Origin of the sequence: Rhizobium sp. 11_C7_N12_5, from assembly GCF_051811145.1 — a bacterium.
GTDB lineage: Bacteria > Pseudomonadota > Alphaproteobacteria > Rhizobiales > Rhizobiaceae > Rhizobium > Rhizobium lusitanum.
The window spans coordinates 1,070,687-1,293,465 of sequence record NZ_JBPWPY010000001.1; the positions used below are offsets into that span (position 1 = coordinate 1,070,687).

The 222,779-nt window shown below is 58.7% G+C and carries 239 protein-coding genes, 10 tRNA genes and 1 pseudogene (2 of these 250 running past the window's edge); 170 read left to right on the plus strand and 80 right to left on the minus strand.

Annotation, left to right across the window (positions count from 1 at the left end):
- From rplL to rpoC, 3 genes are all read left to right on the plus strand, one after another.
- Positions 1-128: the final stretch of a 50S ribosomal protein L7/L12 gene (gene rplL, locus AB8B29_RS05215; protein WP_034486692.1), read on the plus strand. The gene continues 250 nt to the left of window position 1, outside the view; 128 of the gene's 378 nt are visible here — the last part of the coding sequence; the start codon falls outside the window, past its left edge; the stop codon is at positions 126-128.
- 263 nt (positions 129-391) lie between these two features.
- A complete protein-coding gene (gene rpoB / locus AB8B29_RS05220; RefSeq protein ID WP_037201284.1) occupies positions 392-4,534 on the plus strand; it encodes a DNA-directed RNA polymerase subunit beta in 4,143 nt (1,380 codons plus the stop codon).
- Between the two features lie 190 nt (positions 4,535-4,724).
- On the plus strand, positions 4,725-8,936 hold the full coding sequence (gene rpoC / locus AB8B29_RS05225) for a DNA-directed RNA polymerase subunit beta' (RefSeq protein ID WP_037201282.1): 4,212 nt from the start codon (positions 4,725-4,727) through the stop codon (positions 8,934-8,936).
- Positions 8,937-9,055: 119 nt separating this feature from the next.
- Here the strand turns inward: rpoC and AB8B29_RS05230 are convergent, their stop codons facing one another.
- Complete coding sequence (locus AB8B29_RS05230) at positions 9,056-9,349, minus strand: hypothetical protein (RefSeq protein WP_047562197.1); 294 nt, start codon at positions 9,347-9,349, stop codon at positions 9,056-9,058.
- 508 nt (positions 9,350-9,857) lie between these two features.
- On the opposite strand from AB8B29_RS05230, the gene rpsL reads away from it, so the two are divergent.
- From rpsL to AB8B29_RS05390, 32 genes are all read left to right on the plus strand, one after another.
- Entirely contained in the window at positions 9,858-10,229 is a 372-nt protein-coding gene (rpsL, locus tag AB8B29_RS05235; protein ID WP_003507760.1) for a 30S ribosomal protein S12, read from the plus strand.
- A gap of 79 nt (positions 10,230-10,308) precedes the next feature.
- On the plus strand, positions 10,309-10,779 hold the full coding sequence (gene rpsG, locus AB8B29_RS05240) for a 30S ribosomal protein S7 (protein ID WP_034513449.1): 471 nt from the start codon (positions 10,309-10,311) through the stop codon (positions 10,777-10,779).
- Positions 10,780-10,809: 30 nt separating this feature from the next.
- On the plus strand, positions 10,810-12,909 hold the full coding sequence (fusA, locus tag AB8B29_RS05245) for an elongation factor G (RefSeq protein WP_037201277.1): 2,100 nt from the start codon (positions 10,810-10,812) through the stop codon (positions 12,907-12,909).
- 67 nt (positions 12,910-12,976) lie between these two features.
- Positions 12,977-14,152, plus strand: coding sequence for an elongation factor Tu (gene tuf, locus AB8B29_RS05250; RefSeq protein WP_034507401.1), 1,176 nt, complete (start codon positions 12,977-12,979; stop codon positions 14,150-14,152).
- Positions 14,153-14,315: 163 nt separating this feature from the next.
- The gene (rpsJ, locus tag AB8B29_RS05255; protein ID WP_003547547.1) at positions 14,316-14,624 is read left to right on the plus strand and encodes a 30S ribosomal protein S10; all 309 of its coding nucleotides are present in this window, start codon (positions 14,316-14,318) and stop codon (positions 14,622-14,624) included.
- Between the two features lie 39 nt (positions 14,625-14,663).
- Entirely contained in the window at positions 14,664-15,305 is a 642-nt protein-coding gene (gene rplC, locus AB8B29_RS05260; protein WP_037199976.1) for a 50S ribosomal protein L3, read from the plus strand.
- 13 nt (positions 15,306-15,318) lie between these two features.
- Complete coding sequence (rplD, locus tag AB8B29_RS05265) at positions 15,319-15,939, plus strand: 50S ribosomal protein L4 (protein WP_037199975.1); 621 nt, start codon at positions 15,319-15,321, stop codon at positions 15,937-15,939.
- Positions 15,936-16,229 (plus strand): 50S ribosomal protein L23, encoded by a 294-nt coding sequence (locus tag AB8B29_RS05270; protein WP_007690755.1) that lies wholly within the window; start codon positions 15,936-15,938, stop codon positions 16,227-16,229. The genes rplD and AB8B29_RS05270 overlap by 4 nt, the downstream gene beginning before the upstream one ends.
- 11 nt (positions 16,230-16,240) lie before the next feature.
- A complete protein-coding gene (gene rplB, locus AB8B29_RS05275; RefSeq protein WP_037199972.1) occupies positions 16,241-17,077 on the plus strand; it encodes a 50S ribosomal protein L2 in 837 nt (278 codons plus the stop codon).
- 15 nt (positions 17,078-17,092) lie between these two features.
- Positions 17,093-17,371 carry a 30S ribosomal protein S19 gene (rpsS, locus tag AB8B29_RS05280; RefSeq protein ID WP_037199970.1) on the plus strand — a complete coding sequence of 93 codons (279 nt, stop codon included), beginning with the start codon at positions 17,093-17,095 and terminating at the stop codon, positions 17,369-17,371.
- 4 nt (positions 17,372-17,375) lie between these two features.
- On the plus strand, positions 17,376-17,765 hold the full coding sequence (gene rplV / locus AB8B29_RS05285; protein WP_034507393.1) for a 50S ribosomal protein L22: 390 nt from the start codon (positions 17,376-17,378) through the stop codon (positions 17,763-17,765).
- Entirely contained in the window at positions 17,765-18,490 is a 726-nt protein-coding gene (rpsC, locus tag AB8B29_RS05290; protein ID WP_034507390.1) for a 30S ribosomal protein S3, read from the plus strand. Before rplV ends, rpsC begins: the two co-directional genes overlap by 1 nt.
- Positions 18,491-18,526: 36 nt before the next feature.
- Positions 18,527-18,940 carry a 50S ribosomal protein L16 gene (gene rplP, locus AB8B29_RS05295; RefSeq protein ID WP_034507389.1) on the plus strand — a complete coding sequence of 138 codons (414 nt, stop codon included), beginning with the start codon at positions 18,527-18,529 and terminating at the stop codon, positions 18,938-18,940.
- An 11-nt stretch (positions 18,941-18,951) separates the two neighbouring features.
- Positions 18,952-19,152: a 50S ribosomal protein L29 gene (gene rpmC, locus AB8B29_RS05300; protein ID WP_007690763.1), complete on the plus strand. Its 201-nt coding sequence runs from the start codon at positions 18,952-18,954 to the stop codon at positions 19,150-19,152.
- A gap of 12 nt (positions 19,153-19,164) precedes the next feature.
- Entirely contained in the window at positions 19,165-19,404 is a 240-nt protein-coding gene (rpsQ, locus tag AB8B29_RS05305; protein WP_034507387.1) for a 30S ribosomal protein S17, read from the plus strand.
- Between the two features lie 225 nt (positions 19,405-19,629).
- Positions 19,630-19,998 carry a 50S ribosomal protein L14 gene (gene rplN, locus AB8B29_RS05310; protein WP_003573790.1) on the plus strand — a complete coding sequence of 123 codons (369 nt, stop codon included), beginning with the start codon at positions 19,630-19,632 and terminating at the stop codon, positions 19,996-19,998.
- 11 nt (positions 19,999-20,009) lie between these two features.
- Positions 20,010-20,318 (plus strand): 50S ribosomal protein L24, encoded by a 309-nt coding sequence (rplX, locus tag AB8B29_RS05315; RefSeq protein ID WP_007690770.1) that lies wholly within the window; start codon positions 20,010-20,012, stop codon positions 20,316-20,318.
- Positions 20,311-20,868: a 50S ribosomal protein L5 gene (gene rplE / locus AB8B29_RS05320; protein ID WP_037199965.1), complete on the plus strand. Its 558-nt coding sequence runs from the start codon at positions 20,311-20,313 to the stop codon at positions 20,866-20,868. The genes rplX and rplE overlap by 8 nt, the downstream gene beginning before the upstream one ends.
- Positions 20,869-20,901: 33 nt before the next feature.
- On the plus strand, positions 20,902-21,207 hold the full coding sequence (gene rpsN, locus AB8B29_RS05325) for a 30S ribosomal protein S14 (protein ID WP_034507383.1): 306 nt from the start codon (positions 20,902-20,904) through the stop codon (positions 21,205-21,207).
- 12 nt (positions 21,208-21,219) lie between these two features.
- Positions 21,220-21,618, plus strand: coding sequence for a 30S ribosomal protein S8 (gene rpsH / locus AB8B29_RS05330; protein WP_034507380.1), 399 nt, complete (start codon positions 21,220-21,222; stop codon positions 21,616-21,618).
- Positions 21,619-21,660: 42 nt separating this feature from the next.
- Positions 21,661-22,194: a 50S ribosomal protein L6 gene (rplF, locus tag AB8B29_RS05335; RefSeq protein ID WP_037199963.1), complete on the plus strand. Its 534-nt coding sequence runs from the start codon at positions 21,661-21,663 to the stop codon at positions 22,192-22,194.
- Between the two features lie 12 nt (positions 22,195-22,206).
- Entirely contained in the window at positions 22,207-22,569 is a 363-nt protein-coding gene (rplR, locus tag AB8B29_RS05340) for a 50S ribosomal protein L18 (RefSeq protein ID WP_034507377.1), read from the plus strand.
- Positions 22,570-22,696: 127 nt separating this feature from the next.
- Positions 22,697-23,266 carry a 30S ribosomal protein S5 gene (gene rpsE / locus AB8B29_RS05345; protein ID WP_034507374.1) on the plus strand — a complete coding sequence of 190 codons (570 nt, stop codon included), beginning with the start codon at positions 22,697-22,699 and terminating at the stop codon, positions 23,264-23,266.
- A 13-nt stretch (positions 23,267-23,279) separates the two neighbouring features.
- Positions 23,280-23,489, plus strand: a complete 210-nt coding sequence (gene rpmD / locus AB8B29_RS05350; protein WP_034507370.1) for a 50S ribosomal protein L30 — start codon at positions 23,280-23,282, stop codon at positions 23,487-23,489.
- Between the two features lie 17 nt (positions 23,490-23,506).
- Positions 23,507-23,977: a 50S ribosomal protein L15 gene (gene rplO, locus AB8B29_RS05355; RefSeq protein WP_034507368.1), complete on the plus strand. Its 471-nt coding sequence runs from the start codon at positions 23,507-23,509 to the stop codon at positions 23,975-23,977.
- 224 nt (positions 23,978-24,201) lie between these two features.
- Positions 24,202-25,542 (plus strand): preprotein translocase subunit SecY, encoded by a 1,341-nt coding sequence (gene secY, locus AB8B29_RS05360; RefSeq protein ID WP_034507365.1) that lies wholly within the window; start codon positions 24,202-24,204, stop codon positions 25,540-25,542.
- Complete coding sequence (locus AB8B29_RS05365) at positions 25,539-26,189, plus strand: adenylate kinase (protein WP_037199961.1); 651 nt, start codon at positions 25,539-25,541, stop codon at positions 26,187-26,189. Before secY ends, AB8B29_RS05365 begins: the two co-directional genes overlap by 4 nt.
- Before the next feature lie 218 nt (positions 26,190-26,407).
- Positions 26,408-26,776 carry a 30S ribosomal protein S13 gene (gene rpsM, locus AB8B29_RS05370; protein ID WP_015339612.1) on the plus strand — a complete coding sequence of 123 codons (369 nt, stop codon included), beginning with the start codon at positions 26,408-26,410 and terminating at the stop codon, positions 26,774-26,776.
- 131 nt (positions 26,777-26,907) lie between these two features.
- The gene (gene rpsK / locus AB8B29_RS05375; protein WP_003547577.1) at positions 26,908-27,297 is read left to right on the plus strand and encodes a 30S ribosomal protein S11; all 390 of its coding nucleotides are present in this window, start codon (positions 26,908-26,910) and stop codon (positions 27,295-27,297) included.
- A 103-nt stretch (positions 27,298-27,400) separates the two neighbouring features.
- Positions 27,401-28,411, plus strand: a complete 1,011-nt coding sequence (locus tag AB8B29_RS05380; RefSeq protein ID WP_034507362.1) for a DNA-directed RNA polymerase subunit alpha — start codon at positions 27,401-27,403, stop codon at positions 28,409-28,411.
- A gap of 145 nt (positions 28,412-28,556) precedes the next feature.
- Entirely contained in the window at positions 28,557-28,979 is a 423-nt protein-coding gene (rplQ, locus tag AB8B29_RS05385; protein WP_007690793.1) for a 50S ribosomal protein L17, read from the plus strand.
- Between the two features lie 142 nt (positions 28,980-29,121).
- Positions 29,122-29,517: a DUF2809 domain-containing protein gene (locus AB8B29_RS05390; RefSeq protein ID WP_244655134.1), complete on the plus strand. Its 396-nt coding sequence runs from the start codon at positions 29,122-29,124 to the stop codon at positions 29,515-29,517.
- A 114-nt stretch (positions 29,518-29,631) separates the two neighbouring features.
- Here AB8B29_RS05390 and AB8B29_RS05395 read toward each other — a convergent pair whose 3' ends face one another.
- Positions 29,632-30,150 carry a DinB family protein gene (locus AB8B29_RS05395; protein ID WP_037199958.1) on the minus strand — a complete coding sequence of 173 codons (519 nt, stop codon included), beginning with the start codon at positions 30,148-30,150 and terminating at the stop codon, positions 29,632-29,634.
- A gap of 71 nt (positions 30,151-30,221) precedes the next feature.
- Between AB8B29_RS05395 and AB8B29_RS05400 the strand changes: the two genes are divergently transcribed.
- The 5 genes from AB8B29_RS05400 to AB8B29_RS05420 all read left to right on the plus strand — a co-directional run bounded on the left by AB8B29_RS05400 (position 30,222) and on the right by AB8B29_RS05420 (position 34,602).
- Positions 30,222-30,845, plus strand: coding sequence for a TetR/AcrR family transcriptional regulator (locus AB8B29_RS05400; protein ID WP_037199957.1), 624 nt, complete (start codon positions 30,222-30,224; stop codon positions 30,843-30,845).
- A gap of 110 nt (positions 30,846-30,955) precedes the next feature.
- On the plus strand, positions 30,956-31,432 hold the full coding sequence (locus AB8B29_RS05405; protein WP_037199955.1) for a MarR family winged helix-turn-helix transcriptional regulator: 477 nt from the start codon (positions 30,956-30,958) through the stop codon (positions 31,430-31,432).
- On the plus strand, positions 31,429-33,501 hold the full coding sequence (locus AB8B29_RS05410) for an FUSC family protein (protein ID WP_113118299.1): 2,073 nt from the start codon (positions 31,429-31,431) through the stop codon (positions 33,499-33,501). The genes AB8B29_RS05405 and AB8B29_RS05410 overlap by 4 nt, the downstream gene beginning before the upstream one ends.
- Before the next feature lie 4 nt (positions 33,502-33,505).
- Complete coding sequence (locus AB8B29_RS05415) at positions 33,506-33,715, plus strand: DUF1656 domain-containing protein (protein WP_037199953.1); 210 nt, start codon at positions 33,506-33,508, stop codon at positions 33,713-33,715.
- Positions 33,712-34,602, plus strand: coding sequence for an efflux RND transporter periplasmic adaptor subunit (locus tag AB8B29_RS05420; protein ID WP_047557893.1), 891 nt, complete (start codon positions 33,712-33,714; stop codon positions 34,600-34,602). The genes AB8B29_RS05415 and AB8B29_RS05420 overlap by 4 nt, the downstream gene beginning before the upstream one ends.
- 30 nt (positions 34,603-34,632) lie before the next feature.
- Here the strand turns inward: AB8B29_RS05420 and msrQ are convergent, their stop codons facing one another.
- Both msrQ and msrP read right to left on the minus strand, forming a co-directional pair.
- A complete protein-coding gene (msrQ, locus tag AB8B29_RS05425; RefSeq protein ID WP_425349994.1) occupies positions 34,633-35,286 on the minus strand; it encodes a protein-methionine-sulfoxide reductase heme-binding subunit MsrQ in 654 nt (217 codons plus the stop codon).
- On the minus strand, positions 35,286-36,236 hold the full coding sequence (gene msrP / locus AB8B29_RS05430; RefSeq protein ID WP_047637993.1) for a protein-methionine-sulfoxide reductase catalytic subunit MsrP: 951 nt from the start codon (positions 36,234-36,236) through the stop codon (positions 35,286-35,288). Before msrP ends, msrQ begins: the two co-directional genes overlap by 1 nt.
- Before the next feature lie 352 nt (positions 36,237-36,588).
- On the opposite strand from msrP, the gene ilvD reads away from it, so the two are divergent.
- Positions 36,589-38,427: a dihydroxy-acid dehydratase gene (gene ilvD / locus AB8B29_RS05435; protein WP_047557889.1), complete on the plus strand. Its 1,839-nt coding sequence runs from the start codon at positions 36,589-36,591 to the stop codon at positions 38,425-38,427.
- 185 nt (positions 38,428-38,612) lie between these two features.
- Here the strand turns inward: ilvD and AB8B29_RS05440 are convergent, their stop codons facing one another.
- A complete protein-coding gene (locus tag AB8B29_RS05440) occupies positions 38,613-38,960 on the minus strand; it encodes a lysozyme inhibitor LprI family protein (protein WP_037199943.1) in 348 nt (115 codons plus the stop codon).
- A gap of 175 nt (positions 38,961-39,135) precedes the next feature.
- Between AB8B29_RS05440 and AB8B29_RS05445 the strand changes: the two genes are divergently transcribed.
- Positions 39,136-40,539, plus strand: a complete 1,404-nt coding sequence (locus AB8B29_RS05445) for a DegQ family serine endoprotease (RefSeq protein WP_037199942.1) — start codon at positions 39,136-39,138, stop codon at positions 40,537-40,539.
- On the plus strand, positions 40,536-41,852 hold the full coding sequence (locus AB8B29_RS05450) for a replication-associated recombination protein A (protein ID WP_037199941.1): 1,317 nt from the start codon (positions 40,536-40,538) through the stop codon (positions 41,850-41,852). Before AB8B29_RS05445 ends, AB8B29_RS05450 begins: the two co-directional genes overlap by 4 nt.
- A gap of 3 nt (positions 41,853-41,855) precedes the next feature.
- Here AB8B29_RS05450 and AB8B29_RS05455 read toward each other — a convergent pair whose 3' ends face one another.
- The 6 genes from AB8B29_RS05455 to AB8B29_RS05480 all read right to left on the minus strand — a co-directional run bounded on the left by AB8B29_RS05455 (position 41,856) and on the right by AB8B29_RS05480 (position 45,313).
- A complete protein-coding gene (locus AB8B29_RS05455; protein ID WP_047557885.1) occupies positions 41,856-42,185 on the minus strand; it encodes a DUF1883 domain-containing protein in 330 nt (109 codons plus the stop codon).
- A gap of 109 nt (positions 42,186-42,294) precedes the next feature.
- Entirely contained in the window at positions 42,295-42,564 is a 270-nt protein-coding gene (locus tag AB8B29_RS05460; RefSeq protein WP_037199938.1) for a hypothetical protein, read from the minus strand.
- Between the two features lie 32 nt (positions 42,565-42,596).
- Positions 42,597-42,794 carry a hypothetical protein gene (locus AB8B29_RS05465; RefSeq protein ID WP_037199937.1) on the minus strand — a complete coding sequence of 66 codons (198 nt, stop codon included), beginning with the start codon at positions 42,792-42,794 and terminating at the stop codon, positions 42,597-42,599.
- Between the two features lie 142 nt (positions 42,795-42,936).
- Positions 42,937-43,878 carry a 4-hydroxy-tetrahydrodipicolinate synthase gene (gene dapA, locus AB8B29_RS05470; protein WP_037199986.1) on the minus strand — a complete coding sequence of 314 codons (942 nt, stop codon included), beginning with the start codon at positions 43,876-43,878 and terminating at the stop codon, positions 42,937-42,939.
- A 12-nt stretch (positions 43,879-43,890) separates the two neighbouring features.
- Positions 43,891-44,118, minus strand: coding sequence for a hypothetical protein (locus tag AB8B29_RS05475; RefSeq protein WP_131512087.1), 228 nt, complete (start codon positions 44,116-44,118; stop codon positions 43,891-43,893).
- A 178-nt stretch (positions 44,119-44,296) separates the two neighbouring features.
- The gene (locus AB8B29_RS05480) at positions 44,297-45,313 is read right to left on the minus strand and encodes a ketopantoate reductase family protein (RefSeq protein ID WP_037199985.1); all 1,017 of its coding nucleotides are present in this window, start codon (positions 45,311-45,313) and stop codon (positions 44,297-44,299) included.
- 237 nt (positions 45,314-45,550) lie between these two features.
- Here AB8B29_RS05480 and AB8B29_RS05485 point away from each other — a divergent pair, with 237 nt between their 5' ends.
- From AB8B29_RS05485 to AB8B29_RS05505, 5 genes are all read left to right on the plus strand, one after another.
- The gene (locus tag AB8B29_RS05485) at positions 45,551-47,476 is read left to right on the plus strand and encodes a hypothetical protein (protein ID WP_113090936.1); all 1,926 of its coding nucleotides are present in this window, start codon (positions 45,551-45,553) and stop codon (positions 47,474-47,476) included.
- A 200-nt stretch (positions 47,477-47,676) separates the two neighbouring features.
- Positions 47,677-49,125, plus strand: coding sequence for a hypothetical protein (locus AB8B29_RS05490; RefSeq protein ID WP_439006207.1), 1,449 nt, complete (start codon positions 47,677-47,679; stop codon positions 49,123-49,125).
- Entirely contained in the window at positions 49,103-49,921 is an 819-nt protein-coding gene (locus AB8B29_RS05495) for a hypothetical protein (RefSeq protein WP_037199931.1), read from the plus strand. Before AB8B29_RS05490 ends, AB8B29_RS05495 begins: the two co-directional genes overlap by 23 nt.
- Complete coding sequence (locus tag AB8B29_RS05500) at positions 49,921-50,862, plus strand: hypothetical protein (protein WP_113084669.1); 942 nt, start codon at positions 49,921-49,923, stop codon at positions 50,860-50,862. The genes AB8B29_RS05495 and AB8B29_RS05500 overlap by 1 nt, the downstream gene beginning before the upstream one ends.
- Positions 50,856-51,869 carry an OmpA family protein gene (locus AB8B29_RS05505; protein ID WP_113118298.1) on the plus strand — a complete coding sequence of 338 codons (1,014 nt, stop codon included), beginning with the start codon at positions 50,856-50,858 and terminating at the stop codon, positions 51,867-51,869. The genes AB8B29_RS05500 and AB8B29_RS05505 overlap by 7 nt, the downstream gene beginning before the upstream one ends.
- A gap of 19 nt (positions 51,870-51,888) precedes the next feature.
- Here AB8B29_RS05505 and AB8B29_RS05510 read toward each other — a convergent pair whose 3' ends face one another.
- The 5 genes from AB8B29_RS05510 to AB8B29_RS05530 all read right to left on the minus strand — a co-directional run bounded on the left by AB8B29_RS05510 (position 51,889) and on the right by AB8B29_RS05530 (position 61,019).
- Positions 51,889-53,511 carry an ABC-F family ATP-binding cassette domain-containing protein gene (locus tag AB8B29_RS05510; protein WP_113118297.1) on the minus strand — a complete coding sequence of 541 codons (1,623 nt, stop codon included), beginning with the start codon at positions 53,509-53,511 and terminating at the stop codon, positions 51,889-51,891.
- Positions 53,512-53,894: 383 nt separating this feature from the next.
- A complete protein-coding gene (locus AB8B29_RS05515) occupies positions 53,895-57,701 on the minus strand; it encodes a vitamin B12-dependent ribonucleotide reductase (RefSeq protein WP_047638003.1) in 3,807 nt (1,268 codons plus the stop codon).
- Positions 57,702-58,467: 766 nt separating this feature from the next.
- The gene (gene gpt, locus AB8B29_RS05520; RefSeq protein ID WP_037199984.1) at positions 58,468-58,965 is read right to left on the minus strand and encodes a xanthine phosphoribosyltransferase; all 498 of its coding nucleotides are present in this window, start codon (positions 58,963-58,965) and stop codon (positions 58,468-58,470) included.
- 319 nt (positions 58,966-59,284) lie between these two features.
- Positions 59,285-60,130 carry a universal stress protein gene (locus AB8B29_RS05525; RefSeq protein WP_047557873.1) on the minus strand — a complete coding sequence of 282 codons (846 nt, stop codon included), beginning with the start codon at positions 60,128-60,130 and terminating at the stop codon, positions 59,285-59,287.
- A gap of 115 nt (positions 60,131-60,245) precedes the next feature.
- A complete protein-coding gene (locus AB8B29_RS05530; protein ID WP_113118296.1) occupies positions 60,246-61,019 on the minus strand; it encodes a competence/damage-inducible protein A in 774 nt (257 codons plus the stop codon).
- Between the two features lie 240 nt (positions 61,020-61,259).
- Here AB8B29_RS05530 and wrbA point away from each other — a divergent pair, with 240 nt between their 5' ends.
- Positions 61,260-61,859: an NAD(P)H:quinone oxidoreductase type IV gene (wrbA, locus tag AB8B29_RS05535; RefSeq protein ID WP_037199918.1), complete on the plus strand. Its 600-nt coding sequence runs from the start codon at positions 61,260-61,262 to the stop codon at positions 61,857-61,859.
- Positions 61,860-61,933: 74 nt separating this feature from the next.
- Here wrbA and AB8B29_RS05540 read toward each other — a convergent pair.
- Together AB8B29_RS05540 and AB8B29_RS05545 are read right to left on the minus strand one after the other, a co-directional pair.
- Positions 61,934-62,019 (minus strand) — tRNA-Leu (locus tag AB8B29_RS05540).
- Positions 62,020-62,131: 112 nt separating this feature from the next.
- Positions 62,132-62,473 (minus strand): hypothetical protein, encoded by a 342-nt coding sequence (locus AB8B29_RS05545; RefSeq protein WP_092573652.1) that lies wholly within the window; start codon positions 62,471-62,473, stop codon positions 62,132-62,134.
- 361 nt (positions 62,474-62,834) lie between these two features.
- On the opposite strand from AB8B29_RS05545, the gene ilvA reads away from it, so the two are divergent.
- Together ilvA and AB8B29_RS05555 are read left to right on the plus strand one after the other, a co-directional pair.
- Positions 62,835-64,085, plus strand: coding sequence for a threonine ammonia-lyase (ilvA, locus tag AB8B29_RS05550; protein ID WP_113118295.1), 1,251 nt, complete (start codon positions 62,835-62,837; stop codon positions 64,083-64,085).
- Between the two features lie 37 nt (positions 64,086-64,122).
- Positions 64,123-64,461, plus strand: coding sequence for an HlyU family transcriptional regulator (locus AB8B29_RS05555; protein ID WP_439006209.1), 339 nt, complete (start codon positions 64,123-64,125; stop codon positions 64,459-64,461).
- Positions 64,462-64,693: 232 nt separating this feature from the next.
- Here the strand turns inward: AB8B29_RS05555 and AB8B29_RS05560 are convergent, their stop codons facing one another.
- Entirely contained in the window at positions 64,694-65,470 is a 777-nt protein-coding gene (locus tag AB8B29_RS05560; RefSeq protein ID WP_113118302.1) for an SDR family oxidoreductase, read from the minus strand.
- Positions 65,471-65,575: 105 nt separating this feature from the next.
- Here AB8B29_RS05560 and AB8B29_RS05565 point away from each other — a divergent pair, with 105 nt between their 5' ends.
- A complete protein-coding gene (locus AB8B29_RS05565; protein WP_113118294.1) occupies positions 65,576-66,163 on the plus strand; it encodes a TetR/AcrR family transcriptional regulator in 588 nt (195 codons plus the stop codon).
- A 52-nt stretch (positions 66,164-66,215) separates the two neighbouring features.
- On the opposite strand, the gene AB8B29_RS05570 is transcribed toward AB8B29_RS05565, so the two are convergent.
- Positions 66,216-66,830, minus strand: coding sequence for an FMN-dependent NADH-azoreductase (locus AB8B29_RS05570; protein ID WP_037199907.1), 615 nt, complete (start codon positions 66,828-66,830; stop codon positions 66,216-66,218).
- A 137-nt stretch (positions 66,831-66,967) separates the two neighbouring features.
- On the opposite strand from AB8B29_RS05570, the gene AB8B29_RS05575 reads away from it, so the two are divergent.
- Complete coding sequence (locus tag AB8B29_RS05575) at positions 66,968-67,936, plus strand: LysR family transcriptional regulator (protein WP_037199905.1); 969 nt, start codon at positions 66,968-66,970, stop codon at positions 67,934-67,936.
- 52 nt (positions 67,937-67,988) lie between these two features.
- Here the strand turns inward: AB8B29_RS05575 and AB8B29_RS05580 are convergent, their stop codons facing one another.
- Positions 67,989-69,977 (minus strand): bifunctional 2',3'-cyclic-nucleotide 2'-phosphodiesterase/3'-nucleotidase, encoded by a 1,989-nt coding sequence (locus tag AB8B29_RS05580; RefSeq protein ID WP_113118293.1) that lies wholly within the window; start codon positions 69,975-69,977, stop codon positions 67,989-67,991.
- A gap of 137 nt (positions 69,978-70,114) precedes the next feature.
- Positions 70,115-70,474 carry a PilZ domain-containing protein gene (locus AB8B29_RS05585; protein ID WP_037199900.1) on the minus strand — a complete coding sequence of 120 codons (360 nt, stop codon included), beginning with the start codon at positions 70,472-70,474 and terminating at the stop codon, positions 70,115-70,117.
- Between the two features lie 224 nt (positions 70,475-70,698).
- On the opposite strand from AB8B29_RS05585, the gene AB8B29_RS05590 reads away from it, so the two are divergent.
- On the plus strand, positions 70,699-71,502 hold the full coding sequence (locus AB8B29_RS05590) for an endonuclease/exonuclease/phosphatase family protein (protein WP_439006211.1): 804 nt from the start codon (positions 70,699-70,701) through the stop codon (positions 71,500-71,502).
- A 6-nt stretch (positions 71,503-71,508) separates the two neighbouring features.
- Here AB8B29_RS05590 and AB8B29_RS05595 read toward each other — a convergent pair whose 3' ends face one another.
- Positions 71,509-71,970, minus strand: coding sequence for an Lrp/AsnC family transcriptional regulator (locus tag AB8B29_RS05595; protein WP_037199897.1), 462 nt, complete (start codon positions 71,968-71,970; stop codon positions 71,509-71,511).
- Positions 71,971-72,121: 151 nt separating this feature from the next.
- On the opposite strand from AB8B29_RS05595, the gene ald reads away from it, so the two are divergent.
- Entirely contained in the window at positions 72,122-73,240 is a 1,119-nt protein-coding gene (ald, locus tag AB8B29_RS05600) for an alanine dehydrogenase (RefSeq protein WP_037199895.1), read from the plus strand.
- Positions 73,241-73,368: 128 nt separating this feature from the next.
- On the opposite strand, the gene AB8B29_RS05605 is transcribed toward ald, so the two are convergent.
- From AB8B29_RS05605 to AB8B29_RS05625, 5 genes are all read right to left on the minus strand, one after another.
- Entirely contained in the window at positions 73,369-73,842 is a 474-nt protein-coding gene (locus tag AB8B29_RS05605; protein ID WP_037199893.1) for a DUF1203 domain-containing protein, read from the minus strand.
- A 69-nt stretch (positions 73,843-73,911) separates the two neighbouring features.
- Positions 73,912-74,478, minus strand: coding sequence for a GNAT family N-acetyltransferase (locus AB8B29_RS05610; RefSeq protein WP_037199892.1), 567 nt, complete (start codon positions 74,476-74,478; stop codon positions 73,912-73,914).
- Positions 74,479-74,480: 2 nt separating this feature from the next.
- Positions 74,481-75,338, minus strand: coding sequence for a 3-mercaptopyruvate sulfurtransferase (sseA, locus tag AB8B29_RS05615; RefSeq protein WP_037199890.1), 858 nt, complete (start codon positions 75,336-75,338; stop codon positions 74,481-74,483).
- A gap of 61 nt (positions 75,339-75,399) precedes the next feature.
- Positions 75,400-76,137: an alanyl-tRNA editing protein gene (locus AB8B29_RS05620; protein WP_037199889.1), complete on the minus strand. Its 738-nt coding sequence runs from the start codon at positions 76,135-76,137 to the stop codon at positions 75,400-75,402.
- 4 nt (positions 76,138-76,141) lie between these two features.
- Complete coding sequence (locus AB8B29_RS05625; RefSeq protein WP_037199887.1) at positions 76,142-77,182, minus strand: cysteine synthase A; 1,041 nt, start codon at positions 77,180-77,182, stop codon at positions 76,142-76,144.
- A 294-nt stretch (positions 77,183-77,476) separates the two neighbouring features.
- Here AB8B29_RS05625 and AB8B29_RS05630 point away from each other — a divergent pair, with 294 nt between their 5' ends.
- Positions 77,477-78,307: an SDR family NAD(P)-dependent oxidoreductase gene (locus tag AB8B29_RS05630; RefSeq protein ID WP_047557854.1), complete on the plus strand. Its 831-nt coding sequence runs from the start codon at positions 77,477-77,479 to the stop codon at positions 78,305-78,307.
- Between the two features lie 3 nt (positions 78,308-78,310).
- On the opposite strand, the gene AB8B29_RS05635 is transcribed toward AB8B29_RS05630, so the two are convergent.
- Positions 78,311-79,768, minus strand: coding sequence for a cryptochrome/photolyase family protein (locus AB8B29_RS05635; RefSeq protein ID WP_113118291.1), 1,458 nt, complete (start codon positions 79,766-79,768; stop codon positions 78,311-78,313).
- A 243-nt stretch (positions 79,769-80,011) separates the two neighbouring features.
- On the opposite strand from AB8B29_RS05635, the gene AB8B29_RS05640 reads away from it, so the two are divergent.
- A complete protein-coding gene (locus AB8B29_RS05640; protein ID WP_113118290.1) occupies positions 80,012-81,124 on the plus strand; it encodes a sn-glycerol-3-phosphate import ATP-binding protein UgpC in 1,113 nt (370 codons plus the stop codon).
- Positions 81,125-81,463: 339 nt separating this feature from the next.
- On the opposite strand, the gene AB8B29_RS05645 is transcribed toward AB8B29_RS05640, so the two are convergent.
- From AB8B29_RS05645 to AB8B29_RS05655, 3 genes are all read right to left on the minus strand, one after another.
- On the minus strand, positions 81,464-82,378 hold the full coding sequence (locus AB8B29_RS05645) for an ABC transporter permease subunit (protein ID WP_037199882.1): 915 nt from the start codon (positions 82,376-82,378) through the stop codon (positions 81,464-81,466).
- A 7-nt stretch (positions 82,379-82,385) separates the two neighbouring features.
- Positions 82,386-83,270, minus strand: a complete 885-nt coding sequence (locus AB8B29_RS05650) for an ABC transporter permease subunit (protein WP_037199880.1) — start codon at positions 83,268-83,270, stop codon at positions 82,386-82,388.
- Between the two features lie 98 nt (positions 83,271-83,368).
- On the minus strand, positions 83,369-84,721 hold the full coding sequence (locus tag AB8B29_RS05655) for an extracellular solute-binding protein (RefSeq protein ID WP_113118289.1): 1,353 nt from the start codon (positions 84,719-84,721) through the stop codon (positions 83,369-83,371).
- Positions 84,722-85,045: 324 nt separating this feature from the next.
- Between AB8B29_RS05655 and AB8B29_RS05660 the strand changes: the two genes are divergently transcribed.
- The gene (locus AB8B29_RS05660; protein WP_113118288.1) at positions 85,046-85,603 is read left to right on the plus strand and encodes a sugar O-acetyltransferase; all 558 of its coding nucleotides are present in this window, start codon (positions 85,046-85,048) and stop codon (positions 85,601-85,603) included.
- A gap of 8 nt (positions 85,604-85,611) precedes the next feature.
- On the opposite strand, the gene AB8B29_RS05665 is transcribed toward AB8B29_RS05660, so the two are convergent.
- The gene (locus AB8B29_RS05665; protein ID WP_037199979.1) at positions 85,612-85,923 is read right to left on the minus strand and encodes a membrane protein; all 312 of its coding nucleotides are present in this window, start codon (positions 85,921-85,923) and stop codon (positions 85,612-85,614) included.
- A 116-nt stretch (positions 85,924-86,039) separates the two neighbouring features.
- On the opposite strand from AB8B29_RS05665, the gene AB8B29_RS05670 reads away from it, so the two are divergent.
- The 4 genes from AB8B29_RS05670 (at position 86,040) to AB8B29_RS05685 (ending at position 87,986) form a co-directional block, all read left to right on the plus strand.
- Positions 86,040-86,114 (plus strand) — tRNA-Asn (locus tag AB8B29_RS05670).
- 266 nt (positions 86,115-86,380) lie between these two features.
- Positions 86,381-86,719, plus strand: coding sequence for a hypothetical protein (locus AB8B29_RS05675; protein WP_092573668.1), 339 nt, complete (start codon positions 86,381-86,383; stop codon positions 86,717-86,719).
- A 47-nt stretch (positions 86,720-86,766) separates the two neighbouring features.
- Entirely contained in the window at positions 86,767-87,006 is a 240-nt protein-coding gene (locus AB8B29_RS05680) for a hypothetical protein (RefSeq protein WP_113118287.1), read from the plus strand.
- 806 nt (positions 87,007-87,812) lie between these two features.
- Positions 87,813-87,986: a hypothetical protein gene (locus tag AB8B29_RS05685; protein WP_439006213.1), complete on the plus strand. Its 174-nt coding sequence runs from the start codon at positions 87,813-87,815 to the stop codon at positions 87,984-87,986.
- 151 nt (positions 87,987-88,137) lie between these two features.
- Here the strand turns inward: AB8B29_RS05685 and AB8B29_RS05690 are convergent, their stop codons facing one another.
- The 5 genes from AB8B29_RS05690 to AB8B29_RS05710 form a co-directional block, all read right to left on the minus strand.
- Positions 88,138-88,290, minus strand: coding sequence for a hypothetical protein (locus AB8B29_RS05690; RefSeq protein ID WP_156143713.1), 153 nt, complete (start codon positions 88,288-88,290; stop codon positions 88,138-88,140).
- Between the two features lie 370 nt (positions 88,291-88,660).
- A complete protein-coding gene (locus AB8B29_RS05695) occupies positions 88,661-89,761 on the minus strand; it encodes a porin (protein WP_037201757.1) in 1,101 nt (366 codons plus the stop codon).
- 966 nt (positions 89,762-90,727) lie between these two features.
- Positions 90,728-91,030, minus strand: a complete 303-nt coding sequence (locus AB8B29_RS05700; RefSeq protein ID WP_173410755.1) for a hypothetical protein — start codon at positions 91,028-91,030, stop codon at positions 90,728-90,730.
- A 197-nt stretch (positions 91,031-91,227) separates the two neighbouring features.
- Positions 91,228-91,301, minus strand: a tRNA-Cys gene (locus AB8B29_RS05705).
- A gap of 149 nt (positions 91,302-91,450) precedes the next feature.
- Positions 91,451-91,879, minus strand: a complete 429-nt coding sequence (locus AB8B29_RS05710; RefSeq protein ID WP_037201764.1) for a Rap1a/Tai family immunity protein — start codon at positions 91,877-91,879, stop codon at positions 91,451-91,453.
- Between the two features lie 475 nt (positions 91,880-92,354).
- Between AB8B29_RS05710 and AB8B29_RS05715 the strand changes: the two genes are divergently transcribed.
- The 6 genes from AB8B29_RS05715 to exoR all read left to right on the plus strand — a co-directional run bounded on the left by AB8B29_RS05715 (position 92,355) and on the right by exoR (position 100,250).
- A complete protein-coding gene (locus tag AB8B29_RS05715; RefSeq protein ID WP_173410756.1) occupies positions 92,355-93,026 on the plus strand; it encodes a protein-L-isoaspartate O-methyltransferase family protein in 672 nt (223 codons plus the stop codon).
- Between the two features lie 245 nt (positions 93,027-93,271).
- Complete coding sequence (locus AB8B29_RS05720) at positions 93,272-94,144, plus strand: PopZ family protein (RefSeq protein WP_037202800.1); 873 nt, start codon at positions 93,272-93,274, stop codon at positions 94,142-94,144.
- Positions 94,145-94,265: 121 nt separating this feature from the next.
- The gene (locus AB8B29_RS05725; RefSeq protein WP_037201768.1) at positions 94,266-97,109 is read left to right on the plus strand and encodes a valine--tRNA ligase; all 2,844 of its coding nucleotides are present in this window, start codon (positions 94,266-94,268) and stop codon (positions 97,107-97,109) included.
- Positions 97,110-97,518: 409 nt separating this feature from the next.
- A complete protein-coding gene (locus AB8B29_RS05730) occupies positions 97,519-98,772 on the plus strand; it encodes an OmpP1/FadL family transporter (protein WP_037201770.1) in 1,254 nt (417 codons plus the stop codon).
- 304 nt (positions 98,773-99,076) lie between these two features.
- Positions 99,077-99,454, plus strand: a complete 378-nt coding sequence (locus tag AB8B29_RS05735) for a hypothetical protein (protein ID WP_131512068.1) — start codon at positions 99,077-99,079, stop codon at positions 99,452-99,454.
- Positions 99,447-100,250 (plus strand): exopolysaccharide production regulator ExoR, encoded by an 804-nt coding sequence (exoR, locus tag AB8B29_RS05740; RefSeq protein ID WP_037202801.1) that lies wholly within the window; start codon positions 99,447-99,449, stop codon positions 100,248-100,250. Before AB8B29_RS05735 ends, exoR begins: the two co-directional genes overlap by 8 nt.
- Positions 100,251-100,297: 47 nt before the next feature.
- Here exoR and xth read toward each other — a convergent pair whose 3' ends face one another.
- Positions 100,298-101,089: an exodeoxyribonuclease III gene (gene xth, locus AB8B29_RS05745; protein ID WP_037201772.1), complete on the minus strand. Its 792-nt coding sequence runs from the start codon at positions 101,087-101,089 to the stop codon at positions 100,298-100,300.
- Between the two features lie 127 nt (positions 101,090-101,216).
- A complete protein-coding gene (erpA, locus tag AB8B29_RS05750; protein WP_034505246.1) occupies positions 101,217-101,549 on the minus strand; it encodes an iron-sulfur cluster insertion protein ErpA in 333 nt (110 codons plus the stop codon).
- Between the two features lie 288 nt (positions 101,550-101,837).
- Here erpA and AB8B29_RS05755 point away from each other — a divergent pair, with 288 nt between their 5' ends.
- The 13 genes from AB8B29_RS05755 to AB8B29_RS05815 all read left to right on the plus strand — a co-directional run bounded on the left by AB8B29_RS05755 (position 101,838) and on the right by AB8B29_RS05815 (position 117,144).
- Positions 101,838-103,055 carry a deoxyguanosinetriphosphate triphosphohydrolase gene (locus AB8B29_RS05755; RefSeq protein WP_037201776.1) on the plus strand — a complete coding sequence of 406 codons (1,218 nt, stop codon included), beginning with the start codon at positions 101,838-101,840 and terminating at the stop codon, positions 103,053-103,055.
- A gap of 55 nt (positions 103,056-103,110) precedes the next feature.
- A complete protein-coding gene (argS, locus tag AB8B29_RS05760) occupies positions 103,111-104,871 on the plus strand; it encodes an arginine--tRNA ligase (protein ID WP_037201778.1) in 1,761 nt (586 codons plus the stop codon).
- 61 nt (positions 104,872-104,932) lie between these two features.
- Positions 104,933-107,701 carry an SPOR domain-containing protein gene (locus AB8B29_RS05765; RefSeq protein WP_113118286.1) on the plus strand — a complete coding sequence of 923 codons (2,769 nt, stop codon included), beginning with the start codon at positions 104,933-104,935 and terminating at the stop codon, positions 107,699-107,701.
- A 129-nt stretch (positions 107,702-107,830) separates the two neighbouring features.
- The gene (gene nagZ / locus AB8B29_RS05770; protein WP_113118301.1) at positions 107,831-108,844 is read left to right on the plus strand and encodes a beta-N-acetylhexosaminidase; all 1,014 of its coding nucleotides are present in this window, start codon (positions 107,831-107,833) and stop codon (positions 108,842-108,844) included.
- A 23-nt stretch (positions 108,845-108,867) separates the two neighbouring features.
- Positions 108,868-109,713: a segregation and condensation protein A gene (locus AB8B29_RS05775; RefSeq protein WP_113118285.1), complete on the plus strand. Its 846-nt coding sequence runs from the start codon at positions 108,868-108,870 to the stop codon at positions 109,711-109,713.
- Between the two features lie 44 nt (positions 109,714-109,757).
- A complete protein-coding gene (scpB, locus tag AB8B29_RS05780; RefSeq protein WP_037201783.1) occupies positions 109,758-110,450 on the plus strand; it encodes an SMC-Scp complex subunit ScpB in 693 nt (230 codons plus the stop codon).
- 245 nt (positions 110,451-110,695) lie between these two features.
- The gene (locus AB8B29_RS05785; RefSeq protein WP_037202803.1) at positions 110,696-110,914 is read left to right on the plus strand and encodes a twin-arginine translocase TatA/TatE family subunit; all 219 of its coding nucleotides are present in this window, start codon (positions 110,696-110,698) and stop codon (positions 110,912-110,914) included.
- A 54-nt stretch (positions 110,915-110,968) separates the two neighbouring features.
- The gene (tatB, locus tag AB8B29_RS05790; protein ID WP_113118284.1) at positions 110,969-111,637 is read left to right on the plus strand and encodes a Sec-independent protein translocase protein TatB; all 669 of its coding nucleotides are present in this window, start codon (positions 110,969-110,971) and stop codon (positions 111,635-111,637) included.
- The gene (tatC, locus tag AB8B29_RS05795) at positions 111,634-112,461 is read left to right on the plus strand and encodes a twin-arginine translocase subunit TatC (RefSeq protein WP_037201788.1); all 828 of its coding nucleotides are present in this window, start codon (positions 111,634-111,636) and stop codon (positions 112,459-112,461) included. Before tatB ends, tatC begins: the two co-directional genes overlap by 4 nt.
- 100 nt (positions 112,462-112,561) lie before the next feature.
- A complete protein-coding gene (serS, locus tag AB8B29_RS05800; RefSeq protein WP_113118283.1) occupies positions 112,562-113,845 on the plus strand; it encodes a serine--tRNA ligase in 1,284 nt (427 codons plus the stop codon).
- A 16-nt stretch (positions 113,846-113,861) separates the two neighbouring features.
- On the plus strand, positions 113,862-114,626 hold the full coding sequence (surE, locus tag AB8B29_RS05805; RefSeq protein ID WP_047557828.1) for a 5'/3'-nucleotidase SurE: 765 nt from the start codon (positions 113,862-113,864) through the stop codon (positions 114,624-114,626).
- Between the two features lie 4 nt (positions 114,627-114,630).
- Positions 114,631-115,284 carry a protein-L-isoaspartate(D-aspartate) O-methyltransferase gene (locus AB8B29_RS05810; RefSeq protein ID WP_037201794.1) on the plus strand — a complete coding sequence of 218 codons (654 nt, stop codon included), beginning with the start codon at positions 114,631-114,633 and terminating at the stop codon, positions 115,282-115,284.
- Positions 115,285-115,455: 171 nt separating this feature from the next.
- Positions 115,456-117,144, plus strand: a complete 1,689-nt coding sequence (locus tag AB8B29_RS05815; protein ID WP_113118282.1) for a LysM peptidoglycan-binding domain-containing M23 family metallopeptidase — start codon at positions 115,456-115,458, stop codon at positions 117,142-117,144.
- A gap of 78 nt (positions 117,145-117,222) precedes the next feature.
- Here the strand turns inward: AB8B29_RS05815 and AB8B29_RS05820 are convergent, their stop codons facing one another.
- Complete coding sequence (locus tag AB8B29_RS05820; protein WP_047638029.1) at positions 117,223-118,095, minus strand: ATP-binding protein; 873 nt, start codon at positions 118,093-118,095, stop codon at positions 117,223-117,225.
- A gap of 207 nt (positions 118,096-118,302) precedes the next feature.
- On the opposite strand from AB8B29_RS05820, the gene yajC reads away from it, so the two are divergent.
- The 5 genes from yajC to AB8B29_RS05845 all read left to right on the plus strand — a co-directional run bounded on the left by yajC (position 118,303) and on the right by AB8B29_RS05845 (position 123,159).
- Positions 118,303-118,650, plus strand: a complete 348-nt coding sequence (gene yajC, locus AB8B29_RS05825) for a preprotein translocase subunit YajC (RefSeq protein WP_037201801.1) — start codon at positions 118,303-118,305, stop codon at positions 118,648-118,650.
- Between the two features lie 158 nt (positions 118,651-118,808).
- On the plus strand, positions 118,809-121,352 hold the full coding sequence (gene secDF, locus AB8B29_RS05830) for a protein translocase subunit SecDF (RefSeq protein WP_113118281.1): 2,544 nt from the start codon (positions 118,809-118,811) through the stop codon (positions 121,350-121,352).
- A gap of 4 nt (positions 121,353-121,356) precedes the next feature.
- Positions 121,357-121,743: an Mth938-like domain-containing protein gene (locus AB8B29_RS05835; RefSeq protein WP_037201806.1), complete on the plus strand. Its 387-nt coding sequence runs from the start codon at positions 121,357-121,359 to the stop codon at positions 121,741-121,743.
- A 16-nt stretch (positions 121,744-121,759) separates the two neighbouring features.
- Positions 121,760-122,620: a phytoene/squalene synthase family protein gene (locus tag AB8B29_RS05840; RefSeq protein WP_037201808.1), complete on the plus strand. Its 861-nt coding sequence runs from the start codon at positions 121,760-121,762 to the stop codon at positions 122,618-122,620.
- Between the two features lie 77 nt (positions 122,621-122,697).
- On the plus strand, positions 122,698-123,159 hold the full coding sequence (locus tag AB8B29_RS05845) for a hypothetical protein (protein WP_037201811.1): 462 nt from the start codon (positions 122,698-122,700) through the stop codon (positions 123,157-123,159).
- Between the two features lie 6 nt (positions 123,160-123,165).
- Here the strand turns inward: AB8B29_RS05845 and trmFO are convergent, their stop codons facing one another.
- The 3 genes from trmFO to AB8B29_RS05860 all read right to left on the minus strand — a co-directional run bounded on the left by trmFO (position 123,166) and on the right by AB8B29_RS05860 (position 125,324).
- Entirely contained in the window at positions 123,166-124,602 is a 1,437-nt protein-coding gene (gene trmFO, locus AB8B29_RS05850; protein WP_037201813.1) for a methylenetetrahydrofolate--tRNA-(uracil(54)-C(5))-methyltransferase (FADH(2)-oxidizing) TrmFO, read from the minus strand.
- 130 nt (positions 124,603-124,732) lie between these two features.
- The gene (locus AB8B29_RS05855; protein ID WP_080739470.1) at positions 124,733-124,876 is read right to left on the minus strand and encodes a DUF1127 domain-containing protein; all 144 of its coding nucleotides are present in this window, start codon (positions 124,874-124,876) and stop codon (positions 124,733-124,735) included.
- Between the two features lie 301 nt (positions 124,877-125,177).
- On the minus strand, positions 125,178-125,324 hold the full coding sequence (locus AB8B29_RS05860) for a DUF1127 domain-containing protein (RefSeq protein WP_080739469.1): 147 nt from the start codon (positions 125,322-125,324) through the stop codon (positions 125,178-125,180).
- 889 nt (positions 125,325-126,213) lie between these two features.
- On the opposite strand from AB8B29_RS05860, the gene AB8B29_RS05865 reads away from it, so the two are divergent.
- From AB8B29_RS05865 to AB8B29_RS05885, 5 genes are all read left to right on the plus strand, one after another.
- Positions 126,214-127,353 carry a DUF2157 domain-containing protein gene (locus AB8B29_RS05865; protein ID WP_047638033.1) on the plus strand — a complete coding sequence of 380 codons (1,140 nt, stop codon included), beginning with the start codon at positions 126,214-126,216 and terminating at the stop codon, positions 127,351-127,353.
- Positions 127,350-127,967 (plus strand): GDYXXLXY domain-containing protein, encoded by a 618-nt coding sequence (locus AB8B29_RS05870; RefSeq protein ID WP_037201818.1) that lies wholly within the window; start codon positions 127,350-127,352, stop codon positions 127,965-127,967. Before AB8B29_RS05865 ends, AB8B29_RS05870 begins: the two co-directional genes overlap by 4 nt.
- A 144-nt stretch (positions 127,968-128,111) precedes the next feature.
- Positions 128,112-128,196 (plus strand) — tRNA-Leu (locus tag AB8B29_RS05875).
- Positions 128,197-128,475: 279 nt separating this feature from the next.
- Positions 128,476-129,966, plus strand: coding sequence for a trigger factor (gene tig, locus AB8B29_RS05880; RefSeq protein ID WP_037201821.1), 1,491 nt, complete (start codon positions 128,476-128,478; stop codon positions 129,964-129,966).
- A gap of 420 nt (positions 129,967-130,386) precedes the next feature.
- Positions 130,387-131,049, plus strand: a complete 663-nt coding sequence (locus AB8B29_RS05885) for an HAD family hydrolase (protein WP_439006674.1) — start codon at positions 130,387-130,389, stop codon at positions 131,047-131,049.
- A 27-nt stretch (positions 131,050-131,076) separates the two neighbouring features.
- Here AB8B29_RS05885 and sthA read toward each other — a convergent pair whose 3' ends face one another.
- The 6 genes from sthA to phaC form a co-directional block, all read right to left on the minus strand.
- Complete coding sequence (gene sthA / locus AB8B29_RS05890; protein WP_439006216.1) at positions 131,077-132,489, minus strand: Si-specific NAD(P)(+) transhydrogenase; 1,413 nt, start codon at positions 132,487-132,489, stop codon at positions 131,077-131,079.
- Between the two features lie 109 nt (positions 132,490-132,598).
- Positions 132,599-133,177, minus strand: coding sequence for a tyrosine-protein phosphatase (locus tag AB8B29_RS05895; RefSeq protein ID WP_244655137.1), 579 nt, complete (start codon positions 133,175-133,177; stop codon positions 132,599-132,601).
- A 279-nt stretch (positions 133,178-133,456) separates the two neighbouring features.
- Positions 133,457-134,257: a RadC family protein gene (gene radC / locus AB8B29_RS05900; RefSeq protein ID WP_425349996.1), complete on the minus strand. Its 801-nt coding sequence runs from the start codon at positions 134,255-134,257 to the stop codon at positions 133,457-133,459.
- A 42-nt stretch (positions 134,258-134,299) separates the two neighbouring features.
- On the minus strand, positions 134,300-135,136 hold the full coding sequence (gene map / locus AB8B29_RS05905; RefSeq protein WP_034505209.1) for a type I methionyl aminopeptidase: 837 nt from the start codon (positions 135,134-135,136) through the stop codon (positions 134,300-134,302).
- A 2-nt stretch (positions 135,137-135,138) separates the two neighbouring features.
- Positions 135,139-135,888 carry a DNA/RNA nuclease SfsA gene (gene sfsA, locus AB8B29_RS05910; protein ID WP_113118280.1) on the minus strand — a complete coding sequence of 250 codons (750 nt, stop codon included), beginning with the start codon at positions 135,886-135,888 and terminating at the stop codon, positions 135,139-135,141.
- Positions 135,889-135,902: 14 nt separating this feature from the next.
- Positions 135,903-137,744: a class I poly(R)-hydroxyalkanoic acid synthase gene (phaC, locus tag AB8B29_RS05915; protein WP_092573685.1), complete on the minus strand. Its 1,842-nt coding sequence runs from the start codon at positions 137,742-137,744 to the stop codon at positions 135,903-135,905.
- Between the two features lie 159 nt (positions 137,745-137,903).
- Between phaC and AB8B29_RS05920 the strand changes: the two genes are divergently transcribed.
- The 4 genes from AB8B29_RS05920 to recJ all read left to right on the plus strand — a co-directional run bounded on the left by AB8B29_RS05920 (position 137,904) and on the right by recJ (position 143,039).
- Entirely contained in the window at positions 137,904-138,353 is a 450-nt protein-coding gene (locus AB8B29_RS05920; protein ID WP_113118279.1) for a hypothetical protein, read from the plus strand.
- Between the two features lie 222 nt (positions 138,354-138,575).
- The gene (locus tag AB8B29_RS05925; RefSeq protein WP_034505203.1) at positions 138,576-139,793 is read left to right on the plus strand and encodes an LL-diaminopimelate aminotransferase; all 1,218 of its coding nucleotides are present in this window, start codon (positions 138,576-138,578) and stop codon (positions 139,791-139,793) included.
- A gap of 64 nt (positions 139,794-139,857) precedes the next feature.
- The gene (locus tag AB8B29_RS05930) at positions 139,858-141,177 is read left to right on the plus strand and encodes a homoserine dehydrogenase (protein ID WP_113118278.1); all 1,320 of its coding nucleotides are present in this window, start codon (positions 139,858-139,860) and stop codon (positions 141,175-141,177) included.
- A gap of 56 nt (positions 141,178-141,233) precedes the next feature.
- On the plus strand, positions 141,234-143,039 hold the full coding sequence (gene recJ / locus AB8B29_RS05935) for a single-stranded-DNA-specific exonuclease RecJ (RefSeq protein WP_439006217.1): 1,806 nt from the start codon (positions 141,234-141,236) through the stop codon (positions 143,037-143,039).
- 77 nt (positions 143,040-143,116) lie between these two features.
- Here the strand turns inward: recJ and AB8B29_RS05940 are convergent.
- From AB8B29_RS05940 to AB8B29_RS05960, 5 genes are all read right to left on the minus strand, one after another.
- Positions 143,117-143,191: transfer RNA gene (locus AB8B29_RS05940), tRNA-Glu, on the minus strand.
- Positions 143,192-143,310: 119 nt separating this feature from the next.
- A tRNA-Glu gene (locus tag AB8B29_RS05945) sits at positions 143,311-143,385 on the minus strand.
- A gap of 84 nt (positions 143,386-143,469) precedes the next feature.
- Positions 143,470-143,544, minus strand: a tRNA-Glu gene (locus AB8B29_RS05950).
- 168 nt (positions 143,545-143,712) lie between these two features.
- Positions 143,713-144,447 (minus strand): hypothetical protein, encoded by a 735-nt coding sequence (locus AB8B29_RS05955; RefSeq protein WP_439006218.1) that lies wholly within the window; start codon positions 144,445-144,447, stop codon positions 143,713-143,715.
- 266 nt (positions 144,448-144,713) lie between these two features.
- The gene (locus AB8B29_RS05960) at positions 144,714-145,154 is read right to left on the minus strand and encodes a VOC family protein (protein WP_047638040.1); all 441 of its coding nucleotides are present in this window, start codon (positions 145,152-145,154) and stop codon (positions 144,714-144,716) included.
- Between the two features lie 196 nt (positions 145,155-145,350).
- Here AB8B29_RS05960 and AB8B29_RS05965 point away from each other — a divergent pair, with 196 nt between their 5' ends.
- On the plus strand, positions 145,351-145,929 hold the full coding sequence (locus AB8B29_RS05965; protein WP_037201851.1) for a cold-shock protein: 579 nt from the start codon (positions 145,351-145,353) through the stop codon (positions 145,927-145,929).
- Positions 145,930-146,040: 111 nt separating this feature from the next.
- Positions 146,041-147,258, plus strand: a complete 1,218-nt coding sequence (locus tag AB8B29_RS05970; protein WP_439006219.1) for a tyrosine-type recombinase/integrase — start codon at positions 146,041-146,043, stop codon at positions 147,256-147,258.
- Positions 147,259-147,323: 65 nt separating this feature from the next.
- Here the strand turns inward: AB8B29_RS05970 and AB8B29_RS05975 are convergent, their stop codons facing one another.
- A complete protein-coding gene (locus AB8B29_RS05975) occupies positions 147,324-147,776 on the minus strand; it encodes a helix-turn-helix domain-containing protein (RefSeq protein ID WP_439006220.1) in 453 nt (150 codons plus the stop codon).
- Positions 147,777-147,955: 179 nt separating this feature from the next.
- Between AB8B29_RS05975 and AB8B29_RS05980 the strand changes: the two genes are divergently transcribed.
- From AB8B29_RS05980 to AB8B29_RS06145, 34 genes are all read left to right on the plus strand, one after another.
- The gene (locus tag AB8B29_RS05980; RefSeq protein ID WP_439006221.1) at positions 147,956-148,180 is read left to right on the plus strand and encodes a helix-turn-helix transcriptional regulator; all 225 of its coding nucleotides are present in this window, start codon (positions 147,956-147,958) and stop codon (positions 148,178-148,180) included.
- A gap of 61 nt (positions 148,181-148,241) precedes the next feature.
- On the plus strand, positions 148,242-148,619 hold the full coding sequence (locus tag AB8B29_RS05985; RefSeq protein ID WP_439006222.1) for a hypothetical protein: 378 nt from the start codon (positions 148,242-148,244) through the stop codon (positions 148,617-148,619).
- A 47-nt stretch (positions 148,620-148,666) separates the two neighbouring features.
- Positions 148,667-148,903, plus strand: a complete 237-nt coding sequence (locus AB8B29_RS05990; RefSeq protein WP_439006223.1) for a hypothetical protein — start codon at positions 148,667-148,669, stop codon at positions 148,901-148,903.
- A complete protein-coding gene (locus tag AB8B29_RS05995; protein WP_439006224.1) occupies positions 148,872-151,088 on the plus strand; it encodes a bifunctional DNA primase/polymerase in 2,217 nt (738 codons plus the stop codon). The genes AB8B29_RS05990 and AB8B29_RS05995 overlap by 32 nt, the downstream gene beginning before the upstream one ends.
- A 452-nt stretch (positions 151,089-151,540) precedes the next feature.
- Entirely contained in the window at positions 151,541-152,485 is a 945-nt protein-coding gene (locus AB8B29_RS06000) for a hypothetical protein (RefSeq protein WP_439006225.1), read from the plus strand.
- Between the two features lie 227 nt (positions 152,486-152,712).
- Positions 152,713-152,982 (plus strand): hypothetical protein, encoded by a 270-nt coding sequence (locus AB8B29_RS06005; protein WP_439006226.1) that lies wholly within the window; start codon positions 152,713-152,715, stop codon positions 152,980-152,982.
- A gap of 6 nt (positions 152,983-152,988) precedes the next feature.
- Positions 152,989-153,065, plus strand: a tRNA-Pro gene (locus AB8B29_RS06010).
- 7 nt (positions 153,066-153,072) lie between these two features.
- Positions 153,073-153,146 (plus strand) — tRNA-Thr (locus AB8B29_RS06015).
- Positions 153,147-153,166: 20 nt separating this feature from the next.
- Entirely contained in the window at positions 153,167-153,685 is a 519-nt protein-coding gene (locus AB8B29_RS06020) for an HNH endonuclease (RefSeq protein ID WP_439006228.1), read from the plus strand.
- A gap of 33 nt (positions 153,686-153,718) precedes the next feature.
- Positions 153,719-154,390 carry a hypothetical protein gene (locus tag AB8B29_RS06025; RefSeq protein ID WP_439006229.1) on the plus strand — a complete coding sequence of 224 codons (672 nt, stop codon included), beginning with the start codon at positions 153,719-153,721 and terminating at the stop codon, positions 154,388-154,390.
- 195 nt (positions 154,391-154,585) lie between these two features.
- Positions 154,586-155,209 carry a hypothetical protein gene (locus AB8B29_RS06030; protein ID WP_439006230.1) on the plus strand — a complete coding sequence of 208 codons (624 nt, stop codon included), beginning with the start codon at positions 154,586-154,588 and terminating at the stop codon, positions 155,207-155,209.
- A 16-nt stretch (positions 155,210-155,225) separates the two neighbouring features.
- Positions 155,226-156,998: a phage terminase large subunit family protein gene (locus AB8B29_RS06035; RefSeq protein ID WP_439006232.1), complete on the plus strand. Its 1,773-nt coding sequence runs from the start codon at positions 155,226-155,228 to the stop codon at positions 156,996-156,998.
- A gap of 8 nt (positions 156,999-157,006) precedes the next feature.
- Positions 157,007-157,207 (plus strand): phage head-tail joining protein, encoded by a 201-nt coding sequence (locus AB8B29_RS06040; RefSeq protein ID WP_155294929.1) that lies wholly within the window; start codon positions 157,007-157,009, stop codon positions 157,205-157,207.
- Positions 157,208-157,218: 11 nt separating this feature from the next.
- Positions 157,219-158,751, plus strand: a complete 1,533-nt coding sequence (locus AB8B29_RS06045; protein ID WP_439006233.1) for a phage portal protein — start codon at positions 157,219-157,221, stop codon at positions 158,749-158,751.
- Positions 158,748-159,938: a head maturation protease, ClpP-related gene (locus AB8B29_RS06050; protein ID WP_439006234.1), complete on the plus strand. Its 1,191-nt coding sequence runs from the start codon at positions 158,748-158,750 to the stop codon at positions 159,936-159,938. Before AB8B29_RS06045 ends, AB8B29_RS06050 begins: the two co-directional genes overlap by 4 nt.
- A gap of 12 nt (positions 159,939-159,950) precedes the next feature.
- Positions 159,951-160,322 carry a head decoration protein gene (locus tag AB8B29_RS06055; protein WP_271025295.1) on the plus strand — a complete coding sequence of 124 codons (372 nt, stop codon included), beginning with the start codon at positions 159,951-159,953 and terminating at the stop codon, positions 160,320-160,322.
- 16 nt (positions 160,323-160,338) lie between these two features.
- Positions 160,339-161,358 carry a major capsid protein gene (locus AB8B29_RS06060; protein WP_439006235.1) on the plus strand — a complete coding sequence of 340 codons (1,020 nt, stop codon included), beginning with the start codon at positions 160,339-160,341 and terminating at the stop codon, positions 161,356-161,358.
- Positions 161,359-161,372: 14 nt separating this feature from the next.
- Positions 161,373-161,693, plus strand: a complete 321-nt coding sequence (locus AB8B29_RS06065) for a head-tail joining protein (RefSeq protein WP_439006237.1) — start codon at positions 161,373-161,375, stop codon at positions 161,691-161,693.
- Entirely contained in the window at positions 161,690-162,247 is a 558-nt protein-coding gene (locus AB8B29_RS06070) for a hypothetical protein (protein WP_271025291.1), read from the plus strand. The genes AB8B29_RS06065 and AB8B29_RS06070 overlap by 4 nt, the downstream gene beginning before the upstream one ends.
- 18 nt (positions 162,248-162,265) lie before the next feature.
- Positions 162,266-162,466 carry a hypothetical protein gene (locus AB8B29_RS06075; RefSeq protein ID WP_271025290.1) on the plus strand — a complete coding sequence of 67 codons (201 nt, stop codon included), beginning with the start codon at positions 162,266-162,268 and terminating at the stop codon, positions 162,464-162,466.
- Positions 162,466-163,971 carry a phage tail sheath C-terminal domain-containing protein gene (locus tag AB8B29_RS06080; protein ID WP_439006238.1) on the plus strand — a complete coding sequence of 502 codons (1,506 nt, stop codon included), beginning with the start codon at positions 162,466-162,468 and terminating at the stop codon, positions 163,969-163,971. Before AB8B29_RS06075 ends, AB8B29_RS06080 begins: the two co-directional genes overlap by 1 nt.
- Before the next feature lie 13 nt (positions 163,972-163,984).
- Positions 163,985-164,347 carry a phage tail tube protein gene (locus AB8B29_RS06085; protein WP_439006239.1) on the plus strand — a complete coding sequence of 121 codons (363 nt, stop codon included), beginning with the start codon at positions 163,985-163,987 and terminating at the stop codon, positions 164,345-164,347.
- A 3-nt stretch (positions 164,348-164,350) separates the two neighbouring features.
- Positions 164,351-164,650: a phage tail assembly protein gene (locus tag AB8B29_RS06090; protein ID WP_271025287.1), complete on the plus strand. Its 300-nt coding sequence runs from the start codon at positions 164,351-164,353 to the stop codon at positions 164,648-164,650.
- Positions 164,651-164,667: 17 nt separating this feature from the next.
- Positions 164,668-164,793 (plus strand): hypothetical protein, encoded by a 126-nt coding sequence (locus AB8B29_RS06095; protein WP_439006241.1) that lies wholly within the window; start codon positions 164,668-164,670, stop codon positions 164,791-164,793.
- A complete protein-coding gene (locus AB8B29_RS06100; protein WP_439006242.1) occupies positions 164,786-166,846 on the plus strand; it encodes a phage tail tip lysozyme in 2,061 nt (686 codons plus the stop codon). The genes AB8B29_RS06095 and AB8B29_RS06100 overlap by 8 nt, the downstream gene beginning before the upstream one ends.
- Before the next feature lie 24 nt (positions 166,847-166,870).
- Positions 166,871-167,392 carry a DNA circularization N-terminal domain-containing protein gene (locus AB8B29_RS06105; protein ID WP_439006243.1) on the plus strand — a complete coding sequence of 174 codons (522 nt, stop codon included), beginning with the start codon at positions 166,871-166,873 and terminating at the stop codon, positions 167,390-167,392.
- The gene (locus AB8B29_RS06110; protein ID WP_439006244.1) at positions 167,389-168,057 is read left to right on the plus strand and encodes a hypothetical protein; all 669 of its coding nucleotides are present in this window, start codon (positions 167,389-167,391) and stop codon (positions 168,055-168,057) included. The genes AB8B29_RS06105 and AB8B29_RS06110 overlap by 4 nt, the downstream gene beginning before the upstream one ends.
- 6 nt (positions 168,058-168,063) lie before the next feature.
- Positions 168,064-169,212 (plus strand): phage baseplate assembly protein, encoded by a 1,149-nt coding sequence (locus AB8B29_RS06115; protein ID WP_439006245.1) that lies wholly within the window; start codon positions 168,064-168,066, stop codon positions 169,210-169,212.
- Complete coding sequence (locus AB8B29_RS06120) at positions 169,181-169,726, plus strand: phage baseplate assembly protein V (protein ID WP_439006246.1); 546 nt, start codon at positions 169,181-169,183, stop codon at positions 169,724-169,726. The genes AB8B29_RS06115 and AB8B29_RS06120 overlap by 32 nt, the downstream gene beginning before the upstream one ends.
- Complete coding sequence (locus tag AB8B29_RS06125) at positions 169,723-170,214, plus strand: phage GP46 family protein (protein ID WP_439006247.1); 492 nt, start codon at positions 169,723-169,725, stop codon at positions 170,212-170,214. Before AB8B29_RS06120 ends, AB8B29_RS06125 begins: the two co-directional genes overlap by 4 nt.
- Positions 170,211-171,296 (plus strand): baseplate J/gp47 family protein, encoded by a 1,086-nt coding sequence (locus tag AB8B29_RS06130; protein ID WP_439006248.1) that lies wholly within the window; start codon positions 170,211-170,213, stop codon positions 171,294-171,296. Before AB8B29_RS06125 ends, AB8B29_RS06130 begins: the two co-directional genes overlap by 4 nt.
- Positions 171,297-171,351: 55 nt before the next feature.
- Entirely contained in the window at positions 171,352-172,032 is a 681-nt protein-coding gene (locus tag AB8B29_RS06135) for a YmfQ family protein (RefSeq protein WP_271025278.1), read from the plus strand.
- 276 nt (positions 172,033-172,308) lie between these two features.
- A complete protein-coding gene (locus AB8B29_RS06140; RefSeq protein WP_439006249.1) occupies positions 172,309-173,412 on the plus strand; it encodes a hypothetical protein in 1,104 nt (367 codons plus the stop codon).
- Positions 173,413-173,601: 189 nt separating this feature from the next.
- Positions 173,602-176,031 (plus strand): beta strand repeat-containing protein, encoded by a 2,430-nt coding sequence (locus tag AB8B29_RS06145; protein WP_439006250.1) that lies wholly within the window; start codon positions 173,602-173,604, stop codon positions 176,029-176,031.
- A gap of 103 nt (positions 176,032-176,134) precedes the next feature.
- Here the strand turns inward: AB8B29_RS06145 and AB8B29_RS06150 are convergent, their stop codons facing one another.
- Positions 176,135-177,118 carry a class I SAM-dependent methyltransferase gene (locus AB8B29_RS06150; RefSeq protein WP_439006251.1) on the minus strand — a complete coding sequence of 328 codons (984 nt, stop codon included), beginning with the start codon at positions 177,116-177,118 and terminating at the stop codon, positions 176,135-176,137.
- Positions 177,119-177,231: 113 nt separating this feature from the next.
- Between AB8B29_RS06150 and AB8B29_RS06155 the strand changes: the two genes are divergently transcribed.
- A complete protein-coding gene (locus AB8B29_RS06155) occupies positions 177,232-177,864 on the plus strand; it encodes a hypothetical protein (protein ID WP_439006252.1) in 633 nt (210 codons plus the stop codon).
- 14 nt (positions 177,865-177,878) lie between these two features.
- Positions 177,879-178,160 carry a hypothetical protein gene (locus AB8B29_RS06160; protein ID WP_439006253.1) on the plus strand — a complete coding sequence of 94 codons (282 nt, stop codon included), beginning with the start codon at positions 177,879-177,881 and terminating at the stop codon, positions 178,158-178,160.
- 77 nt (positions 178,161-178,237) lie between these two features.
- On the opposite strand, the gene AB8B29_RS06165 is transcribed toward AB8B29_RS06160, so the two are convergent.
- Complete coding sequence (locus tag AB8B29_RS06165; protein WP_439006254.1) at positions 178,238-178,462, minus strand: hypothetical protein; 225 nt, start codon at positions 178,460-178,462, stop codon at positions 178,238-178,240.
- Here AB8B29_RS06165 and AB8B29_RS06170 point away from each other — a divergent pair.
- The 4 genes from AB8B29_RS06170 to AB8B29_RS06185 all read left to right on the plus strand — a co-directional run bounded on the left by AB8B29_RS06170 (position 178,449) and on the right by AB8B29_RS06185 (position 179,983).
- Positions 178,449-178,742, plus strand: coding sequence for a dehydrogenase (locus AB8B29_RS06170; protein WP_439006255.1), 294 nt, complete (start codon positions 178,449-178,451; stop codon positions 178,740-178,742). The genes AB8B29_RS06165 and AB8B29_RS06170 overlap by 14 nt on opposite strands.
- A 14-nt stretch (positions 178,743-178,756) precedes the next feature.
- Complete coding sequence (locus tag AB8B29_RS06175) at positions 178,757-179,032, plus strand: hypothetical protein (protein WP_439006256.1); 276 nt, start codon at positions 178,757-178,759, stop codon at positions 179,030-179,032.
- A 77-nt stretch (positions 179,033-179,109) separates the two neighbouring features.
- The gene (locus tag AB8B29_RS06180) at positions 179,110-179,625 is read left to right on the plus strand and encodes a Panacea domain-containing protein (RefSeq protein ID WP_439006257.1); all 516 of its coding nucleotides are present in this window, start codon (positions 179,110-179,112) and stop codon (positions 179,623-179,625) included.
- Entirely contained in the window at positions 179,612-179,983 is a 372-nt protein-coding gene (locus AB8B29_RS06185) for a hypothetical protein (protein WP_439006258.1), read from the plus strand. Before AB8B29_RS06180 ends, AB8B29_RS06185 begins: the two co-directional genes overlap by 14 nt.
- A gap of 106 nt (positions 179,984-180,089) precedes the next feature.
- Here AB8B29_RS06185 and AB8B29_RS06190 read toward each other — a convergent pair whose 3' ends face one another.
- Positions 180,090-180,224, minus strand: coding sequence for a hypothetical protein (locus tag AB8B29_RS06190; protein WP_439006259.1), 135 nt, complete (start codon positions 180,222-180,224; stop codon positions 180,090-180,092).
- A 226-nt stretch (positions 180,225-180,450) separates the two neighbouring features.
- Between AB8B29_RS06190 and AB8B29_RS06195 the strand changes: the two genes are divergently transcribed.
- A complete protein-coding gene (locus tag AB8B29_RS06195) occupies positions 180,451-181,158 on the plus strand; it encodes a hypothetical protein (protein ID WP_439006260.1) in 708 nt (235 codons plus the stop codon).
- 2 nt (positions 181,159-181,160) lie between these two features.
- Here the strand turns inward: AB8B29_RS06195 and AB8B29_RS06200 are convergent, their stop codons facing one another.
- The 3 genes from AB8B29_RS06200 to AB8B29_RS06210 form a co-directional block, all read right to left on the minus strand.
- Positions 181,161-181,466, minus strand: coding sequence for a hypothetical protein (locus AB8B29_RS06200; protein WP_439006261.1), 306 nt, complete (start codon positions 181,464-181,466; stop codon positions 181,161-181,163).
- A 339-nt stretch (positions 181,467-181,805) separates the two neighbouring features.
- Positions 181,806-182,372, minus strand: coding sequence for a hypothetical protein (locus AB8B29_RS06205; protein ID WP_439006262.1), 567 nt, complete (start codon positions 182,370-182,372; stop codon positions 181,806-181,808).
- Positions 182,365-182,580 (minus strand): hypothetical protein, encoded by a 216-nt coding sequence (locus tag AB8B29_RS06210; protein WP_439006263.1) that lies wholly within the window; start codon positions 182,578-182,580, stop codon positions 182,365-182,367. Before AB8B29_RS06210 ends, AB8B29_RS06205 begins: the two co-directional genes overlap by 8 nt.
- A gap of 571 nt (positions 182,581-183,151) precedes the next feature.
- Between AB8B29_RS06210 and AB8B29_RS06215 the strand changes: the two genes are divergently transcribed.
- Together AB8B29_RS06215 and AB8B29_RS06220 are read left to right on the plus strand one after the other, a co-directional pair.
- The gene (locus tag AB8B29_RS06215; protein WP_439006264.1) at positions 183,152-183,274 is read left to right on the plus strand and encodes a DUF1515 family protein; all 123 of its coding nucleotides are present in this window, start codon (positions 183,152-183,154) and stop codon (positions 183,272-183,274) included.
- Positions 183,275-183,701: 427 nt separating this feature from the next.
- On the plus strand, positions 183,702-184,790 hold the full coding sequence (locus AB8B29_RS06220) for a carboxypeptidase-like regulatory domain-containing protein (RefSeq protein WP_439006265.1): 1,089 nt from the start codon (positions 183,702-183,704) through the stop codon (positions 184,788-184,790).
- On the opposite strand, the gene AB8B29_RS06225 is transcribed toward AB8B29_RS06220, so the two are convergent.
- The 7 genes from AB8B29_RS06225 to AB8B29_RS06255 all read right to left on the minus strand — a co-directional run bounded on the left by AB8B29_RS06225 (position 184,787) and on the right by AB8B29_RS06255 (position 191,114).
- On the minus strand, positions 184,787-185,200 hold the full coding sequence (locus tag AB8B29_RS06225; protein WP_439006266.1) for a hypothetical protein: 414 nt from the start codon (positions 185,198-185,200) through the stop codon (positions 184,787-184,789). The genes AB8B29_RS06220 and AB8B29_RS06225 overlap by 4 nt on opposite strands.
- Before the next feature lie 26 nt (positions 185,201-185,226).
- Positions 185,227-185,448 (minus strand): hypothetical protein, encoded by a 222-nt coding sequence (locus AB8B29_RS06230; RefSeq protein ID WP_439006267.1) that lies wholly within the window; start codon positions 185,446-185,448, stop codon positions 185,227-185,229.
- A gap of 517 nt (positions 185,449-185,965) precedes the next feature.
- Positions 185,966-187,753, minus strand: a complete 1,788-nt coding sequence (locus tag AB8B29_RS06235) for a hypothetical protein (protein WP_439006268.1) — start codon at positions 187,751-187,753, stop codon at positions 185,966-185,968.
- On the minus strand, positions 187,746-189,446 hold the full coding sequence (locus AB8B29_RS06240; protein ID WP_439006269.1) for a VPA1262 family N-terminal domain-containing protein: 1,701 nt from the start codon (positions 189,444-189,446) through the stop codon (positions 187,746-187,748). The genes AB8B29_RS06235 and AB8B29_RS06240 overlap by 8 nt, the downstream gene beginning before the upstream one ends.
- A 457-nt stretch (positions 189,447-189,903) precedes the next feature.
- Positions 189,904-190,212 (minus strand): hypothetical protein, encoded by a 309-nt coding sequence (locus AB8B29_RS06245; RefSeq protein ID WP_439006270.1) that lies wholly within the window; start codon positions 190,210-190,212, stop codon positions 189,904-189,906.
- Positions 190,213-190,214: 2 nt separating this feature from the next.
- Positions 190,215-190,436 carry a hypothetical protein gene (locus tag AB8B29_RS06250; protein ID WP_439006271.1) on the minus strand — a complete coding sequence of 74 codons (222 nt, stop codon included), beginning with the start codon at positions 190,434-190,436 and terminating at the stop codon, positions 190,215-190,217.
- 165 nt (positions 190,437-190,601) lie between these two features.
- A complete protein-coding gene (locus AB8B29_RS06255) occupies positions 190,602-191,114 on the minus strand; it encodes a hypothetical protein (RefSeq protein ID WP_439006272.1) in 513 nt (170 codons plus the stop codon).
- Positions 191,115-191,279: 165 nt separating this feature from the next.
- On the opposite strand from AB8B29_RS06255, the gene AB8B29_RS06260 reads away from it, so the two are divergent.
- Positions 191,280-191,663: a hypothetical protein gene (locus AB8B29_RS06260; protein ID WP_439006273.1), complete on the plus strand. Its 384-nt coding sequence runs from the start codon at positions 191,280-191,282 to the stop codon at positions 191,661-191,663.
- Here AB8B29_RS06260 and AB8B29_RS06265 read toward each other — a convergent pair.
- The 5 genes from AB8B29_RS06265 to AB8B29_RS06285 form a co-directional block, all read right to left on the minus strand.
- Complete coding sequence (locus AB8B29_RS06265) at positions 191,647-191,898, minus strand: DUF982 domain-containing protein (RefSeq protein ID WP_439006275.1); 252 nt, start codon at positions 191,896-191,898, stop codon at positions 191,647-191,649. The two genes, AB8B29_RS06260 and AB8B29_RS06265, sit on opposite strands and share 17 nt — an antisense overlap.
- Positions 191,899-192,145: 247 nt before the next feature.
- A complete protein-coding gene (locus tag AB8B29_RS06270; RefSeq protein WP_439006276.1) occupies positions 192,146-192,352 on the minus strand; it encodes an ECs_2282 family putative zinc-binding protein in 207 nt (68 codons plus the stop codon).
- Positions 192,353-192,470: 118 nt separating this feature from the next.
- Positions 192,471-192,674 (minus strand): hypothetical protein, encoded by a 204-nt coding sequence (locus tag AB8B29_RS06275; RefSeq protein WP_439006277.1) that lies wholly within the window; start codon positions 192,672-192,674, stop codon positions 192,471-192,473.
- Positions 192,671-193,054 carry a helix-turn-helix domain-containing protein gene (locus tag AB8B29_RS06280; RefSeq protein ID WP_439006278.1) on the minus strand — a complete coding sequence of 128 codons (384 nt, stop codon included), beginning with the start codon at positions 193,052-193,054 and terminating at the stop codon, positions 192,671-192,673. The genes AB8B29_RS06275 and AB8B29_RS06280 overlap by 4 nt, the downstream gene beginning before the upstream one ends.
- Before the next feature lie 352 nt (positions 193,055-193,406).
- The gene (locus AB8B29_RS06285; RefSeq protein WP_439006279.1) at positions 193,407-194,033 is read right to left on the minus strand and encodes a hypothetical protein; all 627 of its coding nucleotides are present in this window, start codon (positions 194,031-194,033) and stop codon (positions 193,407-193,409) included.
- A gap of 226 nt (positions 194,034-194,259) precedes the next feature.
- On the opposite strand from AB8B29_RS06285, the gene AB8B29_RS06290 reads away from it, so the two are divergent.
- Complete coding sequence (locus AB8B29_RS06290) at positions 194,260-194,613, plus strand: hypothetical protein (protein ID WP_439006281.1); 354 nt, start codon at positions 194,260-194,262, stop codon at positions 194,611-194,613.
- 178 nt (positions 194,614-194,791) lie between these two features.
- Here AB8B29_RS06290 and AB8B29_RS06295 read toward each other — a convergent pair whose 3' ends face one another.
- The 3 genes and pseudogenes from AB8B29_RS06295 to AB8B29_RS06305 form a co-directional block, all read right to left on the minus strand.
- Positions 194,792-195,907 carry a tyrosine-type recombinase/integrase gene (locus AB8B29_RS06295; protein ID WP_439006282.1) on the minus strand — a complete coding sequence of 372 codons (1,116 nt, stop codon included), beginning with the start codon at positions 195,905-195,907 and terminating at the stop codon, positions 194,792-194,794.
- 135 nt (positions 195,908-196,042) lie between these two features.
- A complete protein-coding gene (locus tag AB8B29_RS06300) occupies positions 196,043-196,234 on the minus strand; it encodes a hypothetical protein (protein ID WP_439006283.1) in 192 nt (63 codons plus the stop codon).
- A gap of 133 nt (positions 196,235-196,367) precedes the next feature.
- A pseudogene (locus AB8B29_RS06305) lies at positions 196,368-196,598 on the minus strand (transcriptional regulator); the annotation flags it as partial.
- Positions 196,599-196,681: 83 nt separating this feature from the next.
- On the opposite strand from AB8B29_RS06305, the gene AB8B29_RS06310 reads away from it, so the two are divergent.
- The gene (locus tag AB8B29_RS06310; protein WP_439006284.1) at positions 196,682-196,927 is read left to right on the plus strand and encodes a hypothetical protein; all 246 of its coding nucleotides are present in this window, start codon (positions 196,682-196,684) and stop codon (positions 196,925-196,927) included.
- 296 nt (positions 196,928-197,223) lie between these two features.
- Here AB8B29_RS06310 and AB8B29_RS06315 read toward each other — a convergent pair whose 3' ends face one another.
- From AB8B29_RS06315 to AB8B29_RS06325, 3 genes are all read right to left on the minus strand, one after another.
- A complete protein-coding gene (locus AB8B29_RS06315) occupies positions 197,224-198,747 on the minus strand; it encodes an alkaline phosphatase family protein (protein WP_439006286.1) in 1,524 nt (507 codons plus the stop codon).
- A gap of 417 nt (positions 198,748-199,164) precedes the next feature.
- Positions 199,165-199,470 carry a hypothetical protein gene (locus AB8B29_RS06320; RefSeq protein ID WP_439006287.1) on the minus strand — a complete coding sequence of 102 codons (306 nt, stop codon included), beginning with the start codon at positions 199,468-199,470 and terminating at the stop codon, positions 199,165-199,167.
- 209 nt (positions 199,471-199,679) lie between these two features.
- Positions 199,680-199,937, minus strand: a complete 258-nt coding sequence (locus tag AB8B29_RS06325) for a hypothetical protein (RefSeq protein ID WP_439006289.1) — start codon at positions 199,935-199,937, stop codon at positions 199,680-199,682.
- A 521-nt stretch (positions 199,938-200,458) separates the two neighbouring features.
- On the opposite strand from AB8B29_RS06325, the gene AB8B29_RS06330 reads away from it, so the two are divergent.
- From AB8B29_RS06330 to AB8B29_RS06460, 27 genes are all read left to right on the plus strand, one after another.
- A complete protein-coding gene (locus AB8B29_RS06330; protein WP_439006290.1) occupies positions 200,459-201,181 on the plus strand; it encodes a hypothetical protein in 723 nt (240 codons plus the stop codon).
- A 155-nt stretch (positions 201,182-201,336) separates the two neighbouring features.
- Positions 201,337-202,254: a S1 family peptidase gene (locus tag AB8B29_RS06335; RefSeq protein WP_439006291.1), complete on the plus strand. Its 918-nt coding sequence runs from the start codon at positions 201,337-201,339 to the stop codon at positions 202,252-202,254.
- 386 nt (positions 202,255-202,640) lie between these two features.
- Complete coding sequence (locus tag AB8B29_RS06340) at positions 202,641-204,200, plus strand: ATP-binding protein (protein WP_439006293.1); 1,560 nt, start codon at positions 202,641-202,643, stop codon at positions 204,198-204,200.
- Positions 204,201-204,365: 165 nt separating this feature from the next.
- A complete protein-coding gene (locus tag AB8B29_RS06345) occupies positions 204,366-204,908 on the plus strand; it encodes a DUF192 domain-containing protein (protein ID WP_439006675.1) in 543 nt (180 codons plus the stop codon).
- A gap of 153 nt (positions 204,909-205,061) precedes the next feature.
- Positions 205,062-205,138: transfer RNA gene (locus tag AB8B29_RS06350), tRNA-Pro, on the plus strand.
- Positions 205,139-205,227: 89 nt separating this feature from the next.
- On the plus strand, positions 205,228-206,790 hold the full coding sequence (locus AB8B29_RS06355) for a site-specific integrase (protein WP_439006294.1): 1,563 nt from the start codon (positions 205,228-205,230) through the stop codon (positions 206,788-206,790).
- A gap of 12 nt (positions 206,791-206,802) precedes the next feature.
- The gene (locus AB8B29_RS06360) at positions 206,803-207,384 is read left to right on the plus strand and encodes a hypothetical protein (RefSeq protein ID WP_439006295.1); all 582 of its coding nucleotides are present in this window, start codon (positions 206,803-206,805) and stop codon (positions 207,382-207,384) included.
- Positions 207,385-207,467: 83 nt separating this feature from the next.
- Positions 207,468-208,688 carry a phage portal protein gene (locus tag AB8B29_RS06365; RefSeq protein ID WP_439006296.1) on the plus strand — a complete coding sequence of 407 codons (1,221 nt, stop codon included), beginning with the start codon at positions 207,468-207,470 and terminating at the stop codon, positions 208,686-208,688.
- Complete coding sequence (locus AB8B29_RS06370; RefSeq protein WP_439006297.1) at positions 208,685-208,885, plus strand: hypothetical protein; 201 nt, start codon at positions 208,685-208,687, stop codon at positions 208,883-208,885. The genes AB8B29_RS06365 and AB8B29_RS06370 overlap by 4 nt, the downstream gene beginning before the upstream one ends.
- Positions 208,882-209,298 carry a gene transfer agent family protein gene (locus AB8B29_RS06375; protein WP_439006299.1) on the plus strand — a complete coding sequence of 139 codons (417 nt, stop codon included), beginning with the start codon at positions 208,882-208,884 and terminating at the stop codon, positions 209,296-209,298. Before AB8B29_RS06370 ends, AB8B29_RS06375 begins: the two co-directional genes overlap by 4 nt.
- Positions 209,295-210,830, plus strand: a complete 1,536-nt coding sequence (locus AB8B29_RS06380; protein ID WP_439006300.1) for a phage major capsid protein — start codon at positions 209,295-209,297, stop codon at positions 210,828-210,830. The genes AB8B29_RS06375 and AB8B29_RS06380 overlap by 4 nt, the downstream gene beginning before the upstream one ends.
- 60 nt (positions 210,831-210,890) lie before the next feature.
- Positions 210,891-211,457: a hypothetical protein gene (locus AB8B29_RS06385; RefSeq protein WP_439006301.1), complete on the plus strand. Its 567-nt coding sequence runs from the start codon at positions 210,891-210,893 to the stop codon at positions 211,455-211,457.
- A complete protein-coding gene (locus AB8B29_RS06390) occupies positions 211,454-211,807 on the plus strand; it encodes an HNH endonuclease (protein ID WP_439006302.1) in 354 nt (117 codons plus the stop codon). Before AB8B29_RS06385 ends, AB8B29_RS06390 begins: the two co-directional genes overlap by 4 nt.
- Before the next feature lie 478 nt (positions 211,808-212,285).
- The gene (locus AB8B29_RS06395; RefSeq protein ID WP_439006303.1) at positions 212,286-212,588 is read left to right on the plus strand and encodes a head-tail connector protein; all 303 of its coding nucleotides are present in this window, start codon (positions 212,286-212,288) and stop codon (positions 212,586-212,588) included.
- Positions 212,560-212,997, plus strand: coding sequence for an HK97-gp10 family putative phage morphogenesis protein (locus tag AB8B29_RS06400; protein WP_439006304.1), 438 nt, complete (start codon positions 212,560-212,562; stop codon positions 212,995-212,997). Before AB8B29_RS06395 ends, AB8B29_RS06400 begins: the two co-directional genes overlap by 29 nt.
- Positions 212,997-213,410 carry a DUF3168 domain-containing protein gene (locus AB8B29_RS06405; protein WP_439006306.1) on the plus strand — a complete coding sequence of 138 codons (414 nt, stop codon included), beginning with the start codon at positions 212,997-212,999 and terminating at the stop codon, positions 213,408-213,410. Before AB8B29_RS06400 ends, AB8B29_RS06405 begins: the two co-directional genes overlap by 1 nt.
- Positions 213,410-213,727 (plus strand): phage head closure protein, encoded by a 318-nt coding sequence (locus AB8B29_RS06410; protein WP_439006307.1) that lies wholly within the window; start codon positions 213,410-213,412, stop codon positions 213,725-213,727. Before AB8B29_RS06405 ends, AB8B29_RS06410 begins: the two co-directional genes overlap by 1 nt.
- 113 nt (positions 213,728-213,840) lie before the next feature.
- Positions 213,841-214,122, plus strand: coding sequence for a P27 family phage terminase small subunit (locus AB8B29_RS06415; protein ID WP_439006308.1), 282 nt, complete (start codon positions 213,841-213,843; stop codon positions 214,120-214,122).
- Positions 214,119-215,756, plus strand: a complete 1,638-nt coding sequence (locus AB8B29_RS06420) for a terminase large subunit (RefSeq protein ID WP_439006309.1) — start codon at positions 214,119-214,121, stop codon at positions 215,754-215,756. Before AB8B29_RS06415 ends, AB8B29_RS06420 begins: the two co-directional genes overlap by 4 nt.
- 11 nt (positions 215,757-215,767) lie before the next feature.
- The gene (locus AB8B29_RS06425) at positions 215,768-218,488 is read left to right on the plus strand and encodes a phage tail tape measure protein (RefSeq protein WP_439006310.1); all 2,721 of its coding nucleotides are present in this window, start codon (positions 215,768-215,770) and stop codon (positions 218,486-218,488) included.
- Positions 218,489-218,926: 438 nt separating this feature from the next.
- Positions 218,927-219,406 (plus strand): hypothetical protein, encoded by a 480-nt coding sequence (locus AB8B29_RS06430; protein WP_439006311.1) that lies wholly within the window; start codon positions 218,927-218,929, stop codon positions 219,404-219,406.
- 289 nt (positions 219,407-219,695) lie between these two features.
- Entirely contained in the window at positions 219,696-220,205 is a 510-nt protein-coding gene (locus tag AB8B29_RS06435; RefSeq protein ID WP_439006312.1) for a hypothetical protein, read from the plus strand.
- 92 nt (positions 220,206-220,297) lie between these two features.
- Positions 220,298-220,681: a hypothetical protein gene (locus AB8B29_RS06440; protein ID WP_439006313.1), complete on the plus strand. Its 384-nt coding sequence runs from the start codon at positions 220,298-220,300 to the stop codon at positions 220,679-220,681.
- A 1-nt stretch (position 220,682) separates the two neighbouring features.
- Positions 220,683-220,901 carry a hypothetical protein gene (locus AB8B29_RS06445; protein ID WP_439006314.1) on the plus strand — a complete coding sequence of 73 codons (219 nt, stop codon included), beginning with the start codon at positions 220,683-220,685 and terminating at the stop codon, positions 220,899-220,901.
- 54 nt (positions 220,902-220,955) lie between these two features.
- The gene (locus AB8B29_RS06450) at positions 220,956-221,162 is read left to right on the plus strand and encodes a hypothetical protein (protein WP_439006315.1); all 207 of its coding nucleotides are present in this window, start codon (positions 220,956-220,958) and stop codon (positions 221,160-221,162) included.
- Positions 221,163-221,230: 68 nt separating this feature from the next.
- On the plus strand, positions 221,231-221,503 hold the full coding sequence (locus tag AB8B29_RS06455) for a DUF2293 domain-containing protein (RefSeq protein ID WP_439006316.1): 273 nt from the start codon (positions 221,231-221,233) through the stop codon (positions 221,501-221,503).
- A 330-nt stretch (positions 221,504-221,833) separates the two neighbouring features.
- On the plus strand, positions 221,834-222,779 hold the 5' portion of the coding sequence (locus tag AB8B29_RS06460) for a ParA family protein (RefSeq protein ID WP_439006317.1). The gene runs 83 nt beyond the window's last position; the window shows 946 of its 1,029 coding nt (coding positions 1-946); the start codon lies at positions 221,834-221,836; the stop codon falls past the right edge of the window.

Here is a 222,779-nt window from a genome sequence, read left to right on the forward strand (position 1 = left end):
GCCTCAAGGAAGCTAAGGACCTCGTCGAAGCTGCTCCGAAGGCTGTCAAGGAAGGCGTTTCCAAGGCTGAAGCCGCTGACATCAAGAAGAAGCTCGAAGACGCCGGCGCAAAGGTCGACGTCAAGTAAGCTTGAAACTGCTTTGGGAGGTGGCTTTTTGCCGCCTCCCATTTGCCGTTTTTCTGAACGAATTACCCAAAAGCCGCAGGCAAACCGGCTTTTGGGTAATGGGTTCTTCAAGAGGATGGTCTCAAATCGAACCGCGACGCAATCCGTGCCGAGCGGTTTTCGATTAGTTAGACGAGATTGGACTACTCATTGATTGATGGGATCGCCTGGCCAGCGGTTCCCATCCGTTGCAGGCCCGGGTGCAGGATTTTAAAGGAGCGACGATGGCTCAGACCCTTTCGTTCAATGGGCGCAGGCGCGTACGCAAGTTTTTTGGTAAGATTCCCGAAGTCGCAGAGATGCCGAACCTCATCGAGGTTCAGAAGGCGTCCTACGATCAGTTTCTGATGGTCGAAGAGCCGAAGGGCGGCCGCCCGGACGAAGGTCTTCAGGCCGTTTTCAGGTCGGTTTTCCCGATCACCGATTTCTCCGGCGCTTCGATGCTGGAGTTCGTATCGTATGAATTCGAACCGCCGAAGTTCGACGTCGACGAGTGCCGCCAGCGCGACCTGACCTATGCCGCGCCGCTGAAGGTCACTCTCCGTCTGATCGTGTTCGATATCGATGAGGATACGGGCGCGAAGTCCATCAAGGACATCAAGGAACAGAGCGTCTACATGGGCGACATGCCGCTCATGACGAACAACGGTACCTTCATCGTCAACGGTACCGAGCGCGTGATCGTATCGCAGATGCACCGTTCGCCGGGCGTCTTCTTCGATCACGACAAGGGCAAGAGCCATTCTTCCGGCAAGCTGCTCTTTGCCGCCCGCGTCATCCCGTATCGCGGTTCCTGGCTCGACATCGAATTCGACGCCAAGGACATCGTCTACGCCCGTATCGACCGCCGCCGCAAGATTCCGGTGACGTCGCTGCTGATGGCGCTCGGCATGGATGGCGAAGAAATCCTGTCGACCTTCTATACGAAGTCGCTCTACCAGCGCTCCGGCGATGGCTGGCGCATTCCCTTCAACGCGGAAACGCTGAAGGGCGCCAAGACCGTTACCGACATGATCGACGCCGACACCGGCGAAGTCGTGGTCGAAGGCGGCAAGAAGCTGACCCCGCGTCTGCTGCGTCAGCTGCAGGACAAGGGCCTCAAGGCCCTGAAGGCGACGGACGAAGAGCTGTACGGCCTGTTCCTGGCGGAGGATATCGTCAACCTTCGGACCGGTGAGATCTATCTCGAAGCCGGCGACGAAATCGACGAGAAGACCCTGCCGGTCATCCTGAAGGCTGGTTTCGAAGAAATTCCGGTTCTCGGCATCGACCATATCAATGTCGGCGCCTACATCCGCAACACGCTGTCTGCCGACAAGAACGAGAACCGTCAGGACGCTCTGTTCGACATCTATCGCGTCATGCGCCCGGGTGAGCCGCCGACCATGGAGTCGGCCGAAGCCATGTTCAACTCGCTGTTCTTCGATGCGGAGCGTTACGATCTCTCCGCCGTCGGCCGCGTCAAGATGAACATGCGCCTCGACCTCGACGTTGCCGACACCGTTCGCGTCCTGCGCAAGGACGACATCCTGGCCGTGGTCAAGATGCTGGTCGAATTGCGCGACGGCAAGGGCGAAATCGACGACATCGACAACCTCGGCAACCGCCGCGTCCGTTCGGTCGGCGAGCTGATGGAGAACCAGTACCGTCTCGGCCTGCTGCGCATGGAGCGTGCGATCAAGGAACGTATGTCCTCGATCGAAATCGACACGGTCATGCCGCAGGATCTGATCAACGCGAAGCCGGCGGCTGCAGCCGTTCGCGAATTCTTCGGTTCCTCGCAGCTGTCGCAGTTCATGGACCAGGTGAACCCGCTTTCGGAAATCACCCACAAGCGCCGTCTTTCGGCTCTCGGCCCGGGCGGTCTGACCCGCGAGCGCGCCGGCTTCGAAGTCCGCGACGTGCACCCGACGCACTACGGTCGTATTTGCCCGATCGAAACGCCGGAAGGTCCGAACATCGGCCTCATCAATTCGCTGGCGACCTTCGCCCGCGTCAACAAGTACGGCTTCATCGAAAGCCCTTATCGCCGCATCATCGACGGTAAGGTGACCAACGACGTGCTCTACCTCTCCGCCATGGAAGAGGCGAAGTACTACGTTGCCCAGGCCAACGCAGAGCTCGACGCTGAAGGTTCCTTCATCGAAGAATTCGTCGTTTGCCGTCATGCCGGCGAAGTCATGCTCGCTCCGCGCGACAACATCAACCTGATGGACGTCTCGCCGAAGCAGCTGGTTTCGGTCGCAGCCGCGCTGATCCCGTTCCTGGAAAACGACGACGCCAACCGTGCTCTCATGGGCTCGAACATGCAGCGTCAGGCCGTGCCGCTCTTGCGCGCCGAAGCTCCGTTCGTCGGCACCGGCATGGAGCCGGTCGTCGCGCGTGACTCGGGTGCTGCTATCGGCGCTCGCCGCGGCGGTGTGGTCGACCAGGTCGACGCGACGCGTATCGTTATCCGCGCCACGGAAGATCTCGATCCGTCGAAGTCCGGCGTCGATATCTATCGCCTGATGAAGTTCCAGCGTTCGAACCAGAACACCTGCGTCAACCAGCGCCCGCTGGTCACCGTCGGCGACGTGGTCAACAAGGGCGACATCCTGGCGGATGGTCCCTCGACCGACCTCGGCGATCTGGCGCTCGGCCGGAACGTGCTCGTCGCGTTCATGCCGTGGAACGGCTACAACTACGAAGACTCGATCCTGCTCTCCGAGCGTATCGTTGCCGATGACGTGTTCACCTCCATCCACATCGAGGAATTCGAAGTGATGGCGCGCGACACCAAGCTCGGTCCGGAAGAAATCACCCGCGACATTCCGAACGTTTCGGAAGAAGCGCTGAAGAACCTGGACGAAGCCGGCATCGTTTACATCGGCGCCGAAGTCCAGCCGGGCGATATCCTCGTCGGCAAGATCACGCCGAAGGGCGAAAGCCCGATGACGCCGGAAGAAAAGCTTCTGCGCGCCATCTTCGGTGAAAAGGCATCCGACGTTCGCGACACTTCCATGCGCATGCCGCCCGGCACCTACGGTACGGTCGTCGAAGTTCGCGTCTTCAACCGCCACGGCGTTGAGAAGGACGAACGCGCCATGGCGATCGAGCGCGAAGAGATCGAGCGTCTCGCGAAGGACCGCGACGACGAGCAGGCGATCCTTGACCGCAACGTCTACGGCCGCCTGGTCGAAATGCTGCGTGGTCAGGTTGCTCTTGCCGGTCCGAAGGGCTTCAAGAAGGGCACGGAACTGTCGAACGCCGTCGTTTCGGAGTATCCGCGTTCGCAGTGGTGGATGTTCGCCGTCGAGGACGAGAAGGTCCAGGGCGAACTCGAAGCCCTGCGTGGCCAGTACGACGAATCCAAGTCGCGCCTCGAACAGCGCTTCATGGACAAGGTCGAGAAGGTCCAGCGCGGCGATGAAATGCCTCCGGGCGTCATGAAGATGGTCAAGGTCTTCGTCGCTGTGAAGCGCAAGATCCAGCCGGGCGACAAGATGGCCGGTCGTCACGGCAACAAGGGCGTCGTATCGCGTATCGTGCCGGTCGAAGACATGCCGTTCCTCGAAGACGGCACGCATGTCGACATCGTGCTGAACCCGCTCGGCGTTCCCTCGCGCATGAACGTTGGTCAGATCCTCGAGACGCACCTCGGCTGGGCTTGCGCCGGCATGGGTCGTCAGATCGGCGAGCTGATCGAAGCTTACAAGGCGAGCGGCAACATCGAACCTCTGCGCAAGACGATCGACATGGTCGTCGGCGACGGTCCGAAGAGCGACGACGTTCACGAGTATGACGATGCATCGGTTCTGCGTCTGGCCGACCAGTGGAAGCGTGGCGTGTCCATCGCGACCCCGGTCTTCGACGGCGCCGGCGAAGCCGATGTCAACGAGATGCTGGTCATGGCAGGTCTCAAGCAGACCGGCCAGTCGACGCTGTACGACGGTCGTACCGGCGAGCAGTTCGACCGTCAGGTCACGGTTGGCTACATCTACATGCTGAAGCTGAACCACCTTGTCGACGACAAGATCCACGCCCGTTCGATCGGTCCTTACTCGCTCGTCACCCAGCAGCCGTTGGGCGGTAAGGCGCAGTTCGGCGGTCAGCGCTTCGGCGAAATGGAAGTCTGGGCGCTCGAAGCTTACGGTGCAGCCTACACGCTGCAGGAAATGCTCACGGTCAAGTCGGACGACGTGGCCGGCCGCACCAAGGTCTACGAAGCCATTGTCCGTGGCGACGATACCTTCGAGGCGGGCATTCCGGAAAGCTTCAACGTTCTCGTCAAGGAAATGCGTTCGCTGGGTCTCAGCGTCGAGTTGGAAAATTCCAAGATCGACGATCTGCAGACGGCGAACCAGCTTCCGGATGCGGCCGAGTAACAGTCGATAGGGTGCGCGCTGTCCGTCAGCGCGCACCGTTCCAGCCGGCACCCTATTTCGGGTAGCGCCAGGCGGGGACGGTTTCGCCGCATTTTGCGGTTATTGTCGTTTTAACGCGTCAGTCCGGTTCCCGGGAATTTGCCGGCACTGATTGCAGTTCGAGGGCGCTTCGCCCCAAAAGGAGACAGGCATGAACCAAGAGGTCATGAATCTTTTCAATCCGCAGGTGCCTGCACAGAATTTCGATTCCATCCGGATTTCGATCGCATCGCCGGAGAAGATTCTTTCCTGGTCTTATGGCGAGATCAAGAAGCCGGAAACGATCAACTATCGTACGTTCAAGCCGGAACGCGATGGTCTTTTCTGCGCACGAATCTTCGGGCCGATCAAGGATTACGAGTGCCTGTGCGGCAAGTACAAGCGCATGAAGTACAAGGGCATCATCTGCGAAAAGTGCGGCGTCGAAGTCACGCTGTCGCGCGTTCGCCGTGAGCGCATGGGTCATATCGAGCTCGCCGCTCCCGTTGCCCATATCTGGTTCCTGAAGTCGCTGCCGAGCCGCATTTCCACGCTGCTCGACATGACGCTGAAGGATGTCGAGCGCGTCCTCTACTTCGAAAACTACATCGTCACCGAGCCGGGCCTCACCGCCCTTAAGGAGCATCAGCTTCTCTCGGAAGAAGAGTACATGCTCGCCATCGACGAATATGGCGAAGACCAGTTCACCGCCATGATCGGTGCTGAAGCGATCTACGAGATGCTGGCCAGCATGAACCTCGAAAAGATCGCGGGCGACCTGCGTGCCGAGCTTGCCGACACCACGTCGGATCTCAAGCAGAAGAAGCTGATGAAGCGCCTGAAGATCGTCGAGAACTTCATGGAGTCAGGCAATCGTCCGGAATGGATGATCATGAAGGTCGTTCCGGTCATCCCGCCGGACCTGCGCCCGCTGGTTCCGCTGGATGGCGGCCGTTTCGCGACCTCGGATCTGAACGATCTGTATCGCCGCGTCATCAACCGTAACAACCGTCTGAAGCGCCTCATCGAACTGCGCGCTCCGGGCATCATCATCCGCAACGAAAAGCGCATGCTGCAGGAATCTGTCGATGCGCTGTTCGACAACGGCCGTCGCGGCCGCGTCATTACCGGCGCCAACAAGCGTCCGCTGAAGTCGCTGTCCGACATGCTCAAGGGCAAGCAGGGCCGCTTCCGCCAGAACCTGCTCGGCAAGCGCGTCGACTATTCCGGCCGTTCGGTCATCGTAACCGGTCCGGAATTGAAGCTGCACCAGTGCGGCCTGCCGAAGAAGATGGCGCTCGAGCTGTTCAAGCCGTTCATCTACGCCCGCCTCGACGCGAAGGGTTATTCCTCGACCGTCAAGCAGGCCAAGAAGCTGGTCGAAAAGGAAAAGCCGGAAGTTTGGGATATCCTCGACGAGGTCATCCGCGAGCATCCGGTTCTCTTGAACCGTGCGCCGACGCTGCACCGCCTGGGCATCCAGGCCTTCGAACCCATGCTGGTCGAAGGCAAGGCTATCCAGCTGCACCCGCTCGTCTGCACGGCCTTCAACGCCGACTTCGACGGCGACCAGATGGCCGTTCACGTGCCGCTGTCGCTCGAAGCCCAGCTTGAAGCCCGCGTGCTGATGATGTCGACCAACAACATCCTGCATCCGGCAAACGGCGCGCCGATCATCGTTCCCTCGCAGGACATGGTTCTCGGCCTGTACTACCTGTCGATCCTGAACCAGAACGAGCCGGGCGAAGGCATGGCCTTCTCCGACCTCGGCGAGCTGCACCATGCTCTCGAAAACAAGGTTGTGACGCTGCATTCGAAGATCCGCGGCCGCTTCAAGTCGGTCGACGAAGAGGGTAAGCCCTATTCGAAGATCTACGAAACGACGCCCGGCCGCCTGCTGATCGGCGAGTTGCTGCCGAAGCATGGCAAGGTGACCTTCGACATCTGCAACCAGGAAATGACCAAGAAGAACATCTCCAAGATGATCGACACGGTCTACCGCCATTGCGGCCAGAAGGACACGGTCATTTTCTGCGACCGTATCATGCAGCTCGGTTTCTCCCATGCCTGCCGCGCCGGCATTTCGTTCGGCAAGGACGACATGGTCATTCCGGATACCAAGGTTAAGATCGTCGGTGACACCGAAGCCCTGGTGAAGGAATACGAGCAGCAGTACAATGACGGCCTGATCACCCAGGGCGAAAAGTACAACAAGGTTGTCGACGCCTGGGGCAAGGCCACGGAAAAGGTCGCCGAAGAAATGATGGCCCGCATTAAGGCCGTCGAATTCGACCCGGCGACCGGTCGTCAGAAGCCGATGAACTCGATCTACATGATGAGCCACTCGGGCGCCCGCGGTTCTCCGAACCAGATGCGTCAGTTGGGCGGCATGCGCGGCCTCATGGCCAAGCCGTCGGGCGAAATCATCGAGACGCCGATCATCTCGAACTTCAAGGAAGGCCTGACCGTGAACGAGTACTTCAACTCGACGCACGGTGCCCGTAAGGGTCTTGCTGACACCGCCTTGAAGACCGCGAACTCGGGTTACCTGACCCGCCGTCTCGTCGACGTCGCTCAGGATTGCATTGTCACCCACGTCGATTGCGGTACCGACAAGGGCCTCACCATGACCGCCATCGTCGATGCCGGTCAGGTCGTCGCTTCGATCGGCGCCCGCATCCTCGGCCGCACGGCGCTGGACGATATCGATCATCCGGTCACGGGTGAGCGCATCGTCGATGCCGGCAGGATGATCCTTGAGCCGGATGTCATCGAGATCGAGAAGGCTGGTATCCAGTCGATCCGCATCCGTTCGGCGCTGACCTGCGAAATCCAGACGGGCGTCTGCTCGGTCTGCTACGGCCGCGACCTGGCTCGCGGCACGCCTGTCAATCTCGGTGAAGCTGTCGGCGTCATCGCCGCGCAGTCGATCGGTGAACCGGGCACGCAGCTGACCATGCGTACGTTCCACTTGGGCGGCACGGCCACCGTGGTCGACCAGTCGTTCCTGGAAGCCTCCTACGAGGGCACGGTTCAGATCAAGAACCGCAACATGCTGCGCAACTCCGATGGCAACCTGGTTGCCATGGGCCGCAACATGACGGTCCAGATCCTGGACGAGCGCGGTGTCGAGCGTTCCTCGCAGCGCGTCGCTTACGGCTCGAAGCTCCATGTCGACGATGGCGACAAGGTGAAGCGCGGCCAGCGTCTGGCGGAGTGGGATCCCTATACCCGCCCGATGATGACGGAAGTGGCCGGTACGGTTCACTTCGAAGACGTCATCGACGGTCTTTCGGTTCTCGAAGCAACCGACGAGTCCACAGGCATCACCAAGCGTCAGGTCTTCGACTGGCGTTCGACGCCGCGTGGCTCGGATCTGAAGCCGGCGATCGTCATCAAGGACGCCAGCGGCAATGTTGCCAAGCTGTCGCGCGGCGGTGACGCCCGCTTCCTGCTCTCGGTCGACGCGATCCTGTCGGTCGAGCCGGGCCAGAAGGTGTCGCAGGGTGACGTCCTCGCCCGTTCGCCGCTGGAAAGCGCCAAGACCAAGGACATCACGGGCGGTCTGCCGCGTGTTGCCGAACTGTTCGAGGCTCGTCGTCCGAAGGACCATGCCATCATCGCAGAGATCGATGGTACGATCCGTCTCGGCCGCGATTACAAGAACAAGCGCCGCGTCATCATCGAGCCGGCGGAAGACGGTGTCGAGCCGGTCGAGTACCTGATCCCGAAGGGCAAGCCCTTCCATCTTCAGGATGGCGACTATATCGAAAAGGGTGACTACATCCTCGACGGTAACCCGGCTCCGCACGACATCCTGGCGATCAAGGGCGTGGAGGCTTTGGCTTCCTATCTCGTCAACGAAATCCAGGAAGTCTACCGCTTGCAGGGCGTTGTCATCAACGACAAGCACATCGAAGTGATTGTCCGTCAGATGCTGCAGAAGGTGGAAATCACCGATGCGGGCGACAGCCAGTATATCGTCGGCGACAACGTCGATCGTATCGAGCTGGAGGACGCCAACGACCGCCTGATCGAGGTAGGCAAGAAGCCCGCTTACGGCGATCCGGTTCTGCTCGGCATCACCAAGGCGTCGCTGCAAACGCCGTCCTTCATCTCTGCCGCTTCCTTCCAGGAAACGACGAAGGTACTGACGGAAGCTGCGATCGCCGGCAAGACCGACGGCCTGCAGGGTCTGAAGGAAAACGTCATCGTCGGCCGTCTCATCCCGGCCGGTACCGGCGGCACCATGACCCAGATCCGCCGCATCGCCACGGCTCGCGACGAGCTCATTCTGGAAGAGCGTCGCAAGGGCACGGACGCTGGCGTCGCCACGCCCATGCTTCAGGACATGGCTGGCGAGAAGGCTCCTGCTGCCGAATAAGGGCGGCAAGCCTGCTGGAAATCAAAAGCCGCCCGGAGTGATCCGGGCGGCTTCTCTTTTATTCGGTGATGGAGCGAAAGCGGGGCAGGGCGGTTGCCTGGCCTCCGGAGGACTACCTGTCAGCGGAACCGGATGATCGCCACTTCTCCTTCGAGTGCACCCTGATAGGCCGATGCGTGCGGCTCTTCGTCCGGTACGTCCGTCAGCAGGCCGATTTGGTCGAGGTCGGCTTCGATGAAGCCTTCTTCGGCAAGCGCGTTGAGCGCTTCGCGCACGGCGGAGTCGTCATCAGGCGCTTTCAGCATGACATGGAGGTCGACGCCTTCGCCGCCGTCGGTCTCGTAGCCCTTGCCGATGATGATGAAGACCATGGGGCCGTCGGAATTGTTGTCGTTGTCTGGCGCAGTAATCATGAGTCTTCCTTCGGGGGTGTCGAATCGACCAGGCGATTCCTTTTGGTCGCACGGGTCATCTGATGGAATTGTCTTTCCGTGATTTCTTATAGGGATTTTAACGAAATACCAAAGTCCATCTTGCCGAAGGGGCGGCATTTCCGTATCGAAAGCGCCAAATGGCTGGTTTGCCGGGCCTTTCAGGCCTCTGTGACAAAGATAATTTCTTAACCGGCCTTGACGAAGCGACGGGAAACCAGTAGTACCGCCGCCATCAGGACCCATGTGAGGCATGGCTGTTCGGGGCGACGCGCTCTGGAGTTCACCTCAAACAAGGTTCTAAAACGCACGTTGAAGACACGAATGCTGCACGCAAGACGCCATATCGGCGTCCTCTGCTTTTCTGTGGTCCATCTGCGAAAGCGGATCGGGCCACGTTTTGCGCATTGAGACGATCGTGTGTCGTTGCCGGTGACGGCGATAGTCATGCCCGCAAGGGTGTCGAGATAGATTTATAAGGGATGGTTGAATGCCTACCGTAAACCAGCTGATCCGCAAGCCTCGCCAGGCGCAGGTAAAGCGTAACAAGGTTCCCGCTCTTCAGGAGAACCCGCAGAAGCGCGGCGTTTGCACCCGCGTCTACACGACGACGCCGAAGAAGCCGAACTCGGCTCTGCGTAAGGTCGCAAAGATCCGCCTGACCAACGGCTTCGAAGTCATTGGTTACATTCCGGGTGAAGGTCACAACCTTCAGGAACACTCAGTCGTCATGATCCGTGGCGGCCGCGTTAAGGACCTTCCGGGTGTCCGTTACCACATCATCCGCGGCGTTCTCGATACCCAGGGTGTTAAGAACCGCAAGCAGCGCCGTTCCAAGTACGGTGCAAAGCGTCCGAAGTAATTCGGTTTCAGATAATCCGGTGCTGCGCGAGGTTCTCCGCGTGGTGAAGCGCCGCTAATAGTTGAGAGACGAGAAGTACATGTCCAGACGTCACAGAGCAGAAAAGCGCGAGATCAACCCGGACCCGAAGTTCGGCGATCTGGTCGTCACCAAGTTCATGAATGCCATCATGCTCGACGGCAAGAAGTCCGTGGCTGAAAACATCGTATACGGCGCATTCGACGCCGTGCAGGGCAAGGCAAAGCAGGAGCCGCTCGGCGTGTTCCATCAGGCTTTGGATAACATCGCTCCGCACGTTGAAGTTCGTTCGCGTCGTGTCGGTGGTGCTACCTACCAGGTTCCGGTCGATGTTCGCCCGGAGCGTCGTCAGGCTCTGGCCATTCGCTGGCTGATCGCTGCTGCTCGCAAGCGCAACGAGACCACGATGGTCGACCGCCTCAGCGGCGAACTTCTCGATGCCTCCAACAACCGCGGCGCTGCCGTTAAGAAGCGCGAAGATACGCACAAGATGGCTGATGCCAACCGTGCGTTCTCGCATTATCGCTGGTAATCCCGAACGGTTTCGGAAAGGCAGTCCATTATGGCTCGCGAATATAAGATCGAAGACTACCGCAATTTCGGTATCATGGCGCACATCGACGCCGGTAAGACCACGACCACCGAGCGTATTCTTTACTACACCGGCAAGTCGCACAAGATCGGCGAAGTGCACGATGGTGCCGCCACCATGGACTGGATGGAGCAGGAGCAGGAGCGTGGCATCACGATCACCTCCGCTGCCACCACGACCTACTGGAAGGGCCGTGACGGCAAGACCCGCCGCTTCAACATTATCGACACTCCCGGCCACGTCGACTTCACCATCGAAGTCGAGCGTTCGCTGCGCGTTCTCGACGGCGCCATCGCGCTGCTCGATGCCAACGCCGGCGTTGAGCCGCAGACGGAAACCGTCTGGCGTCAGGCCGAGAAGTATCATGTTCCGCGCATGATCTTCTGCAACAAGATGGACAAGACCGGCGCCGATTTCTATCGCTCGGTCGAGATGATCAAGACCCGCCTCGGCGCTACCGCTGTCGTCATGCAGCTGCCGATCGGTGCTGAAACCGAGTTCAAGGGCGTCATCGACCTGATCGAGATGAACGCTCTCATCTGGCGCGACGAATCGCTCGGCGCTCAGTGGGACGTCGTCGAAATTCCGGAAGACATGAAGGCCAAGGCTGAAGAATATCGCGAAAAGCTGATCGAGACCGTTGTCGAGATCGACGAAGCCGCGACTGAAGCTTACCTCGAAGGCAACCTGCCTGATAACGATCAGATCCGCGCGCTCGTCCGTCGTGGCACGATCGACGTCAAGTTCCATCCGATGTTCTGCGGCACCGCCTTCAAGAACAAGGGTGTTCAGCCGCTGCTCGACGCCGTTGTCGAATACCTGCCGTCGCCGCTCGACATTCCGGCGATCAAGGGCATCGATTTCAAGACCGAGGCCGAGATCGAACGTCACGCTGACGACAGCGAGCCGTTGTCCATGCTGGCATTCAAGATCATGAACGACCCCTTCGTCGGTTCGCTGACCTTCGCCCGCGTCTACTCCGGCAAGCTCGAAAAGGGCGCGTCGGTCATGAATACGGTCAAGGACAAGCGCGAGCGTGTCGGCCGTATGCTACAGATGCACTCGAACTCGCGTGAAGACATCGAAGAAGCCTTCGCTGGCGACATCGTCGCTCTGGCCGGCCTCAAGGAAACCACCACTGGCGATACGCTCTGCGATCCGCTGAAGCCGGTTATCCTCGAGCGCATGGAATTCCCCGAGCCGGTCATCCAGATCGCGATCGAGCCGAAGACCAAGGGCGACCAGGAAAAGATGGGCCTCGCGCTCAACCGCCTGGCTGCAGAAGACCCGTCCTTCCGCGTGAAGACGGACCAGGAATCGGGCCAGACGATCATCGCCGGCATGGGTGAACTTCACCTCGACATTATCGTCGACCGTATGCGTCGTGAATTCAAGGTTGAAGCAACTGTCGGCGCGCCGCAGGTTGCTTACCGCGAAACCATCACGCGTCAGACGGAGAAGGACTACACCCACAAGAAGCAGTCGGGTGGTACCGGTCAGTTCGCTCGCGTCAAGATCGTGTTCGAACCGAACCCGGAAGGCGACGATTTCAAGTTCGAGTCCAAGATCGTCGGCGGTTCCGTTCCGAAGGAATACATCCCCGGCGTTCAGAAGGGCATCGAAAGCGTTCTGTCTTCAGGCCCGCTGGCTGGCTTCCCGATGCTCGGCGTCAAGGCGACGCTCATCGATGGCGCCTTCCACGACGTCGACTCGTCGGTTCTGGCCTTCGAAATCGCCTCGCGTGCTTGCTTCCGTGAAGCAGCCCGCGAAGCCGGCGCTCAGCTCCTCGAGCCGATGATGAAGGTCGAAGTCGTGACACCGGAAGACTACGTCGGCGACGTCATCGGCGACCTGAACTCGCGTCGTGGCCAGATCCAGGGCCAGGAAAGCCGCGGTATCGCTGTTGTCATCAACGCGAACGTCCCGCTGGCAAACATGTTCAAGTATGTCGATAACCTGCGTTCCATGTCTCAGGGCCGTGCACAGTACACGATGACCTTCGATCATTACGCGCCGGTTCCGTCGAACGTCGCACAGGAAATCCAGGCAAAGTATTCCGGTCAGAAGTGACCGGAATACCAATTGACCGATAACAAGAATTGATCCCTTCGGGGACAGGAAAAATGGAGAGCCGAAAATGGCAAAGAGTAAGTTTGAGCGCAATAAGCCGCACGTTAACATTGGTACGATTGGGCACGTTGACCACGGCAAGACGTCTCTGACGGCAGCGATCACGAAGTACTTCGGCGAGTACAAGGCGTATGACCAGATCGACGCTGCCCCGGAAGAAAAGGCACGTGGCATCACGATCTCGACGGCTCACGTCGAATACGAGACGCCGGCCCGTCACTATGCGCACGTCGACTGCCCCGGCCACGCCGACTATGTGAAGAACATGATCACCGGTGCCGCTCAGATGGACGGCGCGATCCTGGTTTGCTCGGCTGCCGACGGCCCGATGCCGCAGACGCGCGAGCACATCCTGCTTGCTCGCCAGGTTGGCGTTCCGGCAATCGTCGTGTTCCTGAACAAGGTCGACCAGGTTGACGACGCCGAGCTTCTGGAGCTGGTCGAGCTCGAAGTTCGCGAACTACTGTCGTCCTACGACTTCCCGGGCGACGACATTCCGGTGGTCAAGGGTTCGGCTCTGGCAGCACTTGAAGATTCGGACAAGAAGATCGGCGAAGACGCGATCCGCGAGCTGATGGCGGCTGTTGACGCCTACATCCCGACGCCTGAGCGTCCGATCGACCAGCCGTTCCTGATGCCGATCGAAGACGTGTTCTCGATCTCTGGCCGTGGTACGGTTGTGACGGGCCGCGTCGAGCGCGGTATCGTCAAGGTTGGTGAAGAAGTCGAGATCGTCGGCATTCGTCCGACGTCGAAGACGACGGTGACCGGCGTTGAAATGTTCCGCAAGCTGCTCGATCAGGGCCAGGCCGGCGACAACATCGGCGCGCTGATCCGCGGTGTGAACCGTGACGGCGTCGAGCGTGGTCAGATTCTTTGCAAGCCGGGTTCTGTGAAGCCGCACAAGAAGTTCATGGCCGAAGCCTACATCCTGACGAAGGAAGAAGGCGGCCGTCATACGCCGTTCTTCACGAACTACCGTCCGCAGTTCTACTTCCGCACGACGGATGTCACCGGCATCGTGACGCTTCCGGAAGGCACGGAAATGGTCATGCCGGGCGACAACGTCACGGTTGCCGTTGAGCTGATCGTGCCGATCGCGATGGAAGAAAAGCTGCGCTTCGCCATCCGCGAAGGCGGCCGTACCGTCGGCGCAGGCATCGTCGCATCCATCGTCGAGTAATAAAGCAGGCGGCTGGGCCAAGGCCCGCAAATGAGTGATGGGGACGCCGGTGAATTCGGTGTCCCTCTCGATCTTTGAAACCGGTGGCCCGCCTCAGGTAACTAAAGCTAAAGACGTGTCTTTTAGAGAGACGCGCAGATAACAAACACAAGGATAAAGTCGAATGAACGGCCAGAATATCCGCATCCGCCTTAAGGCGTTCGATCATCGGATTCTCGACGCTTCCACGCGCGAGATCGTATCGACGGCTAAGCGCACCGGTGCCAGCGTCCGGGGCCCCGTTCCGCTTCCGACCCGTATCGAGAAGTTCACGGTTAACCGGTCCCCGCACATCGACAAGAAGAGCCGCGAGCAGTTCGAGATGCGCACGCACAAGCGCCTTCTCGACATCGTTGACCCGACCCCGCAGACGGTAGATGCGCTGATGAAGCTCGATCTCGCCGCCGGTGTCGATGTTGAGATCAAGCTCTGAGACCTTGGGTTCTCGAGCTGAATGAGAAGGATTGAACCGATGCGTTCAGGTGTGATTGCACAGAAGGTGGGAATGACGCGCGTCTACAATGACGCCGGCGAGCACGTCCCGGTTACCGTATTGCGTATGGAAAGCTGCCAGGTCGTGGCCCAGCGCACAGTTGAAAAGAATGGCTACACCGCAGTACAGCTCGGTGCCGGCCAGGCGAAAGTTAAGAACACGACGAAGGCCCTGCGCGGTCATTTCGCCGTCGCAAGTGTAGAGCCAAAGGCCAAGCTCGCAGAATTCCGTGTCACGGAAGACAATCTGCTCGACGTTGGCACCGAGCTCAGCGCGGGTCACTTCACGGCTGGTCAGCTCGTCGACGTGACCGGCACGACGGTTGGTAAGGGCTTTGCCGGCGCCATCAAGCGCCACGGTTTCGGCGGTCTGCGTGCCACGCACGGTGTGTCGGTTTCGCACCGCTCGCACGGTTCGACCGGCTCGCGCCAGGATCCGGGCAAGGTGTTCAAGAACAAGAAGATGGCTGGTCACATGGGCCAGACGCGCGTGACGACGCAGAACCTTGAAGTGGTATCGACCGATGAAGATCGCGGTCTGATCCTCGTCAAGGGCGCGGTTCCCGGCTCCAAGGGTGCCTGGATCATCGTGCGCGACGCCGTCAAGTCGGCATCGAAGTAAGGGAGCCAAACCAATGGAATTGAACGTCAAGACCCTCGAGGGCAAAGACGCTGGGAAGGTTTCCCTTTCTGATGCGATTTTCGGCCTCGAACCGCGTGAAGATATCATCGCACGCGTCATTCGCTGGCAGCTTGCCAAGAAGCGCCAGGGCACGCACAAGGCTAAGGGCCGCGCAGAAGTGTGGCGCACAGGCGCTAAGATGTACAAGCAGAAGGGTACGGGCCGCGCTCGTCACCATTCGGCTCGTGCTCCGCAGTTCCGCGGCGGTGGTAAGGCTCACGGCCCGGTCGTGCGCAGCCATGAACATGACCTGCCGAAGAAGGTTCGCGCCCTCGGCTTGCGTCTTGCTCTCTCCGCTAAGTTCAAGGCCGAGGATGTTATCATTCTCGACAGCCTCGTTGCAGCTGATGCCAAGACCAAGGTTCTGGCCGGCGCTTTCGAGACGCTGGGCCTGACCAATGCGCTCTTCATCGGTGGTGCCGAGCTCGACAGCAACTTCAAGCTCGCAGCCGCCAACATCCCGAATATCGATGTTCTGCCGGTTCAGGGCATCAATGTTTATGACATCCTGCGCCGCGGCAAGCTCGTCCTGTCCAAGGCTGCAGTTGAAGCTCTAGAGGAGCGATTCAAGTGACGGATCTTCGCCATTACGATGTGATCGTTTCTCCTGCGATCACCGAAAAGTCCACGCTGCTGTCGGACAATAACCAGGTTGTTTTCAACGTTGCCAAGACTGCGACGAAGCCAGAAATCAAGGCTGCCGTCGAAGCGCTGTTCGGCGTCAAGGTTACGGCCGTCAACACTCTGCTGCGCCTGGGCAAGACCAAGCGGTTTAAAGGTCTCGTCGGCAAGCAGAAGGACGTGAAGAAGGCTATCGTGACGCTCGCCGAAGGCCAGTCGATCGACGTCTCCACCGGTCTCTGAGGAATAAGAAAATGGCATTGAAAACATTCAATCCGACGACCCCGAGCCAGCGTCAGCTGGTCATCGTCGACCGGTCTTCGCTCTACAAGGGCAAGCCGGTCAAGGCCCTGACCGAAGGCCTGTCCTCCAAGGGCGGCCGCAACAACCTGGGCCGCATCACCGTGCGTTTCCAGGGCGGTGGTCACAAGCGCACCTATCGTCTGGTCGACTTCAAGCGTCGCAAGTTCGACGTCGAGGGCACGGTTGAGCGTATCGAATACGATCCGAACCGTACCGCTTACATCGCTCTGGTGAAGTACACGGACAGCGAACTGGCCTATATCATCGCTCCGCAGCGTCTCGCTGCCGGCGACAAGGTCATCGCTTCCGAGAAGGCCGTGGACGTGAAGCCGGGCAACACCATGCCGCTTCAGTTCATCCCGGTCGGCTCCATCATCCACAACGTGGAAATGAAGCCGGGCAAGGGTGGCCAGATCGCTCGCTCCGCCGGTTCCTACGCCCAGCTCGTTGGTCGTGACCAGGGCATGGCGATCCTTCGCCTGAACTCTGGCGAGCAGCGCCTGGTGCATGGCACTTGCCTTGCAACGATCGGCGCGGTTTCGAACCCGGACCACGGCAACATCAACGACGGCAAGGCTGGTCGTTCGCGTTGGCGCGGTAAGAAGCCGCACGTCCGCGGTGTCGTCATGAACCCGGTCGACCATCCGCACGGCGGCGGTGAAGGCCGCACCTCCGGTGGTCGCCATCCGGTGACCCCATGGGGTAAGCCGACCAAGGGCAAGCGTACGCGGTCGAACAAGTCGACCGACAAGATGATCATGCGCTCGCGCCATCAGCGCAAGAAGTAAGAGAGGAAGTCTCAAGTGGCTCGTTCAGTATGGAAAGGTCCGTTTGTTGACGGCTATCTTCTCAAGAAGGCTGAGAAGGTGCGTGAAGGCGGACGTAACGAAGTGATCAAGATGTGGAGCCGTCGCTCCACCATCATGCCGCAGTTCGTTGGTCTCACCTTTGGTGTTTACAACGGCAGCAAGCATATTCCGGTCAGCGTCAATGAAGACATGGTCGGACACAAGTTCGGCGAGTTCGCCCCGACCCGTACCTATTATGGTCACGGTGCGGACAAGAAGGCGAAGAGGAAGTAACAAAATGGGCAAGGCAAAAACCGAACGCCGGCTGAAGGACAACGAGGCGCAGGCAATTGCGCGTACGCTCCGTGTCAGCCCGCAGAAGCTCAACCTGGTCGCGGCTTCGATCCGCGGCAAGAAGGTTGATCGCGCGCTCGCAGAGCTGGAATTCTCCCGCAAGCGTATCGCAGGCGCCGTCAAGAAGACGCTTGAATCTGCGATCGCCAATGCAGAGAACAACCACGATCTCGACGTTGACTCGCTCGTCGTAGCGGAAGCTTACGTCGGCAAGTCGATCGTCATGAAGCGTTTCCACGCTCGTGGCCGTGGCCGTGCGTCTCGCATCGAGCGTCCGTTCGCGCATCTGACGATTGTCGTTCGTGAAGTGGAAGCTCAAGGGGAGGTCGCATAATGGGTCAGAAAATCAATCCAATCGGTTTTCGTCTTGGCATCAACCGTACCTGGGATAGCCGCTGGTTCGCGGACAATGCCGAGTATGGCCAGCTTCTCCACGAAGACCTGAAGATGCGCAAGTTCGTCATGAACGAACTGAAGCAGGCTGGTATCTCCAAGGTGGTCATCGAGCGTCCGCACAAGAAGTGCCGCGTCACGATCCACTCGGCTCGTCCGGGCCTGATCATCGGCAAGAAGGGCGCTGACATCGACAAGCTCCGCAAGAAGCTGTCGGACATGACGAATTCCGAAACGCACCTCAACATCGTTGAAGTGCGCAAGCCGGAAATCGACGCGACGCTGGTTGCCCAGTCGATCGCTCAGCAGCTCGAGCGCCGTGTTGCTTTCCGTCGCGCCATGAAGCGCGCCGTTCAGTCCGCGATGCGTCTTGGCGCCGAAGGCATCAAGATCACCTGCGCCGGCCGTCTTGGCGGTGCTGAAATCGCTCGTACGGAATGGTACCGCGAAGGTCGCGTGCCGCTGCATACGCTGCGCGCCGACATCGACTACGGTACGGCTGAAGCAGAAACCGCTTTCGGCATCTGCGGCATCAAGGTTTGGATCTTCAAGGGCGAAATCCTTGAGCACGATCCGATGGCCTCCGAACGCCGTGCGATGGAAGGCGACGCCCAGGGTCCGGCTAGCCGTGATCGCGATAGAGACCGTCGCCGCGACAACGCTTGATAGCGTGCGTGGCAGATAAGTTCGGAGAATAGGAAAATGTTGCAGCCAAAGCGTACGAAGTACCGCAAGCAATTCAAGGGCCGCATCAAGGGCGTTGCCAAGGGTGGTTCTGATCTGGCGTTCGGCGAATTCGGCCTGAAGTCGCAGGAGCCTAACCGCGTCAACGCTCGTGAGATCGAAGCGGCTCGCCGCGCGATCACCCGTCATATGAAGCGTGCCGGTCGTGTATGGATCCGCGTGTTCCCGGATGTTCCGGTAACCAAGAAGCCGACCGAAGTCCGTATGGGTAAGGGTAAGGGCTCCGTCGAATACTGGGCATGCAAGGTCAAGCCCGGCCGTATGATGTTCGAGATCGATGGTGTGAGCGAAGAAATCGCTCGTGAGGCTCTGCGCCTTGGTTCCGCCAAGCTCTCGGTCAAGACGCGCTTCGTGCAGCGCATTGCAGAGTAAGGAAGAAGCTCATGAAAGCCGCAGATGTTCGCGCCCTGAGCGCCGACCAACTCAAGGACGAGCTTGCCAAGCTGAAGAAGGAGCAGTTCAACCTGCGCTTTCAGAAGGCGACCGGCCAGCTTGAGAAGTCCTCGCGCATCAACGAAGTCCGCAAGGACATCGCTCGCGTAAAAACCATTGCCCGCCAGAAGGCGGCAGAAGCAAAGGCCTAAAGGAAAAATAACATGCCGAAGCGCATTCTGCAGGGCGTCGTGGTCAGCGACAAGAACGAGAAGACGGTAGTAGTCCGCGTTGAGCGTCGTTTCGCTCACCCGCTGCTCCAGAAGACTGTTCGTCGTTCCAAGAAGTACAAGGCTCACGACGAGAACAATCAGTACAAAATCGGTGACACCGTTTCCATCGAGGAATGCGCGCCGATCTCCAAGGACAAGACCTGGACGGTCGTTTCCGCCCAGGCCAAGTAACAGAATTTCGCTCAGGCCCTTGCGCTTGGGCGAAATATCTGTATGAAGCACGAGCTTGGAAGCAGGACGCTCGAGTACGAGCGTTCTTTTGCTTTATTGATGGCCGGCGAAGATGACCCTGGTGGTCCCGAGCGCTGGAGAAATCAGACAAGAGACTAGTCCATAAGCCGGGGTAGGGGGTCGTTAGGCCCAACCATTCCGGTAACAACAAGAAGGCGACCTGACATGATTCAGATGCAAACAAACCTCGACGTGGCGGATAATTCCGGCGCACGTCGTGTCATGTGCATCAAGGTGCTGGGCGGCTCGAAGCGCAAGTATGCCTCGATCGGCGACGTCATCGTCGTTTCGATCAAGGAAGCTATTCCGCGCGGCCGTGTGAAGAAGGGTGACGTGATGAAGGCGGTTGTTGTTCGCACCGCCAAGGACATCCGTCGTCCGGATGGCAGCGTCATCCGCTTCGATACCAACGCAGCAGTCCTCATCGACAACAAGAAAGAGCCGATCGGCACCCGTATCTTCGGACCGGTTCCGCGCGAACTTCGCGCCAAGAACCACATGAAGATCATCTCGCTGGCTCCAGAAGTACTGTAAGGAGCGGAGCGATGCAAAAGATCCGTAAAGGCGACAAGGTTGTCGTATTGGCCGGCAAGGACAAGGGCCGCACCGGCGAAGTCATTCAAGTAATGCCGAAGGAAGACCGTGCGGTCGTCCGTGGCGTCAACGTCATTAAGCGCCACCAGCGCCAGACGCAGACCCAGGAAGCTGGCATTATCAGCAAGGAAGCCTCGCTTCACCTGTCCAACCTGGCGATCGTCGACAAGGACGGTAAGCCGACCCGCGTCGGTTTCAAGGTTGTAGAAGGCAAGAAGGTCCGCGTGGCCAAGACCTCGGGAGAAGTGATCGATGGCTGAGGTAAAATACGAGCCGCGGCTCAAGAAGGAATACGGCACCCGCATCCGCGCGGCCATGCAGGAGAAGTTCTCCTACGCCAACGAGATGCAGATCCCGAAGCTTGATAAGATCGTGATCAACATGGGCGTGGGTGAGGCAACGGCTGATTCGAAGAAGCCGACTGTTGCTGCTGCCGACCTCGCGGCGATCGCTGGTCAGAAGCCGGTCATCACGCACGCGCGCAATTCCATCGCTGGCTTCAAGGTCCGCGAGAATATGCCGATCGGCGCCAAGGTGACGCTGCGCGGCGCCCGCATGTATGAGTTCCTGGATCGCCTGGTCAACATCGCGCTTCCGCGCGTTCGCGACTTCCGCGGCCTGAACCCGAAGAGCTTTGACGGTCGTGGCAATTTTGCCATGGGCATCAAGGAACACATTGTGTTCCCTGAGATCAACTACGACAAGGTTGATCAGATGTGGGGCATGGACATCATCGTTTGCACGACGGCGAACACGGACGACGAAGCGCGGGCTCTTTTGACAGAGTTCAACTTCCCGTTCCGTCAATAACCGTAACGACGAGCGTAGAAAAGGAACCCTGATATGGCGAAGACAAGCGCAGTTGAAAAGAACAAGCGCCGCCGCAATACGGTTGCCACCCAGGCCGCGAAGCGTGCTGCACTGAAGGCAATCATCATGAACCAGTCTCTTTCGATCGAAGACCGGTTCAAGGCCACACTGAAGCTGGCATCGCTCCCGCGCGATGGATCGAAGACCCGTATTCGCAATCGCTGCGAAGTGTCGGGCCGTCCGCGCGCCTACTACCGCAAACTGCGCATGTCGCGTATCGCGCTGCGTGAACTCGGCAATTTCGGCAAGGTGCCGGGCATTGTCAAGTCGAGCTGGTAAGGAGCAGATTAGATGACTATGACTGATCCTTTGGGCGATATGCTCACCCGCATCCGCAATGGCGCTTCGCGTCGCAAGTCGTCGGTTTCGACGCCTGCGTCCAAGCTCCGTGCACGCGTTCTCGATGTTCTGCAGGCTGAAGGCTACATCCGTGGCTACTCCGTCGTCGATTTCGGCAACGGCAAGTCTGAGCTCAGCATCGAGCTGAAATACTACGAAGGCACATCGGTGATCCGCGAGATCGGCCGTGTGTCCAAGCCGGGCCGCCGAGTTTATGTCTCGGTTAAGTCCATTCCGCAGGTCGCGAACGGTCTCGGCATCACCATCCTTTCGACTCCGAAGGGTGTGATGGCCGATCACCAGGCTCGTGAACAGAATGTTGGTGGCGAGGTTCTCTGCTCGGTCTTCTAAGATCGGACAGAGATCTCCTTCGAAACAGACAGGTTTGAACAAATGTCTCGTATCGGTAAAAAGCCCGTTCAGGTGCCTGCAGGGATCACGGCCTCGGTTGATGGCCAAAAAGTGACTGCCAAGGGCCCCAAGGGTGAGCTGTTTTTCGTCGCTAACGACGAAATCGGTCTCAAGCTGGAAAACAATGCAATCGTCGTAACGCCGATTAACGACTCGAAGGATGCTCGCGCAAAGTGGGGCATGTCCCGCACGATGATCGAGAACATCTTCAAGGGTGTTAAGGACGGCTACGAGCGCAAGCTCGAAATCAACGGCGTCGGCTACCGTGCCTCCATGCAGGGCAAGAACCTGCAGCTCGCGCTCGGCTTCAGCCACGACGTGGTCTATGAGCCGCCGCAGGGTATTTCGATCGCTGTGCCGAAGCCGACGGAAATCGTCGTCACCGGCATCAACAAGCAGCAGGTCGGCCAGGTTGCCGCAGAAATCCGCGAATACCGCGGTCCTGAGCCTTACAAGGGCAAGGGTGTTAAGTACGCTGACGAGCGGATCGTCCGCAAAGAAGGCAAGAAGAAGTAAGGATCACGCGAAATGGCTAGCAGGAAAGAAGCACTTGCGCGTCGCGCCAACCGCGTGCGCCGTCAAATCAAGGCGGTGGCCAATGGCCGTCCGCGCCTGTCGGTTCATCGCTCGTCAAAGAACATCTACGCCCAGGTCATTGATGACGCGGCTGGCAAGACCCTTGCGGCTGCCTCCACGCTCGACAAGGATCTGCGCGGTTCTCTGAAGACCGGTGCCGATACCGCCGCCGCAGCCCTGGTTGGCAAGCTCGTTGCCGAGCGCGCCTCCAAGGCCGGCGTGAAGGAAGTCGTGTTCGATCGCGGCGCCTTCATCTATCACGGCCGCATCAAGGCTCTCGCCGATGCGGCTCGCGAAGGCGGCCTGACCTTCTAATCAAGTTTCCGGCCGGTAGCCGATAGGGCGCCGGCCGGATTTCACCGGACCGCAAATCTCCGTTTGGAGGTTGATGCGGTCTTTGTTGTTTGCCGATTGCACCCGGAAAAGAAAAAGGAAGAGGACAATGGCACAGGAAAAGAGGGGCTCGCGGGATGACCGTCAGAGCCGTGACGAGCGCGATAGCGAATTCGTCGACAAGCTGGTCGCGATCAACCGCGTCGCCAAGGTTGTAAAGGGTGGCCGCCGCTTCGGTTTCGCCGCTCTCGTCGTCGTCGGTGACCAGAAGGGCCGCGTTGGCTTCGGTCATGGCAAGGCACGCGAAGTGCCGGAAGCCATCCGCAAGGCCACCGAAAGCGCCAAGCGCGATCTGATCTTCGTACCGCTGCGCGACGGTCGTACGCTGCATCACGACGTCCATGGCCGTCATGGCGCCGGCAAGGTTCTGCTGCGCTCGGCCAAGGTCGGTACCGGTATCATCGCCGGCGGTCCGATGCGCGCCGTTTTCGAAACGCTCGGCGTTCATGACGTCGTTGCCAAGTCGACCGGTTCGTCGAACCCGTACAACATGGTTCGCGCCACGTTCGACGCCCTGAAGCACCAGGTTCACCCGAAGGACATCGCAGCTCAGCGCGGCATCAAGTATGCCACCCTGCAGGCTCGTCGTACCGCTTCGGGCAACGCCTCCGAAGAATAAGGGAGTTTGACCTATGGCCAAGACGACCAAGAAGGCTGAAGCCAAGACCGTTACGGTCGAGCAGGTTGGCAGCCCGATCCGCCGTCCGGACGTTCAGCAGAAGACGCTGATCGGTCTCGGACTGAACAAGATGCACCGTCGCCGCACGCTGGAAGATACCCCGGCCGTTCGTGGCATGATCCGTGCTGTCCAGCATCTCGTTCGCGTTGTCGACGAGAAGTGAGCCGGAGGTAATTCGCTATGAAATTGAATGAGATCAAGGATAACGAAGGCTCGACCCACAGCCGCAAGCGCCTCGGCCGCGGCATCGGCTCCGGCTCCGGCAAGACCGGCGGTCGTGGTGTGAAGGGTCAGAAGTCCCGTTCGGGCGTTGCGATCAACGGCTTCGAAGGTGGTCAGATGCCCATCTATCGTCGCCTGCCGAAGCGCGGCTTCACCAACATCTTCGCCGCCGATTACGTTGTCGTATCGCTGGCTCGCATCCAGGCTGCCGTCGATGCCGGCAAGCTCGATGCCAAGAAGACCGTTGATGCCGCTGCCCTCAAGGCTGCGGGCGTGATTCGCCGCGTCAAGGATGGCGTTCGTGTTCTCTCGGACGGCGAGCTGAAGGCGAAGATTACGCTTGAAGTTGCAGGCGCTTCCAAGCCGGCGGTCGAAAAGATCGAAAAGGCTGGCGGCTCCATCAAGCTGCTCGCTTCTGCCGCAGAATAATATTATCAATAATCGCCCGGGGTGCTTCACTTCGGGCGATTTTGCTCCCATATGTGAGCCTCACGAACCTGAACGATGCGCCAGTATCTTTCCGGGGAATAACGGGAACCAAGGGTGAGGCGCCCGATTGCAATGCAATCCGTCCGAAGCCCGGCTTTTGAACAATTTACATACTGATTCCGGGCCCGGCCGATTATGCCGGAATTGGTAGTGCGGAGATTTGCATGGCTTCTGCAGCGGAACAATTGGCGTCCAATCTCAATTTTTCGACCTTCGCCAAAGCCGAGGATCTCAAGAAACGCTTGTGGTTCACGCTTGGCGCTCTTCTCGTCTACCGACTCGGCACCCACATTCCGCTTCCCGGCCTCAATCCTGCCGCTTACGCCCAGGCTTTCCAGAATCAGTCGGGCGGTATCCTTGGCCTGTTCAACATGTTCTCGGGCGGTGCCGTGCAGCGCATGGCGATCTTTGCGCTCGGCATCATGCCTTATATTTCGGCCTCGATCATCGTTCAGCTGATGACGTCGGTCGTGCCTTCGCTTGAGAACCTGAAGAAGGAAGGCGAGCAGGGCCGTAAGATCATCAACCAGTACACCCGCTACGGTACGGTGCTGCTCGGCGCGTTGCAGGCTTATGGTATTGCGATCGGCCTTGAGCATGGCAACGGCGTCGTCATAGATCCAGGCTGGTTCTTCCGCCTTTCGACCGTCGTCACGCTGCTCGGCGGCACGATGTTCCTGATGTGGCTCGGCGAGCAGGTTACCTCGCGCGGCATCGGCAACGGTATTTCGCTGATCATCTTCGCGGGCATCGCAGCCGGTCTGCCGACGGCACTTGCCGGTACGCTCGAACTCGGCCGAACCGGCGCTCTGTCGACCGGTCTCATTCTCGCCGTGCTCGTCGTCGCCGTTCTAGTCATTGCGCTCATCGTTTTCGTCGAGCGTGCGCAGCGTCGTCTGCTGATCCAGTATCCGAAGCGACAGGTCGGCACGCGCATGTTCCAGGGCGATACGTCGCACCTGCCGCTGAAGCTGAACACGTCTGGTGTTATCCCGGCGATCTTTGCCTCGTCGCTGCTGCTTCTTCCGGCAACCATCGCCGGTCTCGGCAACAACACGGCGCTGCCGACCTGGGTCACCTCGATCGTCGCGGCCCTCGGTCACGGCCAGCCGCTCTACATGGTGCTCTATGCCGGCCTGATCGCCTTCTTCGCCTTCTTCTATACCGCACTGGTCTTCAACCCGAAGGACACGGCGGACAACTTGAAGAAGCACGGCGGCTTCATTCCCGGAATTCGTCCGGGGGAGCGCACCGCCGAATATATCGATTACGTGCTGACCCGTATCACGGTCATCGGCGCGATCTACCTCGTCTTCGTCTGCATTCTGCCCGAAATTCTCGTGTCCCAGACCGGTATTCCCTTGTCTCTGGGTGGCACTTCGCTTCTGATCGTGGTTAGCGTAACGCTGGATACGGTGGCGCAGATTCAGGGTCACCTGATTGCACAGCAATATGAAGGCCTGATCAAGAAATCGAAGTTGCGTGGAGGAAAGAGGGGGCGATGAGACTCATACTTTTAGGGCCGCCGGGAGCAGGTAAGGGGACCCAGGCCCAGCGTATCGTGGAAAAGCACGGTATTCCGCAGCTTTCCACAGGCGATATGCTGCGGGCTGCGGTGGCGGCTGAGACTGAAGTTGGCAAGCGTGCCAAGGCCGTCATGGACGCAGGCAAGCTTGTTTCCGACGAGATTGTCAATGCCATCGTTTCCGAGCGCATCGATCAACCGGATTGCGCCAGGGGTTTCATTCTTGACGGTTTTCCGCGCACTCTGGTGCAAGCGGATGCCACCGAGCGGATGCTGCAGGCCAAGGGTCTGGAACTTTCCGTTGTCATCGAGCTCAAGGTTGATGATGCCGAACTGATTCGCCGCGTCTCCGGCCGTTATTCTTGCTCGAACTGCGGCAGTGTCTATCATGACACCGACAAGGTTCCGGCGACGGCTGGTGTCTGCGACAAATGCGGCTCGACGCATTTCAAGCGCCGGCCGGATGACAATGCCGAGACCATGGCAACCCGTCTCCAAGTCTACTACAAGGAGACCTCGCCGCTGATCGGCTACTACTACGCCAAGGGCAAGCTGCAGAGCATCGACGGCATGGCCGATATCGAGCATGTGACTGACAGCATCGAAGGTATCCTGGCTAAGCTTTAGATAGCTTAAAATAAACTTGCCGGAGCGGTTGCTTTTTTGCGCTGATTCCGCTAAACACCGCGCCAACTCGCGACATGCTATGCGATCGGCGCGGATTTCCATCGGGAAGTCCGGGTACGGTCGTTTTGACATGTTGCGGACTCAATCGAACAAGCAGCTCCCGGGCTGCATAACAAGACCCTTTGCCCTAAGGCAAAAGGAATGCAAGGAGAACAGGCGTGGCTCGTATCGCTGGCGTCAACATCCCGACTGCAAAGCGCGTAGTTATTGCGCTTCGTTACATTCACGGGATCGGACCGAAGTTTGCACAGGAAATCTGCGAGAAGGTCGGTATTCCGGCCGAGCGTCGCGTCAATCAGTTGACGGATGCTGAAGTTCTGCAGATCCGCGAAACCATCGACCGTGACTATCAGGTCGAAGGTGACCTGCGTCGCGACACCGCGATGAACATCAAGCGTCTGATGGACCTGGGCAGCTACCGCGGCCTGCGTCATCGTCGCGGCCTGCCGGTTCGCGGCCAGCGCACGCACACCAATGCTCGTACCCGCAAGGGTCCGGCAAAGGCGATTGCTGGTAAGAAGAAGTAATTTCCGGGCAACCGGATGTGGGAGGCTGGCGGTCCGCCGGCCTCTTTTGAGTTTGGAGCGGCGCCCCACGGGTGTCGCTTCGGTGTAGCCGCTGGGATTACGGCGGTGCAGAGATCCAAGAAAGGACTAACATGGCCAAGGAAGCCGTCCGCGTTCGCCGTCGCGAGCGCAAGAATATTTCGTCGGGCGTCGCACACGTCAACTCGACCTTCAACAACACGATGATCACCATCACCGACGCACAGGGCAACGCGATTGCCTGGTCGTCTGCTGGTGCCAAGGGCTTCAAGGGTTCGCGCAAGTCGACCCCGTTCGCTGCCCAGATCGCTGCTGAAGACTGCGCCAAGAAGGCTCAGGAACATGGCATGAAGTCGCTGGAAGTTGAAGTTTGCGGCCCGGGCTCCGGTCGTGAATCCGCTCTGCGCGCGCTCCAGGCTGCTGGTTTCATGATCACGTCCATCCGCGACGTGACCCCGATCCCGCACAATGGTTGCCGCCCGCGCAAGAAGCGTCGCGTCTGATCATCGCCACTCTCGACACCGGCCGGGGCAGATGCGCCCGGCCTGGTGTTTCTCAAGCTCGGTTGCCACGATTGGATGGTGGCAACGAACGGAAGGCAAAAACATGATTCAGAAAAACTGGCAGGAACTGATCAAGCCGAACAAGGTCGAGTTCACCTCGAGCGGCCGCACCAAGGCAACGCTCGTGGCCGAACCGCTGGAGCGTGGCTTCGGTCTCACCCTCGGCAACGCGCTTCGTCGCGTTCTGCTGTCCTCTCTGCGTGGCGCCGCTGTGACGGCCGTGCAGATCGACGGCGTGCTGCATGAGTTCTCCTCTATCCCGGGCGTCCGGGAAGACGTGACGGACATCGTGCTGAACATCAAGGAAATCGCCATCAAGATGGATGGCGATGATGCCAAGCGCATGGTCGTCCGCAAGCAGGGCCCAGGCGTAGTAACGGCTGGCGACATCCAGACGGTCGGCGATATCGAAATCCTCAACCCCGAGCATGTCATCTGCACGCTCGACGAGGGCGCCGAAATCCGCATGGAATTCACCGTCAACAACGGCAAGGGCTATGTCCCGGCCGAGCGCAATCGTGCGGAAGATGCTCCGATTGGTCTCATCCCGGTCGACAGCCTCTATTCGCCGGTCAAGAAGGTGTCCTACAAGGTTGAAAACACCCGTGAAGGACAGGTTCTCGACTACGACAAGCTGAGCATGTCGCTCGAAACCGATGGTTCGATCAGCGGTGAAGATGCTGTCGCTTTCGCGGCTCGCATCCTGCAGGATCAGCTTGGCGTGTTCGTCAACTTCGACGAGCCGCAGAAGGAAACCGAAGAGGAAGCAGTTACCGAACTCGCTTTCAACCCGGCTCTCCTCAAGAAGGTGGACGAACTGGAACTGTCCGTTCGCTCGGCAAATTGCCTGAAGAACGACAACATCGTCTATATCGGCGACCTCATTCAGAAGACCGAAGCAGAAATGCTCCGCACGCCGAATTTTGGTCGCAAGTCGCTGAACGAAATCAAGGAAGTTCTCGCTTCCATGGGTCTGCACCTCGGCATGGAAGTGCCGGCATGGCCGCCTGAGAACATCGAAGATCTCGCCAAGCGATACGAAGACCAATACTAAGGCCGCAAGCGCTCCTTGGAGCGCTTTAAGCTGGCCTTGGCATCTTTAAACAGCGCATGCACCTTTCGCTCCGCCGGGAATTGGAGCGGGGCATGCGCCCAACAAACTGCAGGTGAACGATGCCTGCAAGTGAAGGAGAATAGCAATGCGCCACGGTAAAGCCGGCCGCAAGCTGAACAGAACCGCTAGCCACCGTAAGGCGATGTTCGCCAACATGGCAGCTTCGCTCATCACCCATGAGCAGATCGTCACCACGCTTCCGAAGGCGAAGGAAATTCGTCCGATCGTTGAGAAGCTGGTTACCCTCGGCAAGCGCGGCGACCTGCACGCTCGTCGTCAGGCCATCTCGCAGATCCGCGACGCCGTTGTCGTCGCCAAGCTGTTCGATGCGATCGCAACGCGCTACGCCACCCGCAACGGCGGCTACCTGCGTATCATGAAGGCCGGCTTCCGCCAGGGCGACAATGCCGCTCTCGCAGTCGTCGAATTCGTCGATCGTGACACCTCTGCCAAGGGCGCAGCCGACAAGGCTCGCGTTGCTGCCGAGGAAGAAGCTGCAGCCGCTTAAGGCAAGCTTCGAATAAAAGATCGAGGGCCGGATGAGCGATCATCCGGCCTTTTGGCGTTTGGAGTTTTACCGGAAGCTGCGTCGCCCGACGGCTCATGCTCTTCAGCTGTAGGGATGACAATTGGACATGCGGCGGCAATTCATGCGCAGAAGGATTTCGCTGGTTCTGGCCCTGTTGCTGACAATCGCCAGCGGCCTTGCACTCCGGCGATTTGGGTATGCGGCCAATCTTCCCTTTGCCGTCGTCAAATATGGCGGTTCGATATTGTGGGGAGCGATGGTCTATTGGCTGCTGGCCACGATATTCGTCTCCAGCAGGCCATTCAGGATTGCCGCGGTGGCATTGATCCTGGCGGTGGCAGTCGAACTCTTCAGGCTCTGGCATACGCCTACACTTGACGCATTTCGATTGACCACTGCGGGAGCCCTGTTGCTGGGAAGGGTGTTCTCACTTTGGAATATCGCGGCTTATGCCACGGGGATAGCGGCGGCTCTGGCGCTTGATCGCATCCTGTCGGCGTCGAAACGCACGATCTGATATTTTCGGCAAAACCTGACAACAGCGCGCGGCATCGCTGAGGCTGGATGAGCGATCATTTGGCGGTTTGCCGTTTGCCGCATGCGCGGAAGTTCAGGAGCGCAGGAGCTTCCGCTATTCCGCGGCCACGACTTGTCGCCGCGAGGGTTCGCTGCGGTGAAGATAGACGGCGAATGTGTCCCAAGGTGGCGAGATGGAGAGCTGCGTCAGCAGCCGGCCAATCTCGCCCCTGTGATACCCTCCGTGAATGACGACCTGGGTGAGCATTTCCTGACGCGACATGCAGCCCCTATCTCCGTCGGTGAATACGAACGGCAGAGATTCTGCCAGCAGGTCGGAACTGACCGTTTCGAGATATCGCAGATACCATTGATCCGATGCAACGACTGCGGCGCGAAGTTCCGCTAGAGACGGCGTGTCGGGCGTATTATCAGCCGTGAAGCCATGCTCTTGCCCGGTGAGATGCGCCGCGAATATCCGGCCGACGACATGGGAATGGTTCATCAACCGTATCGCCATGTGGCGCTCCTTGCCATGCTGTGCGGGATCGAGATGACCGATACTGTCGAGCAGTTCCTCATTCGCCCAGGCCTGATAGCTGAAAAGAGTGCTTAGCAACGACAGTTCGCTCATGATGAATCTACCCTTTGGTTGTCCCGGAAAATGCGAGTAATGTGTGCATATTTTCCGAGAGCAGGGCGTACATGTCTACTCGCATTAAAAAGCCGGGATCGCCGATGCGAAAAGAGCCGAGCCAGGCGCGTTCCCGGGCGACGGTCGAAGCAATCATCGAAGCAGGTGCTCGCGTTTTGGGCGACCGCGGATGGGCGGGGTTCACGACCAATGCCGTCGCAGTGGTCGCCGGGATAAGCATTGGCTCGCTCTACCAGTATTTTCCCGACAAGCTTTCTTTGGTCGAGGCCATTCGTCGTCACCACTTCGATGAGGTTCTGGCTGTCATGCGGAGGGCGACGGCCGGTGAACTGCCGTTGGCAGAGAGTGCCGAAGGACTCGTTCAAGGCATGATCGATGCTCATAACGTCAATCCCGAGCTTCACAGGGTGCTCCTGGATGAAGCGCCGGGGCATGATGGTTCGAGGTTGGCCCATGACGCCTTCCTGGCGGAGTATCACAGTCATTACAGGAGTTTTCTCGCCGTGCATCGTAACGGCCACGGCGGTCCAGCCAACGATGTTCTTGCGCAGCTGCTGTCCGGTGCGGTCGAGGGTGTGATCCATAGTGCGGCCCGAAAGCGTGCGCTCGGGTCGCCGGAGCTGAAGCAGGAGTTGATCAGGATGATCTGTTCCTATCTGCGCAGCGCCGACTAGCCCCGGTATGATCCGCCCGTCGCTGCGCGCATAGCTGCGTTTCGCATTTTAGATGGCAATATGCGCCCATATGCTTTGAATCCTAATTAGTTCAGTGCTAATAGATTGCTATGAAATCGTTTAACGCCCTGCAACGCATCTTCACCGCAAACCTGCTGTCAACCGGCCGCCAATGGCGTCGGGTCGTCGACCTCGCGCTGAGTTCCTACGGCTTGTCGGAGGCCGCGGCGGCACCACTGCTGTGGATCGGCCGTCTGGGAGGAGGTATCCGGCAGGTGGTTCTCGCCACCTATGTCGGCATCGAGGGGCCGTCCCTGGTTCGGCTGCTTGATCAGCTCGAAAGCATGGGCCTCGTCATCCGCAAGGATGATCCGACGGATCGCCGCGCGAAAGGTCTGTGGCTGACAGCGGAAGGCGAGGCGCTTGCCTCCCGCATGGAGGACGCGCTCGACGAACTGCGTGGCAGGATCCTCGCCAATGTCGACCGGGCCGATATCGAAGCTGCCATCCGCGTCCTGAAGGCCTTCGAGGAGTTCGAGGCGCCGCGGACTGTCGATGCCGAGCAGGAGCGGGAGAAGGTCTTATGAGCATTCCATCCTGGCGGGACTGGCTATTTTCGGTCAAGGCGTTCATCGCGGCCATCATGGCGCTATTCATTGCGTTGTCGCTGGACCTTCCGCGCCCTTACTGGGCCATGGCTGCCGTCTACGTCGTTGCCAATCCTCTCGCGGGAGCAACGAGCTCGAAGGCGCTCTATCGCGCTCTGGGCACGCTTATCGGCGCCTGTGCCTCGGTGATCTTCGTTCCGCTCCTGGTCAATGCGCCGGAATTGCTCTCCGTCGTCGTGGCGCTCTGGACTGGGACCCTGCTGTTCATCGCGATGCTCGACCGTACGTCGCGCAGTTATGTCTTCATGCTCGCCGCCTATTCGCTGCCGCTGATCGCGCTGCCGACCGTCGGTTCGCCCGAAACCGTATTTGATGTAGCGCTTGCCCGCTCCGAGGAGATCATCATCGGCATCGTTTGCGCAAGCGTCGTCAGTTCCATCATCTTCCCGAGCAGTGTGGGAACCGTGCTGGGGCAGCGCATCAGCTCCTGGCTCGACGATGCCGGCACCTGGGCCGATGAAATCCTGCGCGGAGAGGGCGCTGCACCCGCGACCCCGCTGAAGCGGCAGAAACTTGCCGCCGACGTCTCCGGCCTCGACCTCGTCATCAGCCAGCTTAAATATGATGCGGGCAGCCGCGATATCGTCAGGCATTCCCGTGAGCTGCGCGGTCGTCTGTTGATGTTGCTGCCGCTCTTCTCGTCGCTCGCCGATCGCCTGCATGCGCTGAAGGCGGGCGAAAAGCCGCTGCCTCAGGAGCTTGTCACGGTCCTGAACGAAGTCGCCGATTGGCTGGGGCAGGGCGGCCGCGGCAAGGCCGACGATACCGCGGATGCCTTGTCCAGAAAGATCGAGGAGTTGCAGCAGAATGACCTTGATCTCGGCTGGGACGATCTCGTCCGGTCGAGCGCTCTGGCTCGGCTGAAGGAAATCGTCGATCTCTGGCAGGATTGCCTGACGTTGCGCGACCAGATCGTTTCAGGGCAGCAGGTCGGCACCTGGCGGCCCGCCTTCCGGCACCGGAACGTCGTCGGGCACAGCAGGCACTATGACTATGCCATGCTTGCCTTCTCGGCCGGTGCGGTCGTGGTCGGTATCGCCGTCGCCTGCTTCTTCTGGATCTATTCCGGATGGGAGGATGGCGCCGGTTTCGTCACCATGGCGGCCGTCGCCTGTTCGTTTTTTGCCTCGCTCGATCGTCCCGCGCCCTTCATTACCTCCATGTTCATCTGGAGCGCGATGAGCTTGGTGATCGCCTGCCTCTATATCTTCGCCATATTGCCCTCCATCTCCGGCTTCGAGATGCTGGTGCTGGTCTTCGCGCCGCCCTTCCTGGTGATGGGTCTTTTGATCCCACGGCCGCAGACGAACCTGCTTGCCATGCTGCTGGCGGTGAACGGCGCGACGTTCATAGCGTTACAGGATCGCTACACCGCCGATTTCGCCAGTTTTACCAACAGCGCCATCGCCGCCTTGGCAGGCATCGGCTTCGCGCTCGTCTGGACTCTGGTCACCCGTCCGTTCGGCTCCGAACTCACCGCATGGCGACTGGTGCGGGCCGGCTGGACCGACCTTGCCGAAACGGCGGCTGGCATTCGCCGCGCCGACCATGAGCGCCTGTCTGGCCGCATTCTCGATCGGCTCGGCCAGCTCGTGCCGCGCCTTGCCGGCATTGAGGACCGCGAGCTGAAGAAGGTCGACGGCTACGCCGATGTCCGGCTCGGCTTCAATGTGCTGATGCTGCAGAAGGAGCGTGTGCAACTGAATTCCGCCGCTGCCGCGTCCGTCAGCGAAGTCCTGATCGGCGTATCCGATTTCTATCGGTCGCGGCTGAAGGCCAAGCGTGCCATCGATCCGTCCGACGAGTTGCGCGTATCGATCGATCGCGGTCTCGAAGCGGTTGCGCAGAACAAGCGCGAGCTTGGCCGGGCCAGCCTCGATGCCCTCGTGGGACTTCGCCGCGCGCTCTTCCCGCATGCCGAGCCGCCGGCGAGCTGGCAACTGCCAATATCGGACACGTCTCAACCTCTTCCCATTGCCGCCGAGTAATATCATGCCCGCAGAATTCGATCTCTATGGCGTCTACATTCCACGCCTTCTCGTGCTCATGCTCGTGACGCTGTTTGTCGTCATCGTTCTTCGACGCCTGCTTGCATGGGCTGGAGCCTACACTCTGGTCTGGCATCGCGGCCTCTTCGATCTCGCACTTTACGTCCTGCTGCTCGGCGCCGTCTCCTCTGTCTCCCGTTGGTACTTCACATGAACACGCTAAAACTCATCGGCCGTGTGGCCGTCACTCTCATCTTCGTCGTCGCTGCCGTCTATGTCGGCCGCCAGCTCTGGGGCCATTACATGGACGAGCCCTGGACGCGCGACGCGCGTCTGCGCGCCGATGTCGTCGGCATTGCGCCTGACGTTTCCGGTCTTGTCAGCGAGGTCATGGTCAAGGACAACCAGACCGTCAAGAAGGGCGATCTCCTCTTTCGCGTCGATCGTGATCGCTTCGCCATCGCGCTCGAACAAGCGGATGCGGCTCTGGCAAGCAGCAAGGCCGCTCTCGATCAGGCCAGCCGCGAAAGCCAGCGGCAGGCGCGTCTCGGCGATGCGGCCTCGCTCCAGCAGAAGGAGCAGGCGCAGACGACCGAACAGCAGGACGAAGCCTCTCTCCGTCAGGCAACGGCCAATCGCGAGCTCGCCCAGCTCAACCTCGACCGCTCCGAAGTCCGCGCCACCGTCAACGGCACGATCTCGAACCTGAGCCTGCGTCCAGGTGATTATGTTTCGGCAGGGACCGCCAAGGTGGCGCTGATCGATACCGATTCTCTGCGGGTCGAAGGCTATTTCGAGGAAACCAAGCTGCCGCGCATCCATGTCGGCGATGAAGTCTCCATCCACCTGATGGGCCAGGCCGAGAAGCTGACCGGTCATGTCGAAAGCATCGCCTACGGCATCGAGGACCGCGAGCGCACCTCCGGCAGCCTGCTTGCCAATATCACCCCGACTTTCAGCTGGGTGCGCCTGGCGCAGCGCGTGCCGGTGCGCATCGCGCTCGACAAGGTGCCCGATGGCACGAAGCTGATTGCCGGCCTGACGGCAACCGTCGAGGTGCAGGAACAGGGCAAGGCCAAGATCGCCAGCGCTGCGGAATGAACATCGCGTGAAAGGGCAGGGCGGCCGAGTTCAGGCCGCTCTCGAGCTGGAAGCCGCAACCGGCCTGCGCGCGGCCCGGCGTTTTTCCATCATGATCGGCCTGTAGGATCTGTAGAGGATCATGGCGATCAGCAGGCCGATATAGATATATTGCTCCAGCGACAGGATCTTGGTCGAGAGCGCGAAGTGCAGCGCACCGCAGGCGGCGACGATATAGACCAGACGGTGAAGCCAGATCCATTTTTTGCCGAGACGTTTGATCGAGAAATTGTTTGACGTCACCGCCAGCGCCAGCAGCATGACGAGGCCTGCCATGCCGAACATGATGAAGGGTCGCTTCAGCACGTCGACGACGACAGCCTGCACGTCCAATGCCTGATCCAGCACCATATAGACGATCAGATGCATCAGCGCGTAGTAGAAGCAGAGCAGGCCGAGCGCTCGGCGATAGCGCAGATAATTCCAGCCGAAGAGATCTCTGAGCGGCGTGACCGCAAGCGTCAGCAGCAGGAAGCGGATCGCCCAGAGCCCCAGGAAAAGCTCGAAGGTCTTGACTGCATCGGCACCGAGCTGGTCCGTGGCGCCGAGATAGAATTCCCAGGCGGCCGGCAGCAGCCCGACGACGTAAAGCGCCCAGACGGAGGCGGGTTGCCAGCGCTTGGGCAGGGTCAACGAAAGAGCCATCAGAAGTTCACCCGAAGGTCCATGCCGGTGTAGAGGCTCGCAACCTGATCGGCATAGCCGTTGAAGGGCAGGGTGGGATGACGGTTGGAGCTGAAGAAGCCGCCTTCGCCGATGCGGCGCTCCGTTGCCTGGCTCCAGCGCGGATGGTCGACGGCCGGATTGACGTTGGCGTAGAAGCCGTATTCCTGGCTATTGGTCACCTGCCATGTGTTCAGCGGCTGCTTGTCGGTGAGCGTGATGCGCACGATCGACTTGATGCCCTTGAAGCCGTATTTCCACGGTACGACGAGGCGGATCGGCGCGCCGTTCTGGTTCGGCAGGGTCTCGCCGTAGAGACCGACGGCAAGCAGCGTCAACGGATTGCGCGCCTCGTCCAGCCGCAGGCCTTCGACATAGGGCCAGTCCAAGGATTGGAGAAGGCCTGACTGCCCCGGCATTTCCTCCGGCCTGACGACCGTCTCGAAGGCGACGAACTTGGCGCTGCCGAGCGGCTCCACCTTATCGAGCAGGGCCGAGAGCGGAAAACCATCCCAAGGTATGACCATCGACCATGCCTCGACACAGCGCATCCGATAGACACGCTCTTCCGGCGGAAACTCCTTGATCAGCGCGTCGATGTCGAAGGTACCGGGTTTGTTGACCATGCCGTCGACCTTGACAGTCCATGGCCGCGGCTTGAACTTGCCGGAAAGATTGGCCGGATCGGCCTTGTCGAGTCCGAATTCGTAGAAGTTGTTGTAGGTGGTGACATCCTTGATCGGCGTGAGCTTCTCGTCGACGGTGTAGTTGCTCTTCGTCGCGGTCAGCGCATCCGCCAGTGCGGCCTTGCCGCCGGCGGCAGTCATGCCGATGCCGGCCGCGGCAGCCGTCAGGAAGTCGCGGCGCTTTAGGTAGACTGAGCGCGGCGTGATCTCGGACGACGCAATTTTCGGCGGGCGGTAGGCAGCCATGACTATTCCTCTATGCAATCTCAGCTTCGATATGAGCTATACGCAGCAGGTGCGCATTTTGTTACACTCTTAGGCCGGTATTTCTTTGCGAGGGAAACCAACTTTTTGTGTGCACTTGTGATCGGGCTGCTTCGTTCCCAATTCTGATCGTATCGTTTGATCGCGATGAAGCGGAACGGTCGTCCCAACTCGCGTTTGCCTTGCAGCGTACCGGATTCGCTTGAGTTGATAGTGACAGTACCGCACGATTGGATTAGGACAATTCCAAAAAGCAGGACTGTCGGCGCTCCCTTCGGCGCAAAGCCCAGGCCGGCCGACGCTGCATAAATTCCAGGATGACGAGGAAGACACCATGCCAGCTTATCGTTCCAGAACCACGACCCACGGCCGCAACATGGCCGGCGCGCGCGGCCTTTGGCGCGCCACGGGTATGAAGGACAGCGATTTCGGCAAGCCGATCATTGCGGTGGTCAACTCCTTTACTCAGTTCGTGCCCGGTCACGTTCACTTGAAGGATCTCGGCCAGCTCGTGGCGCGCGAGATCGAAGCGGCCGGCGGCGTCGCAAAGGAATTCAACACCATCGCCGTCGACGACGGCATCGCCATGGGCCATGACGGCATGCTCTATTCGCTGCCGTCGCGCGAGCTCATCGCCGACAGCGTCGAATATATGGTCAACGCCCATTGCGCCGACGCCATGGTCTGCATCTCCAACTGCGACAAGATCACACCCGGCATGCTGATGGCGTCGCTGCGCCTCAACATCCCCACGGTCTTCGTCTCGGGCGGCCCGATGGAAGCCGGCAAGGTCGTCCTGCACGGCAAGAAGGTCGCGCTCGATCTGGTCGACGCCATGGTTGCGGCAGCCGACGACAAGATCAGCGACGAGGATGTCGCCACCATCGAACGTTCGGCCTGTCCGACGTGTGGCTCATGCTCCGGCATGTTTACCGCCAATTCGATGAACTGCCTGACCGAAGCACTCGGCCTGTCGCTGCCCGGCAACGGCTCGACGCTGGCGACCCATGGTGACCGTAAGCGCCTCTTTGTCGAGGCCGGTCACCTGATCGTCGATCTCGCCCGTCGCTACTACGAACAGGACGACAACAACGCCCTGCCGCGCACCATCGCCTCGAAGCAGGCTTTCGAGAATGCCATGGCGCTCGATATCGCCATGGGCGGCTCGACCAACACGGTTCTGCACATCCTGGCGGCGGCGCATGAAGGCGAAATCGATTTCACCCTGGCCGACATCGATGCCCTGTCGCGCCGAGTGCCCTGCCTATCGAAGGTAGCGCCGGCCAAGAGCGACGTTCACATGGAAGACGTGCATCGCGCCGGCGGCATCATGTCGATCCTCGGCGAGCTCGACAAGGGCGGCCTGATCAATCGCGATTGCCCGACCGTTCACGCTGAAACGCTCGGCGATGCCATCGATCGCTGGGACATCACCCGCACCAACAGCGAGAGCGTGCGCGAATTCTTCCGCGCTGCACCGGGCGGCGTCCCGACCCAGGTTGCCTTCAGCCAGAGCTCCCGCTGGGACGAGCTCGACACCGACCGCGAAAAGGGCGTCATCCGCTCTGTAGAGCATCCGTTCTCCAAGGATGGTGGACTGGCCGTTCTCAAGGGCAATCTGGCGCTCGACGGCTGCATCGTGAAGACGGCCGGCGTCGATGAATCGATCCTGAAATTCTCCGGCCCGGCCAAGGTCTTCGAAAGCCAGGATTCGGCCGTTAAGGGCATCCTCAGCAACGAGGTCAAGGCCGGCGACGTTGTCGTCATCCGCTATGAAGGCCCGAAGGGCGGCCCGGGCATGCAGGAAATGCTCTATCCGACGAGCTATCTGAAGTCGAAGGGTCTCGGCAAGGCTTGCGCGCTGATCACCGACGGCCGCTTCTCCGGCGGCACTTCGGGTCTCTCCATCGGCCACGCCTCGCCGGAAGCGGCAAACGGCGGCACGATCGGTCTGGTGCGCGAAGGCGACATGATCGACATCGATATCCCGAACCGCACCATCAGCCTGCGCGTCGACGACGCTGAACTCGCCGCTCGCCGCGAAGCCCAGAACGCCAAGGGCTGGCATCCGGCTGAGTTCCGCAAGCGCAACGTCACCACGGCGCTGAAGGCCTATGCGGCTTTTGCGACCAGTGCTGACCGCGGCGCGGTCAGGGATCTCGGCGGGAAGTAATTAAGCCCCTTTGCCCCGCAAGGCGGGGAGAAGGTGGACTCTCTCGGTCGCGCGGAGCGAGACCGAGAGAGGATGGATGAGGGGCCTTCTGGATATTCACGGCGATGGCAAAGCCCACCGCTCGTGCGGTAGCCCTCTCCCCGCAGGCGGGGAGAGGGGACGACAGCGCAGGATCTTCTGGCTCGTCATAGCGGTCGATTGATCTGCTTATACGTTTCGTTCAGCTCCTTCAGGCGATCCTGATAGGACGATGTCAGGCAGGCGACATCCGCGGCGCAAGTCTGCCGCTTCTTCAGCCATTCTGTCTGCTGGTCCTGCATCGCGCCGCGCGCGCCCATGGCGAGGAGCCCCGAGAGCAGGTCGAAAGTCGTCACCATCTTCACGTCTGCGTCGTTGAGCGCCCTGACGTCGCATATCGTCTTCTCATCCGGCTTCAGGTTCTGCGCCTCGCAATCGAAGCTGGCGGCATGGGAGGCGCCGGCTGCACTGAAGGAGATAATGAGGACGGCGGCGGCAAGGCTGTTCAATCGCATGATTCTGCTCCCTTTGACGATTCACAACGCAAAATGCATGACAGCATGTTTTTGTTCATCGAACCTGTTTTTTATCGCCGCAAACTTCCATTTATGCTTCATGCTTCCGCCCTCTTTTCTTTCTAGCGTCGGGCGCTACAACGTTGTTTCAAGAGCATTAAAAAAGGAAGTTTCCATGCATGTCCTCCTGAGGCGCACCACCGTTTCGATGATTGCCCTCATCATGGCGATGCCGCTTTCCGCTGAGGCGCAGACGGCGAAGTCGGTGCCGCAAAACCAGATGCAGATGCAGCTTTCCTTCGCACCGCTGGTCAAGCAGACGGCTGGAGCGGTGGTGAACGTCTATGCCGAGCGTATGGTGCAGCGGCAGTCCCCCTTCGCCGGCGATCCCTTCTTCGAGCAGTTCTTTGGCCAGCGCATGCCGAATCGCACCGAGAAGCAGTCTTCACTGGGCTCAGGCGTCATCGTGGAGGCGAACGGCACTGTTATCACCAACAATCATGTCGTCGACGGTGCCGATGATATCAAGATTGCGCTGTCGGACGGCCGGGAGTTTCCCTGCAAGGTCGTGCTGAAGGACGACAGGGTCGATCTCGCGGTCCTGAAGATTCAGTCGAAGAACGAGAGCTTCCCGATCCTCCCCCTTGCCAATTCCGATGCGGTCGAGGTCGGTGATCTCGTGCTGGCGATCGGCAACCCCTTCGGCGTCGGGCAGACGGTGACGAGCGGCATCGTTTCGGCGCTCGCCCGCAACCAGGTGAAGAACGAAGTCGGCTTCTTCATCCAGACCGATGCCTCGATCAATCCCGGCAACTCCGGCGGCGCGCTGGTGAATATGAGCGGCGAGCTGATTGCGCTTAACACCGCCATCTTCTCGCAGGGCGGCGGCTCGAACGGCATCGGCTTCGCTATCCCCGCCAACCTGGTCAAGGTCTTCCTTGCGGCATCCGATCGCGGCGATAAGTCTTTCGAGCGCCCCTATATCGGCGCCTCCTTCGAGCCTGTGACCTCTGATGTCGCCGAAGCGCTTGGCCTGGACAAGGTGCGCGGCGCTCTAGTGACCAAGGTCCTCGATGGCGGCCCGGCAGCCAAGGCCGGCTTGAAGCCAGGGGAAGTGATCACCGCTCTCAATAATATCCCGGTCGAGCATCCGGATGCGCTCGGCTATCGCCTGACGACGGCGGGCCTCGGCGCCACCGTGTCGTTGACGGTGCTGGACAATGGCAAGGAGCATGAGGCCAGCATGACGCTTGCCGCTGCGCCTGAATCCACGCCGCGAGATGAAAGGCTTATCCAGGGCAATAATCCCTTCGCCGGCGCAACCGTTGCCAATCTTTCACCGCGCGTTGCCGACGAATTGCATCTGCCGCCCGATTCGACCGGTGTCGTCATTGAAAGTCTGAAGTCGGATTCGCCCGCCGAGCGCCTCGGCTTCGCGCCGCGAGATATCGTTGTTTCCATCAATGGCGTCGCCGTGAACTCTACTGAAATATTGCAGCGTACTGTCGGCTCCAATCCGAGTTTTTGGCGCGTGGAGATCGATCGTGACGGCCAGCGTATCAGGCAGTTCTTCCGATGAATGACGACCTGTTTGCACCGCAGATACCGGAGGAGGTCGCCAACAAGCGACCGCTTGCCGATCGTCTGCGGCCGCAAACGCTGGCCGAAGTCACCGGCCAGCCGCATCTGACGGGCGAAGACGGCGTTCTGCGCCGGATGATCGAGGCGGGGTCGCTCGGCTCCATGATCTTCTGGGGCCCTCCCGGCACTGGCAAGACGACGGTCGCAAGGCTGCTTTCAGGCGAGGCCGGTCTTGCCTTCGAGCAGATCTCGGCGATCTTCTCCGGCGTCGCGGATCTGAAGAAGGTGTTCGAGGCCGCGCGGCTGCGCCGCATGGCTGGCCGCCAGACCCTGCTCTTCGTCGACGAGATCCATCGCTTCAATCGTGCGCAGCAGGATAGTTTCCTGCCCGTCATGGAAGACGGCACGGTCATTCTGGTTGGCGCCACGACGGAGAACCCATCCTTCGAGCTCAATGCCGCTCTTCTCTCCCGCGCCCGCGTCCTGACATTCCGCTCGCATGACGAGGAAAGCCTGGAAGAGTTATTGCGCCGGGCCGAGGCCGTGGAAGGCAAGCCGCTGCCGTTGACTGAAGATGCCCGCGCCAGCCTGATCGGCATGGCTGATGGCGACGGCCGCTCTGTGCTGACGCTTGCCGAGGAGGTCTGGCGCGCCGCGCGCAAGGACGAGCTTTTCGATCCCGATATGCTTGTCAAGATCGTGCAACGTCGGGCTCCGGTCTACGACAAGGCGCAGGACGGGCACTACAATCTCATTTCGGCCCTGCATAAATCCGTGCGCGGCTCCGATCCCGATGCGGCGCTTTACTATCTCGCCCGCATGTTCGATGCCGGCGAAGACCCGCTCTATCTCGGCCGCCGGCTGGTGCGTATGGCGGTCGAGGATATCGGGCTTGCCGATCCGCAGGCGTTGGTGATCTGCAACGCCGCCAAGGATGCCTATGACTATCTGGGGTCACCGGAGGGTGAGTTGGCGCTGGCGCAGGCCTGCGTCTATCTCGCCACCGCTCCGAAATCGAATGCGGTCTACACCGCCTTCAAGGCGGCCACGCAGGCAGCCAAGCAGAACGGCTCGCTGCTGCCGCCCAAGCATATCCTCAACGCGCCGACGAAACTGATGCGCACCGAGGGATATGGCGACGGCTATCATTATGATCACGACGAGCCGGATGCCTTTTCAGGCCAGAACTACTTTCCGGAGAAGATGGGCCGCCAGACCTTCTACGATCCGCCCGAACGCGGTTTCGAGCGCGAAATCCGCAAGCGGCTGGACTGGTGGGCGAAGCTTCGCAAAGAGCGCGGCGAGCGCTAGATTTCACCGGCCGGTGACGTCCTGCTGTGCCTTCTGGATACGCGGAGCAGCCGTTTTGTCGACCATCTTCACGCTCGATTCCGCCAGGCTTTTATGGCCCTCCATGTCGACGACGAGATGCCAATGGCCGGCTTCGGGAATGGTCAGCCGGATCGGCGATTTCTTGGCGACACCGCCGATGAACTGATGCTTGAGGGTTTCCGTGAAGCGCTCGAAATTCGAGCTGTTCATCAGCCGCACGTTGGCGATGGCTGATAGTGTGATCTCGATCACCGTTCCGGTGCGTTGTTCCTTGAGATCGTAGTGGCTGTAGCGGAAGGCAGGCTTTGACATTTGCGTTTCTATTCTCTGGAACACCCGGCCAGAAATCCTACCCGAAGCCGGGTTAAGGAAACGTTGGGCCGGGTGTGCAGCTGTCGAAGCCTGCGCTCAAGGGCAGGGTCTAATGAAGATTGGAAGAGGCGGCCGGGAAGCCATCCAGGTCGAGTACAACGCCTTCGGGCGCGTGGCAGATGTCCGCCGGGTTATGGTTGCACTCTTCCGCTGCGAAATGCAGGGCGGCAGCCTCGTTGCGGAATAGGCCGCCGACGAGGCCCTGCCGGTCCTGGACAATCCAGCTGCCGCGACGGTCACGGCCGACGATGAAGCGGGCCGGAGCCGGCAAGAGGGAGCTGTGAGCCGAGCGGCGTTGGATATACTGTGCGTTTGCCATGTGATTTTCCTCGTGGATCTCTTCGATTACACTCAATGCCCGGCCCAATGCAGCAGCATCTGGAGGACGCCGGCGATGAGAAGGACAAGTCCGAGGCGCGGAGCGACGGCGTGAAGGCCGTCCAGCAACGCTTGTGAAGAGATGCGCCACCCGCTGGCTGCGAGGGTCGCAGCACGAGGGCGTTGGAGGGGATCGGCGGGTACGCCGGCATGCATAAAGCGTGACATCATAGTTCCTTTCCAGTGTCACCGGCACCTCTGGTCCGCTAAGACCGCTTCAGGTGCCACGCTGTTGAATCTATGGTTGGGCCGCTAGGATTTCCATTTGTCTGAAATGGCAAAAATATTAAAATCTCATAGGGATGGAGCGGTTTTACAATCCCAGCCGGAGGGCATGGCGGGACGCAAGCCGGCCGCTGCCGTCGAGCTGAAGCGGCGCGACGGCGGCCTGGATCGCCGCCGCGGTTTGACTTTCGACGGAGACCAGCGGCAGGCGTACGTCCGGTTCGAAATCTCTCATGAGTGACAAGGCGTGCTTGACCGTTGCGGGCTCGCTCTCCTGTCTCAGCGCGTTGAACAGCGGCCGCAAGCGATCATCGATTGATCGGGCGGCGGCCAGGTGGCCGCAGGCTGCTGAATGCTGCATGGAACGGAAGAGCCGGGGTACGATATTGGCGGCGTTGGAAAAACAGCCATGACCGCCCGCAATCGTAAAGGCGAGCGCGCTTGTGTCGCTGGATGCGCAGAAACCGAACCATTCCGGCAGCAGGGGGCGGCAAAGATCCAGGCGCGTGATATCGCCGCTGCCATCAGCAATCCCTATGATGCCGGGAATTTCGGCCAACCGGGCGATCGTCGTCGGAGCGAGATCGATTGAGGTATGGGATGGCTGGTTATGGACGATAAGCGGCAGGTCGGTGCGCGCCGCAACCTGCTCGAAGTGGTGAAGGACACCCTTCTGCGTCGGCTTCGAATAGTAGGGCACCGTCACGAGGGCGGCGCCGGCGCCGAGCCGTTGCGCCTGCAGCGTCTCTTCCACGGTCGTCGCCGTGTCATTCGTGCCCGTCGCAACGATGACGGGCGTCCTAGCCTCTGAAAGCTCGACGCAGGTTTCTATGATGCGCACCCGTTCGGCATCGGTCAGCGTCGGCCCTTCGCCCGTCAGCGAGCAGGCGAGCAGCCCATCGACGCCGCTCAGCAATTGCCATTCGACATGCGCCGTCAGATTGACGGTATCGAGCGTACCGTCGCGAAATGGTGTTGCGAGAGCGGTGATCGCACCGCCGATGCGCCTCTGCAAGCTCGGCCTGCCCATGGTCATGGCGCCTCAGAGATAGTGAAGCACGATGAAGAGCTCCAGGCCGCCGAGCAGCAGCCCGAAGGCGAACATCGCCTGAAAGGTGCGCTTCTCGCGAACCTGGCGATTGCGAAGCCGGCGTCCGGGCTGGGGCTTTGCTGTTGAAGCTGACGGAGCGACGCGATGGTGTCTCTCGTCGCTGTCGTGAACGAGAACGCGGATGGATTCCGTCAGGCTGGGTGCGTGCGTGTCGAGCATGGCATAGGCCTCCATATTTCGACGCAAGCATAGTGCCGGGCAGCATAGGAAATCCATTCGCGGCGGGAGGTGAAGAAGTAAGGGAGATATAAAGAGCCGCGTTGCCGGGGCCTCAGCGGATATCGCGAAACTCTGTATCCGTTGAGGAATACGGCCGGCGAGACCCGCCGGCGAACCGCTATCCGGCCGCCTGCAGGTTCTTTCGGTCCAGCTGCGTCACCAATGCAAGGATCGTTGCTGAAGTCGGCGTCGGCACGCCCGTCAGCTTGCCGAGCGTGACGACGACGCCGACGAGCGGTGTGATTTCCAGTGCCTTGCCGGCAAGCAGATCCTGCAGCATCGAGGTGCGCACAGGCCCGATCTGGCGCGAACGCTCGAGACGTTCTTCGACCGATATCGCTATGCGCGATCCCAAAGCCCCGGCAACGGCCTTCACCTCGCTCATCACCTGGCCGACCATCGCGGAAAGAGCGGGATCGTCCATAATGTCGGACATCAACCCCCGCGTCAGCGCGCTGATCGGATTGAAGGCGGCGTTGCCCATCAGCTTACTCCAGATGTCGTCGCGAATGCGCGCCGAAATGGAGATGTTGATGCCCGCCTTCTGCAGCAGCGCTGCGATGGCCTCTAAGTCCGCGGTCGTCTCGCCGGACGGTTCTCCGAGAATGAAGTGGCCGTTATTGCTGAGCTTGATCTCGCCGGGGCTGATGACCTCAGCGCCCTGATAGGCAACGCAGCCGATAACGCGCTCGGGGCCGATCAGCCGCCAGAGATCGCCGTTCGGATCCAGTTCCTCCATCTGGTGCTCGGCATGGCCGCTCTGCCGGTCCCGGTGAAAATACCACCACGGCACGCCGTTCAGGATCATCACGATGCGCGTGCCGGCATGCAGGAGCTTGGCGATGCCGGGAGCTGCCGCGCCGAGCTGGTGCCCCTTAAGCCCGGTGATGACGAGATCCTGCGGCGGCAGATCGCCCGCATCGTCGGTAGCCGTCATCCGGGCGACGAGGGGGCGATCCGCATCGGCCTCCCAAAGGCGTATGCCGCCAGCGCGAATGCCGTCCAGATGTGCTCCGCGCGCGATAACGGAGATGTGTACCTGCTCCTCTTGTGAGGAGGCCAGCTTTGCCGCAATAGCACCGCCAAGCGCGCCCGCGCCATAGATGCAGATGGTCTTGGGAGGGGAGGAAATCATGGCGTAGTGCTCCGAGTCGATCACGGTTGCTGCAAGGTAGGTCATATCAGCGATTTGGCGAATGGTTTATTAGTTCAGGCGCAATTGGAATTGAAATTCGTCGGGCCTTCATTCACATTACAGCCTTGTGGAAATTTCACCATTTCTTTGAACGGCTTGCTCGAGCTTGACTGAAACCAATCCGGCAAGGGACCACAGTTTCGGCTTGTCCCGCCAGTATTGGCTGATGCGGATTTCATGAACACAAATATGTTTTCGCTGCATACATTTGGTGGTTTGAAGCTTCTGGACAGTGATGGCCGCGAGATCGCGTTTCCTGAGAAGGGCCTGTTGATTCTGGCCTATCTGATGGTGGGGCCGGCGGAGCGCGCGCCGCGCAGCGCAATAGCCGAGCTTTTGTGGGGGCAGGACGATAACGGCAATGCCAAGGTCAATCTGCGCAAGCTGGTTTCGAGAATAAGAAGCCGCCAGGGCGAGCTGGGCAGGGCGTTTCTCCGGTTCAGCGAAACCGCCATCGAGCTTGAGCCGCCGCGACTGGCTTCCGATATTTCGCTTCTGGACGCTGATCGGGCCGATCCGGTTTTTACAAAGCTGAAACTGCTGTTGGAAACGCTCGAAGCGGAGTTCCTGGGCGGGATCAATTGCCAGAGCCCGATCTTCTTCCATTGGCGTGAGGCGCAGACGCATCGCCACGCGCAGGTGCTGAAGGAAACTTTGATGGTGGCCGCCGCACAGGCCAGCACGAAGGACGAGATCGCTCTGGTGAAAGAGGCCGCACTCCTGGTTTTTGGTGCCGATCCGGAGGATCCGGATATCCGGCGCATTCTGCTGCGGATATTCGACGCGGCCGGGGAGGTCGAGCACTTCAGGCGCATTTTCGAACGACGCGGCGCGCTGCTGGCGTCATTTTCGCGGTCGGAGGATAAGTCACCCACCCATGGTCAAAGTGCCGCCGGCTCGGCGGAAGGATCTGTGGATGCCGGGCAGAAGATAGGGATACCGCTGCGGATATTGCGTCCCTCCGACACACAAACCAGCGCTTATGACGCGTCGTCCCTCATGGACGACATCACCATAGGCTTCTGCGCGCTGAATAGCCTGGAGGCGAATGATCGCTGCACCGCTATCCGGATTGGCCGGCGAGACGAGGATGCGGCCTCCGGTCAGCAAGACCGGTCTTATGTTCTGCACATGCGTCTAAGCACGCAGAACCACAACACCCTGCTATTTTCACAGCTTGTCGAAACTGCCAGCAACGAGATCGTCTGGGCGGACCGCCTCAGCCTTGAGCAATCTCCCCACGAACAACAGAGGCAGAAGATCGCGCGTCATATCGTGTTGTCGCTGACGGGGCAGATCGAACGTCGGGAAATGATGCGGGCTCATTTCGACAGAAGTCCAGCGGCCTATCAACGCTATCTCTCCGGTCGACGTTACCTTGGCCGCTTGTCGCTGCCGAATCTGCAGAAGGCGCGAGCGGAGCTCGAGGCTGCATTGCGGAGTGGCGATCGTTTCGCCCCTGCCTTGAGCTCCATCGCCCGCACCTATTCCAGGCAATGGTTGTTGACCTCGGGCGGGGATGCAGCCCTGCTGAAGGAGGCTGAAGGCTATGCCGTGCGGGCGATTGCGGCGCGGCGCGACATCGCGGACGGCTATCGCGAATTCGGCGTTGCGAAAACCTTCCAGGGCGCGAGTGACGAAAGCCTCGAAGCGCTGGAATTGGCCGAGGCTTTGAACCCGAACCATCCCGGCATCATTGCCGACCAGGCGGAGGCGCTGATCTATTCGTCACGGCCGGATCTGGCCCTGCAAAAGATCGAAACTGCCATTGCGCTTCATCCGCTGAGCCCCGATTCCTATTTCTGGATCGCCTCGGCGGCAAGCTATATGCTCGGCAGCTTCGAGGCCGCCCTGGGCTATATCGACCGGATGGCGGATGCCCGCCTGGCGGACAGGATTTCGGCAGCGAGTTGGGCGATGCTCGGTGATAAGGAAAGGGCGGGTTTCTTCGTCCGGCGCGTTCATGACGCCAATCCCGGCTTCGATATCGACAAATGGCTTTCCGTGGTGCCGTTCAAGGAGCAATGGCAACACGACATGTATCGCGAGGGGCTGCGCAGAGCGGGCTTCTGGAAGAGCAGTTCAAATCCGGCCGGGGCGTAGTTCTTAAGGATACGCTGCCGTTCGAACCGCCAAGTCTGGTGCGGCTGGAACGGGCGTTTTCCGCTCACTGTTCCATCGGGCTAGTCTTTACCACAATCGCATCCTAACCTTGGCTAGATCGCTATGGACCGGGAACAACCGGTGCGGTATCGATCTATCGTTTGTCCTTTCTAAGTTGATGAATTCGCCGGGGAAGATCATTGCGTTTCGAAGCCTTAAACCGCCTTTGGGAAAGCGTTCGGGAGACCAGCCATGATTTCCGGGCCTCGACGGACGTCTTTCCCGTCGTCGATATCGACAAGCTCGGATCGACCCTCGACTTGAAAGAGAAAGGTGCCGCGGCGGGACGGTTGAACCGGCCAGGATCTGGCGCGCAATCATTCGACGAGACGGAGCAGCGGATCGTCACCTGGGTCGAAGCCGAGAAGAAGAGCTCCTATCAGGTCCTCGAGGATCAGCTCCAGACCTTCGACAGCCGCCTGCGAAATCTCGATTTCGAAGGACAGTTCGGGCTGATCCGCCAGGCGAACGCCTCGAGCCTATCGGATTTCAAGGCGGAGGTGGCAAGCGGCGTCGACGAGCTGCACGGCCTGCGCCGCAATCTGAAGACCGCCGAGGACGAAATGGTGGATTTCAAGGCCAGGCACAGGCTGCAGCGCGCGGCAAAGGTCTCCAGCAAGGCCGCCTGGGGCTTCAAGGTCGCGCTCATCATCTTTCTCGTTCTCATTGAAATGCTGATGAACGGTAGTTTCCTCGCCAAGGGGAGCGAGCAGGGCGTCGTCGGCGGCGTGACGGAAGCGGCTGCCTTCGCGTTTCTCAACATCGGCACGGCGCTGATGTTCTCTTTCTTCTGCGTCCGCTTCCTCCTGCATCGCTCCTATGCGCTGAAGCTGCTCGGCCTGCTCGGTCTCGTCGCCTATGTCGCCGTCGCCTTGGGGATCAACATCGCGCTGGCACATTACCGCGAGGTATCGGCCACCATTTTGAGCGGCGCCGGCGCCGAGGTGATACAGCGCTTGAAGACGGCGCCGCTGGGGCTGCAGGAGCTGAACTCCTGGATGCTTTTCGCCGTCGGCCTGATGTTCTCGCTCGTGGCTTTTATCGACGGCTGCTATCTCACCGATCCCTATCCGGGTTTTGCCGGCGTGCAGAAACGCCTCGATGCGGCGAGAGACAATTATATCGACCGCAAGCTGGATCTGATCGACGACCTTCGCGAGATCCGCGACGAGCACAACAGCAAGATCGAGGAAATCATCCGCGACCTCTCGCTGCGCCGGCAGGAGACGGCTGCCATCATCGCCCATCGCGGCAGAACCGCCGGCCTTTTTGCCGAACACCAGAACCATCTCGAACGCGCCGCCAATGTGCTGCTCACCAGCTATCGCGATGCCAATAGGGCGGCACGCACCGAGCCGGAACCGCCCCATTTCGCATCCGCCTACAAAATGGAACGGTTGACGTCGGTGCTGCGCACAGAAGAAGAATGGGACGACAAGGTGCTTGGCGCGCGCATCCAGAGCGCACAGGCCGAGCTGTCGGAGCAGATCAAGCAGATTGGCGACGAATTCGAAAGCGCCATCGAGAAGTATCACAAGCTCGACAATCTTTTCCCGGAGAGCACCCTTGGCGCGACGCAAGCGGCGTAGTCGGCGCGGCGGCTCCGCCGGCCTCATCATCGCAACGGTTTGCCTTGCCGTCCTGTCTCTCGGGATCGTCGGCGCCTATGGCTGGCTGCGCTACAAGGCGAGCGGCAATGTCGCCGTCGATCAGGCGTCGCTCTGCCCGGTGGACGGACCTAAGGCGGAAACGGCCATATTGCTCGATGTCACCGATCCGATCTCGGATACGACGGCGCTCGATCTGCGCAACCAGTTCCAGAAGATCGTCGCCGAAGTGCCGATCGGCGGCGCGGTCGATATCTACGCCCTGACGGAAAAGGAGGGCGAGCTCATCCAGACCTTCCACGGCTGCAATCCCGGAAGCGGGGCGAACGTCGACGAATGGACCAGCAATCCGCGCCTGGCGCAGGCGCGCTGGGAAAAGGGTTTCCAGAAGCCGCTTGCGGATATTGCCGGCAAGCTGAATGTTGGAGAATCCGGCACGCAATCGCCGATCATGGCGGCCATCCAGAAGATCAACCTGGAGGTCTTTGCCGGCGCGCCGGGCGGCATGCCGAAACGCCTGTTCGTCGCCTCCGACATGATCGAACACACGACAGCCTTCTCGAACTATCGTGATGGCGCTTCCTACCAAAAGTTCCTGCATAGCCCCGCCAACGATAGGTTCCGTACGTCACTGGACGGTGTCGCGGTCAAGATTCTTGCCTTTCAAAGGCCGAATATGAAGTTCAGCATGGAGGATCTCGCAAACTTCTGGGCGCAGTGGATCAAGGACAATAACGGCCATTTCGACGGGTTCGTGCGATTGGAGGGGATACGCTGATGGCCGGCACCGAGGCGAGATACGTCATTCGAGACTATGGGCCGATGCTCCTCTTCGCATCGGTCACCATCGGCGGCATGATCTTCATCTGGTCGTCGAAGCTCATGGGCTGGTCGCTGCCGATCGTGACAGGCGTGCCGCTGCTGCTGATGGGCATCTACTTCGTGGTATCGCTGGCCTTCGCCGGATTTCGGCTGCACAACGAGCAGGCCGGCGACAATCTCTATTACATGGGTTTCCTCTTCACCCTGTCGAGCCTGGGCGTTTCGCTCTATCTCTTCGCCGGCGAAACATCGATCGAGACCATCGTCCGCAATTTCGGCATCGCCGTGACCTCGACGATCGCCGGTGTGACGCTGCGCATCCTCTTCAACCAGATGCGGCGTGACCCGATCGACATAGAGCGCAGCGTGCGCCACGAGCTTGCCGAGATGACCCGGCGGGTGCGTACCGAACTCGACTCCTCGTCGCGCGAGTTCTCCCATTATCGGCGGGTCAGCAATCAGATGCTCTCGGAAGGGTTCGAGGAGATCGCGCACCAGGCCGAGCGCAACGGCCAGGAGATCAGCAAGATCCTGGAGGTGCTGGCGAAGCAGGCGGTGACCCCGATCAACGATGCGGCGGCACAGCTGACGGCAACGACGTCGCAGCTCTCCGATATCATCGGCAAGTTCGGCACCACTGTCGAAAGCGTCGGCAAGAAGCTGGAGGAGATCCGGTCGCCTGAGGATGTTGTCCGCGCCGAGCTGGCGCCGGCGATTGTCGCCATCAAGGAGATGTCCGAGGCGCAGCTGCAGCCGTTGCGCAATATCGAAGAAGCGCTCAATCGCATGGCGGAGGCGATGGGGCAAACGCCGCCCCCGAAACCGAAAGCCGATGACGGCGGCACCGTATCGAAGGACGAAGCCGTGCCACGAAAACGCTGGTGGCGCCTATGGTAACGGAAGCCTCGGACAGCAGGCCGAAACTGGAGCACAAGGGCTATAATCGTGGCCTCATCCTCGGTCTGACGATGGCCGAATCCATGCTGCTTCTGGTCTTCTGCCTGCTGCTCGTTGCCGCCGCCATGATCTCGGCGGAGAGAAACCGCCGCTACGAGGTCGAGCGTAAGCTCGGGAAAGCCGAGCAGCAGATCGTCTTGCTGGAGAAGAAGCGGGCCGAGCAGGCAGCGCAGATCGTGCAGTTACAGTCGAAGCTCGTCTCCGGCGATCTCTCGGCAGCCGACAAGGCGGTCGTGGAGAAGCAATGGCGCGAGTTGGTGCTGGCGCGCGAGACGCTCGACAGCATAGCGAGCGAAGGTGCGACGTCAGCCGATCTGCAAGCGCTTTCCAGGGTTGCCGCTGTTTTGAAGGAACACGGCGTCTCGCTGACGGCCGCGCCCGATGAGGTCGACAAGCTGCTGGCCGGCAATGCAGGCGGGAAGGGTGCTCACGACTGGCCACCGATCATCAATCTCGACGATGCCAAGAAGAATTATTTCCAGTCCGGCAGCGCCGAGCTCACCACCACTTTCGCGCGATTGCTGGACACGACGATCACCGACGAAATCGCCAGCAATCTGAGCCTCTATGGCGCCAATATCGTCGAAGTGATCGGCCACACGGACGAACAGCCGATAGCGCGCGAAAAATCCAATCTCGACGATACGCTGATCAGCGCGATGGACGGCAAGCTGCCGGTATCGGCTTTGCTGCCGGCCGACAATGCCGGGCTTGGGCTCGCCCGCGCCATCGCAGTCGCCAATGTTCTCAAGGCCAATCCCAAGCTGAAGGATGCCACCATCCTGCCGATGTCCGCAGCGCAATTGATCCTGCCCGGCGATACGATCACCTCAGGCCAGCGCGGCGCCGTGGAGTCGCGCCGCCGCATCGAGATCCGCGTGCGCGGCAGAACGATGCCCGTTGCCGTCATCAATGCCGGAACCGCACTGCCTGCAGAGGTGCACTGACGCCGGCTTTGCAGGGGTGTCAGCTATGCAGGCCGGGCGCCTCATGGCCGGTGCGCGCCACATATTCCGTATAACCGCCGCCATATTGGTGAACGCCCTCGGGCGTCAGTTCCAGCACGCGATTGGAGAGCGCTGCGAGGAAATGCCGGTCGTGCGAGACGAACAGCATGGTGCCCTCGTATTGCGACAGTGCCTTGATGAGCATTTCCTTCGTGTCGAGATCCAGATGGTTCGTGGGTTCGTCCAGCACGAGGAGGTTCGGCGGGTTGAAGAGCATGATCGCCATGACAAGCCGCGCCTTCTCGCCGCCCGACAGCACGCGGCATCTCTTCTCGACATCGTCGCCGGAGAAGCCGAAGCATCCGGCGAGTGCGCGCAGCGGCCCTTGGCCCGCCTGCGGGAAATCGTGTTCGAGCTGCTGAAACACTGTGCGCTCGCCATCGAGAAGATCCATGGCGTGCTGCGCGAAATAACCCATCTTGACGCTGGCGCCCAAGGCGACGCTGCCTTCGTCCGGCTGCGTCGAGCCTGCCACCAGCTTCAGCAGGGTGGACTTGCCGGCGCCGTTGATGCCCATGATGCACCAGCGCTCTTTACGCCGCACCATGAAATCAAGCCCTTCATAGATGATGCGGCTGCCGTATTTCTTATGGACGTTTTTCAGGTTGACCACGTCTTCGCCGGAGCGCGGCGCTGGCTGGAATTCGAAGGCGACCGTCTGTCGCCGTTTCGGCGGCTCGACGCGATCGATCTTCTCCAGCTTCTTCACGCGGCTCTGCACCTGCGACGCGTGCGAGGCGCGCGCCTTGAAGCGCTCGATGAACTTGATTTCCTTGGCAAGCATCGCCTGCTGGCGCTCGAACTGCGCCTGCTGCTGCTTCTCGTTCTGGGCGCGCTGCTGCTCATAGAACTCATAGTCGCCCGAATAGCTGGTCAGGTTGCCGCCATCGATTTCGATGATCTTGGTGACGATGCGGTTCATGAACTCGCGGTCGTGCGATGTCATCAGCAATGCGCCCTCGTAGCCCTTCAGGAAGGACTCCAGCCAGATCAGGCTTTCGAGATCCAGATGGTTGCTCGGTTCGTCGAGCAACATGACGTCGGGGCGCATCAGGAGAATGCGGGCCAGCGCCACGCGCATCTTCCAGCCGCCCGAAAGCGCGCCGACATCGCCGTCCATCATCTCCTGGCTGAAGCTCAAGCCATCAAGCACTTCGCGGGCGCGGCCTTCCAGCGCATAGCCGTCAAGCTCCTCGTAGCGCGCCTGCACCTCGCCATAGCGTTCGATGATCCTGTCCATATCGTCAGCCTGATCGGGATCGACCATGGCTGCTTCGAGCTCGCGCAATTCTGCGGCGACAATGCTCACAGGCCCGGCTCCTTCCATTACTTCGGCGACGGCGCTGCGGCCTGCCATCTCGCCGACATCCTGGTTGAAGTAACCGATGGTGACGCCCTTGTCGGCCGAGACTTGCCCCTCATCGGGCTGTTCCTGTCCGGTGATCATCCGAAAAAGCGTCGTCTTGCCGGCGCCATTGGGGCCGACGAGCCCGACACTCTCGCCCCGGTTGAGTGCTGCGGACGCCTCGATGAAGAGGATGCGATGGCTGTTCTGCTTACTGATGTTTTCTATACGGATCATGTCTACGAGAGGCCCAAGGAATAAGTTTCGGGGCCTTATGCCACGGGTTGGCGGCTCTGTCGCAGGTTTTTAGCCATGTGATCGCAGGATGTGTGCCCGCGCAGCGGCTGCGTAATGAAATTCACGCCCGATCAACGATCCGCCAGCGGCCTTCTCCACATCTCTGCGACGAATGGAGCTCCTGCGGGCGTACCATCTGCCGTAAACGGCGTGGTGCCCATGCAATACGACAGGACGAACCACAAGTTCTGGATATATGACGGCGGCTGAGGGTATCACCCTGAATTGACGTCATCCGGACGTGAAAGTGGCTGAGGGAAATATACAATAGGCCCCGCGACTTTCGTGCGGGGCCCATTAGACAACTAATTAAATCGAGGCGCTCAGCTGCAGCCGCTCGTCGCGCCGCAGGTATCGCACTTCTCGCAAGTCCCGTTCCGCACCATCGTGAAGTTCTGGCATTCCGTGCACATGTTGCCGGTGTAGCCCTGCATGATGGAGCGGGCGCGGCGTTCGGATTCGAGCTTCTTGGCTTCCGTCTTCGCAGCGGCTGCGTCGCTCGCAGCCTTGTCGGTGAAGAGGCCAGTGGATTCGGCGACTTCGCTGACAACTTCTTCCGCAATCTCTTCGGCCAGTTCCTTGGCGCGCTCCTCATAGTCACGCTTGAAGGCGACGACTTCGGAGGTGGAGATGGCGGTCGCCGGTTCCAGCTTGCGCACCGTGTTGCCGGCAAAAGCCGTGACGGTCGCGAGCGAGGCGGCGCGTGCCGGGGCGGCCGTGGCAGCACCCTTCACCTCGGCTGCGGAGCGCTCGCCTGATGTTGGAACCAGCGTCGGCTTGTAGCCGCGGGTCAGGCCCTTGGAGAAGACATCGGCCTTGCCTTCCGATACGCCGCGGCCAAGCGCCGTGTTGTTGAAGTCGGACGTATCGACATGGGCGAGGTCGTGACGGCCGAGATAGGAGATGGCCAGTTCACGGAACACATAGTCGAGGATCGACGTGGCGTTCTTGATCGCGTCGTTGCCGGTGACGATGCCGGCCGGCTCGAACTTGGTGAAGGTGAAGGCGTCGACATATTCCTCGAGCGGCACGCCGTACTGCAGGCCGAGCGAGACCGAGATCGCGAAGTTGTTGATGAAGGCGCGTAGCGCCGAACCTTCCTTGTTCATGTCGAGGAAGATTTCGCCAAGGCGGCCATCGTCATATTCGCCGGTGCGCAGGAAGATCGTGTGTCCGCCGATCTTGGCCTTCTGGGTGTAGCCCTTGCGGCGACCCGGCAGCTTCTCCTGTGTCCGTATGACCTTTTCGATCACGCGCTCAACGATCTTCTCGGTGATGGTGACGGCCTGGGCGGCAGCCGGAGCCTGCAGGAATTCCTCCATCGCATCCTCGTCGCTGTCGTCCTCGATCAGAGAGGCGTTCAGCGGCTGGCTGAGCTTGGAGCCGTCGCGATAGAGCGCGTTCGCCTTCAGGCCGAGCTTCCAGGACAGCATATATGCGTTCTTGCAATCCTCGACGGTTGCTTCGTTCGCCATGTTGATCGTCTTGGAGATGGCGCCGGAGATGAAGGGCTGGGCAGCCGCCATCATGCGGATATGGCTTTCGACCGAAAGGTAGCGCTTGCCGATCTTGCCGCAGGGATTGGCGCAATCGAAGACGGCGAGGTGCTCGTTCTTCAGGAACGGCGCGCCTTCGAGCGTCATCGCACCGCAGACATGGATGTTGGCGGCCTCGATGTCCTTCTTGGAGAAGCCGAGATGGTCAAGCAGGCTGAAGCTGATGTCGGCCATCTGCTCGTCGGAAACCTTCAGCACGCCCTTCATGAAGTCGGCGCCGAGCGTCCACTGGTTGAAGACGAACTTGATGTCGAAGGCGCTCTTGAGGGCAGCGTTGACGACGTCGATCTTCTCGTCTGTAAAGCCCTTGGCCTTCAGCGTCGAGGGGTTGACGGCCGGAGCCTGGTTCAGGTTGCCATGGCCGACGGCATAGGCCTCGATCTCGGCGAGCTGGCTTTCGGAATAGCCGAGTGCACGCAGCGCTTCCGGAACGGCACGGTTGATGATCTTGAAATAGCCGCCGCCGGCGAGCTTCTTGAACTTCACCAGCGCGAAGTCGGGCTCGATGCCGGTCGTATCGCAATCCATGACGAGGCCGATCGTGCCGGTCGGCGCGATCACGGTTGCCTGGGCATTGCGGTAGCCATGCTTCTCGCCGAGTTCCAGCGCCTTGTCCCAGGCAGCCTTGGCATGGGCAACGAGATCCTTGTCCGGGTTCTCGGAGTGGATCAGCGCCACCGGATTGACCGACAGGCCCTCATAGCCTGAGGTCTCGCCGTAGGCGGCGCGACGGTGGTTGCGGATGACGCGCAGCATATTCTCGCGATTCGGCTTGAACATCGGGAATGTCCCGAGTTCGGAGGCCATTTCGGCCGAGGTCGCATAGGCGACGCCGGTCATGATCGCGGTCAGCGAGCCGGCGATGGCGCGGGCTTCGTCGCTATCATAGGGAATGCCGGACGACATCAGCAGTCCGCCGATGTTGGCGTAGCCGAGGCCGAGCGTGCGATATTCATAGGAAAGCTCGGCGATCCGGCGCGACGGGAACTGCGCCATCATCACGGAGACTTCGAGAACGACGGTCCAGAGGCGGACGGCATGTTCGTAATCGGCGATGTTGATGCGCTTCGTCGCCGCGTCCTTGAAGGTCATCAGGTTCAGCGAAGCAAGGTTGCAGGCGGTGTCGTCGAGGAACATGTATTCCGAGCACGGGTTGGATGCGCGGATCGGGCCGGCAGCCGGGCTGGTGTGCCAGTCGTTCATCGTCGTGTTGAAATGCAGGCCCGGGTCGGCCGATGCCCACGCGGCATAGGAGATCGATTCCCAGAGGTCGCGGGCCTTCAGCGTCTTGATGACCTTGCCGTCCTTGCGTGCCGTCAGGTTCCAGTCGCCATCGTTCTCGACGGCGCGCAGGAAGTCGTCCTTGATCGAGACCGAGTTGTTGGAGTTCTGGCCCGATACGGTGAGATAGGCTTCCGAATCCCAGTCGGTATCATAGGTCTTGAACTCGAGATCCTTGTAGCCCTGGCGAGCGAACTGGATGACGCGCTGGACGTAGTTTTCCGGAACCTGATCCTTCTTGGCGGCGCGGATTTCGCGCTTCAGGGCAGGGTTCTTGGCCGGATCGAAGCAATTGTCGTTGTCGCCTTCGCAATTGACCGTGGCCTTCATGATCGCCTTCAGGTGCTTGGCGACGATCTTCGAGCCGGTCACGAGAGCGGCAACCTTCTGCTCTTCCTTGACCTTCCAGTTGATGTATTCCTCGATATCCGGGTGGTCGATGTCGACGACGACCATCTTGGCGGCGCGGCGGGTCGTGCCGCCTGACTTGATGGCGCCTGCAGCGCGGTCGCCGATCTTCAGGAAGCTCATCAGGCCGGAGGAACGGCCGCCGCCGGACAGCTTTTCGCCTTCGCCGCGCAGCAGCGAGAAGTTCGAGCCGGTGCCGGAGCCGTATTTGAAGAGGCGGGCTTCGCGAACCCACAGGTCCATAATGCCGCCTTCGTTGACGAGGTCGTCCTCGACGGACTGGATGAAGCAGGCATGTGGCTGCGGATGCTCATAGGCCGACTTCGACTTGGTGATCTTGCCGGTGAAGGGGTCGACATAGAAATGGCCCTGGCCGGGGCCGTCGATGCCGTAGGCCCAGTGCATGCCGGTGTTGAACCACTGCGGAGAGTTCGGCGCGACGCGCTGGGTGGCAAGCATATAAGCGAGTTCGTCCTGGAAAGCGGAGGCGTCTTCCTCGGTCGAGAAATAGCCGCCCTTCCAGCCCCAGTAGGTCCAGGTGCCGGCCAGACGGTCGAAAACCTGGCGCGCGTCGGTTTCGGAGCCAGTCTGGCTCTCCTTTGGAAGGTCTTTCATGGCAGCTTCATCGGGCACGGAGCGCCACAGGAATGAAGGAACGTCGTTTTCCTCGACTCGTTTCAGCTTGGCGGGCACGCCGGCCTTGCGGAAGTACTTCTGCGCCAGAATGTCGGCGGCAACCTGCGAGAACTGTGCGGGCACATCGATATTCTCGAGGCGGAACACGACCGAGCCGTCGGGGTTCTTGATCTCGCTGGTCGCTTTGCGGAATTCGATATCCGCGTAGGGCGACTGACCGGCCTTCGTAAAGCGACGTTCGATGCGCATGGTCCCAATCCTCGTTCGTTGGCGCGCCCATGAGAGAGCAGGGCGCAAAAATCCTAATCCGGCCTCGCGATTTCAACGCGCAGCCAGTCTTCAATCCGCTTTCTGACAGGAGGTGTCATCCGGAGATGCCTTCCTGTATCTTGTGGTGATGGTGGCTGTAAACACTAAATATAGTATTAACAGCTTATTGCCGCCAGTCCCCGCACACATTTTTTGGCAGCATCGATATCGGCACAAAAACCCTCACGGCGGCCACCAATCATGGTGCATCGCCCTGAATCCAAATCCGATTTCGAGTTGAGGACCAGCCCTCGTAATTACATCCGGTCCAGTCGCCGCCGCAACGTCGTCCATTAACTTTGAAAGACCCGTTTTCGTCAAGGGGTGGTTTGAAATGGATTGTTAACCACAATATCTTGTGGGCTTGGCTGTGGAAACTGGGGAAATGTCAGGAGATCAAAGGATTCAACAGCTTGGAGGCGGACGTTCGCCCATCGCTGGATCGGGGATGCGATGAAATCCATTACTGCAGGGGTCAAACGCGACAATATTGTGACCGTGACCCTGAAACCATTGGCGACGAGGCAAAAGCATGCCGTGGTGTCTTATGATTCGCTGGGAAAGCCTTGAATCGCACATGTTCTCATCGTCTGGCCTCCACTAAATATAGTGGGCGCCGCAGCGCCCACCTCTATTACCACAGGTCGAGTCCCGCTTTTGTCCAGCGGACAGAATCATTGCTGATTCGCGCGGCTCGCGACGGAATTCAGCCGCGATGACCCTTGGCGATCGGCTCCTGATAGGTGAAGCCCATGTCCCAGGGGAAGTAGATCCAGGTGTCCTGACTTACCTCGGTGATGAAGGTGTCGATGGTCGGCACGCCCTTGGGCTTGGCGTAGACGCAGGCGAAATGCGCCTTCGGCAGCATGGCGCGGACTTCGACGGCCGTCTTGCCGGTATCGGTCAGATCGTCGATGACGAGGACTGCTTCGCCGCCGTCGACCGCCAGTTCCGGCGCAACGCCCTTGAGAAGGTTCATCTCCCCCTGGCTTGTGTAGTCGTGATAGGAGGCGACGCAGACGGTCTCTATCACGCGGATATTGAGTTCGCGCGAGATGATGGCGGCCGGTACGAGGCCGCCGCGGGTGATACAGACGATCGCCTTGAATTCGCGATTGAGGCCGGCAAGCCGCCAGGCAAGCGCGCGGGCATCGCGATGGAACTGATCCCAGGATACGGGAAAGGCTTTATCAGGAAGGGACATGGCAGCAGGCTCCGGGGCATGGAATAACGACGCGCCGGCGCTACCGGCGACCCTGAGCAGACCCCCGCGGCGGGCGCGGACCATGAACCAAATCCGGAACGCGATTCGCTTGATATCGACTTGAACAGGATTTCATCCAGAAAAGAGCGATATGCCTTTCGGGATCATGTTCCATGGACCGCGCGAACGGTTCCCTGACGGGAATTCTGTCATCGGTCGCTGCTTTCTGCTGGATTTGCGGTCAAAAGGCAATAGCCGCCATGCAGCGAAGCGGTGCAGTTTCCAGTGGAGAACCCTTCGGTTTAAGCTGCAAAGCCGATCAGCGGGCCAGAAGCGTCATCGCCGTCATGGATTGCAGCAATGTCCGCGTCGTGCCGCCGAAGATCATCTGCCAGAGCCAGGAATGCGTATAGGCGCCCATGACGAGCAGATCGATGCTGTTGTCGGCAAGGCGATTTTCGATGACTTGCGATGGCGTGGACTTGCCGGTGCAGGCCGCCGTTTCGAATTTGGCGCGAACGCCGTGGCGCGTCAGCGCCGCCGCAATCTGAACGCCGCTTTCCTTCGAGGGGTGGGTCTCTCTCTCGGATGTGCTGACCGAAAGAATTTCCACGGAATCGGCGGCCTTCAGGAAAGGCAGGGCATCGAAGGTGGCGCGCGCCGCCTCCTTGGAGCCGTTCCAGGCGATCAGCACGCGACGCACGGGTTTCGGCGTGCGCAGGATATAGGGGATCAACAGTACCGGGCGGCCGCTATCGAACAGGAAGGTTTCGACATCGACCTGGTTGTCGGAATATTTCGCCGGGTCCGGTTGCACGGCAACCAGCAGGTCGGCGCTGCGGGCACTTTCGATCAAGGGCTCGGTGCCGTAGCCAACGGTGCTGGTAAAGCTGCGCCATTCATAGTCGAGGCCGGCCCCCTCCATTTTCGTGCGAAACAGCCGCTCGATTTCGACCGCCTGGCTATGGGCGACATCCTGAAGCGCCTGCACGGCGACGGGATCCGGGATTTCCATCGGCGCCACGAGCGGCACGGTCGAGATGATTTCCGCATGCAGGCCAACAATGTGGGCGCCATACTCCTTGGCGAACGCCGCCGCAAAATCGGCGGCGATGCGCGTGTTGTCGGGATTGTCGAGAACGGTCACCAGGGTTTTATAGGACATGACGTGATCTCCCATGCGGAGGGTTGGATCGCTTCATTATATCAGCATTCCGCATCGAAATAATGCGCTGAACCCGTTCCTGGTTCCCCGATAAAATGCACGCCATCGTTGAACGTCATGCCTGGGCGGACTGATTGTCCTTGGCTTTCGACTGTCGAATGGTCTCGATCATCGCGCGCACTTCCGCCGCGACATTTTCAACCAGCTCGGCGGAGCGGGCTCTGACGACAATTTCGGTCGAGAAGGACTGGCCGACATAGCGCGGATAGGAACCGATGCTGGTATCCGGATGGGCTTTCTGGATGATGCCGAGCGGCGTGCCGATCTCACCTTCGCCGTAAGGGCAGGCAATCGCCGTCGAAAGCATGCGCACGCCGGTCCGAAGCGTCGGTATGACATTGTCGAGCATCGCCTGGAAAACCTGCGGCACGCCGGCCATCACATAGACGTTCCCGATGTTGAAGCCCGGTGCTGTCGAGACCGGATTGGCGATGTGTTTCGATCCGACAGGCATGCGCGCCATGCGCTGGCGGGCCTCGGTGAATTCCATCTCGCGCTTGGCATACATCTCAGCCATCAGCCGCATGGCCTCGGCATCGTGCTCGCAGGGCACGCCGAATGCCTTGGCGATGGCGTCGGCGGTAATATCGTCATGGGTCGGGCCGATGCCGCCTGAGGTGAAGACATAATCATACGTGCCGCGCAAAGCATTCAACGCCGATACGATGGCGTCTTCATCATCGGCGACGATACGAACCTCCTTCAGATCGATGCCGGCAAGCAGCAGGACATCGGCGAGATGGCCAATATTCCTGTCCTTCGTCCGGCCGGAGAGCAGCTCGTCGCCGATGGCCAGCATGGCGGCGGTGACAATAGTTTCGTTTGTCATGAAAACATCCGTGAAATTGCGCAGCGGCGCGTTCGCAAAAGGTTCGAAATAGGTAGCGCCGTTTTTCGCGAATGCAAACGGTCGTTTTCACAGTCCCGGGTAGTCGGCTTGAGGCCGCGCAAGTGAATTTTCGTCTATAGAGGATGAACAGTGCGTTCCGGGCATGGGGGCTGCGCGCCCGTCTCATCGCTGATAAAACTTGCTCCGATACTTAACGCGTCCAACAGACAGGAGACGTTCATGGCTAAGGTTCTGGTTCTTTATTATTCCGCTTACGGTCATATCGAGACGATGGCCTATGCCGTCGCGGAGGGCGCAAAGTCCGCCGGTGCCGAAGTCACCGTCAAGCGCGTGCCCGAACTGGTGCCGGAAGAGGTTGCAAAGGCCTCCTACTTCAAGGTCGACCAGGAAGCGCCGATCGCAACGCCGGACGAACTGGCCGAATATGATGCGATCATCGTCGGCGCCGGCACGCGTTTCGGCACGGTTGCCTCGCAGATGCGCAATTTCTGGGATCAGACCGGCGGCCTCTGGTTCGCCGGCAAGCTCGTCGGCAAGGTCGGCTCGGCCTTCACCTCGTCCGCCACCCAGCACGGTGGCCAGGAATCGACCATTCTCGGCTTCATCCCGACCTTTCTGCATCAGGGCATGGTTGTTGTCGGCCTTCCCTATGCCTTCCAGGGCCAGATGGGCACCGAGGAAGTCAAGGGCGGCTCGCCCTACGGCGCTTCCACCATCACCAATGGCGACGGCTCGCGTCAGCCTTCCGAAATCGAGCTGGAAGCGGCAAAGTTCCAGGGTGCCCATGTCGCCAAGATCGCGGCCAAGCTTTTCGCTTAATTCGAGTTTTGTGCATTGAACAAAGGCGCGGCGAAAGCTGCGCCTTTTTCGTCGAGCATATAGGGGTTTATCTTTGGTGCGGACGACGGGGGTCGAACCCGTACAGCCAAAGGCCGAGGGATTTTAAGTCCCTTGCGTCTACCAGTTTCGCCACGTCCGCGTGTCTTTCCCCTTCAAGCACTTGAGCGATTCAGTCAAGGAAATGTTTTTGCAATGGCGGACCAACTTACATTGGTCCGCCGCCGCATAGGGATCATTCGGCGTCGATCAGCTTAGCGCCCCTTGAGAACGGCGACGAGCGCCGGGGTCACCTTTTTCTGCTGGAACATGGCTTTGAAATCGGCGTAGCTTATTCTTCCGGAAACTACGCCTGTCATCAGCCGCTGACAAAAGAGCCGCTTTGCTTCGCTTCTTTGCGATCTCACATAAAACGCGATTTGATCCAGCGTTTCCGGCGGTAGGTGCTGCGACAGGCATTTGGCGATGACTTGCGCACGGGCGCTCGGGCTTTCCTTCATGATCGGGATGCTCTTCTCGAAGGTTTGCTCCTGCGATGTGCAGGAAGCCAGCGCGGCGAGGGTGAAAGCAATGGAAAGCAAGCGGATAAAGCGCATGATGATGGTCTCCCTTGGATGAGGCCGGGATAAGCATCTTTTGCGCGATTTTTCAACTGTAAATGGAATTATTAGGTGAGTTCTGCACTGTGCCTAACAAGCGAAGCCCGCCGGAGCCGAGTGTCGGTACTAGGGCGGGCCTCTAACCATCATCATGATGGCTGTCCCGTATTGGAGACAGGCAAGTCCGCGCTGTCAATTCACAGATTTTGGGGGATATGACGGCAGGAGGCATATATCTTCGACGCCCGGTATCTCGGCAATATCGTGTCGGCAGGTCTGAAACCGCGATAAACAGGCTTTCTTGACTCATATTTCCTGTGTCATAGCGAAGGCGGATTGTGAAGAAGGACGGATAGCCGTGGACAAACAGACTGTTCTCAAAGCCACCGAGGCCATGCGTGGTCTCTTCCCCGTAACGCCGTTGCAACTGAACGAGCATCTTTCCGCTCGCTACGGCGCGGACATTTGGCTGAAACGCGAGGATCTGACGCCGGTGCGCTCCTACAAGATCCGCGGCGCCTTCAATTTCTTCCGCAAGGTGATTGCCGAAGGAGGAACGGGAAAGACCTTCGTCTGCGCGTCCGCCGGCAATCATGCCCAGGGCTTTGCCTTCGTCTGCCGGCATTTCGGCGTGCCGGGCGTGGTTTACATGCCTGTGACGACGCCGCAGCAGAAGATCGACAAGACCCGCATATTCGGCGGCGAATTCATCACCATCAAGCTCTTCGGCGATTTCTTCGACCAATGCTATCAGGCCGCGCGCGATCATGTCGAAAAGATCGATGGCGTCATGGTGCCGCCTTTCGATCATGTCGATATTATCGAGGGGCAGGCGACCGTCGCGGCCGAGATCGCCGAGCAACTGCCTGATGGCGTCGTGGCCGACCGCATTCTTCTGCCTGTCGGCGGCGGCGGTCTGGCCGCCGGCATCACCAGCTATTTTGCCGATCGGCTCGCCCGCGATGCCTTTGTCTTCGCCGAGCCCGCCGGCGCGCCGAGCCTCAGGCGCAGCATCGAGGCGGGGAAGGTGGTGACGCTGACCAAAGTCGACAATTTCGTCGATGGTGCCGCGGTCGGCCGTATCGGCGATCTGAACTTCGCCGCTTTGAAAGGGTTTGCTGCCGAGCAAGTCAAACTCATCGACGAAAACGCCATCTGCGTGACCATCACCGATATGCTGAACGTCGAAGGCGTCGTGCTGGAGCCCGCCGGCGCCTTGGCGATCACCGCGCTGGAGACCCTGGATCGTGAGAGCATCCGCGGCAAGACCATCGTCGCCGTCGTCTCCGGCGGCAATTTCGATTTCGAACGCCTGCCCGACGTCAAGGAGCGCGCCATGCGCTATGCCGGGCTGAAGAAATATTTCATCCTGCGTCTGGCGCAGCGCCCTGGCGCATTGAGGGATTTCCTCAACATGCTCGGGCCTGAAGATGATATCGCCCGCTTCGAATATCTAAAGAAGAGCGCCCGCAATTTCGGCTCTATCCTGATCGGCATCGAGACGAAGAATCCGGATAATTTCAAACAGCTTATCGCGAATTTCGAAAGTTCCGGCATGGGGTATGAAGACATCACCGAAAACGACATCCTGGCAAACCTGATCATTTGACTTTGCGACCCTGCAACCTTCATGCTAAAGGCGATCCATGGCTTCGTTCTTTTCAAATATCCTTTCGATCTTCACCGGCGGCGCGTCGCAGGCGGGCGCTGAAAAGTCTGCCAGCTCCACTGTCAGCGCCGAGCCCCAGGTGCATGCCGGCTGCACGATCTATGCCACGCCGCAGCGCGAGGGCAATCAGTTCCGGCTCATGGGCCGGATCGAGAATGATGTGAACGGCGAGATCCTGGTGCGCAACTTCATCCGCGCCGATGTTTTCACCTCGTCGGACGATGCCGTGGAATCGACCTTCCGCAAGGCGCAGCAGATCATCGATCAGAACGGCGCATCGCTGTTCGGCGACGGCGAAAAGGTCCGACAAGTCTGATCTCAGGCGCCGCGGCAATCTATCTTTCTCCAGAGAGATATTGAAGGCGAGGCGCTGCCTTAATCCAAAGTCGAAGCATGGCAAATGTACATGTCGCGGCAATCGGAATTCTGAGATGCGCCGTCGTATCCCTGAAAAGGAAAGGCCGCCTCGTGCTTTACGCTTCCGGCGGCCTTACTCATGATTTCGCGGCGCAACCCGCACCGGGCGGGCGCCTGGCTAGATTCTTGGCTCAGGCCGTGCGGAATATCTTGGCGCCCGAGGGGGCGTTGACGGCGCCGCCATCGACCGTGATTTCGATCGCCGTGACGTTGGCGGAATCGTCCGATGCGAAATAGAGTGCGGCCTTGGCGATCTCATCGGCTTCGCTCATGCGGCCGAGCGGGCTCAGGCCGCCGAAACGGGCCTCCAGTGCGTCCATAGCTTCCGGCGTTGCTGCCCGCGAATTCCAGATCGGCGTCTTGGTCGCTCCCGGCGTGACCTGGTTGACGCGGATGCCGCGCGGAGCAAGCTCTGACGCCAGGTTGCGGGTCATGGCACGAACGGCGCCCTTCGTGCCTGCATAGGCAGAATAGCCGGGAATTCCGAGCACGGCATGCACGGAGCCGTTCAGGATCACCGAACCACCATCGTTCAGATAGGGCAGCGCTGCCTGCACCGTGAAGAATACGCCGGTGAAATTGATGCGCACGATGGATTCGAATTGCTCGAGCGTGGTCTTGCCGAGCGCGGTCTCGCCGCCAATTCCGGCATTGGCGAAGACGATATCGAACTTGCCAAGCTTCTGTGCTGCCTCGGCGAAGGCCTTCTCCATCGCCGGGATGTCTGTCGTGTCGGCCCGCAGGGCCAGCACGTTGCCGCCAAGCTCCTCGGCGGCGGCTGCAAGGGTCTGCGGATTGCGGCCGGTGATGACGATCTTGGCACCTTCGGCAAGGAAGAGCCGGGCGGTGGCGAGGCCGATGCCGCTGTTCCCGCCGGTAACGACGGCGACCTTGTTCTTGAGACGCATGTTCATAGCTCCTGTTGGCTTTTCTCACGATCTGGATTATGATCGTTCTCTATAAGGATTATGCTCGTAATCCATTTTGTCAAGGCTAAGCGGAAAGGATTCTCGATGGGCCGTTCGCAATTGGAAAAGCAGAAGACGCACGAACGCATCGTCGCGCTTGCCGCTAAGCGGCTGCGGGAGGAAGGATTGGACGGGATCGGCGTCGCCGATCTGATGAAGGAAGCCGGGCTGACCGTCGGCGGCTTTTATAAGCACTTTGCTTCCCGCGACGAGTTGGTGGCGGAAGCGGTGGAATCGGCCGTTGGATCCTGGCGGAAGCATCAAGAGGAAAAAGGCATCGATCCGGCAAGTATTCCGCTGGACGCCTACGTGGACAGTTATCTCAGCGAGCGTCATCGGGATCATTGCGGCGAGGGTTGCGCCTATGCCGCCCTGACGGCAGATATGGCCCGCAGCGGCGACGCCGTCCGCGCGATCGCGACGGAAGGGCTGCGGAAGAATTTCGAAGCGATGACCGCGCGTATGCCTGAGCCGGAAACACGCGAAGCGCGACAGAAGGCGATCATCGCATCCTGCCTCATGACCGGCGCGCTGGGGCTAGCGCGGGTGGCCAACGACGAGGCATTTTCGAAAGAAATTCTGGAGACCGTAAAGCAGTTCGTGAAGGATCTGCCGAACGGCGGGACAAAATAGAAAGGCGGCCGGCAAATGCCGACCGCCTCGAATATCTGCAAGCTGCTGTCGATTAGGCGGCGAGCGCCAGCTCGGCTGCGCGGGCCTGAGCAGCACCGATTGCCTTCTCGACTGCTTCCGGACCGAAAGCAATGCCTTCGATATAGACGGTCTCGACTTCAGTAATGCCGATGAAAGCGAGAACCGACTTCAGGTAGGGAACGGCGTGGTTCAGCGGAGCGGCCGGGCCTTCGGAATAAACGCCGCCGGATGCCAGCACGATATAGGCCTTCTTGCCGGTCGCCAGGCCCTTCGGGCCGGTTTCCGTGTAGGTGAAGGTGCGGCCGGCGCGGGCGATGTTGTCGATCCAGGTCTTCAACGAGGAATAGATGTTGAAGTTGATGAGGCCGGTGCCGATGACCAGCGTGTCGGCGGCAAGCAATTCGTCGACCAACGCGTCGGAAACCTTGACGGCTTCGGCCTGTTCAGCCGTGCGGGCTTCGGCTGGCGTGCGGATGGCGCCGGTGAAAAGCTCATCGATATGCGGCAGGGGAGCGGACGACAGATCGCGGTGAACGATCGTCTTGCCCGGGTTCTGGGCCTTGATCTTGTCGGCAAGCTCGGTCGCGATCTTGGTGGAGAGGGAATCGGACCGCGGGCTGGATGTCAGAAGCAAAATGGAGGACATGTTAGTGTTCCTTGTCAATGGGTTGCGATAGCCGGGTGGGAAGTTCGGCCATGTTTCGCGTCCATAGATAAGTCTTCAGTGCTATCGAGAAAAACTGTGATAATATGGATTGGAATGATCGATAAAATGGATAGCCCATGCTTCCCAATCCAACGCTTGACCAATTGCAGGTTTTTCTGACCGTTGCCGAATCCGGCAGTTTCTCCGCGGCTTCGCGCGTGCTCAACCGCGCGCAGTCGGTGATCAGCTATACGATCGCCAATCTCGAGGCGCAGCTTGAAATGCCGCTGTTCGAGCGCTCTGGCTCACGCCAGCCGAAGCTGACCGATGCGGGCAGGGTGATGCTCGAGGATGCGCGCCGCATTCTCTCCGATCTCCAGGTGATGCGCGCCAGGGTCAAGGGCCTGAAGACCGGGCTCGAGGCGGAGGTCGCCGTCGCCATCAGCGTCATGGTGCCGACCAATGCCACGGTCGACGTCCTGAGAGAGTTCCGTGATCGCTTCCCGTCCGTCTCGCTGCGGCTTGATGCCGGCGAGCTCGGCACGATGATGGAGCTGGTCGCCAGCGGCAAATCGACGATCGGAATCGGCGGCGCGGTCATAAAGCAGGACGATTCCATGGTGATCGAGCGCCTCGGCCACTCCTTCATGATGCCGGTCGCCTCACCTAGCCATCCACTTGCCCAGATCAGACGGCCGCTGACCCTCGCCGACGTGCGAGAAGAGGTGCAACTGGTCGTCACCGATGCTTCGAACCTCACCAAGGGCCGGGATTTCAATGTCCTGTCCTACAAGATCTGGCACCTCAGCGATATCGCGACCAAGCATCAGCTAATCCGCGGCGGCCTCGGCTGGGGCGGGCTGCCGGCGTCGCTGATCTATGAAGACCTGCAAAAGGGCCGGCTCGTGCATCTCGACCTCGACGCCTATGAGCAGGGCGAATATCCGATCTATGCAGTTCGCAAGCTCTCCAATCCCCCGGGTCCTGCGGCGGCCTGGATGATTGAGGCCTTCCGCGACCGCCTGTCGCAATGCCCGGACCGGGTGGATTTCAAGGCTGCCATAGACGTGTTCCGCCCTGACGAAAACCAGCTGGCGGCGGAATGAAAATGGGCGCCCTCTGAGGCGCCCATTTTCATGTGTGGAATGGTGTAACCGATTAAAGAACCAGCCGGAAATTATTGAACCCGTCCGTACCTTCGCCGGCGTCCTCGATCTTCACGCTCTTTACCTCGGCTAGGAAGTCCTTAGCCTTGGGTGAGCTTGGGAATAGGACGGTGGTGCCCGGGAGTGGCTTGAAGGTCCAGTTGCCGTCGGCGGTCGGGTTGATCGTGCCCTGTTCATGGACATAACGGACGATGACGTCGCGGTTGGTGTCCGGGGCCTTGTAGATGACCTTGTCGGCTCCGATTTCCGGGAAATTGCCGCCGCCGCCGGCGCGGTAGTTGTTGCTGACTACCACGAATTTCTGGGCGGGATCGATCGGCTTGCTATCAAATTGCAGGTTCTGGATGCGGTTTGCATCGGCGTTGAGGAGCTTGCCGTCATCGCTGAAGCGGCGCGGCTGCGACACGTCGATCTGATAGGTGACGCCGTCGATGACGTCGAAGTTGTAGGACGGAAAGCTGTCGTTGAGCAGAGCGACATCCTTGGCGCCCGATTGCACCTGGTTGAACATCGCCGCCGACATTTCCAGCCAGTTCTTCACCTGCGCGCCGTTGATGACGACCGCCTGCACCGTATTCGGATAGAGATAGAGATCGGCAACGTTCTTGATGGCGATATTGCCGGCAGGAACGTCTGTGTAGTAGTCGACGCCGTTGCGGCCGCCGCACTTGAAGGGAGCCGCCGCCGAAAGCACCGGCAGGTCCTTGTACTGCGTCTCCTTCAGCATTTGCTTGATGTACCAGACCTGTGCCTGGCTGACGATCTGCACCGACGGATCGTCGGCAACGAGCGCAAAATAAGAGTAGAGCGGCGCCGAAGTCTTGCCGACCGGCGTGCGGACGTAGGTCAGCGTCGCTTCATGCTCGGCCTTGGCTGCTTCCACCACTTCCTTCTTGTCGGCGACGTCGGCGATGACCTTCTTCTTGTCGTCGCGATGGTAGATCGGCCGCGCCTCGGAGGTGAAATCGACGATCTTCCAGCTGTTGCCGTCCTTTTCGAGAAGCAGGTCGATCAGGCCGAGGTGTGAGCCCCAAAAGCCGGCCATGACGGCGGGCTTGCCGTGCAGCGTGCCCTTGACCGGATCGGCGTCCTTGATGCCGTCCCAGGTCTTCGGACCGGGGAAGACGAGATGCTGGTGGCCGGTGAAAACGGCGTCGATGCCGGGAACGGCGGCGACGTAGAGCGAGGCGTTTTCCATCTTGTCGGACGGGGCGCTGCCGTCGATGCCGGAATGCGAGAGAGCGATGACGATGTCGGCACCCTCGGCCTTCATGACCGGCACCCAGGCCTTGGCGGCTTCGACGATATCGCGCGTCTGCGCCTTGCCCTCGAGGTTCTTGATGTCCCAAAGCATGATCTGCGGCGGTACGAAGCCGATGAAGCCGATCTTGACCGGGCTTTCGTTGCCGGCGCCGTCCTTGATCTTCTTTTCAATGATCCGGTAGGGCTTGAAGAACAGATCGTCCTTTGTCGGGTCGGAAGCGAGTTGGCCCTTGGTCAGGTTGGCGCAGACGAAGGGGAAGTTCGCGCCGGCCAGCACCTTGAACATGAAGTCGAGGCCGTAGTTGAATTCGTGGTTGCCGAGCGTGCCGACTTCGTAGCCGAGTGTGTTCATCGCCTTGATGACCGGATGGACGTCGCCGTCCTTCATGCCGTGCTGATAGGCCATGTAATCACCCATCGGATTGCCCTGCAGCACGTCGCCATTGTCGATCAGCAGCGAATTGGTGGCTTCCGCGCGAATGTTATCGATGATCGTCGCGGTGCGCGTCAGGCCCATCGTGTCATTCGGCTTGTCGGCATAGTAGTCGTAAGGGAAGACGTTGACGTGAATATCCGTCGTTTCCATGAGACGCAGATGCGCCTGATTGCCGGCCGCGCGAGCTGCAAAGGGATGCAGCACGATCAGCGCCGCAGTGGCGCTGAGGCCTTGCAGCAGGGTACGGCGCGACATACTGGGCAAATCCAGAATGGAAGACATGGAAGACTCCTTCTACGATGGGGCTATGGTCCCTCGATCATCTCTCGGGCGAGGGAGATTAGGACGATTTTCGAAGGTGTGCACCAGGAATGTGACAGGCTTATTGTGACCGCGCTTCAGAGAGCGCCCGCATGCGGTCAGCGTTTCAGAACCGGCTTTATGTCCTTGTGGAAAAAGCGGAAATAGGAAGCGACCTTTGCCGACGCGTTGGACGAGCGATCGAACTCGATGCCAATGCGGCCATTATGGGCCCAGCGCACGAAACCGTCCAGCAAACCGATATCGTCGCATTCGACGCGAACCTTGCTGCCTGCGGCCGCATAGAGCGGCGACTGCAGATCGAGAGCGATTCCTCTGGCGGAAATGTTGACGACTCGTCCTGCAGCAAGCTTGGTGAAATATCGGACTTGACCCGTCAGCCGGGCATAATGGCGCGGCGAACCTCGCGACTTGATCTTCAGGTTGCCTTGAACGAGAGATTTCGAAAAGGGCTGCATGGTGTTATTCCGGTTCGGACATCTTTTTCAGTCTTTGCATAGCATGCAAGCATTGAAAGATTCTGAGGGTAACCGCTAAAATTGTAGCCGAGCGTCCCGAATCGGTACCACGCGATCAGGGGATTGCCTTGGAGGCTCCAGAAAGGCCTGGCAGATTTTCCGATGTTGGTCGGCCTGCGCGCGACCGGCGATTTGGATACAGCTATTGGAGAGGGCACAGGATATTGCGCATCGTTTCCTTGAATGCATGGGGCGGCCGGCTGCATGAGCCGTTGATGCCCTACCTCGTCGATATCGATGCGGATGTGTTGTGCCTGCAGGAAGTGGTTCGGACACTCGATGCCGAATCCGAATGGCTTGTTTATCGCGACCACGGCGTCGAGCTCCTGCAGCGGGCCAATCTCTTCGAGGAGCTGAAGGCCGCTTTGCCGGCCCATGATGCGTTCTTCTCGCCCGTTGCGCGCGGCGATCTCTTCGACGGCGATCGGCGGCTGCAGTCCGAATTCGGGCTGGCGACCTTTGTGCGCAGGACCTATCCGATCATCGGCCAAGCCGTGGGTTTCATCCATGGCGAATTCTCGGCCGATGGGTGGGGACCGCATCCGCGGTCGCGCAACGCGCATTGCATTCGCCTCTTCGACTACGAGCACGGCTACCCGATCACGATCGCCCAGATGCATGGCCTGCGAGATATCGAAGGCAAGGGCGATACGCCAGCGCGCCGCCATCAGGCGGACGCACTGGTCGAGCTTATCCGCCAGGTCTGGCAGGATGGCGAGCGACTGGTCGTCTGCGGCGATTTCAACGTGCTGCCGGGCAGCGTTACATTCGAAATCCTCGGCAGCCTGGGGCTTGTCGATCTCATCACCTCGCGGGGACATGGCGACACCCGCACCTCCCACTATCGCAAGGAGCCGCGCTTTGCCGACTACATGCTGGTAACGCCGGATATCGAGGTGATCAATTTCGACCCCGTGGCCGAACCTGAAGTTTCCGATCACCGCGCATTGCTGCTGGACCTGCGCTGACTGGGATCAGAGACCGACATTCGGCCGGTCGATGATTTCGCGCAGGGCAAAGCTGGAATTGATCTTAACGACATGCGGCAGCGCAGAGAGCCAATCGCGATGGATGCGCTCATAGTCCTCGAGGTCCCGCGCGGCGACGCGCAATATGTAGTCGTATTCGCCCGACATGAGATAGCAGGCGAGCACATTCGGACAGCGCTTCACCGCCGTTTCGAATTCCGAAAGCGTCTTGGCGAACTGGCCGGATAGCGAGATGTGCACGATGGCGATCATCTTGTAGTCCAGCGCCTTGTGCGACAGGTGCGCGTGATAGCCGTCGATGACGCCGTTCTTTTCGAGAATATCGAGCCTGCGCGAGCAGGCTGATGGCGAAAGGCCGACCTTTTCGGCCAGTTCCGCATTGGTGATCCGCGCGTTCTGCTGCAGCATCCGCAGAATCGAATGATCTATGGCGTCAAGGTCGGACATTCGAAGATCTTTCGAAAAAACTCTTATCCGCGCAATAAATCACGAAAAATGACCGTAACGCAAATCGTCTTTGCAAGGACATTTCAGGGCGGAGGTGGTCTGATTTCCCTTGGAGAAATTGCATACGCAAAAGCATTCGAGGAGGAATGAAATGCGCGTTGGTTGCCCGAAGGAAATCAAGAACCACGAATATCGCGTTGGCCTGACGCCGGCATCCGTTCGTGAATATGTCGCCCACGGCCACGAGGTCTGGGTCGAGACGAAGGCCGGTGCCGGCATCGGCGCCGATGACCATGCCTATGCCGCCGCCGGCGCCAAGATCGCTGCAAGCGCCAAGGATATTTTCGAGAAGTGCGACATGATCGTCAAGGTCAAGGAGCCGCAGCCCTCCGAATGGGCGCAGCTTCGCGACGGCCAGCTTCTCTACACCTATCTGCATCTGGCACCCGATCCTGAGCAGACCAAGGGCCTGCTCGCCTCCGGCGTAACCGCCATCGCCTATGAGACCGTCACCGATGAGCGCGGCGGCCTGCCGTTGCTGGCGCCGATGTCCGAGGTCGCCGGCCGTCTATCGATCCAGGCGGGCGCGACGGCGTTGCAGAAGGCCAATGGCGGTCTCGGCATCCTGCTCGGGGGCGTGCCGGGTGTGCTGCCGGCCAAGGTCGCCATCATCGGCGGCGGTGTGGTCGGTCTGCATGCCGCAAAGATGGCGGCCGGCCTCGGCGCCGATGTCAGCATTCTCGATCGTTCCCTGCCGCGACTGCGCCAGCTGGACGATATCTTCAACGGTCGCGTCCACACGCGCTATTCCAGCATCCAGGCGCTGGAAGAGGAGGTCTTCACCGCCGATCTCGTGATCGGCGCCGTCTTGATCCCCGGTGCCGCCGCGCCGAAGCTCGTCACGCGTGAGATGCTGTCGGGCATGAAGAGCGGCTCCGTCATCGTCGATGTCGCCATCGATCAGGGCGGCTGCTTCGAAACCTCGCATGCCACAACCCATTCGGACCCGACCTACGTGGTCGAAGGCGTTGTGCATTACTGTGTCGCCAACATGCCGGGCGCGGTTCCGGTCACCTCGGCGCATGCCTTGAACAACGCCACCATCTATCACGGCCTCGCATTGGCTGATCGCGGTCTGCGCGCCATCGCCGAAGACAAGCACCTCCGAAATGGCCTCAACGTGCACAAGGGCCGCATTACCAACAAGCCGGTGGCCGAAGCGCTTGGCTATGAAGCCGTCGCGCCCGAAAGCATCCTGAACGTAGCGTAAAGCCCATCGCGCTCACGTCAGATGGAGGCGCCGGCATCAGCATATGCCGGCGCTTCTTTCTACTGCGCCGCGCGCCCTTTTGGCGCGCAAAGGACGCAGTAGCATTTAAATAGCGCATAACCGTTGGGTTATACGCGGTCTATGCGGCACTGATAGCAATTGTTGCGCGCCGAGCGGACATGGACATAGGCGATGTCCGCGCGCTCGAGCAGCGATGTGGCATAGGCGGGAATATCGCCGATCGGTGTCACGGCACCTGTTCCGTAGACGATGCGGTTGTTCTTGCCATAGCCGCGCACGATGAAATCCCGGCTGGTCGCCAGCACGGGCGGCAGGATTTCTGCCGCCTCGTAGCGTTTGCAGGGCGTCTTGTGCAGGAAGATCGGGCCGGTCTCCGCATAGGGTTGCAATTCAGGGAAGGGCCGATAAGCGAAGACGAAAAGCTCCTCGCCGGCATCGATATTGCGCAGGCAATGGCGGCAGGGATGGCCGGGGCCGTCGGAGGTCATGGTCTCCGGCTGGTGACCATAGGCGTCCATGCCTCCGTTCCAGAGCATTTCGGCGTCGGATGTCGGCATGGCGGAAAAGGCGATGGTGGACATGGAAATCTCCTTGTGGCGTTTACCATGTGATGCCTTAGGCCATCGCGCGAAGCCACCCGATTCCTGCCGCTAGTTGTTCTTGGCGAACTCCAGCAGTTCTTTATCGCTCAACGGCCTGACAATGCCTTGGCCGGTGGAAATCGGCGAAAAGCCGAACATCTGGTAGAGCTGAAGCGCTCGCGGATGATCGAGATCGTTTGTGGTCGTTATGATCCGTTGCGGGTTCAGCGTCCATATGGCGTAGAGCGACTGGAGCAGGAACCATTTGCCGATGCCGAGGCCGAGCGCATGCTCCATGAGGCCGAAATGGCTGAGTTCGATGGTTTCCTCGTCCTGGCGGAAATATTCGAAGAAGCCGGCCGGAGCGCCGTTGACATAAAGCACGCTGATATCGTTGCGCTGATCGTGAAGGATCGCCGTCAGCTCCTCGTCAGACATGCGCAGCCGGTCGACCCAATGCCAGCGAGCCCCGACCTGACGGTAGAGATAGCGATAGAAGGGCAGCGGAATGCCCGGCGCACGCATGATAGCCGTCTGAATATTGACCGGCATCGCCAGGCTCGTCTTGGGCGGCGCGGTCATTTCCAGACGGGTGATGTGGACTTTGATCGACGAAGGCGTTTTCACGGATGCCATGCTCAATCTTGACCGGTAGCGATTGGCGTGTCCGCGCGGCTGCCCCACTCAGACCATGAGCCGTCGTAGAGCTTGTTGCCGCTGTGGCCGAGCGATTCGAGCGCCAATGTGATGATGGCGGCGGTAATGCCGGAGCCGCAGGTGGTCACGACGGGCTTGTCGAGATCGATGCCGGCCTTTTCTATGGTCTCACGCAGCTCGGGCAGCGACTTGAACTTGCCGTTGGTGGCGAAGACGCCCGATGGCAGGCTCTTGGCGCCCGGCATGTGGCCGGAGCGCATGCCTTCGCGCGGTTCCGGTTCCACAGCGGCAAAGCGGCCGGCGCTGCGGGCATCGGCGATCTGCAGGGAACGGCTGTCGACGATATCTCGCATCTCGTCGAGCGCAACGACGCGGCTGCCATTGAAATTCGGCTTGAAGGTTGCGGGTTCGAATGTCGGAAGTGCCGTTTCCAGCGGCCGACCTTCGGCCTTCCAGCCGTCGAGCCCTCCATCGAGCACGAAGACGTTCGGCGCGCCCATGACGATGTGGAACAGCCACCAGACGCGCGGCGAGGCAAACAGGCCGGGGCCGTCATAGACGACGATGCGATCGGTCTCGCTGATGCCGAGCTTGCCGACCTCTGCCGCAAAGAGCTCTGGCGAGGGCACCATATGCGGCAGGTTGGTCGAGTGATCGGCGATCTTGTCCTGATCGAAGCGGATCGCGCCCGGAATATGGCCGCCGGCATATTCGGCATCGGCATTGCGCTTCTGCGCCGGCAGATAGAAGGATGCGTCGAGGATGCGCAGGTCCTTGGCACCCAGCTCGCTCTGCAGCCAGTCCGCGGATACGACGAAACGGCTTTTGTCCGCTGCCATGATGATCTCTCCCTGCTATGGTTTCTTGATCTCGGTGTCGGGATATCGACGCTTGCCGGCGTCAGTTTTCGTCGGTCGGGGCGCCGAAACGGATGCGGAAACGGCGGTTTTCCTTGCCCTTCTTCTCGATCTTGGCGATGTGAATCGCTCCGACCTCCTGCGTCTCCGACACATGTGTGCCGCCACAGGGCTGGCTGTCAACGGCGGAGTCCTCTCCGATGCAGACAAGGCTGACGCGGCCGAGGCCGATCGGCGGGCGCACATTCTTGGATTTGACGATACCCGGATTGGCGGCCAGCTCCTCGTCGGTGATCCACCGGAGGAAAACGGGATGGTTTTCGTTGACCAGCGCCATCATCCTGGCGGTCACCTCGTCCTTGTCGATCGTCTCGCTCATGTCGAAATCGACCCGGCTTTCATCCTCGCCGACCGCAGCACCCGTAATCGGATAGGGGCAGACGACCGAGAGCAAGTGACAGGCCGTATGCATGCGCATCAGCTTGTAGCGACGCGGCCAGTCGACGTGCAACACCAGCTTTTCGCCGAGGATGGGCTGCGCCTGGCCTTCGAGCGGCACATGAATGATGATGTCCTTGATCGGCCCGTGCCTGGTCTGGCCGAGCATGATCTTGGAGCCATCGGCGCGCTCGAAGAAACCGGTATCGCCCGGCTGGCCGCCGGAGGTGGCGTAAAAGCAGGTCTGATCGAGCTCGATGCCCCCATCCTCGTGGATCGCGGTCACGACCGCTTCGGCGGTCGAGAGGTAGAAATCGTCACGGTAGAGGGCATTCACGGCCATGGGATCACGCTATTGTTTCGTATGGGACGGAAATATCCGCCCGCTTTTCAAGATAGGCGGGCAGCGGCAGGCCCTTCGACTTCAGGAAGTCCGGATTGAAGAGCTTGGACTGATAGCGATTGCCGTAATCGCACAGAACAGTCACGATCGTATGTCCTGGGCCTAGATCCCTGGCAAGACGCACGGCGCCGGCAATGTTGATGGCCGTCGAGCCGCCAAGGCACAGGCCTTCGTATTCGACGAGGTCGAAGAGGTAGGGCAGTGCTTCGGCATCGGTGATCTGGTAGGCGAAGTCGGGAGTAAAGCCCTCCAGATTGGCCGTCACGCGGCCCTGACCGATGCCCTCGGTGATCGAGGAGCCGGAGGACTTCAACTCGCCGTTCTTGTAGAACTCATAGAGCGCAGCGCCTTCCGGGTCGGCGATGCCGATCTTGATGTCCTTGTTGAAGGCATGCAGGCCCATGGCGACGCCGGCCAGTGTGCCGCCGGAGCCGACCGAGCAGATGAAGCCATCGACCTTGCCTGACGTGTCGGCCCAGATTTCCTTGGCGGTCGTCTCTATATGCGCCTGCCGGTTGGCGACGTTGTCGAACTGGTTCGCCCAGATCGCGCCGTTCGGCTCCGTCTTCGCCAATTGCTCGGCAAGCCGGCCGGACAGCTTCACATAATTGTTCGGGTTCTTGTAGGGGACCGCGGGGACCTCGACCAGCTCGGCGCCGAGCAGCTTAAGCGCATCCTTCTTTTCCTGGCTCTGGGTTTCCGGAATGACGATGACCGTGCGATAGCCGAGCGCCTTGGCGACCAGCGTGAGGCCGATACCCGTATTGCCTGCCGTGCCCTCGACGATGACGCCGCCGGGCCTGAGCAGCCCCTTCTTCTCGGCATCGCGAATGATGTAGAGCGCGGCGCGATCCTTGACCGACTGACCGGGGTTCAGGAACTCGGCCTTGCCGAGAATGGTCGAGCCCGTCGCCTCGGAGGCGCCCTTGAGCTTGATCAGCGGCGTATTGCCAATTGCTTCGAGGACGGAGGGGTGGACGGTCATGGAATCTGCCTTCTGTTCACGACTACTGTAAGAACGGTCTTTTCCCTTCACAAGGCGGCATAGGCAAGAAATTCTGTTCCTCGCTCTTCGTTCGGCCTGCAAAATTCAACTTGGGCGACACTAATCGCCTACGCGTCGCGGCCCTTCACTTGTCCCTGGTTGGTGACATAGATTTCCGCATCGAAGGCAACAGACTGGCCGAAAGCGGCCACAATGATACGTTATTTCTAAAATGCTACGGGCGGCCGCGGTTGAGTGTTTGATGTAGGCGGCCGTCAGCCAAGGAGAAGAGCCATGAGCCCGTTCATTGCGCGTCCTGAACACGGAGTCGTCTGGATCACCGGCGCCAGTTCCGGCATGGGCCGAGCGCTGGCACTGAAACTGGCGGGCGAAGGGTATAAAGTGGCCGTAACGGCCCGCAGCCACGACAAGCTTTTGGCATTGCAGGCGGAGGCGAGCGAACTTCCCGGCAGCATCGTCGTGCTCGATGGCGACGTGACCCAGGCCGAAGACATGGAGCACACCGTCGCCGCGATCGAATATCAGCACGGCGCTGTTGCCTTGGCGGTTCTCAATGCCGGCATCTATCTGCCGGCGCGCGGCGAGGATCTGAACCACGAGGTTTTCGACCGCAGTTTTGCCGTCAATCTCCATGGTGTCGTCAACTGTCTCGTTCCGGCGGTGCGACATATGCGGGCCAGAGGATATGGCCAGATCGCCATCGTCTCTTCCGTTGCGGGTTATGCCGGTCTTCCCGGCTGTGCCGCTTACGGCGCCACCAAAGCTGCCTTGATCAACATGGCGGAAAGCCTGAATTTCGAGCTCGATCGCATGGGCATCCATATCCAGCTTGTGACCCCCGGCTATGTTGAAGCGCCGCTGACGGCGAAGAACAAATTCGCCATGCCGGGCATTCTGTCCGCCAACGAGGCGGCCGATGCGATCGCTGCCGGATTGAAATCCCCGGCTTTCGATATCTGCTTCCCGAAGAGTCTCGTTTACCGGGCAAAGCTCTTGAAGCTGCTGCCCTATAGCCTCTATTTCCGTGTAGTCAGATATTTTCTGGGGAGCGGCGCTAAACGGCGGTCAGTCGACACGCGAGCAACGCCGCATCCGGCGGAATAGCGTCTACTCATCATTCTTCAGCGACGCGAGCGCATCGAGCGCGCGTCGCCGTGCCAGAGCGTGATCGACGATCGGCCGAGGATAGTGCTGGCCAAGCGTTACGCCTGCGCGTCTCAGCACATCGTCAGGCGCTTCAAATGGCCGATGGATATACTTGTTGTCGAGATCGGCCAGTTCAGGCACGAAGGTTCTGATATAGCCGCCATCCGAATCGAATTTTTCACCCTGCAGCACCGGATTGAAGATACGGAAGAAGGGCGACGCATCCGCACCTGAGCCCGCCACCCATTGCCAGTTTGCGGCGTTAGCGGCCGGGTCGGCATCGACAAGCGTGTCGCGGAACCAGGCTTCCCCCTCGCGCCAGTCGATCAACAGATCCTTGATCAGGAAGGAGGCGACGATCATGCGGACGCGATTGTGCATCCAGCCATGGCGCCAGAGCTGCCGCATGCCGGCATCGACGATCGGATATCCTGTTTGCCCACGTCGCCAACTGTCGAAAAGCTGCGCATCCGAGCGCCATGGAAAGTCGTCATATCGATCGTTCCAATTGGCAGAGTTGAGGTTGGGGAAGTGGAAGAGCTGATGATAGCAGAATTCCCGCCAGGCGACTTCCTTGCGAAAGCGCACGATATTGTCCGTCGGGATGTTTTTGGGAAGACCTCGCGTAGCGTGCCATATCCGGGCCGGGGAAATCTCGCCGAGCGCCAGGTGCGGCGACAGCATGGATGTTGCCGGCTTGTCGGGAAAATCGCGCTCGACCGCATAGCTGTCGAGCGCGGTCTCGATGAAGTCGCCCAGCTTCCCGCGTGCCGCAGCCTCGCCAGGCACCCACATATCCGGGAAATTCGAGGCCCAGTTCGGCTTGGTGGGCAGCAGCGACCATGAGCCAAGCGAATCCGATAGCGGCCAGTGGCCGGGCGCGCAGAGCTTTGCAGGCGCGTCGATCGGAAAGGGCGGCTCGCCGAACTGCTCCAGCGCCCGCCAGAACGGCGTGTAGGTCTTGTACGGGTTGCCGGTGCCGGTGCGCACGCGTGACGGCTCATGCAGCAGCTGACCGGCAAAGCTGTTTGCCTTTATGCCGGCATCGCGCAAGGTCTTCTTGACGTCCACATCCACCGCCATGCCGGCGGGGTCATAACGCCGGTTCCAGACGATGGCCTCTGCACTCGTCTCATCGAGGAGCCTTTCAATGACCGACAGCGCATCGCCCGTTCGCAGAACAAGCTTGCTGCCGAGGCCGTGGAGGCTTTTATCTAAGGCGGCGAGGGAATGATGGAGCCACCACCGCTGTGCTGCCCCGAGCGGCCCGCAGCCCTTCGCTTCCGGCTCCCTGATATAGATGGGGAAAACGGGTCGGCCCGATGCTGCGGCAGCCTGCAGGGCGTGATTGTCGTCAAGGCGGAGATCCTTGCGGAACCACAGGAGAATGGGATTCGGCTCATCGGTGGAGGATGTCATGGTTCTCGCCGGTCGTCTGTGCCGCATTCTTCATATGCTTCATTGCCTTCGCAGCCATATACGGCGCGGGTGGCGAAATGGTTCCACCACCGCACGTATCGCCATGGAATCGCCAGCGCAACTCTCGTGAGGAAATCGGGATGCCTCTTGTGATATAAGGATCCTTGTCACTGTTCTGTAATGCAAATTCGCTAGCAGTCCAAGCAATTGGCGGCCCAGAATTGACAGGTGGGAAAGAACAACATGGCGGAAATCCGGATCGAACAAGTTCACAAGGCCTACGGACGCAACCAGGTGGTCCACGGCGTCGACCTGAACTTTCGTTCGGGCGAGTTTGTCGTCATTCTTGGCCCTTCCGGCTGCGGCAAGTCCACCCTGCTGCGCATGATTGCCGGCCTTGAGGATATTTCGTCGGGCGAGATCGTCATCGACGGCAAGGTTGTCAATCAGCTCGAGCCGCGCGAGCGCGGGTGCGCCATGGTCTTCCAGAATTATGCGCTCTATCCGCATATGGATGTCGCCGCCAACATGGGCTACGCGCTGAAGGTTGCAGGCGTGCCGCGCGAGGAGCGTGACCGCCGCATCAAGGAAACCGCCAAGATCGTCGGCCTGGAAGACTTCCTCGCCCGCAAGCCGGCCGAGCTTTCCGGCGGCCAGCGTCAGCGCGTCGCCATGGGCCGCGCCATCATCCGCGAGCCGAAGGTCTTCCTTTTCGACGAACCGCTCTCCAACCTCGATGCCAAGCTGCGCGTGCAGATGCGCGTCGAGATCCGGCGCCTGCACAAGCGCCTTTCGGCCACGTCGGTTTTCGTGACCCACGATCAGGTCGAGGCCATGACGCTCGCCGACAAGCTGGTGGTCATGTACAAGGGCAATGTCGAACAGGTCGGCACTCCCCTTGAAATCTACAACACGCCGCGCACCCGCTTCGTCGGTTCGTTCATCGGTTCGCCGGCCATGAATTTCCTGGAAGGCACGTTCTCGGCGAACGGCGAACAGTTCATCTTCGATGGCCTGCCGATCGGCATTGATGCCAATATCGGCAAGCGTCATGCAGGCCAGCCGGTCGCTCTCGGCATCCGCCCGGAACAGGCGCGTCTCGTGCCGGCAGGCACGCCCGGCGCCATTCCGGCGACGGTCGACTTCGTCGAGGAGCTCGGCGCCGGCCGCGTCATCCATTGCGATATCAACGGATCGAGCTTCGCCATCGCTGTGGCCGATCACACGACCGGGCAGACCGGTCAGGCCGTTGGTCTGGAACTGCCGCAACAGCACACGCACCTCTTCGCCCAGGATACCGGTTTGCGGCTCGACGCCGTTGCTTCCGTCACGCCGCTGACGGTCATGGCGCATTAATTTCAGATATCAATTTTTATGAAGAGCGCCCGGAAATCCTTACCGATTTCCGGGCTTTTTTGTTACCGAATTCCCAGCGACCGTGGCAGGGATCCGAACCATTAAATCTGTCGGCACGTCACTTTGCGCATTCGAAATTCTCCGCCTTGCTCGGATCGGCCGCCCCGGACTTATCCTTCGGATAGGACGGGTATCTGTCGGCGATGATGTCCTCGCAGCGAGGCGCTCGCCAAGGAGCGTGGATCCGGAGGCCATGTGCCGGCTCGAATGTCAGGCATTGGAGCGCAGGAAAGATTGGCAACTGCCGCGCCCAAGAACGAGGCGCGGCAGGCGATCCGATCATTTCTCGGTGGAGATCAGGCCGCGAACGAACCAGCGCTGCATCAGAACCACGACGAGCAGCGGCGGCACCATGACGATCAACGTTCCGGCCATGGCGATGTGCCACTCAGGAAGGCCGCCGACGTTCGGGATAAGCTGCTTGAGCTCGGTCACTGCGGTCGCGTGTGCCGGATCGGTGGTAATAAGCAGCGGCCACAGATATTGATTCCATGCCCAGAGGAACATGATAGTGCCGAGTGCCGCCATGTTGGTGCGCGACAATGGCATCAGGATGTCGATGAAGAAGCGTAGCGACCCGGCGCCGTCCATGCGTGCAGCTTCGGTCAGCTCGTCAGGTATGGTCAGGAAGAACTGACGGTAGAGGAAGGTGCCTGTCGCTGTGGCGACGAATGGCAGGATCAGGCCGGGATAGGAGTTAAGTAACCCCAGGTTCAGCGAGATATGAATGCCTGTAACCTGCTCGATCAGCCAGCTGATGCCAGTGACATCGAGGATCGCCTGATAGGGCGACAGGACGTTCGCTGCGACCGCATAGGTCGGCACAGCTCGCACTTCGAGCGGCAGCATCAGTGTCACGAAGATCAACCAGAAGATGAAGTGGCGGCCGGGATAGCGGAAATAGACCAGCGAAAAGGCGGTGATCGCTGAGATGATCACCTTTCCCACCGAGACGCCGGTGGCGAAGATCAGGCTGTTCAGCAGCTTAGGGCCGAGATCGGCGGTCGTCCAGGCTGTTTGCATGTTGATCCAAAAATCGGTGCCCGGGATCAGCGACATCGGCACGCGATTGACGTCGGCCATATTATGGGATGCGGCGATCGACACGATGACGATCGGTCCCACTGCCACTATGAAGCCGATGAACAGGATCAAGTGGGTGAAGAAATTAAGGATGGGTGTGCGCTCGACCATGTCAGCCTCAACGATAATGAACGCGCCGCTCGATGAAGCGGAACTGGAAGATGGTAAGCACGATGATCAGTAGCATGAGAACGATGCTCTGCGCCGCCGCACCGGAATAATCGAGGCCTTTGAAGCCGTCGAAGATGATCTTGTAAACCATGAGATTGGTCGAGTTGTGCGGGCCGCCTGAGGTCATGATGTCGACGATGCCGTAGGAATCCTGGAAGCTCTCCGTGATGTTGATGACGAGCAGGAAGAAGATCGTCGGTGTGATCAACGGGAACTGGATATCCCAAAAGCGCCGAAGCACGCCCGCGCCATCCATGGCAGCCGCCTCGATCTGCGAGCGCGGAATGGCCTGGAAGGCCGCGAGGAAGAAGATGAAGCTATAGGCGATATATTTCCAGGAGAAGGCAGCGATGATCGAGGCCATGGCGGCAGTGCCGTCGAGGCCCGGATCCCAAAATCCTGGCCAATAGTGATTGACGACGGACATGAAACCGGCTTCAGGCGCCAGGATAAAGCGGAAGGCCATTGCCGATGCGGGAGCTGCGACGCCATAGGGCCAGATGAGTACGACGCTGTAGAACTTCGAGCCGCGCAGCTGCCGGTCGGTGAGGGCTGCAAGTATTACTGCAACAACCATGGAAATGCCGGTGCTGATACCAGCGAAGATGATGCTGATCGTGACCGAGTTCCAGTAATCGGAACTGGCGAGGATGGCCTTGAAATTATCGAGCCCGACCCAGATGTTGCCGCCGCCCCAGGGCTGCTGCAGCGTCAATGACCAGAAGATCGCTTGACCGGCCGGCCAATAGAAAAAGGTGAAGATGAGGAGCAACTGCGGCACTGCGAACAGGATGCCAACGCTCCATTTGTTGAAAGTTATGCGCTTTTCCATGGTCTCTTCCGGCTTGGGGTCCCGATGCCACTCTCGCTCTCATAACGAACGTCCGCCGGGAGGCCCCGGCGGACGCTGTCTGTTATGAGGTTTGCTGCTTACGGCAGCTGCTTGCCCTTGTAGGTGGCTTCGAAGCGCTCAAGGACGGCGTCACCATTCTTGACCAAGTTGTCGATGCCTTCCTGGACGCCGACCTTATTGGCGAAGATCGCCTGCATCTGGTTGCCGAATTCGGCGCGGATCTGCGTGAAGTTGCCGAGACGGATGCCGCGGGTGATCGGGGTTGGCTCGGAGGCGGTCAGGCTGGCGATCGCGACTTCGCGGCCCTTGTAGGGAGCCTTGCTATAGAAGCCGGAGGACTTCATGAATTCGAAGCCGGAATTCGTGACCGGGATGTAGCCGGTATTGGTCGACCAGAAGAGAGCGGTCTTGGGGTCGTGGATGAAGTTTAGGAATGCGGCTGCGCCCTTGTATTCGTCAGCCGACTTGCCGGAGAGAACCCAGAGCGAAGCACCGCCGACAAGCGAGTTCTTGCGCTCGGTGCCGGCGTAGACGGGAAGTTCGGCAACATCCCAGTTCATGCCAGCCTTCTGCGTCTTGGTGATCGAGCCGTGGTCGCCGACCGAGGTCATGATCATCTGGCAATCGCCCGAGGCAAAGGCCTGAACCATGTCCTGGCCGAGATCCTTGGACTTGATCTTGATGAGGCCCTGATCGTACCAGCTCTTGAGGTCGGTAACGTACTTGACGAACTTGGTCTTGTTGACCTCGAGACGGGCGTCGAGACCGTCATAGCCGTTATTCTTGGTGGCGATCGGCTGGTTGTGGATCGCCGAGAACTGCTCCATCAGCTGCCAGCTTTCGTTGCCGGAGATGTTGATTGCCATCGGGCATTCATAGCCGGCACCCTTGAGCGCCTTCATGTCGTCTGCGGCTTCTTCCCAGGTCTTCGGAGCTTCAGTCTTGCCGATCTTGGCAAAAGCGTCCTTGTTCCAATAGAGCAGGGCGGTCGAAGAGTTGAACGGGAAGGAGAGCAGCTCGCCCTTCGACGTTGCGTAATAGCGCGCAATGCCGGGGAAGTAGTCGTTCCAGTCGATCTTGTAGCCATTTTCGGACATCAGCTTGCCGGCCGGGTAATAGGCGCCGGAGAGCATCATGGTTGCGGTGCCGGCGTCATAGACCTGGACGACTGCAGGCTGCTTGCCAGCGCGGAAGGCGGCAATGGTGTTCTGCAAAGTGGCGTCGTAATTGCCCTGGCTGGTGCAGACGACTTCATAGTCCTTCTGTGACTCGTTGAAGTTCTTGCACATCGTCTGAACGACGCGCTCGAGGTCGCCCGACAGGCCGAACCAGAAATCGAACTTGGTCGGAGCAGCAGCAGCAGGCAGGGCCAGCGCTAAGCTCATGACGCCGGCGGCGGCAGCCGAAATGTAGTTTTTAAGTTTCGACATAATCCCTATTTCCTTTTTGAAAGCTCGGAACCGGTGGTCTTGCGCAAGTCCGCGGTAGCGGCGTTATAGACAAGCTGTGTGACAGTTTGTTGAGGGCAAAAATCCCGGATCGACAGCCATTTTCAGTCGATGCGAGGGTTTTCGGGCGGCCGAACTTTGAATGATCAAGTATTTGAGATGGCGCTAATAAAGACGTGTAATCTAGGACGGTTCGTGCGGGGATTGTTGCTTGCCTCGAAAGGGGTGCGTCTTCCTTGCTGGCGGCCTGAATGGTGATGCATGATCTCACCGGACGAATCCATAAAGCAGCGGAGGGGCGCATCGATGGGCATCACCGAAAGGCAGAGGATGGCGGCGGCTGAATGGTATTGCTGCTTCGATCCCGAACTCGATGCGTTGCGGTGGCGGGCGCGCGAGGCCGTGCACGAGCATAACACGATGCCGCCAGTGCAGCGCGGCAATCTCGGGCCGGCTTTGGCTGCGCTCTTCGCTCGCGCTGCGGAGAATGTTTTCATCGAAGCGCCGTTTCACTGCTCCTATGGGATGAACATCTCGCTTGGTCGGCGGGTCTATCTCAATGCAGGCTGCACCATTCTCGACAGTGGCAGCGTGCGCATCGGCGAAGGCAGCATGCTGGGGCCGGGCGTTCATATATATTGTGCGGAACACCACAGGGACCCGGAGAAGCGGCGCGCCGGCATGGAGATTGCGCGACCGGTTATGATCGGCAGGGATGTGTGGATCGGGGGCGGAGCCATTATTCTAGGTGGCGCGACGATCGGCGACGGGGCGATCGTGGGGGCCGGCTCGGTCGTGACAAGAGATGTCGCAGCGGGTGCGACCGTGGTCGGTAATCCCGCCCGGCCTGTCGGCGGGAGCTAGAAAGAGGATCAGTTCGCCGGGCGGCGGCGTTTTGTCCACCACACCGCAAAACGCCGGCGCCAGCGACGGACGACCGGCATATCATGTGACAGCACGATGAAGCCAAGCGGCAGCATCCAGAAGCCGAGCACCGGCATGAAGCCAAGCAGTCCGCCGAAGATGAGGGCAATGCCGACGCCGACGCGCGCAAGCCGCGATCGGGGCAGGGGAATTCTCACAGAGCCGAAAACAAGCTCGCGAGTTGAGGGATCAATGCCGAAACGGCGGGTTTTCCGGCCATTTCGATCGGCATTTGTTGTCGTTTCGCTTTGATCAGTCATCCACAGGAAATGGTGAGGCGGCGAAATAATGCAAGAGAATTCGATTTTTTTGAAAAAACCGCTTGGCAAATCGGGCAAGCGTTTGTATTAGCCCACTCACACCGCGCCAAGCGCATTCCCTGGTAGCTCAGCGGTAGAGCATTCGACTGTTAATCGACAGGTCGCCGGTTCGAATCCGGCCCGGGGAGCCACTCTTTCTGAGAAGAGTTCGTTTTTTCTGTATTATAAAGAATACAGATTTTCTTCCTCGCCACCTCTGAAGTCATCATCGTCGATGATATCCGCGCCGCGGTCAAGCCGCCGGCATCCCCTTCCTCGATGGTGGTTATTCTGGAGACGGCGTCGCCTGGGCGCGCCTGCGCGATCAGCAGGGAAGCCACGACGGTCTTTTCGGTTGCGCAGCCCGGCTATTTGCGCTTGGGTCGGGCGAAAAGCTTGACTCTAAGGAACAATAAAAATGATGCGCCAATGGATGGTTTTGGCTTTGTGTGTATCGATCAGCGCCGGACACGCTTTGGCTGATACCGATTCCGTCTCGAATGCGAAAACGCTTTGCCGAGCAGTGGACACGACCATTTCGTTATCGCCGTGCACCTATTCCGAAGAAACGAAAACGGTCACGGTCTCTGTCGCAACGAGAGGTGGGGACGCTCAAGAACTCTGCCGAACCATTGAGAGCTCTCTCATAGAAAAGCAGATATATTTCGGTGCCGATCCCTGGAAGCTGAATCTGAAATCGCCGGCCAGCGGCGACGACACGATCGCATCTTGTGATTTGCCGCAAACTCCCCGTTGAAGGGGACGCCGGCCCGGGGAGTGGTGGGTGAAACGAGAACTGGTGAGATGTCGAAAATCAACGATCTGATAGCGTCGGCAAAGACCGTTTGCGACCGATACGAAAAAGGGCGCATGGAGAGAGAAACAGTCCGAGAATGGGTCTTGCGTCTGGGTGCTTATCCACCGCCGCATGGCGATCGTGTGCGGGAAGCGGCGGAGTGGTTCAGGGCTCACTCTGCAACCGAAGTGCCGGCCGATGTGCGAGGTGTCGATCTGGACAGATTAAGAGCAATCTTTTCGCAGTAAGCGATCGCACTTGATTGTCATCACGGATACTGTAGACACCCAAGAAGAACGCGACTGCCGTTAATTTAGAACGGGGTCGGGCGGCCGATTGACGTCACGTTGCTGCTGCGAGATCACGCAGCCGTTCTTTTTTCCCAAGCCTGAGAGAGTGAACGAGCTGCATCAGCGGAGTGTGCAATTTTATTGCACACGCCTTCGCGCGCCGATTTCTTCGGCCCTAGTCTGGATGGAATGTCTGTGAATGCAAACTCTCGCAGAGCCTCGTGGGTCGAGTGTGTGTTCAGCGCAATCTCGGCCTGATCGTCCTCGTTTGCACAATTCTTTATGCCATTCCACGCACCGCAATTCTTGGCGTAATCCTGACGACGGCTTCCGGGCGGTGCTATCTGCGTCCATTTTCGTCTCGGAGAGGCAGGTCTTCGCCACAACTTATCAGTTTGCTTTTGGGCATCTTGGCCTGGGAAGGTCCTTATCTTCGCGACGAGCGGCTTCGAAGCCTCCTGCCCATCCGTTCCCCAATCGGCTGAGAATAGAAAATCCGCTTTGCCAGGGCTTTTTTGTACTGCAACAACAGAGTCTTGCATTCCTGCCGATGAAAGGGTTGCCGGTGCGATACAATGGCGGTTTTCGAGCCGCTATCGGCAAATTTCATGCAGATGTGTGTGGTATTTTGACGAAATTTGGTTCAAGGTATGGTTGCTCTCACGAATGTGAGAAAATGTTCATGTGTCGTTAATCTGAACCAGCGCATGAACATAAGGGCGCGATCCGCGCAGCATAGTCCCCCAATGCTTTAGAGGTTCAACATGAAAAACCTGATTCTTGCTTCTGCACTTGCACTGGCATCGGTCGTTGCCGTCAGCGCATCGTCCGAGGCGGCTCCGATGCATCATCGTCACCATCACCATTGCTATATGAAGAAGGTGAAGCACAGAGTTCATGGCCACTGGGTCATTCGCAAGGAACGCGTCTGCCGTTAATCGGTAGAAGCTTCGAACTGGCGCAAAATCCCCTCTGATTGCAAGTCGGCCGCTACCGATATCCTCGGCAGCGGCCGTTTCGTTTCTGGAACTCTATGAAGAGGGACCTGCGGGACTTTCGTCCCGATGCATTAAGGACGAATTTCGAATATTACGCCGCTTTGATGCCGGCGATGATAGCGGCGGTCGTCGCGCCAGCCACTGTCCCCGCGCCAGCCACCGTCCCGCTGGCGGCCACGGTCCCATCCGCGATCGTCGTGCCAATGACGGCGATCATGACCGCGCCAGCGGCGTCGATTGTCATATGAATCCGGGTGCCAGCGCGTTCCCTGCTCTTGAACCAGAACAATATCTGAAGCTGTCGCGGGCGAAGCGCGGGGCGGCGCTGCCATCGTCGGCATGGTGACCGACAGCAGCGAGCCTACGGCAAGCGCGGCGGTCAAAGCGATCGAAGCGAGGTTTTTCAAAATGATAACTCCTTTATTCAGTCATATGCCCTTGAGCAGTAAACGCTATCGCCGCGACAAGGTTCCCCCTTCTGGTTGATCGGGGATGGTCGCAACACGTTTTGCTCGCAGGGGCTTGACTTCAGGAGCCGCTGGTCAAGAAAAAAGGGGGCCGGCAGGGAAAGCCGGACCCCTTCCTTCTCTGATCGGAGGTCAAGTCAGATCAGGTTAGAAGTTGCGTTCGAAGCGGAGAATGCCGGAGACGGTATCGTCCTTGGCATAGTCATAATGAACGTAGGTCAATTCCGGCTCGACCAGGAGGTTCTTGACCGGGTTGAACTTGAGGTTCGTGGTTGCTTCGAAGATCTTCGAGTCGGTATAGGCAAGCTGGAGGTTCCACTTCAGCTTTTCGTTGATCGGAACGCCGACGCCGCCCCAAACTGCCCAATCGCCCCAGCCGCACTTCGAGCCATTGACGGTGCCGTTCGGCGCCGTGCAAGCAGAGATGTCCTGGTTCGAGCCGGCATACTGGTTCAGCTTCTTGCCGTCCGTGTTGTAGCCGCCCATCAGGAAGGCCGTGAGGAAGCCGAAGTCGGCATCGATACGAGCCTTGACAGCACCTTCTTCGACGATGGAGTCATACCCGCCGACGACCTTGAAGCCCCACGCGCCAGACTTGAAGCCGAGACCGCCAACAACGTTCGGGGCGTAGTGGTTGGACCTCGACTGTTCCCAAGCACCGTCGTAAGTCGTCGAATCGGAAGCGGAGTTGCTATCTTCGAGCGAGATAACAGCCGAGAAGCCGTTGCCGGCGTCATATTCATAGGTCAACTGGTTGAGTTCGTATGGGCCGTCATAGATCACGTCGTCGTTGATGACGTCGCCGGCGTAACCCATGTACAGGTTGTACTGGGAGTCCTTCTTACCAACGGTGAAGCCGCCGAGGCTGATGTAGGACCACAGCAGGTTCGTGCTGGTGGAGCCGCCGTCGTTCCAGTCCCAACGGACGATGGTCTCGGTCTTCAGCGGACCGTATTCGGTGTCCGTCGCGGTGTCGACATTCAGCTCTGCACGGGTGTGCCACAGCGTACCCTGCCTGCTGACGCGATTATAGGCGTTGTACCACTCGCCTTCCGTGCGGACCTTGCCGCCGATCTTGAGGCAGGTTTCGGTGCCTGGGATGAAGAAGTAGCCAGCGCCGTAAGCGTCGCAGATGCGAACGTATTCGAGCGGCTCCGGCTCAGCGGCAACGATAGCGTCGGCCGCATGAGCGCCGGATACTGCTGCCAGCGCAGCAGCGGAGCCGAGAAGAAGGCTCTTGATGTTCATAATAACTCCAATCTTTCTTGATTGGGTATGAGATAACCCGTCGAAAAGACGACGTGCCCAACCCCATCCCGTTCATGTTCCCTATCAGTAGCTGCGAAGTAATAAGCTTCACGAACTATTACCTGAACCTGCTTTGCTGATTTGGCAAGATACTAAGGTTTCCGAACTATGTGCGTGCTATTCGAAAAAAAGCTTTGTTGCAAAAATGACGCAATTCGCCGGGTAAGCTGATTATACAGGCCCTTTAGCCGCCTTCGTGGAAGTTGTAGCCAGGGGGAGTGCGGCAAGCGATCAAGCGCCTTTGCGTTGCAAGCATTCGCTTGAATGGTGACGCTTGTGACGCAGGATGGGCTAACGCGGGACGAAATAAGACGATCGATGCAACGGTCACCGGCGCATGGTCTCTCTATCGACGCAGAAGTCCGACATCCCCGCTGGCTCGACATTAAGCTAGGGATCGACGACCCATCGGCAAACCAAACGCATGTAACGTCATGAAATTCGATTTGTATTCCCCACGTGTGCGGTTGGCGATTATCTATTCCCATACCGTCGGCAGATAATGCGGCAGAGATCCGGCATGGCGGACCACACGAAGGCATGGGCCGGATCTCGCTCCGAAAGTGAAGCAATGGGATTTGTAAATTGGCGACTCGTCGGCATTCTCAGATCACATGGTCGGCGTGGCGATGAAAACTTTCAGCGGCACTATGAGCCATGGGCTGTTTTCTCCATGGAGCTCTTCGAGCGAGAAATCGAGGCCTTCTACAGGCGCTCGCGATTTACCATCGTGATCTCGGCGCGGCGTGATTACGCTGCACGTCTTGTTTGAATTTCGCGAATCCATTTGGTCGTGATTTGAAAAAAAGCCGGAGCGTTCGCCCCGGCTTTGTGTGTTCGTCTCCCCTTCATGGTCGACCGTCCAGTTGAATGGCACGTTCCACGAGAAGTTTCGGTCCTGACAGTTTAATTATTCAACGCGCCACCGATAATGGCACCAAGCGCGAAGGCTGCTGCCGGATACCAAAGGCCGTCGCTATGGCGACGGTAGCCGGGTCGACGGTCGCGGTAGCCCCGATATCCGTGATAGTAGCCACGCTCGTCCCGGCCACGGTGCGGCCCCCATCCAGGACGGTCATGTCCTCTCTGAGGCATATTCCGGTGAACCTCTCCAGACCGATCGCGATGGTGACGCGGCCATTCCTGCGCATTGGCGAGGGGGGCTGCGAGCATTGTGGCAGCCATGGCGACGATGAATATCTTCTTCATTGGTTGTTTCCTTGTTATTCGCAAGGGAACCTTAGTAACTGTAAGGTGAACAGGAAGTGAACTTTAAACCCAAAAACGTAGTCGGGGGGCGATTGCCACACCCCGTTTCGCTGCGGCGAATGACTCCTGCCAAAATTGCCGCGCCCCAAAAAAATCCAATGATTTCTCAAGTGCTTATGATGGAAAAAGGGGAAGGATGGAGGCCTCGCCCGGAATCGAACCGGGATGCAAGGATTTGCAGTCCTCTGCGTAACCACTCCGCCACGAGGCCATCCGATATATAAAGGCGAGTGATGGCGGGCGTTTAGAACGAATCTTGAATGGGCGCAAGGGCCTCGCTCTGAATATCGCTCTTTTTTCGCTGCGAATAACAGCTTGCTGGCCGCCTGCAGCGAGTAGGGATGCTCGATGCTTTGCCGTCTACTCTTCCAGGCATGGAAAAGCGAATTTGTAGGAGCGCGCGATTAACGCACTGGCGGGGCGCTCGAGCTGCCATGAATGCTCCGCCATCCACTTGCAGGCGATCGCGGTCGCTTTGGCGTTGCTGAGATCGGAGGGGAGGCAAAAGGCGCCGACAAACTGTTGAAGATAATGCTCATAGCGCGATGAGTTCTTCGGCGTCTGCTTGGTGGCCCGAATCGTCAGATTTTTTGTGCGCTGAGCTTCGTCGAGGATTCCCTGGATATAGACGGAGGCAAGCGCCCGATTCTCTTCGCACCATTCGTCAAGCTGTTTGCCGGTGACGAGATGTCCGATAATCGGTGCCGCCGCCTGCGGTGCTTCGTCGCTGAGGGCGGCCTGGGGTGCAAGAAGGATAAGCAAGGCTGCGGTGGAGGGCGAAAGCCTCATTCTGTGACCTACATCATCGAAGAAAGACTGGCGGCCAGGAAAACGACCAGTGGCAGGGAGGTTGCGACGAAAAGAACAAGAGAAATGGACATTCAGCCAGCCTTCTTTTGAAATTTGATCTTAACCCGGATGGCTTCGGGTAGTTGAGCGTGGTCCTGCGGCGTTAAGATTTGCTTAACGGGCGTCCCGCTATGGAGCGCCTTTCTCTCTTGTTCACGACAAGATAGGCGCCGCCGCAAGCCATGCGCTCAATTGCATCCTCCGTCCAGGAAATTCCATCGCCGCAACGGATAAGGGCAATGGAGACGGCTCGATCGGCATTTGAACACCGCGGCTGTTGTTCGTTGGAGACGCATGGCGATGAATCTCCACCCCGGTTGCCACGATGCCTTGAAAGCTTGGCCGCACGCGATTAAGACACGCTTAGCACTGAAGCAAAGCCGGCCTATCTGGGGCGTAAAGGGCGCAAGAGGATATGATGGATTTCGAAGCAGCACGCGTGAAGATGGTCGAGAACCAGATCCGCACGACGGATGTCACCTCCCATTCCGTGTTGAATGCATTTTTCGCGGTGCCGCGCGAAAATTTCGTGCCGGAGAAATCGAAGCTCCTGGCTTATGTAGATTGCGATATCGAGATTGCCCCGGCCGCCGCCGGCAAGGCCGCACGCTTCCTCATGGAAGCCTCGCCGCTGGCAAAGCTCCTGCAGCTCGGCGTCATCACCAAAGAGGACAAGGTCCTCGATGTCGGTTGCGGCACGGGATATGTCTCGGCCATCCTGTCGCTTATTGCGGATAAGGTCGTGGCTCTGGAAGCCGACGAGGATCTTGCGGCTCAGGCCAAGGCCAATCTTGCCGCGCTCGGCTACGACAACGTGACTGTCGTGACCGGCGATCTTGAAAAGGGCCACGCCGGCAGCGCGCCCTTCAATGTCATTTTTGTCGATGGTTCGGTCGAGCAGGTGCCGCAGGCGCTTCTTGATCAACTCGGTGAAGACGGCCGCCTCATCGCGGTATTGGGCTATGGCCATGCCGCACGCGCCACAGTTTTCATGCGTGAACGCGGCGCCTTTTCGGAAAACGTCTTTTTCAACGCGTCGATCAAGCCGCTGCCGGGCTTTGCCAAGGCCAAGGAATTCGTATTCTGATCGTTTGAGCGATCGACGATGCGTTCGCAACAGGCGCCTCCGGGCGCCTGTTTTTTATTGCGCCGACATGTGGCAGAATCGCAAATGCAGTGCGATTCGCAGCGATCGTAACAAAACTGTGCATCACCGGGTTTAGTGCTTTCACGGTGATTTTTTTCCCGAGGACACTCATCTAGGGTGACCCTGATTCGGGTGCTTCTTTCTGCGAGTTTCCGATCGTTGAATATGGGAATACGGGGATGAATATGGCTCAGCCAAATGTAGTGCGTGAACCGTCCATGGAAGAGATTCTGGCTTCGATCCGCAGAATCATCGAAAGCAACGAGCCCGGGGGCGCCAAGCCCATTTCCTCTACGAATTTTACCAACTCCGGCGCCCGCGATGACGATATTCGCCTGACTGTCGATGAGGAGTTCGCCGCGGCGGATCGAGCACTGGCCGCAGAAGCCGAGCCGCGTTTTGTTGCCGCAAATTCGCAGATGCCTGTCGCCGAGCCGCAAAGCGCGGACCGTGGCCTGTCGCTTGCCGATGTCGCAGCACGCGTTCGCGCCGCTTCGGAGCGCAATGCCGCGCTGCTGAGCGCTGGACGCGAGCTGCCGCAACCGCGCGAACTGCCGCCGGCCATGGCTGCGCGTCTTGCCGAAGCTCGTGGCGAGCGCGTTGCGGACTTCCCGCTGCGAAACGCCGTTACCGACTCGGCGCCGTCAGCCATTCTTCCAATGCCCGAAGTTGCGTCGGCCTCCACGATGGAACCGGAACTGGAGGAGCGGAAAGTGCCTGAGGCTCCCGCTGCCCCACAGGTGGCCGCTCCCGTGGAGATGCCGATTTTCGACGCGCCGGAACTGCGCGCATCCGTCGCCGCTGAAACCGAAGATTTCTCTGAGCAGGTGCAACATACGTCGCCGTTGATGTCGGAAACCGCCGGCGCGCAGGTCGCCCGCTCGTTTGACGAGCTCGCTGCCGTTGTTGAAGGTGGCCCGCGTCGCTCCCTCGATGAATTGGCCCAGGAAATGCTGCGGCCCATGCTGCAGGAATGGCTTGACGACAATCTGCCGACGCTGGTTGAGCGTCTCGTGCGCGAAGAGATCGAGCGAGTGGCCCGCGGCCCGCGCCGCTGACAGCCTGGGCTTCGGCTAGACGATCCGCCGCTCCGGCCTCCGGGGCGGCTTTTTTATTGACTTGCTCACAGCCATCCTATTTACAACCCGCATCATCCAGTCCTCTAGATCCGGTCCCAAAATGCTCGACAAAACATATGATTCCGCCACCGTCGAACCGAAGATCGCCCAAAAATGGGATGAGGCCGACGCATTTCGCGCCGGTGCGAACGCCAAGCCAGGCGCGGAAACCTTCACGATCGTCATCCCGCCGCCGAACGTTACCGGCTCACTGCACATGGGTCATGCGTTGAATAACACGCTGCAGGACATCATGGTGCGGTTCGAGCGTATGCGCGGCAAGGACGTGCTGTGGCAGCCCGGCATGGACCACGCCGGCATCGCCACGCAGATGGTCGTCGAGCGCCGCCTGGCCGAGAGACAGCAGCCGGATCGTCACAAGATCGGTCGCGAGGCGTTCATCGAAAAGGTCTGGGAATGGAAGGAAGAGTCCGGCGGCTTGATCTTCAACCAGTTGAAGCGTCTTGGCGCCTCCTGCGACTGGTCGCGCGAACGCTTCACCATGGACGAGGGCTTGTCGAAGGCCGTTCTCGAAGTCTTCGTCACGCTTTACAAGGAAGGTCTGATCTATCGCGACAAGCGGCTGGTCAACTGGGACCCGAAGATGCTGACCGCGATTTCGGACATCGAGGTCGAACAGCATGAGATCAACGGCAATCTCTGGCATCTGCGCTATCCGCTGGAGGAGGGCGTCACCTACCAGCATCCGATTGCTTTCGACGAGAACGGCAAGCCGACGGAATGGGAAACGCGCGACTATCTCGTCGTTGCCACCACCCGACCCGAAACCATGCTCGGCGATACCGGCGTTGCCGTCAACCCGGACGACGAGCGCTACAAGGCGATCGTCGGCAAGCATGTCATTCTGCCGATCGTCGGCCGCCGCATCCCGATCGTCGCCGACGAATATCCGGACCCCACGGCGGGAACGGGCGCGGTCAAGATGACGCCGGCGCATGATTTCAACGACTTCGACGTCGGCAAGCGCCGGGGTCTGCGTGTCGTCAACATTCTGACGCCGGAAGCGACCATCACCATCAAGGACAACGAAGACTTCCTCGAGGGCCTGGATCATCCCGCCGCGCTGCATGGCGCCTGGGATGAGCTGGAAGGCAAGGACCGTTTCGAGGCGCGCAAGATCATTGTCCGCATCTTCGAGGAGGCTGGCCTGCTCGACAAGGTCGAGCCGCACAAGCACACGGTTCCGCATGGCGACCGCGGCGGCGTGCCGATCGAACCGCGCTTGACCGAGCAGTGGTATGTCGACGCCAAGACCCTCGCCGAACCGGCAATCGCTTCCGTCCGCGAAGGCCGTACCAAGCTTGTTCCGAAGAGCTGGGACAAGACCTATTACGACTGGATGGAGAATATTCAGCCATGGTGCGTTTCGCGCCAGCTCTGGTGGGGTCATCAGATCCCGGCCTGGTACGGACCGGATGGACAGGTCTTCGTCGAAAAGACCGAGGAAGAGGCGCTGCAGGCGGCAATCCAGCATTACCTGTCCCATGAAGGGCCGATGAAGGCCTATGTCGAGGACCTGCTGGAAAACTTCAAGCCGGGCGAAATCCTGACGCGTGACGAAGACGTTCTCGACACATGGTTCTCGTCGGCGCTTTGGCCTTTCTCGACGCTCGGCTGGCCGGATGAGACGCCGGAACTGGCGCGTTACTATCCCACCAATGTGCTCGTCACCGGTTTCGACATCATCTTTTTCTGGGTCGCCCGCATGATGATGATGGGTCTTCATTTCATGAAGGACGAGAATGGTGAGCCCGTCGAGCCGTTCAGCACCGTCTATGTGCACGCCCTGGTGCGCGACAAGAACGGGCAGAAGATGTCGAAGTCCAAGGGCAACGTAATTGATCCGCTCGAACTGATCGACCAGTACGGCGCAGATTCGCTGCGTTTCACGCTGGCGATCATGGCGGCGCAGGGCCGCGACGTGAAGCTCGATCCGGCCCGCATTGCCGGCTACCGCAATTTCGGCACCAAGCTGTGGAATGCCACGCGCTTTGCCGAGATGAACGGTGCCAAGAGCGATCCGCATTTCGTGCCGGAAGCGGCCGAGCTCACCATCAATCGCTGGATCCTGACCGAGCTTGCGCGCACGGAGCTAGACGTGACCGAGGCGCTGGAATCCTATCGCTTCAACGATGCCGCGAGCGTGCTCTATCGCTTCATCTGGAATCAGTTCTGCGACTGGTATCTCGAACTGTTGAAGCCGATCTTCGGTGGTAACGACGACAACGCCAAGGCCGAGGCGCAGTCCTGCGCGGCCTATGTTCTCGAAGAGACCTACAAGCTGCTGCATCCCTTCATGCCCTTCATGACCGAAGAACTCTGGGCGCATACGGCAGGCGAGGGGCAGGAGCGTGACGGCCTGATCTGCCATGCCGACTGGCCGGCTCCCTCCTATGCGGACGATGTCGCGGCCGACGAGATCAACTGGCTGATCGATCTTGTTTCCGGCCTGCGCTCCGTACGTTCGGAAATGAATGTGCCGCCGGCGGCCACCGCGCCATTGGTCGTCGTCGGCTCCAACGGCTTGACGCGCGAGCGCCTGTTCCGTCACGACGCCGCCATCAAGCGACTGGCGCGCGTCGAGGCGATCTCGCTCGCCGATACCGCGCCGAAAGGGGCTGCCCAGATCATTGTCGGCGAGGCGACGGTCTGCCTGCCGCTCGGCAACCTTATCGACCTTTCCGCAGAAAAAGGCCGTCTCGAAAAGGCGATTGCCAAGAACGAGCAGGAGATCGCTCGTATCGTCGGCAAGCTCTCGAACGAGAAGTTCGTCGCCAACGCGAACCCGGACATCGTCGCCGCCGAGCGTGAACGTCTCGGCGAGCTCGAAGGGCAGCTTGCCAGTCTGAAGGTGGCGCTTGCCCGGGTCAGCGAAGCCGCCTGAAAACCAAGGCTTTTATCCAACAAAAGGGCACGCCGACGAAAGTCGCGTGCCCTTTTGTTTGTCCGTCGATTCGACTTGGATTGACTGGAGAAAATATGTCTTTGGCCCGCCACCAGTTTCGCACAGGTGAAATGGTTTACCCTCAAATATGGTGGGTATTGTCGAAAAGCGGAACTGTTGTCAGATTGTAACAGATTTGTTGCCGTGAAGAATGAGAATCTACGTGGGGATGAAAATGATATTTCAGAAGCAAAAATTGCCTAAAATTGTAGATATTCTGGCATGGAGTTCGTTTTCTTACGTAAATCAATTGTTACCTAAAGTCGTTGTCGCTCCCAAAGGCCGCATTGCCAATTCAAACGATCGTCGCAACAATCGAATGAATGAATGCATAGGTGGGGGAGACACAATGGCATTTTCTGTTGCGTTGAGGGGGGCATTTGCGCTCGTCATCGGTTCATCATTCGCTAGCGCCGCTTTTGCGGGCGGTCTTGATCGTTCCGGCTATGATATCGATCTGCTGTTCGACAAGGGACGGTATGTTTTCGAGTCCGGCGTTACCTACGTCATGCCCGACCGTAAATTGAAGAATGCGAAGGATACCGATCCGAGCGATGGCAACCTCAACGGCCGTAGTCACTCGACCGATGCCTCGGAAAATTATGCGATGCCCTATGTCGCTTTCAAGATCGGCATCACCGACGACCTCGATTGCATGGCTGATTACTCTCAGCCGTTCGGTGGGCATCTTAACGAAGGCCTGAACTGGGCCGGTGCCAACAATGAGAGCGAGGTCAAGGTCAGCACGAACAATTATGCGGCCACCTGCTCGTACAAGTTCGATGCAGGTCCGGGCGACTTGCGTCTGATCGGCGGTGGCTTCTATCAGGAAGTCAGTGGCTTCAAGTCCCGTCTTGTCTCGGTCATTCCAGCTCCGCTTTCCTCCGTCTACGATGGTGTCGGTTCGCTTGATGTGGACGGTCACGGCTGGGGCTGGCGCGCCGGTCTCGCCTATGAAATACCGGAATATGCCTTCCGCACGAGTCTCGTCTATAACAGCCGGGTCAAGTACGACAACCTCAAGGGCAGTGTCGATCTGACGGAACTGCCGCCGATCCGCCCGTTCTTTGGCAAGCTCACGTCCGTCTTCGGATCGGCCGATGCTCCCGACTCGCTGGAATGGAAGGTGCAAAGTGGCATAGCGCCGGACTGGCTCGCTTTCGGCTCGGTGAAGTGGACGAATTGGAGCATTCTGCAAAGCATCGCTCTTTGCCCGACATCCACGCGCGGCACGTCGTGCAAGGTCGGTGGTGCCACGGAGCTCACCTCGCTTGATCTGCTGTACCGCGACGGCTGGACCATTAGTGGCGGCATCGGGCACAAGTTCAATGACAAGTGGAGCGGCGCCGTCAGCCTGGGCTGGGATCGCGGCACGAGTGACGGCTACGGCATGAATTCGGATACCTGGACGCTTGGTGCGGGTGTTGCCTTCAAACCGACGGAGCATGTCCAGTTCAACTTCGGCGGGGCGCTCGGCCTGATGACATCAGGCAAATCCGGGCCGGTCACACGCGGCGGCATAGTCTACGGCAACGATGCCAGCTATAGCTTCGGCAATGATTTGGTCGCGGCTCTCCAGACGTCGATGAAGGTGAGCTTCTAACGATAAGCCTTTGGATTAAAGACTATATTTTATTTAAGTGATCTGTACGCCGCGAGCCTTCCTGGTCTCGCGGCGTTTTATTGTGAAGCCGTGGGGAAACACGCTCGAAAATGATCTACCTGGGCACGTTATGGTTAATGAAGCCTCAAGGCCGGTCAAATTTTTGTGACGAATTAGCAACAGTCTATTTCAAGAGATTACGGCCACGTGATCAGATTACAATTTGTCCATTTCCCGCCACAAATGGGGAGCAGCGATTACGTGGGCACAGGGGTAAGCCTTGTAGAGGGTGCGTAAGCGGTTGATGGGTGAACTTCCACTTTGGCATGAACAACAATCCGGGATCGGGGCGGCGGCGCTTCCGAAGCAGCCGGGAATTCGTTGTCTGCCAGGGAATGCCGCACACCGAACGATGTTTACCATCATCCGCGGGAAGATGAGTGGGAACGCCGTTCCGGCCGCCGGATACGATAATGACCGCCGAAATGCTGGTTTGGACATAATTGCAGGCTATGGTCGCAAATGTGGCAAACGGCATCGTTTTAATGCCGCAGGAATCTTCCTCGCGGGGGATTTTGCAGTCTCGTGCATGGTCAGGGAAAACATTCGCAGATCTGACGATGTATATGGAATCGCCGTGGCAGATGCGGATGGAGCGAAAGAAATCGACTGTTATGTTTAAGTCTGAGTTCATATCAGCGAGAGTCATGATGCTCAGCCTGTCCCTTGCCGCTTCCGTGGCGCTGGCGGGCCAAGCCCGGGCATTCGATATCAATGCCGGGGTCACTAAGGAATCGGGGCCGTTCGATCTCTTCAAATTCGGCTTCAGGGCCTATAAGAACGGTCAGAAGGAAGAGGCGGTCGAAGCCTACAAATATGCCGCTGAAAAGGGGCATACCGGTTCGCGTTGGGCTCTCGCCAACATGTATGCCGATGGCGACGGTGTCGCGCAGAACGATTTCGAAGCCTTCAAGATTTATAGCGAGATTGCCCAGCAGGGCGTCGAGCCGGGCTCTGAAGATACAGGCTTCTTCATCAACGCGCTGCTCGCCCTTGCCAGCTACTACAAGACCGGCATTGCCAACAGCCCGGTCAAGATCGATCTCAATCAGGCGCGCCAGCTCTATTTCCAGGTCGCATCGACTTTCGGTGTTCCCGAGGCACAGTTCCAGCTGGCTCAGATGCTGTTGTCCGGAGAGGGCGGGGCCACCAACGTGCAGCAGGCGAAGAAGTGGCTGAACCAGGCGCGCAAGAGCGGCCATCCGGGTGCCATGGCCGTTTTTGGCAATCTCCTGTTCCAGGAAGGTCAATCCGTCCGCGGCCTGGCGTTCTTGACCGCGGCGCTCGACAAGTGCAAACCGCAGGATTGCAGCTGGATGGAAGACATGCAGGAGCAGGCTTTCTCGCTGGCTAATGAGAATGACCGCCGTGTCGCAGTCTCCATGGCGCACCAGCTGGATGTCGCCGGTTCCGATTGATCCGGCGCCTTAAGACGACACTCAGCTGATTGGTTTGAAATCGAAGCTTAGCTGCTGAAATCGAGATGCGCGATGACCGGGACGTGGTCAGAGGGTTTTTCCCAAGCGCGCACGTGTTTCTCGATCGCGGTCGCCGCAAGGCGATCGGCCGCTTCCGGCGACAGCATCAGATGGTCGATCCGGATGCCGTTGTTCTTCGGCCAGGCACCGGCCTGGTAATCCCAGAATGAATAGAGTTTGACCGCATCGGTGGTGGCGCGGACTGCGTCGGTGAAGCCGAGATGTTCGAGCTGGCGGAAAGCCCGGCGGGTCTGGGGCAGGAACAGCGCATCGTTTTCCCATACCTTCGGGTCGAAGCAATCATGCGGCTCCGGGATAACATTGTAGTCGCCGGCAAGAATGATCGGTTCTTCCAGCGCCAGGCGATCCCCAGCGAATTTTCGCAGACGTTCCATCCAAGCGAGTTTGTAGGGATATTTTTCCGTATCGATCGGGTTGCCGTTCGGCAAATATAGGCAGCAGACACGCAATGCGCCGTGTCCTTCGATGGAAAACACCGCTTCCATGAAGCGGGCTTGCTCATCGCCATCGTCACCGGGCAGGCCGCGCGTCACTTCGTCAGGCTTGACCTTGGAGAGAATCGCAACGCCGTTGAAACCCTTTTGCCCGTGCGTCTCGACATGATAGCCGAGCGCCTCGATCTCCAGGCGCGGAAAACCTTCGTCGACCGTCTTGATCTCCTGCAGGCAGGCGATGTCCGGGCTCGAATCCTTCAGCCATTGGCACAGGTTCTCGATACGCGCTTTGACGCCGTTGATGTTCCAGGTGGCGATTTTCATGGGCGGCTCGTTCCTTTGCTTCGCCTTGTTGTATCCGCAGCAAGTGGACTTGACTACCGCCCATGTGAAAGCCGGCCGGGAGCAAAGGCCTCCGGCCGGCGATCAAGCTGTGGAAAAAGCTGACGTGTCAGATCGAAAAACTGGTGCCGCAGCCACAGCTTGCGACAGCATTCGGATTCTTGATCTGAAAGGATTGCCCGAGCAGATTGTCGACGAAATCGATCTCGGAACCGGCCATGTAGACCAGCGATAACTGGTCGATCAGCACGGTGGCATCACCCTTTTCGACAATGATATCATCGTCTTCGGGGCCCTCGGCAAGATCGAATTTATAGGAAAAGCCGGAACAGCCGCCGCCTTCGACGGCGACGCGAAGCGCCCGTTTGCCAGCCTCTGCGCCGACGATATCAGCGATTCGCTTTGCCGCGGCGTCCGATAGGGTTACGTTTGTCTCAGTCATGCATTCCTCCTGCCGGGGTCAAGATCCGGAGAGAACCATTACGCCGTCGAACTTTCAAACGGCTGATATCCATAGCCTTTATCATGAAAGTCAGGCCGGTGACAGCTATGGTTTCGTGGTTGAGCCACACACCATTTTGCTGTTTTCTTGTCTATAGGTATGAAGGCTGCAAAGCGACGTCAATGGGCTGGGCTGCTCCATGTTTGGAGGAATACCATTGGCCGACTGAAATGAAACGCCCTTCGCGCGTTTGAGCGCGCAGGGTACTAATGCCGGAATGGATAGGTAATGACGATCGACAGGCATGCATTGGGTTTCGGTTATGGAGAAAAGGCCGCCTACGCGACGGACCCTTGGGCATCGCGAGGCCGGCTCTATGAAGAGGGGGCGAGCCCGACGCGCTCCGAATTCCAGCGTGACCGCGACAGGATCGTCCACACGACGGCCTTCCGGCGACTGAAGCACAAGACGCAGGTGTTCATTGCTCAGGACGGCGATCACTACCGCACGCGCCTGACGCATACGATCGAAGTTGCGCAGGTTGCTCGCGCCCTGGCGCGCGCGCTGAAGCTGGATGAGGATCTGGCCGAAGGCGTGGCGCTGGTTCACGATTTCGGCCACACGCCCTTCGGGCACACCGGCGAAGACGCGCTGCACGAGATGCTGCTGCCCTATGGCGGCTTCGACCACAATGCGCAATCCCTGCGCATCGTGACGAAGCTCGAGCGGCGTTATGCCGAATTCGACGGGCTCAATCTTACCTGGGAGACGCTCGAAGGCCTGGTCAAACACAACGGTCCGCTGATGACGCCCGACGGCAAGGGCACCCATGGCCCGGTGCCGCAGCCCATCCTGGACTATTGCGAAATCCATGATCTCGAAATTGCCACCTATGCCAGTCTGGAGGCGCAGGTTGCGGCGATCGCCGACGACATCGCTTACAACACGCATGATATCGATGACGGCCTTCGTTCCGGCTATCTGACCTTCGACATGCTGGAGGAGGTGCCGTTTCTCTCCGGGCTCATGGCGGAGGTGAGGGCGCGCTATCCGCATCTGGAGCCGAGCCGGTTCACGCATGAGATCATGCGCCGGCAGATCACCCGCATGGTCGAGGATGTGATTGCGGTATCACAGCAAGCGCTCGCCGAGATCAAGCCTGACAGCGTTGCCGATATCCGCGGCGCCGGCCGCATCATCTCGACTTTCTCGCCCGAGATGGCCGAAACCGATAAGCAGATCAAGCAGATGCTGTTCAAGCGCATTTATCGCCACCCGGATATCATGCGTATCCGTGCCGGCGCGGCACAGATCGTTACGGATCTGTTCCGTGCCTATATGGACAATCCCAAGGAGATGCAGAGCCATTATTGGGTCGACCATATCGCCGGCCTCGCCGTCGCCGCCAAGGCTCGACATGTCGGCGACTATCTGGCTGGCATGACCGACACCTATGCCATCAGTGCTCACAAGCGGCTGTTTGACCAGACTCCCGATTTGCGATAGGCAGCGGCGGCGTTGGGCCGACAGCGGCCCGCCCAAGCTATGCGTGGACCATATCATGAACCTTTTCACCGACTTCGAAGCAAGAATTAAGAACGCTCTCGAGCAAATTGATATTGTAAGAGAAAAGCGATCTGAACTCGACTTCGGGCGTATCGGCGTTGAGCCGCCGCGAGACGCCAGCCATGGCGATGTCGCCACCAATGCGGCCATGGTACTGTCCAAGGCGCTCGGCACCAATCCGCGCGCGCTCGCCGAGATTATCGTCGCCAAGCTGAAGGAAGACGCAGACGTCGCCGAGGTTTCGGTCGCCGGTCCTGGCTTCATCAATATCCGCCTCTCGGTCGGCTACTGGCAGCGTCTCTTGTCGACCATGATCTCCGAGGGAGAGCGGTTCGGTCGCTCGACCCTCGGCTTGGGCCAAAAGGTCAACGTCGAGTACGTCTCCGCCAACCCGACGGGCCCGATGCATGTCGGCCATTGCCGTGGTGCCGTGGTTGGCGACGCGCTGGCGAACCTGCTCGGTTTTGCCGGCTATGAGGTCACCAAGGAATATTACATCAATGATGCTGGCTCGCAGATCGACGTGCTGGCTCGGTCCGTGTTCATTCGGTATCGCGAGGCGCTCGGCGAGCCGGTCGGCGAAATCCCGGCCGGCCTTTATCCCGGCGACTATTTGGTTCCGGTCGGCGAAGCGCTCGCCAAGGAATTCGGCACGAAGCTGCGCGGCATGCCGGAAGATCAATGGCTTCCCATCGTCAAGGATCGGGCCATCGACGCGATGATGGCGATGATCCGCCAGGATCTCGAAGCCTTGAACGTTCACCATGACGTCTTCTTCTCCGAGCGCACGCTGCACGCCAATGGCGCGGCCCTGATTCGCACTGCGATCAACGACCTGACCTTCAAGGGCTATGTCTACAAGGGCGCATTGCCGCCGCCGAAGGGACAATTGCCTGAAGATTGGGAAGATCGCGAGCAGACGCTCTTCCGCTCGACGGAAGTGGGCGATGATATCGATCGTCCGCTGATCAAGTCGGACGGTTCCTATACCTATTTTGCCGCCGACGTCGCCTACTTCAAGAATAAGTTCGATCGCGGCTTCAACGAGATGATCTATATTCTCGGCGCCGACCATGGCGGCTACGTCAAGCGGCTCGAAGCCGTGGCGCGTGGGGTATCGGAGGGAAAGGCGAAGCTGACGGTGCTTCTATGCCAGCTGGTCAAGCTGTTCCGCGATGGCGAGCCCGTGAAGATGTCGAAGCGGTCGGGCGATTTCGTCACGCTGCGCGAAGTCGTCGACGAAGTCGGCCGCGATTCGGTGCGGTTCATGATGCTCTATCGGAAGAATTCCGAGCCCTTGGACTTCGACTTTGCAAAGGTCACGGAACAGTCCAAGGACAATCCGGTCTTCTACGTGCAGTATGCGCATGCTCGCTGCATGTCGATCTTCCGGCAGGCCAAGGAAGCCTTCCCCGACCTTGATATTGCATCGCTCGACCTGGCCAAGGCGGTCGCCGGCGTGATCTCCGATCCGGCGGAACTACAGCTGGTCGCCAAGATTGCGGAATTCCCGCGAATCGTTGAAGCTGCGGCACAGTCGCAGGAGCCTCATCGCATCGCCTTTTACCTTTACGATCTAGCAAGTTCCTTCCATGGACACTGGAATAAAGGTAAAGATTTACCTGAATTACGATTTGTTAACGATAAGAACCGAGAATTGAGCATTGCCAGACTTGGGCTGGTGTACGCTGTCGCGTCGGTTTTGAAGTCAGGTCTTGGTATAACCGGGACCGCAGCACCGGACGAAATGCGATAAACGTCACCATTTACCCACATTGCGCTGGCATTTAACTGTAGCGTTTTCGAGTGGAACGGTGATGGCAGAAAAACAGTTGGCGTATCGCGCAAGCGGAAACGACGAGTTCTTTGCGGATGATGATCCGCTCGCAGAACTCGCGCGTATCGTAGGTTTTGAGCCGCGCCCTGCTGCTCAGGCAGCTCCCGCGGCTCAGCGGCAGGAGCCCGCCTTCAATCTCGAGGACGAGCTTCTTCGCGAATTCGAGCGTTACGATACGCCTCGTATGAGTCCGGCAAATGACATTTCTGTTCCGCCGGAGCAGCCGGTGCTTTCCAATCAGGCTCCGGTTTCGCCTCCTGCCGAACCGGTGCGAGCCGAACCCAAGTTCGAAGAGCTGCCGCAGCCTGTGGCCCCGGTCAAGCCTACAATGGGTGCGCGCGATCTGATCGACGAGCTGGAAATGTCGATCGCGCCGGCTTTGCAGGCGGTCATAGCCTCGCCTCCGCCACGGCTCGATCCGCCGGCGCCTCCGGTCGTCAAGCCGACGCCGCAGTCCGCTGCCGCGACCGTGCGGTTGCCGCTTGCGAACTTTACGCTTGCATCCCCATCCGTGCCGCGCGAGCAGCCCGCCCCGGTGGCTCCTCCGGTCGCTCCTGTGTTGCCCGAAACAAGCCAGGTTGACACGGCATTCGATTTCGAGCCGGCCAAAACTGCTCCTGAGTATCAAACTTACAAGCCGCAGCCCGTTGTCGCTGATCAGCCGACACCGGCGGTCGATGTGCCTGCATCGCCCAAGGTGCGGACCGTTGACGCGGCCGCCCTTTCGGCGGAGATCGATGCTCTATTAGCCGACGTGGATCGCTATCCCGTTCCGCCGAGAAGCAATGATCCGGTAGCGAAGGCGGAACCCAGCTTCGGCGATTTCGGTTCTTCGTTCACAGAACACGCCGCTGCGCCGGCGGTTGCCGCGACTGCGCCGCAGCCTGAGGCGCCGCAGCCGATCACCTTTGATATCGAGGATCCGTTTGCCGGTCAGGATTTCGAATTCGATCTCGCGGATATCGAAATGGAACTTGCCGGTCTCGATTTTGCCGAGGCCGATAAATCCGCTCCTGCAAGACAACCGGTTCCGGCTGCGCCGGCAATTGAGCCCATCGTCTCACGCGCAACGCCGGTTGCGCCTGTCGCTCCTTTAGTCGCCGCGGTTGCGCCGCAGCCGGTACAGGCCGCACCAATCCCCGTCGTGCCCGCCGCAAGCATGGCTGCTCCGGCGTTCGACGCCGATCAGATGCTGCCCTTCGATCCGACCGAGATTTCCGATACGGAAGAGCGCGTCGAAAACTTCGAGGGATCGCATGTTCCGCATCTGCCGGCGATCGAGCCGGAAGAGCCGGTCGTCGTTCCGCCGGAATATGATTTCGACATCGATTCCGAGATGGCGAGCCTCCTGGGCACGCCGGCCAAGGAAGCAGCATCGGAGCCGTTCAAGCCCGCCGCTGGTGCCGCGTTCGGCGGCGCTGCCGCCGCAGCATCTTGGTCGAAGAGCACGGCGGCCCAGCCCGCTGCGGCCGTTGCCAAACAGCCGATCGAGGAATTCGATGAATTCGAGCGTGCGCTGGAGGAGGATTTCCGCCGCAGCTATCGCGAAGCCGCCACTCCGGTCGAGAATGTTGCCCGGATGACACTGAACCCAGCGGCGGCCAACCGTCGTCCGGCGCGTCCGGTGCGCAACCTGGCGACAGCCGCGGCCGTCATCGCCGTTCTCGGTCTTGGCGCTTACGGCGTCTATGGCTGGGTCCGTCACGGATCGCCGATCTCCAACTTCTCCGGCGAGCCGCGCGTGATTACCGCCGATGCCAATCCGGTGAAGGTGGCTCCGGAAAATCCAGGCGGCACCGTTGTCCCCAATCAGGACAAGGCCGTTTATGACCGCGTCGCCGGCGACGGCACCGCGGCGCCGAAGCAGAAGGAGCTGGTCTCCTCCAACGAGCAGCCGGTCGATGTGGTGCAGAAGACCCTCATTCCGGAATCCGTATCTCCGGATGACGATAGTGGCGATCAGGTGACGTCGACCCCCGTCGGTGAAACCCAAGATCCGCGCCTGCTTCCAAATCAGGACGGCGGCAACGCGAATGTCGCGGCCAATGATGACGGTCAGGTGCCGGCGGTATCGCCGCGCAAGGTCCGGACGATGATCGTCAAGCCTGACGGTTCTCTGGTTGCTCGTGACGAGCCTGCCGTCGACACCACGACAACAGCTGCGGCAAAGCCGGCAGCAAACAACCAGGTTGCATCGGCCGATCTTCGTCCGGCCACCACGAATACGCCGCCGACCTCCGCCAATACGCCGTCGGCCGCCGCGCAGCCCGCCGCCGATGGCGACGCTGCCAGCGCCGAAAGCACGCCGATCCGTGTCGTCAAGACGACCCCGCTTCCGACCGCTCGTCCGGAGCCGGCCAAGGCAACCGCTACCGCTGCTGCCGCACCTGCGCCCGCCGCCGTTGCGCCTCGCCAGACGCAGCCTAAGCCTCAGCCGCAGCAGGTCGCTTCGGCAAGCCCGGCGCCAACTCGCCAGGCCGCTCCGGCTGCCGCGACCGTCGGCGCTGGTGGTTATGGTGTGCAGATTGCTTCCTTGCCGTCCGAGGCCGATGCGCAGAAGTCGCAGGCGAACCTGAAGGTGAAGTTCGCCAGTGTCATCGGCAACCATCCGCTTGAAATCCGCAAGGCCGATATCGCCGGCAAGGGCACCTACTATCGCGTCCGCGTCGTCGCCGGTTCCAAGGACGAGGCCGCGGCCATCTGTGAGCGCTACCGCACCGCTGGCGGCACATGCCTGATTTCGAAATAAGGGATCTGGCTTCAGTCTCTCGGCAAAGCGGCGGGTTCATCCCGCCGTTTTCGTTTGCGCCGTTCGGTTTTTGTGAATGCCGGCTTGACGCCGCTCGCGTTTCGCGGCGCCAGTCTCTATGATTCGAGCATGACCGAATCGAAATCCATGATCCTTGGCTGCAGCGGCCATGCCATCACGCCCGAAGAGCGCTCCTTCTATCAGGGAGAACAGCCATGGGGCTTCATCCTGTTTGGACGCAATATCTCCGAGCCGGCCCAGATCGCCGATCTGGTTGCGTCCCTGCGTGACAGTGTCGGGCGTGACGCGCCGGTTTTCATCGACCAGGAGGGGGGCAGGGTGCAGCGCATCCGCCCGCCGATCCTGCCGCATTATCCTTCCGGCCAGGCCTTGGGCGATATCTATCGTCAGGATCGTGAGCGCGGCCTGCGGGCAGCCTGGCTGATGTCCAGGCTGCATGCCTTCGATCTTTTGAAGTTCGGTATCAACGTCGATTGTCTGCCCGTGCTTGATGTCCCGGTCGAGGGTTCCAGCAATGTCATCGGCAATCGCGCCTATGGCGGCGATCCGGTAACGGTGATGGAGATGGGGCGTGCGGCTGCCGAAGGCCTCAAGGCCGGCGGCGTCCTGCCCGTGATGAAGCACATGCCCGGCCATGGCCGTGGCTTTGCCGATTCGCATCACGAATTGCCCGTCGTCTCTGTTCCGCGCGCTGAGCTCAAGGCGCATGATTTCATGCCTTTCGTCGCACTCAAGGACGAATTGATGGCGATGACGTGCCATGTCGTCTTCACCGATATCGATCCGACGAACCCAGCGACGACGTCGCGCAAGGTAATCGAGGAGATCATCCGTGGCCATATCGGCTTTGAGGGCCTGTTGTTGTCGGACGATACCTCGATGAATGCGCTGAAGGGTACGATCGGCGAGCGCGCTGCAAATATTGTTGCGGGCGGATGCGATATCGTGCTGCATTGCAATGGCGTTATGGACGAGATGCAGCAGGTCGTGCGCAACGTTCCGCCGTTGACCGGCGCGGCGCTAGTGCGGACCAAGGCGGTGGAAGCCGCTTTCGGTCATGATGATGGCGCCGACAAGGTGTCGATTCGCGCCGAATTCGACGCTATGTTCGCAGTGGCGTAGACCGAACTCCGAGGATCTGACGGGTGAACAAGGTGAGCGGCACGGAGAAGTTTCAGCAGACGGCAATGCCGATGGACAAGCTGTGGCAGGAAAGCGACGCGCAACGCGGCTCGCATGATCCGGCCCTCGTCATCGATATCGCCGGCTTTGAAGGACCGCTGGATCTGCTGCTGCATCTGGCCCGCACCCAGAAGGTCGATCTGTCGCGCATCTCCGTGCTGGCGCTTGCCGAGCAATATCTTCTGTTCATCGAGAGCGCCCGGCGCATTCGCATAGAGCTTGCGGCCGACTATCTGGTCATGGCCGCGTGGCTTGCCTATCTCAAATCCAAGTTGCTCATTCCGCAACAGAGCAAGGAAGACGGGCCGACGGGTGAGGAGATGGCGGCGACGCTCGCCTTCCGCCTGAAGCGCCTTGAAGCGATGCGCGATGCGGCGACGGATCTCGTCAATCGCAATCGCCTCGGTCGCGATATATTTGCCCGCGGAGCGCCGGAGCACATCCCGGATCGGCGCCAATCGGCCTTTGATGCCAGTCTCTACGATCTTCTGAGTGCCTATGCCGGACTACGCCAGCGACAGGCTGTCACCCAGGTGACGATCGAGAAGCGCCGCGTCTGGTCTCTGGCGGATGCTCGCGTGATCCTGGACCGGATGATTGGTGAAATCACCGATTGGACCGCGTTGGAACATTATCTGGTAGGTTACATGACGAGCGCCAGCGAGCGTGCGACGGCCATCGCCAGCGCCTTTGCGGCTTCGCTCGAGCTGGTGCGCGAAGGGCAGCTGGAAATCCGGCAGGAGGGCGCATTTCAGCCGCTCTACATGCGGCGCGGGCCGAAGCACGCGTCCCTTGAAGCCGCGGAATAGGGCAGGGAGCGAGCGTGACCGATCCTGACGAAGACCAGCCGCGGATGGAATACGAGACAGCGGCGCCCGAGGTCGATGAGCGCCGTCTGGGCGACGCCGAGCGCGTTGCCGAAGCGCTGGTCTTCGCTTCGGCTCAGCCGGTTTCCGAGGCGTTCATTGCCGAGCGTGTCGCGCCTGGCGTCGATGTTCCCGCCCTGATGCAGAAGCTCAAGTCCGATTATGCCATGCGTGGCGTCAATCTCATTCAGATTGAAGGAGCCTGGGCCTTCCGGACGGCAGCCGATCTCTCTTTCATGATCCGGCGCGATGAGAACGAAGTGCGGAAACTGTCCCGCGCCGCCCTCGAAGTACTGGCCATCATCGCCTATCACCAGCCGGTGACGCGCGCCGAAATCGAGGATATCAGGGGCGTGCAGACCTCCAGGGGCACGCTCGATGTCCTGATGGAAGCCGGCTGGGTTCGTTTCCGCGGCCGTCGCCGTACGCCGGGCCGACCGGTGACGCTGGGCACGACGCGCGACTTCCTCGATCACTTCGGCCTGGAAGAGCTGCGCGATTTGCCGGGTCTCGAAGAGCTGAAGGGAGCGGGCTTGTTGTCCGGACGCATCCCCGCCAATTTCAATATCCCGTCGCCATTGATGAGCGACGAGCTCACCGAAGACGAGGATCCCATCACGCAGATGGACCTGGAAGAGCTCGGTCTTCTGCCGCCGAGCGGCGCAAACTCCGGCGATTGAGCCAGAAGCAATGGCATTTCAACGGGCGATCGCGGCAAGGCCGGCTTTTTTTCGAAACTGATGGCGCGTCTCTCTTTTGCCATTAGCCGGTGCGAATATGAAAATCATTCTCTCGGGTTGGAGACGTTCGGTCGCCGCAACGGCGTTCGGCATATCGATATGCGTGGATGCAGTACATTTTGGTGTTTGAAAAACATCCGCAAACGTCTTACATCGAGAAGACGCAAAAATTGGGAGTTATCGCAATGGGTTCTCTAAGCATATGGCACTGGCTCATCGTCCTGGCCATCGCGCTGTTGTTGTTCGGCCGTGGAAAGATCCCGGAGCTGATGGGTGACGTCGCCAAGGGTATCAAGAGCTTCAAAAAAGGCATGAACGACGACGAGGATACTTCGGCGCAGCCGACCCCGGCGGCGACGACGACGTCCCGCACGGTCGAGCACAAGGCTGACGAAACGAAGTAATCAAGTCGGGCGGGCGCGGGCTGAAAGGCTTGCCGTTGGCCCAGGAGCCTTTGCATGTTCGATATAGGCTGGTCGGAGCTCGTGATTATTGCCATCGTGGCACTTGTGGTCATTGGCCCGAAGGAGCTGCCGGCAACATTGCGGACAATCGGCAAGATGACCGCGCGCGCCCGAAAAGTGGCGGGAGACTTCCGTGCACAGTTCGATGAGGCGATGCGCGAGGCAGAGTTGGACGATGTGCGCCAGACGATCTCGGATGCCCAGAAGCTCAATCCCGTCAATTCGTTGCGGGAAGCCATGAACCCGTTGCGGCAGATGGGCAACGAGATAAAAGCCGATCTGCAGCGTTCGACGACGATGGACAAACCCGCGACCGCAACGTCTGTTGCGGACGAACCGGTGCCCGGTGTCGCGGCTGGATTGCCGGAAGCGCTTTCGACGATCCCAGCGTCGAACGAGCCGGCGCCCGTGGTTGCTCCCCCTCCACAATCGGTTGCCGCTGCAAGCGAAACAACCGCCAAGCCGAAGGCTGCGCGCAAACCGCGGGCCAAGGCGGATGATGTCGCTGCCGCCGCCGTACAGACCTCCGTCGTTGCGGAAAAGCCGAAACGTGCGCCACGCAAGGTGGCGGTAGCCGCTGCTGCCGAGGATACGCCCGCCACTGCCCCCAGGAAGCGCGCTACAGCCAGCAAGACAACGCCGAAGAAGAAGGACCAGGCATGACAGGTGATATCGACGATAAGCCGCAGCCGCTTATCGAACACCTCATGGAACTGCGTTCGCGGCTGATCTGGTCGCTGGTGGCGTTCTTCATTGCCTTCATCGGCTGCTTCGCCGTGGCGAAACACCTCTTCAACTATCTGGTCTACCCCTATAAATGGGCTGTCGTCTGGGCCGGGCTCGATCTTAGCAAGGCCGAGCTGATCTATACGGCGCCGCAGGAATTCTTCTTCACCCAGGTGAAGGTCGCCATGTTCGGCGCGCTAGTCATCGCTTTCCCGATCATCGCCGCGCAGATCTACAAGTTCGTGGCGCCCGGCCTTTACAAGAACGAGCGCTCTGCCTTCCTTCCGTTCCTGATCGCGTCGCCCGTTCTATTCCTGATGGGTGCGGCGCTCGTCTATTTCTTCTTCTGCCCCATGGTCATGTGGTTCTTCCTGAAGATGCAGCAGGCGCCAGCCGACGGTCAAATCGGCATTGCGCTGCTGCCGAAGGTCTCAGAATATCTGAGCCTGATCATGACGCTGGTCTTCTCCTTCGGCCTTGTCTTCCAGTTGCCTGTCATCACCACGCTGCTGGCCCGCGTCGGACTGTTGACATCGGAGTGGTTGGCGCAAAAGCGCAAGTTCGCGATCGTCTTCGCGTTCATCATAGCCGCCGTGCTGACGCCGCCGGATCCGATGTCCCAGATCGGCCTTGCAGTGCCGACGATCCTTCTCTACGAGATTTCCATCTACGCGGCGCGACTCGTGGAACGCCAGCGTGCACGGCAGACGCTTGAGGAGAATGACGAGACGTCCGATGTCACCAAGACGGATAATGTCTGAGCGACGGGCGAGGATCGTTCTTCCCTGAGGGTTTGCCGGATCGATCTCCGACCGATATTTCGGTCGGAGCCGCAGTCATGTGTAACGATCTGGAACGACGATGCTTGATATCAAATGGATTCGTGAGAATGCCGAGGCTCTGGATGCAGCGCTTGCCAAGCGCGGCGCGGAGCCTCTGTCGCAAGGCCTCATTGCGCTCGACGAGAAGCGCCGCTCCGTCATTCAATCAGTCCAGGATATGCAGTCCCGCCGCAACGCCGCCTCGAAGGAGATCGGCGCGGCCATGGCGCAGAAGAACGCCGAACTTGCCGAGAAGCTGAAGGCCGAGGTCGCCGACATCAAGACTTCGCTTCCGGCTGCGGAGGAGGAGGAGCGCACGCTGACGGCCGAGCTCAACGACGCCCTGTCGCGCATTCCCAATATCCCGCTTGAGGATGTGCCTGTCGGCAAGGACGAGCATGACAATGTCGTCAAGCATTTCTGGGGCGCCAGGCCGACCTGGAACCACAAGCCGAAGGAGCATTTCGAGATCGGCGAAGAGCTCGGCTATATGGATTTCGAGCGCGCGACCAAGCTTTCTGGTTCGCGCTTCACCGTGTTGACGTCGCAGCTTGCGCGCCTCGAGCGTGCGCTTGGCCAGTTCATGCTCGATCTCCATACGAGCGAGCACGGCTACACCGAAGTCAGCTCGCCGCTGATGGTGCGCGACGAGGCCATGTTCGGCACCGGCCAATTGCCGAAATTCGCCGAGGACCTGTTCAGGACCACGGACGGCCGGTGGCTGATCCCGACTGCCGAAGTGACGCTCACCAATCTGGTCTCCGGCGAGATTCTGGATCAGGAAAAGCTGCCGCTGCGCTTCACGGCGCTGACGCCGTCCTTCCGTTCGGAAGCCGGTTCCGCCGGCCGCGATACGCGCGGCATGCTGCGTCAGCACCAGTTCTGGAAGTGCGAGCTGGTGTCGATCACCGATGCCGAAAGCTCGATTGCCGAGCACGAGCGCATGACGGCCTGTGCCGAAGAAGTGCTGAAACGCCTCGGCCTGCATTATCGCGTCATGACGCTATCGACGGGCGATATGGGCTTCGGCGCGCGCAAGACCTACGACTTGGAAGTCTGGCTGCCGGGGCAGGATACCTATCGCGAGATCTCGTCATGCTCGGTCTGTGGTGACTTCCAGGCCCGGCGCATGAATGCACGCTACCGCGGCAAGGACGACAAGGGCACGAAGTTCGTCCATACGCTGAACGGCTCAGGCACCGCCGTCGGCCGCTGCCTGATCGCTGTCCTCGAGAATTATCTGAACGCCGATGGCTCTGTCACTGTCCCTGACGCACTGCTGCCATATATGGGTGGTGTGACAAGGATCGAGAAAGCAGCATAAATCAGGCGGTGGGGCGATGCGCATACTTCTGACCAATGATGACGGTATTCACGCCGAAGGCTTGGCTGTGTTGGAGCGTATCGCCCGTACCCTGTCGGACGATGTCTGGATCGTCGCACCCGAGACCGATCAGAGTGGCCTTGCTCATTCGCTGAGCCTTTCCGAGCCCTTGCGGATGCGCAAGGTCTCCGACAAGCACTATGCGCTGCGGGGAACGCCGACGGATTGCATTATCATGGGCATCCGGCAGGTGCTGGACATCAAGCCGGATCTGGTGCTTTCGGGCGTCAATTCCGGCTCGAATGTCGCAGACGACGTCACCTATTCCGGAACGATCGCCGGGGCGATCGAGGGGACGCTGCAGGGTGTGCGTTCTTTCGCCCTCAGCCAAGCCTATGTCCATCAGAACGGCGGGCGCGTCGTGCCTTGGGAAGTAGCCGAGGCGCATGCTCCGGCCTTGCTTGGCAAGCTCATCGATATCGATTTGCCCGACGGTACTTTCCTGAACCTGAATTTCCCGAATTGCCGCCCCGACGAGGTCGCAGGGACGGAAGTGACGGCGCAGGGCAATCTCGCCTTCAACATACAAGTGGAGGAGCGTGCGGATGGCCGCGGCTTCCCATATTATTGGCTGAGATTCGGCGAACGCAGCGGCGTGTTCCGTCCGGGTACCGATATTCAGGCGTTGAAACAAAATCGTATTTCGGTAACTCCTTTGAAACTCGATTTGACGGATTATTCGGCGCAGGACCGCGTGGCGCGGGCGCTCGGTATGGAGTAGCGGATTGACACCTCGTTTGGTCGAGAAGGAAGGCTTTGCAGCCGTTGTTCTGCGGCTGCGGGCAGAGGGCATATTGGATATCGATCTGATGACGGCGGTCGAGCAGACGCCGCGCCTGCCTTTCGTGCCGCCGCAATTTGTCGATGATGCCTATTCCAGCCGGACGATCCCGATCGAATGCGGGGCCTTCATGGAAGGCATGGATCTTGTCGTCCGGATTCTTCACGGCCTCAAGATCAAGCCGGGCCACCGCGTTCTCGAGATCGGAACTGGCAGCGGCTTCACCGCCGCCGTCATGGGGCGGATTGTGGAGCGGGTCCTCACGGTCGATCGTTACAAGACGCTGACGACGGCGGCGCAGCAGCGCATGGATGCGCTCGGGCTCCGCAACGTCATCATTCGGCAGGCCGACGGCAGCGCCGGGCTGCAGGGCGAGGGCACCTTCGACCGCATCCTGGTGACCGCCGCGTTCACGGCCATGCCGCGCTTCTATGCCGAGCAGCTGGTGTCGGGCGGATCCATGATCGCGCCGCTGATCGTGTCCGATGGTCTCTGCCGCCTGGTACGCCTGACCAAGACCGGCAGCCGCTTTGAGCGCGAAGAACTCTTCGACGTTCCCTATCAGCCCATCGTGCCGATGCTCGCCTCCTACCTTTGAGGCCCAATTTTGATTGATGAGGATGGAGAGCGGGCCGCCGGCCCGCTGTTTTATTTTCTATGGTTAGCAATTCCTCAAAAAAACACATGCCGCACCAGTGCTTTAACCGCATGGTAAGATTAACGCGCTTTAATCGACCCATAATCGGTTGCGTCTTAAGTGGGTTGAGTCATGGGTTTCAGTCTTTCTTCAAACTTCGGTAAATCGGCAGGGAAAGTCCTGGTGGCCATCCTCCTGGCGAGCACTGCAACGGCTTGTAGTTCAGACACGACCCGCTTCAGCGGGCTCTTCTCCAAGAACACGGATAATGTGACGACGGGTTCCATCAACCGTCGCAGCCTGAATGGTCCGAATGGCGATCCGGTGCCGCGAGCCGATGTCGCGCAGGCCGGCGGCTATGGCCAGCAGGATTATTCGCAGTCGAGCGCACCGGCAACGCAACCCTACCCGAATTCGCCGGCTCGCTATAACCCATCCTATTCCAGTGCTCGTGTGTCCACGGCGCCCGTCGCGATCCAGCGTTCCGATCTGGCGCCTCCCGGTGCGTCTGCCGACATGACTCGCCCGCATGCGGCACCCAGAGCAGAAAACGAAGCGCTCGCCCAGCCGTTCCCGTCGTCGCGCAGGAATGATGGCTCGCGCGCCAGGCCGGCTCTTGCTCCGGACACATTGTCGACAGGCACGATCAAGATCGCTTCGGCCCCTCAGTCGTCCTCGGGTTGGACCACCGTCAATGCTCCGAGCGTGACGTTGCATCCGGGCGAGAATATCGCGCTGCTGTCCCGCCGTTATGGTGTTCCGGAGAAGGAAATCCTGCGCGCCAATGGCTTGCGCAACGGCGCCGGCGCTCAGCCCGGCCAGCAGATCATTATACCGACCATGAACGGTGCAGGCGCTGCCAGCCCGGCCAAGATGGCATCGGAGGCGACCGATCTTTCCAAGGGCGGCAAAATGCCGGGCCCGGCCAAAGCGCCGCAACAGGAAGTCCTTGCGCTGCCGTCCAACGGCCAGATGCGCGGCAAGTCTCAGGCAGGCCTTGCCGATCCCAACAAGCTCGCTGCCGGCAACGGCAAGGGACCGACGCCGAAGGGCACCTATGTTGTCAAGCCAGGTGATTCTCTGGCCAGGATTGCCAAGGAAAGCGGCGTAACCGTCGCCGAGCTCAAGCGGGCAAATGGCATGCAGGCCGGCGATGGCGTTCGCATAGGCCAGACTTTGACGCTGCCGCATGGAGCGCTTGCCGCCGACCCCGTCAAGACCGCTTCGATCGAGCCGCAGAAGGTATCCGCCAAGCCGGTTGCAGAGCCGAAGCAGGCGGCAGCGGAGTCGGTGGCAAAGCAGGCACCAAAGGCCGTCGCCCACGCGGATACGGCACCCGATGCCGCTGCCGCCAAGCCGCAGGTGGTCGCCTCCGCTTCTCCGAGCCAGGCTGTCAACGACGCCGCCAAGTCCGATGCACAGGCCGACGCGCCGGAAGCAACCGGCATCGGCAAGTATCGCTGGCCGGTTCGCGGCGCGGTCATTGCCGGCTACGGCGCCAACGTCAACGGCAGCCGTAACGACGGTATCGATATCTCCGTTCCTGAGGGAACGCCGATCAAGGCGGCCGAGAACGGCGTTGTCATCTATGCAGGCAATGGCCTGAAGGAGCTCGGCAACACGGTTCTGATCCGTCACGACGATGGCACGGTGACTGTCTATGGCCACGCCGACGCGCTCAGCGTCACACGCGGGCAGAAGGTTCAGCGCGGCCAGACGCTCGCAACGTCGGGCATGAGCGGCAACGTCACCCAGCCGCAAATGCACTTCGAAGTCCGCAAGAATTCGGCTCCGGTCAACCCAATGACGTTCCTTGAATAGGTAGTGCGTCTCAAGGAGTCTGCAAAAAGCCCGGCTATCACCGGGCTTTTTGTCGTTCGGGGGCCTTAATGTCTCGGATCAGTCCCGCTCCAGCACGATGCGCAATCGTCCAGCCAGATCCTGGATGTATTGCCAGGCGACGCGGCCGGACCGCGCACCGCGCGTCGTCGCCCATTCCAAAGCCTCGTGGTGCATCTGGGTACGATCCAGCTTGAGCTTGAAGTGATCTGCATAGGCGTCGATCATCTGCAGATAATCTTCCTGACTGCACTTGTGGAAGCCGAGCCAGAGACCGAAGCGATCGGAAAGCGAAACCTTTTCCTCCACGGCTTCGGACGGATTGATCGCCGTCGACTGCTCATTCTCCATCATGTGACGCGGCAGCAGATGTCGGCGGTTGGATGTGGCGTAGAACAGCACGTTGTCGGGCCGTCCTTCGACACCGCCGTCAAGTGCGGCCTTCAGCGACTTGTATGCGGTATCGTCGTGATCGAAGGACAGGTCGTCGCAGAAGAGGATGATGCGATGCGGCGTCGCCTTCAGAATGTCGAGCAGCACCGGCAGCGAGGAAATATCCTCGCGGTGCACTTCGATCAGTTTCAGCGAGATGCCGGTGGCGCGGCGCACATCCTCGTGCACTGCCTTGACGAGAGAGGACTTGCCCATGCCGCGCGCGCCCCAGAGCAGGACGTTGTTGGCGGCAAAGCCGTCCGCGAAGCGCAATGTGTTCTCGTGAAGAATATCGCGCACGTGATCTACGCCGCGAATGAGGCTAAGCGCCACACGATTCGGCCGCGCAACGGGTTGCAGATGAAGCCGGGCAGGGGCCCAGACGAAACAGTCGGCCGCATTCCAGTCGTTGATTGCCGGAGCCGGCCCGGCCAGACGTTCGAGCGCGTCGGCAAGGCGGCGGACTTCCGCAAGGATCAGGGCGTTTTGGTCTTCACTCACCGTTTTCCTCCTGAATATTGTTCAAGAAAGTCGTAAAATGCGCGCGCCGTATTGCCGCGTATCATGCTCCTTCCGGGGCTGAAAGGCTAAGAGGCCGGGAAAACGGTACGGTTCGTGGCTGTTTTTGTTGCAATCGCCATGCGCCTAACTATATTCCGGCCACCTGACGCGGGCCCCGTCCCCGCAAGGAGTTCAAGGGAGTTTTTGATGTTTATCACCAACGCATATGCGCAAAGCGCGACAGATTCGGTCGCGGGCGCCTTCGGCGGTTCCGGCTTTGAAATGATCATCCTGTTTGTGCCGCTGATGGTCGTTTGGTATTTCCTCCTCATTCGTCCGCAGCGTGCGCAGGCAAAGAAGCGCGACGAAATCCTGAAGAACATTCGCCGCGGCGATCAGATCGTGACCAGCGGCATTGTCGGCAAGGTCACCAAGGTCATCGACGACAAGGAACTCGAAGTCGAGATTGCCGAAGGCGTGCGCATCCGCGTCGTCCGTAGCGCCATTTCGGAAGTTCGCGTCAAGGGTGAGCCCGTCAAGGCCGACGCGGCGTAAGCTTCTCGTGTGCAGGCAGCTCGGCTGGCTGGTGCGCGTCCTCGAAAATCGGGATCGACTTTCTTGAAGGACTGTGCACAAATTCAAGGTGTTACTGCGCCCTTCGCAATCCCTATGGAAAGCGGGGCGCAGTAGGGAAGCCCAAACTCGAGAGAGCGATGCTGCACGTCTCCTGGTGGAAGACCACCCTGATCTGGTTCGCCGTCCTCGCGAGCGTTCTTCTTGCCGTGCCGAACCTGCTCGGTGAGCGTGCGCTTTCCTTTCTTCCGGCCTGGCTGGCGCATAGAAAGATCGAGCTCGGGCTCGATCTTCGTGGCGGTTCCCATCTCCTGTTGAAAATCGAGCGGGACGATGTCGAAAAGGACCGCCTGGAAACGATCGTCGGAGACATTGCCACCCGGCTCCGCACGATGAACATCGCTTACTCCGGCCTCGCCGGAACCGGCCGCAAGATCGAGCTCCGCATCAACGATCCCGCGCAGGTTCAGCCTGCGGTCAATGCATTGAAGCCGCTCACCTCGGGTTCGGACAAGCCGGCTGTTGCTCTTTCCCAGGGCGACAACGGCGCGATGACGCTTAATATCACCGATGCCGATATTAATAATCATGTGTCTTCCGCGGTAGCGCGGGCGCTCAGGATCATTCGCAGCCGTATCGCGCAGCTCGGCGTGGGCGAACCCCTGATCCGCAGACAGGGCGCCGATCGTATTCTCGTGCAGGTGCCTGATCTTGCCGATCCGCAACGGTTGAAGAACCTTCTGAGCCAGCCTGCCAAGCTTAGTTTCCGTCTTATCGATCAATCGATGTCGGTTCAGGACGCCATGAATGGTCGCCCGCCCGCCGGGTCGGACGTGCTGTTTTCCGAAGACGATCCGCCGGTCGGCTATCTCGTGCAAAGGCAGCCTTTGCTCTCCAATGTCGACTTCGCCGACGCCTTGGCCGCCGTCAACGGCCAGAGCAATGACGGTAAGATCTCGGTCAAGCTGACGCAGGAGGCGACCAGCCGCTTCGCGCAATCGACCGCAAGTAATCTCGGCAAGATTGTCGTCGTCGTGTTCGACGATCAGGTCATCTCCGCTGCCACCTTGAAGACGGTGATCGCCACCGGGGAAATCGACATCCCCGGGGATTTTACCGCTCAGGGCGCGCGGGACCTGGCGGTCATGCTCAAGAGCGGGCCACTGCCGGCAACAATGACGCCGGTCGAGGAGCGGACCATCCAGCCCGGCCTCGGCGGCGAGATGACGCGCTACAGCGTCCTGGCCTGCATCGCGGCGGCAATTTTCGTCGCCGTGCTCATGATCGGCTTCTATCGTATCCTCGGTATCGTGGCGACGATCGCGCTTGTCATCAACATCATCATGGTGGTGGCGATCATGGGATTGTTCGGCATCACCCTGACATTGCCGGGCGTTGCCGCCATCGTGCTCACCATTGGTATCGGATTGGATGCGGTGGTGCTGATCTATGAGCGGGTTCGTGAGGAGGAAAAGAACACGCATCTTCTCGTCGATGTGCTGCGCCATGGCTTCAACAGGGCTGCCGCCACCGTGGCTGACGCCAACCTGACCGTGCTCATCGTCGCGGCCATTCTTTTCTATGCGAGCAGCGGCGCCGTACGCGGCTTTGCCGCAACCCTGATTGTCGGCGTTTTCACCACCTTCTTCACCTCCTGCTTCGTGACGCGTTCGCTCATCACCATGTGGATATCGCGCCGCAAGCCGCGCACCTTGCTGGTCGGCGTGCGAAGCGGCATTTTCGATAATGCCAATATCCGTTTCATGGGCATTCGCCGCTACACGTTCACGGTATCGGCGGCTTTGTCGGTGGTCACGCTTCTCGCCTTTGCGACGGTCGGCATGCATCTCGGCGTCGATTTTGCCGGCGGCTCGATCATCGAGGTTCGCGCCAAGCAGGGTGTCGCGGATCTGGCGAATATTCAATCACGCCTGCAGGACGCGATTCCAGGCGACGTGCGGGTCGAACGGCTCGACGATCGGCTGAGCGCGCTGATCCGCGTGCATGCCCAGGAAGGCGGCGAGAATGCGGAACAATCGGCCGTGACCCTCGTGCGCGAGGAGTTGAACAAGGATTACGATTTCTCCCGCGTCGAGGTGGTCGGCCCCGCCGTATCCGGGGAGATCACGACGACCGCTTCGCTTGCCGTACTGGCGGCGCTGATTGCCATTCTCGTCTATATATGGCTGCGCTTCGAGTGGCAGTTTGCAGTCGGCGCGATTATCGCGACCTTGCATGACGTCATCCTGACGCTCGGCCTGTTCGTCCTCACCGGCATGGAATTCAACATGACGGGGATCGCCGCCATTCTGACCATTGTCGGCTATTCATTGAACGATACCGTGGTCGTCTATGACCGCATGCGCGAGAATCTCAGGCGCTATCCGCAAATGCCTTTGCCGATCCTGATCGATGCCTCCATCAATCAGACATTATCGCGGACCATTCTGACATCGGCGACGACGCTTGTGGCGCTGCTCGCCCTTTATATATTCGGCGGGGAGGTGATCCGTGCCTTCACCTTCGTGCTGCTTTTCGGCGTCGCAGTCGGAACTTTCTCGTCGATTTATATTGCGGCGCCCGTGCTGATCCTGTTCAAGCTGCGTCCGGACAAGTTCCAGACCGGCAGCCAAAGCAATGGGCCTGCGGCCGGCGACATCCAGTCAGGCAAACCAGCGGTGTGATACATTGGCAAAAGGTATAGAAATCCGTAGCGCGCATTTTCCGGGGCGCGCACCGATCGACGCTTACGGCAACGGCGGCTTCCGCTTTGCCGACATGTCGCATCGCGGCTCGCTGCTCTGCCTGCCCTCGGGCATCTATGGCTGGGACATGATGCTGGGGGACGCGCTGACGCCGGACCGTTTCCAGAAGGTGCTCGACGAGGCAGCACAGATCGAAGTCCTGCTTGTCGGCACCGGCATGGAATTGCGGCCGTTGCCGGCTGATCTGAAGGCAGCCCTGCGCGCCAGACAGATTTCTTCCGACCCGATGAGCACCGGGGCGGCGGTTCGCACCTTCAATATCATGCTGTCCGAGTCGCGCGCGGTGGCCGCGGCGCTGATCGCCGTTTGACCTCCGGATCGTGAGCATGACGACATCAGCTGCGCCCCGTGGCAATCGGGATATCTGCCTCGCGACGCTTCGCGATACCGATCGCGATCGCTACCTTGCCTGCCTGTTGGCACCGGAGGAGAAACGTCCAGCACTTGCCGCGCTCTATGCCTTCAATGCCGAGCTGGCACGTGTGCGCGATCTCGTGCACGAGCCGCTGCCCGGCGAAGTGCGCATGCAGTATTGGCGCGATCTTCTCGAAGGGCAGGCTCACGGATCGAGCGAGGCCAATCCGATCGCCTCAGAGCTTTTGATTGCGATCGAGCAGCACCGGCTACCGCGTCAGACGCTGATCGACATGATCGATGCGCGCATCTTCGACCTCTATGACGATCCGATGGAGACGCGCGTCACTTTGGAAGGCTATGCCGGCGAGACCGCCTCGGCCCTCATTCAGCTTGCAAGCCTGGTTCTGTCGCCGGAGGAGGCTAGACGTTCGGCTGATGCGGCCGGTCATGCGGGCGTCGCGCAGGCGATTGCCGGCCTGCTGTTGCTGATGCCGCTGCACCGCCATCGCGGTCAGCTTTACCTGCCGCTCGAAATCCTGACCGCGACGGGCCTTGATCGCAGCACCTTCCTCGCAGGCGAGGACAAGGCGCGTATTTCGGCCGCGATCGAAGCATTTGCCGGCCTTGGTCGCGAGCATCTGGCCAAGGCGAGGGCGGCGGGCGCCATACCGCCGGCGGTGTTTCCGGCCTTTCTGCCGGCAACCCTCGCGGAGCCGGTCTTGAAGAAGGCGCAGAGGCTCGGATCCGGCCTGTTTGATCGCTCCCTGCTGCTGCCGCAATGGCGCCGGCAGATGCGCATGGCGCTGGCATCAATCACAAAGCAAATCTAAAATACGTCAAGCTCGCGCAAGTCTCGGCGTGTATGGAGATGGTCGAGCACTTGATTTGCATATCAGGGGGAGTTGCCGTGGGTATTGTCGTCTGGTGCATACTGTTTGCGATCGTCGTCTTTTTCGCCTTCTTCGCCACGCGCATGGCATCGCAGAACAAGGAAGACGGCCTGCACGACACCGGCCTTGCCATCCTCGAATTCGGTCGTGCCTTTCCGACCGAAGCCATCCGACAATTGCAGATCACAGCGAATGGTCAGGCGGTGTTCGTCCGCCTGCATGACGATAAGGCCGGCTTCATGCGCAGCCTGCACAATCATTTCAGCGTCCACCTGATCGAGCCCGGTCGGGCGCACGCCAAGGATTCGGGCACCGGCCGCGGACTGACGGTCGATTTCCTCGATGCTTCCCATCATAACGGGACATTCGAGTTCGCAACGCCAGCGGAAGCGGCGGAAGTCTCTCTGTGGCTGCTTGGCAACTATGTTGTCAACGACGACGCTAAACCAATACATTTGATGCCGCCGGCGAAGGCCTGAGACATCTCAGGCACTTTCGGCGAGCATCTGCGTCTGTACGCCCAGCCATTCCGCGCAATCGGCAAGCGCGCGTTTGGCGATGAGCTGGCGCTTCATGATGGTCTTGTCCTTGCCGCGAAAGCGCTTGATGCCCTCCGGCTTGACGATCGAACCTGGCTCCAGTTCCGGGAAGAGCCCGAAATTGATGTTCATCGGCTGGAACGACCGCTTGCCCGGCTCTTCGTCGGATACGATGTGCCCACCCGTGATGTGGCTGAGCAGCGAGCCGAGAGCCGTCGTAGCCGGCGGCAGGGACGGCGCTTCCCCCTTGCGTTCCGCAGCGGCGAAACGGCCGGCGAGCAACCCGATGCTGGCGCTTTCGACATAGCCTTCGCAGCCGGTAATCTGGCCGGCGAAGCGCAGGCCCGGCCGCGACTTCAGCGTCAGTGAGCGGTCGAGCAGGGTCGGAGAATTGATATAGGTATTGCGGTGCAGGCCGCCGAGCCTTGCAAATTCGGCATTCTCCAGGCCCGGAATCAGGCGGAAGATCTCCGCCTGTGCGCCGTATTTCAGCTTCGTCTGGAAGCCGACCATATTGTAGAGCGTGCCGAGCGCATTGTCCTGGCGCAGCTGCACCACCGCATAGGCTTTGACGGTTGGGTTATGGGCGTTGGTCAGGCCCATCGGCTTCATCGGCCCGTGACGCAGCGTCTCACGCCCGCGTTCAGCCATGACTTCGATCGGCAGGCAGCCGTCGAAATAGGGGGTGCCTTCCCACTCCTTGAAGCCGACGGCGTCGCCGGCGATCAATGCATCGAGGAAGGTATTATATTGGGCTTGGTCCATCGGGCAGTTGATGTAATCCTTGCCCGTGCCGCCCGGTCCAACTTTGTCGTAGCGCGACTGGTACCAGCAGATATCCATGTCGATGCTGTCGCGATAGACGATCGGGGCGATGGCGTCGAAAAAGGCGAGGGCATCCGCGCCGGTCTCGGCCTGGATGGCGCTGGCAAGCCCCGGCGCTGTCAGCGGGCCGGTGGCGACGATCGCCTGATCCCATTCCTTCGGCGGCAAGCCTTGGATTTCCTCGCGAACGACCGTGATCAAGGGATGGCTTTGGACCGCCTGTGTGACTGCTGCCGAAAATCCGTCGCGGTCCACCGCCAGCGCGCCGCCGGCCGGAACCTGATGCTTGTCGGCGCAGGCCATGATCAACGAACCGGCCAGGCGCATTTCCGCATGGATGACACCGACAGCATTGCTGGTCGCGTCGTCGGAGCGGAAGGAGTTGGAACAGACGAGTTCGGCTAGATCATCGGTCTTGTGCGCTTCGGTGCCGCGCACGCCACGCATCTCGTGCAGGATGACGGGCACGCCGGCATTGGCGATCTGCCATGCGGCTTCCGAGCCGGCGAGGCCGCCACCGATAACGTGGATAGGGGAGTGGGAATTGGTCTGTGTCATGCGCGCGTCATTATCACGGGGCGGGCGGCGATCCAATTGCTTTGCGCAAATGCCGAGATCAAAAACAGTGCGGGAATCAAAAACGGCGCCGAAGGCGCCGTCTTGAAGCAGTCTACTCGGTCCGTATCGATTAACGGAAGGAGCGGGAAGCGATGTCGCGGATCTCGTAGCGGCTGACGCCGATGTCCGACAGGGTCTGGCTGGAAAGGTTGCCGAGTTCGTTCAGAGTGCGGCGGTAGCTGATCCAGTTCTTGGCAATGCGAAGCGGGTTCATGATCTTGTCCTCAGTGTCTTTGTTGCGAGCGGTACGATTACCGCCTCAGCGCTTGCACTCTATATAGGCGCGAGGACGTGCTTTGTGCAGTGCAAATTAAAGGCGTCTGCCATGCATTTGTGCAGTGTGACGCCCAAAAAGCCATCAATGCCTAAATTTTATATGCTGTGCACAGGGCGAATAGCTTCAGGAGGACGGGCCGATGCTGCGTTGCGAAGCGGGCACAAAAAGAACGCCCGTCGCGGTGGTCCGCAACGGGCGTTGAGAAGGCTCTCGCTGTTGGGCGAAGCCTATCCGGCGATTAGCGGCCGGTGGCTTCGCGAGCAACGCGGTGAATGTCTGCGCGGTCGATGCCGAGGTCGTGCAGTTCACGCGAGCTCATGCGGCCGAGTTCGGTAACGGTCTGACGATACTTGCGCCAGTTGTTGAAAGAGCGGGTCAGGTTCATTTTAAGTCCCTTTCGAGGATTTGAAGATCTCGCGGCTCCGCAATCGGTTCCGTCCTTGATCTGATGCTTCCCAATATATGCTGCACCGCAAGAACTAAAAGAGCGAATGCTTCATGCCACCTATGCGGTTTGCGCAAGTCTTGCACGCGATTTACCTGGGGCGATGGCTGCTTTATGTGCATATCGCGGCAAAGTGGAGAATGGCTGGCAGGTCGGATTTCGAATAAAGCCGAGGTTTCCGAGGGGAATTCCGCCGGCTGCCTGCGTTCGGCCACGTTTCCGCCAGCCCTGCGCGTTTGGAGGTGGTCAGGAGGGACCTTGCGGGATGGCGAAAAGCGATCTTCATGCCGGCGATTGCCGTGTTTCCGGCGCGCCGCTATTCGGTGGCCGATAGCTCCCCAAGGGCCGCGAATGCCGCTTTAGTGGTCGCTAAACGGTTGAATCGGGGAAAAAATAACGCCCACCGCGGGAGGAGGTGCGGTGGGCGTCATTTGTGATGATTGACGACTGGGAGGAGGAGTGTCGTCAATCTATCGGAGCGCACTGGGAGGAGGAGTGTGCGGCTCCGAATTCCGTGTCAGGATCTAAATCCTCAGGCTGTTCCGATTTGCATCGGCCCGGCGCGCCATCGCCGTGTTTGTTGCTTTACAAATAGTATGATTTTTCAATTTTGTGCAGCGCAATAATTTCATGGGAGGTATGTATTCGACGCATGCCTCTCATGGGTATCAAGATACCGCGCCACATCATACTAAAGGATCGCTTAATGCTGTATTAACGAGGGACATATTCGAGTGGAGAGTGCCAATCGCAAATGCGTGCGGGCCGGCATCGATTGCATGCCGATTTGTGCTAACTCTTGATTATACGGGAGCCGCAGGGGGCAGGGATGTACAGAGGCAGGCTGGAGCGGGATCTGAAGATCTGGGTCGACAAAGGTCTTGTCGATGCGGCGGCGGCAGAGGCTGTGCTGCGCGAATATGACGGCCGTCAGACGAGTTTCAGCGCAGGGCGGGTGCTGACCATTATAGCAGCCGTGCTTCTTGGCTTGGCCATACTGCTTTTCGTTTCTGCGAATTGGGAAGCGATTCCGAGGATCGTACGTCTCGCGGCGCTCGTGGCAATGATATGGGGCTTCTATCTCGGCGCCGCCTATCTGTTGGCCCTGAAGCGTTCGATACTGGCCTCGGGGTTGCTGATCCTCGGTACGCTGAGTTTCGGCGGCGCCATGGCGCTCGTTGGCCAGATGTACAATATGTCCGGCGATGAACTGACGATGATGATCGTCTGGTTCGCCGCGGCCTGCATCGTGGCGGCGTTGTTTCGATCCAGCGCGCAGGTCGCGCTTGCCGGCTTCCTCGCCTGGGCTTTTTGCGGCGTCTATCTATGGGACAATTTCGATCAGTGGCATGGCGTCATGCCATGGGTGCCGCCTCTGATGGCCGCAGTTCTGATTGCGCTCGTCAGGTATGTTGATGCGCCGAGCGCGCGGCACTTCGCCTATCTTGTGCTTGTTGGGTGGTTGACCTGGCTTTTTGGCCTGCATGAGAGCCTGAGTGCGGCAATCCTTTTCGCTGCCCTCGGAATGGCGGCCTTTCTTGTCGTCAGCATCCCGGCCTCGCCGCTCATGCCTCTCGTGCGAACGGCAGGGGCAGCGCCGGCCTTCTATGCCTTTCTTGTCGCCGCGATCGGCTTCTTTCTGATCCATGCAGAAATCAGCAACGGATCCTTCGACAATAATGTCTGGGTGGAAGACAAGCTTCCGCTCATCATTGTGGCTGCCGCGACGCTGGCGAGCTCAGTGATCGCGATCGCCCTTGGCGGCCGGGATAATGGCGCGGTGCGCTATCTCGCCTATTTCGTCTTCGCCTGCGAGATTCTCTATCTCGCCAGTGAGACGATCGGCTCGATCATCGGTACGGCGGGCTTCTTTCTGGTCGCCGGTTTGCTGGCGGCATTCGCCGCCTGGCTGGTCATCCGGCTGGAACGACGATTTTCCGATCATGGCGGGCAGGGGACGCGGGCATGACTTATCTGGCTGACAAGAGCGCTGCTATAAGTAACCCTCGTCGCTTGTGGATCGCCGCTATCATCGTTGCAGCCCTGCAGACGGCCGTTCTGGGTTATATGGTCGGCGAGCGGGCCTGGGGACTGCGAAGCGGCGTCGAGGTTATCCTGAAGACGGCGCCGGTCGATCCGCGCGATCTTCTGCGTGGCGACTACGTCACTTTGAACTACGATATTTCGCGGGTTCCCGTCTCGACGCTAGTCGGTGGGCCGCCGAAGGAAAGCCTGAACAATCAGGTCTTGTCCGTCCGCCTGAAGAAGCAGGATGACGGCTATTGGGGCATTGTCGAATCGTCTTTCGCAACGCTGGACGCCAAGCCTGATACGGTCGTGCTGAAAAGCCTGCCCTTCGATTATGTGTCCTATGGCGATTTGGCCGACACGTCTCAGGCGACGATCGCAGTTACATACGGCATCGAGCGCTATTACGTGCCGGAAGGCCAGGGGCACGACATCGAGAATGCGCGCAACGACAGTCGCGTCGCGATCGCGGCCCGCGTCTCGTCCGATGGCGCCGCCCATATCAGAAGCCTGCTTCTCGACGGCAAATCCGTCTACGAAGAGCCGCTTTATTGATGAAGTTTATCTGTGGAAGCCGGATAACCTTGCGCATGGTCGTGGAACCGTCATTTTTCCTTTGCGTGGTTTGAAACGGGTGATATAGAGACGCCGCGCTCCGGAAGGCCCCATGGGCAGGCATCGCCGTGCGGTTTTGGGAACGCGGGTATGGTGAAATTGGTAGACACGCCAGATTTAGGTTCTGGTGCCGCAAGGCGTGGGAGTTCAAGTCTCTCTACCCGCACCAGGACTGTCTTGTGGACAGGGGGAGGCTGACAGGTCTGTCTTCCGATATGCCGCAGGACGCGCCATTTTGCCCAGAGCATCCCGCTTTCGGATAGGGAGTGGATAAGGTGCTTTGGCTCGTAACGGGATAGGGCTGCCTTTTGCGCGTTCATTCGAAGGCGCGGCGCTCTTGGCAAAGTGATAGGGAATTGCATCCAAGCCACGCTCGGGATTTTCCGGCGTCGTGCTCACTGAAACGAACGGCTGTCTGGGCACGGCCGCCATGAATGAAGGTAGGACAATGCAGGTTATCGAAACGCTCGCTGAAGGGCTGAAGCGCGAAATCAAGGTGGTCATCCCCGCCAAGGACATGGAAGTTCGCATGAACGAACGCCTGGCCGAGGTCAAGGACAAGGTCCGTATCAACGGCTTCCGTCCGGGCAAGGTGCCGGTCGCGCATCTGAAGAAGGTCTACGGCAAGTCGATCATGGCCGATCTCGTCAACGAGATCGTTCGCGACCAGCCGCCGGCGATCCTGACCGAGCGCGGCGAAAAGTCGGCAACCCAGCCGGAAGTCGCCATGACCGAGGACAAGGACGAAGCCGAGAAGATCCTCGCTGCCGAGGCCGATTTCGAATTCACGCTGTCCTACGAAGTCATCCCGGCAATCGAACTGAAGTCCGTCAAGGGCATCAAGATCACGCGCGAAGTTGCTGAGATCGGCGAAGACGAAGTCACCGAGCAGATCCTCAAGATCGCCGAAAGCGCTCGCAGCTACGAAGCCAAGAAGGGCAAGGCCGCCGATGGCGACCGCGTCACTATCGATTACCTCGGCAAGGTCGACGGCGTAGCCTTCGATGGCGGCAAGGACGAAGACGCACAGCTCGTCCTCGGTTCCAACCGCTTCATCCCGGGCTTCGAAGAGCAGCTCGTCGGCGTCAAGGCTGGCGACGAGAAGACCATCACCGTGACCTTCCCGGCTGACTACCCGGCCAAGAACCTCGCGGGCAAGGAAGCAACCTTCGACATCAACGTCAAGGAAGTGGCCGCTGCCGGCGAAATCGAAATCAACGACGAACTCGCCTCCAAGCTCGGCCTCGAATCGGCCGATCGTCTGAAGGAAATCGTCCGCGGCCAGATCGAAAGCCAGTACGGCTCGGTTACCCGTCAGAAGGTCAAGCGTCAGATCCTCGACCAGCTCGACGAAATGTATCAGTTCGACACCCCGCAGAAGCTGGTCGAAGCCGAATTCGCCAGCATCTGGCGCCAGATCCAGACCGACCTCGCTGAATCGGGCAAGACCTTCGAAGACGAAGACACGACCGAGGAGAAGGCTCGCGAAGAATATCGCAAGCTTGCCGAGCGTCGCGTCCGTCTCGGCCTCGTTCTCTCCGAAATCGGCGAGAAGGCCGGCGTCGAAGTCAGCGAAGACGAGCTGCAGCGTGCACTTTACTCGCAGCTCCAGCAGTTCCCGGGCCAGGAAAAGGAAATCCTGGAATTCTTCCGCAACACGCCCGGCGCCTCCGCCAACCTGCGCGCGCCGATCTTCGAAGAGAAGGTCATCGATCACCTGCTGACCGAAGTCGACGTAACGGACAAGACCGTTTCCAAGGAAGCGCTGCTGGCCGACGACGAAGCCGAAGACAAGCCGGCTGCCAAGAAGGCCGCTCCGAAGAAGAAGGCTGCCGCCAAAGCTGAAGCGACCGAAGCTGCCGCCGAAGGCGAAGAAGCTGCTGCTCCGAAGAAGAAGGCTGCTCCGAAGAAGAAGGCTGCTGAAGACAGCGCCGAATAATCGGATTTTCTTCCGGACTGAAATTGAGCCCTGCCGTTCGCGGCGGGGCTTTTTTGTTACTAAGGGGCGTGGGGACCATCCTCCCCCTTCGAGGCTCCAGCCTTCGGCTTCCACACCTCAGGGTGGGGATGGAGAGCGCGTCGCGACATAAAGTCAGCTCAACGTGGCAGTCTTGGGCTGAAGGTTAGCCCTCATGGTGAGGTGCGCAGGCTGTAAGGCCGAAGCCCCGAACCACGAGGGCGGGTGGTGAACTATCACAACCCACTCAAATCTCCGATTTGATATCGCCCATGCGATTCTAGGCATCACCCCGCGGCACCGGGTCTCTATCGATGGCGATGGATATTTCTTAGCGGCGTCACGCACATTGTCTAGAAAAGCGGCGCGATGAGATGGCGAAGGATACCTGACTTGATTGAAGTGGTGATGTTTGACCTTGATGAAACCCTCATCGACCGGCGTGCGGCGCTAAAGGCGTTCCTGCCGGATCAATTCAAGCGGTTCAGGGATCAACTGCAGGGCGTAACGTTTCAGACTTTCGAGGCAACGTTCTTTGCGTTGGAGAAAGAAGGTCTCGTCGACAAACAAAAACTCTACCCGAGATTGGCGGCGATGCTCGGTGTGGGCAGTCGTTGTGGAGATCGTTTGCTTTCCGATTTTCAAAAGCGATATCCGCATTTTGCAAGGCTATCAATTGGTGCCCTCGAAATGCTCAGTGCGCTACGGGCGCGTGGTTTAAAGACAGCCATCATCAGCAACGGCCACACCGGGGTTCAATCGGCAAAAGTTGAGATCACCGGACTCAAAGATGCCGTCGATCTTGTTGTCATTTCGGAGGATATCGGGCTGCGGAAGCCAGATCCACGAATTTTTCATCTCGCCGCTGAACGGCTGGGCGCAACTCCGGCGCGCTGCATCTTCGTCGGTGATAACCCGGAGGCAGATGTCCTGGGTGCGGAAGCATCCGGAATGACAGGCATATTTTACAGCGCCGGGTGTTCGTGGCCGGACACATTGCCATCCCCGAAATACAGCATCGAAACTCTCGTCGAAGTCCTACCTCTTATCGAAGCTCTTGCGTGAACTCTGGCGTCTGCACCTGACACCAGCCTATAGCCGCTCAAATCTCCGACTGATATCGCCCATGCGGTTCCAGGCATCCAAGCCGGCGATCTTGTAGGCTTCGGCGAGCGTCGGATAGTTGAAGGTATTTTCGACGAAATATTCCACCGTGCCCTTCAGGTTCAGCACCGCCTGGCCGATATGGACGAGCTCGGTAGCCCCTTCGCCGACGATATGGACGCCGAGCAGCCGGCGCGTCTTCAGCGAGAAGATCATCTTCAGCAGGCCGGTGTCGAGGCCCATGATGTGGCCGCGCGAGGTCTCGCGGAAGCGTGCGATGCCGCATTCGTAGGGAATGTGCCGCTCCTTGACCTCTTCCTCGGTGAGGCCGCAGGTGGAGATCTCAGGCACGGCGTAGATGCCGTAGGGGAAGTATTTCGGCGGTTCCTTGGCAATTGCGCCGACGGCGACGCGGGCGGCGATGCGGCCTTGTTCCATGGAGGTGGAGGCAAGGCTCGGGAAGCCGACGACGTCGCCGGCGGCAAAGATATGCGGAACCTTGGTGGCAAAGGTTTCCGGATTGACGCTCAGGCGGCCGCGGGCGTCGGCTTCGAGCCCTGCTGCAGGAAGATTGAGCGTGTCTGTCGCCCCCATGCGACCGGCGGCGAACAGCACCATGTCAGTCATGAGGCGGCGGCCATTGTCGAGCGTCAGTTCCACCTTGCCATTCTGCCGGATGACCTTTTCCGCCTTCTGGCCGAGGAGCAGCTTCATGTTGCGATCCCGAAGCTGGTAGATGAAATCCTCGACGATCTCCTTGTCGATGAAGTCGAGCATGGTGGACTTCGGATCGATCAGCGTCACCTGCGTATCGAGCGCGCTGAAGATGGTCGCATATTCGATGCCGATGACGCCTGCGCCGATGACGACCATCGACCGCGGCAGCTCCGCGATCTCCAGCAGCTCGTCGCTATCGAGAACCGTCTTGTTGTCGAAGGGCATATAATCGGGACGAAACGGCTTGGTGCCGACCGCCAGCAGGATGCTGGCTGCGGAGACGGTGACGACCTCGCCGTCATCCTTGACGACCTGCATGGTCTGCGGATCGACGAAACTCGCCTTGCCGCGAATGTGCTGCACGCGATTGCGCGCAAACTGATGTTCCAGCACCTCGACTTCATGATCGAGGGTGATCAGCAGGCGGCGGCGCAGATCCTCCGCGCTGATTTCCTGCTTGACGCGATAGGCGCGGCCATAGAAGCCGCGTTCGCGCCAGCCAGAGAGATTGAGCGCGGTCTCGCGCAATGTCTTGGAAGGAATGGTGCCGGTGTGAACCGAAACGCCGCCGACGCGTTTGCCCTGTTCGATCACCAGCACCTTCTTGCCGAGTTTGGCGGCCTGAATGGCGCCTCTGCGGCCGGCAGGGCCGCTACCCACGACTAGGAGATCGAATTGGTCCATTGGGAAGCCTCGGATGATTGGATCGGGAATCAATGTCGCAACGCAACATGCTGTCCGTCAACCGGTAGCGGCTCAATGTTACAGATTATCTAACAGGAAACGCCGGTCCTCAGGAGGATGCGAGGCCAAGCCAGGGTTCCAGCTTTTGGAACGTCCGGTCCATGGCATAGGCGCGCGTGAAGGACAGCGGCAAATGCCCGTATATGATCGACATCTGGCCCGCCGCCGTTGCCTCGTTGGTCTTGGCAATGGCGGCGAGGTAAAGTGCCGCCGCAAGCCCGGTGCGGTCAGCCCCGGCCTGACAGTGAATGAGAAGCGGTTTCGGCGCGTCGCGCATGATCTCGACGAGCTGCGCGGCTTGCGCCTGCGTCAGTTCCCGGTTTGAGGACATGCGGAAATCGATATGATTGATATGGAGCTGCGTTGCCTCGGCGACTTCCTGGTCGTACCAATGATGACCGCCGTTGTTGCCGCGCAGGTTGATGATGGTCTTGATGCCGAATTGCTTCTGGAGCTCCGCGATCGTTGCGGCCGACGGCTGGGAGGAGCGATAGAGTTCGCCTGCGATGACCGGATGGAAATTCGTCGTCCAAAGCATATGGGCATAGAAACCGCCTGCGACTGCTCCGAAAGCACCCAAGGCGACGAGCGCGCCGCGACCGACACGGAGAAGGCGTTGGGTAAGCATCGACGGCATCTCCTGCATATGATCTCCGGACAGGCCGAACGCTCAAGCGGATCGGCCAAATCAAAACAACGGCTTCCGACGGCAGATTCGCCGATTTGGATGCGGCGATTCTTCTGCCAGATCATCCTGATGCAGAACTGAAAGCGGAAATCAAGGTTGCAAAGACGCAACGGAGCGGTTGTGGAGAGGTCCGCAATGAGGAACGGTGAAAATATATATTTGAAATTAAAGTGATATGACTTTTATCTAAACTAATACTTCATCGCGTGTCCGGCAGTTTTAAATCAAGCGCAATGCTCTGAAGCTGACATGACCGTTCTTGCCGATGATAACATGATCGTGAACAGTGATGCCGAGAGGCTTGGCCGTGTCGATGATCGTCTTGGTCATGTCGATATCGGCGCGGGAAGGCGTCGGATCTCCTGACGGATGGTTGTGCACGAGAATCACCGCCGTGGCGGAAAGTTCCAGCGCACGCTTGACGACTTCGCGCGGATAGACCGGCGTGTGATCGACCGTGCCGAGGCCCTGTACTTCGTCCGCGATCAAGGCATTGCGCTTGTCGAGAAACAGCAGGCGGAACTGTTCCCGCGCCTCGTGCGCCATGGCGGTATGACAATAATCGATCAGCGATTTCCAGGAGGAAAGCACCGGCTTGCCCGTCAGCTCGCTTTTCAGCATGCGCTGCGCAACGCTTGCGACGAGCTTCAGCTCGAGAGCCACAGCGTCGCCGACGCCCTTGACCTCTTTCAGCAGGCTAACCGGCGCGCCGAAGACGCCGCCGAGTGTCCCGAAACGGGTAAGCAGGGCCTTGGCGATCGGTTTGGTGTCGCGCCGCGGGATCAGCCGGAAGAGCAGCAGTTCGAGGATTTCATAGTCGGCCAGCGCCGCATCTCCACCGTCGCGATAGCGGTTTCGCAGCCGCTCGCGGTGGCCGTGATAATCGGCTTCGGCGTTAGCTGGGGCTGATTTGGCCGCAGTTGGTGCTGATTTGGCGGCTTGCGTCGGGAAGAACAATCGCTCGTCGAAAACAGGCGCTTCTTCCAAAGCATCCGCCGCTCCGCCGCCGTCGAGGGGCATGTCGCCATGTCCGGTGAAGGAAGCGGGACGTTTCGCCATGAATTACCCCTGCAGCGGCGGCAGGCCCGGGCGGTCGAGACCACCGGGAGACAGGGTGAATATCTCGCAGCCTGTCGCCGTAACCCCGACGGTATGCTCGTATTGCGCCGACAGCGAGCGGTCGCGGGTGACCGCCGTCCAGCCGTCGCCAAGCACTTTCACGTGCGGCTTGCCGAGATTGATCATCGGCTCGATGGTGAAGATCATGCCCTCGCGCAATTCCGGTCCATCGCTGGCGCGGCCATAATGCAGAATATTGGGCGAGTCATGGAAGAGGCTGCCGACGCCGTGGCCGCAGAAGTCGCGCACGACGGAGCAGCGTTCTGCCTCGGCATAGGTCTGGATCGCTTCGCCGATGGCGCCTGTCCGGGAGCCGGGGCGCACGGCGGCGATGCCGCGCATCAGGGATTCGTAGGTGACTTCCAGAAGCCGCTCCGCCGAGCGCTTGATTTCACCGACCGGATACATGCGGCTGGAATCGCCATGCCAGCCGCCCAGCACGTAGGTCACGTCGATATTGACGATATCGCCTTCGCGCAGCGGCTTGTCATTGGGAATGCCGTGGCAGACGACATGGTTGATCGACGTGCAGGAGGATTTCATGTAGCCGCGATAGTTCAGTGTCGCCGGAAAGGCGCCGTGGTCCATGCCGAATTCGAACACGAAGCGGTCGATGACATCGGTCGGCACGCCGGGCTCGACGATCGCCGCCAGCTCATCGAGGCAACGTGCGGTCAACTGGCATGCCTTGCGCATTCCAGCAAAGGCATCCTGCCCATAGAGGCGAATCGCGCCTGTATTTTTCGCCGGCGCCGTTGCCGCTTCGATGTAATTCACCATGGTTAGCCTTCAGCAGAAATCTTTATACTGGTATCTAATGCAGCTATGCCGGGTTCGTCTATCGGGATCAACCCGGCAGGCGTTATTTCCGTCGTCGAAACCCTGCATTTCAGAGCGTATACTTCGACGCCGCGTCCCAACGCCCGCTCGAAAGCCTTGAGATAGACGGGGTCGAGATCGCCGCAAATCCGGAATCGATGGCAATCATGCCGCTGGATCACGAACAGCATGACCGCGCGGTAGCCAGCTTGCGCCATGTCACCCAACTCTTCCAGATGCTTGGCGCCGCGCGCCGTTGCCGTATCGGGAAACTCCGCAAGGCCTGGCTGCCGCATAAAATGGACGTTCTTCACCTCGACATAGGTGGTTGTCCTCAAGGGGTCGGTCAAGAGGAGGTCGATGCGGGAATTGCGGCCGTAATTCTGCTCGCGCTTTACCGTCGTATAGTCGCCGAGATCGGCGATCTGCCCGAGCGCGATTGCCTCCGCTGCGATGCGGTTGGGCATAGTGGTATTGACGCCGACCGTCGTGCCATCGGCTTCGATCAGCTCGAATACATGGCGATATTTGCGCTTTGCGCCTTCATGCTCCGAGAGCCAGATGCGCGAATCGGGTGTCGTCAGCCCCAGCATCGAGCCGGTATTCGGGCAGGAGCCGGTGATGAACGTGCCGTCTTCCAGCTCGGCATCGAAAAGGAAGCGTTTGTAGCGTGCGATCAGCCGGGCAGGGACGAGAGGCGGATTGAAAAGCATGAGTGATTGATCGCCTAGGCACGTTCCATGACGAAGCTGCCCGGTGCCTCCTCAAGCGCGTTGAGAGCTTTGCCGCCGGGTTGGCGGGCGGCTGCCATACGATGGTCCTGGGATAGGATCCATGCATGCCAGTGCGTCCACCAGGAACCCGGCGTCTCATTCGCTTCTTTCAGCCACTGCTCGTAATCGCCCTTCACCGTGCCGCCGGTCCAGAACTGGTATTTGTGCTTATCCGGTGGGTTGACGACGCCGGCGATGTGGCCGGACCCTGTGAGGACGAATTCCACCGGTCCGCCAAAGCACTGGCTGCCGACGAAGACGGACTTGGCAGGGGCGATATGATCTTCGCGCGTCGCCAGATTGTAGACAGGGATGCGGACATCCTTCAGCGACAATGTCTTGCCGTCGAGCACCATCTTGCCCTGGCTCAGTGTATTGTTGAGATAGCAATTGCGCAGATAGAACGAGTGGTTGGCGGCCGCCATTCGCGTGGAATCGGCATTCCAGAACAGAAGATCGAAGGGCATGGGTTCCTGGCCCTTCAGGTAGCTGTTGATGAAATAGGGCCAGATGAGCTCGGAGGCGCGAAGCATGTTGAAAGCGGCGGCCATCTTCGAGCCTTCCAGATAGCCGACCGCACTCATCTGCTGTTCGAGCGACGCGATCTGCTCCTCGTCCACGAAAACCTTGAGATCGCCGGCAAAGGTGAAATCGACCTGCGTCGTCAGGAAGGTCGCGGTGCGGATGCGTTTGTTCTTTTCCTTGGCATGGAGGGCAAGCGTCGCGGCCAGCAGCGTGCCGCCGACGCAATAGCCGACGGCATTGACTTCCTGTTCGCCTGTCGCCTTCTCGATCGTATCAAGCGCAAAATCGATACCCTCTCGCGCATAGGAGGTCCAGTCTTTCGCCGCATGGCGCTGATCGGGGTTCACCCAGGAGATGACGAAGACGGTGTGCCCCTGTTCCACACACCATTTTATGAAGGATTTCTGCGGGTTGAGATCGAGAATGTAGAATTTGTTGATCCAGGGCGGGCAGATCAGCAAAGGCCGCTTCAGCACTTTTTCCGTTGCCGGCTCGTATTGGATGACCTGGCAGACGTCGCTTTGCGCGATCACCTTGCCGGGTGTCAGCGCCATGTCCCGGCCAACGGCGAACTTCGTCATATCCGTCTGCCGCAGCCGCAGTTCGCCGTGGCCGAGGCTGATATCCTCGGCGAGCATCTTCATGCCGCGCACCAGGTTCTCGCCGTTGGAGGCGACCGTTTCGCGATAGAGCTGCGGATTGGTCGCGATGAAATTGCTCGGCGAAAAGGCTGCCGTGATCTGCTTCGTATAGAACGTCGCCTTGTGGCGGGTGTGCTCATCCAATCCTTCGGCCTCGCCGACCAGCTTCTCGGCCCAGCCGGCCGTCAGAAGATAGGTCTGCTTCAGAAAGTCGAAGAAGGGGTTCTTCTGCCAGTCTTCGTCGGCGAAGCGCTTGTCCTTGACCGGCTCTGGCGCGGCGGGCGAATCGCCGCTGAGGCGTTGCAGGGTTTGCGTCCACAGGCCGAAATAGCCCGTCAGCAGATGGGTCTGCGCCTCCAGCGTACGGCGCGGATCGGAAAGCCAATATTCGCCGACCTTGGAAAGCGTCTTGACCATGTCGGTCATCGGATCGGCGACGGTGTCGACCTTCTCGCCGCGCTCGCGCGGCGCAAGCCAGGCGGATGCAGCCTTGCCGAGATTTTCCAGCGCGCGGGCGAAATTGACGGCCATCGCCTCGGGATCCCTGACAATGTAAGGCTCGACCGACTTCGGGTCGAAGCCCGGAAAGCCGTTGTTTCCTTCACTGTTATCCCGCTTGCTGTCGGTCACGCATCATCCTCCCGGCGGCAGCTGTGTTCTGTTTTCCATTTGTACATCTTGCGGGAAAAGGAATACAAGTCGAATGAAACGCAAGCCTGCTCTTGCTTTGCTGCTGCGACAAATTTAACAGTCGCAACCCAAGGCAAGGAATTGGGCAGGAAGACAATTATGGGCGGCGGCATGGTGGCAAGACTGAACCGGTATTCCGTACTCTGCGGCGCGATGTGCGGCATTTTCGCATTGACCCTCGCAGGCTGCTCGACCCCTGAGGAAAAAGCGGCCTTCGCCAAGCGCAAGCAGCCGCCACAGGCGGTCATCGTCAAATCCGCCAACGGCAGCCCGGTCGATGAAGGCAGCACGCAGCAGCACTACAAGGACGGCTATCCGTCCTTCAACGCGCTGCCGACAGCCGCAAATGTGCAGATCAACGATCAGCAGGCGGGTGATTTGGTCAAGCAGCTGACCGCGCTCGGATCGCAGCGCAAGGCAGGCACGATATCGGAAGCCGAATATCAGAAGCGCGTGGCCGAGATGCGCAAGCTCGCCGCTGAACATGGCCAGGATACGCTGCAGGAAATCAAGCAGCAGGGCGATCAGCCGAGCCAGACGCAGAATTAGCCTTGCGTTTCAGGCGATTTGGACGCAAAGCGTTCGGATGGGCCGAATTTGGATGTGTCTTTATCGGCTAAGTGTGCTTTCTGCGCGCAGCCGCCCAAGATTCACCTTATCCTTCGTGTCAGCATAGTTGCGGTGCCGCGTTCCGGAGTTCGTGTCGCGGCTCACCGGGAGATCGACGAACTTCATTGCGGTTACAAGGGCCGCTGTCCCATGGGGAAAGAAATGGAAGAGTTTCATAAAGTCCGGCGTTTGCCGCCCTACGTTTTCGAACAGGTCAACCGTTTGAAGGCGAGCGCGCGAGCGGGCGGGGCGGACATTATCGATCTCGGCATGGGCAATCCGGACCTTCCGACCCCGAAGGCGATCGTCGACAAGCTGTGCGAAGTGGTGCAGGACCCGCGCACGCATCGCTATTCCTCCTCCAAGGGCATTCCTGGCCTGCGCCGGGCGCAGGCCGCCTATTATGCCCGTCGCTTCGGCGTCAAGCTCAATCCGGATACGCAGGTGGTCGCCACCCTCGGCTCCAAGGAGGGCTTCGCCAACATGGCGCAGGCGATCACGGCGCCGGGTGACGTTATCCTGTGCCCGAACCCGACCTATCCGATCCATGCCTTCGGCTTCCTGATGGCCGGCGGCGTCATCCGCTCGATGTCGGTCGAGCCGGACGACAGCTTCTTTCCGCCGCTGGAGCGGGCCGTGCGTCATTCGATCCCGAAGCCGCTGGCCCTGATTCTCAACTATCCGTCGAACCCGACGGCCTATGTGGCGACGCTGGATTTCTACAAGGAAGTCATCGCCTTCGCCAAGAAGCACGACATCATCGTGCTGTCGGACCTCGCCTATTCGGAAATCTACTTCAACGACGCGCCGCCGCCGTCGGTGCTCGAAGTTCCCGGCGCGATGGACGTGACGGTCGAGTTCACCTCGATGTCGAAGACCTTCTCCATGCCCGGCTGGCGCATGGGTTTCGCCGTCGGCAACGAGCGGCTGATCGCAGCATTGACGCGCGTGAAGTCCTATCTCGACTACGGCGCCTTCACGCCGATCCAGGTCGCGGCGACGCATGCGCTCAACGGCGACGGTTCCGACATCGCCGAAGTGCGCAGCATCTACAAGCGTCGTCGTGACGTTCTGGTCGACAGCTTCGGCAAGGCGGGCTTCGAGATACCGCCGCCGGAAGCGACCATGTTCGCCTGGGCGAAGATCCCGGAGAAGTTTCGTCATCTTGGCTCGCTGGAGTTTTCCAAGCTTCTGGTCGAGAAGGCCGACATCGCGGTTGCGCCGGGCATCGGCTTCGGCGAGCAGGGCGACGATTATGTCCGCATCGCTCTCGTCGAAAACGAGCATCGCATCCGCCAGGCAGCGCGCAATCTGAAGCGCTTCCTCTCCACGGCGGATGAGACGATGCACAATGTGATTTCGCTGAACGCCCATCGTTAGTAATGTTACTACACGGCAGCCGTTCCCGCGGCTGCCGTCCCAAGATACTGATCAGGAATTTTCCATGGCAGATGCCCTCAAAATCGGCATTGCGGGCTTGGGTACCGTTGGTGCCTCGCTCGTCCGCATCATCCAGAGCCGCGCCAACGAGCTTGCCGTCACCTGCGGCCGTCCCGTCAAGATCGTCGCCGTCACTGCGCGCGATCGCACGAAGGATCGCGGCATCGACCTGACTGATGTCGAATGGTTCGGCGGTCCGGTCGATCTGGCTCAGAAGGCCGATATCGATGTATTCGTCGAGCTGATCGGTGGTTCCGAGGGCGCCGCCAATGCGGCCGTGCGGGCTGCTCTTGCTCGCGGCGTGCACGTCGTTACCGCCAACAAGGCGCTGCTTGCCTATCACGGCGTCGAACTCGCTGAGATCGCGGAGGAGAAGGGCGTCCTGCTCAACTTCGAAGCGGCCGTCGCCGGTGGTATTCCGGTCATCAAGGCCCTGCGCGAATCCCTGACGGGCAATACGATCTCGCGCGTCTACGGCATCATGAACGGCACCTGCAACTACATTCTGACCCGGATGGAGAAGGAGGGCCTGTCCTTTGCCGATTGCCTCAAGGAAGCCCAGCGTCTCGGCTATGCCGAGGCCGATCCGGCCTTCGACATCGAGGGCAACGACACCGCCCACAAGCTCGCCATCCTGACGACGCTTGCTTTCGGCAACCGCATCGCGGCCGATGACATCTATCTTGAGGGGATCACCAACGTCTCCATCGAGGACATCCGCGCCGCAGCTGATCTCGGCTATCGCATCAAGCTGCTCGGCGTTGCCCAGCGCACGGAAAGCGGTATCGAACAGCGCGTGCATCCGACCATGGTGCCGCTTGATTCGGTCATCGCCCAAGTCGATGGCGTCACCAATGCCGTCGCGATCGAATCCGATATTCTGGGCGAATTGCTGATGGTCGGCCCCGGCGCCGGCGGCAACGCCACGGCCTCCTCCGTACTGGGCGACATCGCCGATATCGCCAAGAGCCGGCCGGGCGAACAGCGCGTGCCGGTGCTCGGTCATCCGGCCAAGGCGCTCGAGCCCTATCGCAAGGCGCAGATGCGGAGCCACGAAGGCGGCTATTTCATCCGCCTGACGGTTCTCGACCGCACCGGCGTCTTTGCAAGCGTCGCGACCCGCATGGCGGAGAACCATATTTCGCTCGAATCGATCGTGCAGCGGTCGACGCAGCACCTGTCGCCCTCGGCACACCAGACGATCGTCCTCGTCACCCATGCGACAACAGAGGATTCGGTGCGCAAGGCGGTTGCGGCCATCAAGACCGAAGGCTACCTCGTCGGCGAACCGCAGGTCATCCGTATCGAACGGCCGAAGGAATAGGCTGACCACGGCACCGCGCTTCAAAGGAGCGCTGCCGCCTGCAAATTTTGGGAGAGATGGTGGAGCAACCGGTCGATCCAGTTCAACGGGCCTTTCTGGGCGTGGAGCGCTCTGCTTCCGGCAATCGCTGGGTTTCCCGGCTCGACCAGGCCGGTCAGAACAGGGCGCTGGCCATCGCGCAGGTGCACGGCCTGCCGGAGCTGATCGCCCGCGTGCTTGCAGGCCGTGGCGTCGGTATCGACGAGGCCATGGCCTTCCTCGACCCGACGATCCGCAGCCTGATGCCGGATCCTTATCTGCTGACCGACTGCGAGAAGGCGGCTCAGCGCCTCCTGCGCGCGATTAAGGCGGGCGAGACCGTCGCGATCTTCGGAGACTATGATGTCGACGGTGCCGCCTCGTCAGCGCTGCTCTATCGCTTCCTGACCCATTTCGGCGTTTCGGCCAGCATCTACATCCCCGATCGCATCTTCGAAGGCTACGGCCCCAATCCTAACGCCATCAACCAGCTCATCGACAATGGTGCAACTCTGATCGCAACAGTCGATTGCGGCTCCACCAGTTTCGAGGCGCTGGAGGCAGCAAGCGCGCGCAATATCGACGTCGTCGTTATCGATCACCACCAGGTCGCGCACGAATTGCCGCCATGCCATGCGCTGGTCAATCCGAACCGCGAGGATGATCTGTCCGGGCAGGGGCATCTCTGCGCTGCCGGCGTCGTCTTCCTGGTTCTGGTTGCTGCCCTGCGTCAGCTGCGTGAAGCGGGCGATTCCCGGGCACGCTCGGTGGATCTGCTCGCATGGCTGGATATCGTCGCGCTGGCGACCGTCTGCGATGTGGTGCCACTGAAGGGCCTCAACCGCGCCTACGTCGTCAAGGGCCTGATTGCTGCCCGTCATCAAGGCAATCCCGGGCTTGCCGCTCTGTTTCGCAAGGCAGGGCTCGGCGGCCCGGTGACGCCCTATCATTTCGGCTTCCTGATCGGCCCGCGCATCAATGCCGGCGGCCGCATCGGCGATGCGGCACTCGGCGCGCGCTTGCTGACGCTCGACGATACTGCCGAAGCCGAGACGATCGCCGCCAAGCTTGACGAGCTCAACCGCGAAAGGCAGGCCATGGAGGCCGCCATGCTGCAGGAGGCCGAGGGCGAGGCACTGGCAGAGTATGGTAATGGCGACGGCGCTTCCGTCATCATCACTGCACGGGAGAATTGGCACCCTGGCATCGTCGGCCTGATCGCGTCGCGCCTGAAGGACAAGTTTCGCCGGCCGGCCTTTGCGATTGCCTTCGACTCGTCGGGCAAGGGCACCGGCTCCGGCCGCTCGATCAACGGCTTCGACATGGGCCGCATGGTCCGCGCCGCCGTCGATGCCGGCCTGCTGGTCAAGGGCGGCGGCCACGCGATGGCGGCCGGCTTGACGATGGAGCGCAGCAATCTGGGAAAACTGCGCGCCTTCTTCACCGAGAAGGCGGAAAAGCAGGTTGCCGGGCTGGTGGCCAATGAGACGCTGAAGATCGACGGTGCGCTCGGCGCAAGCGGTGCGACCGTGGAACTGATAGACAGGCTCGAAACCGCCGGTCCTTACGGCTCAGGCCATCCGCAGCCCGTCTTTGCCCTGCCGAGCCACCGGCTGCGCGATTCGCGCATTGTCGGCCAATCGCATATCAAGGTCACGCTGGAAGCGCAGGATGGCGGCCGGGTGGAGGGCATAGCCTTTCGCGCGGCAGAGACGCCTCTGGGTGAATTGCTATTGTCTTCCCGCGGTGCGCAGATCCACGTTGCCGGCACGCTCGGCGCCGATCATTGGCAGGGAAGCCGACGCGTGCAGCTTCGCGTCACGGACGCGGCCAAGGCACCCTGATCATAGACGAGATCGCATGGGCGGGGAACGCCAGCGAAAATAACGGCATAAATTCAAAGATTTCAGGGGAAAGACAGTGGCACGCCCTAGGGGAGTCGAACCCCTCTTTACAGAATGAAAATCTGTCGTCCTAACCGATAGACGAAGGGCGCGTGCTGTGGCGCCCTTATAGTCAGCACCTTTTGTTCCCGCAAGCGGAAAATCGAGAAAAATCCACGACTAGACGCAGATTTTTCGATGCATTTGTGGAAAACGTCGGGACATCGCGATCTGGTACGCCCTAGGGGAGTCGAACCCCTCTTTACAGAATGAGAATCTGTCGTCCTAACCGATAGACGAAGGGCGCAGGCCGTGTGAGCTACATAGGAATAGCGTATTGCGACCGCAAGCGGAAGCTTGATTAACTCATAGACGGCCGGGAGAACAACAGTGGCACGCCCTAGGGGAGTCGAACCCCTCTTTACAGAATGAAAATCTGTCGTCCTAACCGATAGACGAAGGGCGCGTGCTGTTGTGTGGCGCGCTTATAGCGGGGTGATTTCATTCCCGCAAGCGGCAATTTTGCTTTTTTGTGGAAAAAATGACAGATGAGTGAAACCGCCGCCGTGCTCGAATAAGCGAGACTTAACAGGATGTTATCGGAGGTGGCCGAGGTGCCTGGAAACGTCCGCCTTTACTGGCCGCTTCCGTTTTGTATCGGCTGCACCAGCAGTTTGCCGTCCTTGCCCTGGTTCTTCGATGCAATGAAGTTCGCCAGCATCGCTGCTTCCTTGCTGTCCAGCTTGCGAACGTTGGAGCCGGGCAAGGGCATGATTTTCGAAGGCGTCGCATCGGCCGTCGGCTTCGTGGGGTTCGTGGAAGTGGATGCGGCGGCATTGCGGATGACGGGTGGGGGCAGAACGGCCTCCGAGGTCCGGTCGGGGGACAAGCCGGGCTTGCCGGATTGCGGCGCAACGTCCTGCACAGCGCTCGGCGGCATACTGTAGACGCTGCGCATCATCGGCGTGATTCCTTGGCCGCCCGCGCCAGGCTGGGTGGTTGCCAACGTCCCGTCCCGATTAACGGCGATCGGCGGTGGGCTCGAATAGATGCTGCTCCTGTTCGCATTGACGGCGGTCGGTTGCGTGACCAGGCCGGCAATGCTTGCGGACGCATCCGAAGGCGCGGCCGTTGGTGCGGCGGGGTAGAGGGCCTGGTTCTGTTCGGCGATCACCTGCTGCCGCGTGCCGCTGACGCTGTGGACCAGCGGGTCGCGATAGGCGACATCGCCCTTCTGCCGTCGCGCTTCAGCCTTGTTGTTCAAGCTGGCCGCGAGCTGTTCGGCTGTTGTCTGCTGCGGAGCAGCCTCCGATGTCTCTTTCGGCTTCGTTCCGGTGGTCGCGCAGCCGGCGATCATCACAAATGACATGACGACCGCAATAGTGCTTGCTAGCTTCTTCCTGCCGTATAAAATCTGTTGATCGCACAAAGGATGTTCCCCGCAAAAAAAAGGTTTGCATCGGAACGGCCTCCTGCGAGGGACGATGATATCGCGTGCGCCGACTGGGAACGATGACGGCGCGATATCCGATGCATGATGCTTCGAGTCGTCCAAGCATGCCGAGGATGGGCATGGGCGGCAAGCGCGAAACGGATGGCTCCGCGCGTGCCGTAAGCCTCGCGAAAGCTTGCGCCTTACCAGGAGCCGGTGTTGGGCAACGAAGCCCAGGGCTCGGACGAGGGAAGATTGGCGCCCTTCTGCAGGATCTCGATGGATATGCCGTCCGGAGAACGCACGAACGCCATGTGACCGTCACGCGGCGGTCGGTTGATCGTGATGCCATTGTCCATGAGCTTCTGGCAGGTCGCGTAGATATCGTCGACCTCATAGGCAAGGTGGCCGAAGTTGCGTCCTCCGGTGTATTCCTCCGGATCCCAGTTGTAGGTCAGTTCCAGGCTGGGGGCGCCGTTGCTCCGGGATGATTCGGCATCCTCGCCGGCTGCAAGGAATACGAGTGTGTAGCGCCCCTTCTCGTTCTCATAACGGCGGGTTTCGGTGAGGCCGAACAGGGTGCTATAAAAATGCAACGAGGCGTCCAGATCGGTCACGCGGACCATTGTGTGGAGATAACGCATTCTATTTCCTCTCTTAATGTTGGGCTGGGCCGATCTTGGATCGCGACACCAGCTTCGCGCAAGTCTTTGCGGGATAATCTAAGGGTGGGAATAAAGAAAACTAGGACTTGCGCTTTTCCGTTACCAAGATGTTAATCTTGATATCAGGGAATCAGTTAACCGTAACAGTGTGACGCGTAATCGAGGGCTGGCTAGGATGGGTGACAGAATTTCATCGAAGGGAGTTGACGACTTCGAGGAGATGTCGGGCGATGCCGTCGAGCTCATCGAGATCTCGGGCGTCGTCAAGTGGTTCGATGTCGCCAAGGGGTTCGGTTTTATAGTGCCTGACAATGGCATGCAGGATGTGCTGCTGCACGTGACGTGCCTGCGGCGGGACGGTTATCAGACGATTCTCGAAGGAACACGCATCGTCGCGCTGATCCAGCGCAGGGAGCGGGGCTATCAGGCCTTCAAGATCCTCTCCATGGATCAATCGACTGCCGTGCATCCCTCGCAGATGCCGCCGGTGCGCACGCATGTGCAGGTAACGGCGACCAGTGGCCTGGAACGCGCCTTGGTCAAGTGGTTCAATCGCACTAAGGGCTTCGGCTTCCTGACGCGCGGCGAGGGCACCGAGGATATCTTCGTGCACATGGAGACGCTGCGTCGGTTCGGCCTGGCGGAGCTGCGGCCAGGGCAGGTGGTGCTTGTCCGCTTCGGACCCGGCGAGAAGGGTCTGATGGCGGCGGAAATTCACCCGGACGCACCGAGCCCGGCAACGCGGCCGCACTAATATGACCGGAGATTTGTTTCTCAGAGTTTTGAAAAGCGCCGTCGTGGCGCTTGGATGGCATTGATTTCATTGATCTAATATTGCTAAACGCCTGATTTTCAGGCTTTTCTCTTGCCTAAGCTGTCCACCTTATCCATATTGGCAACCGTCAACTTTATGGTAGAGGTTATGGTAAGCAATCGGCTCACCGATACAAAAATCAAGGCGATCAAAAAGCCCGGGGTCTACGCTGATGGAGACGGGCTCTATCTGCGTATGCACGCCGCTGGCTCGAAATCCTGGTTTTTCATCTATTCGCGCGATGGAAAACGACGAGAGCTCGGGCTAGGTGGCTTTGGTGGTACAGCGCCGGTGAGTCTTGCATTGGCACGGCGCAAGGCTGATGAATTGCGCGTGATGCTGGCAAACGGCATAGATCCGCATGCTGAAAAAGTCGCTGCCAAGTCCGTGTCTGAGAAAACGTTCCGTAAGGTCGCTGAGCAATTCATCTCAGATCGGGACGACTGGAAAGCGCATACCCGAAAGGAATGGGAGCGCCACCTCTTTGAGCATGCTGCGACACTAGCTGACACGCAGATCGACGCTGTTGCCACGGACCTCATCGTGGCGACGCTGAAACCCATATGGGAAAAGCGGGCGGCGACAGGGCAGCGCGTTCGGGGGAAGATCGAGTCTGTATTGGACTACGCAACTGTCAAAAAGATGCGCACCGGTGATAATCCCGCGCGTTGGTCTGGTCACCTGGAGCACCTTCTCACCAAGGCTGGGCGCGTTACCGGAGCCAATCACAAGGCGATGCGATACGAAGATGTGCCTGCCTTTTTTTCGTCGTTGGGCGACAGCTCCGTTGAGCAGCTTATCCGCTTCATCCTGCTAACCGCTGTCCGTAGCGGCGAGGCCCGTCTCGCCGAATGGGATGAGATCGACCTCGGCGCCAAGATCTGGACGATACCGAAAGAGCGGACAAAGACTGGGCGGGAATTGATTGTTCCGCTCACAGATCAAGCAATCGCATCGCTGCCAGAACAAGGCGAGGGCCTTGTTTTCACTCAGGATGACCAAGCATTGCCGATAATGGCCATGCCGAATTGGATCGGAAGGAACAAGTCGGACATCACGATGCATGGCTTTAGATCAGCGTTTCGCGATTTTGCCGGTGACAAGACTGAATTCCCTAGGGAAATTGCCGAGATGGCACTCGGTCACAAGGTCGGCAATGCTGTCGAGCAAGCTTACCGACGAGGCGATGCTTTAGCAAAGCGCCGCCTGCTGATGGAAGCATGGGAAAATTTTGTTGGTCCAGGTTCAAATTCTGCCTCTGTTGACTAATTTGGTGCATCTCGAGACACTGGCAGGCAGTTTCGCGTCGCGGAAGTCGCCTGCAATGTGACTGCTCAGGCTAGCTCCGCTAGCGTAACGACGTGGACCTCTTGATCCTCTTGCAACGGAACGGGCCATGTCGCCAAAGCGCCGCGCATTTTCGTTCTGATCAGCACGGTATTTCCCGGAACAGGTGTAATCCGTGGATCAATCCAAAGGTGATGACCGTCGACACGGATCGCGTAGCAATTCGAAATGTTGGGTGCCGCAAACCCAATTGTGAACTGTTCGATCACGATAGAATCGTTCGAACCCCTACCCATGAGGGGTGCGCCAAGATCTGGAAGTTTGGTACTGCCGGTGCTGGCCTTGGCCTCATCTGCGAGCTCAGACATTTGGTCGACCGAGATCCGAAGAAACTCGGCCAATCCCGCATACATCTTAGGTCGCGGCACCACGCCGGCCTTCCAACTCGAAAACGCTTGCTGTGAAAAGCCATATTTTGCACCCAGCTCGCTCTCAGTCATGCCTCTCCTGTTTTGTTCGTTCAGGAGCATTTGGGTGAGTCTAGTTCTTTTGAGTGCTGCCATTTTACCATCTTGACAAATTTGTGGAAATGAACTATGAATATCGCGGCTTTAGTGACAACTGCCACATGGGCAACCATTTTAACAAATTTGTAAATATAGTCAACGCGAGGTGCCGGATGAAACACGCGAATGACAATGTTCCGATATTGATCAGCCTTAACGATGTTTGCAAACTGACATCGCTGAGCCGAACCATGATTAATCGCCTTCGGTCTGAAGGCCGCTTTCCAGCCGCCGCAGATCTGGGGGAGCGGCGCATGGCTTTTGTTCGAGCTGAAGTTATTCAATGGATCGAGAGCAAGATAGCGGCGCGGGCAAGGCTATCGCAGAAGGCCGCCTGATCAGAATGAATTCATCAACATTGTCATTATGACCGGCCCAGCGCCGGCGAGAGGAGGATAATTGCACTCGCAAGACATCAACGATGCGGCCGAATGGCCGCTCAATATTGCCCTGCCTGACGGCACGTTGGACGGCTGCTGGACTGGCTGGAAGATCTGGGCGATTGATCATCATAAAGAGGAAGCGAGCATTTTTCGGCTCAACGTCTTTGTCGACCCGGCAGACGGCAGCAAGCCTAAGATTGCGCGGGTATTCGAGTTCCGTCTCTCGGTCGATGGTACTCGCGCGTCGGATCGCTTTCGTGCCCTCGCCTTAGCATGCGGCATCCGCGCGACGGTTCGAAGCACGCGCGAGCTAGAGGGCAGATATTTCGCTGCACGCAACCGCGGCGCCAGCCCATCCGACTTCGGACCGCTTGAACTGGCGCTGAAGCAGTGATGAAGGTTCAAAACCTTAAGCTGTCATCGGGCTCCGGCGGCGGATCAATGAAGCTTGTTGCCGAGTTCGATCTCCAAATAACCGACGATGTCCGTATCTGCGGGATGCGATTGCTGAACGCGCCTGATGGACGCTTCTTGACCTACGCCCCAACCGCACTCGGCGGTCGCCGTTCGGTGACATTCGCGCGCCCGCTTGCCGACGCCATAACCGCCGCCGCCATTCAGCAATATTCGGAGCTCGTGACCGCCCATGCAAAACGCCGCCATATCGCTCCAGCCTGATACTCCCATCGACGTTGCTCGCGAGCACCTGGCGCGAGGCGCGTATATTTTTCCGTGCAGATCCGCAACAGAGGAATTCGTCGACCAGGCGACTGGCGAGATCGAGACACGCGCCGAGAAGACACCGCTTCTACCGACTGGCTTCCGCGGCGCGACCATAAACGCTCCTCTGATAGAGCGGACGTGGGCGAGGTACCAGAAAGCATTGATCGGGGTAGCCACCGGTTCGAAATCTGGCTTTTTCGTATTAGATGTAGATAACAAGCCGGGCGGCGCGAACGGATTCGAGTGGCTTGCCGAAATGGAAGCCGAGCATGGTCAGCTGCCACAAACGGCGCGCGTCACAAGCCCGAATGGCGGCATGCATGTGTATTTCAAGCACGCCGAGGGAGTTCGTAATCGTGGCGCGCTTGGCGCCGGCGTCGATATCCGCGGTGAGGGTGGCTATGTCATCGGCCCGGGCAGCGTCATGCATGATGGCCGATCCTATAAATGGGTCGACGACACACGCGAGATCGCGGACGCGCCACCGTGGCTATTGGACCTGCTGTTGCCGAAATCCGCGCCGGCGCACACCGGCTATACCGCGTCGGTCAACACGAACAGCGCCTATGTCGACGCAGCAGTCGACCAGGAGCTTCGCGACCTTTCCGCTGTGCCGATGGGCAATCGCAACAACGCCCTGAACGACGCCTCATTCTCGCTCGGGCGGTGGGTCGGCGGCGGTCACCTGCCTGAATCTGAGGCGCGTGCTTTGCTGCAGGACGTCGCGCGCGGATGGGGCAGGGACTGGGCGCGGTGCTGCAAGACGATCGAAAACGGTCTGAAGGCCGGCATTCAAAATCCGCGACAGCCGCCGGAGCCTGATTTTTACCAGGACAACACGCGTCCGCTGGATCCCGCTATGATAAAGCGGCTCGTCGAAAACAGCCTCCGCAAGCAAGCTGCAAAAGGCGCAGCTGAAGCGGAGCCCGCGAACGATAACAAGCCGGTCCCAGCGGAACCTAAGCCGTTCTCTATCTTCGATTGGCCAGCAAGCCGTTTTGTTGGGGATCCGCCCCCTATAGAATATCTCGTTGATGGGGTCATTCCGCTAGGCGTGCCTGGAATGGTCTCCGCCATGGGAGACACTGGCAAGTCGTTCGCAATGCTCGAGCTCCATCGTCGTGTGGCATTCGGCCAGGGTTTGTTAGCGCCCGACGTGTTCGGCGGTAGAGTGAATGCCACCGGCACCTCTGTGATGATCACGAGTGAGGACGACGCGGGTGAAGTTCATCGGCGCATCGCTGCGCTGGACGCAAAGGCCGAGCGCGATGGGGCGGCCGGACGGAAGATGATTGTTGTTCCACTTCCATCCGCCGGCGGAGCTAGAGCTTTCTGGCGCGAGGATCGCAAGAAGGGTCTTATCGAGACGGATGACTATCTCAGGATCTGCGACGAGCTGTCCTCGATAACAGATCTCCGGTTGGTGACATTTGATCCCCTCGCAAGCTTCGCGCACTTGCCGTTGAATGAGGATCCTGCGGCCGGTCAGTTCGTATGCACATCTCTCAGCCGTCTCGCCAGCGAGACAGGCGCGACTGTCTTAGTCGCACATCACATGCGAAAAACTCAGAAACCAATTGAGAACCTTGGAGATGCTCGAGATGCGATTCGCGGCACCTCTGCGCTGGTCGATGGTGTTCGACTGGCATATGCGATGTGGCCGGCCGACGAGGCGAGGGCGAAAAGGGTCTGTAAGGAGATCGGCCAAGAGTACATTGCGAATAAGATTGTGCTCGGCGGAATCGTCAAAACAAACGGTCCAGCGAAGCGGCTTGTAAGCACTCTGGTGCGTAATGAGTTTGGTCTTCTGGTCGATCGCACCTCGAACATCGGTGCGGCACTACCTGCGCAAGGCGATTTGCTTGCTGCCCTCGTTATTGCTGTCGAAGGGGCGGCCACGTCAGGTCAGCCGTTCACGAAGACTGGGGCCACTGGTTTGTACGCGATGAGGGAGCGCCTGCCGGAGGAGCTTCGCGGGGTTTCGCGTCACCGCCTCGAAGGCTTGGCCGCGACCGCCATCGAGCGGGGCGAGCTCGTGCTTTGTCTGGCATCCGGCACTACAGCAAAGTGGCTGGACGTGCCTGGCGGGCAGTTTGCGATCGGCCTTGGCAACTTCCGGAAAGGCAGTGTGCGGTCATGAATATGCATTTCCGCTAATGTCGGAATCCCGGAGATTTCCGGAAACGTGGAAACGGAAAGTGGTTTGTTTTCAATATGTTAGCGTTTCCATTTCCGGCGTTTCCGGAAAAAATGGAAATGGTGCAAGCAATTGAAAACATTGAGATTTCCGGGTTTCCATTCGCTGCCCCCTAAAGGGGGAATGGTTTTTAACAACATTCCCCATCGTGGGTTTTAAAATATGGAGGTGAGTTTGGCATTTCGTACCAAAGTGCAGAACATCGGCGGACCATTTCCCGGCCCCGGAGCAGCGCCCGAGATGAACCACGATTTCATCCTGCCGCGTGATCAGCGAGCGGCATTCGAGAAACTCAACGACGCCGCAGCACGACGACCGACGATGACGGATTTCGGATCACTCGTGCCAGCTAATGACAACCGATCAGCCAAACGGCCCAGGAGGAAGATTTCCAGGTGAAGGTAAAATTCAAATCGTTCGTCGAGGCGCTTTCCGCCGATCCCGCTCCGCCGGCCGCCGCCAACGACAACAAACCAGCAAAGCAGCCACAGCCCCGCTATCGCGGTACGCTGCCGGCGCTACGGTGGCTTTTCGACAATCATCCAACCCTGGCGTTGGCTGTGGCCGAAGCAATGCCGAAATCAAAGAGCGATTGGTCGGTGGAGATCGTCGAGAACCGCCAAGAGATTCGCCCAACGGTCGGTGAGCTGTTGAAAGCCTCAGCGGATGCAAACTTGATAATTCAACGGGACGAGAAGACGGGCGAGCGCATCACCCTCGGTTCGCTCAAATTTCGCCGCGGCGAACTTGTTGAATGGGGGGTAACCAAAAAGGGCCACAGACTCCGTCCCGTCGATCGAGTGTCACCAGCAACTGCCGACAAAACTCCGACGAGAAATCCCGATCGCTATCTGAAAACAAAACCGACAACGAGGTCACCATTGGAAACCATGCCGCTGCCGAGAAATATGACGAACCGTCCCGCTCTGTTGCCGATGCTTGATCCGCTTCCGGGCGTCACCGAAGCCCGTCGACTACTACAAAGTCTTGGCGTCGACGGAAGCGTTCCGTTCGACCAACTGCCTTTTCCCGCAACCAGATGTAAAGACGCAATCGCCGTGGGGGCCGGATTCATCGGTGGTGTCTCGAATTTCAAGGGCAATACTTCTGGGGGTGCCCAGGCTTGGGAAGCTCCAGAGGTTCGGCAGGGAGAAGCAGCCGCAGTAATCGAGGAGGTTGCCGCCCGCGGTACGCTCAAATCGATCGGCACGCGGCTTGGCTATAGTGAAGATTATGCAGATCGGGCTGGTAAAGCGGCGCTTGTCGAGGCGGCGAGGATGCTCACGGCGGCAAACGACAACAAAATTGCGGACGATGTGCCCAAACGCGCCACGATGTGACGTATCATAGTGAAGACATGGGCTGCCGCTTGGCGGCCCTTTGTATTTGAGGCGCCATCGGTCCGCGGACGTTCACACTCGCGTTGATCTCTGGGTCGGCCTCATCCTATTGCCTGGCGCTTTCTCCTCTGCGACTGGCGATCCCTGCGGCAGCTGATGGTCCGGATAGATAAACCGGTAACCTCGCTGCCGCTTTCGGTTTTCTGGAAGTCCGTAAGGAAATCACAATGTCCAAACTTATCGCTTGGCTGAAAAGCCTGTTCACGAAAGGAAAATCCGAGATGACCGACGTCGCCGCTCAGGTTGCCGCAGTCGCAACCAACGTTGAAGCCGCAGCAGCTCAGGCTGTTGGTGTTGTCGCCGGCGCTGAAGCCGACATCAAGGCCGTTGTCGACGAGTTCGCCAGTGCGGCTTCCAAGATCAAGTCCGTCTATGACAAGCTCGGCATCGACCTGCATGCGTGGGAAGAAGTCGTGGCGCTGGCAAAGGCGCTCTAACGATTACTGGGTGTAGCGCAGACTGGTAGCGCGCGTGATTTGGGATCACGAGGTCGCAGGTTCGAACCCTGCCACCTAGACCAATTCTAAGCCGCCATGGCGTAACGGTAGCGTGTCCGGTTTGTATCCGGTTGGTTCGGGTTCAAATCCTGGTGGCGGCTCCAATTTGGCAGGGTAGAGCAGCATGAATATCGAAACAGCTCGACGCTTGTTTGCTTATGACCCAGCTTCAGGTGTCATTGTCTGGAGAGTTGACAATGGCAAGTCTGTGTATGCTGGCGATCGTGCTGGCTGCATCGATACCCACTCTGGGTATCGAAAAATAAGATATCGTGATCGCTCTTACGCAGAGCATAGAATTGCTTGGATGATCTATTACGGAGAAGTCGCTCCGCCGCAGATTGATCACATCAATCGTGTTCGTGATGACAACAGGATCGCCAATCTCCGCTCTGCAACAGTTGCTGAGAATGCATTCAATAAGTCGATATCCAGCATCAATTCATCTGGAGTTCCGGGTGTATATTGGAGCTCTGAGCACAAAAAGTGGAAAGCTCAGATATCGGTTCGAGGAAGGCGCCACTTTCTAGGCCTGCATGACAGAATTGCCGATGCCAAGGCAGCGAGATCAAATGCCGAAATTCAATATTTTGGTGCATTTCGACCTGCCAACACAAACGACAATCTTCGTGATGCAGCTTAGCGTTTGCTCTAATTCTTCACGGCGGCTTTTTCGATGGTGGCTCTCGTCAATTTTGACACGTCCGCCTTCGAGAAGGCCGCCAGACGTTTTGAGGCATCGCCAAGGCAGATGTCTTTCGCAATCAGCAAGACGCTGAACCAAGCGGCCCACGAAACGCGCCGCACGCTGATAGCCCAGACGTGGCCACAGCATATGACCCAGCGAAACAATGGCTTCATTTCATTCGCTCTTGGGGTCGAGAACTCCAGCCGCTCAAACCTCACCGTCAAAATCACTGATGCTCGCGCCAAAGGGCGCGGCAACCTCAAGCTTCACGCTGACGGTGGCATCAAGCGCACCGAACACCATCGCGTCGCCGTGCCTATTGCAGGCCAGCGCATTGGTGCAACCGGCATTGCCAAGTCACAGAGACCTGCCGAATTGCGAGGCGCATTCGAGCGCAACGGCGCGATCTTCAAGCCATACGGCAAGAAGTATCCGATCTACGTCTACAAGCGTGGCAAATCAAAAGGCAAGGTCAGTAAGGCTGGCGGTTCGTGGGGAGGCGCAGGACGCGGCATCAAGCGCATGTTCGTTCTCAAGCCGAGCGTTACGATCAAAGCCGACGTGCCATTCAGGCACGACTTCCGTGTCAGCATGGAAGCGCAATTGCGCCGTCTTGGAACGTCCGTGATGCTGAACACGATGAAGTCATCTATGCGCTAGTCGCATGGCTCGTGATCGCCTATCAATGCATTCATTGCATATCTCATATCATCACCTATGCATAAAAAAGCCGAAGGTACTTAGATTTCAATAGTTTCTCACTGATCGCGCCATCGCGTAGTCTTTCTAGGTGCAGGTTTTTTATAGGAGGGGGGCCATCATGTTCGGCTCCCGAAGATTTCGAGGGCTGAGCCGGTGGCGACCATTGCAGAAGTTGCAGAGCACATCGACGTGAACACCCGTACCGCGGCCGATCTGGTCGCGCGCAACATTATCACGAAATCGTCGCGCGGCTCCTACGATCTCGACGTGGTGCGGCTGGAATACATTCGCCATATTCGCGAAGTCGCCGCCGGCCGAGAAGCCGCACAGGCTGTGCCACCCGGCAAGATTGACGGCGAACAAGAGCGAGCCCGCAAGGACAAAGAAGCAGCCGACAGGCTTGAGCTTCAGAACGCCGTGACGCGCGGCGAACTCGCGCCGCTATCCGAAATGGTTTCGGCCGTCACGTCGGCATTCGCTCGCGTCAGGTCAAAGATACTGACCATTCCATCGAAAGTCGCGCCACTGGTGGTGGGGGAGACATCAACAGTCGTTGTTCGCGACGTGGTGAAGAATGAAGTCCACAACGCTCTTGAAGAACTCGCAGGGACACGCCTCCGAGACTGGACATTCAGCCCACCAAGCGATTCAGAAGAGTTGCTGGAAGGTGCTGACGCCTCCGCCGGAACTGACCATAAGCGAGTGGGCCGACAAGGAAAGACGCCTAAGTCCGGAAGCATCGGCCGAGCCAGGAAGGTGGCTAACGGCTCGCGCTGAATACCAGCGCGGCATTATGGATGCCATGGCCGACCCAGAGGTGACGAAGGTCGTTATCTCGAAGGGCAGCCAGGTAGGCTACACCGAGATTCTGAACAACACCATTGGCTACTATATCGATCAAGATCCTTCCACGGTCCTGATCATGCAGCCAACGCTCGATATGGCGCAGGCGTGGTCCAAGGACCGCTTGGCGCCAATGGTTCGTGACACGCCGGCATTGACCGCCAAGGTGTCAGACAGCAAGTCGCGCGACAGCGGCAATACCATGCTGCACAAGTCGTTCCCGGGCGGACAGGTCACCATTGTTGGTGCTAATTCCCCGGCAAGTCTTGCTTCACGGCCAATCCGCATTGTCCTCGCCGACGAGGTCGACCGTTATCCGGTCTCCGCCGGCGACGAAGGTGACCCGCTGAAACTGGCGCAGAAGCGCCAATTGACCTTCTGGAACCGGAAGACGCTCGTCGGGTCTACCCCTACAATTAAGGGGGCAAGCGTCATCGATCGCGAGTTTCAGAACAGCGATCAGCGACGCTACTTTGTCCCTTGCCCAGAGTGCGGCGTGGGCCAGTATCTCAAGTGGTCGCAGGTTCACTGGAACTCGCATGAGGGGCATAAGCCGGAAACGGCGCATTATGTCTGCGAGGACTGCGGATCTCTTTGGAGCGACGCGCAACGCTGGGCCGCCATACGGCTTGGCGAGTGGCGTGCGACGGCCGAGTTCAAGGGCATTGCTGGGTTTCATATTCCCGGCTTGTTGTCACCTTGGGTGAGGCTGGAAGATATCGTCGTCGAATTCCTTGAGGCCAAGGATCACCCAGAGCTTCTGAAGGTCTGGACGAATACCGTCCTCGGGGAGACGTGGGAAGAGCGCGGCGAGAGCGTTTCGGCAGGGCCGTTGCTTTCGCGCATCGAGACCTACGATAGGGATATGCTGCCGGACAACGTTCGCGTTGCCACTGCCGGCGTTGACGTTCAGGGCGACCGCCTTGAGGTTCAGACTATCGGGTGGGGAGCGGGGGAGGAGGCATGGGTTGCCGACTACCTCGTGATTCCAGGCGATCCGTCGCAGCAAGACACATGGCGCCGACTGGACGAGTATCTTCTGACGCCATTGACCACGGAAAGCGGCCGCTCTCTGCGTGTGCATTCCGTTGCCATCGACACCGGCGGCCATCATGCCGCGATGGTACTTGCGTTCTGCAAGAGCCGTAAGGCGCGTCGCGTCTGGCCCATCAAGGGTATGGCGGGTGCAAAGCCTGTTTGGCCGCCGCGCGCCTCAAAGACCAAGACCAACGAGAATGTGTTTCTTGTCGGGGTCGATACCGCAAAGGATGCGGTCTACGGCCGGCTGCGTATTACCAAGCCTGCGCCTGGCTACATCCACTTTCCGCAGGCTGAGGCTGTCGACGCTGATTACTTCTTTCAGCTGACCGCAGAGCAGGCCGTGACGCGATACAGGGACGGGCGACCGTACCGAGTGTGGGTCTGCGGCGCCGGCAAGCGCAACGAGGCGCTGGACACGTTTGTCTATGCCTACGCTGCTCTGAAATCTCTGCGCACCCGCCTTGATATCGTGCGGCGTCCGAAGGCCGAGCAGCCGGCGGCCGACGAACCAGAAGAACAGACGCCGCCGCATGCAGACGCACCGGCGAACGACAATATTCCTGTTTCCGTTCCTGTTGCAGCGCCGCCACTCCCCGTGCCGGTACCAGCCGCAAGACCAGTAGCGCAAGCGCCGCCAAGGCGCGGCCCAGTTCGGCGCATCAGCCGTTCGAGCTTTCTCTAGGATCTTCGATGTCCACATACACACAGGCCCAATACACGGCGCTTTGCGCCGCGATAGCGGCTGGCGCGACGAGCGTCAGCTACCAGGGCAAATCGGTGCAGTATCGAGATCTGCAGCAAATGCTTGAACTCAAGGCGCTGATCGAGGCCGACCTGAACGGCGTGAAGATCAAGCGCCAGTTCCGCCCCATCACCTTCAAGAACCTTTGAGGGGTGAACCTTTGGCATTTTCTCTTTTGAAATCGCTTGGCTTCGGCCGAAAGCCGAAGTCGGCCAAGGCATACTACACCGGAATGGGTTTCGAGGGCGCGCAAATGCGCCGTCGCTTGTCAACTTGGCAGCCTACGCGCGCCAGCATGACGCAGCTCGTGTCCGCGGACGGGGAGCAATTGCGGGCACGATCCCGCGATCTGTTGCGGAACAACCCATATGTGGCGTCGGCCGCAGAATCATTTGTCGCCAATCTCGTAGGGACTGGAATTAAGCCGTCACTGCTGTTGGGTGACGCAGCCGTCAAAGACGAGCTACAGGTGCTTTGGCGTGAATGGACAGACCAGGCGGACTTTACCGGGCAGACTGATTTCTACGGCCTGCAGGCGCTTGTCGCTCGAGCGTTGTTCGAGGCCGGAGAGTGCTTCATTCGTTTTCGATCCGGTAGCAATAACATGCCGGGTGTGCCGTTGCAGTTGCAGTTGCTGGAAAGCGAAATGCTTGCCTACAACAAGAATCATATGGCTGATGATGGCAACCAGATCATCAATGGCATCGAGCTTGATGGCAACGACCGCCGCATCGCTTATTGGTTCTATTCGGTATATCCCGGCGACCCCTATTACCGCGTCCACCCACTGACCTATGTCAGGGTGCCTGCAGACGAAGTCTTGCACATCTACCGGCCGCTTCGACCGGGGCAGATGCGTGGTGTTCCGTGGATCACCCCGTCGATCGTCAAGTTATTCACCGTCGATCAATATGACGACGCGGAGCTTGAGCGCAAAAAGCTTGCCGCAATGTATGCAGGATTTATTACAAGCGCCGCGCCGGCCGACATGTTTGATGAAGACACCGACCTTGTCCAGAACGGAGAGCCAGGACCGTTCCCGGTATTGGAGCCTGGAACCATCCAGAGCCTGCTACCCGGCGAAGAGATTAAGTTCAGCGAGCCTACCGAGGCTGGCAATTCGTATGAGCCTTTCCAGTATCGAAACTTGCTTGCCGCCTCGTCTGGCATGGGCGTTCCGTATATGTCGGCTACCGGCGACAACGCCAAGGCGAATTACTCCTCGTCGCGTCAGTCCCTTGTCGAGTTCAGAAACCGGCTCGCGCAGCTTCAACATAGCTGCATGGTATTTCAGATGTGCCGCCCGGTTTGGGCGCGGTGGCTGACGGATGCCGTGATCAGCGGCGAAGCTGACATACCCGACCTTCTGCAAAATAGGCGGAAGTACCTCAAGGTCAAATGGATACCGCCGCGTTTCGACTGGATCGACCCACTGAAGGACGGTCAGGCGGAAAAGCTGCTGGTTGATAACGGGTTCAAGTCTCGCAGTGACGTTATCGAAGAACTCGGATTCGACCCCGAGGAAACCGACCGCCGCATCGCAGCCGACCAGGCCCGGATCAGTGATCTTGGAATCCTTTTGACCGATAGCCCGCTTGGACAGTCATTGTCCAAGACGCCACCGGCAGATGACGCCGATCCCGATCAGGCCGAATCCAATGAAGAGAACCTCGAAGGGCAGGCTATCAGATGATCAGAAATAAGAGAGTGCTGGCCTTAGGGCCGGCACCTGCTGAGATCTGCCTATTCAGCGGCATTGGCGCCGACGAGACCGGCGAAGGTATCACGGCTCAATGGTTTGACGCTGAATTCAAGGCGCTCGGAAACCCGGCCGAAGTGCTTGTCAGGATCAACTCACCCGGCGGTGACGTGTTCACCGCCGAGGCAATCTTCACGATCCTCGCAATGTCACCGGCGCAGATCACGGCCCGCATCGAGGGCCTGGCTGCAAGCGCTGCCACGCTTATCGCGATGGCAGCTGACCGCATCGAGATTGCCAGCAATGGCTTCATGTTGATCCATGAGCCGTACAGCGGTGGTGCGGGCGGGACGGCTGATGAACTCAGGATTGCTTCGGAAGATCTGCAAAGGCTGACCGATCGCTACGTTGAGGCATACGCCAAGAAAACCGGGCAATCCGAGGAAGATGTTCTCGCTCTAATGAAAGAGAATCGCCTTCTGAGCGCCCAGGAAGCAGTTGAATTCGGCCTATGCGACGAGGTCATCGACCCATCGCAAGCGTCGATCAACCTGAAACTCGTTCCCAAACATTTACGCGCGGCAGTTGAGTCTGTCCTGCATAAAGGAATTGCTATGGCTGTGACGCCAAAAATGAACAAGACCGAAGCGGCTATTGCTGCTCTGTCCGCAAAGCTGGATTCGCTGGCTGCCATCCTCGCAAAGGCTGAGGATGATGGCTACGCCGAAGACGGTGACGAAAACGACGCCAAGCCGTCCGACGCCAAGAAGGCACGCAAAGCACGCAAGGCGCGCGCGGACGGCGACAATGATCTCAGCGCAGACGATGACGACGACCTGAAGGCCGATTCCGATGAGGATGACGACATGAAGGCCGACGCCGATGGCGACGACGACAAGGAAGACGACGACACGCCGACCAGCCGCAAGGCTAAAGCGTCGGTCAATGGTCTGACCTACGCCCGCCGAGTCGCCGACCTGTGCGCCCTCGCTGGTCGCGAAGACATGACAGCCGGCTTCCTTTCGAAGGCTGTCCCGCTGGCGGATATCCGCCGCAAGCTTCTGAAGGCCAGAGCCGAAAATGAAGGCCGCGTCAGCAATGCACGAGGCGCCATCGTTCGAACCAAGGCCGAAGATGTTGCGAAGGGCTGGGATGCCGCTGTCGCAAAGCTGAAGCGTTAAGGAATTTCAGACATGACCGTTTTTACTCAGCAGCCATGGAGCCTTGAGTTCCTGGTCACCGAAGCGCCTGGCTATATCTCGCGCGACGTCATCACGATCGCTTCGGGCGCCGGCATTGTCCAGCCCGGCACCGTCGTCGGAAAGATCACCGCCTCGGGCAAATACATTCCCTCGGTTCCGGCGGCCACGGACGGCTCACAGATCGCCGCCGGTATTGTTGGTTTCCGCGTTGATGCCACCAGCGCCGATCATCCGGTGACCGCATTCACGCGCACCTGCGAAGTGAATGGCAAGCACCTCACGCGCGACGCGTCGATCGACACTCCGACAGAGGTCGCCACCCAGAACGCACAACTGGCCGCGCTCGGCATTTCCGTCCGCTAAAGGAATATTTGACCTAATGGCAAGCATGGACATCTTTAACAGCGATGCATTTAGCACCGTATCGCTGACCACTGCACTTGAGAAAATCCCCTACAAGCCGCAGTTCCTGAACGAGCTCAATATTTTCGAGCCAGTTCCGACCAATACCCGAAGCATCGCAATCGAAAAGCGCGACGGCTTCATGCAGCTGATTCCGACGTCGCAGATCGGCGCTCCGCCAACGCAGCTTCAGGACGACAAGCGCGATATCCGCAACTACAGCACCAAGCGCTGGGCAAAGGCATTCACGCTTTATGCCGAGCAACTGAGCGGCATTCGCCAGTTCGGTACGGAAACCGAGCTTATGCAGGTTCAGGCCGAAGCGGCCCGCCGCCTGTCTCGCCTGAAGGATGACTTCGACCTGACCGCCGAATTTGCACGCCTCGGCGCCCTTCAGGGCAAGTGGCTGGATTCGGATGGTAGCGTTCTCATCGACTGGTTCGCCGAGTGGGGAATTTCCCCGAACACGCCTGTGGCTTTCGCGTTCTCCGACGCCACGATCAACGTGAACGACCTCTGCAAGAAGGTCGCCCGCGGTATGGCTCGCGCTGCGAAGGGTGGCTTCACCACTAGCACGACCGTTCATGCACTCGTTGGCGATGCGTTCTTTGACGCTCTGGTCAAGCACCCGTCCGTCGAGCTCACCTACAAGAACTGGCAGGCGGCTGAAGGTCTGCGCGCGCAGCAGGCATCCGTATTCGATGCCTTCTATTTCGGTGGCATCTACTTCCACAACTATCGTGGCACCGACGACAAGTCGACCGTGGCGGTTGCTGACAATGCGGCTGTCTTCTTCCCGGTGGGCGTGCGCGACCTGTTCCAGGTTGCCTACGGCCCGGCAGAATTCGATCCGTGGATCAACACTTTCGGCCAGGAGCAGTACGCTCTGACGATCCCAGATCGCGACAGGAACGCTTGGACGAAGTTCGAGATCTACAGCTACCCGCTGTATATCTGCACGCGTCCGGAAGTCCTGTACACCGGCACTGCAAGCTAAGCATCCAGGCCGCCATGGATTTTGACAACCTGGTTTTGTCGCCATGCATGGCGGCTTTCGGCGTGACCGTATTGGTCACGCCTCTCAAATCCCAGCCGAGCGCACAGCCATACTCTGCTGAGGGCATTTATGATCGCTCCGTCGCAACGGTTATGCTGGCGGATGGATCGGAGATGGCTTCCACGAATGTCACCCTCGGCATTCGATTGAGCGACTTTTCTGTACCGCCTCGTGAGGGCGATAAGATCACATTCAACGGTAAGTCGTACAAGGTTGATGCGGCCTTTCCGGATGGGCAGGGCGGCGCCGAGCTGAAGCTGAAAGAAATCAGATGACCAGCCATACCACGGCCATCAGAGAGGCGATCTACAGTCGCCTTGAGAGCCTGCCTGGCTATACGACGATCCGCAAGCAAGGCACGCCGACGCTATCAGTCGATGACCTACCGGCGCTTTCAATCTTCATTGCCGACGAGCGCCTCGATCCTGACGGTGATGCAAACGCAGGTCCTCCTAAATTCGGTGTCACAGCGACAATCATTGTTGCGGTGTCGCGCGGATTCGACGATCCATCTGTTACAGATGGCATCATAGATGCCGACATCGATGCTATCGAGAACACGCTGCTAACAGATCCGACTTTTGTCGGTTTCGGCACCGATGTGAATGCAAGGTTCGAATCCATCAACGGCATTCGCCGGCGCCGCATCTTCGAGAAGGAAGGCGAGTCCTACTTCCTAGAATTGCAGCTGGAATTCCAGTTCTTCTATCGTTGGATCTACAACCCGGTCATCAACGACAATTTCACGACCTTGAGCGTCACTGCAAAGCCGAACAATGACGCCGGGGCGGACGAATTTAACAGGACATGGTCTCTGCCGGCGTCCTAACGAAAAGATCCCCACCACATGAGCAAAACGGTTTTTGTCGTCCCCACCGAAGCGGGCGCGAAGCTGAGCCATCCTGTTTCCGGTAGCCTCCCTGATGGTGGCGCCGATTGGCTCGCAGATCAATTCACGTTCCGCCTGATCAGGGACGGAGCCATCGCCAAAAGCGAGCCGGCTTCTGTCAAGGCGTCGAGCACCAGCGCGAAAACGGATAATTCCTAATGTCTGTTTCTTTCAATTCTTTCCCATCGACTTGGAATGTTCCGCTCTTTTACGCGGAAGTCGATTCCTCGCAGGCCGGCACGGGCAGCACCACCAGCCACCCCGCCATTTTCATCGGCCAAAAGCTCGCCGGCGGGTCAGCGCTGTCGAACAAGGTCTATGCCATTGGTTCGGTCGCCTCCGCGAAGAATCTCTTCGGTGAAGGCTCTATGCTTGAACGCATGGCCTACCGCCTCTTCAATGTCTATCCTTCGGCTCTGCTTTACTGCATGGCTGTCGATGATCCCACGGGCGGCGTTGCTGCCACCCAGACGACGACTGTGACGGGACCAGCAACGGCACCGGGCATTATCTCGCTCTATGTGGCCGGCCAGCTTGTGAGTGTTGGCGTCAAGAGCGGCGATACTGCTGCCACGATCGCCACGAACATTGCAGCCGCCGTCAATGCGAAGACCACGCTTCCGTCTACCGCTGCAACTGTTGCTGGCGTCGTGACGTATACGTGCCGCTGGAAGGGTGCGACGGGTAACGACATCATCGTCACCGATACCTATCTTGGCTCGAACGGTTCTCAGGCTCTCCCGGCAGGCATCACGCTTGTCCATACTGCGGCCACCAACGGCGCCGGCGTTCCGACCTTCGATAACGCCATCGTCGCCCTCGGTGAAACCCAGTACGATTTCGTCGGTCTACCATATACCGACAGCGGTACGCTTGCCCTGTTTGACACCGAGTATGGCTTCGGCGATACCGGCCGCTGGGGTTGGATGCGCGAGCTTTACGGCGCCGTTTGGAGCGCTCGACGCGATACCTACAGCAATCTCATGACCTGGGGTCCGACCGGCAACTCTGCGGTTGAATCCGTGCTTGCTGTTGAGCCTGCGTCGCCATCTCCTATTTGGGACTGGACGGCGGCCTATACGTCAGCTGCCATTCGTGGCCTGGCGAACGACCCGGCGAGACCGCTGCAGACACTGGAAATGACCGGAGTTCTGCCGGCCCCAACGGAACAGCGCTTCAGTGCCGCCCAGATGAACAATCTGGTTTCGGTCGGCATCGCCATTCAAAGGGTCAATCCGAACGGTTATCCGGCGATTATGCGCGAAGCCATGCGCTACCAGACGAACAGCTATGGTCAACCCGACAACGCATATGCGCTGGCGACCACGCTCTATACTCTGGCCGAAATCTTCCGCCGGCTGAAGAACGCGATCACGAGCAAGTACCCGCGCCACAAGTTGGCGAATGACGGCACTGTCTTTGCAACCGGGCAGGCGATCGTCACGCCAAAGATCATCAAGGCAGAACTGGTGTCGGAATATTCTGACATGGAATATGACGGCCTTGTTGAAAACCTGGATGCGTTTGCATCCAATCTTGTGGTCGAGCGCAACAGCACAAACCCTGATCGCGTCGATGTCCTGTATCCGCCTGACATCATCAACGGCCTGCGCATCTTTGCCGTTCTCGCCCAGTTCAGGCTGCAATATTCCAGCGCTTCCTAAAGGATAACAGAAAATGGGACTTAGAGCCGCAGGCACCGCGTACGTCAAAGTAGACGGCGCGCAATACCCGCTGCGCGGGAATCTGGTGATCATGCCGTCCTCGGTAACGAGGACGGGCATTGCCGGCCAGGACTATGTGCACGGTTACTCCGAAATGCCGGTTGTGCCGTATATCGAAGGCGATTTCACGCTGACGGACGATTGGAAAATCGCCGACGTCAAGGGGATCACCGGCGCGACGGTTACGGCCGAAATCGCAAACGGCCACACCTACACGCTGAAAAACGCGTGGCAGGCCGGCGATCTTCCGATGGAGACCGTCGATGGCAAGGTGAAGATTCGCTTCGAAGGCGTTTCTTGCACGGAAGGAACCTAATCAGTGACGGCATGGAAAGACGGAAAGTTCACCTACCCCTTCGATTACGAAATCGAGGCGCACGGTGAGAAGGTAAGAGAGCTTGTACTTCGCGAGCCGACCGGCGCCGATGTCATCGCGGTTGGCAATCCAGTTCAGTTCGATCCAATAAGCGATCCGCCGCGCGTCTTGATTGATGACGCGCGGATGGCGGCAATGATCAGCCGTCTTTCCAGCGTGCCGCCGTCCGCGGTGGCAAAGCTTAAGCCGAAGGATCTGATCAGTCTCGGGTGGCATCTCACAAGTTTTTTCATGCCGGTGTAGCTGACGATTCTGTCAACATGGCTATCGATCTGGCGATGACATTTCACGTCAATCCATTCGATTTTCTGTCTCGCCCTCACCATGAGTTGGCGGAATTGCACAGCTACACCTTGAAATATTTGGAGCGTACCCGCGATGACTGAGGCTTTAGTACTTCCAGCTACTGTCATCGACAAGTTTACCAAACCGCTGAAAGACCTTGTGAGCCGGCTGAAGGACGTGAAAGTCCCAGACGGTCTAAAACAGGTTGGCAAGCAGATGGAAAGCCTTCGCAAGGAGGCTGAGGGCGTCAGCAAGGCTGTCACGAACGGCCTAGGCGGCCTAACGACGGGCCTGGGGCTCGGGGCCATCGGCGCCGGTGCCTTCACTGCTGCTGGCGCGCTTACTGCTGTGGGAACGGCCGTTCGGTCGTTTGCCGACAATGCCGTGCGCATGAGGAAGTTTTCTCACGAGACCGGCATTGCCATTACCACACTGCAAAAGATGCAGCAGGTATCGGACGGTCTTGCGATCGATCCTGACGCAATTGCTGGCGGTCTTTCGTTCGCCGCACGCAATGCGGACGCGATGCGTCTACGACAAGGCAGCTATGGCGCGATTGCCGGCCTTAGGGGCGGCAAGAGCATAGCTGATGACTTGGCGAACACGAAATCCAATGATGAGGTTGTTAAGAAAGAACTTAACTATCTTGCCATGCAAAAGGATGCGCAGTCGCGCCGCACCTTGTCAGGGCTGTTTTTCGGCACTGAAGAATTTGCCGAATTCGGCGCGAACGGCAAGGCCTCGTTAGATAGGCGTATGGCCGCAGCTGGCAAAAATACCTACGTGCCTTCGGAAGAGGATACGAAGAAGGCAGAGGCGTTTCAGGATGCTATTTCACATCTGAGCGCGACATTTGAGAATTTGAAGAATTCCGTAGGCGGGGAGTTGGCGCCGCAGATTATCGCAGCAGCAGACGCTTTTAAGGACTTTTCCGACGCCCACGTTGGCGACGTTAAAGTATTCTTCCATGATGTCGGCGATGCCATAAAGCAGGTAGATTGGGCTGGGGCGGCTAAGAATTTTGAAGACCTGTTTGCCGATATCAAAAGTATCGTTGATTGGGCTAACGGTACCGCCAAGGCGAACGCAACCGACAACAGGAGCGACGCCAAGGACGGCCAGTATTACAAGGTGAATCCATCACCCTGGCTGCCTAGCTGGCTTTCCAATCTTAATCCGATCGAAAAGGGCGGCCCTTTGGATAGGGCGATTCAGAGCACCGCCCCGAAGTCAGATCAGCCCTCGCGAGATCCTTCGATGGTCCGCGGGCGGAATGGCCTTTACCATCCGACAGCCTATCATCCTGGCATGCAGGAAGCCATAGCAGGCGCTTCCACGGCGCGCGACAGCGCCGCGATAGCAATCCTAGCCAAGGGCGTTGAGCTCGGCATGATTGCTTTCACGCAAAGCTATCTTGGTGGAAGTGCCGCAACCGGCATGGCTGGTGGTGACGGCATACAGAACGCATCATGGGGCGGAAATCGGGCCGTTTTTGGCGGCAGTGGTAAAGGCGGTAGCTTCGACATCGGCAACGCTGGTACCGCGCCAATACCGACTGGCAGCAAGGCACAGCGGGCCAAGGGGATTGTCGATAGCCTGATGGCGGCCGGCATGTCTCGCGAGAATGCCATAACATGGGCTGCCGCGACTATGGGCGCGGAATCCGGCTATGGTAGCGCCCAGCGTGGCGACTACGTGAACGGCAGGCCAACCGCTTTCGGAGGGGCGCAATGGCACACACCTCGTGTCAGAGATATCCTGAAGGGTACCGGCATTGACGTAAGAAGTGCCGGCATGGGCGACCAGACCAAAGCCATGATCTGGGAAATGAAGAAAATGGGCATCTGGGATAGGGCCGTGAAGGCCGGAAGCGCCCAGGAAGTTCTTCGCTTGGCCATCAAGGAATACGAACGGCCATTGGATCAAGGTCCGCGCCAGTTTAACGGTCGAGCTTCGATGGCAAATGCGCTTCGCAAGTCCCTCGCAAAAGAGGCGGCGAATGCAGGTCTTGCTGGCGCCGGCGCCGCTACGCCGCCGACCGGCAAGGTGGATATTCACGTCCACAGCAAAGACCATCCAGTCACAGTGAAGAAGAGCGACAGCGAGCTCTTTCAGAATCTGAAGATCGACCGCGGCAATTCCGTGTCGCTCTAAACCGCTTCCACCCAAGGAAAAACGATGACATCTCCACTCTGGCGGCAATTGCTGCTTCCGGCGTCGTTTCGTGGCGTTCCATTTCATGTGGAAGGCGGCGCAAAACAGGGCGGCCGGCGGACGGTAACGCATGAGTACCCCAAGCGCGACGACCCCTATACTGAAGATATGGGTCGTCGCGCCCGCAAGTTTTCCATTTCGGCCTACGTCATCGGCGACGAATACACCATAGATAGCGAACTTCTTGCCGCTGCCCTCGACACAGAGGGTGGCGGTACGCTGATCCATCCGACCATGGGCATCATGAACGTTACCTGTGACGGCTACAGCCGTTCGGAGCAGCGTGAAGAGGGCGGCATGGCCCGGTTCGAAATCCTGCTGGTCGAGGCCGGAACCAGCCCATACACGCCTGCAGCAGCAGACACGCAATACGCAACATCTAGCGCGGCTGACAGCGCAGGTAGTGCTGCCGCAACCGCCGCAGATACGACGCTGGCCAACACAACGCATGGCGTTACTCAGTTAAGAGGGGTTGGCACAGCTTGACCCGCACCGAATTGAACGAAGCTGTGTCGATCTTGCAGAGCACGGCGGCCAACCTATCGGCGCTGACGTCCGGAACAACCGAAGAAGGCGCCGCACTCGATCGAGCATGCACCACATTGAAAGTGGATGCCAAGTCGCTGCTGCTGTCCGGATCTATCGGCTCGACGGCGCTGGCGTGTTTCACTGCGGCCACAACCGCAAGCATCACGGCTGACCAGTTTTACGCGATCAGGTCTACCATCTCGGCGCTAACGCCAAGCTATTCTGCCGGCATTACCATGCGGCAAATGCTGCTCAGAATGTGCATTGCGGAAGAGAGCAGGGCGGTATCGAACGCCATTCTGACCAGCCGCAGCGAGGCGGAGGCCATTCTCGCTCGCATGGTCGACGACCTTGAGGCGATCGAAGATTTCGCCGCTGACAATATCGAGTCCTCCGTCTATCAGGCATTCCTCGCCCTTCACGGTGCGGTTGCCTACGACCTGTCGCAGCGCGCAAGCCAGCTTCCGAAGCTGGCGACTTACACATTCGGCAAACGGCGCACGGCGCTGACCCTGGCGAATGTCCTGTACGGCGACGCCAGCCGCGCCGACGAAATCATCAACGAAAATAGCCCCGTTCACCCGGCGTTCATGCCGGATAGCATCAGGGCGCTCACGGAGTAATCCGTTTTGCCCAAAATAGAAGAGACGTGCGAAGTCACAATCAATGGGAAGGTTTTCCGTGATTGGGACTCGGTGACGGCCACAGCGAGCAGCAATCCTGTTGTTCGCATGGTCACCTTGAGCGTGACGGAAAAAGTCGGCGCCAACGGTTCGGTCGGCCAGGCCCTGCAGATCAAGCCCGGCGACTCCGCGACGGTGAAGCTTGCCGGCGTGCTTTTTGCATCAGGTCATATTCACGAACGCCAAGTTGCCTACGACGCCAATAACCACTCCGTGCGCGTGACATTCGCATCGCAGGTGCTCAAGGCTGTCAGGCAGTCCATCCCGCTCAAGGATGGCGAGTTCAAGGGCTACAGTTTTCAGGCTATTGCCAACAAGGCCCTAGCTCCGGTTGGCATTGCCTTGAAGACACTCAACCCGCCGGCTGGATGGGACAAAGCGTTCAAATACGTGAACATCGAGCCCGGCGAGACGATCTTCAATCTGTTGTCGAGGCTTTCGAAATATCGAGGCATTTGGCTTCGGGACGACAGAAACGGCAACTTGGTCGCGCAGGGGAATTCCGACAAAAAGCCCACCGCCGAATTCGTCGAAGGCCGGAATATCCTTTCCGCCAGCTGTCTTGCGCAGAATGCGCCAGATACGAGCATTGCCGTTACAGGCCAGCAGCGCGGAAGCGACAATAGCACGCCGGCGCAAAACCGCGGCGCCTACTATGGCAAGGCCGATGCGAAGGGTTCGAATTATAGCACTGACAAGCAAATACAGGCCGATATACCGGCCGATAGCGACGATCTAAAGCAGGCGGCGGGATACTGCCAGCTACTTTCCCTAAGCCAGCAGGTCATCGTCCGGATCGTCTATCAGGGCTGGCTTCTGTCCACCGGCAATCTCCCAGAGGTGTTCGATCAAATCTCGATCGATTCCCCGATGTTGATGCTGAAGACCTCAGACCTGCAGATTGCTGATGTCACTTTCACGCAGGATCAGGCGGGAACGCGTACCACGCTTATAGCGCAAAAATGGCTCACGTCCCCCGTCAGCGTGCAGAGCGCGCCCACGGAGCAAACCGACGCGCAAAAGGCAACGTCGACGCCAATCACCCCCACACCGCCAACCATGGATGGGCCAAAGGGGCAGGAATCTATTCTCTAGCGCATCACGCGGGATTTTTATGACGATTGCACGCGGAAGCATAAAGTCCGTCAAGGATGGCGGCAAGCTGCGAACGCTCAACCTTGTTGGCCTGCAAGACGAAAGCCTTTCCGATGTCGAGCACTTTGAGAGCTACGGCTTTACCGCAGTTCCCGCTGCAAGTGGCAGCGATGGAGCCGCCGAAGCCATAATTGGTTTTGTCGGCGGCAACAGATCGCACCCGATCGTTATTGCGTTCGGCGATCGTCGCAGTCGCCCAAAAGGCAGGCCCGCCGGTGACGTGACGGTCTACCACTACAATGGCGCCGAAATTCACCTGGCTGCCGATGGTATCAACATCAACACCGCTGGCAATCCGCTCACGATTACGGCCGGCGGCGTCACTATGACGATATCGCCGTCCGGCGTGGCGATCGAAGGCGGTTCTGTGACGCACAACGGCAGAGATATCGGTTTCGATCACGTCCACACTGATGTCACTCCTGGCGTCGCCAATACGGGAGCGCCCGCTTGAGCAATATTCGCATTGCACCCGGCCAAGGCACGGAGGCCATCACACTCGATTGGCTCACCACAGGGCAGAATACGCTCGACAGCACCCACGATCTAATCTCCGCCGTCCTGATGGCAATTGGCACAGACATGCGCGCCAACGCGGACGACGAGTTGCCTGTGGATGGCGACGCCGATCTGCGCGGTTGGTGGGGGGATACCGACGCCCAAGAAATCTGGGGAGGCTGGCAAGTGGGTAGCCGCCTATGGCTTCTGAACCGCGCCAAGATCACCGACGAAAACTACAAGTATGGCGCAACAGTAGCTCGAGCTAGGACATACCTTATTGAGTGTCTTCAGCCATTTCTTGACCAGAGAATAGCAACGAAATTGGAAGTAGATGTACAGCGCTACAATGAGACAAGCATATCAGCGTCCATTGTGTTGTATAGGGGAAATAAATCCCTGATCTCTTTACAGTTCCAAGATTTATGGGATGACATATCTTGACTTGGTCTACCCCTGATCTAGCGACGCTGCGCAAGCGCGGTCGCGACCAAATGATTTCCGCGACGCAACTAGGCTCGATCATCCCAAATAGTCCGCTGCGGATTATGACGGATGGCAACAGCGGCATGGCTCATCTGACTTTGCAATATCTGGATTGGCTGGCAAAACAGCTGATGCCAGATACCGCCGAGAATGAGTGGCTAGACCGTCATGCGTCTATCTGGTTGAAGGATGGCCGCAAACAGGCATCCTATTCCGCCGGCACGGCTACGTTTACCGGTACCGCAGGAACGACTATTTCCGCCGGAACGGAACTCAGCAATGGGGCCATCACGTTTCAGACGACGGCCGACATTACACTCGGCTCCGGTGACACCGCAGGCAATATCGAAGCGCAGACAGCTGGAGCTGATGGCAACCTCGATGCCGGTACTTTCCTGTCGATCGCCACGGCTATCTCGGGCGTTGACGGATCCGCAACGGTCGTCTCCCTAACTGGCGGCGCTGACGCGGAAAGCGACAGCTCGGTGAGAAACCGCGTGCTCGATCGAATCCAGAAGCCTCCACAGGGCGGCGATGCCGACGACTATGTTGCGTGGACGCTTGATGTGCCGGGCGTCACCCGCGCCTGGTGCTCGCCGCTCGAAATGGGCGACGGCACGGTGACTGTGCGATTCATGATGGATGACCTTCGATCGTCCAATAACGGTCTGCCGACCGATGACGACATTGCCACTGTCAAGGCGTATCTGGATACGGTGAGGCCGGTTTCGACGAAGGATCTCTTTGCCCTGGCGCCGACATTGTATCCCATCCCCTTCACGATCGCGAATCTCGTCGATGACAGCGTCTCGACGCGAGCTGCGATTGCAAATGCCGTGACGGCTATGCTGATCGACAGGGCCAAGCCTGCGTATTCGTCCAACGGCGTCGCGCAAGACGCTCAGACGATATACGCTGCGTGGGTGTCGGATGCTATCCTTGGCGCCTCCGGCGTGGACAGTTTCACTTTGACCATGACTGACCAGGTCATGCCAGACAAGGGCTCCATGGCGGTGCTGGGGACGATAACGTATGTCTAGCGCACCCGTGGCTGATAGACACGTCAGGCGGACCCAATCTGACTATCAGCAGGCAATGGCGGACAACCTGCCCACGGGTCCTGCCTGGCCGCGCGAGCCTGATGCTCTTCTCATGAAGGTGCTAAACGGCCTTGCGAGCAATTGGGCCTATGTGGATGGCAGAGCCGCCGATCTGCTTGAGATCGAAAGCGATCCACGCATCACCTCGGAAATGCTGGATTCGTGGGAGACGGCATGGGGACTTCCTGATCCATGCATCGCAGAGGCTGTAACTCTCGCCGATAGGCGAAAAGCCCTGGTTCAGAAGATGACGGCCGAAGGAGGCCAGTCAATTCCTTACTTCACGAGCGTGGCCCAGGATTTGGGATATACGGTCACGATTCAGGAATATGCCCCGTACATGACCGGCGTGAGCCGCTGCGGCGACACGCGTACAGGCTCGATATACACTGACTATCGGTGGATGCTTGGTTCGACTGACATTCGATATCAGTGGACCGTGAACATTACAATCAACCGAGAATCATGGTTCCGAACCGGTCTTGGCGGTGGCGAGGTTGGCGTTGATCACATGTTGACGATCGCGCTTTCCACAGACCTTGAGTGCGTCATCAGGCGTTGGAAACCAGCGCAAACTGAAGTCACTTTCAACTATTCCCTTATTTCCATCCTAACCGACAGCGACGGTACGATCCTCACGGATAGCGACGGCAACTCTCTTGCTGGAACCGTTTAGTCGCGCCTCGGCGCGCCGCCGAAAGGCAGGCATGGCCAGCGATCACGCTTTTCTTCCAACTAAAGGCTCCTTAGGGGGCCTTTTTTTATTGGGCACCTTTTTATGCAGTACAGTCAACCATACGATCAGACATCCAATCCGAACGCGTCATATGTCAACGGCAACCCATCGTCGGGGATTCAAGGATCTATCATACCGGCCGGCGCCGTCGAAAATCCTCAGCGCGAACTCATTGCGCTCATCCTGGCAGCCGGCCTGACTCCAAGCAATAGCGACTTGTCTCAGGTAGCGAAGGCCATCCAGTCCGGTCAGCTCAATTTCGCCGTTGCCGGCGGGACTGCGAACGCGCTGACGGCTGCCTTCTCGCCGGCGATTACGTCGAATGCGCTCGGTCTCACTGTCACGGTCGACATTTCGGCTGACAATACCGGTGCGGCGACGCTTGACGTCGGACCGGGGGCACTACCGATCGTCACCCGCCGCGGCGCGGCGATCAAGCGGGGCGATCTGTCGATGGGTTCAGTTTACACTTTCAAGTGCACCGGAGCGGCGTGGCAGCTAACATCCATAGCCTATAGCGAGGTTCCTATCGTCGCTACGGCCGATGTTACCCTCTATGTCCGCACGGATGGTAACGACGGCAACAATGGCTCAGCCAATACCGCTGCGAGCGCGTTCCGGACGATATTGGCCGCCGTTAATTATGGCATCACGCGGTACGCCTTTGCTGGTTTCACTCTGAACATCCAACTCGGAAATGCCGGCACTTACGCGTCGTCGGGCAATCTGCCGATCTTCGCCGGATCACTGAAAATCCTCGGCGATACTGCCAACCAGAACAATTACATTATTCAGGGCGTACCGGCCGTCGGCAGTCAGGGCTATGTGGCCGTTTCAGGCGGATCCGTCGCGATCTCTGGTGTGACTATTAACAATTCGTCCGCTTCGATACCTAGCCTTCTTGCCCGCTATGGCGGAGCGGTCTCTATCGACCATGTGACGCTTGCCAGCACACTTTCAGCTTTTGCTCACTTTGCCGCTTCGTCTGGCGGCACTCTGACTATCGGCGCGGGTTGCGTTCTCACGGGCAACGCCGTGACGGGCTTCTATGCCCAGGCGGCCACGATTGTTCTTGGGGCAAACATAAATGTCCCAGGCAACCTTTCCATGACTTCATGGGCTGTCGCCACAATGAACGGCAATATCGTCTGGTCTCAGTCCGGATGGACCTTCACTGGCACTGGCGGCTCCGGCGGTGGCAGCTCGGGTCAACGATATACGGCAACCCTCAACGGCGTCATCAACACTATCGGCGGTGGTCCGACGGCGTTCCCTGGCAATACCGATGGCGCAACATCTGGTGGTGGCCAATATGGCTAAATATCTCGTTGTTTTGCTGCCATTCGCCCGTACTGCTCTGACCCAGACAATCCCGCCACAGCAGGTCGAGATTGCGCCTCGCGCAGTCGCCACTTGCCACATGCAACGCGGAACATATCCAGTGGGATAGCGCAGCCATTTAGGTCTCTGTGGCTTCGAACACTTAGAAACGTGCAGCTCTGACGCCGTATGGCACCACTGAAGCGCACTGCCTGCCCTTCACACATCTTAGAGAAGAACCATCTGATGAAGCTGAAAAGCGTCTTCCTCGGCATTCTCGCGATATGCGTTCTCGCGACGAGCGCGTATCCGCAGCAGGCGACTGTTTCAGTCGACCAGCTCCCAGTCCGCACTCTAACGCATATCGTCGGTCATGACAGCAGCGGCCGCACCGGCCGTGAGCCTGTAGTGGACTTTCTCAAGCCGGGCACCACATCTCCGACGCCTGGAAACATTGCGACCTGGGGGACAAGCGGCAATCTCGTCACCGACGGCGGCGCCTTGGGATCGATGGCGCATCAGAATTCCAGTGCCGTCTCGATCACGGGTGGATCGGCCAATTTCACCGGATCGTTTCTTATTGGTGGCGTCGCTCAGATATTTCCGGCAAGCGGACTTCTTGCCGGTACCTCCGATGTTCAGACATTTACCGGCAAGACGTTTGACACGGCCGGCGCAGGAAATGTCTTCAAGATCAACGGGACGCAGATCAGTTCGATCACCGGTTCTGGCGCAGCTGTTCTTGCCAATGCACCAGTTCTAGTAAATCCCAATCTTGGCACACCTTCCGCGGTCACCTTGACCAACGCGACAGGGTTGCCCCTCACGACCGGTGTGACCGGTACCCTTGGAGTGTCGAACGGCGGCACGGGCGTCACATCTTCGACCGGCACCGGCTCTGTTGTCCTTTCGAATTCGCCAACGCTGGCGACACCAAATGTCGGCACCCCGAGCGCCGCCGTTCTGACCAATGCGACAGGATTGCCGCTGACGACAGGCGTCACCGGAACGCTTGCGCTCGGCAATGGTGGCACTGGCGGCACTACGCAGGCGACGGCTCGCTCAGGCATTGGCGCTGCCGCTTCTGGTGCAAACAGCGACATCACGTCCCTTATAGGGCTGACGACTGCTCTTTCGGTCGCACAAGGCGGCTCTGGCGCGACAACTGCGGCAAACGCCAGGACGAATTTCGGCCTTGGTACAGCTGCGACCCAGAATACCGGCACGAGCGGCGGAACTGTTCCGCTCCTGAATGCAGCGAATACTTGGTCGGCTGCGCAAGCATTCTCTGTAAGGCCGACATTTAACGGCGCGACGCCTTGGGACAGCGCAAATCTGAATTTCGGGACACCTCCGGCTATCGGCGGTACGACGCCCGCCCTCGGCTCATTCAGCGGCCTTCAGGCAACTGGATCGGCCACTTTGTCGGCCACGCCTGTCGGCAATGGCTTCGCCGCCTACAGTAATTTCGTCGACAATTACACGACAAGTCAATCTGCTCTCCCTGAGTGGGGATTCCAGATCAACATGAACTCGAACCTCGGCAACGGGCAGGGGACGCCGAGCGGCAACAAGGTCGCGTTTTTCTCTGGCGCAAACCAGCAGGTCGGTAGCGGAGACGCGTGGGCCTTAAATCTAGTCGCGCAGTCGGCTTCTGCTTCAGTCGGATCAAATGGTCTGATCGCTGCAGAAATCGACATGAACAACAACAACAGCTCGGTGTCGTATGCGAGTGTAGCGCACCCCTATACGGCCGGTCTGATGTTCAGCGGCGCTGGTACCTACCGATCGCAAGCCGCTATCATCGTCAGCGGCGCGACCAATATCTGGCAACGCGGCATATATTTCGATAATGCGAACAGCGGGTCGGTTGCTGGCAGCTCGATCGAAGATCAGAGCAGCTCCACTCAGTCTTATCTTCTGGCTGGCAATCATACTTACGGTATTAATGCCTCAAATGCGGCCATTAGCGTTCTTCTGGCCGCACCGAATAATGTGCCGATGCAGTGGAAGGATTCCGGGGGTACGCTTCGGAATGTCTTCTTGCTTGATGCAAGCAACAATATCGATATTGGCTATAGCGGCGGCGGCACGGTTAACCTTTACGGTACGACGGTCCCGGTCACCAACAATACCTTCACGATGGGTTCGGCATCAAATCAATGGTCGAACGTTTACGCCGGTCTCATTACGCCAAGTACTGGCATCAATGGCATCACGACTGCAGCCGCGCCAACGGCCGGAACGATTGGCGAGCTGCTTTCAAACTCTGCGAGCAACGTATCGCTGACAAGCGGAACGGCTCTTAACGTCACAAGCCTCACGTTGACCCCTGGCTCTTGGGATGTGACGGGGGTCTGTACCATTATCCCAGCGGGATCGACGGTACTTACGAACGTTAAGTGCAGCAGCAGCACAACATCCGCGACACAAGGGCCTATTGGGTCGGATTCGTATATGTCCCCGCCTGCTGCGGCAGGGGCAGCCCAACAGTTGACGCTTGGTACGTATCGCTACCAAGTTACAACCAGTACGACGCTTTACATGGTGGGAACTGTCAATTTTACGACCAGTACAGCCACGATAGGCGCATATTTGCGGGCAACGCGCGTCCGGTAGGTCACACACCAAGCCGACAGGTGTCGCACTAGATCACCTTTCCCCAAATTTCGGGGGAAGGTCGCTCCAACTCTCCCGTCAGCCAACACTACTATAGGCAAGACTATCGCGTTGCTGTCAGAAGCACAAAAGGTCCATTGCTGGAATCGCCGTCCTGAAGGATGTTCACGTCTCTGTAGCCGAATTCCTTCAACGCTGTCTCGATGCCGGCGCGAGACATCCAACTACTATGCTGCTTCGTTCCACCGCAATAGACGTTCGTTTTGAAGCCAACGCCATACTCCTGCCTGTGATAGTTGTAGCGGACCTCGTTAAAATCGTGCTGGGTCACTTCCTTGAAGCTAGTGATCTTGTTACGCTCTGCGTTCGTTTCGTCGAAATAGTGCGTCCAAATCATCAGGTGATCGGTCTTCTGTGACAATAGCCAGAGCAGTTCGACCGGATCGGCCATATGGTACAAGATGCCGCTCGCAACTGTGACATCAAAATGCTCGGGCGTATTTTTGAGGAACTCGACGACGTCGCCGCACAGAAAATGCGTGCGGTCCATTCCTAGGATTTCTTTCGCGATCAAGCACTTGAGATACAGGATCGAGTTTGCCTCAACCGAGACAACCGACTTTGCCCCCATTTGCTCAAGCACATAGGCCTGACCACCTTCGAGTGGTCCGAGATCAAGAGCTGTCTTGCCTTCAATACCGCGCAGGTATGGCGCGCATAAAGGAATGCGCCCATCATCGAACAAGGGTGTTTCTCCTGCTTCATAGTGAGCGAATTCGCCAGGAAATCGAGATATCCATGTGCCCTTGAAGATATCCAGAGCGGTTTGCGGAGTCGGATTCTTGATAACCAGCCGATCATCGATCTTGAAGATTGTCCCGTCCGCTGTCGCCGCATGCTCCGCGTGCTCTTGCTCGATCTGTTGCTTCAGTGACTGAATTTCGCTGCGCAGCTTCTCGCTTTCGGTGGCCTGTTCGGCAAGTCGCCGGGCGTATTCATCCTGTCTTTCGATCAGACGTCGAATGGGAGGGATTGTGGCGACAGCTAAGGCTCGCGCGGTGTGTCGGACGTATTTGTCTAGTGTCATGCTTTCCCCCTGGACTTGACCGGAAAACGCTTACCACCATGCCGATGTCGGCTGCAATCCGCTTTTACCACTTTTAGGCGTCCTTCGGGGCGCCCTTTTCATTGGAACCTACAATGGACCATTCGAAATTCTTCGACGCGGTGCGCACGTCGTTATTCGGCGGACGCCTGTCGACAAACCAGGTGAATGGCACAGAGGCCATCATAGATGCCTGGGAGACCAAACCATTCGATACGCGATGGCTTGCCTACATGCTCGCGACCGTATTTCACGAGGCGGACAACACCATGTGCGCGATCTCAGAAAATCTCAACTATTCGGCCGCCGGGCTCCGCGCCACCTTTACGAAATACTTCACCGCGGAGCAGGCCGCGTCCTATGCCCGCCAACCGCAGCGCATCGCGAATCGGGCTTATGCGAACCGCATGGGCAATGGCAGCGAGGCCAGTGGAGATGGCTGGAAATATCGAGGGCGCGGCCTGGTGCAAATTACCGGCCACGACAATTATGCCAAGTACGGCATCGCTGACGATCCCGACAAGGCGCTTGATCCTACCAAGGCGGTCGAGATCCTGTTCGATGGCATGACGAACGGCCGGTTCACCAGCCGGAAGCTCTCCGATTTCTTCACTGCTACGACGACCGATTGGGTCGGGGCGCGCAGGATCATCAACGGCTCGGATCGAGCGGCCGATATTGCCGGCATTGCAACCAAGTTTCTCGCGGCAATTAAGGGTGCAAGCTAATGCAGGTCGACGGAATGATTTCCAAGTTTTTCATGGACCACAAGGCGTCCGGCGATTGGGCGGCGCGGCGCCGGATCATCTTCATTGCTTTGATTTGGTCCGGCATTGCCATGAGCGCAATCACCGGCTGGGCAATGTTCCATGTCCAGACCAATCCGCTGCTCGACACCGCCTTCATCAATCTGAATGGCCTCATTGGTCTGATCTTCGCCTCCTATGTCTTCGGCTCGATCGCTGACGACAAGAACAAGGCCAAGCAGCCCGGCAGCACCGACACCGCAGGTCAGTCGACATGATTGCTTTTCTCAGTACAAGCATTGGGCGATGGATAACTGGCGCCCTCGTGGCTGTATTGGCATTCGTCGGCGTCTATCTACTCGCCGACCACCGCGGCTATCAGCGGGCCGCCACGGCCTACACAGCCACCATTGCCACCATGAAGGCGGATGCCGCCACGGCGCGCGCCGATGAGATCGAGCGCCAGAGCGCCGTTAACGACGCCGCCAAGGCCGCGGAAGCGCGAAACATCGCGCAGATGCAGGCCGACAACAACACCCTTCAAACCCAAATCGAGGAATTGCAGCGTGAAGCTAGCCAAGATCCTGACGCTGGCCGCGCTGCTCTTGGCGCTTCCAGCGTGCTCCGCATCAACAAAATACGTTAGCCCTCCGCCGGCACCTTCGCTGGCCGCCCCGGATTCCGCGCTCACCAAAGATTGCGCGCAGCCCGCCGACATCGGTAAGGCCGCACTAGCCCAAGGCCAGACCGAAAGCCTTTGGATCAAAGACCGCAAGGCGCTTATCGATTGCCGGCGCAGCAAGGCCGCGCTTCGTGATTTCTATGCAGCGCGAGACCGCGGATTGGCAGCTAAGAAATGACGGCGGAGGACATCATGAAAGTGGTGTTGTTCTTCCTCACTGTTGCCGGCAGCGGCTGGGCAATCTGGTGGAAGATCGACGCCAGGGTCTCGGAGCTACGCGAAGATCTGGCGGAGCACAAGCTGCACACCGCCGAGAAGTACATCACCAAAGAGGGGCTTCGCGAGACGACTGAGCAGATCATGGGGGCCATCAGCGGCGTGAAAACAGCTATTGACAACATGACACTTCGCGTCGACCGCGTAGTCGAGAATCAGAATAAGCCGCCGCGCACGACGCGCTCTAGTTAAATGCAGCGGGTAGGGGGGGCTAGGGCGTAATTGAAATGAAACGATGCAGCGAGTATATACGACTCATGGAATTCCAATTGGACAAAGAGAAGGCCGTCGAGGCGCTCGTATACGTCGCCAGTAAAGCACCTGGCGTCGGACGTTTCCATGCAGCCAAGATTCTCTATTTTGCCGAGAGGTTCCATCTACGAGCCTACGGCCGCCCGATCGTGGGCGATCGGTATATTGCAATGGACCATGGTCCAGTCCCGTCCTTTATTTACGACGCGCTGAAGGGTAGCGTTGCGCCGGAGGACCGTGAAACCGTCGACGGTGCGCTGGTAAAGATCGACGCCTATCGGCATCCTGCGTACAAGGCGGCCCGCGATCCGGACATTTCATATTTTTCTGAGACGGATCTGGAGTGTCTCGACAAAGCCATTAAGCATTGTATTGGCCGTTCCTTCGGCGCCATCTCCGATGAGACACACAATCACGTCGCGTGGTCGAATGCCAATCTCAACGCGCCTATGAGTTTCGACGAAATCATGGATGGCGTGGAACCTGAAATCTTGGAAGAAGCCAAGATATTCGCTGCCTATGGCGTCTTGTAAGATCGGCCACGTCTACATCGTCAATACCGTTTTGACGAATCCACCGAAGGCCAAGTTCGCGCTGTGTGTGTGCATCGAAGATGGCTACTTCGTCTGGATAAATAGCGCAGCGAGATTTCACCAGAAAGATCAGATGCCACTGGAGGCCGGCTGTCACCCGCTGGTACGTCATGACAGCTTTCTTGACCTCTCTCGGGTAATCGCACATTCAACGCAAGAAATTGAGGCCGCGCGCGAGTTTCCTTGTATTAGCAAAGTACTTTGCGCGGATATTGTCACCGCTCTTAAAGTCGGCCTGAAGTTAATGCCGAAGCGCCAAGCTGAGGTGATCTTAAAGAATCTGTCGAGCCTGCTGTAAGGCCACAATCCCACACTCAGCCCCTATCCTTCATCGGGTAGGGGCTTTTTTCGTTTGTGCGTTGCCTAGGTCAGAAACAAAGCGGCGAAGAAGGCATTTTGCGAATTTAAAGGAAGTTGCGGGCAAAATCCAACACGCTGCGGAAATCGCACCGCCGGCAGTATTCGACCAGGCTGACGACATCGCCTTTCTCGCCGGTGCGATAATCCTTCCAGGCGCCTATATCGCGGGTCAGCGCCATCTTGAACTCCAAGCCCTTATGGTGATCGCAGGGACGGGATTGTGCGCCACCCAAAGCCGCCCCTGCATCTGTCCAACGGGCAATAGTCTGGCGCAAAGCTCGACGATGCGATCGTTTAGCCCCTGCTTGATATCGGCGGTATCGTCGCGGCGGTTCATGCGCGGCCCCATTGCAATGAATGTGGCAGCTCGCTTAGCTTCTCAAAGACGCCCCAAAGGAGAGCCAGATGCAAAAGAAGGATGAGGACTGGACTTATTGGACCGGCTGGATCGTCGCCTATGGCATTCTCGCGGTGATCTTTCTCGTGGTTGTATTTTGGGGATGGTTCGATCAGCCATGGTGCGCTGCCGGGAAGCTCGGCGCCCCCTGTTTGAGAGATTGGCTTGAAGCCCTGGGAGGCTGGGCTGCGCTTCTCGTCGGCGGTCCTTCTCTCTACATCCTTTGGCGGCAGGTGCGCGATGCAGATCGAAATCAGCGGATCGATTTTGGAATTCGCCTCGGCCGCAGCCGGTCCCTTGCGCGTAGGATCATCGACCTCGCAAATCAGCTTGGTTCGGTGGCAGCCACATGCGAACGCGTTTGGGATAACAGGCAGGCCCTGCATCTTTCGTACATGGAGCCGATGAGAGGCTATTGCCAGGATCTGGAATATCTCCGGGATCTGTTGAGGCAGGCCGACTTTCAGCGATTTGAAGACGAGGCCGAGATTCTGAGCGATATCGGGTTTTATGGGCTGATCGAGATTGTCGAGCGCGACTTGAAGGAGGTTGCGGGCAGGCGCGACGTGGAAGCAACCCCAGATGAATACCGCACCATGTGTTCGAGGATGCTCCATGCTTGTGGTCTTGTTCGAAAGTACGCCGAGGCGTGCACGTCGGCTGCAACCAGACAGCTGGCAAAAATCAAAGAAATTGCCGGAGACGATCTGCTCTGAGCTCATATCGAAAACGCCCCTTCGATAGCCAAAGCAGATGCCAGAATTCGGGATCGCCGCGCCTGAGCATCTGCTCTGGTGCGGGCTTGAAAAACCCGAGCCTGTGCCTGCTCGGCAAAGCAAAACACCTGAAAGCTCTCATCGCAACAACGTGCCAGATAACTGCGATAATCTGCAGCCACATCATCCGCCAACGCATTCAGCGGCCCCGCCTGGCGGAACGTGAAGTTCTCTGTTCGGACGACAACCTGATGCGGAAGATGGAGATTTGTCCATTTTCGGGTTTGGTCCCAGCGACGCTTAGGCATCGGAGGCTCCTAGAGTTTGATGTCTTTCCATATCGGCTTGCGAATAATCCTGATCTGAACAAGCCGGCGAACGTCCATGCCGACGAGTTCCTTAGATGGGGGGCTCAGTATCTCGGCGGTCAGGTAGTCCTTTCTGTTGCATTGCTCGCATCGAAACTGCTGTGCGATGCGCCGGATTGTGATGTTTCCGCACAGCTGCAGCAGATCTACCGGTTCATAAAAGCGCTTCACCCGACAGTGCGCGCAGTCGATTTTGACGTAGTAAGAGCCAGTCGCGTACGATGACAGCGTGGGCGCTGACAGGACGTCAGTTCGGCTTGCAGGCTTCTCGGGCATCTATTATGCGCTGGGCTCAACGCCATCCTCGTCATCGATCGGAATGGCGTCGACGAAGGTCTTGATCGTATCGTCCAGGCTCGCTCCGGCTTTCGTCCATATCGCGGCGCTCGTCATGCCCCTTAAACTGACTATGCCGCATGCTTCGCCGGTTTCATCGTCAACGGCGATTTCCAATGTGCCAACTGGGATGCTGTCAGGAGCGAGGTAAATGCCGACCGAGTGGAATTGAACCTCGGATCGGTCTGCTAAAGCAGCTATCAGCTGGAGCTCCGCCTGGTCTGCCGGCATGTCGTTAGGAGGGGACGAATAGTAGAATGGCTCGAAACGGGGATAGTCCAGCAAGGTATGGAGGATCTCCCGCATGCGGTCGAGCTGATCGCGCAAGGCCCGCGACTTCATCATCCCCCTATCCTTGAACCGTTCGTCATAACAGCGAATGTTCACGTGGCACACGAATTCACGAAGGGCCATGGCATCGATGCCACTGATGGTCATAACGTCTGCCTTCGGCTTCGGCTCGTCGCTGTACGGGTCAGCATCGTCTTCCAAATAGATCACGTCACCCATTGTGGTTCTCCTTCAGGTTCACTCCCTCGTAGGCGCCGATACCCTTGAGCACGTTTCTGGCGTTGCTGATCCGCTGCTGAAACGCGTCCGATTTGGCGATGGCGCCGTTTCTCTGCCGCTGGTCAAAGACATCTTCACCAAGGAAGGTAACGAGATCCCGGAAGATCTCCGCATCGAGGAGCGTGATTGTATAATCGGTCGTTTGCATGGCGCACGTCTCCGTTCCGCCAATCGACGGCGGTCCTCTTCGTCAAATTGTCGGTAAACCTAGACCGTGTCCGGTCTCGTTTGTTCTATAAATGTTCTCATTTTGAAGAGGAGTCAAGAGCGAGAAGCAGGCCGGCCAGCCGAGCGCATAGGCGCCGGGCTGATTGACTTCATCTTTGTAGTCGTCCTCCTAGTAGAAGAGCTAAGTTGTCCTATTTTTTGTCGCGGCAACCCAAGACGGCGATATCTGGACGTTGTCGTTTGTCTTCAGCACAATTACATTTCTGGAGCTGCTGCTCTTACTCTCAATGATTTTTACAAGCCGCAGACGCTCAGGGACCGGAAATGCCAAGAACTTTGACGATCGTCTTTCGGTGCATCTGGGCGTTCGCAATAACTGCGACCGCCATAGGCTTCGGTGCGATATACGGTTGGGAAAAGCATGGTCTGGTTGCGGCCATCGCGCTTGGGTTTGTTGGTCTCGTGGTCAGCTGGCCCTTCGCCTATTCACCCGCAGCGTTCTTTGAATTGTCGTGCCGATTGTTGGGCGAATTGCTAATGAGCCTAGTTTGATGATTCTCGGTGGTGATGCTGTTGTCGACAGGGTGAGCAAGGTAGAAAGCAGCTTTGTAACCGTGCAGGATGACGTCAAGGAGGTGAAGCCCGTCGTTGACGAGGTGCACGCCTGGAAGTAGCGCGGCATCGGCCGCCTGTTCATCGTTGGGGTAGGGGCATCCATCCTCACTTTCCTGATTACGCAGTATTCGACCAACATCATTGCGCGGCTTTGGCCATAATCAGTGCCATCCGAAATATTGGGCGATCTTCGCGCCGATCGAAACTACCGGAGTCGCGGGTAGCGCCCGCAAATATCAGTCCCCGATGCTCCTCGCACACGCCATATCCGCGCCTACGGCTAGGCATTTTCATCCCACCTTATGTCCGTAGGGCTTAGACTTTGGAGGTAGGTCAGGGTGAATTATGGCGATATTTACTTATCCGATATTAGCGGAAAGAGGTATTTACTGTTAGTTGTATGTCTGACAACCTGGAGTAATTTCACTCAGACTGAAACCCGCGACTTCTCTACGGGTTTCAGTTGCGTAGATTCACGGTGATAGCATGTCTCAGGTGATCTCGGTTGTTACAAATCCACTTGCACTGGCCGCCCTTGCGATTCTGGTCCTTGGAGTTGCCTTGCAAAGAGCTCATGTTCAGAACCATGTCAGCTTTCGGGTATTTTGGTTAATTCTAATACTCGCGGTTCTGGGGAACGTCGGCTATTTAATTTCCGCAATGTATACGAAGGACGCTGTTCTGAGAGGAACGGTTCGGGACGTTTCGGGGAACGCGATTTCCCAAGCGGTTATTGATTTGCAAGGAACTGGTCGTACCGCGTCATTTGACGATGGGAACTTCGAAATTTCGGTGCCTTATTCGAGAACGTCCAAAAAATACACGGTTACGATAAATGCATTTGGATTTCAAACATCTACAAAAATCATTGATGGCCCGCAGCCCGACTACCAATCTATAACGCTTCAACAACAAAAGCTTTCAATCGAAGACCTAATTGAACTTCATGACCAAGTAGGGATAACACAAAACATTGGTGATCCTGCAGTTTCGATCAATTTTCGTATCAAGAAGCAATTCCAAACAGACGTCAGATTAACGTTCTTTCAGATGGATCTATATACTTCACACGGAGAGAAAATTACTTTGAGTCCATCCTTTATGCAAATTAATAATCAACCCGCACCTAATTATCTTGGTGGCATTAATCTCCGGGATGCATTTGCGAATGCCGAAATCTCTCTTTTGTTCGAAAAATCTCAGTTCGCGCGAATCGCTATGCAGTCGCAGCTTACTCAGGCGAGCGGACCCTTTTGGTGGCAGACTGAATGTTCGCGCAAAGAGGGGCTTGACGACACCTCACTCAACGCGCTCAAGAGCTACTTCGGCTCTGCGTTTTGGTGGAAAGAAAATAGCTATAAGGGAATTATTTCATACCGGATAAATAATGACTCAGGCACCTATCGGCAAGATTTCTCTGTAAACCAGCTGGATTCTGGGAAGTTGGCAAATATTAGCGGAAAGCTTTGGAGATGCGGCGGGGTCGCGTTTGATATGAATCAGATTCCAAATTTGAGCTTCGTTGACAGTGATTCTGCGAACTTTATATTCACGTCCAGCACATCGACATTCTAGATGCGTGGATATCCAGATGCAAACGCGGGCAAGAGTGGACCATGGCAAACTTGGAGAATTTGAAATGTCGTTCTCTGCTGCCATATCCAGTTTGCGGATTGCCATGATCTCTGTCTCATAGACAAATTTCTCGGCGCTGCCACGCCTGCAGGTCCCATCCTCATCCAGGTCATGCACTGGCTAACAAGCATTCCTCTCCAATCATTCTTGTGGCGGATCATGCCGTTTCCGGTCATGCCGAAGTTGGCGATGCTGTCAATCGCCTCTTCAACTTGATCATTGAGTGCGATCGAACCCGCATTTCGGAGCATTAGAGCGGCCCGACGCAACAAGATCTGCAGATCGGCGCTGGACATATCGCCGATGCAATTGGCAGCGTCATCCAGCAGGCCGGCATAGTCTGTTTTCATTCCTCAGGCCACACACCAAAACCGTTTCAAACGCCCAATAGCGCATCGATTTGAGCAATCAGGGCAGCGTAGGTTTCAATGTGACGATGATATTCCGCCTTGATCTCTTCGTTAATCTCTGCCAGCGGGCCTTCGCCTTCGCCTTCCTGGCGAAAGTGGCGGGTATCTTTATCTTCTATCGATCGGAGCTTTTCTTCATGCTCCTCGATCTTTCGCTCATAGATCTTTCGAAGCTCACGCAAGTCCATGGCATCCTCCTCCAATCGTTCCGGCTAAGCCAGTCGCACTGAATTACTTTCGCGCTGAGGAGCGTCCGGCACAATACTCACTTGCGAAGATAGATTTTCCGACCGTCATCGGTAAGGCAATAGTGGCCGCCGCGCGGTCCAACGCAGAACAAGCCTGCCTGGCAAGAGCATTCTGCGGAGGTCGTCGGCTCCATTTCCGCAGGCGTCGATCCGAGAAGGGATGATGCTCCGCCCATATAGGCCTCGCATGATTTCTTGCTGGCGCTGACAGACCCGTCATTGCAAATGAAGGTCGATCCCTGGCAGTGATCAATGCCGCCCTTGTGGCCGCTGCACGGAGTATTGGTAGCCAGGCAGGAAACTGGCGCGAAGATTAGGTATAGTCCGACGGTTACCGCCCAGGCTCGCATCGTTCGGAAGAAGGCGCGGGGATATGCGAAAATAAACGGCGCGGGGGTCAATGAAAGAACTGCGCCAGCATAGGCGATATCGTGGTTACCTAAGGGCCGGAGTATTGTCACAAGCGCCTCGCGAAATCCGCAAGATCGGCTCGGACTACCTCGTCGAGCACTGTATCCCAGCTCGGCTGCGTCTCGCTCAAAGCTGTCTCAAGCGCTTGACGCAGCAACGGCGCGCCCACCAAGCGCCCTACAGCCAGTGTAACGGCATCCGAAGCCGCTTCGCGCGCCATCTGCCAGAGACGGGCATGCTCGATGGTGGGATCGAGTTGATCGGCCATGAACTGAGCGAGATCGCCGATTGGAACGACTCCACAGTCTGCAAGGGCTGCCCCAAGCTGCACCGTCACCCGCGTGATCGGCGGCATGGCGCCGTTGAAAAGGCTCGCATTGGGATCAATCTGTTGAGTCTCAAATACGGCGTCGGCAACCGCTTGCCAAAGGCGCGCCGGGTCGACATTCGAATTCGCCGAGCTATTAAGCCCAACAAGTCCCCACGCGAGAGCTGGATAGGCGGGATTGTCGAGGTTTCGTTGGGTTGGGTAGCTCAACGATTCGCGAACTTCGTAAGTGTCGCGCCACAGCGTCGTAAACCACAGCGTCAGATCTTTGAGTTTGGAAAGCGGGCGGGAGACGATGGTCGCTTCCGGCGAATGGGTCACAATACCAGAAGGGCGGCCAGTTGCGGTAACCAAGCCTTGTCGAACAGAGCTCGCAAGCACCTCGGCAGCCGCGACAGGGTTGTCGTGAGCATCCAAGATCGACACCTCTGCCAAGACGCGATCGACCGCCCACAGCGGTTCCTCCGAGCGGACCCAATCGAATGCGGCACCGTCGTCAAGGGGCGTGATTTGACTTGAAAGGAGGTCGAGAAGGAAATCTCGCAACGCCCTTTGCGCGGCAACGTCCGCTTCCGCGCGACCCGCTCGACGCGGAGTGTCTTGCCAAATAATCTGCTGTATCCAGGCTCTACCGATCCAATTCCCATCGTTGCGGGAAAGGACCGCATCTACGATGCGGCCAAGTCCCACCTCGGCTGCCCTCTTGTCATGTGCCGCCGTCGACTGAAGATATGCTTCAACTGCATCCAGCAAGACGAAAACGACGACAGGTCCGTTCGGTATGCCGTCGTCCGTGTAGACCGCAGGCGACGTACGGATGAGGGATGCCGCCAGATCCGGGTCAGGTGGCCACAACGGGTCTCCGAACCTATGCTGAAACGGTCCGGGGAAGCTTGCGAGTGTCGCCATGTATTCACGAGGCCAGAGAGTCGCCGCAACCCGATGAGCCCATCTATCTCCGAGCGGCATTCCATCGCGCCGTGGCCAAAGATCTCGGGTCGTCAACGGGAACTCGACCGTTGCCTCTGCATAACGCCTAATGCGCTCGTTGAACGGCGAATCCCAAAGCTGTTGCAATCTCTCCCGAAGACGTGCGAGCAGGAGCTCCCCAGAAGCGCCAGCAAGACGGCGGCAAACTTCGGCCGCGAGCTCAGTGTCGTCGATGCCGCCCATCTCACGAAGTTGCGCGACTGCTCGGAACAGACCGGGCGCATCAAGGGCAACCGCAACCTCGACTGCGGCATTAGCCATTAACCACGCCAGTCGCTGATCCGGGGGACTCGACTGCCCGGGATCCTCGGCGGAAACGATGAGATCGCGCCACTCGAACAGACCCGCCGCCGCGAGATGTTCAGCCAAGGTGTCTGAGGTGCCAGAGGCTTCGACCATCTGCAGCGCCGGCGCGAAATGTCCGTCGAACTGCTCGGAACTACCTATCCAGGCTAAAGTAACGGTCAAGGCTGTCAGGCCTTGGGGCGGAAGCGGGAGGCCCAAGCCGTTAGTCATCATTGGCCTCCGAGTCTTGCGGTATGCGTGGTCTCTCGAGCCACTTCGCAAAGCGCTTCAACTGATAAGCCGCTTCCTGCCTCAAGGACCAGGTCGGGAGGGGCCGATTGGCCCAATAGGTCTCAAAAGGCTCGCCTTCGGCGAAGGCCTCGGCCAAAACCTGATTTGTCTCGGCTGGTTGGGCCACTAAGGTCATCAAGCTGATTTCGCCCTTTCCCACGCTGTTGAATGAGTGGCCGGAATGCCAGACCATGTCATCGATCTGCAGAAAGCGATCGTGCAGACGGCGGAGCTTCGAAACCCGGATGTCGATTTCTCCGAATTCCTGCGCAGGGTCGCGCAGGGCAGCAATCTTCTCTATCATCAGATTGCCGAATTGCTCCCCGCTCGTGTCAACGTGCCGCTGGCGGCGCGGCCGAGGGTTGATCAGGCCGCGGATGGCGACGCCTTGGTGCTCGGTTGCTGTCGCAAACTCCTGAAGGTCGTCTGCGTCGAGATAGGGGTCGACGAACAGAACCTGAGCACGCGCCTGAGTGATGAGCCCCCTGATCCATGCGACTGTCTCTTCACGGTCATGCTCAAACAGACGAACCCCACGCCGGACTTGGGGAGCCTCTGCTGGCCTTAGAGCTCCTTGGCGTTCGGACCGCGCCAGCTGCAGCTTCTCGAGTTGACGCAACGGCGTCGGTGTCGGCGCTGCGAACTGCGGTGGAGGCGGACGCACAACAACGGTTCGGGACGAAGCCGCGGGGTTACGCCGGGGCGGGGCGACCTGCCGCGCGTGCAACTCCGAACTTGAAATGGAACTAACGCTAATCTTCCGCACAAACATGGCCGGCGGTTCACGGTCTAGATTGCCGCGGACAGAACATACCAGCTCCTGACGAACGGCGTCGACCTGCGACCGTGCCAGCGCACGGAAGCGCCCCAGAGCATCGGGTGCGCCATCGGCACGCCAGGCAGGCGCACCCGCCCGTACCTCCTCCAATGTCATTGTCAGGGAAGAAAGGTCTGCGCCGCGGCGGGGCTTCCCCCCGATTTCCAATACTTCGGTCTCTGCCGTTCGGTCGACGATTCGCGTCCGAAGGGACCGCAGGAGAGGATTGGGAGCGATGAGGACAGCAGACCCCAACCAATCGTCATAGGCCAGCAAATCAAAATGGGCGTGTTGGCGGAGCCACTCCCGAGCGCGGATGAAGGCATCGATCTCGACCGATCCATCACGCAGCGCCCGAATGGGTTCAGGGAGATCCTCCATCGGAATCAGTCGGTGCAGGCGGGGGCGTCCGTGCCACGCCGGCGAGAATGGTGGCGGATCCGCGAGAATCGCGAAGCCTCGATAGTCAGGTTCAGCCCCAAGCGCTGTTGCGGCGATAGGGAAAGTTTTGCCGGGTACTGTCGCTTGGCCAGTCGTCAGCGTCTCGTACCAGACGAGCGCATCGGTCCACGGGAGCGCGGTCCGACTAACGCACAAGCGATCTCCGCCGAAACTCTTCGACCAGCCCCCGTTAGGTGGCAACGGAGGAACGGGCATTTCGGTCGGCAGCAACTCTACGGAGGCGAAGAGAAGATGGCTGACCTTCTCGTGGACAAGCGTGATGAGGCGAACAATCCCAAAGGCATAGTCGCCGGGGACGAGATTCGGCCATTCAGTCAGCGTGGGTTCCAGCGCGATAGCAGTCGTGGGGTCCATAGCCGTGTACTTTACGATCACAGTTCCGTAGGCTAAGTAGAGCGAACGCCCCCGTGAGTCCGACCAGGAAACGCCGGCCGCGGCGAGCGTCACGTCCAGTCGGAGCGACGGCGAGATCGCCCACCAGTCCCTCGCAAATTAGGATAGTCTGCTCAAGCTGTTGAGGGTGTTTGAAACGCCGCATGCCGGATAAACTCGACAATTAATGACGTCGATGCCCGTAATGGTAAGGGTAGTGATAGGTGCCCCCGGGATGTTTGGCATAACAGCTCGCGCGTTTGCAATGGCCGGTGGCGAATCCATTATATGGTCGGCGATCATATCTCGCCTCCGCAGTCGTCGCAAAGACCATCATCACTAGGGCCATAATCGTGACCGTGCGCTTCATATTTCCTCCTTCGCATATTCAGTATACGGCATACGCCGGAAAATCGTACATCCTCACATACGATTTAGATTACAGCGATTTGCCGCGCTCGTCATATTTCGGTGAAACGCGGTTGCGCAGCGAACTTAGATCGCCACGCCAGCCGTTGTAGGGCGACGGCATCCTCTGCCGGATGTGCATGGTGAACGTAGATAGACTAGACTTTAGGCAGCGCAGGGTGTCCATCGTTGCGGGCTCATATGGCCATGTCCGTTCAATGTATGCTTCGAGCACGTGAAAATAGTCCCATGCGGCTTCCGCCTGCTCTATCGTCTTCGAGTTGCTGAAGGCGGAATGCACGTTGTCAATGAGCGCGAAAACTTCGTCAGGATAACCCATGCCTACCTCCGCCACGTCTGTCCGAGTTCCTGATCGAACCACGACTCGGCGGCATCATCGGCGCCGCCTGTTGATCGGAAGTCGAGATAGTGGCCATATCCGTTGGATCGCATCCAGCTTTTAAACGAGCCAAAGCTTGGGTGTTCTTTTTCCGCTTCCGGCAGCGATCGAAACCATGTCGTGCTCAAAGATCGGATGGCCTTCTCTGCTTCTGATTTTTTCATAGACACCTCCTGAAAATCATCGGCGTAAGTCCTGGGTATCTCGCAGCCCTTCTAAGCCGCGCGTTGCAGTCTTACGCGCGGCACACGGTCGCCAACATGGAAAAGCGCAGCAAGTCCAGCCGCTCGAAGCACGGCGCCGATACTAACGATGGATGGGCTTACCGATTAGGACGGGCTACCTTGCTTTGCGATACATGAAACAATCGCAGAACCTGACGACGTGGAGCCTCTCGCAGTTAGAAGGTGAGGCTTGTCTGCGATGCCGTCATCAATCGCGATTTGTCTTTTCGCTGCGGCGAATGCCTCAACGAATTGCTTTGCCTGGTCGCCTTCCAAATTGACTTCGGCGGCGGCTAGATTGTTGCCAACAGAGCCAGTTTCGCCTTCGGCAGTGAACAGAAGCTTCCCGTCGAATGCAAATTTCAATGTCGGCTTGTAGTTTTCCAGGCGCTGATCGTAGTCAAATCCAGGAATTGCACGGACCCTCAGGCCCTTCTTTGCGCTATCACATAGCACGAGAACGCCCGAGCGAAGCGTGGTCATAAAGTTCACTGAAACGCTCTCGCCACCAGAGAACGGGTCGGATTCCTTGTCCACAGACCAGCTCTGGAAACCAGCCTGTCCAGGCAGGGTTGTTACAAAAAATACAGCTGCTGCCAGCGAAACACGACGAAACATCTCGGCCCCCTTTCGATGCCCGCATATATTGCGCCAATGGATTTAAATAAATCAACTATGAAGGGAGGAGAGTTTTCGTAGTGGCACGTCATTTGAACTCTGAAAATTGTCGAAACAGTCGTCGAGTGCGTTGTCTATGACGTCGACGACCTGCGCGCCGAGCTCATGGAAATCGACGAAAACCTGCAGCGCGCAGAATTGTCCCCGGCACAGGAAGCGGCGCACATTCATCGTAGAAAACAGATCTGGGATGAGATTAATGGCAAAACCCGCCAAAATTTGGAGGGTTTAGGCGGTAGAGGAAATAAGGAGTTCGCCTCTGAGGTCGCCGCCGTAACCGGCGAGGCTGCCAGCGGAGTACGCCAAAAAATCGCCCGCGGTCGCGAGCTAGGCGCCGATATCAACTGCATAGCCAATACCTCCCTCGATAAAGGCGTCGAGATGGACGCTCTTATCAAACTACCAGCAGATGAGCGCGCGGAACTGATTGCTCGTGCGGAGGCCGACGCAGAACCAGAGACGCGGTGCGACCTCAATCTTCCTTCATAGGTATCTGAGCTTCTTTGACGGCATCGACGAACGCTCGGCGAGCATCCTCTGGGGTTCGCTTGCCGCTGATCACGCCGGCGCAGACGGACAATGCACGATCCAGCGCAGGGGCTTCCTCAAGTGGCCAGTCCTCGATCATAGCCCAGGAGGCTGCTTGGGTCGTGTCGATAACCACCCACTCGTCGGGGCTATCGAGAGCGATCGTGACCGCCTTGCTCCATTTTCTGTGCGTCACGGGAGATCCTCGAACTTGTGGCCGCTTTCCGCTCGTCAAATAAGCGGATTTCGTGTGCCTTGTGACTTCATTTCATACAGACCCCAATAGTCACAACCCGTCCCGAGATGTTTGAATGATAATATAAAGGGGTTATTTGCCGGGCATTTCTCGAAAAACAAAATGTCCTGCGGTCGGTCAGGACAGCCTTTGGCTCGCAATAAATGGGTCGGTTCTTTGTGAAGAGGCGGCTACCTCACCGGTTTGGCTACAATTCCTGCTTCTTGAACGCGTCGCCAACCAGCTGTCTCGCCAATGCGATAGCGTGATTTTTGATATCGTCATCGGCGATTGGACGCTCGCAACCAACGCAGACCGCACCGGTGAAGTCTTGGTAGGATCTGATTTCCTGTGCAGTCCTGAACTGCTCACCGCCGCATGACGGGCATTTGAACGGTATGACTTCCTCGCTCATGCATTTGCCTCCACGCGGATGAATATCCGCGATTTTGGATAACTTGCACTTTGGCATTGCGCCACCAGTTTACTTGTAGCAGGGTAACTTTACCGCGATGAAGGGGAGTAGCAGGTAACTACTCCCCTTCCGGCGGGTATAGCGCCAACAGCCAGGAGCGACATTCAAGCGTTGTCAGCGCGTCGTTTCCTTGGCTGTTTGGACAATATGCCGAATATCGGTTCGAAAAGCGCGGATGAGCGACGTCTGAGCTCAGTTCATCCACAAAGAAATCAATTGCCGCGTTTTGTTCTTCTTCCGTTCCTTTGGCGGCTTTGATCATTCAGTCTTTCGACTTGCGCCGAATTGCCTATTGGCCTTCGCCTCGGCCAGTACAGCGGCCCGTTGGGCTGAAAAATCGCCATTGCTTGTGGTTGCCCGTTCGATTGGCAGCTGAAGCTTCGTTTGCCGCGCGGTAGACGGCCCGCTCGAGATGAAATCTCGTTTGGAGTGGCGCTTTAGGAAGTTCTCTATTTCTTCAGGAGCGATCGCCACATGATTTCGTTCTGTGCCCCGGCCAACTTTGACGTAGGCAAGTTCGCCATGACGGACTAGATGGCGGATCGTTGAAACGGAAGTTGCCAGGAGCTCGGCAACTTCGTCGATCGTGAGTAGCCGGCGAATAGGTTGTTGTCGAGCTCCGGCCATGAAGGCAAGCTGCACGTCCTCAACGCGCCAACCCAGATCTGGATTCAGTGGCTCAGTGAAGCGGGCATAATATTGCGCAGACTTTTGAGTCCAGGATTCGTCGCCAAGCTACGCAGGAACGGTGAAGCGTAAGCGGTGTTTTGCCCCCAACATTGCCCGTTTTCGCCTGATCTGTGATTGACGTTCCATGGATGAAGAACGGGAGTTTCTCCATGGAGACTACTTTGGAGTTTCTCACAACCAGGAAGCCTGGACGTGAGGTTCATCGTCAATGGCCATAAACAGAGCCGGATCGATGAGCTTCTGCCGTGGAATCACCCGGCAGAGTAATGCGTACCCAAAGGCTTCTGTTGGCCCGAAGGAGACATCACATGAACTCGTCGCGCCTGTAAAAGTTGCCATAGATATGGCGTAGACCCGGAATGGATAAGGCCAACTCGGCTGGATCGCTTTCGCTGAAGATCAGGGCAACAAAATGGTTTTCGGTCACTCCCGCGACCCCCGTCGTAATGTCGCGTTCTTCCAGGACGACAAATTTTTGACCGGCCAGTGAGATACTATTTGCCGCTGCCGTTTCGAAACTCGATTTATTCAAAACAACGTACCATACCCAAGGATCGGATAGAGAGGTGGCGAGGAGTATCGCAGAGCAAGCTGGAACACCGAGGACGGCAATAACGCTACTGGCTGCTCTTCGAAAATAGCGGCGATATAAAGCGATGAACGCGCTGGCAAGCCAGACGAGTAGTGTCACTACGACTCCGAGCAAAATAAGCGGCCCTGCGAGATCGAGAAACCCTCTAAGCCCATCGGCAAAACCAAGTGGCCAAAAATCAAAGGCGCGAAGATAGGTAGTAATCATTGTACCGAGCAAAACGGCAATAACGATCCGTCGAATATTCCAGGCGTCCACCGGCTTAACTAACTCATTCATTTCGTGCTCTTGTCGCCAAACGTCATTCACTGAATTCGGCACCTCCTTCGCGACCAGCATTGCATGAGCGCCTCTGGTCTCATAGCGGTAGTGACATATACTGGCGCGAATATGCACCGAATAGAATTTCCGATCTTAATACATAGTTGCCGTTTCGGTCAGGGCTGATGCCCCCGACATCGCTTAAAAGCATTTTGGTCAAGGTGTGAGCGGGGCACCGCTTACGGTGAAGCGCCCATTTTGGGAAAAATTGGGAGGTAACAATGCGGCTAGAAAGGAGCTGGGGATGAAAAAGGCTACGGGTGATCGGCTTTTCAAGGTATTTTCTATATACGTAAAATTCGGATTTGCAATTATAGCGCTAGGCATTATTGGTGATTTGTATTGGACACATGTAGAGGGTGGAAAAGAAATATCAGGACTATCTAATGTAATTCTGATATTATGCTATTTTTATATTGCTGGAATCGTCCTATTAACTCCGGCTATATTACCTTTCTTTTTCTCATATAGTTATAAAGCCTACGCTATAAAAGAAAAGCACCCTCAGCAGTTTGAAAAGTTTATGATGACGCCTTTGTCGAGATATCTTATCATAGATGAGATTGTTGATTTTGAGCGAAATGAAAACTCGGATTAAAGACCTTGAGGGATCACCAATCGGATCTCGGCTACGGCACCGTGTAAGGGCATATGCGGATGCCGGCAGGCGCGACGAGGCCGCCGGCACGGGTGCTGAGAGCTTTTCGGTGTCTCATCAATGAGGTGCATCAGGTTGATGACTCGCGAATGAAAGCAATTGTGATGGGAACGACCAGTCACTTCGATCGCCCCCATTTCACATGCTGCCGACTATGGGAAAGCGGATCGTCCCACCATGGCAGCGCGCACCACATGTCTGGCACGGGCAACCTGTTGATCGCTTCGATAAGCGGCGCCTGCGGCACGCTGGTATAATGGCGGCTCATATCGTCTGCGGCGTGGCCAAGGATCTGGTCTTTGATGTGCGGATGCACGCCGGCGACAACAAGCTCTGTCGAGCAGGAATGACGGCCGGTATAGGGAGATACATCGGTTAAATCGACACCTTTCTTGGCGAGACGCTTTCGCGCGCCAAGAATGCCATTGCTAAGTTGGCCGCCGCCTTCCGGAGAAATTGTGTAGGGCTTTCCTCTAAAGGTCCGAAACACCTTCTGGATGCGATCTTTCCGGGCCAGGAGGGCCTCCAATAGCGGGACGAGAAACTCATGCATAGGAACGCCACGGGGCTCACCCACTTTGCTATTGCGAACGATGATCCATCGGCCAACAACATCGATATCTTTCATTTCTAAAGTGAATAGCTCGATCGGCCGCATGCCTGTGTAGAATAAAGCGGTCATTACCATTGCTGGAGCGGGCGACATGGCGGCCACGAACCTTGCGGCCCGATCATAGGGAACAGGCCGCGTGCCGCTTCGAGTCTCTCTTCGGTGACGTGTCGTACCTTTCGGCCTGCGCGGCCGTGACCATTGCCGAACATCAGCCCAATCGTTCCTCACCGCGTGGTTCCATACAGCGATAAACGGGGTGTAACATTGGCGATTTCGCGTTTCCGGCGAGGCGTTTGGGAAAAGCTTCAATGCAGCTGCATCGAGATCGTTCTGGCGAAGTTTTCGAAGAGGCTTCGTGCCGAAGTGTTTGCGGAGTGCCGGCAAGAACCTCGGGGATCCGCCGCCCTGCAGATAGGATTCCGCGGCTTGATCAAACGTCGCGTTGACCTTCCTGCCAAATATGCTCTCATCGAGCACTTCTTTGCTTCGAATGGTCAGGATGATTTCGGCCGTTTCCCGGTCGGCGATTCCGGTGCTTTCGTAAACCGAAATGCCCCGTATCGATCCGCGGAGCCACCAGTTAGGAGAGTCTTTTCTTCTGATGAGTTTGAGCGCCACCATACACCTGCAAAAAGAATACACGACCCTCAGCACGAATGCCGAAAGTGAGAATGTCCCTTTGGTGGTGATAGGGCGGGAAGCCCTCGTGCGGATTGGTCGGCCGCATTCAAAAACTAATGGGCCAGAGCAGAGCGGTCAAGCGTCTTGGCGGACCTCTACACTGGGGCTGATCAACTTTATCGGCTCACCGGGGCATCTCGTTGAATGCATCTCGATTAGGTTGATGTCGACCCGGAGGCCAGCCGCAACTGCCTCGCGTACGGCATCGTTAAAAATACGCATCGCCTCGGCGATGGTCTGTGCTGCCTCGGCTTGTTCTTCAGTCATTTTGCACTTCTTTGCGTTCCTAGCCACCCGCGCCGGGCGGCGCATCGTTCTCCAAATTCTCGCGATACTGCACGACCTCGCTTTCGTCGACATCTATTGTCGTAACGTTGGGCTTACGCAGAGAGACGCCTGGACCCGTAGCAACACTGCCGGCCTCAAGAAATGTCACGCCGGCTGACTCAAGAGCGGCGCGGACTGCGGCAACATTATTTCGCATGCCGGCAGCCTGGCCTTCGCTTGCTTCCATGCGACGGAGAGTGGGAGCAGAGACATTTGCCAGTTCTGCCAATTCCACCTGTCCAAGGCCGACAAGCGCGCGTCCTGCGGCTACCTGGCGCCCAGTAATTTGATTAATTTCGCTCATAGTGACTAAAATCGCTTGACGCGCCTTCTGCTGATGATATTAATTATCACCGTGATCGATTTTAATCAACGAGGAACGGCACCGTGGAAAAGCATACGTATACCGAAAGAAGCCTTTTGCCGCGCGGTCTGATCGGCAGACGACGCCGCGTCTACATCGCCGACTGGATTTTTAAATTAGATAGTTTTGTAGAATATTGCGGCGAGCGCGCCGTCGTCATTGACCGCCACCGGACGATTATGGGCGTTGAAATTTACACCATCATTTCCTTAGCCGCGGCACCATCGCGGCGATACGTTTTAGGCCGATCTCTCAAGCACGTTCATTGAATCAAAGTCCCCGCGGGGAAGCCGTGTCGCGTGAACCGACGCGACGGCTGGAGGCCGTTGTCACGGCGACGGTGGCCGATCCCTTTTAGGCGCCTTGCCGGGCGCTGGCCCGCCACGTGTCGCCGCATGTCCGCGCCTGACCGCCAATCACCACCGCCACCACAAGCGTGCCCGTCGGCCTCACCAGCCGGCGGGTTTTCTTTGGCCATGTGACAAGGTCTACAGAAGGCCCCCGGTCGCCCATTGAAGGCACCATCTCTCCACATTGCGGGGAGAAGAAACGCCGCTGCAAGGTATCAGAACGGCGTGCCGGGCAGTGCCTGCGTCGCTTCTTTCTGAACTGCCTGCAATTCCTTCGGGTCGTAACCAAGTGCCTGCAGAATCGTCGGCGCCACTTGTGTCGTCTGCACCAGCGCCGTGATCGCGCGTGGCTGGATGGACGGGTTGCTCAGAAGCAGCGCTACGCTGCGATCATTGGCATTGTTTCCACCGTGTTCCGCGATTTTCTTGCCGCCCGTATAAACGACGCCAGGGTTCACGGTAACGATGAAATCAGGCGCGCGCGTATCGCTGGCCGGATCTTGGTACGCGAGCGCCACCTGATTGCTGGTCAGCAATTGGCCGATGCCGAGTGCCTTGCCTTGATCCTTCAGATACTGGGTCGCTGCGGTGAGCGCTTTTGCACGCTCTTCCGGCTTCAGCCAGATCAACGATGCATCGTCAGCGATGTGGAACGCATAGCCCGGCGTTTTCGTGTAGGGATCTTCATCGGTCGGCTGGAACTTCGATGGATCGATCGGCGACTGGCCGTGTTTTGACGCAATAACAACGAGCGTCGTGTCTTCGAGCTTATTGTCGTGTAAGGCGCTGACCAGTTCGCCCAAAGCGTGATCGACATAATCGAGTTGCACACCCAGCCCGTTGTTCGGCGTGCCGTCGGCGTCCGCATAACCGCCGATCAGACCGGCCTCATCGCCAGGCCCAGCTTTCGGCAATTTCTGCCCAACGCTTACAGATTGCAGATTCAACCCGAACAACGCCGGCACTGGCTGCTTGGTCGCACCGGTGCTGTCGAGTCCTTTGATTTCATTGATTACTGCTTTTACGTGCGCTGCGTCAAATTCTCGCTCAGCCTTGAAGCTTCCGGTGGTTTTCACCTTGGTGCCCGGAATGAGAGAATCCTGCTCCAACGCATAGAAGTCATCGACACCCGTCCCGGACGGACCGTTGAGCCATTCATAGGCGGGATGCTTGTCGCTCCACGCGGTACGCCCGCCATGCTGACGCACGATCTCGAATACGTTGTTCACTCGCACGAAGTCATGCGGAAAAACAGGCTTGCATTCGCCATTCACAAGCGCGCGCGGCAGCTTGGTGGGGTCGATCTGCGTCATCGGCTTACCAGGCGTGCCGCCAGCATCAAGGCGGGTATCGTCGATATCGATGGACTCGGCGAAATTGACCTCAGTACCGGGGTTGCCTTGGCATTTCGAATCTGCAGCAAAATAGCTGCGATCGAAGGAGTCATCGTAGTAGACACCCGTCACGGCGGGGGTGCCACCGGTCACTTGCGCGACGAGACCCGGAAATGAATCGGACGGATTGGTGGTAACGGCGTTCGGATAAAACACGCCTGTCTTCTGAAGTGAAGCCATTGTGCTCTTCGGATGGGTCGCAACATAGTTCGCCAAGTCCACCGCGTGCAGACCATCCACCGAGATCAACAGTACATGTTCATAGGGATTGGCATTTGCCGGAGTTACAGCAGCTGCGCAGGTCAGCGACGTGCCAACTAAAAGAATAGCCATAAATTTATTCATTCACGCCTCCATAATCGAAACAAGCCCCCGAAATGACGCTAGGGCCGAGGCATGACAGAGTGATGAACTGAGGCGCGAGCATCCCTGATGTTGGTTTGCTCCGCGCGAGGTCATCGTCGACAATGTAGCGCATCACTCCCGTCTACATCGTATTCCTGCTGGCCAGGCGCTTGGCGCCGATCTCAAGCGGCTGTGTGGCTGCTATGTCGACACGGGCGACATGCCCCCTGCCAACTGGCGAAACGAACAACGCCGGCAGCCCTTGCAGTGTAACGCTTGGCGAAAGGCAAGACGGTGAAGCATGCTCGGGATATCCGAGCTGCCACATAGGCAATTCTTGCCTTCAACTGGCTCCGCGAGCTTTGCTCCGAACGCACGCGGCTCTTCTTGCTCTCCTCTGGGGCGGGGAAGCCGATATCAGCCGACGATACGACGGATTAGTCGGACAATTCCGATGATCAACAGGAAGGCAATGAGAGCGGAGCAGCCCGAATACAGAGCGAAGGCGGGCGCGTCGATGCCCGCAGCGCTCATGTTGGACCATGCGATGTAATAGCGGCCGGCCGCACACAAGATGGCGAAGCCAATCGGATAAATGATTCTCGGTGCGGCCGCAGCCATGCCGCCGACGAGCACAAGCATCATGATGAAAGTGGGATCGTGCAGTGACCCAAGGAAGTTGCCAAGCAGGCTTGCAGCAATGTGAAAGGGGAAGGGGAGCATGGCGGCCTCACCGTGATTCTACACGATGAGTTGACCACACCGGAGCACGTCGGCAAAGGCCTACGCCGCCTCTAGCTCGGCCGAGATCGCGTCATAGGCCTCGAGGTCGATGATCGAGCACATCTGTTTGATGCGGTTGATCCGCTAGTCGCAAGAGTTGACAAAGCAATTCGTCGACATTCGCGGTAATCAAGATCGCCCGCTCGGGGTCACCGTCTCTGACGATCACCGGGAATTTTCAATGCATCGATCAGCCGGTGCACCTTTTCGGTTGCATAGACGATGTCCTCTCGGGGCAAATGCACCGTGATTTCGATCTCCTGCCATCGACCACCATGATCTTTGGCGTAGCTGACCGCGGCGCTTAGGGATTTGAATTCCACTGCAGGAGCGTCGGCAATCCAGAACTGCACGGTGCAATCCGCTTCGGCATAGTCTGCAAGAACTTTGATTGGATCTAGGGCCATAGGCAGAGAATTATACCGTTACTGGCCGATTGGCTATGGCGGCCGAAACGCCAACGATTGCGGCGCAGCGAATCGCGAAGGCGAGGGCGCCGATCGTTACGACAATCCCGGCGGCCGTGCGGGGTGCTCGGCTGCGCCCGTGGCTACTGCCGTGCTTTCACGCACAACAGCGTCCCCGGCATCTTTTGCGACCTTCCGCGCGCCTGTGGGCGGCTCTGTCGGTTTGCCGGTGGAGCCGGCACTTAGTTCGTCAGGCATAGCGACCTCCTTCTTGCGACTGGAGGGAAACTCAAGCGGGCGAGGGAAGTTCCAGGGAGGCAGGTTGCAAGCTTGGTTGGCATCCCGGCGCCGTGCGAGCAGCAAGCGAACTCGAGATATCGAAATCAGCTCCGGTGGGTGGGTTTCATGCCTTTAACCTGCTTCGCTCTCGTTGCACCGGCACCGCGCGGGCTCCGCTTTCTTTCCCTCCGGGGCAGCGGTAAGAGAGTCAGATGCGCAGCGCTACATAGGGGCGGGGACATATGAAAATCACCATTGTTGCGGTGCTGGCGTGGCTGTTCGAGTTAGTTGGAGCGGGGGCTGCCGACGAATATGGCATGCGGAGCGCTGCGGCCGCCGAGTGGCAGGCCACATGGGCATTTTTGGCGATGATCGTTTCCTTAGGATCGCTGGGAGTAAGCGGTGTAGCGCTATATTTCCTATTCAAAAGCTTGCAGCAGACGCGATCGGCTCTCGATGTGACGCAAAGCCTCGGGCAAGCTCAGGCGCGAGCGTACATCGAAGCAAGCGACGTGCAGTTTAGCGATGACACCGGTTGCATTCTGGTGACCTGCAAAAACTCGGGCCAGACCCCGAGCCCATTTGTCGCGATAGGGCTGGAGGCTGTTTCGACGACCAAGGTAAACATGGATCATGCCCTTAAAGGCAGGGCGGAGACGCCTCTCGAAAAGAGTTGGGCTGCGCTGGGGGCTGGGGGTGAGTTTACGGCAAAACTGACGCCGAGAACGGGTCAAAGCAGCGTCCAGGATTGGTTCCGAATGCCGGCCATCAAGGACCAAAGAATGCTGGTTTACGGCATGATCATCTATAGCGATGTATTCAATCAGTATTTCAAAACGGAGTTTGCTTTCTTCACGCATCGAGGCGTGAAAAGCGACAAATTCCTTCGCCCGCACGGATTTCATCTGGCCTACAAGGAGCTCACCTCAGAGGAATATAACCGCTGGCTGGGCAAGGACGTCTGATCAGGCACGTCCTCAAACTCGGCCGATGTTTCCTCATAGGCCTGTGGTTTTTCTCGCTCTACAGCGGGCGGACGAAGAGAAAAAGCGCCTCTCCGGTTACAACGGTTCACGGTTGTGCTACGTCAAACTGCCTGCATGAAGGGAAAGGTAGCCAAGTGTCGCTTTCGATCGCCGAAAACCTGCTCTATACCACCGTCAAACTAACCAGCTTGTCAGATGGGTCTCCCGTATCTACAGGCACCGGATTCTTTATGTACTTTCAGCAGGGTGATAATCGTGATTTTCTGACCCTGATAACGAACAAGCACGTCGTCGAGGGTGCAAGTGAAGTAGTGGCGGTCTGTCACATCGCCGCCGGCGACGCACCTTCAGGCCAATTCATCGCGATCGCGATACCTATTAATCAATACACCGTTGTAGGCCACCCTTCCAGCGAAGTTGACTTGTGCGCACTGAACTTTGCTCCGATCATTATGAACGCACAACAGAGGGGCCTCTCGCTCTTCTTCCGTCCGCTAAACAAAGCTGACATCCCGATCGGAGAGGAATGGGATTATTTCGACGCTATTGAAGATGTGACGATGATCGGGTGTCCCAACGGAATTTCAGATGAGACCAATAATCTGCCGATTGTCCGTCGAGGTATAACGGCCACTGCGCTCTCAAAAAGATATAATGGCAGCGATCAATTCATGGTCGACATGGCCTGCTTTCCAGGGTCATCCGGTTCACCAATTTTTCTCTACGACAGGCATGGGTATTTTGATCGGAAGGCTAACACTTACTTCTTCAAATCCAGGTTAAAGTTAGTAGGCGTTCTTTTCGCCGGTCCACAGGTGACAAATGATGGCACACTGGTGCTGGCGCAAGCTCCACGGATCGCTGTCCAATCCATGATGCACTTGGGCAACGCATTGCGCTCAACCGCCATTCTGGATCTCGAACAGGAGATGATGAAGCTGGATGAGCTGGCTCGCTTAGAGGAGGCCGCGCACGTCCGGACATCTGGTGGCGCAGCCATCAGCGCCGAAAATTACGCCGTATCGTCTAGCTCGTCCGCGATCTCGTCATAGGCGCTCAGATCGACGATCGAGCGCATCTGGTCAATCCGGTTGATCCTTACTTGCACGTGTTTGCGCGTGATCCACCGCAGCACAATGTTCTCAGCAACCGGTCTGAGCGCCACTCGTCTGTCGGGCTGCTGTCACTCTGTTGCGGCGAGGTCAGCCTTACGAAGGGAAGGCAATCCTATGTGGGCTGTCAAAGGAAGGCGTGCTTGTTGAGGTAGAGGAGCATGACCCGATCTGGCGAGCGGTGGCGAAGTTCGTTCGAGCGGCGTGATTGTGGGCGAACTAATAGCCGCCTTTTTTGTTCTATCGAAGCCTGATAAGGTACTTTGAAACTATCCAGATGCGCAACATGAAGGGTGTCGACCCTGGGTCGACATACTATATATGGTATGATGCGACCGCCCATTCAGCTTGATTTGCCGTTCGATGCCATATTTAGCCCGAATGAAAACCCGGCCCTATGGTCTCCTCGAGAGATATGGGTAAAGCTCAACCAGCGGATGATGTCGTCTTTTGGTGAAGATCGCCGCCTCGACTACAAGCAGTCGAGGCGGATCAGCACTGACGACTATGCGACGTTTTTATCGATGTTCTCGAATACTCCTGAAGGGGGCGTCATCGTTTACGGAGCGGATAGCAAGGGAAACGCTATAGGCTTCAAGGATATTAGCCACGCCGTAATTAACGAGCTCGAAAGAGCGCATACGACGCATTGTCCACTGGCAAAGCCTGAATTCAAAAGAATTCCCGTCGTCGTTGATGGAAAGCCTGATATTGTTGTTGCAATCTATGTCCCGTACATCGGCCGGCTGGTGGAAACCAACAAAGACGAAGCGTTCACCCGTTACGGCGACAGTAAGCACAAGATGAGCGATGAGGAAAAGCGAGATTTTCGCTCAACGCGGCAGGAATCATCTTTCGAGCTTGACTTGGCACCATACAAGTTTCCTGACGATTTTGATTTGAGAATAATTCAAGATTTCTGTGACGCCTACCGATCCAAGGAAGGGCAGCAGACTTGGAAAAATGAAGAGGTTTTGCTTGATCGCCACCTTCTCATACTGAAGGATGGCGTATTCGTTCCAACGAACGCGCTGGTTTTGTTAGCTGCGAAGGACCCTCGCAAAACCATACCCGGTTGTCGAGTACGAGTGCAGCGCTTTGTTTCGGATTCTGAAGGTATCGGAAGCAGTTACAGTCCGATCCGGGACAAATTCATTGAAGGCAATGTGGTTCGTATCATTGAGGGCAGCTCGGAGGTGATCAAGGAGCTGAACTATGATGTGACTTGGCTAAACTCAGAAGGTAAGTTTGTCACCACGCCAGAATATCCGCACTGGGCGTGGCTCGAAGCACTCGTGAACGCATGTGTGCATCGTTCTTATAGCTTTAGCGGGTCCGAGATCACCGTAAAATTCTTTCCATCTCGGCTCGAAGTTGAGAGCCCTGGCGGGTTTGTTCCTCCAGTGAATGAGACCACAATCTACCACACGAGGGCTGCAAGGAACGCTCACTTTATGGATGCCATGCGGATACTAGGATATGTTCGCATGGCCCGCGAGGGTACTCGCCGAATTAGAGAAAGTATGAAGGAATATGGCCTACCTGAGCCTAAGTTCCAGCAGGAAGTAGTGCATGGGGTGGTCGTTCGGGTTGTGCTGGAGAACGACCAAAAATCTCGGCAGCGTGCAACTGACGCAGATGTGGCGGCGCATTTCGGGGTGCAGACATGGAAAATGCTACAGGATCACGAGATTAAAATTGCCGCGTACACCTTCCGGAATGGTCAGATCCAGGTCTCAGAGGCTCAAAGGCTGACAGGAAGGACGTGGGCCACAAGCAAGAAGGACCTTGAAAGGTTAGTTCGATCGGGTGTGCTTGAATTCAAGCCTGGCGCTTACACTCGTGATCCGAGCGCTCACTACGTTCTAAAGAGGGCTGCTGAGTAGCTGCTCGGTCTATGTCTAGAAAACTTGAGTGGAGGCTCTGAGGCGAATTTGGATAGGGCGCGGCGGCAACGGCAAGACGCGAAACCAAGTCTCCAATGGCCTTAGCTCAGGTCGACATGCAAGACTATGGCGGACATAATAACCAAGATGGCAACTTACTTGAATATGGTTTGTTTTATGGTATATTTTACAAAGGCTAGCAAAAACAAAGTATTAGCAGCCATAAAAAGCGCCGTCGTGGCGCTTTTTCTCGTTGGAGCTGCCGCTCCTTCCTCCTCCGCAGCGCAGACGACAAGCCAGCAGTCGATGGCATTCGATTCTGAGCCGCTGACGATCACATCGGCTGGTGGCAAGACGCATAAGCTCACCGTGGAACTGGCCCTGACGCCGCCGCAGCTGGAATTCGGACTCATGTATCGTGACAGGATGCCCGTCGATCACGGCATGCTGTTCGATTTCGGCACGTCGCGGCCCGTCATGATGTGGATGAAGAACACCAAGCTGGCGCTGGACATGCTTTTCCTGGACAAGACCGGCGTCGTTACCCACATTCAGGAGGACGCCGTGCCTTATTCCGAGGCGATCATCGATTCCAATGGGCCGGTTGCCTACGTCATCGAGCTGAATGGTGGAATTGTCAAAAAGCTCGGCCTTGCCGTCGGCGACAAGGCGACGAGCGCCACCATTTCGGCAAAACTGAACAAATAGGTTTTCACCAGGAAGAACTGCCCGGCACGATTTTAGCTGTTGCAGCGTGCAGACGAACCGTGTATCTCCGCACTCGTTCCGCTGGACGGGTGTCAGGCGGTGCAACGTGATCCCTGCGGAAACGCAATATTCCAAGGGATCATGCTTGAGGTACGGAGTGTAGCGCAGTCTGGTAGCGCATCTGGTTTGGGACCAGAGGGTCGGGAGTTCGAATCTCTCCACTCCGACCAATGTTTTCCCCTGGAAACGCTGGCAACGCTGATTCCTATAGGGTTTCGCCCGGTCTACTGTTACAAACCTCGTAACAAAAGAGACTGGAATGGCAGGCAAAACGAAATACCTTCTCAACCGCGACGGACGCTATTTCGCCCGCATCGTGATCCCCAAAGACCTTCGGGCTTTCCTCGACAAAAAGACTGAACTTCGCACGCCGCTCGGGCCTGACCGTCGATCCGCGCTTGCGCAGTTGGAAATGGCTGTTGCCGATATGAAGCGCGAACTCGCCGTTGCGGAGCGCCGTGCGAAAGTGGCTAGTGGCGAAGCCATCACACCAGGTCGCTATCCATTGTCGCCGGACGAGATAGCCGTTCGCGATTACAATTCGCGTATGGCATTCGATATTGAGCTTCGGAACGCCGGGCCGGGATGGGTGAGCGTCGGGATCGATGACCTTCGCGTTAAGCTGCTTCGCGATGGCCTGGCCGGCCGCTTGAATGACGATACCCTTGAAACGCTCATCGGCGCGCGGGTTGAGCGCTATCGATTGCTAGGCAACACCACGGCCACGAGGGGCACGGACGACTGGCGACAGGTCGCACGCGCGCTTTGCATGTCCGAACTGGAATCCCTCGCTCGCGTGGCAGAGCGTGACGAAGGCGACTTTACCGGCAAGCCGGAAAACCCCGTTCTGTTGCAGGCAGAAGCTGACCCGATTGACGATGAGCTTTCGACAACGGAATTCAACAATCTGACATTCGAAGCCGTCATTCAGGAAAAGGAGCGGCTGACCGCCATGGGCTTAGGCGGCAATAAGAAATCCGCCTCGACCCTGCAGAAGTATCGCGGGACCGTCTACGATTTCGAACAGCATCGCCGCAGCAAGAAAATCGCGACCGTCACCCTTGAGGACGGCGAGGCATGGCGCAACACTATGCTTGAGGCCGGCAAGCTCTCTCGCAAGACGATTAAGGACAAACTGGCGACAATCCGGGCGATTCTCGGTTGGGGGCAAGAGCAATGCCGCGGAAAGCTGTTTCCGACCACACCCAAGGGAACACCATTCGACTTTCTCGAATTACCGGTAGGCGAGGCAACGGACAGTGCTGACCGCACCTATTCCCTCAAGGATGCCCGGCATCTTCTTACTTCAGCTCGCACCGCCTCCCGTGCAAGCAATCGTTGGATACCGTGGATTATTGCCCATACCGGCGCACGGGTAAATGAAATTACGCCGTTGGAGAAGGCAGATGTTTTCGAGCTTGAGGGCCATTGGTTCATTCATATTCGCGTCGGCAAGGGCAGAGATACGAAGACCCACAAGGGGCGGAAGGTGCCCGTGCATCGGGCGCTCATCAATGAAGGCTTCATTGAATGGGTGAAACTCCAGCTTGACGGGAAGCTCTTTCCGGGTGGGAAGAACGAAGACCAGCGCATTCGCGAATGGATCAGGGAAAAGGTCTTCCCAAATCGTGAGGATATGCCACCGCCAAATCACGGCTTCCGGCATCTTTTCGAAGACGCGCTATTTGTCGGGGTTAGCCATAAGGCAGCACTCTATATCACTGGCCGCTCTTCAGGTTCATCGGCGGATGACTACGGCGGTAGCGATTTGCGGCTGATCGAAATCGCTGCTCAGATGGATAAGGTTCGAAGTATCATCTAACTGGAGTGGAACTTGAAAAATCCATACTGGCACGACTACGACAAGCCGCACCCTATCGACTTCGACGCGATACGAGAGTTCTGCTTTGATGCGTATTCAATTATTGCAGCAAGCCACGCGATGGCCGGCGCGCAGGGTGAAGAGGTAGGTGGCACCCTTCATGAGTATTTTTGGCGCACGGCCGAACCGAGACTTTCGCGCTGCTTCCTCGATATCGCAATCCGCATGAGGACTTTTGAAGACGCATTGCAGGAAGACGAAAAAGCAGAATTCGAAAAACTCATTGCGGAACATGCAGGCGACGGAGAGCTAGGTTCGTTCGGATGGGAAGATAAATCAGATCGCATCGATCTAACCTTCCGTGAGGCATGCAACAAAATCATTCACGCGGGAGATTTCCGGCCTACCTATGACAACGGCTCCCAGGATCGCGACGAAGATTTTGCTTGGGGGATGACGGGCACAATAGAGTTGATGGGAGCGCTAGGCAAACGCCAATGGGATGTGTGGCTTACCGCCGAAGAGTTCCTTTCAACGTGTCTCGAAGTGGCTAATCATTTTGAACCTCTGCCCGCAGAAGAGGAAAATAAATAGGAATATTTTCTTAATATGGGATTCACAAGCGATTCCTGATATGAGAGAATCCGCCTCAAGTTGAATTGAGGACGGATTACCTGTTGTTACAGAATATCAAGAAGGCGGCTATGAAGCCGCTGACCAGCCTTATCGAGCAGAAGGCATATTCTCTCTTAGATGGACGGATTTCTGAACTATTCGGCATCAGACATACTTACTCTGGCGTAAATCGCGAGGGCCAATCAGCGCTTTACGTCCCGGCTGTTCTTCAGGCCGTCCGGTTGATCTCCGAAACTATTGGCTCGCTTCCTTGCAAGGTCTTTCGTGAGAGCGCCGCCGGCAAGCTACCGGCCAAGGATCATTCCACCTATCGCATCGTCCATAAGCGAGCGAACGAATGGACCGGCGCGGGCGAGCTTCGCACGATACTGACCGCCGACGCCCTCATGCACGGCAATGGCTATGCGAAGGTTGTTCGCTTTGGAGACGGTAGGCCTTTCGAGCTTCACCGCCTGAAGCACGGCAAGGTTACGGTCCTTGAGGACGAATTGACCGGCGCACCTGTCTATCGCGTATCGGAAAAGACCGGCACCCGCGATTATCCGCATACCGAAATCCTGCATATTCAATCTTTCCTCGGCACCTCGCCCCTTGCATTCGGCAAGGAAGGTATCGGCCTCGCCGCGATCCTTGAGCGCCACGGTGCGCAGTTCTTCGGTTCCGGTGCGCGCCCGTCCGCTGTGATTTCCAACGACAAGCCGCAGGGTGGCGAAGCCGGCGCGCAGACGATTTCCAACATCAGGAAGTCCTACGCCGATTTTCAGAAGAACGGCGGCGCTCTTTTTATGGACGCAGGCTGGAAGTTCGATCAGCCGACCATGACCTCGACCGATGCGCAGTTCCTTGAAAACCGCGTGTTCCAGCTCGGCGAAATCGCCCGCATCTTTGGCGTTCCTCCGCACCTTATTTTTAACCTTGAGCGAGCCACCTGGGGAAATGCTGAGACCATGGGAGCGAGCTTCCTTCAGCTTTGCCTTCGTCCATGGCTAGACCGTTGGCAGGATGCCATGACGACGGTCCTTCTCAGCGAGGACGAACAGGACGACCATTATTTCGAGTTTGTCACCGACGACCTCATGCGCGCCGATGCGGCGAGTCGCACCGCGAACATGACCGCTCTCGTGACCAACCGGATCATGACCCCGAACGAGGTTAGGGCAATTCTCAACATGCCGCCGCTTCCCGGTGGCGACGAACTCACCAATCCGCACACGACTAGCAACGCCGCGCCCGCACCGGCCCCGGCGAAGGAGAACGCATGAGCGAAAACATTTCTGTCCAGATTTCCGGCACACCGGAAGCAATTGCCCGCTTATTTGTCGAACTGACGCGATTGGAGCCAAAGGCAGAGCCTTGGTGGAAGTTCGAAACGCCTTGGTTCGAGCGTCACGGAAAGCTCACCCCGGACGAAGCTGCCGACCTTGAGGCCAGCACCTACAGCAAGCGGAACCGCGCATGATCGAACATCACGCTTTCTTCGGCGACGGCGAAAAGGTCTTCGCCTTCCCGACCCGCGAACTCATTGAGGAACTTGAGCGCACGACCGGCAACGGTATCGGTGCACTGTTCCGGCGATTCCGCACGTCGGAGTATTCGTTCGCCGAAATCATCCATGTGCTTCGCCTTGGCTTGATCGGTGGCGGAACCGTCCCGGCCGAAGCTGACCAGCTTGTTGCGATCTACTGTATCGGCCGCCCTATGGCCGAGACCTTCGGCGTGGCAGATGGCGTGATAACAGCGCTCTTCTTCGGCAACGCCGAACCGGAGCCCGAGGACGACTTTGACTCTCCCTTGGGCGAAATTCGACAGGCCGCCGCCTCCGGCGATCTCTCTGCAGCGATCAACGCCGCCTATGAGGGCGTTGCCGAATGACCGACCGTCTCGAAATCAAGGCCGCGCTCACGGTTGACGACGCCGGCACCATCACCGGCATTGCATGGCCCTTCGGCTCGCCGGATCGCGTCGGCGACGTGATCGAGAAGGGAGCCATCGCCTCGCCGGAAGTGCTGCCGATGCTGTTCGCCCATGATCAGGCACAGGTTATCGGCGTTTGGGATGAAATCAGCGAGACGCCGGACGGCCTGACCGTCAAGGGTCGCTTGCTCGTGGATGACGTTGAGCGCGCCCGCGAAGTCCGCGCCATGATCCGCACGAAGGCTGTTTCCGGCCTGTCCATCGGCTTCCGCACGAAGGCCAGCAAGCCCCGCCAGCGCGGGCGCACGATTACCGCTCTCGACCTCCACGAAATCTCAGTTGTCGCCGTTCCGAGCCATCCGGGCGCGCAAATCACCAGCATCAAGGCCGCCGATGGCACGGCAGACCACAAGGAACCCATCTTGGAAAACGAAGCAGAAATTGAAGTGAAGAACGACCCTGTAATCTCGCCGGAAGACCTAAAGGCTCTCAAGGCCGACGTCGCGACCATCAAGGCGAAGCTCAACCGCCCAACGGCAGCGAACACCAACAATCCGGCCGCCGCCAACGACAACGGCGTCGAACAGAAGGCTTTCGCTGACTATCTCCGAAGTGGTGAAGTTGACCGCAAGGCCCTGACCATCGCCAACGACGCGCCCGGCTATGTCCTCGCGCCGGAAGAAACCAGCGGCGAATTCATCCGCAACCTTGTCGAATTCTCGCCGGTTCGCGGCATTGTCGATGTTCGCTCGACCGGCTCGCATACCATCATCCTGCCGAAGCGCCTGACCGTCACGAACGCCAAGTGGAAGGGCGAAGCCGTCGCTTCCGAAGCATCCGAACCGACGTTCGATCAGATGGAATTTTCCGTCAAGGAAATGACCACGCACGTCGATGTCGGCAACTGGCTTATCGAAGACGCCAGCCATGATGTTGAAGCCGAAATCCGCCTCGCACTCGCTGAAGATTTCGGCGCGAAGGAAGGCTTCGCTTTCGTCAACGGTAGCGCCGCAGTCGAGCCGAAGGGCTTCATGCAGGAAGCAGCCATCACGAACAGCCTGAACGGGCACGCGACAAACCTTTCCGCAGATGCTCTTATCAAGCTCATGTATTCCCTGCCGGGCGTCTACCGGAACCGGGGAACGTGGGCCATGAACGGCACCACGCTCGCCGTCATCCGCACTCTGAAGGACGGAAACGGCAACTATCTGTGGCAGCCGTCTTATCAGGCAGGCCAGCCCGAAACGATCCTCGGCCGCCCGGTGGTCGAACTGATCGATATGCCGGACGTTGCCGCTAACGCCTTCCCGATCATCTTCGGCGACTTCAAGGCCGGCTATCGCATCTATGACCGTATCGAACTTCAGGTCCGACCGAACCCGTATTTGCTCGCGACTGAAGGCGTGATCCGCTTCCATGCTCGCCGTCGTGTCGGCGCTGGCGTGGTCCGCACCGATGTCTTCCGCAAGCTGAAGATGGCGACGGCCTAAGCTATGACCTTTCAGCGGCCCGCATATGAACAGGTGACGATTGCGCACGGTGGCAACATCGTGACGCTTCGCCCTTCTTTGCGGGCCGCTGCCACCCTTGAAGCGTGTCACGGCTTCCCGGCACTGTTCCGGGCGCTGGACGACATGAACCTCACCATCATTTCCGAAATCATCCTGACGGCTTCGTCACCGCAGGATGCGGCGGCCTGCTTGGCTGGCATACCCGGCAGGCCGCTCTTTCCCTTTTTCATGGCTGTTCGCCAACCGCTGGGCAATCTCGTTTCCATGTTGATGCCGGCACCCGACCCGGAGGCAAAGCGCACGATCAGCACCGGCAAGCCGATGCCGTGGGCCGAAGTGTATTCCATGCTTTTCGATAGCGCGACGGGCTGGCTTGGCTGGACGCCGGAAACTGCATGGAACGCCACGCCGACCGAGATCACCCGCGCCATGTCCGCACACTTCGACCGTCTCGTGACCACGGGCGTTCTCGTGCGCGACGATAAGCGGCCCGCCAGGGAAGCCGACCCCGAACAAGCTGCACGCAACGAAGCCGAAGGCCTCGACCCGGAGTTTGACCGTGCCGGACTTCGCGCCCTCAAGGCCAAGATGGCAGGTGGCGCATGAGCAAGCCGCCCCGCATCTGTTCTTGCGGCTGCATCGTCGCACACGGCGTCATTTGCGAGTGCCAGCGTGCCCAGACCCGTGAGCGCAATGCACGCCATGATGCCCGCCGGCCGTCAGCATCCGCACGCGGATATAATGGCGAATGGCGCAAGGCCCGCCTCGACTACCTCGCCATGCATCCGCATTGCCGGGAGTGCAGTAGGAGCGGACTTACTTGCCTTGCTACCGTCGTGGATCACATCATTCTGCATCGTGGCGACAAGCGCCTCTTCTGGCACCGCGCCAACTGGCAGCCACTTTGCGAGCCCTGCCACAACTCTATCAAGCAGCGGCAGGAGCGAAGCCTTTGACAGCCGCAGAACGCGCCCGACAGATCGACAAGGAAGAATTCGAAGCAGAGTGCTCAGCCATCCGACGACGAGCCTTCGCGACGCTGATGCGCAAGCCCACTCGTGATCCCCGTGTAGAGCAATGGATCAAGCGAGGGTCGGAGCCCGCCGTCGCCAGCTTCAAGCCTCAAATGGCACCCAGAAACCAGTCGGTGTCACCGAACTTCCGACGCCCGGCAACGATGCACGAAGCCTTTGGAAGGGAGCAGAGCCTAGACCAATGGGCGCAAGAGTTTGGCATCCAACGCGGGACATTACGCACTCGCCTCAAGCTCGGCTGGACGCTCGAAACCGCGTTGCGAAAGCCTCCCGGCCAAACCGGCCGACGCGTTCACCTCCCCAGGCCGGGGGTGCCTTCCGACTTTGCCCCTTCGCGGGAGACCGGCGCATGGGGGACCGCGCAAGAGACGTCGAATATAACTTTTTCAGGAATTGACGCATGACGGCTGTTAGCCTCGACCTCGCCAAGGCTCATATGAAGGTGGACGGAACCGCCGAAGATGAGCTGATTTCCCTTTATCTTGAGGCCGCAGAGACGTGGTGCGGAAACTACATTGGGAAGCCCGTCGCCGATCTCGACTCCGTTCCGGCAGACGTGAAGATCGCGATTTTGAAGCTCGTTTCCTTCTATTTTGAGTGCCGAAATATCGCAACTTTTGGCCTGTCCATGCAGCTTGCACCGCATGGCGTGACCTTGATCCTCGATAGCTACCGTGAAAAGTGGTTCACCGATGGCGGGTAACGACGGCTTAGACGACCTCATGAAGGCGTTCGACCGGGCGAAGGCGGTGCCACGACAGCAGATCGTGAAGGCGCTCTTGGCTTCCGGCAACGAACTAGCCGACGCCCAGAAGCATCTTGCCCCGAAGGACACCCACGCGCTTGCGAACAGCATCGCCGTCACCGGCCCCGGCCAGTCCACGCCGCCTTACAGTCAGCCGGGCGGCTCTCGCGTGGCTGGCGAAACGGAAGTCATCGTGACAGCCGGCGATGCCGAAACGCGCTACGTGCACCTTGTCGAATACGGCACCAGCAGAACCGAGGCGCAACCGTTCTTTTGGCCGGCCCTTCGTCTTCTCCGCAAGCGCCTTCAGCAGCGAATTGACCGCGCCGGCCGTAAGGCCGTGCGAGACGCATGGAATAACAAGTGATGATCGAACCGACCCTTGCCCTTCAGACCGCCATTCGCGCCGCGCTTATTGCCTCACCGGCCGTCACCGCGCTCGTGCCTGCCGACCATATCCGTTCCGGCAGCACGCGGCCCGATAAGACGCCGGCCGTCATCATGTCCGACGGAAACACGGCGAACGGCGGCCACGACTACCGAAGCCAGCGCACGGCATGGGTTTACCTCGACCTTCACGTCTGGACCTTGGACGCCGGACAGGATGCCGCGAAGGAAATCGTCGGCACTGTGACCGCCGCCCTTGATAAGCCCTTGAATTTTGAGGGGTGTGAATGCGATCATTTCCGCGTCACCGCATCCCGGTTCCCGCGCGACCCTGACCCCGTTTATGGTCACGGCGTCCTATCGGTCGAAGCTCTCATTCGGTGGACGGTCTAATGCTCAATATCGGGAACCTGGATCGCCGGATCACCATCGAGCGCGAAACTGAAAATATGTCACCGTCCGGTGATGCACGAAAGGTTTGGACGCCGGTTGCAACTGTGTGGGCCGAAGTCCTTCAGCAGACGGCGAGTGAATTCTTCACCGGCTACGGCGAGGCTGAAACCGGCACCGTGATCTTCCGTGTCCGCTATCGCCCAGGCATCACGACGGCCGACCGTGTGACCTACGACGGCGTGCCTTACGGCCTGAAGGAAATCAAGGAACTCGGCAGGCGGGACGCGCTGGAGCTTCGCGGCGAGGCCCTGAAGTGACGCATACCCGTGGCGTAAAGCCGCCCATTTCCCGCGACAGCAACGCATTGACGAAGGCACCGGCAGCGCCGAAGCACCTTTCTCCGTATGCGCGCGCCGAATGGAAGCGGATTATGCCCAGCCTCATTGAGCGCGGCATTATTGTCCGCTCCGATCTCAGCGGCCTAGAGGAACTTTGCACCGTTCGCGGCTTGGCCCGCACCTATACCGAAGCCTTGAGCATGACGCCCCTCGACAAGGTAGTTTTCGGAATGTTGAACCGCGCCTTGCAGACTTCGCGGCAGCTTGCGGCCGAATATGGATTGTCGCCGGTTTCTCGCGCCCGTGTCGGCAGCGCAACCGGCGAAGACGACGACAGCGACAACCCGCTCATGGTCGGCAGGAACCGGGCATGAGCAAGAGCGCCTTTCCGCATTGGATTTATGACAGCTCGGAAATCCCGGATACGAACGGCGACGGTGAGCTTGCCGTGCAGTTCCTCCGCGCCTTGCGGCACCCGGCCAGCACCGCGCCGAAGCGCGCCTTTCAGCTTTACACGCCCTTCGAACGGATGACGAAGCGCATCTATGGGCCTCGCAACCCCGATGGCACCCGTGTTGTGAAGAAGGTTTTCTTGATGCTCGGCCGTGGCAACCGCAAGACCAGCCACGCCGCCGCATGGTCGCTTTTGCACCTGCTTGGCCCTGAAGCTGTCCCGGCCGGGCAAGTGATCTTTGCCGCTTGTGACCGCGAACAGGCCGGCATCGGCTTTCGCGAGGCCGCGAACATAGTCCGTATGGACCGCCGGCTTGTTGCTGCGACGAAAATCAATGACGCCTTTAATTCCGCGAAGCAGATCTTGAACCGCCGAAACGGCGCGACCCTCAAGGCAATTTCCAGCGACGGCAAGGCGCAGCACGGCACCACGCCGAATTTCATTCTTGTGGACGAAATTCACCAATGGAAGGGCCGCGACCTTTGGGAAGCTCTCGACTCCGGCACGACGAAGGTGGCCGACCCGCTCACCATCATCTGCACCACGGCCGGCCGTGGACAGGATAATCTCGGCTTCGAACAGTATGATTACGCCTACAAGGTCGCGATCGGCGAGATTGATGACCCGACCGTATTGCCGATCCTGTTCCAGCTTGAACCGGGCGACGACTGGCGCGACGAAGCGACATGGCCGAAGGCGAACCCCGGCCTTCCGCACGGGTTCCCCAATATCGTCGGCTTGCGCAATAAGTCGAAGGAAGCAGAGAACAGCCCGCCGGCCCGTTACCAGTTTCAGCAGTTGAACTTGAATATCTGGCAGGCCGCTTCCCGCGATCCGCTTTTCGACATGGCCCTTTATGACGCTGGCCGTGATCCGTATTTTGACCTTGCCGAGCTTGAGAGCTTGCCTTGCTGGCTCGGCGTAGACTTGTCACGATCCGGTGACTTGACTGCCATCGTAGCCGCGTTCCGGCATGACGATGGCAGGATTTCGCTTGCCCCGTGGTTCTTCCTGCCGTCCGAAGGCTTGGAGGACAAGGCTAAGCTTGAACAGGTTCCTTATCCCCGATGGCGTGACGATGGCCTGTTGAACGTCATTGACGGCCCGGTGATCGAACCCGACGTGATCGCGGATAACATCGTTGACCTTTGCGGCACCTACGACGTTCGCGAAGTCATTTTTGACCCCTCGCTTGCCGGCCCGCTCATGTCGAAGCTCATAAATCATGGCATCAACGTGCTTCAGCTTCCCCAGACTGCCAAGCACATGCACGGCCCGATTTGCGACCTTGAGCGCATCGTGAACGGCCGGCGCATCCGGCACGGCGCGCACCCGATCCTTCGCAATCACTTCGAAAGCGTCGTCGTGAAGCGCGCCACCAGTGCCAGCGAATTGACCACCATGCACAAGGGCACTCGCCATAGCAATCACATCGACGGCGCTATTGCGTCCGCACTCTCCGTCTTCCGGGCAGCGGCGAACGATAACCAGCGCTCGATTTTTGACTCCGACCCCGATGAATTTGACCGGCTTCGCGAAGACGATGCCGCATAAGGATTACTGCAATGGATGAAGGCCAACGCCTTTTAGTCACCTTCGAAGCCCGCCTGACGAAGTATGAGCGCGACCTTGAGCGTTCCAAGAACAAGAGCCGAACCAATTTCAAGGCTATCCAGAAGGATGCCGAAGAGGCCGGCTCCGGTATTGAAAAGGCCATGTCTAGCGCGCTCGGCACGCTCGGCAGCTTTGGCAAGGGTCTTGCCGGCGGCGTCGTCGGCGGGCTTGCCGTTGGCGGCATTGACGAGATTCTCGGCCGTGTGCGGGAGCTTTCCAAGGGGGTTGCTGAAGTTGGTGATCAAGCCAAGATGACCGGCATGAAGGCGAAGGACTTTCAGGAACTCGCCTATGTCGCCGAACAGAACCGTATTCCGGTTGACGCCCTTGCCGATGGCATGAAGGAGCTTTCTCTCCGCGCTGATGAGTGGATCAAGACTGGACAGGGCAGCGGCGCGGAGAGCTTTCAGCGTCTCGGCTATTCCGCGACAGAGCTTGCGAGGAAGCTTGAAGATCCGAAGGAACTCTTGCTCGATATCATCGACCGCACGCAGGAGCTTGACCGGGCCGCGCGCATCCGCGTCTTCGATGAGTTGTTCGGCGGCCAAGGTGGCGAAAAGTTCGTGCAGCTTATCGACCGTGGCAGGGAAGGCATCACCAAGACGATCAAGGAGGCGAACGATCTCGGCATCATCATGTCGGATCAGCTTATCCAGCGCGCCGACGAATTCAATCAGAAGTGGGACGCCATCGGCCGCACGATCAGCACGAACGTTAAGGAAGCCGTGCTCGGCCTTGCCTTCACCGCTGATAGCTTCCTCGACAGCTTCAACAAGGTCGAAGAGCAGGCGACCGGCAACGTTCAGAAGGCTCTCATTGCCAAGTATAAGGAGCTTGACGAGGCCAAGAGGAAGCTCGCCGAACTCCAGCAGGATCAGCTCGCTAACCCGGATGACCCCTTTGTCGCGCAAAACATCGAGCGCCAGCAACAGGCCGTCGCCGAGCTGACCAAGGAGGCGATGAAGCTCCGCGACGTGCTGGACCGCCGCAGCGGCTATTCCGATAATTTCGTCTACAAGACCGGTGAAGACGCGAAGGCAGCAACCCCGCAGATCAACGCCTTGAATGCCGCGCTTGCGAACACCGACACCAGCACCCGGAACGCCATCAATGCGATAACGAGCTATGCCGCTGCAATCCGCGCGCTCAAGGGCGAGGTTCCCGAACTGGCGAAGCAGCTTGCGGAATTGGACGCCAAGAGCAAGATCGAAGCCATTTACCAGAAGGCTGTTTCGATGGCGAACGGCCCGGCTGACGTTTACATGGCGCACGAAATCCGTGGCAAGGCACTGTCGGCGCTGAACCTAAAGAGTGCTACCGACGACCCCGAGACCTACCTTTCCTCAATTCTGTCAAAGGATAAGGGCGCGGGCAGCATCCTCGGCATGCAATCGAACTTCCGGCAAAAGCTTGCCAAGATGATCGCCAGCATGCCCGACGATCTGAAGGGCACTGTTAGTATCTACTCCGGCTTTCGCACTATTGCGGAACAGCAAAAGCTCTGGGCCGATGCTCTGCAAAAGTATGGTTCGCCGGCGGTCGCGCGCAAGCATGTCGCCCCACCCGGAAAGTCACAGCATAATTTCGGCAATGCCGCTGATGTCGGCTACGCGAATGACCGTTCTCGCGAATGGGTGCATCAAAACGCGGCCAGCTTTGGTCTTTCCTTTCCCGTGGCCGGTGAGAACTGGCACATCGAAGACACCGATGCACGAAACAAGCAGGACTTGGCTGAATTCGAAAAGCTCACCCAGGCGGCACAAAAGCAGTCTGAAGCCTACGCCCGCATCACCGGCCATGCCCGCGAATACGTCAACGAGCAGAAGACCGAGCAGCAAGCCCTTGGCATGACGGTAGAAAAGGCGAAGGCGCTCCGGTTTGAACAGGAAATGCTCGCCCAGGCACAGCGCGCCGGTATTCCGCTCACGGCGCAGAATCGGCAGGAGATTGCCCAGCTTGCGCAGGGGATGGCTTCGGCGGCCACTTCCTTCGAACAGTATCAGGACAAGCAGCAGCAGGCGCAGGAAACCGCTCACTTCTTCGGCCAGAGCCTCACCGATGCCCTGACCGGCGTTATCACCGGCACACAGACGGCACAACAGGCGTTGCAGAGCCTCTTGCAGACGCTCATCAAGGCGACCTTGCAAGCCGCGCTCATGGGCGAAGGGCCGCTAGCTAACCTCTTCGGCACCGCGCCGAAGAAGGACAGCACCGGCAATGGTGTCGGGTTCGGTGGGTTGCTCGGCGGATTGCTTGGCAAGATGTTCGGTTTTGCGGACGGTGGCTATACCGGTGACGGCGCGAAGCACGAGCCAAAGGGCATCGTGCACGGTGGCGAATTCGTCGTCACGAAGGAAGCAACCCGGCGGATCGGCGTGCGAAACCTCCAGCGGCTCAATGCTGTTCGTGGATACGCCGACGGTGGCTATGTCGGTGACGCGCCCGCTATCCGCACGCCTGACCTGAAGCCGGCGAATGGTAATGCTCCGGTGCAGCAAATCAGTATCACCGCCCCTGTCACGGTCAACGCTAGCGGCGGAACGCCCGAGCAGAACAACGATCTCGCCCAGAAGATGAGCAGGCAGATGGAAACGACCATGCGCTCGGTCGTAGCCGATGAACTGCGCCGCCAGACCCGGCCGGGCAACTATTTGAACCAGAGGAGCCGCTAAAAGACTCACGGAGATTCATAGCCGCGATTCTGCGGCGCGGGCGTCCTTTCTCTATCCGGGAGCCTCCGCGCCCGCCTGTGACTCTCTATGGCGGAAATCAGCCGGGAGAGAACCGCAGCCGGGAGCCTTATCAGAGCATGAGTTATCGCCGGCACCGGGAAGATCTTGGATAAGTGTGACCAAGCTACCCGTTCCGCTTATATATATAATATTCTTAGATTAAATTCATAATAGCTGGGACGGGCATCCCGGTCACGGAAAACGCTTCCATAGCTGGGATGGGTTCACCGGTCACGGAAAAGCCCTCCGGCAATCGGCGCAGCCTTCGCCGATTAGATCAAAGATTTTTCCGACTTTTGTCTGCATCCCGGCTGTCCCGTGGCTATAACGTAGTCAATTACGTTTCAAGGGAAGACCATGCCGCGACCTCGATTAGACATGACGCCGGAACAGCGCCAGGAGCATACGCGCCTGGGCAACAATGCGCGCAAGCGGAAGCAGCGGCGAAAAGAGGAGGAAAACAAGGTGCAGGAACCGCTTTCACCCGAACTCGAAGAGTTCGCCGACGAACTGCTGAAGCTTCGACTCTCGGCAGCGATTGAGGCGCTTGCGGAATGGCAGGCTATCAATCGAAAGCAGTTTCCGGCGCTCCCGGTGCCGCCGCGTGCAGAAGACGAGACGTGGGCGTCGTTCCATGCTCGCGAAGAGCGCGGCCGCAAGTTCGTTCTTATTCGGCTCATGGCTACCGATCACGTTTCCCGTGTCGGCGCTCGCAGGAGAAAAAAGCGGTTCGAAGAGAACGAGGCTACCGAAGCCACTCGGCTCGGCATAACCGTGGACGCCTACCGGAAGCGCAAGAAGCAGAAGAAGCTTGCCGACCAGATGGCTACGATAGTGGCGCAGCGGGCCGCTGGATAGCGGCGCTCACGACTTCATGCACGCCAGCAGCGTCTTGCTATAGATAAATGAGCAGGCGGAAGTGGTTCTCGTCGCCTGTGTTCGGGGAGAATGAAGACCCGCCACCTACCTGCCGGTGGCGGGTCTTCTATTTTGTAAGTAAACACTTATTTACATTTTATATAGCGTGTTCAACTACTTGCTGTTCATCTCCTTGCGAGGTATCTTCCAAGCGCGAGCAAGCAATAAAGTCAGTTGACATCCATATTTCGTTACGTTACACACAGACTGTAACGTAACGGAGGACAAAATGGTCAAGAGTCCAGCAGAGCGTGTGCGAGAGTTTCGTCAGCGGCAAAAGGAGGCCGCGCGCGCCGCTCTTCTTAGCCCAGCCCCAACCTCGGTTTATCTTAAGACGCCGTTTTCTGAGTTCATTGGCGGGCGGTATTTCGAATTTGATGAAAATCTTGATGCATATGGCGTCCAGCTGATGGGCACGACCTTGCATGAAGAGGTGCAAGATTTCCCTTCGGAGTTCGAGCGGGAGGACAAGATCACAGCGCTTGAAAGGGCGCGCGGCTTAATGGGTGTCTTCCTTGATGCGGCAAAGGAACTAGCCGAAACCATCAACACTTATAAGCTCACAGAAATTGAACGAGCCATCGACGCCGCTATTGAGGCAAGTGCGAACTTGCCGCGTGGGGATGTTGAGCGCTTGAAGGAATCCTTCGCTGAGATCGATCGCCTGAAGGCGATCCGCTCAGAGCTTCGAAGGCCGACCCGGCACACCCTCTTAGGTGTTGATGCCAAGGGCGAATAGCCCACGAACAGGGAGCAGCCAAGCAACGTTTCTCAGGCACCGCTTGGCCGTCCCGCAGTCTCAAAACATCGCAACTACGAAAGGCAATCGCGATGAAGAATGGAAATACCACGGCCCATGCACCGGGTGCAACGCTTACCGAAAGTGAGCTTTTCGAGGAATACGCAAACGGTTCAGTGACCTATGGATCGAAGCGCGGCAGGCATACTATCGAGGTAGCGGACCTCTTCACTGGCTACGGTGAAACGGAACGTTTCACGGACGCTATGCTGGCTACGTTTGAGGATATTCTGGAAGACGATGATCCGTCTCACATGCTTGAAGCCTTGACCCGGACCTTGGAAGGCATGCTCGCGGACGTGAAGATTGCTTCTAAGGGTTTCGAGGAATTCAAGGCCGATCGGTGGATCGAGGTCGAGGATGACGAGCCTCAGCGTTATTCCGCTGCTAGCGTCACCATTGCGGAGGCCGCGTAACATGGCCTCCAATCCGAAGCGTCGCCAGATGATCGCAGACGCCAAGGCCCGGCAGGCGATCCCTGACACCTTCATTCCGAACGAGCGGTTTCATGCGCTTATCGACCGCCTCAAGGAAATCAATGAGGCGGACGATGAAGCTCGCGATAAGGCCATCCAGTTTACCCTGATGGACATTGGCGGGGTCGCGCCGGAGAGCTCGCGTAGCTACTACGAATGACCAACAGGCCCGCCGCACAAACCCGGCGGGCCTTTTCCATTTCAGGGAGCTACCATGTCCAATGAATATACCGGCCTCACGCACCGTGAAGCAAATGCCCTCATGCGGTCGAAGATCATAGCCATTGCCGCAGAAACCATCGCCGAAGCGCGGTCTATGTCACCGGACGAATGGTCCGGCCGAGACGTGCCTTATTGGTCCGATAGCATCGCGGGCGCGATCTATTACGTCGTTCAGAACCGCTTACGGGGTGGGCCATGAGGAGCCGTAGGCAGCGGCAGCGAGACCGCCATAAACAGTGGTTTCACCAGTATGAAGTCGAATACTTCATGCGCCATGAATTTCCCGGTTGCCCAGAGATCGCGATTATCTTTTACGCTCACCAAATTTGCACTGTGCGCAAAAACTGGCGAGGCATAACAATTGCGGAGGCTGTCAACGTCACTATGCAGAACAGCCTCCGCCATGAATTCACAGATTATGATCAACTTCTAATGGTGGGCGTCCGACGCAAAGAAGCCCGGAGAAGAGTGCAACCGAAGATCGATGCCATGATTGCATCGTGGGTCCGCCCGGCGGAGGCTCAGAGTGGCGCGCCATAATACGAAAAACCTGCGCGTTGGTTAGCCTCCGTGCGGATTAATTTCGTAATGCAAGCAAATGGTTGACAGAGTTAGCGCTCTGTCGCTTCTTTGACCTTGCTAGGGCATTGTCGGATGTTGAGAAACCGCACGAGCTGTCAATCGTAGGGGGCAATTCCCAATCCAAGCAAAGAACTCTGAGAGTTACCGCATTAAGAATGCCAGCAAAATTTTTATACGTCTCTGCCTTTCCTAAAGTCCACCCTGGAGAATAACGGTAATTCTTTCGGGCGTTGCTCTTTGACGACTCAGTTCTCGCGTGTAACGTGCAGGAGTCACAGGGAGAAGCTTATGGCTAAAAGGCTTGTTGTATTCAATCACAAGGGTGGTGTGAGTAAGACGACGACCGCATATAACGTTGGCTGGGCGCTCGCTGCTGATGCTAAGGTGCTATTCGTCGACGCTGACTCGCAATGCAACCTATCCGGCTTGTTGCTTGGTGACGACTTCGAAGCTTATTACTTCGATGATGAGACGAAAGATCAGAATCTAAAAGATGGCGTTGCGCCCGCCTTCGAAGGGAAGCCGGTGCCGCTTCAGGCAGTCGATTGTTTCAGCCCCGCGAGAAACAACAACGTATTTCTACTCGCAGGTCACGCAAATCTTTCGGCTTATGATGCCGCCCTAACATTTGCTCAGACGGCCAACAACGCTATTACGACGTTGCAGAATCTCCCTGGCGCATTTTCCGAGCTGATACGTCTAACAGAAGAACGCTATCAGATCGATTATACGATTATCGATCTAAACCCCAGCTTGAGCGCGATAAACCAGAATCTATTTCTCATATCAGACGGTTTTTTGATCCCAACTAACCCCGACCCATTCTCGATCATGGCGCTTCAAACGCTGAAGACCACACTACCGCGATGGCTTAATTGGAAGCTTTCATCCATTAGCCTTTTTCAAGATTCTGCATACCCGCTACCGGCTGGCACGCCGAAATTCATTGGCACAGTCATCCAGCGTTTCAACATCCGCAAAGGGAAAGCCGCGAAGCCTTATAGAAACAACATTGATGAAATTAATTCCGTGGTTGAGGGAGAAGTCTTTCAAGCACTGAAAGCGGCCGGCATGACACTGCAGCCTGCGGAGTATACAGGACTTGAAAATGAGCACTACTGCTTGGGGGAAATCCCGGACTTTCAGGGTCTTCTTCCTAAGGCTCATGAAGCCGGCGTCCCGGTGTTCGCCCTTGACGATGATGAGCTTGATGCCACGGGTCCGATACTTGAAG

Excerpts from the sequence above, each read along its gene's own strand:
- rpoB (WP_037201284.1), top strand. The coding sequence starts at position 392 with ATGGCTCAGACCCTTTCGTTCAATGGGCGCAGGCGCGTACGCAAGTTT.
- rpoC (WP_037201282.1), top strand. The coding sequence starts at position 4,725 with ATGAACCAAGAGGTCATGAATCTTTTCAATCCGCAGGTGCCTGCACAG.
- AB8B29_RS05230 (WP_047562197.1), bottom strand. The coding sequence starts at position 9,349 with ATGATTACTGCGCCAGACAACGACAACAATTCCGACGGCCCCATGGTC.
- rpsL (WP_003507760.1), top strand. The coding sequence starts at position 9,858 with ATGCCTACCGTAAACCAGCTGATCCGCAAGCCTCGCCAGGCGCAGGTA.
- rpsG (WP_034513449.1), top strand. The coding sequence starts at position 10,309 with ATGTCCAGACGTCACAGAGCAGAAAAGCGCGAGATCAACCCGGACCCG.
- fusA (WP_037201277.1), top strand. The coding sequence starts at position 10,810 with ATGGCTCGCGAATATAAGATCGAAGACTACCGCAATTTCGGTATCATG.
- tuf (WP_034507401.1), top strand. The coding sequence starts at position 12,977 with ATGGCAAAGAGTAAGTTTGAGCGCAATAAGCCGCACGTTAACATTGGT.
- rpsJ (WP_003547547.1), top strand. The coding sequence starts at position 14,316 with ATGAACGGCCAGAATATCCGCATCCGCCTTAAGGCGTTCGATCATCGG.
- rplC (WP_037199976.1), top strand. The coding sequence starts at position 14,664 with ATGCGTTCAGGTGTGATTGCACAGAAGGTGGGAATGACGCGCGTCTAC.
- rplD (WP_037199975.1), top strand. The coding sequence starts at position 15,319 with ATGGAATTGAACGTCAAGACCCTCGAGGGCAAAGACGCTGGGAAGGTT.
- rplB (WP_037199972.1), top strand. The coding sequence starts at position 16,241 with ATGGCATTGAAAACATTCAATCCGACGACCCCGAGCCAGCGTCAGCTG.
- rplV (WP_034507393.1), top strand. The coding sequence starts at position 17,376 with ATGGGCAAGGCAAAAACCGAACGCCGGCTGAAGGACAACGAGGCGCAG.
- rpsC (WP_034507390.1), top strand. The coding sequence starts at position 17,765 with ATGGGTCAGAAAATCAATCCAATCGGTTTTCGTCTTGGCATCAACCGT.
- rplP (WP_034507389.1), top strand. The coding sequence starts at position 18,527 with ATGTTGCAGCCAAAGCGTACGAAGTACCGCAAGCAATTCAAGGGCCGC.
- rpmC (WP_007690763.1), top strand. The coding sequence starts at position 18,952 with ATGAAAGCCGCAGATGTTCGCGCCCTGAGCGCCGACCAACTCAAGGAC.
- rpsQ (WP_034507387.1), top strand. The coding sequence starts at position 19,165 with ATGCCGAAGCGCATTCTGCAGGGCGTCGTGGTCAGCGACAAGAACGAG.
- rplN (WP_003573790.1), top strand. The coding sequence starts at position 19,630 with ATGATTCAGATGCAAACAAACCTCGACGTGGCGGATAATTCCGGCGCA.
- rplX (WP_007690770.1), top strand. The coding sequence starts at position 20,010 with ATGCAAAAGATCCGTAAAGGCGACAAGGTTGTCGTATTGGCCGGCAAG.
- rplE (WP_037199965.1), top strand. The coding sequence starts at position 20,311 with ATGGCTGAGGTAAAATACGAGCCGCGGCTCAAGAAGGAATACGGCACC.
- rpsN (WP_034507383.1), top strand. The coding sequence starts at position 20,902 with ATGGCGAAGACAAGCGCAGTTGAAAAGAACAAGCGCCGCCGCAATACG.
- rpsH (WP_034507380.1), top strand. The coding sequence starts at position 21,220 with ATGACTATGACTGATCCTTTGGGCGATATGCTCACCCGCATCCGCAAT.
- rplF (WP_037199963.1), top strand. The coding sequence starts at position 21,661 with ATGTCTCGTATCGGTAAAAAGCCCGTTCAGGTGCCTGCAGGGATCACG.
- rplR (WP_034507377.1), top strand. The coding sequence starts at position 22,207 with ATGGCTAGCAGGAAAGAAGCACTTGCGCGTCGCGCCAACCGCGTGCGC.
- rpsE (WP_034507374.1), top strand. The coding sequence starts at position 22,697 with ATGGCACAGGAAAAGAGGGGCTCGCGGGATGACCGTCAGAGCCGTGAC.
- rpmD (WP_034507370.1), top strand. The coding sequence starts at position 23,280 with ATGGCCAAGACGACCAAGAAGGCTGAAGCCAAGACCGTTACGGTCGAG.
- rplO (WP_034507368.1), top strand. The coding sequence starts at position 23,507 with ATGAAATTGAATGAGATCAAGGATAACGAAGGCTCGACCCACAGCCGC.
- secY (WP_034507365.1), top strand. The coding sequence starts at position 24,202 with ATGGCTTCTGCAGCGGAACAATTGGCGTCCAATCTCAATTTTTCGACC.
- AB8B29_RS05365 (WP_037199961.1), top strand. The coding sequence starts at position 25,539 with ATGAGACTCATACTTTTAGGGCCGCCGGGAGCAGGTAAGGGGACCCAG.
- rpsK (WP_003547577.1), top strand. The coding sequence starts at position 26,908 with ATGGCCAAGGAAGCCGTCCGCGTTCGCCGTCGCGAGCGCAAGAATATT.
- AB8B29_RS05380 (WP_034507362.1), top strand. The coding sequence starts at position 27,401 with ATGATTCAGAAAAACTGGCAGGAACTGATCAAGCCGAACAAGGTCGAG.
- rplQ (WP_007690793.1), top strand. The coding sequence starts at position 28,557 with ATGCGCCACGGTAAAGCCGGCCGCAAGCTGAACAGAACCGCTAGCCAC.
- AB8B29_RS05390 (WP_244655134.1), top strand. The coding sequence starts at position 29,122 with ATGCGCAGAAGGATTTCGCTGGTTCTGGCCCTGTTGCTGACAATCGCC.
- AB8B29_RS05395 (WP_037199958.1), bottom strand. The coding sequence starts at position 30,150 with ATGAGCGAACTGTCGTTGCTAAGCACTCTTTTCAGCTATCAGGCCTGG.
- AB8B29_RS05400 (WP_037199957.1), top strand. The coding sequence starts at position 30,222 with ATGTCTACTCGCATTAAAAAGCCGGGATCGCCGATGCGAAAAGAGCCG.
- AB8B29_RS05405 (WP_037199955.1), top strand. The coding sequence starts at position 30,956 with ATGAAATCGTTTAACGCCCTGCAACGCATCTTCACCGCAAACCTGCTG.
- AB8B29_RS05410 (WP_113118299.1), top strand. The coding sequence starts at position 31,429 with ATGAGCATTCCATCCTGGCGGGACTGGCTATTTTCGGTCAAGGCGTTC.
- AB8B29_RS05415 (WP_037199953.1), top strand. The coding sequence starts at position 33,506 with ATGCCCGCAGAATTCGATCTCTATGGCGTCTACATTCCACGCCTTCTC.
- AB8B29_RS05420 (WP_047557893.1), top strand. The coding sequence starts at position 33,712 with ATGAACACGCTAAAACTCATCGGCCGTGTGGCCGTCACTCTCATCTTC.
- msrQ (WP_425349994.1), bottom strand. The coding sequence starts at position 35,286 with ATGGCTCTTTCGTTGACCCTGCCCAAGCGCTGGCAACCCGCCTCCGTC.
- msrP (WP_047637993.1), bottom strand. The coding sequence starts at position 36,236 with ATGGCTGCCTACCGCCCGCCGAAAATTGCGTCGTCCGAGATCACGCCG.
- ilvD (WP_047557889.1), top strand. The coding sequence starts at position 36,589 with ATGCCAGCTTATCGTTCCAGAACCACGACCCACGGCCGCAACATGGCC.
- AB8B29_RS05440 (WP_037199943.1), bottom strand. The coding sequence starts at position 38,960 with ATGCGATTGAACAGCCTTGCCGCCGCCGTCCTCATTATCTCCTTCAGT.
- AB8B29_RS05445 (WP_037199942.1), top strand. The coding sequence starts at position 39,136 with ATGCATGTCCTCCTGAGGCGCACCACCGTTTCGATGATTGCCCTCATC.
- AB8B29_RS05450 (WP_037199941.1), top strand. The coding sequence starts at position 40,536 with ATGAATGACGACCTGTTTGCACCGCAGATACCGGAGGAGGTCGCCAAC.
- AB8B29_RS05455 (WP_047557885.1), bottom strand. The coding sequence starts at position 42,185 with ATGTCAAAGCCTGCCTTCCGCTACAGCCACTACGATCTCAAGGAACAA.
- AB8B29_RS05460 (WP_037199938.1), bottom strand. The coding sequence starts at position 42,564 with ATGGCAAACGCACAGTATATCCAACGCCGCTCGGCTCACAGCTCCCTC.
- AB8B29_RS05465 (WP_037199937.1), bottom strand. The coding sequence starts at position 42,794 with ATGATGTCACGCTTTATGCATGCCGGCGTACCCGCCGATCCCCTCCAA.
- dapA (WP_037199986.1), bottom strand. The coding sequence starts at position 43,878 with ATGGGCAGGCCGAGCTTGCAGAGGCGCATCGGCGGTGCGATCACCGCT.
- AB8B29_RS05475 (WP_131512087.1), bottom strand. The coding sequence starts at position 44,118 with ATGCTCGACACGCACGCACCCAGCCTGACGGAATCCATCCGCGTTCTC.
- AB8B29_RS05480 (WP_037199985.1), bottom strand. The coding sequence starts at position 45,313 with ATGATTTCCTCCCCTCCCAAGACCATCTGCATCTATGGCGCGGGCGCG.
- AB8B29_RS05485 (WP_113090936.1), top strand. The coding sequence starts at position 45,551 with ATGAACACAAATATGTTTTCGCTGCATACATTTGGTGGTTTGAAGCTT.
- AB8B29_RS05500 (WP_113084669.1), top strand. The coding sequence starts at position 49,921 with ATGGCCGGCACCGAGGCGAGATACGTCATTCGAGACTATGGGCCGATG.
- AB8B29_RS05505 (WP_113118298.1), top strand. The coding sequence starts at position 50,856 with ATGGTAACGGAAGCCTCGGACAGCAGGCCGAAACTGGAGCACAAGGGC.
- AB8B29_RS05510 (WP_113118297.1), bottom strand. The coding sequence starts at position 53,511 with ATGATCCGTATAGAAAACATCAGTAAGCAGAACAGCCATCGCATCCTC.
- AB8B29_RS05515 (WP_047638003.1), bottom strand. The coding sequence starts at position 57,701 with ATGCGCATCGAACGTCGCTTTACGAAGGCCGGTCAGTCGCCCTACGCG.
- gpt (WP_037199984.1), bottom strand. The coding sequence starts at position 58,965 with ATGTCCCTTCCTGATAAAGCCTTTCCCGTATCCTGGGATCAGTTCCAT.
- AB8B29_RS05525 (WP_047557873.1), bottom strand. The coding sequence starts at position 60,130 with ATGTCCTATAAAACCCTGGTGACCGTTCTCGACAATCCCGACAACACG.
- AB8B29_RS05530 (WP_113118296.1), bottom strand. The coding sequence starts at position 61,019 with ATGACAAACGAAACTATTGTCACCGCCGCCATGCTGGCCATCGGCGAC.
- wrbA (WP_037199918.1), top strand. The coding sequence starts at position 61,260 with ATGGCTAAGGTTCTGGTTCTTTATTATTCCGCTTACGGTCATATCGAG.
- AB8B29_RS05545 (WP_092573652.1), bottom strand. The coding sequence starts at position 62,473 with ATGCGCTTTATCCGCTTGCTTTCCATTGCTTTCACCCTCGCCGCGCTG.
- AB8B29_RS05555 (WP_439006209.1), top strand. The coding sequence starts at position 64,123 with ATGGCTTCGTTCTTTTCAAATATCCTTTCGATCTTCACCGGCGGCGCG.
- AB8B29_RS05560 (WP_113118302.1), bottom strand. The coding sequence starts at position 65,470 with ATGCGTCTCAAGAACAAGGTCGCCGTCGTTACCGGCGGGAACAGCGGC.
- AB8B29_RS05565 (WP_113118294.1), top strand. The coding sequence starts at position 65,576 with ATGGGCCGTTCGCAATTGGAAAAGCAGAAGACGCACGAACGCATCGTC.
- AB8B29_RS05570 (WP_037199907.1), bottom strand. The coding sequence starts at position 66,830 with ATGTCCTCCATTTTGCTTCTGACATCCAGCCCGCGGTCCGATTCCCTC.
- AB8B29_RS05575 (WP_037199905.1), top strand. The coding sequence starts at position 66,968 with ATGCTTCCCAATCCAACGCTTGACCAATTGCAGGTTTTTCTGACCGTT.
- AB8B29_RS05580 (WP_113118293.1), bottom strand. The coding sequence starts at position 69,977 with ATGTCTTCCATTCTGGATTTGCCCAGTATGTCGCGCCGTACCCTGCTG.
- AB8B29_RS05585 (WP_037199900.1), bottom strand. The coding sequence starts at position 70,474 with ATGCAGCCCTTTTCGAAATCTCTCGTTCAAGGCAACCTGAAGATCAAG.
- AB8B29_RS05595 (WP_037199897.1), bottom strand. The coding sequence starts at position 71,970 with ATGTCCGACCTTGACGCCATAGATCATTCGATTCTGCGGATGCTGCAG.
- ald (WP_037199895.1), top strand. The coding sequence starts at position 72,122 with ATGCGCGTTGGTTGCCCGAAGGAAATCAAGAACCACGAATATCGCGTT.
- AB8B29_RS05605 (WP_037199893.1), bottom strand. The coding sequence starts at position 73,842 with ATGTCCACCATCGCCTTTTCCGCCATGCCGACATCCGACGCCGAAATG.
- AB8B29_RS05610 (WP_037199892.1), bottom strand. The coding sequence starts at position 74,478 with ATGGCATCCGTGAAAACGCCTTCGTCGATCAAAGTCCACATCACCCGT.
- sseA (WP_037199890.1), bottom strand. The coding sequence starts at position 75,338 with ATGGCAGCGGACAAAAGCCGTTTCGTCGTATCCGCGGACTGGCTGCAG.
- AB8B29_RS05620 (WP_037199889.1), bottom strand. The coding sequence starts at position 76,137 with ATGGCCGTGAATGCCCTCTACCGTGACGATTTCTACCTCTCGACCGCC.
- AB8B29_RS05625 (WP_037199887.1), bottom strand. The coding sequence starts at position 77,182 with ATGACCGTCCACCCCTCCGTCCTCGAAGCAATTGGCAATACGCCGCTG.
- AB8B29_RS05630 (WP_047557854.1), top strand. The coding sequence starts at position 77,477 with ATGAGCCCGTTCATTGCGCGTCCTGAACACGGAGTCGTCTGGATCACC.
- AB8B29_RS05635 (WP_113118291.1), bottom strand. The coding sequence starts at position 79,768 with ATGACATCCTCCACCGATGAGCCGAATCCCATTCTCCTGTGGTTCCGC.
- AB8B29_RS05640 (WP_113118290.1), top strand. The coding sequence starts at position 80,012 with ATGGCGGAAATCCGGATCGAACAAGTTCACAAGGCCTACGGACGCAAC.
- AB8B29_RS05645 (WP_037199882.1), bottom strand. The coding sequence starts at position 82,378 with ATGGTCGAGCGCACACCCATCCTTAATTTCTTCACCCACTTGATCCTG.
- AB8B29_RS05650 (WP_037199880.1), bottom strand. The coding sequence starts at position 83,270 with ATGGAAAAGCGCATAACTTTCAACAAATGGAGCGTTGGCATCCTGTTC.
- AB8B29_RS05655 (WP_113118289.1), bottom strand. The coding sequence starts at position 84,721 with ATGTCGAAACTTAAAAACTACATTTCGGCTGCCGCCGCCGGCGTCATG.
- AB8B29_RS05660 (WP_113118288.1), top strand. The coding sequence starts at position 85,046 with ATGGGCATCACCGAAAGGCAGAGGATGGCGGCGGCTGAATGGTATTGC.
- AB8B29_RS05665 (WP_037199979.1), bottom strand. The coding sequence starts at position 85,923 with ATGACTGATCAAAGCGAAACGACAACAAATGCCGATCGAAATGGCCGG.
- AB8B29_RS05675 (WP_092573668.1), top strand. The coding sequence starts at position 86,381 with ATGATGCGCCAATGGATGGTTTTGGCTTTGTGTGTATCGATCAGCGCC.
- AB8B29_RS05680 (WP_113118287.1), top strand. The coding sequence starts at position 86,767 with ATGTCGAAAATCAACGATCTGATAGCGTCGGCAAAGACCGTTTGCGAC.
- AB8B29_RS05685 (WP_439006213.1), top strand. The coding sequence starts at position 87,813 with ATGAAAAACCTGATTCTTGCTTCTGCACTTGCACTGGCATCGGTCGTT.
- AB8B29_RS05690 (WP_156143713.1), bottom strand. The coding sequence starts at position 88,290 with ATGACAATCGACGCCGCTGGCGCGGTCATGATCGCCGTCATTGGCACG.
- AB8B29_RS05695 (WP_037201757.1), bottom strand. The coding sequence starts at position 89,761 with ATGAACATCAAGAGCCTTCTTCTCGGCTCCGCTGCTGCGCTGGCAGCA.
- AB8B29_RS05700 (WP_173410755.1), bottom strand. The coding sequence starts at position 91,030 with ATGAAGAAGATATTCATCGTCGCCATGGCTGCCACAATGCTCGCAGCC.
- AB8B29_RS05710 (WP_037201764.1), bottom strand. The coding sequence starts at position 91,879 with ATGAGGCTTTCGCCCTCCACCGCAGCCTTGCTTATCCTTCTTGCACCC.
- AB8B29_RS05715 (WP_173410756.1), top strand. The coding sequence starts at position 92,355 with ATGATGGATTTCGAAGCAGCACGCGTGAAGATGGTCGAGAACCAGATC.
- AB8B29_RS05720 (WP_037202800.1), top strand. The coding sequence starts at position 93,272 with ATGGCTCAGCCAAATGTAGTGCGTGAACCGTCCATGGAAGAGATTCTG.
- AB8B29_RS05725 (WP_037201768.1), top strand. The coding sequence starts at position 94,266 with ATGCTCGACAAAACATATGATTCCGCCACCGTCGAACCGAAGATCGCC.
- AB8B29_RS05730 (WP_037201770.1), top strand. The coding sequence starts at position 97,519 with ATGGCATTTTCTGTTGCGTTGAGGGGGGCATTTGCGCTCGTCATCGGT.
- AB8B29_RS05735 (WP_131512068.1), top strand. The coding sequence starts at position 99,077 with ATGGGTGAACTTCCACTTTGGCATGAACAACAATCCGGGATCGGGGCG.
- exoR (WP_037202801.1), top strand. The coding sequence starts at position 99,447 with ATGTTTAAGTCTGAGTTCATATCAGCGAGAGTCATGATGCTCAGCCTG.
- xth (WP_037201772.1), bottom strand. The coding sequence starts at position 101,089 with ATGAAAATCGCCACCTGGAACATCAACGGCGTCAAAGCGCGTATCGAG.
- erpA (WP_034505246.1), bottom strand. The coding sequence starts at position 101,549 with ATGACTGAGACAAACGTAACCCTATCGGACGCCGCGGCAAAGCGAATC.
- AB8B29_RS05755 (WP_037201776.1), top strand. The coding sequence starts at position 101,838 with ATGACGATCGACAGGCATGCATTGGGTTTCGGTTATGGAGAAAAGGCC.
- argS (WP_037201778.1), top strand. The coding sequence starts at position 103,111 with ATGAACCTTTTCACCGACTTCGAAGCAAGAATTAAGAACGCTCTCGAG.
- AB8B29_RS05765 (WP_113118286.1), top strand. The coding sequence starts at position 104,933 with ATGGCAGAAAAACAGTTGGCGTATCGCGCAAGCGGAAACGACGAGTTC.
- nagZ (WP_113118301.1), top strand. The coding sequence starts at position 107,831 with ATGACCGAATCGAAATCCATGATCCTTGGCTGCAGCGGCCATGCCATC.
- scpB (WP_037201783.1), top strand. The coding sequence starts at position 109,758 with ATGGAATACGAGACAGCGGCGCCCGAGGTCGATGAGCGCCGTCTGGGC.
- AB8B29_RS05785 (WP_037202803.1), top strand. The coding sequence starts at position 110,696 with ATGGGTTCTCTAAGCATATGGCACTGGCTCATCGTCCTGGCCATCGCG.
- tatB (WP_113118284.1), top strand. The coding sequence starts at position 110,969 with ATGTTCGATATAGGCTGGTCGGAGCTCGTGATTATTGCCATCGTGGCA.
- tatC (WP_037201788.1), top strand. The coding sequence starts at position 111,634 with ATGACAGGTGATATCGACGATAAGCCGCAGCCGCTTATCGAACACCTC.
- serS (WP_113118283.1), top strand. The coding sequence starts at position 112,562 with ATGCTTGATATCAAATGGATTCGTGAGAATGCCGAGGCTCTGGATGCA.
- surE (WP_047557828.1), top strand. The coding sequence starts at position 113,862 with ATGCGCATACTTCTGACCAATGATGACGGTATTCACGCCGAAGGCTTG.
- AB8B29_RS05815 (WP_113118282.1), top strand. The coding sequence starts at position 115,456 with ATGGGTTTCAGTCTTTCTTCAAACTTCGGTAAATCGGCAGGGAAAGTC.
- yajC (WP_037201801.1), top strand. The coding sequence starts at position 118,303 with ATGTTTATCACCAACGCATATGCGCAAAGCGCGACAGATTCGGTCGCG.
- secDF (WP_113118281.1), top strand. The coding sequence starts at position 118,809 with ATGCTGCACGTCTCCTGGTGGAAGACCACCCTGATCTGGTTCGCCGTC.
- AB8B29_RS05840 (WP_037201808.1), top strand. The coding sequence starts at position 121,760 with ATGACGACATCAGCTGCGCCCCGTGGCAATCGGGATATCTGCCTCGCG.
- trmFO (WP_037201813.1), bottom strand. The coding sequence starts at position 124,602 with ATGACACAGACCAATTCCCACTCCCCTATCCACGTTATCGGTGGCGGC.
- AB8B29_RS05855 (WP_080739470.1), bottom strand. The coding sequence starts at position 124,876 with ATGAACCCGCTTCGCATTGCCAAGAACTGGATCAGCTACCGCCGCACT.
- AB8B29_RS05860 (WP_080739469.1), bottom strand. The coding sequence starts at position 125,324 with ATGAACCTGACCCGCTCTTTCAACAACTGGCGCAAGTATCGTCAGACC.
- AB8B29_RS05865 (WP_047638033.1), top strand. The coding sequence starts at position 126,214 with ATGTACAGAGGCAGGCTGGAGCGGGATCTGAAGATCTGGGTCGACAAA.
- AB8B29_RS05870 (WP_037201818.1), top strand. The coding sequence starts at position 127,350 with ATGACTTATCTGGCTGACAAGAGCGCTGCTATAAGTAACCCTCGTCGC.
- tig (WP_037201821.1), top strand. The coding sequence starts at position 128,476 with ATGCAGGTTATCGAAACGCTCGCTGAAGGGCTGAAGCGCGAAATCAAG.
- sthA (WP_439006216.1), bottom strand. The coding sequence starts at position 132,489 with ATGGACCAATTCGATCTCCTAGTCGTGGGTAGCGGCCCTGCCGGCCGC.
- AB8B29_RS05895 (WP_244655137.1), bottom strand. The coding sequence starts at position 133,177 with ATGCTTACCCAACGCCTTCTCCGTGTCGGTCGCGGCGCGCTCGTCGCC.
- radC (WP_425349996.1), bottom strand. The coding sequence starts at position 134,257 with ATGCCCCTCGACGGCGGCGGAGCGGCGGATGCTTTGGAAGAAGCGCCT.
- map (WP_034505209.1), bottom strand. The coding sequence starts at position 135,136 with ATGGTGAATTACATCGAAGCGGCAACGGCGCCGGCGAAAAATACAGGC.
- sfsA (WP_113118280.1), bottom strand. The coding sequence starts at position 135,888 with ATGCTTTTCAATCCGCCTCTCGTCCCTGCCCGGCTGATCGCACGCTAC.
- AB8B29_RS05920 (WP_113118279.1), top strand. The coding sequence starts at position 137,904 with ATGGGCGGCGGCATGGTGGCAAGACTGAACCGGTATTCCGTACTCTGC.
- AB8B29_RS05925 (WP_034505203.1), top strand. The coding sequence starts at position 138,576 with ATGGAAGAGTTTCATAAAGTCCGGCGTTTGCCGCCCTACGTTTTCGAA.
- AB8B29_RS05930 (WP_113118278.1), top strand. The coding sequence starts at position 139,858 with ATGGCAGATGCCCTCAAAATCGGCATTGCGGGCTTGGGTACCGTTGGT.
- recJ (WP_439006217.1), top strand. The coding sequence starts at position 141,234 with ATGGTGGAGCAACCGGTCGATCCAGTTCAACGGGCCTTTCTGGGCGTG.
- AB8B29_RS05955 (WP_439006218.1), bottom strand. The coding sequence starts at position 144,447 with ATGTCATTTGTGATGATCGCCGGCTGCGCGACCACCGGAACGAAGCCG.
- AB8B29_RS05960 (WP_047638040.1), bottom strand. The coding sequence starts at position 145,154 with ATGCGTTATCTCCACACAATGGTCCGCGTGACCGATCTGGACGCCTCG.
- AB8B29_RS05965 (WP_037201851.1), top strand. The coding sequence starts at position 145,351 with ATGGGTGACAGAATTTCATCGAAGGGAGTTGACGACTTCGAGGAGATG.
- AB8B29_RS05975 (WP_439006220.1), bottom strand. The coding sequence starts at position 147,776 with ATGACTGAGAGCGAGCTGGGTGCAAAATATGGCTTTTCACAGCAAGCG.
- AB8B29_RS05980 (WP_439006221.1), top strand. The coding sequence starts at position 147,956 with ATGAAACACGCGAATGACAATGTTCCGATATTGATCAGCCTTAACGAT.
- AB8B29_RS05990 (WP_439006223.1), top strand. The coding sequence starts at position 148,667 with ATGAAGCTTGTTGCCGAGTTCGATCTCCAAATAACCGACGATGTCCGT.
- AB8B29_RS05995 (WP_439006224.1), top strand. The coding sequence starts at position 148,872 with ATGCAAAACGCCGCCATATCGCTCCAGCCTGATACTCCCATCGACGTT.
- AB8B29_RS06005 (WP_439006226.1), top strand. The coding sequence starts at position 152,713 with ATGTCCAAACTTATCGCTTGGCTGAAAAGCCTGTTCACGAAAGGAAAA.
- AB8B29_RS06020 (WP_439006228.1), top strand. The coding sequence starts at position 153,167 with ATGAATATCGAAACAGCTCGACGCTTGTTTGCTTATGACCCAGCTTCA.
- AB8B29_RS06025 (WP_439006229.1), top strand. The coding sequence starts at position 153,719 with ATGGTGGCTCTCGTCAATTTTGACACGTCCGCCTTCGAGAAGGCCGCC.
- AB8B29_RS06035 (WP_439006232.1), top strand. The coding sequence starts at position 155,226 with ATGGATGCCATGGCCGACCCAGAGGTGACGAAGGTCGTTATCTCGAAG.
- AB8B29_RS06040 (WP_155294929.1), top strand. The coding sequence starts at position 157,007 with ATGTCCACATACACACAGGCCCAATACACGGCGCTTTGCGCCGCGATA.
- AB8B29_RS06050 (WP_439006234.1), top strand. The coding sequence starts at position 158,748 with ATGATCAGAAATAAGAGAGTGCTGGCCTTAGGGCCGGCACCTGCTGAG.
- AB8B29_RS06055 (WP_271025295.1), top strand. The coding sequence starts at position 159,951 with ATGACCGTTTTTACTCAGCAGCCATGGAGCCTTGAGTTCCTGGTCACC.
- AB8B29_RS06060 (WP_439006235.1), top strand. The coding sequence starts at position 160,339 with ATGGCAAGCATGGACATCTTTAACAGCGATGCATTTAGCACCGTATCG.
- AB8B29_RS06065 (WP_439006237.1), top strand. The coding sequence starts at position 161,373 with ATGGATTTTGACAACCTGGTTTTGTCGCCATGCATGGCGGCTTTCGGC.
- AB8B29_RS06070 (WP_271025291.1), top strand. The coding sequence starts at position 161,690 with ATGACCAGCCATACCACGGCCATCAGAGAGGCGATCTACAGTCGCCTT.
- AB8B29_RS06075 (WP_271025290.1), top strand. The coding sequence starts at position 162,266 with ATGAGCAAAACGGTTTTTGTCGTCCCCACCGAAGCGGGCGCGAAGCTG.
- AB8B29_RS06080 (WP_439006238.1), top strand. The coding sequence starts at position 162,466 with ATGTCTGTTTCTTTCAATTCTTTCCCATCGACTTGGAATGTTCCGCTC.
- AB8B29_RS06085 (WP_439006239.1), top strand. The coding sequence starts at position 163,985 with ATGGGACTTAGAGCCGCAGGCACCGCGTACGTCAAAGTAGACGGCGCG.
- AB8B29_RS06095 (WP_439006241.1), top strand. The coding sequence starts at position 164,668 with ATGGCTATCGATCTGGCGATGACATTTCACGTCAATCCATTCGATTTT.
- AB8B29_RS06100 (WP_439006242.1), top strand. The coding sequence starts at position 164,786 with ATGACTGAGGCTTTAGTACTTCCAGCTACTGTCATCGACAAGTTTACC.
- AB8B29_RS06105 (WP_439006243.1), top strand. The coding sequence starts at position 166,871 with ATGACATCTCCACTCTGGCGGCAATTGCTGCTTCCGGCGTCGTTTCGT.
- AB8B29_RS06120 (WP_439006246.1), top strand. The coding sequence starts at position 169,181 with ATGGGCCAAAGGGGCAGGAATCTATTCTCTAGCGCATCACGCGGGATT.
- AB8B29_RS06135 (WP_271025278.1), top strand. The coding sequence starts at position 171,352 with ATGGCGGACAACCTGCCCACGGGTCCTGCCTGGCCGCGCGAGCCTGAT.
- AB8B29_RS06145 (WP_439006250.1), top strand. The coding sequence starts at position 173,602 with ATGGCACCACTGAAGCGCACTGCCTGCCCTTCACACATCTTAGAGAAG.
- AB8B29_RS06150 (WP_439006251.1), bottom strand. The coding sequence starts at position 177,118 with ATGACACTAGACAAATACGTCCGACACACCGCGCGAGCCTTAGCTGTC.
- AB8B29_RS06155 (WP_439006252.1), top strand. The coding sequence starts at position 177,232 with ATGGACCATTCGAAATTCTTCGACGCGGTGCGCACGTCGTTATTCGGC.
- AB8B29_RS06160 (WP_439006253.1), top strand. The coding sequence starts at position 177,879 with ATGATTTCCAAGTTTTTCATGGACCACAAGGCGTCCGGCGATTGGGCG.
- AB8B29_RS06175 (WP_439006256.1), top strand. The coding sequence starts at position 178,757 with ATGAAAGTGGTGTTGTTCTTCCTCACTGTTGCCGGCAGCGGCTGGGCA.
- AB8B29_RS06185 (WP_439006258.1), top strand. The coding sequence starts at position 179,612 with ATGGCGTCTTGTAAGATCGGCCACGTCTACATCGTCAATACCGTTTTG.
- AB8B29_RS06190 (WP_439006259.1), bottom strand. The coding sequence starts at position 180,224 with ATGGCGCTGACCCGCGATATAGGCGCCTGGAAGGATTATCGCACCGGC.
- AB8B29_RS06195 (WP_439006260.1), top strand. The coding sequence starts at position 180,451 with ATGCAAAAGAAGGATGAGGACTGGACTTATTGGACCGGCTGGATCGTC.
- AB8B29_RS06200 (WP_439006261.1), bottom strand. The coding sequence starts at position 181,466 with ATGCCTAAGCGTCGCTGGGACCAAACCCGAAAATGGACAAATCTCCAT.
- AB8B29_RS06205 (WP_439006262.1), bottom strand. The coding sequence starts at position 182,372 with ATGGGTGACGTGATCTATTTGGAAGACGATGCTGACCCGTACAGCGAC.
- AB8B29_RS06210 (WP_439006263.1), bottom strand. The coding sequence starts at position 182,580 with ATGCAAACGACCGATTATACAATCACGCTCCTCGATGCGGAGATCTTC.
- AB8B29_RS06215 (WP_439006264.1), top strand. The coding sequence starts at position 183,152 with ATGATTCTCGGTGGTGATGCTGTTGTCGACAGGGTGAGCAAGGTAGAA.
- AB8B29_RS06220 (WP_439006265.1), top strand. The coding sequence starts at position 183,702 with ATGTCTCAGGTGATCTCGGTTGTTACAAATCCACTTGCACTGGCCGCC.
- AB8B29_RS06225 (WP_439006266.1), bottom strand. The coding sequence starts at position 185,200 with ATGAAAACAGACTATGCCGGCCTGCTGGATGACGCTGCCAATTGCATC.
- AB8B29_RS06230 (WP_439006267.1), bottom strand. The coding sequence starts at position 185,448 with ATGGACTTGCGTGAGCTTCGAAAGATCTATGAGCGAAAGATCGAGGAG.
- AB8B29_RS06235 (WP_439006268.1), bottom strand. The coding sequence starts at position 187,753 with ATGACTAACGGCTTGGGCCTCCCGCTTCCGCCCCAAGGCCTGACAGCC.
- AB8B29_RS06240 (WP_439006269.1), bottom strand. The coding sequence starts at position 189,446 with ATGGACCCCACGACTGCTATCGCGCTGGAACCCACGCTGACTGAATGG.
- AB8B29_RS06245 (WP_439006270.1), bottom strand. The coding sequence starts at position 190,212 with ATGGGTTATCCTGACGAAGTTTTCGCGCTCATTGACAACGTGCATTCC.
- AB8B29_RS06250 (WP_439006271.1), bottom strand. The coding sequence starts at position 190,436 with ATGAAAAAATCAGAAGCAGAGAAGGCCATCCGATCTTTGAGCACGACA.
- AB8B29_RS06255 (WP_439006272.1), bottom strand. The coding sequence starts at position 191,114 with ATGTTTCGTCGTGTTTCGCTGGCAGCAGCTGTATTTTTTGTAACAACC.
- AB8B29_RS06260 (WP_439006273.1), top strand. The coding sequence starts at position 191,280 with ATGGAAATCGACGAAAACCTGCAGCGCGCAGAATTGTCCCCGGCACAG.
- AB8B29_RS06270 (WP_439006276.1), bottom strand. The coding sequence starts at position 192,352 with ATGAGCGAGGAAGTCATACCGTTCAAATGCCCGTCATGCGGCGGTGAG.
- AB8B29_RS06275 (WP_439006277.1), bottom strand. The coding sequence starts at position 192,674 with ATGATCAAAGCCGCCAAAGGAACGGAAGAAGAACAAAACGCGGCAATT.
- AB8B29_RS06285 (WP_439006279.1), bottom strand. The coding sequence starts at position 194,033 with ATGCTGGTCGCGAAGGAGGTGCCGAATTCAGTGAATGACGTTTGGCGA.
- AB8B29_RS06290 (WP_439006281.1), top strand. The coding sequence starts at position 194,260 with ATGAAAAAGGCTACGGGTGATCGGCTTTTCAAGGTATTTTCTATATAC.
- AB8B29_RS06295 (WP_439006282.1), bottom strand. The coding sequence starts at position 195,907 with ATGGTGGCGCTCAAACTCATCAGAAGAAAAGACTCTCCTAACTGGTGG.
- AB8B29_RS06300 (WP_439006283.1), bottom strand. The coding sequence starts at position 196,234 with ATGACTGAAGAACAAGCCGAGGCAGCACAGACCATCGCCGAGGCGATG.
- AB8B29_RS06315 (WP_439006286.1), bottom strand. The coding sequence starts at position 198,747 with ATGAATAAATTTATGGCTATTCTTTTAGTTGGCACGTCGCTGACCTGC.
- AB8B29_RS06320 (WP_439006287.1), bottom strand. The coding sequence starts at position 199,470 with ATGCTCCCCTTCCCCTTTCACATTGCTGCAAGCCTGCTTGGCAACTTC.
- AB8B29_RS06325 (WP_439006289.1), bottom strand. The coding sequence starts at position 199,937 with ATGGCCCTAGATCCAATCAAAGTTCTTGCAGACTATGCCGAAGCGGAT.
- AB8B29_RS06330 (WP_439006290.1), top strand. The coding sequence starts at position 200,459 with ATGAAAATCACCATTGTTGCGGTGCTGGCGTGGCTGTTCGAGTTAGTT.
- AB8B29_RS06340 (WP_439006293.1), top strand. The coding sequence starts at position 202,641 with ATGATGCGACCGCCCATTCAGCTTGATTTGCCGTTCGATGCCATATTT.
- AB8B29_RS06345 (WP_439006675.1), top strand. The coding sequence starts at position 204,366 with ATGGTTTGTTTTATGGTATATTTTACAAAGGCTAGCAAAAACAAAGTA.
- AB8B29_RS06355 (WP_439006294.1), top strand. The coding sequence starts at position 205,228 with ATGGCAGGCAAAACGAAATACCTTCTCAACCGCGACGGACGCTATTTC.
- AB8B29_RS06370 (WP_439006297.1), top strand. The coding sequence starts at position 208,685 with ATGAGCGAAAACATTTCTGTCCAGATTTCCGGCACACCGGAAGCAATT.
- AB8B29_RS06375 (WP_439006299.1), top strand. The coding sequence starts at position 208,882 with ATGATCGAACATCACGCTTTCTTCGGCGACGGCGAAAAGGTCTTCGCC.
- AB8B29_RS06380 (WP_439006300.1), top strand. The coding sequence starts at position 209,295 with ATGACCGACCGTCTCGAAATCAAGGCCGCGCTCACGGTTGACGACGCC.
- AB8B29_RS06390 (WP_439006302.1), top strand. The coding sequence starts at position 211,454 with ATGAGCAAGCCGCCCCGCATCTGTTCTTGCGGCTGCATCGTCGCACAC.
- AB8B29_RS06395 (WP_439006303.1), top strand. The coding sequence starts at position 212,286 with ATGACGGCTGTTAGCCTCGACCTCGCCAAGGCTCATATGAAGGTGGAC.
- AB8B29_RS06405 (WP_439006306.1), top strand. The coding sequence starts at position 212,997 with ATGATCGAACCGACCCTTGCCCTTCAGACCGCCATTCGCGCCGCGCTT.
- AB8B29_RS06410 (WP_439006307.1), top strand. The coding sequence starts at position 213,410 with ATGCTCAATATCGGGAACCTGGATCGCCGGATCACCATCGAGCGCGAA.
- AB8B29_RS06415 (WP_439006308.1), top strand. The coding sequence starts at position 213,841 with ATGCCCAGCCTCATTGAGCGCGGCATTATTGTCCGCTCCGATCTCAGC.
- AB8B29_RS06420 (WP_439006309.1), top strand. The coding sequence starts at position 214,119 with ATGAGCAAGAGCGCCTTTCCGCATTGGATTTATGACAGCTCGGAAATC.
- AB8B29_RS06425 (WP_439006310.1), top strand. The coding sequence starts at position 215,768 with ATGGATGAAGGCCAACGCCTTTTAGTCACCTTCGAAGCCCGCCTGACG.
- AB8B29_RS06430 (WP_439006311.1), top strand. The coding sequence starts at position 218,927 with ATGACGCCGGAACAGCGCCAGGAGCATACGCGCCTGGGCAACAATGCG.
- AB8B29_RS06435 (WP_439006312.1), top strand. The coding sequence starts at position 219,696 with ATGGTCAAGAGTCCAGCAGAGCGTGTGCGAGAGTTTCGTCAGCGGCAA.
- AB8B29_RS06440 (WP_439006313.1), top strand. The coding sequence starts at position 220,298 with ATGAAGAATGGAAATACCACGGCCCATGCACCGGGTGCAACGCTTACC.
- AB8B29_RS06445 (WP_439006314.1), top strand. The coding sequence starts at position 220,683 with ATGGCCTCCAATCCGAAGCGTCGCCAGATGATCGCAGACGCCAAGGCC.
- AB8B29_RS06450 (WP_439006315.1), top strand. The coding sequence starts at position 220,956 with ATGTCCAATGAATATACCGGCCTCACGCACCGTGAAGCAAATGCCCTC.
- AB8B29_RS06455 (WP_439006316.1), top strand. The coding sequence starts at position 221,231 with ATGCGCCATGAATTTCCCGGTTGCCCAGAGATCGCGATTATCTTTTAC.